Origin of the sequence: Erythrobacter epiphyticus (genome assembly GCF_034653295.1) — a bacterium.
Lineage (GTDB): Bacteria > Pseudomonadota > Alphaproteobacteria > Sphingomonadales > Sphingomonadaceae > Erythrobacter.
In genome coordinates, this window is record NZ_JAYEEU010000010.1 from 1 (window position 1) to 198,959 (window position 198,959).

A 198,959-nucleotide genomic window follows, 5' to 3' on the forward strand; every position below is an offset into this window, starting at 1 on the left:
CGTCGGCGCGGGCGGCGGAGGCGCGGGCGGCGGCGGAGGCGGCGGCGGAGCAGCCGCTTCGCCGGGCTTGCCGAGCACGCGGCGGCGCTTCACCTCGACCACAACCTTGTTGGTGCGGCCATGGCTGAAGGTCTGCTTGACCTCGCCCGCATCGACCGACCGCTTGAGGCCCAAAGGCTTGCGGGTGCGCTGGTTTTCGTCGTCGCTCATTACTGCAATTACGTCCTTCAATCCAAATTCACATCACATCAGGCGCGCGCTGTCAGCGCCCCTGCTTCGCCGGGCACATCCCGGCCATCATCTTGCGCAAACGCCATCAGCCGCGCGAGCGCATGACGCACCCTGTCCGCGGCCCTTTGGTCACCCGCATGCCCGGCAACACCGAGATGGACGACATTGTCGCGGCCCAATGCCACAGACAAAGCCGCGCGGTCCAGAGGCAAGCGCGTGCCTTGCAGACCCGAGCCTTCGGCATCGCTGCCAACCCGCCAGGCCTGATCGAGCTTGCGCCGCCCGTCTTCGCTGCTGTCACGGGCGTGGAGCAGCAAGGCGATCCGCCCCGAGCGCGCCTGTTCGGCAATCCGCGCCGAACCGAGCACGATCTGGCCCGAACGCAGTTCAAGCCCCAGCCGTTCGGCGAAACTGCGGGTCAGCGCGGCTTCCGCACGCGCGGCGAGATCATCGGGGATCGTCAGCGCCGCGCCCTTGAAAGCGCGCAGCAAGGCCCGCTTGAGACTGCCATCAGCAATCGCGGCTTCGAGCGCGCCGCGGCTCACGCCGATCCATGCGCCGCGCCCGGGAGCCTTGGCCGCCGGATCCGGCAAAACCAGGCCATCAGGCGCAATCGCAAGACGCAGCAGGCTGGCTCTGGCATCGGTGGAGCCGGTCAGCACACAGCGCCGCTCGCTCCCGCTTGCACGGGAGCTTGCCGCTTCAGAGATGTCGGGCGTCAGGCGCTCATTGGGTGGAGTCCGCACGGGCGGCCTCCTCGGTCGGCGCAGCAGCGTCCTCGTCTTCGAACCAATGGGCGCGGGCAGCCATGATGATTTCGTTGCCCTGCTCTTCGGAAAGGCCATATTCGCCCAGCACGCCGCCCTTGTCGGTTTCGCGCTGCGGACGACGCTGCGGCGGACCATCAGCATTGTTGCGGCGACGCGGTGCTTCGCGCTTCTTGGCGATCAGTTCGTCGGTGGCGAGGTCAGCAAGATCATCAAGCGTCTTGATCCCGGCCTTGCCGAGCGTGACAAGCATCGCTTCGGTGAGATGCGGGATTTCGGCGAGGGCATCCTCGACACCGAGTTCGCGGCGCACCTGACGATGCCCCTCTTCCTGCCGCTCAAGCGCTTCGAGCGCACGGCTTTGGAGTTCTTCGGCGAGCTCATCGTCGAAGCCTTGGATGCTGGCGAGTTCGGCCAGATCGACATAGGCGACTTCTTCGAGCTCGGCGAAGCCTTCGGCCACCAGCAGCTGCGAGAGCGTTTCATCGACGTCGAGCTCTTCCTCGAACATCTTCGAACGCTCGGCGAATTCCTTGGAGCGCTTCTCGGAAGCCTCTTCCTCGGTCATGATGTCGATCTGGTGCCCGGTGAGCTGGCTTGCCAGACGCACGTTCTGGCCGCGGCGACCGATGGCAAGCGACAGCTGATCATCGGGGACGACCACTTCGATGCGGCCATCTTCCTCATCAAGCACCACGCGGGCCACCGTCGCCGGCTGGAGCGCGTTGACGACGAAGGTCGCGGTGTCTTCCGACCAGGGGATGATATCGATCTTTTCGCCCTGCAATTCCTGCACCACCGCCTGCACGCGGCTGCCCTTCATGCCGACGCAGGCGCCGACCGGGTCAATCGAGGAATCGCGGCTGATCACGCCGATCTTGGCACGGCTGCCCGGATCGCGCGCGGCGGCCTTGATCTCGATGATGCCATCATAGATTTCGGGCACTTCCTGCGCGAACAGCTTCTTCATGAATTCGGGGTGCGCCCGGCTCAGGAAAATCTGCGGGCCGCGGTTGTTGCGCTCCACCTTCGTGATGAGCGCGCGGACACGCTCGCCCACACGGGCGGCTTCGCGCGGGATCTGCTGATCGCGGCGGATCACACCTTCGGCGCGGCCGAGGTTGACGATCACATGGCCGAATTCGACCGACTTGATCACGCCGGTGATGACTTCGCCCTGGCGGTCCTTGAATTCTTCATACTGACGCTCGCGCTCGGCATCGCGGACCTTCTGGAAGATCACCTGCTTGGCCGACTGCGCGTCGATACGGCCGAGATCGACCGGGGGCAGCGGATCGACGATGAAATCGCCGACCTTGGCACCGGGCTGGAGCTTTTCGGCCTGCTTGAGATCGACCTGCTTGAAGTAATCTTCAACCTGTTCGACCACTTCGACCACGCGCCACAGCGTCAGATCGCCGGTCAGCGGATCGAGCTTGGCACGGATATCATTTTCCGCGCCATAACGGTTGCGCGCGGATTTCTGGATCGCTTCTTCCATCGCCTCGATGACGATGGACTTGTCGATCATCTTTTCCGAGGCAACCGCGTTGGCGATCGCGAGGAGTTCGGCCTTGTTGGCGGAAATGGCGCTGGCCATCAGTCGTCTGCCTTTTCTTCTTCGTCGTGAGTGGTGAGGTCTTCGATCAGTTCGTCCGCGCCGCTCGTATCAAGCGGACGGGTTGCCGCAATCAGTGCATCGGTGAGCACCAACCGCGCGGAATGGATGTCGGAGAGCGGCAGCTTGACCGCGCCCGCCTTCACATCAGTGATGAGCGCGCAATCGCCCTCAAGCCCTTCGAGCACGCCCTTGTTGACGCGCTGGCCGTCATAGCCCTTGGCCATGACAATGCGCGCTTCGTGGCCGGCCCATTTGGCGAAGTCTTTCGGCCGGGTCAGCGGGCGATCAATCCCGGGCGAGGAAACTTCGAGATGATAGGCCTCTTCGATCAGGACTTCCCCCGCCTCTTCGGCGGCATCGATCGCATCGGACACACGGCGCGAGAGCGCGGCGCATTGATCAAGCACCAACTGACCCGTCGCCGGGTCTTCAGCCATGATCTGCAAGGCCTGCCCGCCATCGCCCGCTTCGGACGGGACCATCGCCACGCGCACCAGTTCAAACCCGAGCGCTTGCGCTTCGGGTTCGATCAACCGGGTCAGGCGGGCAATATCAATCACGAGGCTTCCTGTGTGCAACAATTCCGGCCCGCCAATGCATCGGAAACGGGCCTTCGGGCCGGCCCCCGAAGGCGCCAGCATCCAAACCTTGTCTCAACAATGTCGGGATGGGATGCCGCATAGGCCAAGCGGCGCGTTTTGGCAAGGGTAAAGCGCAGGCGCGCCTAGGCGCTGTCCTGATCCTCGAGGATCGCATGCTTGCGGATGGCATGGCGCAGCTGATCATAGCTGAGACCAAGCGCACGCGCGGTCTGACGCTGGTTCCAGCGATGCTTGCCCAGCGCATGGACGAGAATCATCCGCTCATGCGCATCCACCGCCGCGCGCAGATCAGTGACAGCATCGAAATCGCCATTTGCCAGCGCCGCCGGTGTCGCAGGAGTCGATGCCGCGGAAGGCGCGGGTGAAGCGGCGCGGCGATGTTCCGGCTGACGCGGCCGCCACGGGCTGTCGAAGGGATCGAACTGGACATGGGCAATCGCCTGCCCCGGATCATCCCAGCGATAGACCGCGCGCTCGATCACATTGCGCAGCTCGCGGACATTGCCGGGCCAGGCATAATCCTCGAGCGCGGCCATCACATGGGGCGCGAAGCCGGGCCAGCCTTCCCATCCCAGCTCGGCGGCCATACGGCGTCCGAAATGTTCGGCGAGCACGCCGATATCCCCTTCGCGCACCCGGAGCGGTGGTAGCGTGATCACCTCGAAACTCAGCCGGTCGAGCAAGTCGGCGCGAAACTCGCCCGAGGCCGCCAGCTTGGGCAGATCATCATTGGTCGCGGCAACGATCCGCACATCGACGCGGATCGGACGCGAGGCACCGATGCGGGTTACCTCGCCATATTCGACCGCGCGCAGCAGACGTTCCTGCGCGCCCATCGACAAGGTGCCGAGTTCGTCCAGAAACAAGGTGCCCTTGTCAGCTTCTTCAAACCGCCCTGCCCGCGCCTTGGTCGCGCCGGTGAAGGCACCCGCCTCATGGCCGAACAATTCGGCTTCGATCAGGGTTTCGGGGAGCGCTGCGCAATTCATCGTGACGAGCGGTTCGTCCCAGCGGCTCGACAGGCGGTGAAGGCGTTCGGCGATCAATTCCTTGCCGGTCCCGCGTTCGCCAATCACCAGCACGGGGCGACTCATCGGCGCGGCACGGCTCGCCCGCTCGACGGCATCGAGAAACGCTCCGGACTGGCCAATGAAATGACTCTCGCGCTTCATGCCCCAAGCTATAGTGAATTTCACCAAGCATTGGCAATAGGCGCCAGATGGGGCAGTTTTTCGGGGCGCCGAAATGGCGGATTTCCGCCATTTTCAGAGTTTGGCACGCGGGTTGCAAAAGGACTGGCATAACCAGTTTTCTCACGGGGAGACCCACCATGCTGAACCGCAACAACACCGCTCAGGCCTTCTGGCAAAGCAAACTTGGCCATGCTGCCCTTGCCAGCATCGCAGCCATGGTGCTGATGATCGCCGTGACGGCACAGATCATGCCCGGCGCCGCGAGCGCTGCCAGCCCGACGCACCCGGTGATCACCGCCGGTGCGGCACTGGAAGTCGCATGAGCAACCACGATCCCCTCGGGCCGGAGCGCCAGTCCCCCCCCGCCGATGCTGGCCACCAGGATGCGCGTCCCCTGCGTCCTGAACCCGCCAGCGACGCTCCGGCCCACCCTTCGATCTCGGCGCGCGGCCGCGTGTCGCGGCTCGATGCCGAAATCGAGGCCTTGCGTCACAGCCCCACTCCGACGCAGAACCGGGCGCAGAACACCGTCGGTGACCGCGCCGCATCCTTTCTTGATGGAGTAGCCTTCATGGGCATTTTCAGCCGCACTCGCGACATTATTGCCGCCAATTTCAATGACATGCTGGACAAGGCCGATGATCCGGCCAAGATGATCCGCATGATCATCCTCGAAATGGAGGAAACGCTGGTGGAAGTCCGCGCCAGCGCGGCGCGCACCATTGCCGATCAGAAGGAAATGCACCGCCACTGCGTCAAGCTTGACCGGCTCCAGGCTGATTGGGCGGAAAAGGCCCAGCTCGCCCTGTCGAAGGATCGCGAGGATCTCGCCCGCGCCGCGCTGGTCGAAAAGAAGAAGGCCGCGGACATGGCGGATCAGCTCAAGACCGAGATCGCGGTGCTTGATGATGCGCTGCGGGCCTATGAGGATGACATCCAGAAGTTGCAGCATCGCCTGCGCGAAGCCCGCAGCCGCCAGACCGCGATTGCCGCACGCCTCGAAAGCGCGGAAAACCGCGTGAAGCTGCGCACGCTGCTTTCGACCGAGCGCACCGATGAGGCGCTCGCCCGCTTCGACCAGCTCGAACGCCGGGTCGATTACGCCGAAGGCCGCGCCGATGCGCTACGGATTGCCGAAGGCTCGACGCCGAGCCTCGCGGATGAAATCGCCGCGCTCGAAGGGGCCGATGCAATTGATGACGAACTTGAAGCGATGAAGCAGGCGCTCGGCAAATCGGGCGACAACAAGGGGGAATAGACCATGGATTTTGGGAGTGAGATTTTTGTCGTCCCGGCGATTTTTATCGGTCTGCCTTGGGTGATCCTGCACTACGTCACGAAATGGAAGACGGCCGCCACCATCACCACCGATGATGAAGTGCTGCTGGAGGAACTCTACAACCTCGCCAAGCGGCTCGATCAGCGCATGGAAACGGTCGAACGGCTGGTGGCGAGTGATGACCCCGGCTTCACCCCGGCGCGCCGCCTGATCGCAGACCATGCAGAAGATAATGACCAGCTGCGCGAACTCGAACAGCTGATGGCAGAAAAGAAGGGAACGAGAGCATGAACAGCCCCCGCACCACGCTGTACCGCGACAAGCACAATGGCAAGATCATGGGCGTGTGCGCCGGGATCGCCGATTACACCGGGATTAATGTCTTCTGGGTGCGCATGGCGGCCTTCCTCTCGATCTTCATGCTGAGCGGGATGACCATCCTGGCCTACATTGCCGCCGGTCTCCTGCTCAACAAGAAGCCGCCCTATCTCTACCGCGACGCCAGCGAGCAGAAATACTGGCAGGGCGTTCGCCAGAGCCCCAAGCGAACCGCCCGCGAAATCCGCGCCAATTTCCGCGACATCGACCGGCGCCTCGCCGCGGTGGAAAGCCACTATGTTAGCAGCAACCCGCGCCTGACCGCCGAGATCGAGCGGCTGCGCTGAGCCCGAACACGTCACGAAGGGGGAAGTAAGTTATGGAAGGCATCATTGCCCTGATGATCCCGATCGTCGCCCTGATGATCCCGATTGTCGCCATCTGGACCAAGCACCAGCAGAAAATCGCCGAGATGCAGGTCGGCGCCACCGCCGAACAGACCGCTGAAAAGGCCGCGCAATATGCCAGCCACATCCAGCGGCTCGAAGACCGGGTGCAGGTGCTCGAACGCATCGTCACCGATCGCGGCTATGACATCGCAACCCAGATCGAAGCGCTGCGCGATACCCGCCGCGTTGATGAACAGGGCGCAGGCGTTCCGCTTGGCCTTGGTAGCAAGGAGCGCGTGTGATGGAGCTTGAGAAAACCCTGATGATCGCGCTGGTCATGGCTCTCGCCATCGGCGGCTGGCTGATCAACAACTGGATCCGCGCCAAATATGGCTATGCGGTTGAGGATTCCTGGGGCCGCAAGGTGGAACCGGCGGCCAATGCCGAAAATCTGCGGCTCAAGGCGGAAAACCGCGAACTCAATGACAAACTCGATGCCATGCAAGATCGTATGATCGTGCTGGAAAAGATCGTCACCGACCGCGGCTATTCGCTGAGCGCCGAAATCGAAGCGCTGCGTGATGCCCCCGCCATCGGGAAGGAGCGTGTGTGATGGGCCCTGAAGACTTTCTCCCTTATCTCGGCTGGATCATCGGCGGCGGCTTTGTGCTGGGGGCGATGGGCATTCTTGCCTCGTTCCAGACAACCCGCATGAAGATCAAGAACGGCTATCCGCTCGAAGGCATGTGGGGCCAATCGCTCAAGCCCGGCTCGGATGCGCAGAACGCCCAGCGCGTGACGCTGCTGACCCAGGAAAACGCGGAATTGCGCGCGGAACTCGGCAGCCTCAAGGACCGCATGGCCAATGTCGAGCGGATCGTCACCGATGGTGGCTATCACCTTGGCGCCGAGATTGACGCGCTGCGCGATCGCGCGCTCGCCAACCTCAAGGACAAGGGCGCGGCGTGATGCAGGAACAGCTGATCATTGCGATGACCCTGGTGGCGATCTGCCTGATTGCGGGCATCAGTCTCAACGGGATTGTCGACAAGGTCATGCAGGCCAAGCGGCTGCGCTACACGCACCTGCCGGCCCAGCCGACGGCCGAGATCCGCGAGATGGCCGAGCGCCAGCAGATGATCGAGGATCGCCTGCGCGTGCTCGAACGCATCGCCACCGATCGGGGGCACCTGCTCGCGGACGAGATTGAATCGCTGCGCGGCGCATCGCATGCCATCGGCCATTCAGCCGTCGAAAGCGGGGCGCGGGCACAATGAGCAGCTGGGCCATCGTTGCCATCGCGGGCATCATCATCTGGGGCATCGTCGAGATCGCCCGGGCGCGCGCCGGGATTATCACCGACGAAGACGGAAACCAGAAGATCGCCAAGCGCAAGGATGAGAAAAGCAAGGCGGAACTCATGGCCGCCAAGCGCGAGCTCGCCGACCTCAAGGAACGCGTCAAGGTGCTCGAACGCATCGCCACAGATGGCAACACCACTGATGCGCGCGAACGCGCGCGCATCGCCGCCGAAATCGAAGCGCTGCGGGGCTTGCCCGCCGCAAAGGAGGAACAGAGCGAATGATCACGCCCCTTCTTGATCCGACCCTTGTGATGGCTGGCACATGCCTTGCCGGGCTGATTGTCGTTGCGTCGGCCTTGCTCAAGGCGTGGCAGGGCTGGCTCGAACTGAAGCGCCAGGAACTTGGCCAGACGAGCCGCGCCATGCCTGATGAACACACCGGCGTTGGCACGGCCCGCATCGAACTCGCCGATCTCAAGGAACGCATCCGCAAGCTTGAAGCGATTGCCAGCGGAGTGGAGCTGTGAGCCGCGCCAGCGATACCGCCACGCAGGCGGGCATCGGCCTTGGCACGGCGATCGCGGTGGCGATCAGCTGGAGCGTCAACCAATCGATCCTGTGGGCGATCCTCCACGGCTTTTTCGGCTGGTTCTATGTGATCTGGCACGCCTTCACCCGTCCCGGCGGGTTGATGGGCTGATCGCGAATTTGCCCCTTCCCTGATCCGCTTGCGCTGCCTAAGTGGTTGCCATGCGCACCCTTCCCGACATTCTCGAAGAATATGAATTCCTCGAAGGCGATGAACGCTACGGGCTGCTGATCGAACTGGGGCGCAGCCTCGAACCGATGCCCGATGCGCTCAAGACCGATGCCACGCTGGTGCGCGGCTGTTCGGCGGCGGTGTGGGTCTATCCCGCCTCGCAGGAAGGCGATCGGCTGCATTTCCTTGCCGATAGCAATGCCGCCATCACCAAAGGCATTGTCGCGCTGGTGATTGCCGCGGTGCAGGACAAGCCCGCCGCCGAGGTCGCGGCGATGGATGTGATGGGCGCGCTCGCGCCGTTTGATCTCAAGAACCAGCTTTCGAGCAACCGCACCCAAGGCGTGCCCAATATGATCGCGCTGGTGAAAGAGCACGCGGGCCGGATCGCGGCCTCGGCCTGACACGCTGGCGCAGCGCGCCAACACCGTGTAAGCAGAGCTTCTGATTGCTCCCTGATGGAGGGGTTACCGCCATGCTTGCAGCTGCGCCGCCCGTCTGCTTCATCCTGACCGCTGATATGGCCAAGGCTCGCGGCTTTTACCGCGATACGCTCGGTCTGGTGGAAACGGGTGAAGACCCTTTCGCGATCACCTTTGATCTGGCGGGCACGATGCTGCGCCTGACGCAGGTGGCCGGCCACCAGCCCAGCCCCCACACGGTGCTCGGCTGGATGGTTGAGGATATCGAGGCGACGGTCGATGCGCTTACCGCCAAGGGCGTGGCCTGCGCGATCTATGAAGGCTTCGGGCAGGATGCGCGCGGGATCTGGAGCGATCCCGCATCAGGCACGCGGATTGCGTGGTTTCACGATCCTGAAGGCAATAATCTCAGCGTCACGCAATTCGCAGGCTGAGCCTAGAGGTTACGCCCGACTGTCTCGAAAGCCTCGCCGCCCGCGCCCACGCTGTCGCGCACCACGGCAAGCCCCGCTTCCTTCTGCGCTTTCAACTCGGCCTTCAGCTTCGCCGGATCGCGCGCGAAGACAAAGCCGAAGCTGACCCCGCCTTCCTTGCCGATGGTGGCATGATGCAGCTTGTGCGCCTGCACCAGACGCTTGGCATAGCCCTTGCGCGGCACCCACTTCCAGTAGCGCTGGTGGACGAGGCCATCATGCACCAGCGTATAGATCAGCCCGTAAAGCGTGATGCCAACCGCGACCCACCACATCCAGTCCCAGTAAAGCGAGCCGAAAATATACATCCCGGCGTTGATCGTGCCGAAGACAACGGCAAACAGATCATTCTTTTCCAGCACATTATTATGCGGCTCGTGGTGATCACGATGCCAACCCCAGCCCCAGCCGTGCATGATATATTTGTGCGCATACCACGCAAAGAATTCCATGCCGATCAGCGCGGCGAGAACGGTTGCGATTGCTTCAAGCCAGGTCATGCGGCCACCTCCACGGCCTTGAGGCTGCTCTCGCCCACACCGGCGCGGCGCGCCTGCGGCAGCGCCCACCACGGGACATCCGGGCGGCGGTGATGTTCGAGATGATAGCCAAAATGGAAACAGGACGCGAGGCTGGCCAGCGGGCCGAATTCCTCGCTGCGGGTGTTGTGACGGTCTGCGAAGACCGCAGCATCCTCGCCGCGCAGATGGCGGTGGGGACGAAACGTGCCAAAGTAGAAGAGCTGGAGCGACGAGCCGAGCGCAGGCAGGCCATAAAGCAGCACGATCTGCGCCATCGGCACATCAAGCGCCAGCCAGTAAATCCCCACCACGGTGTGGACAAAGGCGATCGAGCGCCAGCCGAAATAGCGCCGGAAAAACGTGCCATACCAGCGCCAGAAATCATCGGGATGATCTTCGTCGAAATCGGGATCACCCGGTCGGCCAGCCAGCTTGTGATGAGCGAAATGGGCATCGCGCAGTTGCTTCCACGCAAAGCCTGCATAGAGCGCCAGCAGCACCGCGCCGATCACCGAATTGGCGCGGGGGTGGCCGGGGACAAGGCTGCCGTGCATCGCATCGTGGCAGACGATGAACACGCCGACCGACAGCCAGCATTGCACGAAGGCCAATGCCAGCGCGAACGGCCAGTTCACCCAATCAAGCTCGAAAACGAACATCCCCCAGACATGGATGGAGAGCCACGACCCTGCGATCAGCACCGCAAGGCTCACGCCGATCAGGCCCTGAAGCTTGCGTGCCGGAAGGGTAAAGGGCTGTTCCATGTCAGGGATATACGCGCGAGGCCGTCACAAGGTTGCCTATACGGGTTTGCGGGCGCGCCGCAAATGCGTTTAGCACATGGCTAGTGCAGGAGATCAGCGCTCAGCCGTTTTCGGGGAAGAAGAACTGGCGCAGATGTTCGCCGATCCGCGCTGGGCGCAAGGTTTCGGCATCAATACAGCACCAGCTTGATTTGACTTCGGCGAGCACATCCTCACCGCGCTTGATCACGGTGTGATAAAAGGCGCGCGCGCCATTGAAGCTTTCCAGCACCGTCTGCGCGATGACATCATCCTCGAGGAAGGCGGGCTTGCGATAGGTGATCTCGTGCTTGAGCGCGACCCAGGCCTTGCTCGCCACATCTTCCGCCGGCGCCAGCTTGTTCCAATGTGCCAGCACCGCATCCTGCACCCAATTGAGGTAGCGGGCGTTGTTGACATGGCCCATGAAATCAATGTCGGCAGGCTCAACCGTAATGGGATGATCAAAGCTGGCGGGGCTGGCTGCGGGCTGATTCACTGACATGTTTGTAAGTTACCGCAGTTTTCGTGTATTTTCCATGACCAAACGGGGCACATCGCCGATATTCTTGCATCGCGGGCTTTTTCGTCGCTAAGGCGCATCGGGAAAGGAAGCGAACCGCCATGGCCTCTCGTCCGCGCACTCTCTACCAGAAGATCTGGGATGCCCACGTGGTCGAGACCCGCGAGGATGGCACGGCGCTGGTCTATATTGATCGCCATCTCGTCCACGAGGTGACGAGCCCGCAAGCCTTTGATGCCTTGCGGCTGTCGGGCCGGACAGTGCGTCGCCCTGAACTTACCTTGGCTGTGCCCGATCACAATCTGCCGACCACGCCGCGGGTTGGCCCGGATGGCAAGCGCCTGCCGATCGCGGATAGTGAAAGCGCAGGCCAGCTTGCCGCGCTTGAAAAGAACGCCCCCGAATTCGGCATCCGCTATATTGATGCGACCGCCCCCGAACAGGGGATCGTCCATGTTGTCGGCCCGGAACAGGGCTTTTCCTTGCCCGGCACCACGATTGTCTGCGGGGATTCGCACACCGCCTGCCACGGCGGTCTGGGCGCACTCGCCTTCGGGATTGGCACCAGCGAGGTCGAGCATGTGCTGGCGACGCAGACGTTGCTGCTCCAGCAGTCCAAGGCGATGGAAGTGCGCGTGACCAGCAGCCTCGGCCCCGGTGTGACCGCGAAAGACCTGATCCTCCACATCATCGGCACAATCGGCGCGGCGGGTGGCTCGGGCTACGTGATCGAATATCGCGGCGATGTCTTTGCCGCGATGAGCGTCGAGGAACGCCTCACCGTCTGCAATATGAGTATCGAGGCGGGCGCCCGCGCGGGGCTGATCGCGCCCGATGATGTCACCTTCGCCTATCTCAAGGGACGCCCGCTCGCCCCCGCAGGCGCCGATTGGGACGCGGCGGTTGCCTATTGGCGCACGCTTCATTCCGATGATGGTGCGGTGTTCGACAAGAGCGTGGTGATCGATGCCAGCACCGTCGAGCCGAGCGTCACCTGGGGCACCAGCCCCGAAGATGTGGTCCCGATTGGGGGGTGCATTCCGCATCCTGAAGATTTCGCCGATGAAGCCAAGCGCATCGCCGCGCAGAAATCGCTCGACTACATGGGCCTCACCCCCGGCACCCCGATGACTGAGGTGCCGATCGAGAATGTCTTCATCGGCTCCTGCACCAACAGCCGCATCGAAGACCTGCGCGCCGCCGCCGCTGTCCTCAAAGGCCGCCGCAAGGCCGATAACGTGCGCTGGGCCATCGTCGTGCCCGGTTCGGGCCTCGTCAAGCGACAGGCCGAAGCCGAAGGTCTCGACAAGGTGTTCACCGAAGCCGGTTTCGAGTGGCGCGAGCCGGGATGTTCGGCCTGCCTCGGCATGAACCCCGACAAAGTGCCGCCGGGCGAGCGCTGCGCTTCGACCTCGAACCGCAATTTCGTCGGGCGCCAAGGCCCCGGCGCGCGCACCCATCTTGTCTCGCCCGCAATGGCAGCCGCTGCGGCTGTCACCGGGCGGCTGACCGACGTGCGCACCCTCGGCTGAACCCCCTCTTGCAACCCGCGCCCACGAGGCGCATGAGATTAGCCATGAGCAACAAGACCCCCAAGAAATCCTCCGGCAACAAGGCGGCGCTCGGTGCTGCTGCGATCGGCTCGGCAGCGGTGGCCGCTGCCCTGCTTTACGCGGGCAAGCGCTTCCTCAAGAAGTCCGAAGACACCAAGACCCCGCCCACCATCCCCTCTGGCGAGCCGCCCGAAACCGATTGAGGAGCCGCTGCGCATGGAGCCGCTGAAACAGGTCGCCGGGCGCGCCATTCCGCTTGGTCTGAAGAATGTCGACACCGACATCATCATTCCGGCGCGCTGGCTCAAGACGATCACCCGCGAAGGGCTTGGCCGTGGCGCCTTCGAGACCATCCGCGCCGAGCCCGGCAATGTGTTCGACGATCCGGCCTATGCCGGCGCCCCGATCCTGATTGCGGGCGACAATTTCGGTTGCGGGTCAAGCCGCGAACACGCCGCCTGGGCGATGCTCGATCTCGGCATCAAGGTGGTTATCGCCCCGTCCTTTTCGGACATTTTCTCGGGCAATGCCGTCAAGAACGGGATCCTGCCGGTGGTGCTGCTGCAGGCCGCGATTGACCGCCTGCTCGAAGTGGCCCAGGCGGGCGAGCCGATCGATGTCGATCTCGAAAGCATGACAGTGACGACCCCGTTTCAGGATCGTTTCACCTTCGAACTCGATGCGTTTCGCCGCCATTGCCTGCTCAACGGGCTCGACGAAGTGGCGCTCACGCTGGAACGCGACACCGCTATCAGCGCCTTCGAGGCACGCAGGGCCGGACAGCAAAGCTGGCTGATGCGCGGCACCGCTGCCTGATTGCAAGACCCAAGGGAGAGGAAATCATGAAAGCCATTCGCACCCACGCTGTCGGTGGGCCGGAAACCCTGACGCTCGATGAGATCGCAGCCCCCGCGCCCGGCAAGGGCGAAGTGCTGGTCGCGGTCAAGGCCTGCGCCATCAATTACCCCGACGGCCTGATCATCCGCGACATGTACCAGTTCAAGCCGCAGCGTCCCTTTTCGCCCGGCGGCGAGATTTCGGGCGTGATCGAAGCAGTCGGCGAAGGGGTGGAAGGCTTTGCCGTGGGGGACCGGGTGCTCGCCGGGATCGGCCATGGCGGGTTGGCCGAAAAGGTGATCGTCCCCGCAGGCCGCATGTTCAAGGTGCCCGATGGCGTGCCCTTCGAAAAAGCCGCCTCGCTGCTGATGACCTATGGCACCACCATCCACGGCCTCAAGGACCGCGGGCACATCAAGGCGGGCGACACCGTCTTGATCCTTGGCGCGGCGGGCGGCGTGGGGCTTTCGGCTATCGAACTCAGCAAGGCATTTGGCGCGCGCGTCGTTGCCGCCGTCTCCTCCGAAGCCAAGGGTGAAGTCGCCCGCAAGGCCGGGGCCGATGCGGTGGTGATCTACCCGCGCGAGGCGATGGACAAGGACGCTTCGAAAGCTCTTGCCGATGCCTTCAAGAAGGCCTGCGGGCCGGAGGGCGCGAATATCGTCTATGACATCGTCGGCGGGCAATATTCCGAGCCTGCCCTGCGCGCCATTGCCTGGGAGGGCCGCTTCCTCGTGGTCGGCTTCCCCGCCGGGATCGCCAAGATGCCGCTCAACCTTACCCTGCTGAAGTCCTGCGACATCTGCGGCGTGTTCTGGGGCGCCTTCACCGCGCGCGATCCGCAAGGCTTCCATGCGCAGGTGAACGAGCTGTTCGACCTGATTAAGGCGGGCAAGATCGATCCGCTGGTGTCCGAGACCTTCCCCCTTGCCCGCGCGGGCGATGCCATTGCCAAGCTCGAAGCGCGCGAAGCGGTGGGCAAGCTGGTGGTGACAATGGACTGACTTGCTCCCGGCACCGCTTGCTCCGCCGCATCAAGGTGCCTATTTTGCAACAACACACACCAGAGGGATATCCCATGACCGATTTCAAGGATCGTGAACGCGCCGAAGAAGCCAAGTTTGCGATGGATCAGGACACCGCCTTCCGCATTGCTGCCCGTCGTAACCGTTTGCTCGGTGAATGGGCGGCCGCAGCCATGAACCTCACCGCCGAGGAAACCGATGCCTACAAGAAGGCGGTCGTGCAGGCCGATTTCGAGGAAGCGGGCGATGAAGACGTGATCCGCAAGCTGCTCGGCGATCTCACCGCCGCGGGCACGGACATCACCGAAGCGGACATCCGCGCCAAGCTTGATGAAATGACGATCGAGGCGCGCCGCCAGCTGATGGGCGAGGCGTAAGGCCCATGCCGATGACTGCTCAGGCCATCGAGGAAGCAATCCTCGCCGCCCTGCCGGGCGCCACGGTCGAACTCACCGATCTGGCGGGCGATAATGATCACTGGGCGGCCACCGTCACCGCGCCGCAATTTGTCGGCAAAAGCCGCGTTGCCCAGCACAAGCTAGTCTATGCCGCATTCGGCGGACGCATGGGCGGCGAACTGCACGCCTTGCAAGTCACCACCCGCACTCCCACCTAACCTGCAACCGCAAGCAAACGAAGGCCGCACCCACCATGGCTGATACCCACGCCCGTATTTCCGATCTCGTCACCAGCAATGATGTGGTGCTGTTCATGAAAGGCACCCCGCTTTTCCCACAATGCGGCTTCTCGAGCCGTGCGGTTGCGATCCTCGATCATTGCGGTGTCGCCTATGAAAGCGTCGATGTGCTGCAGGACATGGAAATCCGTCAGGGCATCAAGAGCTTTTCCGATTGGCCGACCATTCCGCAGCTTTATGTGAAGGGTGAATTCGTCGGCGGCAGTGACATCATGATGGAGATGTTCGAAGCGGGCGAATTGCAGCAGCTGCTCAACGAACAGGGTGTCCCCAAGGTGTCCTGACGCACAACCCAGAGCCATAAGCAAAAAACCGCTCCGCAGGACCAGTGCGGAGCGGTTTTTTATTGGGGGAGGCGCAACCCAGAGACCAGGAAGATCGCGCCTCTCGTCAAAGACCACTATGACATGTGAAATTATGCACAGCGCGTGCCAAAGTCAATAATTCTCTGATATTTCAGCATTTCCACGCGCAGGCCTTCGACAATCTTCTGCCGATTGTCAGAAAATCCGACATATGGTTGCGCCCAGTTTTACCACGCTTGCCTCTTGGCAAGGTCTGCGCGGCGCGTCATCTTCGATCGTGATGAACACACCCGCCCCGCCGCACGGCATCCCTGCCGCCACCATCATCATCTATCGCAACTGTCCTGCTGGCGGTTTGCCGCAAGTGTTGATGACCGTGCGCTCCAAGGGGATGGCTTTTGCCGGCGGGATGGCGGTGTTTCCGGGCGGGCGCGTTGATCCGGCAGACTTCGCACTGGCAGAAGCGGTCGTTCGCAGCGGCGAGACCACGCTGGCCGATGATGAAGCGGCGCACCAGATCGCTGCCGTGCGCGAAACACTTGAAGAAACCGGGCTGGCGCTTGGCCTTGCCGGTGACATTTCGGCGGAAAGCGCGGCGGCCGCGCGCGCCATGCTGGCGGAATCCGGCACGCTTGCCCCCGTGCTGGAGGCCTTTGGCTGGAGCCTCGACTTTTCCCAGATCACGCCCTTTGCGCGCTGGTTTCCCAAGAACGAGAACATTCCGCGCGTCTACGACACGCGCTTCTACCTCGCTGATCTTGGCACGGGCGCTGTCGATGTATCGATCGATCATGCCGAAAACACCCATCTGTTCTGGACCAGTGCCAAGGGCGCGCTTGAGGCGGCTGACCGGGGCGAGATCAAGCTGATTTTCCCGACCCGCCGCAATCTGGAACGCCTTGCCCTGTTCGGCTCCTTTGCCGAAGCCAAGGCACAGGCCGAAGCCATTCCGGTGCGCACAATCATGCCGCAAGTGGTCGAGCAGGACGGCAAGCCATGGCTCATGATCCTGGAGGATGCAGGCTATCCGGTGACGGGCGAGCTGCTCGACAGCGTGGCGCGGGGATAGGCCGGCGTTTGCGCCGGACGGGCGCTTCAAAATTCCGGCATTCCGGGCATAGGGGGCCCCATGGCCACCCAGCCCGCCTCCGGAAAACGGATCAGCACCCTGCTGATGATCCCGATCTGGGCGTTAATGCTGCTCACCGGGGCCAAGAGCTTTCTCGACAATCCGCTGATCGGCTCGCGCTGGCTTAACGAACGCGGCCTGCATACCGCACGGGTGCGCCTCGCGGATTGGCTATGCCAATGGCGACGCAGGCGGTTGGCGCACAAGGTGAGGCCCGAATGGCGCGCGGCGTTTGATCGCGATCGCTTTGTCGTCATCCCGGACATCGTGCCGCCCGAAGCCTTTCCGGCGCTGCGCTCGGCTATTCTCGCTTATGAAGGCCCCGCGCGCAAAATGCAGCAGGGCGATGCCATTACGCGGCGCCTCGCGGTTGATCCCGCGATGCTGCACGCGATCCCAGCGCTGCGGGATTTGCTGGCGCGCGATGATATCGTCGCGCTGTTTCACTATGTCGCGAGCTATCGCACCACGCCGCTCCACTACATCCAGACGATCGTCAGCAAGGTGGCGGGGTATGATCCCGATCCGCAGGAAGCGCTCCATGCCGACAGCTTCCATGCCTCACTCAAATCGTGGCTGTTCCTGAAACCGGTCGCGCTCGAGGATGGCCCCTTCACCTATGTGCCGGGATCGCATCGCTTCACGCGCGAAAGGTTGGCGTGCGAGCGCCAGCGGAGCCTTGCTGATCCCTATGCCATTGATCGCCTGTCAGCGCGCGGCTCACCGCGGATCGAGCCCGAGGAGCTGCCGGCCTTGGGTTTGCCCCCTGCCCTGCCCGTAACCGTCGCCGAAAACACCCTGGTGGTGGCCGACACCGTGGGTTTCCACGCGCGCGGCGCGTCCGAGCGCAGCGGTGAGCGGGTCGAGATCTGGTCCTACGCGCGGCGCAATCCGTTCCTGCCGTGGCTCGGTGGTGACCTGTTTAGCCTGCCCGGCATCGCCGAGCGGCGTGTAGGCGTGGTCTGGGCATTCCGTGACCGGCTGGAACGCTGGATCGGCCAGCCATGGCGGCCGGTTGGGCGCCGCATGCCGGTGGAGAAGACGGACGGCGAGCCTCCTTACTCGCGCGCGTAGCGATCTTCGTACCGGATGATGTCATCCTCGCCGAGATAGCTTCCGGTCTGCACTTCGATCAGCGTGAGCCGAACCTTGCCGGGGTTCTCAAGGCGATGCACCGCGCCGAGCGGAATGTAGACCGACTGGTTCTCGCTCAGCAATTGCACCGTATCATCGATGGTCACCCGTGCAGTGCCTTCGACCACGATCCAGTGTTCGGCCCGGTGGTGATGGCTTTGCAAGCTCAAGGCAGCGCCGGGCAGGACTTCGATACGCTTGACCTGGAAGCGGTCCCCGATGACGAGCGATTCAAACCATCCCCAAGGGCGGCGATCAACGGGGAAGGCTTCAGCCTGTGGTGCACCGCGCTGTTGCAAGGCCACGACCGCGTCCTTGACCTGTTGCACGTCTGCCTTGTTCGCCACCAGAACAGCATCACCGGTTGCGACCACAACGGTGTTCTCAAGGCCGATCCCGACCACCTCGACCCGCGGGCTCTCGGAGCGCAGCAGACTGTTGCGGCAACCCATTCCAAGCGCGTTTGCCGACAGCACATTGCCATCATGATCAGGGCCACTTTCCTGCCAGACGGCATCCCAACTGCCCAAGTCTGACCAGCTTGCCGCATAAGGCATCACCGCAAGGTTGGTGGCCCGCTCCATCACTGCATAATCAATCGAATTCGCTGGCACATTCTGCCATGCGGCTTCGGAAAGCCGCGTGAAGGCAAGATCCTGCGTCATGCCCTGAACAGCCCTCTCAACGGCTTCAAGAATATCGGGCGCGTGGTTTCGGGCTGCCTCGATCAGGCTCGCAGCAGTGAACAGGAAGATCCCGGCATTCCAGAGGTATCTGCCCGACGCGAGCATCGCTGCCGCGCGTTCGGCATCGGGCTTTTCGACAAATCCGGCGAGCGTTTGCGGGACAGTCGCGCTGGCATCGGCATCGGCGGCAAGCTCGAGATAGCCGTAGCCCGTTTCTGGCCGGGTGGGATAAATCCCGAAAGTCACAAGATCGCCGGCCCTCGCCCGCGGGTTCGCTGCCAATACGGCTTCGCGAAACGCATCATCGTCAGGGATCACGTGATCAGAAGGTGCAAGCAGCATCAGCGCATCGGGATCATCTGCGGCAAGCACCAGCGCAGATGCCAGTGCCGCTGGCGCTGTGTTGCGCCCTTCGGGCTCGATGAGGATTGCATGCGGCGTGATTTCGCAGGCTGCCAGTTGTTCCACCACAACAAAGCGGAAATCATGGCCGGTTACGATCGTCGGCGCTGCGAAGGACGGACCCGACAAGCGCTTGGCCGATTGCTGGAACAGGCTATCCGGCCCGATGATCCGCGCGAACTGCTTGGGGTAGCTCTTTCGCGAAAGCGGCCAGAGGCGGGTTCCTGCGCCGCCGCACAGAAGCACCGGATAGATAAGATCAGTCATGGTTACCCCTTGGTCCGCTCGGCTGATCGGATGCAGGCCCGAACGCGGTGACATGCCTGCCATCTATAGGGACCGCAGCAAAGCGGGTGAAGCCCATTTGCGGCACATGGTGATAGCGCAAGAGGCGATTAGCCGGAAACCAGCGATCCGGACCACGCCCTCAGTGCCCGTCAGCCGCGTCGTTAAGCGTCTGCGGGCATCACTTCAGCAGCGGGCGCCACCATGCTTCATTGGCGAGATACCAGCGCAATGTCTGGCGCAGGCCATCATCAAAGCCATGCGCCGGCGCATAGCCGAGTTCAGCACGGGCCTTGGTCTCATCAATGGCATAACGGCGATCATGCCCGGCGCGATCGGTAACGAAGGTCTTGAGGCGGTTGGTGGGCACCCCCTTGGCCGCGGGGGCATCGGGGTAGCGTTCTGCGAGACCTTCGATCTCGACAAATGCACGATCTACTTCGGCGCAGATCGTATCGATCACCGTCATGTTGGGCAGTTCGGCACCGCCCCCAATATTATAGGTTTCGCCCGGCTTGCCATTAAGCAGACAGGCCTCGATCCCGCGGCAGTGATCTTCGACATGCAGCCAATCACGCACATTCATGCCATCGCCATAGATCGGCAGCGGGCGGCCGTGCAGCGCATTGAGCAGAAACAGCGGGATCAGCTTTTCGGGATATTGGTAAGGACCATAATTGTTCGAACAATTGCTGGTTGTCACCTCCAGCCCATAGGTGTGGTGATAGGCGCGCACGAGGTGATCCGAGGCGGCCTTGGACGCCGAATAGGGCGAATTGGGCGCGTAGGGCGTCGTCTCGCTGAACGCCGGATCATTCGGACCCAGCGAGCCGAAGACCTCATCGGTCGAAATGTGGTGGAAGCGGTGCGGCTGCCCGCTGCCATCCAACCACACGCTGCGCGCGGCCTTGAGCAGACTGTTGGTGCCCAGAATATTGGTATCGATGAAAGCATCCGGCCCGCTGATCGATCGGTCAACGTGGCTTTCAGCCGCAAAGTGCACGATGGTGACAATAGCCTGATCACGCAGCAATTTTTCGACCAACGCGGTATCGCGGATATCCCCCACCACAAGCTCGGCATGGGGCGCGCCTTCAAGGGTAGAGCGGTTGCCCGCATAGGTCAGGCAATCGAGCACGATCACCCGATCTTCGGGATGCGTGGCATTCCAATAATGGACAAAATTGCCGCCAATGAACCCGGCACCGCCGGTTACGAGCACGTTAGCCAAGCTGCACTTCCTCTTCGAGCATCAGACGCAGGTTCGTGCGCCAGTGAACGGGTTCATCACCAAGCGCGGCACGCGTCGCGCGGGAATCCAAAAGCGAGAAAGCCGGGCGCCGCGCGGGTGTCGGATAATCCGCCGTGGTCAGCGGCCGGATTACCGGAATACGCGGGATCATGCCAAGCGCGTGCGCTTCCTCGGCTACCGCGACCGCAAAATCATACCAGCTGGCCACGCCTGCGTCCGAATGATGGAACGTGCCCGACGCGTCCTTTGCAACCAACCCCCAGATCGTGCGCGCCAAACCGCTGGCCCATGTCGGCGAGCCAATCTGATCAGCCACCACGCCAAGCTCTTCGCGCTCTTTCATGAGCCGGATCATGGTGCGTACGAAATTGGCCCCGCCAGCCTCGTAAACCCAAGCCGTCCGCACCAGAATATCGCTGTCGCGAACATGATCCTCGCCTGCGGCCTTGGTACGGCCATAGACTGATTGCGGATTGCGTGCGGCATCGGGCGAATAGGGCGAGGCAGCGGTGCCATCGAACACATAGTCGGTCGAAACATGCACCAGCTTACCGCCTGTGGCCGCCATCGCATCGGCCATGACGGCGACCGCATCGGCGTTAATCGCCTGCGCGGTCGCTTCATCACTCTCTGCCTTGTCGACGGCCGTGTAAGCGGCTGCGTTAAGAATGAGATTGGGCGCAGTTCGCCGCAGCACATCGCGCAAGGCTGCCGCATCGGTGAGATCACATTCGGCAACATCAATGGCCGTGATCACGGCCTCGGACGGCGCGCAGCGCTGCAAGGCTCCGCCAAGCTGCCCCTTGGCCCCGGTGATCAGCACCCTCATGGGAACACCGGCACATCAGCAAGCGCAAGACCGCGCGCATCCTTCTCTGAAATCAGCGGTGTGATCCCGTCAAGCGGCCAATCAATGCCGACCGACGGATCATCCCATGCCAGCGTGAACTCCGTCTGGGGAGCATAGGGCGCCGTACACTTGTAAAGGAAATCAGTATCATCCTCGAGCGTGACAAACCCGTGAGCAAAGCCTTCCGGCACCCAGAACATGCGCTGGTTGGCGGCACTCAATTCCACACCGACCCACTGGCCGAAGGTAGGTGAGGAGCCGCGCAAATCGACGGCCACATCGTAAACCGCGCCGCGCGTGACCCGTACCAGTTTACCCTGTGGCCCGGGATTCTGGAAATGCAGCCCGCGCAGCACGCCGCGCTGCGAGCGGCTGTGGTTGTCCTGCACAAAGGTGAGATCCAGCCTGGCCTCGCGGAAAGCAGCGGCGTTCCACGTTTCCATAAAGAAACCGCGCGCATCCCCGAACACGCGGGGTTCGATGATGATCGGTCCCGCGATCGCCGTCTCGATCAGCTCCATGAGCGCACCTGATTATCCAGCAGCCCGAGCAGGTATTCGCCATAGCCCGACTTGCGCAAAGGCTGTGCAATTTCACGCAAGCGCGCCTCGTCGATGAAACCCTGACGCCAGGCAATTTCCTCGGGACATGCAATCTTCAACCCCTGCCGCTCTTCGGTGATGCGGACGTAGGTTGCAGCATCGAGCAGCGAGGCATGCGTTCCGGTGTCGAGCCACGCAAAGCCCCGGCCCATGATTTCCACCGACATGGCCCCTTCATCGAGATAGAGCCGATTGAGATCGGTGATCTCCAACTCTCCGCGGGACGATGGCTTGAGATCGCGGGCACGGTCCACGACTGTATCATCGTAGAAGTACAGCCCGGTCACCGCATAATGCGACTTGGGCTGGGCAGGCTTTTCCTCGATGGAGATCGCCCTACCCGCGTCGTCGAACTCGACTACGCCAAAGGCCTGCGGATCGCTCACGCGGTAGGCAAATACGGTTGCCCCCTCACCGCGCGCGCCTGCTCTGCCCAGCAGAGCGGGCAGGCCATGACCATAGAAGATGTTATCGCCCAGGATCAGCGCGCTGGAATGTCCGCGCACAAAATCCGCACCAATATGGAAAGCTTGCGCCAAGCCTTCGGGCTTGGGCTGGACAGCATAGGTCAACTCGACCCCGAAATCCGCACCATTGCCCAGCACACGCTGGAATTGGGCGGCATCCTCGGGTGTCGTGATGATGAGGATCTCGCGGATACCGGCCAGCATCAGCGTGCTGAGCGGATAGTAGATCATGGGCTTGTCGAAAACGGGCATCAATTGCTTGGAGACGCCGCGTGTCAGAGGGTAAAGCCGCGTTCCTGATCCGCCGGCGAGGATGATGCCTTTGCGTTTTGTAGCCATGCTTGAGCCCTATGGATGCTGATCAAGATTGCAACCCATTTGCAAGGAACCAAGAAGTTTCTCGGCATTAGTTGTAATAGTACCAGCGCGCTCGCTATGCATGACTCCATGACGCCCGATCGCAATCTCATATTGCCACTTAAAAATCTCGACGGCATCAGCAAGTAATTTTGTTAGAACATACGATCATTGCGGTTGCTTTGCAGATCTTTATCGGCCTCACAGCCCGCCGTTGGGGGCGCAGCTGACCTGAGGGTTTGGAGCACAGCGGATCAGCTAGCGGATTGGCTGGGACCGATCTTGGTTACGGCCATGATTGCGTGAGTCACGGCGAATAGACAGAGCGGAAAGGCTCATCACTCATCCGCTGATTGAACATCAAAGCTTGGCGGCGAGGCCCTAGTGTACGAGGAAAGCGACCAGCCGAGACACCAAAGCGATAAGTCGCCTAAACAATCTCAAGCCATCCCCGCTGCTCGCCGCTCTCCTGGCATGCCGGAAGAATTTGGGCTGGTGTTGCGGGAGGCAACGCGCCATAGAGCGCGGCATGAATCTGCTTCGCAAAATGGGTCAGAAACTTGCCCGTAACCCATGGTTTCTGGTTGGGGTCATCCTCCCAGTTTTCCTCAGTTCAATCTACTATTTCGGGATCGCCTCGGAGCAGTATGTCTCAGAGTCACGCTTCGTGATTAAGGCGCCCAATCAGCGCGGCGCCCAGACGACCTCATTCGCGAACCTAATCCAATCGACTGGACTCTCGAGTGGTCAGGAGCAGTCCAACCAAGTGATCGATTTTGTCCGCTCGCGGTCGGCTCTTACCGTCCTTGAGAAAGAGCTCCGGATAAAGCAGGCTTACGGTGACAGCGATGTCGATATGCTGTCTCGTTTCCCGCGCCCTTGGGAGCAGGATGCCTTTGAAGACCTGTTCGATTATTATCGCAGCAAAATCGAGATCAGCAGGGACAATGACACTGGTCTCGTGGTGCTGAGGACAATCGCCTTTTCTCCGCAAGAGGCTGCTTCAATCAACGGCAAACTGCTTGAACAGAGCGAAACGCTCGTCAACGAGCTCAATGAAAGCGCACGGACCAAGGCCATAGCGGAGGCAGAAAGTCGCGTTGTTGAGGCCGAGGCTCGGGTAAAAGCCGCCCTGAAAGCGACATCCGAGTACCGGAACAAGGTCCGATTGGTCGAGCCCCTAAAAGAGGCTACTGGTGTCGTGGAAATCGCCAATCGTCTTATTACGGAGCGCGCAGCGCTGGAAGCGCAGCTATCAACGCTACGCCAGGTCACGCCGGATCACCCCTCAATCCCCGTTCTTAAAGAACAGATCGCCTCGCTCACGCGTGAAATCAACCGCCAGAATGCGCGGCTCGCGGGCGATGGCGGCAACAACATCAGCGGCAAGCTTCCGGATTACGAGGCTTTGGTTCTGGAGCAGGAGCTCGCTTCACAACTGCTGACGATTGCACAATCCTCGCTTGAGCAAGCGCGCACCGAGGCGCTCAAGCAGCAATTCTACCTTGAGCGGGTGGTCGAACCCAATGTGCCGGATTTGCCGGAATACCCCAAGGCGCTGAAGACCGTTCTCACGATCCTCGGCTTTGCGCTGTGCCTCTATTTCATCATCTGGATGTTCGTGGTTGGCATCCTCGAACACGCGCCTGAGGATTAAGCAATGGCATCGCTGGCCAAGGGTTGGGATATTCAAGTTAGGGTTATCAAAGCCCTGATGTTGCGTGAGCTGACGACCCGATTTGGAAGAGAGAATATCGGTTTTTTGTGGGTAATGGCGGAACCGTTGCTGTTTGCATTTCTCGTTGGCCTGCTCTGGACTGCACTAAAGGGACCAGAGGACTTCGGAGTTAATGTAATCGCATTCGCTGTTACTGGATACATCCCCTTAGTTCTATTTAGGAGTTGTGTACAACGAGGTGTAAGCATTTTTACTGCAAACGGAAGTCTAATGTACCATCGCCAAATCAGCGTTTTGGATTTGGCCCTTGTGCGCTTTTTCATTGAATTAATTGGTCACATGATGGCCTATTTATTTGCAGGTATTTTACTTTATTCAATTGGCGCCTTTCCCTATCCATATGATCTGGGATTATTTCTAATTGGATGGATATATTATTCTGCGTTTACTTTCGGAATTATATTGATCGTTGCCCCACTTAGCGAAACAAGCGAAGTTGTCGAGAAGTTTATACCGGTCATAACATACATAACCATCCCATTTTCAGGCGCATTCTATTTTGTGGGCTCCCTTTATCCTTCGGCTGCGCAAATAGTACTTTGGTCACCACTTGTTCATGGAATGGAAATGATGCGGTTTGGCATTTTCGGGCCATCAATAAACGCAAAATATGAATTTTTATATCCGATAAATGTATCATTATATCTAATATTATTTGGCCTTTTCTTTTGTAGAATTATTAGAAAGAGGCTAGTCATCGAATGATAGAATGTCGCAATCTCTCTAAAAGTTATAGGGTTGGTCACGCGCGCCGCACCGTCCTCAATGGCATCAACTTCTCCATTCACCCCGGAGAGCGCGTTGCGCTCTTAGGCAGGAACGGCGCGGGAAAATCAACTTTGATAAAACAAATTGGTGGAGTTGAATTGCCAGATAGCGGCCAAATTATTCGCAAAATGACCAACTCTTGGCCACTTGGTTTTAATGGAGGATTCCAAGGAAGTCTGACTGGTTACGACAACGCTAGATTTATCTCACGAATTTACGGATCCTCATACCGAGAAATCAAGGATTTTGTTGAAGATTTCACTGAACTCGGCCAAGCGCTTTCGATGCCAGTAAAGACCTATTCATCAGGTATGCGTTTTCGATTAGCCTTTGCACTTTCGCTTGCAATCGAATTTGACTGCTATTTGATTGATGAAGTCATTTTGGTTGGAGATCAGGCATTTCAGCAAAAGTGCGCTGACGAGCTATTCACAAAGCGATCTGATAGGGCCTTGATCGTCGCTAGTCATGATATGACCACTATCGGAAATTTGTGCGAACGCGGCTTTGTATTGCATAACGGGCGTTTGACAGCATACTCTGACATAAAAGATGCGATAGAAGCCTATCATAATTTATAGGATTTTATTAAGAAAAGGTTTTGATTGAAATGTTATTTGAGCTGTACTGATGGAGGATGATTTGAGCATCAAGCCTATGATACCTTCCGTCGCCGGAGATAGTGATCACGAATTCGCTGTAGCGGTTGTGACTCGCACAAAAGATCGTGGAATCTTCTTACGCCGCGCCGCTTCAAGTGTTGCCTCACAAAGCTTTGATGACTTCTGCTGGGTAGTTGTCAATGATGGTGGCAATGCCGATGAGGTAGAAGCAATTGTTCGAGATACAAAACTTCCAGACCACCGAATTCGGATAGTACATAACGAGACATCTCTCGGAATGGAAGCGGCGTCGAACATCGGAATACGACAGGTGCATTCAGAGTTCGTTACAATCCACGATGATGACGACAGCTGGGACCCCACCTTTCTATCAAAAACCATCGCATTTCTCAGATGCCAGCGCGGCAACAAATACCATGGTGTGATAACGCATTCGACCTACGTGTCCGAGGTGGTGCGAGGAAACGCCATCGTATGTCTATCCGAAAAACCTTATCAGAACCGCATTGAAAACATAGACCTCGAAGCCTTAATTGACCGGAACCTTTTCCCGCCAATTTCGTTTGTATTTCGTCGCTCAATTTGGCAATCAATCGGAGGTTTTGATGAAAGCTTGCCCGTTCTTGGTGACTGGCTTTTCAACCTCGAATTTTTGCTTTCCGGTGACATTGGTGTCATTAAGGAAGCATTAGCGTACTACCATCATAGGGATACTAATGAAGACCTAGAGAAGGCGTACCGCAACACCGTTGTGGATCAGGTCGCATTGCATCGGCAGCACACAACGCTGGTCCGCAACCGATTCCTTCGGAAGAATCTCAACCTCTCGGTAGTATCCCTTCGCGTAGCGCTGCAAGCGAATTTGGCTGAAGCGCCACTTGCTCAGGAGGCATCTAGGCGCATCAATGTTGCTCCACCTTCGTATGCGCAACTACGCCAACCTGATACCGATCTGACCTGGAGCATAGCGAGCGTAAACGCTGTATTAGCTGAGCGGCGCTTTTCACTTTTGGCAAAATACCGCAAGCTTTCACCTCTCCCACCAAATGCTCCGTGGAGCCTGGTATTACCGATGGTGCGGAAGCTTGACTGTGATATCCCCTGTCCACCAAGTTTTGACGAAGCGGGCTACCTCCGTGCCAATCCGGATGTGGCAGCTGAAGTTGAGGCAAAGAGGCAAAAGTCCGGCTACGTCCACTACCTTATGCATGGTCGGCACGAAGGGCGTGCCCGCTCAGGTCAATTAGTCGACCAGCAACATCAGGTAGAAGCGCTACAATCGGAAAGTCAGCAGCCGAGCTCCGTTCAACCGTTGTTCAACAGTTTGCAGATGACCAGGCTTTGTCACACAGCGGCCGGCTTCGAAAAGGTTTTGCATATCGCTCATCATGAGTGGCATGGAATAAGACAAGCTACTGCTTATAACCCTGGTCACAAGCTGCTCATATCTGCTCATGAAACCTTGTCTGAAAACGAAAAGAAGGCCATTGCAAATCAGATAGCCCAGCTGAGTATTCAGCGAGTGTGCTTTCAAGGCTACTCTGATAACGCAGACTTGCTTTTACTTTATCTTCGTGCAGTGCTTGGCCCTGGTGTAAAATTTTTTGTTGTCAGCCATGTCACTACTGCGCAGTTCGACAATCACTTTGAAATGGTCGTCATAGCGCGTTTGTTAAACCGGCTACGATTTGGAGTGCTAGACGGCATCGGATCGGTCAAGCCAAAGTTTGCACAATCGGTCGAAGGCTTTTGGCCAAAGACCGTTATCAATTACGCCCCCAATTTGCCATTGGTGCGGGGTCAGCGCAGCAGCAAGGTTGAAATTTATGCCCCTCTTGATGTCGGCTGGCGCAAGAACCTATTTACGAACATCATTGCTGGATCGATCGCGTCGAACGTAGACGTGGTGAAGACTGCAAACTTTCCCAATGGGCTCGAATCTGTACATGATCTGAGTAAGCTGCGCCTTGTTGGCTATCTCCGAGGACGGGACCTTTACGATGAGATGGCGCGGAGCTCACTCACTCTTATAGCCACTCTCGCGGAGTGCCAGCCAATGACACAACTTGAGAGCTTCGCGGTGGGAACTCCAGCCATCACGGGTCCTTTAGAGGTAGAGGAATTCTTCAAAGATCCACTAGTGCAGCTTTGCACGACCAGCCGGCTCGACAACCCCGGCCTCCTCGCACGCGATATTGAAAAAGTTATTGATGCGTTGAAGTCAGATGAGAGCGCGATGTATGACATGATCACCGACCATTTATCACGGCGTCACACGGCCGCCTCGCAGAACTACGCAGAATTCCTGGAGCTGTAAGTCGTGACCAATAGCACGGGTAGATCAATATGCTTTGTAACTAACGAATTGTATCCGCTTGGCCCGGGAGGTATCGGACGGATGCTTTACAACTTTGCTAGATACAATGCGGAATTGGGGCTCCCTGCGGATATACATTTTCTGGTTCCCGCCACTCTAGTTGAGACAAACCCAGAAGCTAATGCTCGCTTAGAAGCGGAGCTAGGAGATATTTCCACAATCCACGTTTGCCCTGATTTGAATAATGACCCCACCCAAATAAGCCAACTGCTTACGCGCGCGCTTCATCACCCATGGACGAGCGAGTGGCTATTTGCTCAATCTTACACCTACCTGTTAGGTCTTTTGGCAGCACAGGAGCGCTTCGGGACGACATTCGACATTATCGAGTTCCCCGACTTTGGCGGATGGGCGCAGGCAACCATTGAGGCAAAACGCGCAGGCCTTGCCTTCCAGAACACCCTCATTAGTGCGCGCATTCATTCGACCCAAGGTATGCTTTACGGAGTCGAACGGTATGTAAACGAACCGGGGCACTGGGCGGGTGTCATGTTTGATGCCGAGAGGCATCTGCTTTCCCACGCTGATATAATCGTTGGTCATGATCCAGAAATAATTGATCATACTGCACGCTTCTACGGGTTAGAAGGTCGATGGGAGGGTAGGACGCACCTTGAATTTCCTCCTGTTTATTTAGATATTTCGCCCGGAATATGTAAAAGGGCGGATCAGGTTTCAATCGAAATTGACACGAGCGCCTGTGAAGATTTCCTCTTTGGCTCACGCTTGCAACCAGTTAAGCGCCCGGACTTATTTATTCGAGCAGCTATTTTAATAATTGAAAGAAACCGCGGCTGGAAGGGCACATGCCGACTGGTCTGCAACGGGTGGGATCGGTCGTATATCGAGGGCCTTAAAGCGCTGGTTCCTGAGCGAATGCGCGAACAGATTCAATTCTTGGAACAAGCCAAACAATCTGAACGCTTAGATCATATAAATAATTCGATTGTAATTGTACCGTCGGAATATGAGAGCCTTTGTTTATTTGCCTTCGAAGCGGCGCTAGGTGGCCGAAAGGTTATTCTAAATGCCACTTGCCCGGCGTTTGGCAATGGATACCGTTGGCACGACGGCGAAAATTGCCTCCTGTTTGATGGAACAGTCGGGTCATTGGCTGACACGATGGAGCAAGCAGTTGACTGGAAGCCGACCTCGATGGTCAATGCTGCTCCCGATCAACCCTATTGGCTGAATGATTTACAAACCCTGCCTAGGCCCGAACAGACCAATGAAGGTTTAGCCGGGCCTACGATGATCTTCTGCTATGGTGCACAGTCCTCGCCGGAGTTCCGCCGTCAATTTGATGTGGTTTCACTGGTTGTCCAGAAGCTTCGAATTTTGGGCGAGAAGTTTGAAGTCGTGTTCCAATTGCCTGCTGGCGCCTTCGATCAAGATGCTTTGGAATGCACTCAAGTCATTGAACAAGGTTGGGCGCTAGCATTTAGTTCTGGTCTGCGCGAATGTCCCGAAATGTTTGGCAGGCGCCTCGCCGCCCTGAATGCGCAGTCGGTCGTACTTCTTCCGTTTGGCTATGACGTTTCACCCGACTTCGTGATTGCAGCAGTCAAGGCCAAGCGAGAAACGCCCACCCTGATGGCGATCACAGGTCATATTGAGGTGCTTGATGGGGCGACAGGACGTAGTGACTACATGAGGGTTTACTCGGGCGAAGCACCTTCCACTGCCCTTCTTTCCAGCCGCATCTTGCCGCCACTATGCTTGCTAGATACCGACGTGCTCAAGCGTATTCCGTTCGACTCATGGGCTGGTGAGTGCTGGTTCGAGGTATTTGCCAGGACGCTTGCTTTGCGCGGAGAGCCGATGTTGGTCATGCCAATTCTTGCGGCCGGCCTAGACGGCTTGATGCGGCAGCGCCAGGAAACGAGCAAGCGAGTCACTGCTGGTATCCTTGACCAATTGGGAATTGGCTCTGGCTGGCAATCTAGACTGCTAAGCGTAGATCCAGTTCAAGTGCCGTCCGACGCGGCGGGCCGCCCTCACCGATTCAGCGAAAATCAAATGAGACAGATTTTCCGGATCAACCCCACCGGCCCAGTTCGGACCTGGAATCCTGTTGGATGGGATAGCGAAGAGCAGGGGGTTTTGGTCCATCCGCTGAACGGAGAAGTCACGATTGGAGAGTTGGGCGGAGGCTACCGCCGCATTAGCAAACTGACGGCGAAAGCCCGCAATGCGCGGATGGAGAATAAGGGAGCGGAAGTTGCAATTGCACTCGCTCGCTCACACATCGACGTCGGCGACATCTTGGCCGCAGCATCGGGCACATATGTAAGCGACGCAATCGCAATCTCCGCATGGACCCCAATCGAGCCGGGTGGATCGGTTGATATGGGAATAATGTGCTATGCAGTAAGCAAGGGAAATGACAAGATCTTGCTATTGTCTCGACCCAAGGCCAACGGTCCGGAAGATAACACAGTGGTGATTTTTTCGGACATCGAATTGCATTTCAATGAATTGGCCATAGGCTAGCAACCAAACCGGTGATTTAGAGCACGCTTGCCGACCCTTATCAAAGCGTCTGGGGAACCTGAGAGATATGACGGAAACACCTCAATACTCGCCCCAGTTTATGAAGCCTGATGCGCTTATAGAGACCATGACGCCCTTTGATCGTTCCGCTGGCGCCCCCTTCGCACCGCTTCCCCGGTCATTCTTCATTGTGGACCCTAGGCTCGCTAAAGTTCAGGAACTAGCCACCCCCGAAGAAATAAGAGACACAACTGAAAGCCGCGCCAAATTCAGGGTGGGCGACTACGGCGATCCGTATCTATCTGACGTCCTGCGTGCATTTAGGCTGCTAAGAGGGAAAAGGCACTATCTCGAGATCGGCATCTTTGATCGCGGCAACCTTGCCTATTTGTCATCTCTACTCGCAGATGATGCAATTATCATTGGTATCGATATTGAAGATGATCCTGACCGTGACGAGTTGTTGCGACAATCCCTCAAGTCAGGACAAACGTACCATCCGGTAATCGCATCGAGCAGATCGAGTGAAGCAGTAGAGGCAGTGCGTAACATCTTGGCGGGAAGGCGTCTTGATGCTGTGTTTATCGACGGAGATCACACAGCATATGGCGCACTGAGCGACTATGCACTGTACGAGGAATTCGTTTGTGATGATGGCGCCTTTCTCTTTCACGACAGTGTCTGGGAAGGTGATAAGCTGCACAAAGGCGTGTGCGACGCGCCGGACGAGATCAGTCGGGTAGAACCGGTATATCTTGTCGACGGAAGCAATCCGGTTCGTCGGTTCTGCCGCCCAGCTTGGCATGATAGCCTTTGGGGTGTTGTGGGTGTAATATTTGCGTCTGATCAAAATTGGCGAAGATATAAATAATATCAAATAAATTTTTAGTTATATTTGGAAATATATGGGGTCAATATTATGGATTATTTTGATTTATTATCAAATAATGAAAAATCAAAAGATTCAACGAGATTTTCGAAATTAGATCTTCATGATGTTTCTTTTTCGATGACTCGTCATAAATATCGAGGGTTTGTTAATTGCATAGCATGCGACGGTGATCAGTCTTTTGTAATGTTTACAAACTCTGATGACGTCGTTGCAAGTCATTATCTATTCTCTGGCCCAGCAAGTTTTGAATCGGGGTCATTGAAACTTTGGTCTTTCCTTTCCAAAAGATCGACGTGGATTTATGATGTCGGAGCGTTTACCGGGGTCTTTGCCCTGACAGCAGCCGCAAATAATCCGAACTGCTTTGTAATGGCGTTCGAGCCTTCATTTGTAACTTATAGTCGACTACTAGTGAACATCTCTGCCAACGAGTTTGACGCACGAATAGCCCCCGTAAGGTTCGGGATTGCAGATCGCGAAGGACATCTAGAACTACGTCACCCAGCCGGCGTTTATGCACTTGGAAGCGGAGAGAGTTTTTCAGACAGGCAGATTGAAAACCCATGGTTTACGGAATCTGTGCCTGTAGTAAGTCTTGACTATTTGCTCTCTAATCAAGGAAGCATGAAAAAACAACTCATTATTGCTCAGGATTTTCTTGGTGCTGACTTGCTCAAAATCGATGTCGAAGGTTTTGAAGACAACGTGATTCGTGGCATGCAAAAGACAATTTCTGATTTCAAGCCGATAGCTATCGTCGAAATATTAGACGAATATAGAGTTGGAGAAATTCGGGAAATTTTTGGTGATGATTATGCAGTTTTTATTATTGACGAAGCAACAGGAAAATTGAAGAATTCTGGCGGGGATGCAAACAAGCTTTTTATTCAAAAAGACAAGTTGCATATTCTTTCTGATTACGCCCCCGGATTTCTGTGATTTTCCATGATGACTGGGTGCCCATAAAGGAGCACGCGTTGTCATGATGATTTACGTTAGGACTTTATTTCGAATTCATCTAGAGGCACTTTTCCGCTTTCCGTCCGCCTATATGATGGCCGTGGCGTGGTTGATCTTGGGCAAGCGCTTGCGTGCTCGGGGACATTTCGCCCGTTTGCTTGGGCAGACCTCTCTTGCGTACCGTTGGTGGGTGCAGAAGCAAACACAGGTCATGAAGCCAAGTCCACCCAGCGAGCCGCCTATCATTGTATTGATAGATGGCGAAGCGACTGCCCTTCCCCCTGACGAAACCTTAGCCTCGCTCCTAAGCGAAGGCCTGTCGTGGAATATCATAGGGCCCGATGCATCTTCGGACATTACTCAAGCTGCACGTGATATTGATTGGTCGGCTTCACCTTGCCTCATGGTCATGGCGGCTGGCGACAAGCTCGCGCTGGGTTCAGCTGAGTGCTACCGCATTGCGCTTAAAAGTAATGCCACTTCCTCAGCGATCTTTTCTGATGATGACTTGGTCGATGCCAAGGGAATTAGGTCCTCCCCCCATTTCAAACCCGGATGGAACAGCGAACTTTTCCGCCATCATGACTATCTGACCGGGTCATGTATTGTGCGGGCCGATGAGGCCATGCTGGCCGAGGCCGCAAAGCAACCGAACTGGGACAGCTGGCTGGTGAACGAGGCAATCCGGCGCGGTTCGGTCGCCCATATTCCCGCGGTGCTCCATCATCGTGCGTCGCGCCAGCCCGCCCCGCGTGAGGTGCAGCCTCTGACGATTGCCGACACCCTGCCATCCGTCAGCGTCATTATCCCCACGCGCAATCGCGCAGACCTGCTGCGCACCTGCATTGCCGGACTGCGCGCCACTGATTATCCGAACCTCGAGATCATTATCGCCGATAATGACAGCGACGATCCGGAGACCCTCGCCTATTTCGCGACGCTGGCGCAGCAAGGAATCACCATCCTGCCCCAGCCGGGCCCGTTCAACTATTCGACCATCAACAACAACGCCGTCGCCATCGCCCAAGGCGAGTTCATCTGCCTGATGAACAATGACATGGAGATCCTGAAGCCCGATTGGCTCGCGATCATGGTGACGCAAGCGATGCGACCAGAGGTGGGCGCAGTCGGCGCGCAGCTTCTCTACCCCGACGGGCGGATCCAGCATGCCGGCGTTGTCATCGGGGTCGGCAATGCCGCCGGCCATGCGCACAAATTTCTGCGTCCTGAAGATGAGGGCTACTTCCGCCGCCACGCTTTGCCGCAATATGTTTCGGCGGTAACGGCCGCATGCCTCGTGGTGAGGAAGGACAAGTTTCTTGCGGTGGGCGGACTTGATGACAAGAATTTCGCGGTCGCTTTCAACGATGTCGACCTGTGCCTCAAGCTGAACAAGCAAGGGTGGCAATCCTTTTACGAACCGCGCGCCGTGCTAGTGCACCATGAGTCCATCTCACGCGGGCATGACAAAGACCCGGTTGGTGCGGCGCGCTTCGCGAAAGAGCTCGCCGCCTTGCAGCGGATTTGGCGAACGGACGAAATCATTGATCCCTATCACCATCCCAACCTCAGTCGCGCGTCAGAGCAGTTTGCGATAAGCCTTACGCTATGATCGGCGCGACGAGCGGCAATGTGCTCAACCTTGACGAGGTTACCCTGATCGCTGCGACATCGGTCAACGTCGATGCCACGATCCAGGCGATGGAAGCATGCCGGAGCAACATCCGCTTTGCCGCCTGCAAACTCCTGACCCATGCCACCCCCCGCGATGTTCCGCAGGGTATTGATGTTGCGATCATCCCGGAAATGACGACGTCACGGCAATATTCTGACTTCATGCTGCGCGACCTTGCGGACCATTTCGACACGGCACATTGTCTCGTCGTGCAGTGGGACGGACACGTGGTGAACCCCCGATTGTGGAATGATAGATTCCTCGAATACGACTACATCGGTGCAAGCTGGCCGCAGTTCAGCGACGGGCATGATGTCGGCAATGGTGGCTTTTCCTTGCGAAGTCGCCGTCTGCTCGAAGCGTGCCGGTCACCCGCGTTCACCCCGAGCCATCCCGAAGACGTCGCGATCGGACGGCTCAACCGGACATGGCTCGAAGCCCAAGGCCTGCGCTTCGCCCCGCGCGATCTGGCTGACGCATTCTCAGCCGAACGGGCCAGCTCGCTTGATAAGGCCTTTGGATTTCACGGAGCCTGGCATATGCCGCAAGTTCTGGGTGCGGATCGATTCTGGACGATGTACCAAGAGCTGGAAAACCGTACGTCGGTCTATCATGACGCCAGGCTGATCATGTCTCACCTTATCAAAGATCGTTACGGGCTGAGCCGCTGCATGAAATTGGTCTGGGACAAGCTTCAACATAAACTATCAGGCTCAAGGAATATCCCGTGAACAATCCCTTTCCTGGGCTGCCGCTGATTGAGTCTCCGCTCTTCCCGCAACTCTCGCAGCAACTGGAACTGACCCCAGAGGAAGCGCGGATCGGCCAGGACCTGTTCGAACAGGGTTACGCTGTCTTTGATTTTCCGGACGATCAGCTTGATGCGCGGATCGACCGCATCAAACAGCATCTTGCGCCGCTTTATCATGTGGATTTCACTGATCCGGAAAGCGACAAGACATGCGGTGAGCGCCGCATCCAGGATGCGTGGAAATTCGACGCCGATGTCAAAGCAATTGCTGCGAATGAGGCTGTCATCACACTGCTGAGCAAGCTTTATGGACGACGGGCTTTTCCGTTTCAGACTCTGAATTTTCCGGTCGGCACCCAGCAGGACGCGCATACCGACATCGTGCATTTTTCTTCTTTGCCCGAAAAATTCATGTGCGGCGTGTGGCTCGCGCTGGAGGATGTCGCAGAGGGCGCCGGGCCGCTCTTCTACTACCCGGGTTCGCACCACTGGCCGGTGATGAGCAATGCTTTGATCGGACGGCGCGGCTACGAAAGCCAGCTGGGTTCAGCGCAAGAGCCTTTTGCCGAGGCGTGGCGAGCAATTTGCGACGCACGCAATGCCGCGTCCACGACCTTCTTGGCGCGCAAGGGTCAGGCGCTGATCTGGTGCGCCAACTTGTTGCACGGCGGGGCTGCGCAGACCGATCCCCGATTGACCCGCTGGTCACAAGTTACACATTATTATTTCGAAGATTGCATCTATTATACGCCCGCCTTCTCGGATGAAACGCTCGGCAAGCTTGCAATCCGCACGATTGACAGCATCACAGATGGCAAAGCGCGCCCAAACCTGTATCAGGGGCAACCGGTTACAGCGGCGCCCGGTCTCGTGACAGAAGCAAACAGCACTGCGCCGAGCAAACCATCAGGTCTTGCTTCTCGGGCCAAACGGTGGCTGGGCCGGGCCTTGGGATAGAGCGCAGACTGCAGGCGCGGAATGGAAGTCAACACCTGCCGCGTGCGGCAGATGCGAATACGGAATTGGGTTGGGAATAGATTGAAATGAAACTGAACAATGCTTCCGCATTCGGCAAGTTCGCTGCCAAACGCGTGTCCGCCGCCGCAGCCTTGCTGTTCTTGGCAGGATGCGCAGCGCTGCCGACCAGCGGACCCACCGGCACCCAGATCCGTTCGCAGATCGCAGATGATGCGAGCAAGCTTGGCATGACGCTTGTGCAGGTCGCGACGGTGAACGACCTACCGCGCCCTCCCGAACCGCCGGCGATGTTCCGGCCTGATTACACCCCAGGCCCTGCCACGGACCTTGTCGGCCCCGGCGATGTGCTCAGCATTGCGATCTTCGAAACCGGCGTGGCGCTGTTCGGTCGTCCCGTGACCAGCGCGGGCGAAGGATCCGGCGGCCTTGACACCTCTGCGCGCTCGGAACGCTTTCCGCCGATGCGAGTGAGCGATCAGGGTACGATCACTATCCCCTTTGTCGGGCAGCTCAATGTTGCAGGGCTGACGACAAGGCAGATCGAAGCGCAGTTGCGCCAGGCGCTGCGCGGCAAATCGCAAAATCCGCAAGTGCTCGTTGCGATTGCCGAAGGGCTGACGAATTCGGTGATCATTGGCGGCGACATTGCCCGTCCCGGCCGTCTGGTTTTGCCGACCAACCGTGAAAAGCTCTCGGAGGTTGTGGCGCTTGCTGGCGGGAACAAGGGCGAGATCAAGGATCTGCTGGTCCGGGTGTCGCGCAATGATGAGGTGCAGCAATGGCGGCTGGCAGACGTGCTTGATGATCCCGCGCTCGATGTGCGGATTTTCCCGTCAGACCGCATCACGTTGATCCGCGCACCGCAGAGCTTTACGGTTCTTGGCGCACCGGGGCAGAGCAGCCAGTTCCCCTTCCCCGCCGCCAAGACTTCACTGATCGAGGCGATCGCGATGGCTGGCGGAGCCAATCCCAATGCAGGCAATGCCCGGGCGATCTTTGTCTTCCGCATCGATCGCGATGAAACCGGCAAGGAAGTCCCGATTGTCTATCATTTCAACATGATGGAGGCGAGTTCCTACATCCTTGCGCAGAAGTTCGCGATGAAGGACAAGGATGTCGTCTATGTCGGCAATGCACTGGCCAATCAGCCTTCCAAACTGGTTCAGGTGCTGAGCCAGCTCTTCTTCCCGCTGGTCGCCTTGCAACAGGCGGGCGCGCTCTAGCGCGTCCGCGCAAGCATGGCTGACAAGGAAAACAGTGCCCCGCTGCTGCTGGATGTCACCCGGCTGATCTGGCGGCGGTGGGAAGGTGTCCGTCCCACGGGCATTGATCGCATCTGCGATGCCTGGCTGGAGCATTTCGCGCCACGATCACAGGCAGTCATCATCATGCGGAGGCGGCAGGTCATCCTGCCGCTCCGGGCATCGCAAGCGCTCTTCGCGGCACTGATCGCAGGGGGCCGGGCTGGTGCGTCTGTTGCGACGTTCCGGCGCGATCTGATCCTGATCGCCCTGCGGTGGGGCTGGCGCCTGCTCCGCACACTCGATGGGAAGGGCCGTTACTGGCTCAATCCCGGCCATACGGGGCTTCACATTCCCGGTCTGGCCGCGTGGGTTCGCCAATCTGATGTGCGGCCAGTCTATCTGATCCACGATCTGATCCCGATCACCCATCCCGAAACTTGCCGGGCCGGTGAAGACGCCAAACACACCGCGAGAATGTTGACGGCTTTGCAAACCGGCGCGGGGATTATCGCAAACAGCCAAGACACGCTTGATACGCTCGCGAATTTTGCATCCGGCGATGGCCTGCCACTGCCGCCGGCGTGCGTTGCCTGGCCCGGCTATGAGCGATTGCAGGTTGAGCCCGATGCAGCCCCCTCTTCACCGCCACACACGGCAACATTCGTAATCCTTGGCACGATCGAAGGGCGCAAGAACCACGCACTTCTCCTGTCAGTCTGGCGCCGGATGCTCGCCGACTTGGGCGCGCAATGCCCCCAACTCATCATCATCGGTCGGCGTGGTTGGCAGGCTGACGAGGTGTCTGCCACACTCGACACGCATGATTTCCAAGGCAAGGTTGTCGAAATGGGCGCGCTCGACGATGCGGCGCTGGCCAGCATTCTTCGTGACGCCCGCGCTCTCCTGTTCCCGAGCTTGGCCGAAGGGTTCGGGATGCCCTTGATCGAGGCTCTGGCCGCCGGAATTCCGGTTATCGCCAGTGATCTGGCCGTATTCCGGGAGATCGCAGGCGATGTGCCCGAGCTTCTGTCGCCGCAAGATGAAGCGGCCTGGCGAACCACGATCCTCGATTATGCAAGCCCGACGAGCGCTTTGCGAGAGCGGCAAATGGCACTGCTCGGCACATTTGCGCCGCCTACGTGGGATCAGCACTTTGTGCAGCTTGAGGAATTCCTCGGCCGCATCGCCAAGGGGTGACGGACGTAACCCTGTCGAGCGGAAACGTGCGCTAGGGCTAGCGCAGACGCGCGACGAGACGATTGGCCCGCCCCGCAAGCCGCCTGATCGCGACCAGCGCGCGGGCTTTCTGATCGAGCCTCACTTCACGCCCCGCCAGCCGCTGCACCAGCACCTCGGCCGGGCATGGCAAGCCGGTCTCGGGATCGAGATAACGCGGGTAGAGCAGATAGGTCGCAGCCACGAGCTCATTGAGGCTGCGGCGCGCGGTCCGCCGCGCAGGAACCGGGCCGTGATCCGTCGTCAGCCCCCACCCGGCGTAGAACGGCACGCCATAAACCGTGACCGGCTTGCCGTGGATCAGCGCTTCAAACCCCGCCAGCGAACTGTTGACATGGACTTCGTCGACCATGTCGATCAGCCCGGCCATGCTGGCTGCGGTTTCGACATGATCGGCATAGGCCGCCGCCTCATCCGCCGTCATAAGCCCACGGCGATGCCCGGCCAGCACATCGGGATGCGGCTTGTAGATGACAAAGGCATCCGGCCCCACGGCAGCGCGCGCGCGGCGCAGCAATTCAAGATTGGATGACAAAGCCCCGCCGCTCGTGACAGCGCGATCATCCTCGACCTGTCCCGGCACCAGCACATGGCGACGCGCGCCGCCCGGACGCGGCAAGGGGGCCGACTTGCCCTGCTCGTATTTGGAAAGGCCCGCCGCCACAATCGCGGCACGCAAAGCGGCCGCGCGTTCGCACAAGTCCGCAGGGTATTGGCCATGCTCCAGCAGATCTTCGATGTCGCTCGGCTGGTTGGGATCGAAATGCACACCGCGGCGATCAACGATGATCGAAAGCGGCGGCACGCAATCCGCGCCAAGCCCAGCGGAACGGATAAAGCCATCCTCGACTTCGAACACCGCCCGGCCTTCGAGCCAGCTATCCTGCGCAGCGCTAAGGCGTGAACGCCAGATCGCAACCTTGCCCTCCCCCGCACCCGAAGGCACGCCGCGCCGGAACGGGGTTTCGCGGCCATTCCACAAGAGCGGCGCGACAGTGGGTCGTTTCCAATGAGCAAAGCCCAAGGCCGCGACGATATCGCGATTGTTGTCAATCAGGCGGCGCCAGAACCCGCACAGTGCGATCGCCTCAGCCGACGAAATCGGTTCACCGCTGAAAGGATCGCGCCATTGCCACCCCGTCAAATGCGCCCGCAGCAAGGCAGCGACATCGCAGTCCTTCGGCTGCCCATCGGGGCCATGGGCAGAAAGCGGTATCTTGGCCGCCAGCGCCAGCAGGCAGCGCGGATCATCCGCGGGGAGCGACACCGCCTCGGCCGTATCGAGCAGCGCCCACGGATCGGCATCATCCGGCCAATTGCTCGCATCAAGCATGGCTGACCCGGCCATCTGCCTGCCCCAATAGCAGCCGCCAACCCGGTGGGCGGCCAGCGCGTCGAGCAGACTTGCGGCATCAGGCGCGGGCTCTTCGCCCGCACCGCTCGTCGGCACCGCAAAGTCAGGCAGCCGCGCGCCCGGAAAGGGCGGAATGGCAAGCAGCGGGGCCATCAGCCCGCAGCGGCAAGAGCGGTCAACTGACGCAGCAGATCGGGCAGCGCATCAAGCGGCACCATGTTGGGGCCATCCGACAAGGCCTTGTCAGGATCGGGGTGCGTTTCCATGAAGAGACCATCCACGCCCACGGCAACGGCTGCGCGCGCCAGCGGCGCCACGAATTGCCGCTGCCCAAGCGAGCGATCGCCGCCGCCGCCGGGCAGTTGGACACTGTGCGTGGCATCGAACACCACCGGGCAGCCCATCTCGCGCATGATCACAAGCCCGCGCATGTCGACCACGAGATTGTTGTAACCGAAGCTCGATCCGCGTTCGCACAGCATGATCTGCGGATCATTCACTCCAGCATCATGGGCCGCAGCCTGAGCCTTGCCGAGCACCGCAGCCATGTCGGCGGGCGCCATGAACTGCGCCTTCTTGATATTGACCGGCCTGCCGCTGGCCGCCGCTGCCATGATCAGATCGGTCTGGCGGGCGAGGAAGGCTGGCGTCTGCAGCATATCGACCACCTCAGCCACCGGCTTGATCTGATCGGGCAGATGCACATCGGTCAGCACCGGCAGGCCGGTCTCGCCGCGCACCTTTTCCAGCACGCGCAGGCCTTCTTCGAGCCCGTGCCCGCGAAACCCGTTGACCGAGGTGCGGTTAGCCTTGTCGAAACTGGCCTTGAAGATCACCGGCATCCCGAGCTCGGCGCCGATCGCCTGCAATCTTTCGGCAATGGCGAGGCACAGCGCTTCGCTTTCGATCACGCAGGGCCCGGCGATCAGGAAGGGAGCAGCGCCCGGAGCGCGGGTGAAAGAAGGCAGCATTACATCATTTCCAGTTGGGCGCGGCGGATCAACGCTGCCTCGATCAAGGGCACATCGGTCGGGTTGTTGAGTTCGATCATATCCCAACCGGGGTTTTCGCACAGCACGGTGCCAACCTTAAGGCCCGCATCAAGGAAGCGCAGCTGTTCGAGCCCTTCCTGCAATTCCAAGGGTGCTAGCGCAGCCGCGGCATAGGATTGCAGCGCATCCGGCCGGTAAGCGTAAACGCCGATATGCAAAAGCACGGGAAGAACCGGCACGGTGCCCGGCGCGACATGCGGAATGATCGACTTCGAGAAATAGAGCGCCCGCCCATCGCGCGCGCAGGCCGCCGTGGTTCCACCAACGCGGCCGGCTGCGGCATCGCTCTGGAGATGCGCGAGCACAGCAGGCGTCGCGGCCACAACAGGGGTTGCCATCGCAAGATCCGGGCGTGCCGCAAGCTGCTCGACCACGGCCTCGACCATCGCGGCAGGCGTCAACAGGGCATCACCCTGAAGATTGACGACAATATCCGGACGCGCCGCCAGGCCATCCAGCGCCGCGGCACAGCGCTCTGTGCCGTTGCGGCACTCGACAGGGGTCATCACCACCGCCATGCCCAACGCACGGCACGTCTCGGCGATGCTGGTGTCATCAGTTGCGACGACGATCTCAACCTCGCCGCCCACTTGCTTGGCAGCGGCCTCTGCAGCCTGCCAGGTATAGGCAATCGCCGGGTGCGCGGCGCCATCCGGGCCGGTGATCGGTGCGAGGGGCTTGGCCGGAAAACGCGTCGAAGCCAGCCGCGCTGGAATGATGATTGCTACTTTTGCCATCAGGCAAGAGTGGAATTCAGCGTTGGGCCTGTCGCAATGTCGTAGATTTGCACAGCACCGATCGGAATCTTCGGCTGTTTTTCATCCACCACAAACAAGAGCGTAATCCGGTGCGTGTTCATGATTTCGAGCGCTTCCTGCACCAGCGCGGTACGGCGGATGGTGCGCGGCGATGGCGTCATGAGTTCATAGGCTTTCGCCAGCATCAGATCGGCACCGTGGCGGCGCAGGTCACCATCGGTAATCACCCCGACGAGACAACCATCCGCATCGACCACGCCTGCAACACCCAAGCGCTTTTCGGTCATCACGACCATGACTTCGGGCATCGGCGCATGCAGCGGAACCAGCGGCAACCGGTCGCCGCCATGCATGACATCTTCCACCCCGCGCAGGTGCATGCCGATTTCGCCGCCGGGATGCAGCGCCCGGATGTCCTTGTCGGAAAGCCCGCGCGCGCGCATCGTTGTGACCGCCAGGGCATCGCCGAGCGCAAGCATCATGGTCGAGGAGGTGGTGGGCGCAAGGCTTGAACTGCACGCTTCCTCGACCTTGGGCAGCAACAGCGTGATATCCGCCGTGCGGGCCAACAAGGAACGCTGACTACGCGAGATTCCGATCATCGCGCAGCCGATGCTCTTGGCGTAGATGCAGAGCGGCTGGATTTCGACCGTTGCGCCGCTGTTTGACAGAACGATCAGCACATCGCCGGGGATCACCATGCCGACATCGCCGTGCGCGGCTTCGGCGGCATGAACGAACAGCGCCGGGGTGCCGGTCGCCGCGAAAGCGGCGGCAATCTTGCGGGCGATGTGGCCGGATTTGCCGATGCCCGATACGATCACGCGCCCACGGCAATTGAGGATCATGTCGACCGCTTGCGCGAAGCTTTCGCCGATCTGGTCATGCAGCAAATGGAGCGCCTGCGCTTCGAGCGCTATCACATCGCGGCCGCTGGCGATCACATTGGCTATGCGGGCCTCATCACGATAATGGGCATCGCGATCCCGCAGGACAGGAGGAAAAGTTCGCATCACAAGCCCCTAGCTTGCCATCGCCAAGGCATCTACCGAAGGCACATGCCCTCCGAGGAAACCAGCCTGATGACAATACAACATATTATCTTCGATCTTGATGGCACCCTGATCGACAGCGCCCGGCTGACCGGACAGATCATCGATGCCATGCTTGTCGATCGCGGCGTTGAGGAAACGGCCGATCGCGACATGATCCGGATGATGGACGCAGTCGGCGGCGAAAAGATGATTGCGGCTGTCATGGGCGCGCATACGGTTGATCCCACTGCTGACCTTGAGGCGTTCCGCGCCCGGCACCGCGTCGCCGCGACGCCCGCTGATCTGGCCTTTGCCGGCGTTGCCGAAACGCTCGACGCCTTGGCACAGCGCGGCATTCGCAGCGCCATCTGCTCGAACAAGCCGCAATTCCTGTGCGAGAAAATCCTCACGGACCTTGGCCTTGCCCGCCACTTTGACGCGATCCTCGGCAGCGCGCCGGATCGCCCGCAAAAACCCGCTCCAGACACCGCCCGGATGGCGCTTGCGGCGCTGAACGGTACGGCAGAAAGCACGCTCTATTGCGGGGATTCCCTGGTCGATCTCAAAACCGCGCAGGGCGCCGGTCTCCCGATGGTGCTCGCCCGCTGGGGTTACGGCGCCGAGGAGGTGATCGCCCAAGCGCCCCAAATTGTGGCTATCGACACGATGCATGATCTGATCACATTGCTTCATGGCCACAACCCCTAGCGGTTGCCCGTTTTCCCACGGATGTGCGTCGCAAAAAGCCGGTCCCAGAACATTCCGGTGATCGCATAATTGCCACCATCACGCCAGAAATGGTGGCGCATGTGATGGACCTTGAGCAGCCGCGCCATCGGCGACTTCATCGGCATTTGGTGGCAGCAATAGTGGATCAGGTCATAGATCACATAGCCAAACAGGAAGCCGAGCGAGAACCAGCTTCCTTGCGGCCCGATCAGCCATACGCACAGACCCCAGATCGCCCCAGCGACAGGGATGCTGACGATCGGCGGCATAAGATTGCGCAGCGCATCATTGGGTTCGGCGTGATGATTGCCATGGATCACGAAGATCGTTCGCTTGAGCCAGTCTGATTCCGGCTCGAGATGGAAAATCACGCGATGCAGAAAATATTCGGTTGCGGTCCACGCCAGCCAGCCGGCGAATACCATTCCGACAGACAGCCAATCGGGCGAGTGCTGCGCCGCCGCCACAGTCGCGACCAGCACCAGCAGGACGGGCCAGATCAGCAGGAACCCGGCAAGCGGGAACACGGTAAAGCGCTCGAAAAACGAGTTATCGAAAAGCTTTACGCGGCTTGGAGAGGAGGTGCGCGCAGACTTCATAAACGTCCCCAAAACGATCCCTCTCAGGCTGTCAACCGGTTTGCGACAGCATCCAGCCCAAATGCGGTCACTTGCGCAGGGGCCGTTCCAATGCAGCTTCCGCGCGGTGGCTGTTCGTAATATCGGCAAAAGTTTGCTGTGAGATGAATCACAGACAGCGGAATTCTGGAATTCATGCGGAGTTCCAAAACACCGATCAGTAACTTTCCTCAACCCCAAGAAAATTCTATCAACATCTTATGCATATTCTGATCACCGGAGCTTCGGGCAATGTCGGCGGTGCCTTGGCACGGCAATTGGCGGCTCCCGGTGTCTCGCTTTCCCTGTGGGGCCGGGACGAGGCGAGGTTGGCGGAGATAGCCGGCGCATGCGAGGCGCGGGGCGCCGCGGCCACGTGGCAGGCGGTGGATCTGGCAAACCTCGATGCAGCCTTGGCGCTGCTATCCGATCTCGACGACCTTCAGCCCTTCGACATGGCCCTGCTCGTCGCGGGACTTGGCGGGACCCAGGCTCCGGGCGATCTGGTGGAAGATGCCGCGCAGGTCGCAAGGCAATGCCACCTCAATCTGACCGTGCCCGCTGCCATGGCAGCCCATCTGGGCGCGCGCATGGGCAAGCGTGGGCGCGGCAAGATCGGGATCATTGGCTCGGCAGCGGGATTTCACGCCCTGCCCTTCGCGCCGTCCTATGCGGGGAGCAAGGCGGGGCTGGCCCGCTTTGCCGATGCCCTGCGGCTCGCTGCACAGCGACACGGGGTCACTATCACCCTCGCCGCACCGGGCTTTATCGCTGCCCCTGCACCAAGGGACAACAACGGCACGCGACCTTTCGAAATGCCGGTCGAAAATGCCGCGGCGGCGATCATCGCCGCGGTGATGCACGGGCGCGCGCGGATCGTCTTTCCCAAGCGCTTCATCGCCTTGCGCTGGCTTGATCAGGTCTTGCCGCGCCCCTTGCGCGATCGCCTGCTGCTAGCCCTGCCCGCCCCGTGAACGGATCACTTCGAGAATGAGATGATGAAGCTGGGCCGGTGATCGCCGAAGAAGCAGAGGGTTACCGGGCGATCGCAACTGCGCCCCCATGCGAGCAAGCGCGTTAGCATCGCATCGCTGTTTTTCAGCAGGTTGAGATAGGCCGCCCCGCTTTGTCCGGGCTGATCGCCCTTCGAGACCGGCCAGGGCCCATGATTTTCGATGGTCACAGCATAGATCAGTGTGGCCCCATCGCTTTGGCCCGCCAGTTCGATGATCGCATCGGTCAAAGCGGCATCGCTGACATAACGGCCTGCTCCGGCAGGCGGCGGAGCAAAGGTCTCATCACCGATCAGGGCGCTGAAGCCAGCGCTGCGCATCAGCTGATCGCGTCCGTAGAACCGCAGATCGTGGGGATGCACGAAGTAACTCGTCCACTCCGCCGCATGGAGGCGGTTGGCGAGTGAATAGCTGACCTCGCGATGGGCGGTGAGAAAGGGATCAAAGCGCCTGAGCCCGATCTCATGTTCTTCGCGCCCGAACAGCACGCCATATTCGGTGCGCATGGTGTAAGCGCCAAAGCCTGATACGTGCAAACGCCCCGCCTGACGCGCAAGCCTGCGCGCCTCGGCCAGTCCGGGCAGCGACGGCGCGTCCGCGCCCCACAGATCGGCCGGATCGGTGAAGGATTCGCACTGGATGATGATCACCAGCGGCTTGCCATGCCCGGCGAGAGGTTCGGCATGGCAGGGATCAGGGTCCGGCAATGTACGCCAGCGCGCCCAATGCACCAGCAAAGCCGGGATCAGACCATGCGCGCGGGCATCGGCGTGAATATCAGGGTGCCGGGCTATCGCATCCCACATCGGGGCTGCCAGCAACAGGCGCAGCGCGAGCGCGGATCCTGCTGCCAGCACGATCCCTGCAAGGCGCGGCATCAGGTCGGGGGCGGAATAGAGCGCCAGCATCACCAGCAGCAGGATGATCCCGCACGCGATCACACCAACCTGCCATCCTCGCAAGGCGGAGAGATAGAAATGCGGATGCTTGAACACCGCCCCGATCAGCGCAAAGTCGCTGAAAACAAGAGGCTCGCCAAGAACCCGGTTCTTGATGTTCGAGACCAACGCCACCAGCGCAGCCAGCGCCACCACCACCACAGCCGAGGTCATCAGCGCCCCGGTTATCATCAGCGCCGCACCTAGCGTCACACCAGCCGCCGCCATGAGCACCAGATAGCCCGCGAGGCTGCGAGGCCGCCCTTCGCCGAAAGAGCGCGGATGACAGCATGCATCCGCGATCACAACCGCGATGATCAGGCCCAACCCGATAACCCCATCGCCGGAAGCAAGCAGCCCGCTTGGAAAATTCGGCATAGTCATCGCTTCTTCATGGCTTCGGCATAATCATGGCTGGCGTGCCCGGTACAAGGCTTGGGATCCCTTCGCTCGCAATCGACGGTGGTGGCTATGGCATACAATACGCAGACTTTACGCACGGCTTATGAGAGAATTCAGTGGGAGCGCAAAAAATTTCATGATCCCGCCATCGACAAATGCAAGTCTAACGAGCTATGCCGCTCAAAGAACAGCGGTGCAAGCAAAGCACAGCAAAACAGAAACTTGAACATTGCATGAATGCCTTCGTATCCCCTGGCAGCCCGATGGGGGGGCGCACCGCGGTCCCTGAGAGAAAACCTCTCGGGAGCCGCCGGGTCATGATGTTGCAAGGCATTATGGGGCCGTTCTTCCGCCGGCTGGCCATCGCTCTTGGCAATGCAGGGCACCAGGTATTCAAGGTCAATTTCAACGGCGGTGATCGCGCCTATTGGCGACTGCCCAACGGAATTGATTACCGCGGCACGCTGGAAGAATGGCCCGGCCACTTCGCGCAGTTGCTGCAAGATCATGCCATCACCGATATCATGCTGTTCGGCGACTGCCGCGACCATCACAGGGCCGCGCTTGAAATCTGCCGCGAACAGGGCGTCACCGCCTATGTGTTCGAGGAAGGCTACATCCGCCCTGACTGGGTAACGATGGAGCTCGGCGGCGTGAACGGGTACAGCACGCTGTCGCGCGATCCGGCGTGGTATCGCGCGCTGGCCGCGCAATTGCCGCCGATCCCGGAACATCGCAAGGTGTCATCCTCGTTCCCGAGGAGGGCCACCGAGGGCTTTATCTACAACGCGGCAGACGTGCTCAGCCGGTGGCGTTACCCCGGCTGGCAGAACCACCGCCCGTGGCACCCGGTGGTTGAGGGGATGGGCTGGGCCCGCAAGCTCAACCGCCGCAAGGAACGCCGCGCACAGGCCGAACAGCTGATCAACCAGCTGCTGGCAAGCAAGGCGCGCTATTTCCTGTTTCCGCTCCAGCTTGATTCCGATGCGCAGATCCGGCTGCATTCGCCCTTCGTGGGAATCGCCGAAGCGATGAGGCAGGTGCTTGAATCCTTCGCCCGCCACGCGCCCGATGATGTGCGGCTGGTGATCAAGGAGCACCCGCTCGACAATGGCGTGCGCGACTGGGAGCTTGATGCCAAGGATCTGGCCGAGCAGCTCGGCATCGCGGATCGCATTGATTATATTGCCTGGGGCGATATCGAAGCGATCAGCCAGCACTCGCTCGGTATGGTGACGATCAACAGCACCAGCGGCACTCTGGCGCTGGCGCAGACGATCCCGGTGGTGGTGCTGGGCACGGCGATCTACGACATGCCCGATCTCACCAATCAGGCGGGCCTTGATGCCTTCTGGCGCAATCCCGTGGCCCCCGATGCCAAGACCTTCGCAGCGTTTCGCAGGGTCTTGATTGACCGCTGCCTGATCCCCGGCGGTTTCTTTTCGGATGAAGCCCTCGACAAGGTCGTCACCCACGCCGTCGCGCGGTTCGAAGGGCGCGTATTGCTGCCCGATTGATCGGCAGGCCTGCGGGCAAAGGAACGCCGCGCCGATAGAAATGCTGATGGCCGAATACCCTGTGCAAGTGCTACCAAGGCCTTGCTCTGAGGGGGGCTCTATTGATGCAAGATACTCTAACCGTCACTTTCCACGGTGCGGCGCAGACTGTCACCGGCTCGTGCATGGCCTTCCATGCAGGCAGCAGCACCGTGCTGGTCGATTGCGGGATGTTTCAGGGCTCGCGCACGCTGGAAGCGCTCAACCACGAGCCGCTCCCCTTCGATCCGGGCGATATTGACGCGGTCATCCTGACCCATGCCCATATTGATCACAGCGGCCTCTTGCCCAAACTGGTCGCGCAAGGGTTCTCCGCAACGATGTGGTGCACGCAGGAAACGATCGATCTGCTTGAACACATGCTCGCGGATTCCGGGCGCATCCACGAATTCGAGGCCGAACGCCGCAACCGTCGGCGCGACCGGGCCGGCGATGATCCATTCATTCCGCTCTACACCGAACGCGATGCCTTGCGGGCGTGGGAGCGTTGCCGCGCCATGACACTCCAGACATGGTTCGAACCCGCGCCCGGCTTTCGCGCGCGTTTGTGGAATGCCGGACACATCCTCGGTTCTGCCTCGGTCGAACTCGAAGCGGCCGGCACGCGAGTGATCTGTTCGGGCGATATCGGGCCTGCCAGCAAGGCGTTCTACGCCGACCCTGAAAGCCCGTCCGGCTTTGATCATGTCATTTGCGAGGCGACCTATGGCAATCGCGAAAGGGAAAAGGTCAGCATCGCAGAGCGCCGCAGCCTGCTCGAAGCCGAAGTGCTCGCCGCCCGCGCGCGCGGCGGGAATCTGGTGATCCCGATCTTCGCGCTCGAACGCACGCAGGAATTGCTGCTCGATCTTGATACGCTGATCGATGCGGGGCGCATTCCGGGCACGCAGGTGTTCGTGGATTCGCCGCTCGCCAATCGCATCACCGGGGTGTTCGCGCGCTATGCCAGCGAATTGGAGGACACCGGACGGCACAACATCTTCGATAATCCGGCATTCCACTTCGTCAGCGATGTCGCGGAAAGCATGCGGCTCAATTCGGTCACCGGCGCGGTGATCATGGCCGCATCGGGCATGTGCGAGGCGGGGCGGATCCGGCATCACCTGCTCAACAATCTGCACCGGTCGCGCTCGACCATCCTGTTCGTCGGGTTTCAGGCGCAGGGGACGCTGGGGCGGGTGATCCTTGAAGGGGCCAAAACCGTGCGGATTTCGGGCAATGATGTGCGGGTGCGCGCGCAAATCCGGCAGATTGACAGCTATTCCGCCCATGCCGATCAGACCGAACTGGCGCAATGGATCGCGGCCCGGTTGCCGATCGCAGGTTCGCTGTTCCTTGATCATGGCGAGCCCGAGGCAGCCGAAGGCCTGCGCCGCGTCTTGCAGGCCCAGCAGCCGGAACTGGACGTCCGCCTGCCCATGATCGGCGAACGATACGCGCTGCCATCCGGCGGCAAGGCACGCCGCGAGACCACGGGCCGGATCGACCTGCCGCTCGCCAAGGGGCGGGACTGGCAGAACGCCTATGCCGATTTCGCAACCTCGCTCAAGGCGCGGCTGGCACGGCTGCCCGATGATCGCCAGCGCGAACAGGCGCTGCAGGAATTGCAGGCCGTTCTCGCTGCCCACGATGCGCGGACATAGCATCATTTCGTCCCGCAATCGGGGTGATCCCCGACGGCACGCCTAAGGTCGCGGGTGCCGGATCAGCCACGGGATGGCGGGATCGTTTTCGGGAGTGCAAACCGGGGACAGCGCACAGGCTGCCCCCGCCCATCCAGCATCAGAAGCGGTAGGTCGCAACCGCCTTGATCGACTGGACGTTGAATTCGTCATTCACGCGCAGGAAGTCGACGCCCCCGGCAAGAACGAAGGGATTGGTGGCCCCGGCCGTGCCCTGCCCCACTCGCACCAGCGTTTTGTCATCATTGTAGCCGGTGTAGAGATATTCGAGGCCAAGCGAGAACTTGCTGCCGATCTTCTGTTCGATCCCGGCACCGACCTGGAAGCCCCAGGCGTCTTCATCGGCGATCACCGTGAACGAGTTCGCCGTGTTGCTCGAGACGTGCGATTGCTCCATCTTGGCATAGGCCACCCCGCCCGTTGCATAGAGCAGCGTGTTCTTGGCCGCGACGACCCCGGCGCGCAGACGCAGGGCTGCGGTGAAGTCGATTTCCCGGGTCATGGTGTAGAACGCGGGGGTGGTGCTGAACGCCGAGACACTGTCCCGCAGATCGGCGGTGCCCAGCTCACCCACCACGCCGAGCACGAAATTGTTCATCTGGCGATCATAGCCAAGCCGCGCCTGGAAGCTGACCCCGTCTGAATCATCGCGGCAGTTGGTGTTCTGCGGCGAAGTGGCCGCGCCTGAACAGAATCCCGGCGAGAACGCATTTGCGCCCGCAGCCGTGGTGACGGTTTCGCCGAAAGTGCCGTTCGAGCCGCGGTCAAAGGAGATTTCCTCGCCATCATCATTGGCTTGGAAATCATAGCCAACCGACACGCCGGCATAGAAGCCATTGAACCCGTCCTGAGCCTGAGCAGGCGCAGCGATCACCACCGCAGCGACAGTCGCAAGTGCAAATTTCTTCATCAAAAACTCCCATTATAAGGTCGTTAGCTTGTGTTCTCATTTGTGAGAGCCTCTGCTGGTGGCATCTTGACGGCCTGTCTCGCCGCGATGGCCGACATATGCCGGCTGGCAGCAAAACGGGCGCAGTACGCACCGGACGCGGGCGTGTGAGCCCGAGCCTCCCGGTTAAGCTACGACGATGTTGAAACGATCAGATGCAGCGGGTTTCAGATCGCAGAAATTTTTCCCATCGCGATCGGCGTGCTGCTCGGCGCGGTGTGCGGCGCGCCGCTTGCGGTCTCGAGCGAGACGGCCAGAATGGCCCCATCGACAACCAGCGGGCGCAGGCTTTCGGACAGCGCAACCCGCGTCGTGCCCTCGGGAGAAATGAGCCCGAGCGAACGCGGCACCCCATCACCGGAGATCACCCACAATTCTGGGACCAGCTCGCTTTGCGGCAAGGCCACGGCACGAATGGCCAGCGCCCCGCCCTGCGTATCGAGATTGGCGGCGAGCAGCGTGCCATCCGTGCCGGAAAGCTGCGCAATCACCACCGGAGCCGTCGTCTGCGGGGTTTCGCGCACCGCCGCCGAATTGAAGATCGCAACCGCCGCCAGACCGGCCGCCAAAGCGCCGGCGAGCACCGTCGCACCCTGCCAGATCCGGATTTTGCTCACCTCTTCGGCGCGCGGCTGCGCATCAAGGCGCGCTTCGATCGCAGACCAGAGGTTGGGCGCAGGCGCCTCAGCAAAGCCCTCTCCCAAAGGATCAAGCTGTGCCTGCCATTGCCGCACCGCCTCGGCGAAAGCGGGATCGGAAAGCGCATGGCGCAAGGCCTCGGCCCGCTCCTCGCCCTCCAGCACGCCGAGCGCGAGTTCTGCCGCCATCGCTGCCATTTCGGGTGTCAGCTTGCTATCCACTTTCGAGGCATCCCCGCAACTGCTGCAAACCCCGGCGGATCCAGCTCTTGGTGGTCCCCAACGGAACCTGCATGATGCTTGCCAATTCCGAATGGCTCGAACCGTCAAAAAATGCCAGCCGAATTGCGCGCTGCTGGTTGGCAGGAAGCGCCTCGAGGCAATCGAAAATCAGGGCGCGTTCCTCGCCCTCGGCCATCGCTTCCATTGCTTCGTCGATTTCGGCGCTGCCCGGGGTTTCGGGATCGGCGACCGGCAGCACGAGCGTGCCGTGCCTGCGCACCCAATCGATCGCAGCATTTCTGGCAATCGCGCACAGCCACGTGATCGGGCTGGCGAAGGTGCGATCGAACCGACCAGCGCGGTTCCAGACTTTCAGATAGACATCCTGAAGCACATCTTCCGCCGCCTCACGGTCACGGGTGATGCGCAGACAAACCCCGAAAAGCTTTGCCGACGTGCGATCATAGACCGCCGCCAGCGCCTTGCGATCACCACCCGCCACGCGTTCGAGCAGACCCGACAATTCTGATCGGCGGGCTGTGGCAAGATCTGCGTTGGACATGTCCTCCGCGTTATCGGGCGGATGCTTGTCTAGCAAGCTGGAATAAACAAACCCGCCCGCAGCCGCACGGTTTCTTGGCGAATAGTTGGCTCGCCACCCCACATATCGGTGAGGCAGCGCAGGAAATACAATCGTACGATTATCGGCCAAGATGCTTATCGCGCCGCATCGGAGCGCAAGAATTCAATGATTTCTTTGCGCTGCGCGGGATCTTGCACCGCAAGATACATTTTTGATCCCTTCACAAGCTTCTGCGGACCTTGCAGCCACAGATCGAGCGTTTTAGCATCCCACGTAAGGTTGGCCGCGCGCAAGGCGGGCGAGTAGTTATAGCCCGCAAGGCTGGCGGCCTTGCGCCCGAACACGCCCTTATGCGCCGGGCCGGTCTTGCTGGCGGCGATGCTGTGGCAACTCCCGCACTTGATCTGGTAGAGCCGGGCGCCTTCCATCGCTGGCGGTGCGGCCGCTGCCGAACCGCTTTGCGCCCGGCTGGCGGCCACGGGCAACGCGGTGGCGGCCAGGCTGGCCGCCACCACAAGCAATCCCGATGCGCCTTTGGCGATCATGCTCACTTGTCGATGATGTCGCGGTGCATCGGCGCAAGCGCTGCGATGAGCCGGTTCTGCGCGGCGAAGGGCACCTTCATCGCGTTGAGCGAACGCTGAAGCTCTTCCACGAGAGCATAGAACGCCGCTTCATCGACATTCATGCCGCGGTGCGCTTCCGCCATCGTGCGCCCCGAGTACTCGCAAGGACCATTCATGATGACGCAGAATTGCTCGACCAGCTGGAGCTTGATCCGCTCCTGATCGGAATTCGCGAAGAACGGCCGGGTGCGGCTATTCTGCAACCAGCGCGGCATCACATCGTCCATGATCTTTGTCAGACCGTCGCGACCGCCGAACTGTTCGAACAGGGTGGTGCCATCGGTGATCACCGGCAAGGTCGGCGCACTCGGCTTGATCGAAGGGTCGGAGACCGCCGGCTCTTCGGGAGCCGCGAGCGCCGGTTGTGCTGTCACGATCAGGGCGGCAGCGCAGTATGAAAGGATGTTTCGCATAAAATCTCCTTGAGCAAGTAGGCGGTTAGAAGCCGATCTGGATCGAAGCATAGGCCCCGTCCTGACGGCGCAGCGCGATCTGGCCGAGACGGGCATAGGCTACCGTCAGCGAGACATTCCGGTTTAGGGTGTAGGCCGCAAAAATGTCCCAAGCATCCTCTTCGCGGAACGAGGTGCCACCGAGCGCGCCTTCAAGGCGGTTTGACTTGGTCCGGTATTCGCCGCCAACGGCAAACTTGCGGCTGAGGAGGTAGGCCACCGAACCTTCGAACTGGGCTTCGTAATCCTGGTTCTGCCCGCCAAGGCCGCCAAACCCGAGGATCCCGAACTGGTTGGCCTTGGTCAGACGCACCGTGGCGTTCAGCAACAGGCTCTTCGAGAGGATCAGCTTGGTGGCCGAGGCATAGATATCGACGCCTTCGCGTTCGAGACCCAGCGCCCCTTCGACAACGCCTTCATCGTCGTTGATCTTGTACTGCACACCCACCGCAACCTGCGGCAGCAGGCTATCCTGCTCCAGAATGGCATCGCCAAACAGGCGCACCTTGGCGCCAAGGATCGTCTGGCTGATGGTGTAACGGTTGCCGAGGTTCAGGGCATTGCCGACTTCGCGCAGGTTGAAGTTCTGCCGGGCCACCGAGAGTTCGACCCGGTTGGCAATGTTGAAAGCCGCGCCATAGGAAGCGAGGGTGAAGTCCTTGGTGTCGACGCCCGTGGCATAGGCGCTGACCCCGACCTGATCGCGCGTGCCATAGCCGCCGATCAGCGCCCACGGGACAAGACCGCCGCCGCCGGCCCCTTCGATGGTCGACACCCCGCCCGTCAGCAGCAGACGGCCGCCGCTGGGAAGAAAATCTCGGCGGCTGGTGGTATCGTCCATGACTTCGACGGGCGCATCAGCAGACATTTGCACCGCAACAGCAGTGCTTTCACTTGCACTTTCGTGTACTGCGGCAGTCTCGCTTGTGTCATTGTTCTCATTCGCATGAGCGGTCGACGTGAGCCCTGCTGCGGCGACAGCCATTGCAACAATGTTCGCGCCTGTCATCGATTGCGACAACTTTGTCATTACCGTTTCGCCCCCTTAGCGTTTGCTGGTTTCGGCGGTTGCATTCTTGCGACCGGGACAGTTTGAGCTACGCGGCACTTTTCGCGATTGGATGCACGGCGGCATCGGACGCAAAATTTTTCCGGAACTGGGGTTCTTGCGGTCAGGCCTCGGCAATAGCCTCAGGTCTTCACTCCGCCGCACATTCAAGCGCGGCAGTCGTTACGGTTGTAATGCCGTAGTCAGCTACGGCGCCATCCAGCAGAAGAACTGGGTTGGAGACACAGCCCCGATCGCGCGATATGGCCCCACCATGGCCCGGCTGCTGCTGTTCAACAAACCCTTCGGCGTTCTGTCGCAATTTACCGACCGCGGTTCGCCGACGGCGCGCGCGACCTTGTCAGACTACATTGCGGTGAAAGGCGTCTATCCTGCCGGGCGGCTCGACCGCGACAGCGAGGGCCTGCTGTTGCTGACCGATGACGGACGCTGGCAGGCGCGCATCGCCGATCCGCGCTTCAAGCTGCCCAAGACCTATCTTGTGCAGGTTGAAGGCGATCCGCAGGAAGCCGCCCTCGCGCGCTTGCGACAAGGCGTTGAACTCAAGGACGGCATGACCTTGCCCGCCGAAGTCGCCCGCATCGACACGCCGGAGCTATGGCCGCGGGATCCGCCGATCCGCGTGCGCAAGTCTGTTCCCGATAGCTGGCTCACCATCACCATCCGCGAAGGGCGTAACCGGCAGGTGCGCCGGATGACAGCGGCAGTGGGCTTGCCCACTCTCAGACTGGTGCGGTGGTCGATCGGCGATTGGACTCTCACCGGTCTCGCGCCGGGGCAGTTTCTGGATCTATCCGTATGAATTATCGTCATTCCTTCCACGCTGGCAACAGCGCCGATGTGGTGAAGCACGCGCTGCTGATCGCGCTGGTGCGGGCCTTGCAGCTCAAGGAGGGCGCGCTCACCCTGATCGACACCCATGCCGGCTGCGGGCTCTACGACCTGTTTGGCGATCAGGCCCAGCGCACGGGTGAGGCATCGCAGGGCGTGATGCGCGCCTTTGCCGATACCAATCCCTTGCTCGATGACTACCGCGCCGCTGTGCAAGCGGTGAATGACAGCCCCGAGCCGCGCCTCTACCCGGGAAGCCCGCGTTTTCTCGCGCAGCTCTTGCGCCCGCAGGATGCCCTGATCCTCAACGAGAAGCATCCCGAAGACGCGCTGGCCTTGCGCGGCGCGATGCGCGGCACGCCCGCAGCCATCCATCAGCGCGATGCCTATGAGCTGTGGCTGGCGCTGCTGCCGACCCGCACCCCGCGTGGGCTGGTGGTGGTCGACCCGCCCTACGAACAAACCGACGAGCGCGCGCGGATCACCGCCACCCTCGCCGCCGCGCACCGCAAATGGGCACACGGGGTGACAGCGATCTGGTATCCGCTGAAAGACCGCGCGACCCATGTGCAGTGGAAGGACAAGCTGCGCCGGCTCGCCATCCCGAAATTCCTCAATGTCGAGCATTGGCTCTACGATACCGATCAGCCGGGCCTGTATAACGGCGCTGGGCTGTTTATCATCAACCCGCCTTACGCCTTTCAGCAAGCCCTGCCGCCGCTGCTCGAAGCCTCGCGCGCCGCGCTGGTGCCGGAAGGGCACAGGGGCCGGATCACGGCGGATTGGCTGGTGAAATAAAGCCCCCTCCCCCTGCCGGATGAAATCCCGCACAATGTTGAAATGCCGAGACTGCCCCGCTTGGCGCAAACCGAAGTTGCTATATAGTATCCGCCACAGTTGAACGAAGGGATGCGGGGCGATGGTGGGGGACGCGGGCGCAGACGAGGCCGGGATTATTCCGGGCTGCTCGGTCTTCATCAGCTATTCGCGTGCCGATCTTGCCCGCGCCCGCCCGGTAATCGCCCTGCTTGAAGGGGCCGGCTTCGATGTCTGGTGGGACGGTCGGCTTGAGGGTGGGGAGAATTACCTCGTCACCACCGAAACCGCGCTCGAAAGCGCGGATTGCGTGCTGGTGCTGTGGTCGCAAACCTCGGTTGCCTCGCACTGGGTGCGCGACGAAGCGCAGCGCGGGCGCGAGCGCGGCTGTCTGGTGCCGCTATCGCTGGATGGCACCATGGCCCCGCTCGGCTTCAGGCAGTTCCAGCTGCTCGATATCACCGGCTGGTCGGGCGATCCGGCAGCGAGCGAGGCAGCACGGATCATTGCCGCGGTCAGGAACCGGGCTGGCGGGGCCGAGGCCGCCCCATCAGGGCTGACCATCGCGCCCGCAACGCTTGCTCCGCCACCCAAGCCGGGCGTTGCCCTGTCCCGCCGCACCGCGCTGATCGGGGGCACCGGATTGGCGGTCGTCGCTGTGCTCGCAGGGGGATGGGCCACCGGCCTGTTCGCGCCAAGCGCGGCCGGGGCGGTCTCGATGGTGGTCTTGCCCTTTGCCAACCGCACCGGAGATGCCGGAAACGCATGGTTTTCGGACGGTATTTCCGGCGAATTGCGCGCGGTGCTGGTGCGTAATCCGCGCCTGCGGGTTGCCGCGCCGACCTCGTCCGCAGCGCTCGTCGGGGAGGATGATTTCGCCATCGGACGCAAGCTCGGCGTCGATCATATCCTGCGCGGCACGGTGCAGCGCGATGCCGAGCGCGTGCGGGTGGCGGCCGAACTGGTCGAGATCGAAGGCGGGCTGGTGCGCTGGGCCGAAAGCTATGACCGCGCGCTGGCGGATGTCTTTGCGCTGCAATCGGAGATCGCCGAAACCGTGGCGCTCTCGCTCGTGGCTGAGATCGCCTCCGAAGACGAGGCCCGCAGCAGCATTGCCCAGCAAGTCGCCATCGGCGGCACCAATGTGCTGCCCGCTTACGAGGCCTTCATGCGCGGGCACGCCTTCTATCGGCTGTCTTCGGGGATCGAGAGCGACCGGCAGGCGCTTGCCGAATTCGATGCCGCGATTGCCGCTGATCCGACCTATGCCGCCGCCCATGCCATGCGCGCGACGATGCTTGCCAGCATTGCAAATGCTGCCGACACAGCCGCCGAGGTCAGATCAGCCAACGCCGCCTCGATCGCTTCGGCCAAGCGCGCGATTGCGCTGGAAGAGCGGCTGGCACAGGGGCATCTCGCGCTCGCCTTTGCACTCAACAACGGCCAGCTGGATCGCGCCGCCGCGCTGCCGCACTATCAGGCAGCGGAACGGCTCGCACCGGGCGATGGCGATGTGCTCCGCAATGTCGCGATTTTCTATTCCTACGGGGCTGAGCAGGCGCCTGCGGCAAAGGCCATCGCCAAAGCGCTCGAACTCGATCCCTTGAACCCCCGCGCCTTTCGCACGGCAGGCTTCGTTGCCCTGCTCGGGCGCGATTACCCGGCCGTCATCCGTCATATGGAGCGCGCGCTTGCGCTCAACCCTGAGCTCGTGAGCGCGCATTTCGCGATTGCCAATGCCCGGCTGATGCAGGGCGATGCGGCAGGTGCGCTCGCCGCAGCCAAGCAGGAGCGTGCGCCGGTCTTTGCCCTGACCGCAACCGCTATCGCAGCGCACAAGCTTGGCGACAAAGCGGCGGCGGATGCCGCGCTTGCAGAGATCATCGCCGATTATGCCGGTGCCGGGCTTTATCAGCTCGCCCAAGTGCGAGCCCAGCGCGGCGAGACAGCGGCGGCGCTTGAACTGCTGGACCAAGCCTTTGCGGCGCGCGATCCGGGCCTGCTGTTTGCCCGCAATGACCCGCTGCTTGATCCCTTGCGCGGCGAGCAGGCCCTGACCGATTTGCTATCGAAGCTGGGGTCGTGATAGTCTGACGCTGTTGCCCATGTCGGGCGACGTAAGGGGGAAGTCCGATGAAGAAACTGGTGACGTTTGCTGTGGCTTCGGGCGCTGCGCTGCTGTTGATGGCTTGCGGCAACAAGACCGAAGAAGCGCCGGCCGAAGAAATGGCCCCGGCCGAAGAAATGGCCCCGGCCGAGGAAATGGCCCCGGCTGAAGACGCCGCGCCTGCCGAGGGTGCGGAAGCCGCGCCTGCGGAAATGTCGCCAGACGACAAGGCCGCAGCGGAAGGCGCCGAAGGCGTTGATCCCAACAACAATCCGGTTGGCATGTAAGTCTGAAAGTCTGCGCCACGCGCGCAGCATAAGGGGCGGCTTGCAGGTATGGCGAGCCGCCTCTTTCTTTGTGTGCGGCGCGTCAGCCTTGCTGATCGCAACCGCTGGCCAGCCCATCACCGCGACATGCGCATCTCGCGATCAATCCAGTCGCGCACCCGGGCGACGCGGGCATAGCGGCTCGGCTCGCCGGTCGCGCCGCATTTGCGTCCTCCGCTCAGCACCCCGATGACGGTCGGCAGCCTGCCCGGATCGCTGAAGATCACCAGCGGCCCGCCACTGTCGCCGCGGCAGGCCTGCCCCTGATCGCCCCCGCCTGCACACAGCGCCACACCCAGCAACCGGCCGCGATACTTGGTGATGGCCTCGCATTCCGCCGGGGTCACCAGGCCCATGCGCACACCGCGCAAATGGTCCGTGCTGCCGCTGCCCTCCGCCTCGGTCCAGCCCCAGCCATAGGTGAATACCGGCGCGCCGCCGCGGATCGGGCGTTCATTCATCGCCAGCGGATCGATGCGGATGCGGCTGATCGGATAGGTGGTGGCGCTGCGCTGCCCGCCGCGCTGATCGAATTGCACCAGCGCGATGTCAAAAGCCTGGGTCAAAGGATTGTAATCGGGGTGCGGCATGGTGCGGATGATGCGGTGGGTGATCCCTTCATCCGCGCGCGGGTTGAAGACACCAAGCCGCAGGCTGTAGCCCTTACCATCAATCCGCGTACCCCGATCCCACAGGCAATGGGCCGCAGTCAGCACCCAGCCCTCGGCGACCAGTGCACCGCCACACAGCACGCGATCCGCCGCGGACAGGACCGCACGATTGGCCCCGACGGCATCACGCTCGGGCCGCCACAGCAACGCCTGCCACGGCGCTTGGCCGGGGCGCAGGCGCTGGCCGAGACGGATCCGCCGCACGAGATCACACAGCGTGTCGTCATAGGTCCCGCCGCGAAACGCAACCGTGGTGCTGGTGCAATCCCGTGCCCGGTTGGCCAGCCGTTCGGCCTCGCGTCTTTCGGCGGCGATACGTTGCTGCTCGGCCTCTTCCTCGGGCGTGAGCGGCGCGGTATAGCGGCTGTCGGCAGCAAGCAGCGGGGCTTCGGGATCCTCCGCCACCAGATCATCTAGATCGGCGCAAACCCCATGATTGCCGCGCTCGCATTCGCTTGCCAGCAGGGCGTAGCCGCGGCGGCGATCTTGCTGCACGCCGTTCCCATCAAGCAGGCGGCGACCGAGCGTTTCGCAGGCGAAGGCCCTCCCCCCCGTGCAGCCGATCGTCCACCAGCGCTCGGTCTGAAGAGCGCCCAGCGCCCGGTCGGGCTGTGCCGTGCCCAACGCCATCGCGCCGGCGTCGTAACAGGCTTCGGCTGCGCCCAGCTCGCAGGCTTTGCCGAGCAATTGCAGCGCTTCGCCGGGCGCGTTGAGCGGCGAGGTGACATCAGCAAGGCTGTTGCCCAAAGCCGCGCAATCGGCTGCCACGCCGCGTTCGCAGCTTTCGGCGCGGCGGGGACGCGCCCGGATATCAGCCGCTAAGGTGCAAAAGCGCGCCTCGAGATCGCAGGCGCGGTCAAACAGGACTAGCGCCGCGCTGCGGTGCTCGGGCAGGCCGGTTTCTTCCGGGAAGACGAGCAGGCCAAGTTCGTGGCAGGCCTCGCTGTCCTCGGCGCGGCAAGCCCAATCGAGCCATTCCCGCCGGTCCTCAACCGGTTCACCGGTGGCGGTCTCCCCGATCAGGCGCGGAGTGAGCAGGATGCGGCATGCAGCCCCCTCGCCCGAACGGCACTGGGCGCGCAAAGTTGTGAGCGCCTGTGTGCGCTCCGCCGGGTCGCCGGGGGTTTCCAGCGCGTTTTCGAGCGCACGTTCGGCAAGGCTGCGGCATGCGGAAATGCCGCCTTTGGCGCAAGTTTCGCGGCGGAGCGCAGCGGCAGCCGCCGTATCGGGAGAGGTTTGCCCATCGCCTCCTTCCAAGCGATCAGCCAAGCGGGTGCAGGCATCGAGCGCGCCGAGATCGCAGGCGCGGCGCAGGGTGCCGAGCCCGGCCTTGCGCATTTCCTGATCGGCAAGCGAGGTTTGCAGCACGCCGAGCCCGTGACAGCCTTCGGCCGCGCGCGCGCGGCACGCCTCGTCAAGCAGGATCGCGGCGACGGGCCGGTTTTGCGGGCGCCCCTCCCCGAACAGGAAGGCTTTTCCCAAGTCGGCGCAAGCCGCCTGATCGCCCGCAGCACAAGCGGTTTCGACGGCATCGGCACGGGCTTGCTCGCGGGCACGCAGGAAAGGGGTTTTGTCCGGTCGCGCACGCGGGATACCGCTGGTTTCCGGAAAGACTGCGGGAAAGGGAGGCGATCCATCGGCCGCAGCAGCAGGCGGTTCTTGCGATACGCCGTGCGCCGCAACAGGCACAGCCAGCACGCCCACCAGCGCCAACCACACGCTAGCCCCAAACCACGCCAGTCTGCCCATCGCCTTGCCCCTCCCCCTCGCCCATTCATGCGCTTCGCGCGTGTCGGCGTCAAATGGCGGATTGGGCTCTTGTAAGCCCCGGTCAGGCCGCGTTACAGACAGGCCTATCGCAGCCCGCGCGGAATTGAGCGGCGAGGAGATTTTCTGAATGCCCGCCCCTTCTGCGAAGCCTGCCGCCGCTTTCACCAGCCCGGCAAACTGGAAGCCGCATCTCGCGCTTGGTGTGACCGGGCATCGCTCGGGCAATCCCGCCTTCGACCAGAACCGCGCTGCGATTGCGGAAGGGCTGGCGGCGCTGTTCAGCGAGATCGAGCGCATCGCGGCCACGCTTGATGGCGAACGCGCGCTGCCGCGGCTCTACAGTCTGCTGGTCGATGGGACGGATCAGATTGCAGCGGAACTGGCGCTCGCGCGCGATTGGGAACTGGTGGTGCCACTGCCCTTTGGCGAAGGGCTCAATCTCGCCATCAACGCGCATCCAACCACCCCCGATGATGCTGCCGCGCTGTGCCGGGGCCAGCCGGCGAGCGATCCTGCGGTTGAGGCGCGCGCCTGCGCGATCCGCGCTGTCACCTCGCGCGCGCTGATGTTCGAGCTGGCAGATCGCGACGCCGAGATTGAAGCGCTCTGGCTCACCAGCCTCGCCGCGCCGGAGGATCGCGCCGCCGCGCGCGCTTTCGAGGCCGCCGTGTCCGGTAATGTCGCGCTCGCGGGCCGCGTGATCATCGAGCGCACCGATCTCGTCATCGCGGTGTGGGATGGCAAGGTCGCCAATCTGCCGGGCGGCACCGGCCACACGGTGACGGCCGCGCTGGCGATGGGCACCCCGGTCCTGGTGCTCGATCCCGCCGCGCCGGGCCATTGGTCGATCCTCACGCGGCCCGAAGAGCTCGGCCATCTCGGCAAGAACCCGGGCGCGACTGATCACGATCGCCTTGCCGCGATCATCCGCGCCGCGATCCTTGTCGACGGCTGGAACCCGGCCTTGCTCGAACGCGAAGTGTGGCGCGCGCAAAGCACGCCCCTGTTTGGTCTCTATCGCCGGATCGAGCGGATGTTCGGTGGTGGTTCGGGGGCTTTTGCTTCAACCCGCGTCACCTACGAAGCGCCCGAGGTGATTGCCAGCGGTAGCGGCGCGCGATTGGTCGCCGCCGCTGCCGCGCTGCCCGGCGGTGATCCGGCTGTCGCCACACAGCTCGCGGACGAAGTTCTGCCGATGTTTGCCTGGGCCGATGGCATCGCCAGCCGCCACGGCGACGCCTATCGCAGCGGCATGTGCGTCAACTTTGTGCTGGCGGCGCTGGCGGTGATCGTGGGACTGGCGTTTCTTCCGGCAGGGCTGAGCGAGCTCAAGTGGGCGTTTGCAACAGTCGAGTTGCTGCTGCTCGCCGGGATCCTTGCCATGACGGTAGCGGGATCACGGCGCGGCTGGCACCGCCGCTGGTTTGAACTGCGCCGCGTGGCCGAATATCTGCGCCACGCTCCTGCGCTGCTGCTGCTCGGCGTGGCGCGGCCGACGGGCCGCTGGCCGCGCTCGGGCGTGGGCAGCCATGCGCAAGGTAGCGGTCAAGGCGCCAGCGACGATCATGCTATGGGCAAAGGTGACGGAGACACCGTCTGGCCCGAACATTTCTCCCGCCATGCCCTGCGCGCCATCGGGCTGCCGCGCGCGCGGCTGACCCGCGACTATCTGCGCGCTGGCCTTGCCGAGGTCGCGCTCCCGCATGTCACGGCCCAGCGCGCCTATCACGAGGCCAAGGCGCGGCGACTGGAGACGGTGCACCACCGGCTCGACCGCTCGGCCGAGACCTGCTTCGTCCTCGCGGTGGTGGCGGTGCTGGGTTACCTGGTGCTCAAGGCGGCAAGCCTTGGCGGGATGGTGCCCGCAGCTTTCGTCACAGACGCCTCGCCGCTGTTCACTGTGCTGGGCGTGGCCTTCCCGACGCTGGGCGCAAACCTTGCCGGCATCCGTTATTTCGGTGATTTTGAACGCTTCGGCGCGATCTCGCGCGTGGCGGCGGAAAAGCTGCGCGAGATCGAGCTACGCATCGGCATGCTACTTGACGGGTCAGAAAGCGCGCTGACCTATGCTGCCGCGGCTGATCTCATGCACGCGCTCGATGAAGCCGTGGTGGACGAGATCGCCAGTTGGCAATCGGTATTTGGCGCCAAGCACCTCGCGCTCCCCGCCTGACATGCCCCCTTGCGGCGCTGTCAATCTCACGGCGGGCGTTCTGTGCTGGGCAGGGCTTTCCTCAATCCGCTGGGGGAGGTGGCCATCGCCAAGATGTGCGATGACACCCGCGCCTACGCGTCGAGAATGGTGCGGATGGCTTCGGCCAGTTCTGTCCGGCGATAGGGTTTGCCAATGAAGTTCATCGGATTGTGCTGGCGTCGTTCCCGCATCAATGGGTCTTCGCTATAGCCCGATGCAAGCAAGACTTTCAGCCCCGGGTGCTGCTCCAGAACCGTCTCGGCCAATTGCCTGCCATTCATGCCGCCCGGCATCACCACATCGGTAAAGAGCAGATCGAACGGCGGGCTATCCGCGATGATCTTCAGCGCTTCTGCCGCCGATCCCGCTGCCACGGTCTCGTATCCCAAACGGGCCAACTGCAAGACGACGTTACGCCGGACCAGATCATCATCCTCGACGATCAGAATGCGCTCGGCCCCGCCAACGGGCCCTTGCGGCTTAAGCGGTGCGGCATGCTGGACGTCCTGCGCGTCGCTTGCCGGGAAATAGAGCGTGACAATGGTGCCTTTCGCCAGCTCGGACGTGATCTCGGCGAAGCCGCGCGATTGGCGGACAAACCCCCAACACCATCGAGAGGCCAAGACCCGAACCTTTGCCAACCTCCTTGGTGGTGAAGAAGGGCTCGAAGGCCCGCTCCATATCCTGCGGCGGCATGCCGCAGCCATTATCGGTGACACTGATGATCACATAGCGATCGCCCGTGAAGCCTTCCTGACGGCGGGGATCATCCTCTTGCATCAGGACGTTCGCAGCCTTGATCACGATTTCACCGCCGTGTGGCATGGCATCGCGTGCATTGATGACAAGGTTCAGGAGAGCATTTTCGAGCTGACCCGGATCAAGCTCGACCGGCCAGACATCGGGATCGGCCGTAAGCGTAATCGTGATGTTCGGGGTGATGGTGCGGCGGATCAGCACCTCCAGACCGGCCAGCAAGCCACCGAGATGAAGCTTGACGGGCGACAAGGTCTGCAGCCGCGCGAAGGACAGCAGCCTGCTGGTGAGCATGGCGCCGCGCTCGGCCGCCTGCAGCGTGGCCTCAGCCAGCCATTGGGCATTCGCATCCGCGGCATGGAGTTGCGACAATTCCTCGGCATTGCCGATGATGATCGTCAGGAGATTGTTGAAATCATGCGCCAACCCGCCTGTCAGCTGGCCGACGGCTTCCATCCGGTGCGCCTGTTGGAGCTTCTTTTGGAGCGCATTGAATTCCGAAACATCGGTGGTGCTGCCGATGATCCGGCAAGGCTTTCCCGCCTCATCATGCAGGATCATTGCCCGCTCGATCACGTCGACAAATCGACCATCGGCGCGCTGAAAGCGGAATTCGCACAACCATGTTGTTTTGCCACTCTCGATCGCGGCGCGCAGGCTTTCGGCAACACGCGCGCGGTCATCGGGGTGGATCCAGTTTTCGCGGGCGTGCAGATCTGTCGCGAAGGCGCGCGGATCGTAGCCCTAGGCGTTGCGCAATTTGTCGTTCCACCACACCCGGCCTTCGGCAAGGTCCATGTCGCACACCAGATCATCGGTCGCGAGGCTCAAGAGGCGGAAGCGTTCCTCGCTCGCGCGGATAGCCGCAGCGCTGCGTTCGGTTTCCTCGGCCAGCGCGGCGCGCTTGATTTCCTGATCGCGGTGCCGCGTGAACAAATCGATGAACGCCACAGAAGCATAGTAGCTGATCGTGTAGGACATCACGGCGGCGATACCGATCGGGTCGCGCAGATCCACCATCATGAACAAGAGCATCGGCGCCGGGCCGATGCTCACCAGCACGCCGATCTGTTTCTTGTAGAAGCCGAAATTGGTGAAATGGTGGAAGACAAGCAGCGGAAAGAACCAGGCCATGTAGGGCAAAGTGCGGAAAATCACGTCGGTGGAAGCATAGGCAATGATCGCCCCGGCATTGAGATGCAGCAGATAATAAATGGTGAGGCAGCCCGTGATCACACTGGTGGCCATCGCCGGCCGGATGGATACGGCGATCAGCAGGCCGCCGGTCATGATGGCGGCGAGGATCAGCAACCAGGATTCCCACCCCGCTATCTTGCCGAGGCCGACAGCCACAATCGTTCCGAGCATGGCGCCGGAAAACGCGATGATCAGCGATAGCTTGACCGCACTCTGCGCGAGCCTTTCGCGATAACTGAGCCGGCTGATGTCTGTATCATTCATGCCAGAGCTGCCCTTGAGGTGACGCAGTCATCATTTCATAAAGCAACGTTCTAACATTTTGGGATAACCGGCACAAAACCGTTACAAGCCCAACCGCGCGCCCACTTACAGAAATCCTGACAGTCCCGTAGCACCGACGATGCCAAAGTCGCGATGCTGGCGATCAATGTCCGACCGCCCTCGGACTATCTGTTCGCACAACAAGGGTACGACAGCCACGCCTTGCGCTGTTGGCTGCTCGACCACGGCACCACACCGATGATCCCTTCAAGGTCCAACCGCAAGGTCCAGATCTCGCGCACTTGGCAGAACTACCGCCAGCGCAACTTTGTCGAGCGTGTGCCTTGCCGGTTCATGGACTGGCGCCGCATTCGCCGCACTTGTCACGTGGCGGCTCCGATGAGTCAGGATGTTAGCGACTTCCATCGTATGCTTGATGATTTGTTAACCTCATTTGGTTTAATCCCAGCCTGGCGATTAACCAAAAATCTACCAGACCCAAGCGGAGACCCACGAAAATGAGTAAAAATTTAAAACTTGCAGTAATCATGTTTGCGACTGCATCCACGATTTCGACCGAGGCTCATGCAGAGTCACGTTTTGTGACCGGAACGGCCAGCCCGCTAACGGCAACCGCAAACCTTGACTTCACAGTGACCATTCCGCGGTTCGTTTATGTCCGGATCGGGACCGGAACGGATCGGGCCAACAACACGACCGTCGACAACCTTGTCTTCAACGTACCGGCAGCCAACGTTGGTGACGGCACGTCTATTGCAGGTACTGGCGGTGATTTGACCGGTGGGCAGGTTACAGCGCGTGTGCTTGGGAACAATGGCACGATCGCGTTCAGCTCGACTACGCTGGGGCCGCTCAACAACGGAGCTGGTGATACCATTTCTTGGTCGCAGATGAACGTTGCGGTCACAGCCAATACCACTGCTACCGCACTCGCTCACCCGACGCTGGTTGATGCAGCGACCACTAGCATCAACCTGACCCCCACGAGCGGCACAAGGGTCACCAACCTCGATGCACGCTGGACTTTCTCGTACCGTAACCAAACCATCGTTCCTGCGGGCACTTATGGTGGAGTGAACACGCAGAATGGTCGTGTGACCTATGCCGTATCGATGCCCTGACTGGATTGACCGGGCCCCAGCGCAAGCCCCCGCAGCTCCGCTCAGCGAGCACGGGTGGCCTTGGCAGCTGGTGTAACCATATTTCTAAGTGGTGTGCCATATTGGCGCCCGAATAATTTACCATACCTCAGGCCTTAAACTGACTTACTGTCGCCCGTTTTACCAAAGCGGAGCCACAGGAGGTATGAGGCGTGATGCGATGGCCAATAGCAGCGGCAGTTGTTCTGGGTGCCGCCCTTGCATCGGCCATCGCACCACTAGGCGCGCTAGCCGGATCGAGGTTCGAGACAACTCCGACCCCAAGCGCTGAAACGGCTGCAAACTTGGATTTTTCAATTGTCGTTCCCAAGATTGTTTATCTCGGCCCGCTGAGGGGCGATGATGACAAAGACGCGGCACGCCCGTTCGCCTCAGGAAAATCTGTGCGTCTGAAGGTTCGTGAGCCGTACACCGCAATAACCAACGTTGGCACGATCGTCTTCTCGGCTGCAGAGCAGGGCCAGATACGACCCCCAGAAGCGGGTGACGCGAACGTGCGGCGTGAACCGCCAACGAACCGGGTATATGTGGTAGCCATCCCTTGAAATAAGGGCCAGCGTGCGCAAAACGCCTGTGGTGTACTTCACCAAGGGGGGGCGACCGCAGTGATCGAAGGGGCTCAGAGGCGGAAACAACAGACCACGGGGAAGCTTTACCTTAGCGACAAAATCGCAAGGCGAAGCGCTATCATAGCAGCTGGCTTGTTATGCGCCTTTGGAGCACAGACCGCCCACGCCTATGTCATCACCATAACAGCGGGCCCACGCTCGATTTATCTGCAAGTGGGGGCTGGCGGGTATGCTGGCACCTATTCGTCGGGCGGCACCCCCGGCAACAATGCAACAATCAATGTTGTATCTGTGAGTGTTCCAGCGGCAGTTGTCGGCTCGGGCGCAGCTCAGGCAATGACCTCGAACAGTAACGTTGCGCAGAGCCCGATTGACGGGTTCGTTTTCTGCAACCCTCCAACGCAAGTGTACATAGGGGCGTGGTCGCGACCTGGTTCAAGGCCAGGTGTCGCCACCCTTACGGTCACATCGCCTGTCAACTTGACGAGCGGCACCGACACAATTCCCTTCAGCCAGATCAGCTGGGTGATGTCCGGCAATGGAGACACGGTGTTTCAGTTTCCCAATGGCACTTTCACGGGAACAACGCAGACACTTGCCACCTTTCAGGCGAATACCTGGAAAGAGCAATGCATGACATTTTCTTATGCCAATTCGGTAGTGCCTGCAGCAGGCACTTACACAGGTCGCGCTGTCTACACCTTGAGCCTGCCATGAAAAAGGTTTGTTCTTTTATTTTGTTGTGGAGCGCCGCGGCGGGCTTTTGCCCCCTAGCTGCTGCGCAGGATCAACCGACAGCTTCTGCCCGCGTTTTGAAGGTTGATGACAGCGGAACTGTTGTTCTTGATCCAGTTCTGGAAATGCAGTGGCAACCGCCGGGCCGGAGTGGCTCGACCTCGCTGGTATCAGCCTCAACTCGTGTGAGCGTGCAGTTGAACCTTGCTGCCTGGGTCGGAAGATCGGGCAGGATCTACATGACGTTGCCCCGCGCACCGGGCCCCACGGTTCGAGCCACTTGGAAAACGGGCGGAACGCTTTTGCCGGGGACCTTGCTTTCCGGTGATCGAACGCTTGTTTACGCTGGGCCCGTGACAGGCCCCGTCATACGTGACCTCATCGAGATCGCGCTTGAAGCTGATGGTGCGCGCCTGACCCAGCCGGAGGCATTGGCATTCGGATTTGAGATCGAGTTGGATCAGTGAAAAAAAAGCTGCCCCGCGTGTTTAGCGCCTTGGCCGTCCCTTTTGTTGTCGGCCTAGCGTGCACTCTTCAGACTGGCTCTGCCAAGGCAAATGAATTTGCCCTTTCGGTATCACCGCCGCGTTTTGAATTGGCCACAAAGCCAGGCCAAACGGTGCGCGCGGTGGCCGAACTGAGCAATCGATCAGATGCACCGGCTGACCTCACTTTCGCCACGGCGGAATGGGAGCTTACATCAGATGGAGGCGTCGCACTCAGCCAAGCGCTGAAGCCGGATTCCTGTCGTCAATGGGTTGCGATTGAACGACGACAGACCGTGTTGCCAGGCAGAACCTCTTTGCGTTACCGGTTCGAAGTTACCCCGCCCGCCGATACGCCTCCCACCGAGTGCCGGTTTGCTATCGTAATCGCGGGCGGCGACAGCAACGTAGAAGCTGCCGAGAATGTCCAGTTTCCCGTTGCTGGCCAGATTGCCCTTATTGTTTATGTTGCAGTCGGCGATGTTAAGCCGTCGCTCAAAATCGTGAAAGCAGCCGTCGTCGAGATCGGCGGCGTGAAGACGCCCGTTGTAATGGTAGAGAACTCTGGAACGGCGCATGGGCGCCTTTCAGCCTTCCTTAACGGCACTGATGCTGCCGGTGTACGAAGAGAGTTTTCCCCTTCAACTCTGCCTATCCTGCCAGGAGAGACGCGAATGATCGCCCTCAACCCTGACAATGTTGAAGACTCTCTCGAAATGGAAGGTCGGGAATCGACAAAGACCAAGTCGTTGGGGCCCATTGTGTTCCCTTTGACAATCAACGGTACAATGAACGATTCCATTAACTCCTTCCGATTTGAAGGGGTATTCGAACCTTGATGCAAGGTGGTGTTTTACAATTCCTAGGACAGGAATACGTCTACTGCAAATATGCGACCAGATTTGCAATCCTAGCAACAGGCTGTGCCGCTACAGTCGTATACGGCCAGCCACAGCCAGCAACAGATGCCGCTCCCGAGACAGAAGACGAATACGTCGATCAATTGATCGCGGACGGCAATCTCAAGCCGCTGCTAACCGGCGATGACAGCACTTCGCGAAACACGAGCGGCAACCTTCGCTCGCTTATGGTCGAACTCGGTGGCGCAAGGATCACGACCAATTCTCAAAATGATAGCTTTGACACCTCAGCGCTTGACCGGCCGCTGCAGGAAGCAGGCATCCTCGTTTCAGGACGGTACGAGACGGACAACTTCGGTACTATCGGGTTGGAGGCACAAATCCGCCGTGGTTCCAGCTTGAGCCTTCTCAACCAAACCGATGATGATCGCTGGAACGGCTTGTTCAAGCTCTCCACGGATGATCTGCCCTTGGGAGACGGCTGGCTCGCCGACGGTGCATTAGGTGCAACCTCTACGCCGCTCATTGGATTGCTCGATAGGCAAACCCGCTTTTTTCTCCCAGTTACCCCAATCATGGGCGCGGCCATATCGCTCGATTCCTACAAACCGCTCGCCCCCGGCCAAGTGGAAAAGGATCCGGTTCCTTTCGCAGGTTTGAATTTATCAATCGGAGAGCCCGGCTTGCTGGGTGGCTTGCGCCTTAACGATTACACAGGTTTGTCTGGCCTGTTGATTTCCGGCGGAGGACAGATCGAGATTTCGCGCGGCCTCACGATAGGCGGTCAAGCGATAGCCGTGGACAATACGCGCGACCCGTTCGCTGCAGTCCTTCAAACACTCGACGGAGACGAGGTTGTTCCCCTGATATCTTCCGGAGCCGTTGTCGGCTCCCTCGGCTACGTGCGCCCCGGCTTTCGCGTTCAGGCGAATGCGATATGGTCTACCCGTTCCAGCAATCAGACCGGTCCCGCGATGTTTTCACAGGACGGTGAAGCATTTGGGGGTTCGCTCGACATAAGCTACCGTAAAGGCAGGACATCGCACAACGGGGGTCTGTACCACTTCGGCCCTGGGCTCACATGGGGAGCGTCGGCCATTCTCAGCAACGCCTATGGGGCATATTATCGCCTTTCGCGCTCGTCTCAGCGCTGGCGATGGACTTTCAACATCGACGCCATCGACTCTGTTAACGATGCGGGCGCGAGCGGTGTCGTCATAAATGCAGATACACGCAGGAACATAGGATTTACGACTGCGGTCGGTCTCAACTCAAGCTTGCGCTTCGCAAACGGACAAAGCGCGGGACAATTTCTTGGCTATATCGACTTTGAGACTGGCCTCGGAACATCCCGCGCCGAGGCGGGCTGGAGTAAGGATCCGTTCGCAGATTTTTTACGGGTCGGCCTTGTCCAGAACTGGTCCCTTCATCAGAGCTTACCGGTCGGCAGTCGGCTGAGCACGCAAATCGCCTATCAATATCGGGAACAGTCAGAGGATGTGTTTCTCGGCGTAAACCGCATCCAAAGCGAGCGAGCAGACGGAATCTCGATAGCTGCAAATTTTGGACTGATGCCCTTCAAGGATGTAACACTCGACGCCAACATCGCCTACAGCAGTGATGCAAGTTCGGTTGCTTCGGAATTCTTCGGGCCTTTTCAAACAACAGGTGCGTCGTTTGGGAGCTTTGCCTCGCAACAGACTGACTCATTTGCCGCAACGCTGGTCGCATCAGCAAGGCTCTCGGACAACTGGAGCCTGTCAGGCTCTTACACCGATACAACTTCGAGCCTCGTTTCGAGATTCGGCATACCTGTTTTTGCTTCTCCTCTCGGTCCCGACCAAGAGCAGCTTGATGATTTGCGGCGAAGCTCGTTCAGGTTGCGCGCAGCTTATCTAACCTTGCGCTACTCGCACTCTGCCGGACGTCCGCGTGGAACGATTGGCAACCGACAATACCCTCTTGGCGGGGCCGGAAACATAATTGGTTGGGTGTATCTCGATGCCAACGGAAATGGCTCTCACGATCCTGCAGAACAGGGTGTGCAGGGGATCCTCGTCATTCTGGACGGTCGCGATGCCGTACGTACTAACGAGGCAGGCTTTTATCAGTTCAGGGGTGTGGCTGACGGCCAGCATCGCATCACGGTCAATGCGGATAACCTGCCGCTCCCATGGTTCATTGAGTCCGCAGGTAAAGATGAGGTCGGAATGGCTTATGCGGCGGCGGTCGAGGTCAAGGTCCGGGGAACAACACAGTTGGATATCGCGGCAACCAGGTAACGTCACCTAGGGGGAACAGACGACTGATTGATTGAAGACTGATGACGTTCTCCGCTTTTTGTCCGTGTCATGGAAAGCTCGCGCTCCGGTCAGTTTCCATCGTCGATCGCGAAGGCTGTCTATCCAGGGTTCCGACAGCGGCATGACAGCTTCAGGCACAACGAGACGTTCAATTTGGCGGCCGTCAGATCCGGATCTGAGTCGAGAGCTGCTGATGCTGACTGTCTGATTGCACTGCGACTTTTCGCGCCAAGCGGCCGGAGTCTTCCAATGTGTGGCGCCGCTTTATCTTTGCCGCCCGCGTGAGGCGCTTTCACGAGCAACATCAGCTCGCGAAAGCCAGCCCGTTAACTACTTAGGTTATTAATTCTACATAATAATCGGTTGGCGGAGCTCACAGTCGGAACGTAAAAGGTCTCTCACTGATGGCAGCTTTGCGCTTCCTACGCGATCATGGTTTTTGCCCATTAATGTCCTGCTGGCACACAAGATCGTCGAGCGGCCCATATAACAGGGTCTGGGACATTTCTGCCAATCCCGAGCGACGCACAAAGCTGCTGGTTTTGTCACAAGCCGACACTTCGACATTTGCGTTGTGAAGGCTGCTAATCGAGTTTCGTCTCCCGAGACGTGCCATTTACAAGCCGATCCCAAATCAGGCTTCTGGATTGCCCCCCTTTAGGAATTCGGCGCGAGACGGCTGACTGTGCCGTGAGACCGTCGAGAAGCCCGACTGCTCCTTGCAACGCGGATCGCCTTGCGGCAAATCGCGCGGGTTGGAAATCCTTGCACTTCTGTCAGACCCCGCCGCATAGCTGGCGCTGTTTACCCTGATTGCGCTAGAAGTGGTGCTCGGGGTAGACAACCTCATCTTCCTTGCGATCTTCTCCAACAAGCTGACTGAACGCCAGCAGGAAAAGGCGCGCAGTCTCGGGTTGATGTTGGCGGTCGGGATGCGGATCGGGCTACTGATGCTGATTGGCTGGATCGTGACCCTCCAGCAGCCGCTGTTCGATCTCGGAGTGGTGGGCCCACCAGTCGAAGGCACTAACAAAGCGAGCTTCGAGACCGCCTTTTCGGGCCGCGACCTGATATTGCTGGCAGGCGGTCTGTTTCTCCTATGGAAGGCGACCAAAGACATCCACCACTCAATGGAGCCGGACGATCCTCCCGGCGATCTGCTGGATAAGATGCCGGGTGTTGCCGCAACTGTGACGGCCAGCTTTGGAGCGGTGATTGTGCAGATCATTGCCATCGATCTGGTGTTCTCGGTGGGTTCGATCCTCACGGCAGTGGGCATAACAGATGATATTCCAATCATGGTCGCTGCAGTCGTTATCACTGTCGGGATAGTGCTGTTCGCCGCCACGCCGCTGGCGCGCTTCATTGAAACCAACCCGACACTGGTGATGCTGGCGCTCGCGTTCCTAGTGATGATTGGGTTGGTGCTGATTGCCGATGCTTTCGGCTTCCACGTGCACAAGGGTTATATATACGTCGCGATGGGTTTCTCTGTTGGGGTCGAATTGCTCAACATCATTCAGCGCAACAGACGACGGCGGGCTGCAGGCCTGAGCTAGAGCCGCGTGAGAGGCTCGAGACAGATCTCTACGCGCTTCGGCTGGGTCGGAATGAAGCACAGGAAAAGGCGGATTTCGGTTCACAATCGAAGAGGCAGGATCCACTGCGCTTTTAATCGGACGAAAGGGAAGCTGATGGCTATCATCACAGCGCGTGATTATCGCGAGGGGCGCGTCATAGGTGAGCCGTTTGCTCAGCGCAAAGTGCCGGCCCAGCAACCTCAATCCCCCGATACCTTCGCGTGGGTCGGCCTGCTTGATCCCAATTCTGATGAAATGGCCGCCTGCGCCAAGCGTTTCGATCTCCACCCGCTCGCGGTCGAGGACGCGCTGCATGCACACCAACTCCCCAAGCTGGAAATCTATGGCGACCAACTGTTCGTCGTTGCGCGCACCGCCAAATTGGAGGTCGGACGCATCAACTATGGCGAGACCGCCTTTTTTGTCGGGCGCAACCACATCGTCACCGTCCGGCACGGATCCGATCAAGGCCATTCGGACCTGCGCGCCAAGCTGGAAGCGCGGCCTACGCTTTTGTCGCATGGGGTGGATTATGTGCTCCATGCCCTGCTCGACATGATTGCTGACAATTACTTTCCGGTCATCGACGCGGCGGGTGAGATCGTCCAGCGGCTTGAACAGAGCACGCTCGACTCCGCGCTGACCCGCACCGAGATGCGCGAACTTTTCAACCTGCGCCGCGATCTGTTGTTGCTGCAACGCATGCTGATCCCGATGGAGGAAGTATGCGCCAAGCTATCAAGCCTCGATTTACCGAATATTGACCCCGAAGTTCGCCCCTATTTCCGCGATGTGCTCGACCAAGTCAGGCGCGTCTCTTCTTTGGCGGCGCTACACCGCGAAATGCTCAATTCAGTAATGGAGACCAGCGCCCTCATCGAAGCTCAGCGCCAGGGCGAGATAACCCGAAAGCTGGCAGCATGGGCGGCGATCCTAGCCGTGCCGACTGCAATCGCCGGCATTTACGGCATGAACTTCGAGAATATGCCTGAGTTACGCATGGAATATGCCTATTTCGCCGTGCTGGGTGCCATCGCCTTCACATGCACCGTGCTTTTCCTGCGCTTTAGAAAATCGGGCTGGTTGTAAGCTGGATGCTGAATTCGCCAAAGCGCGCTGTGGACTGGGGCGGCTTTCGCTTTGGATCGATGCTAAGGACGAAAAAGCGGGACGCTCGGATAGGTCAAAGCCTAGCAAGAGGCGTGATCTCTGGCACACAGAGCTCACCACCGCCTTACCACGCCAATCCCGTCAAAAGCGTGGTCGATACGCGACCCCGAAAGCAGCATAGCGGCGTCAGGCGAAACCTGACATTTGATTTGAGCTTCGTGAGCGACCGAATCTCGGGCAGGAGCTGCCTGTGGATCTCGGGCCTTTCCGGTTATTCACTCGCGACATGCTTAATGGCAATTCGCTCGCCAAATCCCGGCGTCCACGTTTCGTCAAGCTGACCTTGGATCAGCGCTGCTTTTGGGCCGGACTCGATTGCCGCCTTGACGAAATCAAAATGATTATAATAAATTGAAAAGAGATATTTTTTTAATTACGTACGACAATTATAATTTTTGCCCTCTAATCGCAGATAACTTCTTATCATCCCCTTGATGAACTACCGCGACTCGGTGGGTTCTGACGATCTCTAGCTCATCCAGTGATAGCCCTGCTAACTCAGCAAGGACTGTCCCTTCAAGCGGTTCAGGCTGGGTTGCGGACAAGGCATCGAGCCGCCGGCGCTTGCTGCGCACAGTTGCTGCACTCAAGCCTATGACCAGAAGGGCAATCACGCCCATCAGCGGTTTCAGCTTTTCGAAAAACTCCGCCAATTCGGCGTTGATCTGCGCATCAGACCGACCGAGCAGCACTTCAACTGCGTCCAATGCCGCATCAATTTCAGTGGCGAGGATGACTAACATCACGCCCCACATTAGCAGCGTGAGGACAAGATCACGCAGTTTCACCACATACGGTACAACAGCGCTGTCGATGACCGGCGGCCATCCAGCGAAGGGATCGGACGGCAGCTCCATTTTCATCGCAATCCCCTGTCTGGGCTGGTCCAGGTGCCGCGCACATCGTCACGGCGGAGCATGACCTTGATACAGGCCACGATGGTGGTGAGGGTCGAGATCATCCAGAAGGCGAGCGGATACCAGATCACCCAGAACAACGAACGCAGCATATCGGGCTCGTAGCGGCGTTCGATCCAGTGGCTGACCAGTGCTTGCGCTAGATAGGTCACCCCAAGTACGGCGCCCCACCATCGTGGCACCAGCGATATGCCGAGCTCGGCCAGCGGAATTGACACGCCCAAGGCGACCAGCGCGCCGATCACGGCTCCAGCAAGCATTCCGAATGACCAGATCACGGAAAGTAGATAGTTGAGCCAGATCGGAAAAAGATCGAGCGCCTTTCGGCGGAGTATTGGGCTGGTATAGTCGCGCAGCATCTGGATCCCGCCCTCGGCCCAGCGCACTCTCTGCCGCCACAGCCCCTTGAGCGTTTCCGGCATAAGGATCCACACCCGCACGCTCGGCGCGTAAACCACCCGCCAACCCGCAAGTTGGATGCGCCAAGTTATATCAATATCGTCTGTCAGGGTGTGTGAAGACCACCATCCGGCATCATGCAATGCCTGACGCCGGAAGCCGGCAATGACCCCTGAAACCGTGAACAGGCTACCAAAGGCTGTCTGCGCACGCTTGATCAGCCCGATGATCGATGAGAACTCGCCCACTTGCAACTTGCCGAGAATGGTCGAACGATTGCGGATACGGGGGTTGCCAGTAATCGCGCCGACATCGGCACGTAGGAAATTGTACGCGGCCCAACGCAGAGCATCGCGATCCAGCAAGGCATCGCCGTCAATGCACAGCAGCAATTCGTGCTGAGCCAGCATGGCACCCACATTAAGTGCGTTGGCCTTGCCCCGGTTCTCGGCGATGTGCAGCACCCGCAAGCGCGGAAGTTGTTCCGCCAGTTGATCAAGGATGGCACCGGTGTTGTCGCGGCTGCCATCATTAATCGCGATGACCTCGAAATCCGGGTAATCCATCGCACAGGCAGTTACGAGGGTCTCGATCGCATTCTCGCTTTCATTGTAGCACGGCACAAGAATTGAGAAGGGTGGCCAGCTTTCAAGCTGCGGCGGGGTAAGGTCCATGCCAAACTTGCGTTCACGCCAGAACCAATAGAGCAAGCCCCCTGCCATCCAGTACCATGCCATCACGAACGGATAGGCGAAAAGGAACAACGGCAGGAATTTGAGCGCAGTCATCAGGGCCGCCACGGGAAAGTGGCCGAAGAAAAGGCAGGGGCGAGCACAGATGCCTGATCTGAATGCCACGGACAGAGCGCGAAGCCACTTGCTCCCTCGCGTTGCAGCCTTTGCACCTGCTGTCCGATTGCATCGGGAGTTCCTGACAGCAGTTCGACAATCCGCCCGGAATGCTCGGGAGCCCGCCAGCCGAGAGCCTTCAATTGTTGTTCTGGCGCTGGCAGGATCTGTCGGTCGGCAAAGGCTGGCGGCGTACCGAAACCGGCAAGGATCAATTCGAGGCGCGGATCGAGCGTCAGCGCAGGATGAAACAGCCGCAAGAGAGCGTGATCCGCCCCAGTGCGGGCAAGGCGGCGGTCGGCTGGGCTTGATGCGCGCTGCGGTGCCTGTGCTAGCATACCCGCAGCAGCGGGAAGAACAAAGCCGTCGATCGGCGCGGCCCGCGTTGCTGCAGCAAGCAATTCAGCCGCCCGGGAACCGCCTAGCTGGTCGAGCACTGCTTGATCGAGGCCGCCGTAGACTTCCACCCCTGCGCGAGTACCAAGCTGACGCGCAAGGCGGCCAAAGCTGTTACCATTGAGCGGCACGCCTGCGCCATCGACCACCGGTAGGATCACGCCGGTTGCGCCTAGCAAACGGACCTGTTCGATCAAGTCGCCCAGCACCGCATCGCGCGCGGCAGGATCGTCAGCAGTCAGGAACCGGGCGGGATCGATACAGGCCAAGCGGACTGTTTCGCGCCGCGGCGGAGCAAAGCGCAGATTGAACATGATCGTCCCCAGATCGGGATCGCGTGTGGGGTAATAGCGATGCAAAGCCATCGCTTGACGTGCATCGGCCGCCTCCGGCTCAAGTGTCAGAGCCATCGTAAAGCCTGCTCCCTCGGCCGCTGCCACCGCTGGCCCTGAGAAGCGCCCGAAGGGCCACACCAGCGCGCGCGGTGGGCGACCAGTTTCGGCTGCTATCCTTGCCCGCGATATCGAAAGATCGGAAGCGACCCGATTTCGATGCGCGGTATCATCTTCAATCTGGCCGGTTGCCGGATCATAGCGCCAAGTGCGAGCAGCCGGGGCGGTGTTGCCTTCCGCATTCATCAGCACGACCCTATGCAGATCGTGGCTGTGACTTGCGATCTCGACCAGCCCTGATGCTTGCATTTGCCGCACCTCATCCCACGTCAGGAAGGCACTGCGCGGCATGGGCTTCCCACCATAGTCAACCACACCGTTCGCAGGAACATCAAGCCATGATGTCACAACCGCGGCTACTGCTGGCATCCGGTAGGCCAGTAGTAGCGGATAGACCCGCTCATACATGCTGCGGTAGCCATCATCGAAGGTCAGCAAAACAGCCTTGTCAGGCAATGGTGCCCCCCCTGCCCGCGCCGCAGCCACCTGATCGAGCGAAACCGCCGTCCAGCCATCAGCGACGAGAAAATCGAAAAACGACACTAGCGATTGCGTGGTAACGGCATCTTCCATCCGCTCTTCCCGCCGATCAACGACATCGTGAAAGGCTATCGCCACGAAACGCGTTTGTGCAGCGAGCGGCGCCGCTAGTGCGCCAAAGGACGCCAGAAAAAGCGATCCTATCAGGAATACAAGCGCGCGCATCTGTCAGAACCTCTGGCGGAGCCCAGCATTTATGCTGATCATACGCTCTGCCTCTCCATCATAAACCCGGCGCGAAATGCTAATGCCGTACACAAGTTCGCGCCATGGATCGAACCGCCAGCGGTGTTCATAGCGCGCGCTGGCGATCCACGTTCCGTTGAAGCCGCGCTGCCAGTACCCGCCCGCATCAGCTTCTAAGACTTGCACGAAAGAACGCTGGTATCGGCGCCAACTGACATGCTGGGCCGCAACACCCAAGGTAGCAGTAAAGTCCTGTTCCGGAGCAAAGTAAGGGCCGCCTGGTGCGCTGTTGCCTGAAATAGCCACTTCGCCCCTGCCTGTTACATCGAAATGTGGCATGCTGATCAGGCGCTGCGACGCAGCGGCACTGGCCCACCAGGCATCATTGCCATCGGTGTAGCCAGACCACCCGCTACGCAGTGTCGCTTCCAGGCGCTCATCGGCTCGATACCGTGCGGCCAGCGCTATGCTATCGCTCCTGATGCCGTTGAGGATCGCGCGCAGCGGCGTATCGCGGGCAAAGCGCTCAGCTTCGAACGCAAGTGACCAGTGATCATCAATTGCCCAATCCACCCCGCCCCCGAAACCGATCTGCTCCAAAGCCCCCAGGTTCACCGAAACAGCGGCACGGGCAAGGACATCGACACCCTCCAACACCACACCGCTGCTCAGCCGGATGCGTTCGGCCTCCCCCTCCTGAACAGTGGCGCCACTGGCTTCCACGCCTGCCACAAGACGTAACCGCGAAGCGAATAGCGGGGACGCAAGCTGGCTCATCAGCACGTAACCGTCGCCCTGGCGATTGATACCGCCGCCATCGCCAATCGTCCGGATGCCTTCTGCTTCCAGCTGCCAGCCGATAACCGCGCGCTGTTCGCTGGCAAGCAAGGCAACACGCTGATCATTCGGAGCGCGCTGCAAGAGTTGCCCGATCTTTGTCTTTGCTTCCGAATACCGGCGGCGAATTAGCGACGTGCTTGCCACTGCAATCTGCGGATCAAGTCCATCAGGATCGAGCGAAGCTGCGATCAGCGCATCGCCCTCGGCAGCGCGCACGAACCCACGGGCACTATGCGCGCCGGACATGGCAGAACGCAAAGTTGCATTGGCTGGCGCTGCGGCAACCAGTTGCTGCAGAAGCTGGTACCCAGCTGCTTCTGCATTGCCCCAGAGCCGCACCTGAGCGGCCAGCAGCGCGGCGTACAACACTTCGGGGTCAGGCGCCGTCGCTGGTCCCGCACCAAATCCGACGAACAGCGGTCGGCTGCGGGCGATGGTATCAGCAGCGTCCTTCGCTTCATCCAGTCGCTCGCTCTCAACCAGCGCAAACACCCGTCCATAGGCCGCAGGCAAGTCGTCCGGTATTGCCGTCAGCACCTCTTCATACAGGCTCAAGGCTAGTTCCGGCTGGCGTAGCGCAAGGCGCGCATCGGCCTCGGCCATGATAGCGAACGGGGGCAACAGCCCTTCACGGCGCAAATCATTCGCTTCGGCCACCACCTCGCGCATCCGCTGGCGATCGCGTAAAGCCACCAGCCTGTCCATACGCACCCTCCGCCGCAGCTCCGGATCAGCAGCTGCATCGCCCGCAGATTGTGCAAGGAGGGTGTCTGCAATTACCAATGCGCGATCAGTCAACGCGAAGGGGTGTGCCGTATCCTTGAGCTCGGCACCCCACCGGGTCAGCGTAGCAGCTATGTCCGCCTGCCGGGAAAGCGACAATCCGTCGAGGCGCGCTGCACCATGAGGTCCACGCTGTGCATCAAGAATGGCGGCCATCGTGCTGCGCACCTCGCTGTTGGCTGGATCGCGCAACAGAACCTCACCATAAGTTCGCAGGGCCGAAAAATCATCCCCACCACGCCGGTATGCGTAAGCTTCTGCGAGCAAGCGCTGCTGGAGCGGCAAAGGTGTCTCGCGTGGTGCTGACAGTATCGCCAGTGCCTCTGCCGACCGCTGTTGATCTGCCAGGACCAGCGCGAGTGTGAGCGGCCAGACGGGATCGCTTGAGATCGCCGCGCCGCGCCTTGCAAGCTGTTCAGCCAGCTGGAAATTCCTCCCATCGCGGGCCGCGCGCGCTTCAGCAAGAAGCAGGGCATCCTTTTGCGGTGTTTGCGCGATGACCGGAGCACATGACGTCCATACCAAAACAAAAACCAAAGCAAATGAAAGGCAACGGCGACTGAGAAGAATTCGGGGATCGAAAATCATTCCTGTCGTCACCGTGACACTTTCAGCTTTATTCGATCACACGCAACTTGGTGGCCCCCAAGATTCAAAGCATTGCGATCACGAAAGAAAAGTCTCCCCAACTTCACGCCCCGATAAGCCCGACGATCACTGTTCCCCAAGTGGTCAGAATTATGTGCCCCAAGGGATAGGTCGGGGTATAGCCCAGCACCGCCACCATGCTTCCTGCGCGATCTTGGACGGCCGCAAGAGCGGCGGTCGAGGTTTGGGCACCCGCGAGGCTGCCGAGCAGCAGCACGGGATGCATCTTGAGCACATATCGCCCGAAATAAAGCCCCACGAGCAAAGGCATCAAGGTGACGAATGCACCGCCTGCGATCAGGCCAAGCCCCGCCTCTGCCACCGCTTCGAGAAAGATAGGCCCGGCATGCAAGCCAGTCAGAGCAACAAAGGCCGCTAGGCCGAGCGAGGTCATCAGCGACACCGCGCCATCGGGTATACGCCCGAACAGCGGATTGCGAGCGCGCAGATGGCCAACAAGCAAACCTGCCAACAAAGTGCCGACGCTGGTCCCGAGAGAAATCTGCATCGCCCCGACCGGAACCGCCAGCAACGCGCCAAGGATGCCACCAAGAAAAATCGCCAGCCCCAGAACGACCAGATCGGTTTCCTCTGAAGGGCGCACGAGCGTTCCGATGGCATCTGCAGCTTGTTCGACGAGGCCTTGCGGTCCAGCAATCCGCACCACATCGCCGCGATGGACTTCGGTGCTGGGGAATAGGGGCAGTTCCACCCCCCCGCGCATCAACTGGCGCGGATAAATGCCGCGCGCCCATTCCATCCGAGCAATCTGCCCAAGCGATTTGTCGATGACATCGGGCCGGGTGATCAAAATGTCGTATACCGCCACCGGCGCATTGAGCAGGGCTGGATCATCAACTTCCTCGCGCCCCGGACCAGCGAGCGCCACCAGGGCCTCGCGCGGGCCCGATACCGCCACCACATCGTCATGTTCGAGCACCAGATCGAGATCAGGCGCAAGCACATCTTTGCCACGCCTAACCGCCTGAGCAAACAGGCGCTCGCGCGGCACGCGTGCCTCACATTCGCGCACTGTCAGACCGACAAGGCCGCTCTCGGGCGTTACCTTGAAGGCGCGTACATCGATCGGGCGCCAGGCTGAAATGATGCCGGGGGAACTGCGCGCAATGCCGAGCTCGTCCTCAAGCTTGCGTGCCTCCGCGATTAGGTCCATTCGCAGCAGCTTGGGTGCCATGACGCTGAGAAACCAGATGCTGCCAACCGCCCCGAAAATGTAGCACACCGCATCAGCAACCGCGATATGAGCAACAAGACGGGCCCTTACTGCCTCGGGCTGGCCAAGGGCCCCGATGGCTTCGGTGGCGGTGCCCATGGCGGGTGACTGCGTAAGCGCACCCGACAACATTCCGGCGGCAAAACCCGCATCAAGCTCAAGGACGATCGCCACCAACAAAGCGGTTCCCAGCCCGGCAAGCGCTGTAACAACGGCGAGGATCACGGGCTTGATCCCGTTGCGCTTGAGACCCTGCGCAAATTGCGGGCCTACTGAATAGCCTATGCCGAAAAGGAACAGCAGAAACAGAACCGATTTGGTGTCGGGAGAGATCGGGACTTCGGCAATTTGGCCAATGGCGATGCCGGCAAATAACGAACCAGTGACAGGACCAAATTTGAACCCGAATATCGAGATTGAACCAATCCAATAGCCCACCCCAATTACGAGAAACAACGTCAGTTCAGGATAGCGCTGCAGCAGTTCTTCGATCATACCCATCGCGCAGGCATCCTTCTCAAACTGGGCTTTGGTGTCACACTCTTTAGCCGTGGGCAATGGAGCAAATCGCTTTACTATTGTAAAAAAGTGTCGGCAGGCGCGGAGACAGGCAGGGATACTTGCTGGTTTACGCAGCTGCTCACTAGCGGCATGATCCAGCGATGATCACAACTGATATCCTCAACCCCGCTGTACTGACCCCGCTGCTCGATGCGCTCAGCCTTGGAGGGATTGCCCTATTCGCTTTGTCAGGAGCTGTGATCGCGGCCAAGCAGGGGCAGACAATAGTGACATTGGCCTTTTTTGCGCTGCTGACCGGCGTGGGTGGCGGCACTGTGCGTGATCTTTTGATCGGGGCGCCGGTGTTCTGGATGACTGATCCCTGGGTTGCTCCGGTCTGCCTTGGAACTGCGTTAGTAGCCTGGTTCACGCCGGTGCGCCTGTGGGAAGGCAAGCTGTTTGATTATGCCGATGGGGCGGGCCTCGCCGCCTTTGCGATGCTCGGCAGCGCGAAGGCTCTGGCCTATGGCATTCCGCCTGTTCCAGCTGCCTTAATGGGAGTGATCACGGGTTGTGTCGGCGGCATTATCCGCGACGTGGTGGCGGGACGCCCTACGATCCTGCTTGGGCCAGAGCTTTACATCACTGCTGCTGCTCTGAGTTCGGCCTTGTGCGTTGCCGGTATGATCGCGGCCGAGACCTTCGGTTTCTCGCAGAATTTCGCTTCGATGACCGCCTTCGCAGCCGGATTTGCGTTACGCTCCGCGGCCATCCATTGGCAGATTGGATTGCCGACCTACCGCGGTGCTGTGGAATGATGTTGCTTCACCGAAACGAGTAATTCTTCGCTGGCCATTGCAACCAAAAATCGTCAGTAATGTTCCTGCTCTGCCAAGCTCTTGATGAACTTCGAACAGGATTAAACATATGTGCACGTCGCTGCTCTACACCGATACGGCGGGCCGGCCTTATCTTGGCCGTACGCTAGAACTGACGACAGATTTGCCATATCATTTGGTTTATTTCCCCCAGAATACCGCTTACCGCTCTCAGCTTGGCGATGCTTCAGCCGTTCCTTACACCGGTAAATTTGCGGTGCTGGGAGTGACCATGCCGGGCCGCATCCCGACAGCTGAAGCGCCGATCACACTCGCTGATCTGAAGGTGCTTGAAGGCATCAATGATCAAGGCCTGACCTTCAGCCTTCTGTCCTACCCTTCAGCCGCCGGCAAAAGGGCTTCGCTGACGGCGACGCAGGCCATTCTGTCAGCGTCAGATCTCGGCACTTGGGCGCTCGGACAATTTGCAAGCGTTGATGAAGTCAAGACAGCGCTGGAGGCGCAATCGGTTGCCCTTGAGCCGCTCGCCTTGCTCGGCGGGGTCGAATCGCCCTTTCACTACATCGTCCACGACAAGGCCGGACGCTCGCTGGTGATCGAATTCGATAACGGCCAGATGTTCACCTATGACAATCCGATCGGCGTGATGACCAATGGTCCGCGCTTTGATTGGCATCTGATCAACATGAACAATTACACCTTCCTGTCGAACGTCGATCAATCTTCGGCCATGTTCGGCGCCTACAAGGCGATGCAGCCCGATTCCGGGATTGCTACGGCGGCCCTGCCTGCGTCCAACACCTCGGTCGGACGGTTCGTCCGCGCTGCCTATTATGCCCAGTTCACCGAGAAGGCCGATACGCCAGACAAGGCAGTGCTGGCTTTGTCGCATATCATGAACAATTTCGATCGTCCGCGCGGGATCACGATCGATTACCCGACCGAGGATGGAGGACACCTTGAGGTGCCCGGCCTGTCCCATTCATCCGATACCGCTTACGCGACCGAGTATACCTGTTGGACCAATTTGTCAGACCTTGAACGCGGCCGGTTTTATCTGCGCACATATGGCGGTCTCAATTATGCCAGCTTTGATCTTGCCGCGTTGGCAAACTGTGGCGGGGCACGTGTCCTGCCAGTGACAATGCTCGACGGCATGGGCGGCGACAGTACCCACCTGTTGGCTCAGGGCGCTGCGCTCTGATCGCTGCCCGTTGAGAGACGAGCTGTGAACATCAGCGCGCCGCCCCTTCACCCCGCTGCAATCGCCAAGGGGGCATGGGGCTTTGTTACCTATCGTGCCTATCAGCATAACGGCAAAGGTATCATCTGGCGCGCCAGGCAAAGCCGCAAGGGATTGCTCAGGCGTCTGCACGGGCTTGCCGTGCCGCTATGGCAACAACCGGCCTATAACGCGCTGATCGGCGCGTTGTTTGCGATCGGCTCGCTGCTGTTCATTGTCGGTTCTATTCTATCGCTGTGGCCCGGTAGCCTTTCAGCTTTCACGATAGGAATGGTGTTCTTTATCGGTTCCATTCCGTTCACGGCAGCGGCTTTCCTGCAAAACCTTCAGGCTGCCAATGCGGTCGATGAATTTGTCTCTGCATCGGCAGGACGGCCGTTTGCCTTGTTGGGTTGGCAGCCAGGGCGGATAGGCTGGATCAGCACGATCACCCAACTGATCGGGACGCTCGCTTTTAATCTCAACACCTTCGATGGCCTGACCCCGGGTCCCACGTGGATCGCACAAGATTTGGCCATCTGGTTGCCCGATCTTTTTGGGTCGGTGCTGTTCCTGATTTCCGGGTATTTTGCCCTCGTCGAAGTCAGCCATGGCTCCTGGTCCTGGCAACCGGGCGACCTCGATTGGCAGATCGTTTTCATCAATCTGACAGGCTGCGTCCTGTTCATGATTTCCGGCGCGATGGCGTTCGTGCCGCGCGGCCCCGAGCCACAATGGATTGCGACCGGAGCGATTGGCTTCACCATGCTAGGGGCGGTCTGTTTTTTGGTGAGCGCTCTGCTGTTGATTACGGAAAGCCGCAAATCTGCCTGAAACCCACGACGGTTTGCCAACCGTTAATCAGTGAAGTCACGATTTTGACTTCTGAGAAACTTAGGACTTGCAAGGGAGTTAGTAATCAGATTTGATCGTGATCAAATTGGAAAGGGAAATCTTTCCAAATATGTCACGCGGCAAGTGACACGCTGTCGATTGTGCTGCGGAACGATCAAATTCGTGCGCCTTCGCGCGGATAACAATGGAGAGCCTGGATGTCAGAAAGAATTGATCGCCTTTTTTCGATGCCTGCGGCGCGTGCAGATCGGTGGCGGCGGCTCAGTGCCGCGGCAAAGGCATGGGCCAACGGCAAGGGCGATCAGGCAGACACCCAGAAATATTTCGATGAACTGGCGGTATTCGAGGAATATCATGCTTTCCCGGGCATGGTGTTGATGCAATCGCTGGCGCGGGCGATTGCGGCGGGCAACGCCGCATTGGCTGCGGAAACCGCTGCGCGCGTTTCGAGCGCGATCCTGACGAAATCCTATCGCAACAACCCACAGGACTGGGAGCATGCGGAGGAATTTGCGACCCCAGTTGAATTCCTTCCGCTTCGTCACGGTCAGGCTGGACGACCCTATTTCGAAGTGCTGGTGGTGGTGGGCGAGCCGATGGTCAAATGGCCAGCCATCGCCGATGAGATCCGTCGTCTGCGCCGGCCCGAAGATGCGTTTGTCTATGAGCCGGTCATTGTCGGTTCCTACGAGGATGCGCTGTGTGCAGCGATGCTGAACCCCAGCATACTTGCCGTGATTGTTTACGAAGGGTTTGATGCGCGTTCGCGTCATGATCCGATGGTGCTGCGGCAGGTCATTGGCGGAGAGCTCGATCTTGGTGATGCCGAAGCCAATGCCCTGCGGCTTTGCCAAGTGCTCAAATCCGCACGTCCCGACCTTGATCTTTACCTGTGCAGTGATCGCGATGTGGAGCGGATCGCAGGCGAGGCAGCCAGCCGTTGGGCGCGCCGGGTGTTCTATGCGGTCGAAGAACCGCTTGAGGTGCACCTTTCCATTCTTGAAGGCGTGCAGGATCGCTATCAGTCGCCGTTCTTCGACAATCTGAAGAAATACGCCCAGCGTCCGATCGGCACATTCCACGCGTTGCCGATCGCGCGCGGCAAGTCGGTGTTCAAGTCGGACTGGATCCGCGACATGGGCGAGTTCTACGGGCTCAACCTGTTTCTGGCGGAATCAAGCGCGACGACGGGCGGTCTCGACTCGCTGCTTGAACCAACTGGCAACATCAAGCAGGCGCAAGCGCTCGCAGCGCGTGCCTTTGGTGCGGATCATGTGTTTTTCGTTACCAATGGCACGAGCACCTCGAACAAGATGGTGCACCAGGCGCTGTGCGCGCCGGGCGATATCGTGATCCTTGATCGCAACTGCCACAAATCGCACCATTATGGTTGTGTGCTGGCGGGCGCCCAGCCGCTTTATGTCGAAGCTTATCCGATGACGGAATATTCGATGTATGGCGCTGTGCCGCTGCGCACGATCAAGCAGGCCATGCTCAAGCTGAAGGCCGAAGGGCGGCTTGATCGTCTACGCATGGTCGATCTGACCAACTGCACCTTCGATGGCCACATCTACAACACGCGGCGGGTCATGGAGGAATGTCTCGCAATCAAGCCTGATGTGGTTTTCCTGTGGGACGAGGCATGGTTTGGGTTTGCCCGTTGGTCGCCGTTTCTGCGCCCGCGCACCGCGATGGGGGCGGCTGGCGATATCGAAGCCTATCTTGATACGCCCGAAGCACAGGCCGCCTATGACGCACAGCAGGCTGCGCTTGGCGATAATCCTTCGGAAGAGGACTTGCTCAATACCCGTCTCGTGCCTGACCCCAAGGCGGTTCGGCTGCGAGTCTACCAGACCAATTCCACGCACAAGAGCATGTCGGCCTTGCGGCAGGGCTCGATGGTTCTGGTCAAGGATGTCGACTTCCACAAAGTCGAAAGCCAGTTCCACGAAGCGGTCTTTACCCATGCTTCGACTAGTCCCAATCAGCAGTTGATTGCATCGCTAGATGTGGCGCGCCGCCAGATGGAGTTGGAAGGCTACGGGCTGGTTATGAATGCGATTGAAATCGCGCTTGATATCCGCCGCGAAGTCAACTCGCATCCTCTGATCTCGCGCTATTTCCGGATCGTCGGGGCCGACGGGATGATCCCAGAAGCACATCGTCAAAGCGGGTTTGTCGATTTCCTCCAGCCCGGCGTGACTTGGGCCGATGCCTTAAAGAGCAGCCGCGATGATGAGTTCTGCCTCGACCCCACTCGCATGACATTGGTGTGCGGCACCGCCGGATTTGATGGCACCGAATTCAAGAAGATGCTTGCCGACACCTACAACATTCAGGTCAATAAGACCTCGCGCAACTCGGTCTTGCTGCAATCCAACATCAACAACACGCGCAGCGATGTGGCGCATCTGATCCGCGTGCTGCTGGAGATTGCGACAGAGGTTGACCAAAGTCTGGCACGCAATGGTGCAGAAGCACGCAGCCAGTTTGAAGCGCGGGTCAAGTCGTTGATGGTGGATGTGCCCGACCTGCCGAATTTCTCGCACTTCCATGATGCCTACAGGCAGGATTCGGGCGATCTGACGCCCGAGGGTGATATGCGCTCGGCCTTCTTCGCAGCCTATCGCGAAGAAGATTGCGAGTACGTGCCCTTGTTTGGCGCGGAATGCGAAAAGCGACTTGCTGACGGGCCACCAATGGTATCGGCCAACTTCGTGATCCCCTATCCCCCGGGCTTCCCGATCATGGTGCCTGGGCAGGTGCTTACCCATGAAACCATCGAGTTCATGCGAAAGCTCGATGTGAAGGAAATCCATGGCTACGAACGCGAACGGGGCCTCAAGCTGATCGCGCCGGCCGCGCTTGCTCGCAGACTGGGCAAGTAAGGATGAGCGCGCTGTTCACCTGGCTTGCGGCCAATCCGTATGTGCTGCTCTTCCTGACTGTCGCGCTGGCGGTTTTGCTCGGGCGGCAAACGATCAAGGGCTATGGGCTTGGCATGGTCGCCTCTGCGATCATCATTGGTTGCGGGCTTTCAGTCTGGGCGTCGCTGCATGATGTCACGCTTCAACTCGATACGTTTGCGCAGCTGCTGTTCTATTATCTGTTCATGTACGGGGTCGGGCTGCGGGTTGGTCCGTCTTTCCTCAATTCGCTGGGCGGGGATGGACTAAAATTCACCCTCCTGGCTGCGTTGAGCTGCGTGACTGCGCTTGGACTTACGGTGATCGGGGCCCACCTTCTGGATCTTCCGCAAGGGGCAGCAGGCGGTATTCTCGCCGGTGCCAACACCATGTCAGCCGCAATCGGTTCAGCCGAGGAAGCGGTGCGCTCGGGTATTCTCGATCTGCCGGCTGGAACCACACCAGACGACGTCAGTGCAATGATCGCGGTGTCTTACGGGATCACTTACATCTGGGGGACGGTCGGCATCATCCTGCTGTGCAAATACCTGCCCACAATTTGGCGGGTCGATGCACGGGCCGCGGCGCGCGAATACGAGCAGGAGCATGGTGTGGCGAGCGGTGATGGTCCGGCACTGACGGGGTGGCGCCCTGCTTCCGCGCGGGCCTACCGGCTCGAGAACAAGGATTGGGATGGGCGGACCCTGGCGGAGTTTGCCGCGGCCTATCCCCAGTATCATATCGGCAATTTGTTGCGTGATGGGGTGCCAGTATCGCTTGATGGCACTGCGCGCTTCAAACTGGGCGATGTTGTCGCAATCGGTGCGCGCAGTGAGGCCTTGACCGAGAACATGGGCCTGATCGGCCCGGAAGTGGCCGACAAGACGGCACTCGACATCCAACTTGATCGGGCCGAGATCCTCGTGACCAACCGCGAGATGCTCAAGAAAACCCCTGATCAATGGCGTGCCTTGCCAGGGGTTGATCAATTGCAGGTGGTAGCGCTCGAGCGGGGAGGCATGCCGATGCCCCTCGGGAACAACACTGTGCTCCAGCGCATGGACATTGTAACCGTGGTCGGTCTTAAAGACGCGGTCTCGCGGGTCGGCGCCATGTTTGGCAGAATTGTCCGCCCGAGCACGGGGACAGATTTGCTGACCCTTGCCGCAGGGATGATCCTCGGCTTCCTGATCGGGGCAATCCAGTTTCCCGCCTTTGGCGCGTCGATTGGCCTTGGCAATGCCGGTGGCCTGCTGGTGTCGGGGATCATCGTCTCATCGGTGGCATCGCGTCTGAGGTTTTTCGGCAATACCCCTGCGGCAGCGCGTAATATCCTTGAAGACCTTGGCCTGATCGTGTTCGTCGCGATTGTCGGGATCAACGCGGGCAATTCGCTGCTCTCGCAGTTAACCGGCATACTGGCGATTAAGATCTTCGCTCTGGGCTTTATCGTGTGCTCGTTGCCGCCGTTCCTTGTTTGGGCGCTCGGCTTTCATGTCTTCAAGCTCAATCCGGCGGTTTTGATGGGCGGCGTGGCAGGCGCGCGCAGCCATTCGGGGCCTTGTCGTGAAGCTGCCGCCGAAATCCAGTCGAACGTGCCGTGGATCGGCTTTCCCGTCGCCTATGCGGTATCGGGCGTGCTGCTGACGGTGTTTGGATATTTCGCCATGGTTCTTGCCAACTGATCCGTTGGCATGGCCGCTATGGGCGAAGCAGAAAGCAGGGGGCTGGTTATGAAGGGCAAGAAGGCGCTCTCAGTGCGCCGCCGCGCATGGTGTGGCAGCGCGCTGGCAGTGGCTTGCGTCGCCGGTCAGCCTGCTTTGGCTGAAGAAGGCAAGGCGCTTGAGCTTTATGGCCATGTCCAGACCGATCTTCTGTTTGATGTGCAGCGGGTGAACCCGATCTGGATCGGTACGTTCCGACCATCGCAGATCCCGACCACGCCGGGCGAATTTGGGAGTGACGGGCAAAGCTCGTTCAGTGTCCGCCAGTCCCGGCTCGGTGTGCGCAGCACCGGAGACGTGGCCGACCGTCCCTATGAGGTGAAATTCGAATTCGACCTCTTCGGGGTTGGTCAGAACGCCGGGCAGACAACCTTGCGCCTTCGTCATGCCTATGCACGCTGGGGTCCGCTCCTTGTGGGGCAAACTACCAGCCTGTTCACAGATCTTGCGGCATCGCCGAACACGCTCGATTATGGCGGCGCGGCTGGCAATCCATCGCTACGCCACCCACAATTGCGGGTGACTTTCCTTGATCGAGCCGGCTGGACAGGCGCGGTCGCCATAGAGCAGCCGGATGACGTTCTTGATCCTGGCGAAGTGCGCCTGATTGCACCTGAGCTCGCCACCAATCTGGTGCCGGATAACAAGCTTCCTGACCTTGGATTCCAACTCCGGCATGAGAGCGGCAAGAACCATGTCCAGTTTGCCGGTATCCTGCGGCGGCTTGGCTTTGCCACCCGAAATGATCCCACCGGGCCTGCGGGGTCCGAATTCGGCTGGGGCCTCAATGCCTCTGGCGCGCTATCCGTGCTGCCGCAGGCGTCCCTCAAGCTTTCGGTGCTGTATGGGGAAGGGATTGGGACCTACCTCAACGACGGTGCGCCCGATATCGGTCCGACCGCTCAGTTTGCGCCGCAGCCGGGAGGTTTCCCATTCGGTAATCTCGTAATTGATTCTGCACCGGTGCCGTTGCTGGGACTGTCCGCTTTTGGCGAAGTGCAATGGACAGGCGCGTTTGCGTCGACATTCGGATACAGCCAGTACCGCATTTCCAATACGGATTTCCAGACACCGGCCGCGATGCGACTGGGCCAATATGCCATGGCCAATTTGCGGTGGATGCCCGTGCCGCAGATCATGGCGGGAGTGGAATATCTGTGGGGCCGGCGTGAAGATCTTGGCGGTGCGTCAGGGGTCAACAACCGGATCCAATTCAGCCTTCGTTATGCTTTCAACACTGGGGATTTGTTAAGGCGGGACTGATGGCGATAGCATTGCGCAACCGAACCAGGCTTGCGGCCGGGGTGCCCTCGGTCCTGTTCCTCACAGGCTGCTCGATCGATGGTGCGCCGGCGATCGAATTGTTCGGCGCCTATTTTCCTGCCTGGCTCATCGCAGCCCTGGTCGGTGTTTTCGCGGCTATCCTGGCCCGGGTCGGTCTGGCGATGTCCGGCCTCGATGAGGTTGTTCCCTGGTTATTGGCCGTATGTTCCAGCATCGGGCTGATTGTTGCCATTGCCGTCTCGGCGATCATGTTCGGATAAGGTGATGGAAGCTTCCGGAAAGAAACCAGCTCGCTTTTCAGCCAAACTGGGTGCTGGCGTGGTGATCGCAGCGGCGATCGCCTTGGGCGCTTTGACCGTGTGGCAGCGCAATGAACTGCCATCTTCAGATGAGGCATCGATTGATGCTGAAGTGGTCCATGTTGCGGCCACTGTCGGCGGGCGGATCGATCAACTGCTCGTGCAGGAAAACCAGCGCGTGAAGGCGGGTGATGTCCTTTTTATCATTGATCAGACAGCATACCAGCTCGCCGTCGATCAGGCCCGCGCGGCTTTGGATCTTTCGCTGGCGAATGCCGACATGCAATCGCGGGTCATTGCAACCGAAACCGCCGATGCCGCGATTGCGCGCGACGGCGTGCAGCGCGCCGAGGTCAATGCCGCCCACGCTAGGCGCAGTGCGGATCGCCTGCGGCCATTGGCAGAGGCCGGACACATTCCCCGCCAGCAATATGATGCTGCCGAAACGCTCGCTCGCGACGCAGCGATTACGCTTAAGGAAGCACGTCAGCGCGCTGCAGCTGCTCGCACCGCCATTGGCACAGGGGATGGCGGCCGCGCGACCATTGCGGCGCAGCGCGCAGCGCTCGCCAATGCAGAGCATCTACTGGACAGCACGATTGTGCGGGCGCCGCATGACGGGTTGATCGTGGGGCTCAAGACCCGGTCGGGCGAGACCGTCGCGCCCTTCCAGTCGCTGTTCACCCTGATCACCAACGAAGAATGGTTTGCTGTCGCTAATTTCCGCGAGGGCGAGCTTGCCAGGATCAACGAGGGCGATTGTGTCACCGCATTCTCCATGATCGATCGTTCCGTGCCAATCAGGGGGCGGGTGCAAAGCATTGGCACAGGTGTGATGGCGGGCAATGAGATCGATCTGCCGCGCTCCGCGCCGTACATCCAGCGGACGCTGGAATGGGTTAAGGTTTCACAGCGCTTTCCGGTGCGGATCAAGCTCGTCAAGCCGCCTGAAAAGCTGATGCGGCTTGGCGCGAGCGCGCTGGTGCAGGTCAAGCATGGCGCAGCCTGCCGCTGAAAGCGATACCCTTTTGACCCGCGTAATCCCGGTGCTGCGGCCGTTTCCAGGGCGTGCGGGTCAAGCGCTCCGGCTGTCCGTGATCGCGGCCTGTGCCACGTGGCTGGCACTTTACTGGGGCCTGCCGGAGGCGGCGTTGGCCGCCTATGTGCCCTTCTTCATGTGGAAGCCTGATCGTATGCTCAGCACCGTTCTCGCGGTGGCGCTCATGGTGATTGCGACCTTGCTGATCGGCACTGTCATCCTGCTTGCCATGATTGTGCTTGATGATCCGATGTGGCGCGTGGCAACCATTGCATCAGCATCTTTTGCGATCTGCTGGCTGGGATCAGCCTCGAAGCTCAAGCCGGTTGCCCCGATCATGGCCATGGTGATTGCCTTTGCGCTTGATGTGATGGGAGCCAATCCCCTGCCCGTTTTCACCACCAAGGCCCTGTTGTGGGCATGGTGGCTGGTCGGCGCTCCCGCTCTGGTAACAATCGTCATCAATCTGCTGGTCGCGCCTGCGCCGCGCCGCTTGCTTAGCCGTCTCATCGCCGAGCGGCTGTACGCAGCAGCCGACGCGTTGACGGGCGCGGAAGGCGGCTCTGCCCAGCTGGCTTCCGTGATGAGGGAAAATCCCAAGGAAGCGGCCCTCTTGCTGGCGTTGGCGAAAGCCGAACATACGTCACGCCGCGCGGACATAGCGGCCTTTGCCAGTGCGCTTCAGCAAAGCACTGCCATCTGTTTGCTCGCCAAGGCGTTAGCGGATGCTTCAGAGCGGTTGCCAGCCGACCGCGCTTTGCTGATAGCCGCCCATCTGCGCGCGATGGGCGATATCTTGGCCCGCGATCTCTACCCCACAGGCACCGCTCTTGCGTTGCCCGAGACTGCGCGCAACGATCAGATAGCTGCAATCGAAGCGGCGCTTCTCGCGGCGATTGCCGATTTCACGACGGCAGAGCCACCACCAGCAAACACGAGCCAAGGCGGCGGCTTTATGGAACCCGACGCGCTGACAAATCCGGCTCATGTGCATTATGCACTCAAAACCACTGGCGCCGCGATGGCCTGCTTTCTACTTTATCACGCGCTGGACTGGCCGGGTATTCACACGGCCTTTCTCACCTGTTTCATCGTTGCGTTGCCGACCGCTGCCGAGGCTGTCGAGAAACTCAGCCTTCGACTTGTCGGGGCAATGATCGGTGCGGCGGTGGGAGCGACGGCCATGTTGTTGCTGGTCCCTGTGCTGGAAAACGGCGTACAGCTTGCTGGTTTGGTGCTGATCGCAACTCTCCCGGCGGCATGGCTCGCCGTTGGTAGCGAGCGGATCAGCTATGTCGGGTTTCAATGGGCCTTCGCTTTCTATCTGACAGTTATCCAGGGCAGTGGGCCGGGATTTGATATCACCATCGCGCGTGATCGCGTTATCGGTGTGCTTCTGGGCAATGTGGCAACCTATTTCATGTTCACGCGCGTGTGGCCGGTCAGCATCGCCCCGAGAGTTGACGGGGCCCTGCGCGAGGGACTCGCCGCCTTACGGGCTTTTGCGGAAAACGCTTCGCACGGCGCCCGAATGGCTTCAATCACTGCGGCGATGCACCAATTTGCCGAAGCGCGCGCTGGGCTCGCTATGACGCGATATGAGCCCGCCAATTTGCTGCCTCATCCCCGGTGGAGCGCGACCCGGCGAGAGATGCTCGATCAAATCGATGCGGACTTGCCCGCGCTTTTTATCGCGGGCGAGCGGGTCGATGGTACAGCACACGGGATTGCTGAGCAGCTGGAGGCTACCGCGACGCGGCTTCAGGACTGCGTATCCGCTCCTATGCGTCCATCCGCAAAAGCAACCGAGGCCGCGACATGAAAACTCACCGCTTCCTGCTCATTCTGGCTTTGCTGCTGGGCGCCTGCGCAGCACCGCGCCGCCTCGAATATGCTCCGCCTGTTGCCTCCAGTGCGTGGACGCCGCCACCCTCTTTCAGCGCGCAACCGGCACCATCGGCCCAGCCTCAGATTGCGCCGAAATCGCAGCCGGCCAGCGATCCCGTAACAACAGCATCCGAGCCGCCGGCGCTTGAGCCAGCGCGCGCCTACACGCTTCCCGAATTGATCGATATCGCCCAGCAGCGGAACCCCTCAACGCGCATCGCATGGAACGCAGCGCGGCAAGCAGCACTTGCCGCTGGCATTGCTGATGCAACTTATTTGCCCCGTTTATCAGCGATCGTCGCTGGCGGGGCTGCCACCACCAGGAGCCGGACCGATATCGGACCGATCGATCTGGGTGGTGACCGAGTTCTGGGCGGCATCGTAGCTGCGGCCTCAGTGGAATGGCTGCTGTTTGATTTCGGTGGACGGGCCGGGCTGGTCGAATCGGCCCGCCAGGAGGCGATTATTGCCAATTTTGCTTTCAACGAGGCGCATCAGCGCCTGCTTCATGCTGTCACGATTGCTTATCACGACAGCCTGGCAGCCCGTGCGCGGCTTGCACTTGCCGATGGGCTGGTCCGCAATGCGCAAGAGGTTGAACGCGCTGCACGACACAAGTTTGATCGCGGCATTGGTACCTTGCTTGATATTGCTCAGGCAGAGTCGCTGGTAGCCGAGGCCGAGTTTTTCCGCGTTCGCGCGCAAGGCGCCGTGGCGCGCGGCGATGCATTGTTATTGCAGGCAATGGGTTTGCCGCCCGAAAGCGCAATCGCGATTGCAGAGGTCGACGCCCGTGCATTACCGCAAGCACCACCGGCACTCGCCGACAGCATTATTGATGATGTGCTCGCCGCGCGGCCTGATTTGCAGCGCGCCTTTGCGGCGGAGCGTGCCGCTGCGGGGCGCGAGGCCGCGGCGCGCGCGCAGTCGCTTCCCAAGGTTTTCGTATCGGGCACAGGATCCTATGTGGAAGGGCGGCTGGGGATCTCCGGGATCCCGGGATTTGGCGATCAGGGACCAGTGCTCAATGTGTTTGGCGATCGTTTGGGCGCCAGCATATTTGCCGGGCTTTCCATCCCGCTTTACGATGGCGGCGTGCGTTCCAATGTACGCGCGCAGGCACAGGCCGAGCGGGATGCAACCAAGGCACGGATCGAGCAAGTCCGCAACGAAGCTGCCCGTGAGGTCATAGACTCGCACTACCAACTAGGCACGGCACTTTCGGCGCATCATCAAGCGCTCGCCCTGGAGAAAGTCGCTGCTATTGGGCGGGACGCGGCGCTGCTGGCATTCCGCAATAGCGAGGCGTCGATGGTTGAAGTCATGCTCGCAGAAAACGCTTTGGCCCGTGCACGCAGCGCGGTTTCAGACGCGCGCCACGCGGCCTTTGTCGCCGCGGCCAATATGGCACTTGCAGCTGGCGCGATGTAATAACCAGGTGCTTTGCATGAGGAGGCGCTGTTCCTTCACACCATGGGATCTGAGGCACTAATCCTCATTATGTGGAGCAAAGAAAATCGTCCTCAACACAAGAGCGAACAACGTCAAAGGAGCAACCTAGCAGGCGAGCGCGGTGGCTGCTTTGAGACAGGTTCAGAACGAGCGTCGGCTCTGCGACATCGCCATTGCGCTGCATAGGTAGCCTGAGAACGGTCTCCGATGCCTCAGACATTCACACGCAAACAGCAGCTTTCGGCACAAGCGGACATCTGGCGTCGTCGGTGCGAGAGACGGCTTGGCTCCAGATCCTGTCATATGGACCGCTCGAAAATCTTGTTTGCCAGCGGGAGATTAGTTGGTAAAGACCTTGAGTGAATGGGGAGTGCAAAGCCCTCATTCGCCGAAGTAGCACCACCACTCGGGCCATCGCATCTTGCGAGGCGTGCGGGTAGCGCCCCATACCTCGCGCTGCTCGTCGAGCGGCAGCTGACTGTCGCCGAGCCGAGCCATTGCTGCCTCCACGATCCAGGGATTAAGCTCCCAGCGTACGCGGTCTTTGTCGGTCGGATATTTCAGCTGCGCGATGCCAAGGGTGTCGATGATGGCGTCCATGCCTGAGCCAACTGCTTTCCAGACAAGCTTGGTTGGCCGAGTGTAAGTGTCATTACGAGCGGCCCGTGCCGTCTCGATAGCCTCAAGCGAGGCGCGTGCTGCGGCACTGTCTCCGGCGAGGCCCTTCTGGGTGAGCTGGAGAAGGAACGCCTCGGCCGCGGTCACACGGCGTTCCCGGCCCTCCTCGCGGATCGTGACCATCTGACCGAGTACGGTATCATAGGGGATCTCGCGGCGGCTGTTCTTTGGCCGCCCTTGCGGATTTCCGGACTGCCCCTTGCGGAACCGGGTCTTGCTCGGCGGTTGACCGTAACCGACAGGTTCGGGCTCGCTTACGCGATGCGCCCTCGCGGCCAGCGCAAGGTTCCGAGATCGCTGGTGAAGAACTTGATGTCCTTCACGTCCTTGTCCGTGAACGTGCGGCGCCCCGGCCTGCTGAGCGCGGCTGGGGTTGCCCAGGTGCTGACCTTCCAGCGAGAGGGGAACTCGGGATCAGGCGCTGCGATGCCCATAATACGCATGGCCTCGTTCGCATTGTCGGCACAGTGATACTGTTCGACCATCATCGGCACCCGTCGCACGCCGACCTTTCTTGCAAGTGCCGCCTCGCGCCTCTCGATCATCTTGAGGACCTTGCGGATCGCTAGGCGCTTGCCGGCGAGCGCATCCTTTAGCGTCTGCTGCTGCAACACCTCCTCGACGGTGAGATTGCGCTCCTTGCCGCCAACGTTGGCGGTGAGGCGCTTGTCGAGGACGATCTCTAACGCCGATACGTTGGGCCGTCGCGCCTTTGGAGGCCGCCCTTTCGGATTGCCGGACTGCCCGGGCTTGAACCGCGTGCCACTCATGCCGCCACCTCGTCGCTGTTGTCGCGGTGGACCAACACGGGCTCCTTTCCGGTGAGGTCGCTCCAGCGCTGCATTGCAAGGTCGACATAGGCCGGATCGATGTCGAGCCCACGGAACCGCCTGCCGACGCGCTCGGCCGCGATCAAGCTGGTCCCCGAACCAAGGAAAATGTCGAGGACAAGGTCCCCCTGCCGGGTCACATCGCAATACGCATCAGCCACCATGGCGACCGGCTTGACCGTCGGGTGGAGGGCAAGGTCCTCGCGGCGCGAGCCCTTCATCGAGTTGACACTTGGGTAGTCCCAGACATTGGTGCGGTTACGCCCGTGTTTACCTAACTCGACATTGTTCCTGTGCGGCGCGCTGCCCACCCGGTAAACAAACACCATCTCGTGCTTGGAGCGGTAGAGCGAGCCCATTCCGGCATTGCTCTTGTTCCATACACAGATGTTGAGAAGGTCATTGTAGATTCCGGCCACGGAGGCCGCGACGTCGTCCATGTGGCGCCAGTCCATGCATACGAAGTGTACCGCCCCGTCGCGTGAGACCCGCGCGCAGGCGCCCAGCGTCTCGGCAAGGAAGGCACGGAACTCGTCCTCGCTCATCTCACCTGAAGCCATCGCAAACTCGCGGTGACGCCCTTTGGCATTGGCATGACCGTTGATCTTCACGTTGTAGGGCGGATCGAGGAACGCACAGTCGACCTGTTCGCCTGAGCCAACAACGCGCTGGAGGAAGGCAACGTCGCGGCCATCGCCGCAGGCGACACGGTGCTCGCCCAACTGCCAGATGTCGCCGGGATTGACCCGCGGACTTTCAGGAACGGCCGGGATGACCTCGTCATCCGGATCTTCGCTCTCGGCGAGCACGACGTCGATCTCGCCCGGACTAAACCCGGTCAGGCCGAGGTCAATGTCGATCTCGGGCAGTGACAGCTCGGCAAGCTCGAGCTTGAGGATCTCGGTGTCCCAGCCTGCATTCAATGCGATCTTGTTGTCCGCGAGCCGGAGCGCCTTCTTCTGCGGCTCGCTGAGGCCATCGAGGACGATCACCGGGACCGTTTCCAAGCCCATTTCCCTCGCTGCCCGCAGTCTCCCATGGCCTGCGATGAGGTTGCCTTCTGGATCGGCGAGGATCGGGTTGGTGAACCCGAAGGCGCGGATCGAGGCAATGATCTGCGCGACCTGCTTCTTCGAGTGGGTACGCGCATTGCGCGGGTCGGGGGTGAGTTCGCCTGGGGCCTTATAGACCACTTCGAGCGTGCGATTGGCGGGCAAAGCCACCTCGGGAAGGGTTTCGAACATAACGTGAACATAGTTCGAAAACCCGCCGTTTTAAAGGGGTGCCGGTAAGTAATCGACAGTTCTATTCGGCACGTCCCGAAATAACTGGACTGTGCCGCGTCAACGAGCATTGCTGTCTGCGCCCGCCTGGACGGGCTTGTCTCGGTAGCGGGAGCCATTTTGGCCTCGCGATGCAAACCGGAGACAAACATGCCTATCAGCAACCACGGAACCACCCCCGCCACTTCAAAGGCAGGCAGGGCGGCGAGCAAGCTCGATACGCTCGAGAAGCTGCTTCACCGCAAGCACGGCGCGACCATCGCCGAGATGGTCAAGGCGACCGGATGGCAACAGCACTCGGTGCGCGGTGCGCTGGCCGGCGCGATGAAGAAGCGCGGGCACGCAGTGATCTCGGACAAGATCGACGGGAAGCGCCGCTATCGCATTGCGGAGGCGACCAATGCATGAGGCGTTCGAGGAACATGATGCGGTCGAGCAGCTTATCGCCGAGATCCAAACGCTTGATCTCGATGGCCTGCGCAGGTTCTGGAGCGCGCGCTACGGCGCCCCTCCTTCGCTTCGCTCCGCACCGCTCCTGCGCCGGCTGCTCGCATGGCGGGTCCAGGCACAAGCCTGCGGCGGGCTCGATGCTGATACGCGCAAAGCATTATCGAGGTCGGGCCCAGTCCAGCCCGAGGGCCGGCAACTTGGCATTGGCGCGCGACTGACCCGCATCTGGAAGGGCCGCGAGGTGACCGTAGTGGTTGAAGAGCAAGGGTTTCGCTGGGAGGATCAACTGTTCCCCAGCCTCTCCGCAGCCGCGACTATGATCGCCGGCACCCGCTGGAACGGACCGCGCTTCTTCGGCCTTAGAGACAACTGATGCCCACCACCATCAGACGCTGCGCGATCTACACCCGCAAGTCTTCCGAGGACGGCCTCGACCAGTCGTTTAACAGCCTCCACGCCCAGCGTGAGGCGTGCGACGCCTATATCCTGAGCCAGGCGAGTGAAGGATGGGGGGCGCTTCCCGACCACTATGACGATGGCGGGTTCTCGGGTGGCAACACAGAGCGGCCGGGCCTGAAGGCCCTGCTCGTTGATATAGCAGCGGGCCGGATCGATATCGTGGTGGTCTACAAGATCGATCGTCTCACCCGTAGCCTCGCCGACTTCGCGCGGATTGTCGAGGTGTTCGAGAAGAACGACTGCAGCTTCGTGTCAGTCACCCAGTCGTTCAATACCACCGATTCAATGGGCAAGCTGATGCTCAATGTCCTGCTCTCGTTCGCGCAGTTCGAGCGCGAGGTCACCGGCGAGCGTATCCGCGACAAGATAGCCGCTTCCAAGGCCAAGGGCATGTGGATGGGTGGCCTCCCGCCGCTTGGCTACGATCCACCGATCGATGGGTCACGCACGCTCAAGACAAACAAGGATGAGGCTGAACGTGTGCGGCATATCTTTGCCCGTTACCTCGAGTTGGGCTCGGTCCACGCCCTCCAGCGCGATCTCGAGCAGCGTGGCATTCATTCCAAGCTCCACGTCACCGCAAAGGGCAGGACTATGGGCGGACAGCCATTCAGCCGCGGCGCCCTGTTTCACCTCCTGCGCAACCGTGTCTATCGTGGCCAAATCGTCCACAAAGGCACCGTGCATAAGGGCGAGCATGCAGCAATCGTCGATTTCGAGCTGTTCGAGCGCGTGCAGGCCCTGCTCGACGCCCAGGTGCGGCGACACCAGATGAGGGCGAAGAACCGCAGTGTCAAAGCGCCTCTGACCGGCAAGCTGTTCGATACTGCGGGCGATCCCATGAGTCCGACCACCTCGCGCGGCAAGTCGGGCCGCTCGTATCGCTACTATGTATCGGCGCCGCTCCAGCAGGGCGTGCGGCCCGTCGGTACAAATTCGATCCAGCGCCTGTCGGCGCCCGAGATCGAACGGGTCGTGAGCGTGTCCGTTCAGCAATGGGTACCCAAGGCAGACGATCCGTTTGCGATAGTCCGCTCAATCCACCTAAGCGAGCGGGGTCTTCAGGTCTCGCTCGACGCCGAGCATTACTCGAACCTCGCCGCAAGGTTGGGCAACGGCGAGGTGATCCGCGATCGAACCTCCGACACCCTCACCGTCTCGCTGCCGGTCCTGTTCGCGCCGCGCGGGCCCCGCACGCTGGTTCTTCCGGCAACGTCACGATCACGCCAACCCGACCCGGTGCTCATCTCCGCCGTCAGGAAGGCTCATGCCATGCTCCGGACCGAACGCGGATTGCCGATGATCGATGGATCGCCGCGATCGCCCTACGACCGCTTCATCCTCGGCCTCGCCTTCCTCGCGCCCGACATCCAGCGCGCAATTCTCGAGGGGCGCCAGCCGCCCCATCTCAATCTCGAATCGCTCAAGGCCATCAACATCCCGCTCGCCTGGTCGAAGCAGCGAGAGATGCTCGGATTCGCAGCACGCCCTACTTCCTGTTCCGGCGAACAAATCACCTGATCGCGGCGATTAAGGCCCCTGTTCCAGCCGATTAGATACCCTGTTCCAGCGAAGAACAGGGAAACAGTGATTTCGCGCAGGCAACCCACTGACAAGGCGTGCTTTCGCTCGCGGCGAAACTTGCAATATCACTCAGAAAGGCCTGTTTTAGAGCCCAAAATCACCTTTTTCCCTGTTCTTGCCTATTAAACAGGGAAACCGAACCGATGCGAGCGAAACAAGAGACACGGCGCGCAAACGGCGCCCGAAAGGGCTCAGGAGACGACTCGAATGATGCGCCCGTTACCGGTTTGACCCCGCAAACCCGCCTGTTCGCGGGGTTTTCGGGCACCACCTGAAATCAGAGACAAGTGCCGGGGGTGGCTGGCGGAGCAGGAGGGATTCGAACCCTCGATACGCTTTTGACGTATACACACTTTCCAGGCGTGCGCCTTCGACCACTCGGCCACTGCTCCGTGCACCGGCTGGCGCACCCACTTCGCGACTTGAGCGCAAGAACGGGAGCACCTTTCGGGGCAAGTGCGGCCCACTAGCCGCGAATGCCCTGCTTCGCAAGGCGCTGCATGGCGCGCCATTTGGCCGTCATCACGAATAATGGTATGAGACTCGCCAAGGTACAGCGCTGCGCGGATGTGGCATTCCCTGCGAACGCTGCCTCGAAAACCCCTTTCCGCCCTCCAAAACGCGTGGAAAGGGGTTTTTGATTGGGCGGGTGGTGTGGCACTATACCTGCATGAACAAAGCCTTCCTCGCCGCTGCGACGGCCCTCGCCCTGGCCTTCCCGCTGGCCGCGCAGGAGACATCCCAACCGGCCTACCCCGCCCCATCGGAGATCGTCGCCGCCGCGCCCAAGGCCGACTGGGTGGCGATCCCGGCGGAGGACTTGCTGGTGATGAACCTCGCGCCGGACGCAGAGGGCAAGCCGCGGCAGGTGGTGATCCAACTGATGCCGGCGCCCTTCTCGCAAGGCTGGGTCCACAACATCCGCCTCTTCGCCCGCGCCAAGTGGTACGACGGCACCTCGGTCAACCGGGTGCAGGATAATTACGTCACCCAGTGGGGCGATCCCAATTACGACAACCCGGAGGCGACGGGGAAGCCCAAGCCGCTGCCCAATGGGCTGAAGGTGATGGGCGAGGCGGATTATGTCGCTCAGATCGACGATTCTCTTGCTTACTTATGGTCGAAAGATCCGCTCTATCGAGCAGATCCGAACAAGAGCATTCTTGCGTTGACAGGCGACCCTTACTCTGGGGTGAGCGGGTTCATCGATGGTTGGCCTGTTTCGGCGGACACAGGGCCCGACGGAATATGGCCCACCCACTGCTACGGCATGGTCGGCGTCGGGCGGAACTATTCGCCCGACACCGGCTCGGGCGCGGAGCTTTACACCGTCATCGGCCAAGCGCCGCGCCACCTTGATCGCAATATCGCGCTGGTCGGCCGGGTGATCGAGGGGATGGAGCACCTCTCCAGCCTCCCGCGGGGCAAGGGCGCGCTGGGGTTCTACACCGCCGAGGAAGCGAACAAGCGCACCCCGATCCTGACGGTGCGGGTGGCGAGCGATCTTCCGGCGGGAGAGCAACCGGCGTTCGAATACCTCTCGACCGAGAGCCAGACCTTCGCCGCCTACGCCGACGCCATCGCCAACCGCCGCGATCCCTTCTTCATCACCCCCGCAGGCGGCGCCGACATCTGCAACATCAGGGTTCCGGTGCGGCGGGTGGCGGACAGCGGCTAGATCCGCTCCGCCTGCGCTACGGCATCGCTCGCCCGCAGGGCCGAGAGGATGCGCGAAAGGTGCGCCAGATCCTGCACCTCGATATCCACCTCATACGTGGTGAAGGGGTGATCGAGCTGGGTCTGGGCAAGGCTGGTCACATTGGCCTTGTTCTGCGCGAAGATGCCTGCCATCTCCGCCAGCGTGCCGGGACGATCATAAAGCGTCACCGCCATCCTGCCGACGGCCCCTTGCGAACGGGTGCCCCAGGCCAGATCGAGCCAGTCACTATCGACGCCGGCCGCCAGTTCCAGACAATCAATCGCGTGAACCAGCACGGTTTCGCCCTTGCGGCGAATGCCGACGATCCTATCACCCGGCACCGGGTGGCAACACGGCGCGAGTTCGAACGCCACGCCAGGGGTGAGACCGCGGATCGAGATCGCCCGTTCCCGCCGTGACCAGTGCTCTTCATCCTCGATCCCGGCGGTGCAACCCGGCACCAGCGCTTCCATCACCTCGCGATCAGAGAGCTTGGCCGCGCCAATCGCGTACATCAGATCATCCGGCTCCTCGAGCCCGAGCCGTTCGACCGCCACCCGGATCGCCTTCTTGCCGATCTTGGCGGGCACGCGCGCGGCGATTTCATCGAACAGCTTGGAGCCGATCGCCGCAACTTCGGAGCGTTCCTTGAGGCGGACCGCGCGGCGGATCGCGGCGCGCGCCTTTCCGGTCACCACAAAGCCGAGCCATGGCAATTGCGGTTCGGCATGGGGGCTCTTGATGATTTCCACCACATCGCCGTTGTTCAGCGGGGTGCGCAGCGGCATGTGCCGTCCATTGATCTTGGCGCCGACGGTGGCAAGGCCAAGATTGGTGTGTACCGCAAAGGCGAAGTCGACCGCGCTCGCGCCCTTGGGAAGCTGGAACAAGGCCCCCTTCGGGGTGAAAGCGAAGATGCGATCCTGATAGATCGCCATCTTGGTGTGTTCGAGCAATTCCTCGGCATCGTGGCTGGCATCGACAATCTCGATCAGATCGCGCAGCCAGCCGACCTGCCCATCGGGCTTGCCAGCCTGCTTGTAGGCCCAGTGCGCGGCGAGGCCGAATTCATTCACCCGGTGCATCTCGCGGGTGCGCACTTGCACTTCAACCCGCATCGAATTCTCGTACATCAGCGAGGTATGGAGGCTGCGATAGCCGTTTGATTTGGGGGTTGAGATGTAATCCTTGAACTTGCCGGGGATGAATTGCCACGTGGTGTGCAGCACGCCCAGCGCCCGGTAACAATCCTCCTCGCTGTCGGTCAGGACCCGGAACGCCATGATATCCGTGACCTGTTCGAAACTGACATGGCGTTCGGCCATCTTGTGCCAGATCGAATAGGGATGCTTTTCGCGCCCGTAGACTTCGACCTTGAGGCCCGCTTCGGCAAGGCGCTGCTTGATCTTGAGCGCGATCGCATCAACCTGCCCGCCATCCTGCGAGCGCAATTGTTCGAGCCGCCCGGTGATGGTCGCGTGGGCTTCGGGCTCAAGCTCGCGGAAGGCCAGCGCCTGCATCTCGTGCATATATTCATACATGCCAACACGCTCGGCCAGCGGCGCGTAGATATCCATCGTCTCGCGCGCGATCCGCTTGCGCTTTTCGGGCGAGCGAATGAAATGGAGCGTGCGCATATTGTGCAGCCGGTCCGCCAGCTTGACCAGCAGCACCCGGATATCCTCGGACATGGCGAGGAGGAATTTGCGCAGATTTTCGGCCGCCCGCTCGTTTTCGGGCATGGTCTCGATTTTAGAGAGCTTGGTCACGCCGTCAACCAGCCGGGCAACTTCGGAGCCGAAATGAGTCTCGATGTCCTCGATCGTGGCGAGCGTATCCTCAACCGTGTCGTGCAGCAGCGCGGTGATGATGGTTGACTGATCGAGCTTGAGATCAGTCATCAAGCCAGCCACTTCGACCGGGTGCGAGAAGTAGGGATCCCCGCTCGCACGCTTTTGGGTGCCGTGTTTCTGCACGGTGTAGACATAGGCGCGATTGAGCATCGCCTCGTCGGCATCAGGGTCGTAATCGAGGACCTTCTCAACCAGTTCGTATTGGCGCAGCATATGAACCTGAATATGGGGGCGGGCGCGGGACGGGGCAAGCGCGATTGTCATGGGCCAGCGAAGCGGCGGCTTGGCAGCGGTGCGAAGCCGCGTTATAACGCCTGTATGAACACGACCCTCAAGATCACCAAGATCGGCAATTCTGCGGGCATCATCCTGCCCAAGGACGTGCTGGCGCATCTCCAATCCGAACTCGGTGACGAACTGACCTTGACGACAACCCCGCGCGGGATCGAGCTCAGTGTTCCTGAAGACGATTTCGCTGAACAGATGCGCGTGGCCCGCGAGATCATGCGCAAGCGCAAACGTGCACTGGCCGAGCTTGCCAAATAAGCTCGTCCGGTGACCACGTCACAATGGATCTGGATCGTCACCTCCGTGGCGCAGGCCTCGCATCGCGAGCAATTGGCCGAGCACGGCGGCTTGGACGGTGTGCGCGATATGGCTTTGCTGGAAAGTGCGATGGCGCGGCCGCAGCAGATTGCTTCCTATGGCAATCCTGATGTTGCCCAGCTTGCCGCAGCCTATTCCTACGGGATTGCGCGCAACCATCCGTTTGCCGATGGCAACAAGCGCACTGCTGCGGTGATCAGCGAGACCTTTCTTGTCCTCAACGGCTATGACATGCCGACCACAAGCGACGCCGAAGTGGCCGCCGCTTTCATCGCCCTTGCCGCTGGCGAACTCTCCGAGGAGGAACTCGCTGACTGGTTCCGGCAACGGGTCGTCGCGGCGGGCTAGCCCGCCATCACGACCATGTCGCGCGCGGCGGCAGGCTCATCAGGATAGCGTCGATATTGCCGCCGGTCTTCAACCCGAAGATCGTGCCGCGATCATAGACCAGATTGAATTCGGCATAGCGCCCGCGATATTCGAACATCTGTGCCTCGTCCGCGGCATCAAACGGCGTGTGCATCCGCTTGCGGACAATCGCCGGGAAAGCCGCGAGGAACTGCTTGCCGATATCCTTGATGAATTCGAAATTGGCAGCCCAGCCTGCATCATCCGCGCATTCGAGGTGATCGCAGAAAATCCCTCCAACCCCGCGATGCACCTGCCGGTGGGGGATGTAAAAATAATCATCCGCCCACTTCTTGTAGCGTTCGTAATAGGTCGGATCATGCGGATCGCATGCGGCCTGCATGGCGGCATGGAACGCCTGCGTATCCTCTTCATAAGGAAGCGGCGGGTTCAAATCCGCGCCGCCGCCAAACCACGCCTTGGTCGTGGTGAGGAAGCGTGTGTTCATATGCACCGCCGGCACATGCGGGTTGGCCATGTGCGCCACCAGCGAAATCCCGGTCGCGCTGAAGCCGGGGTTGTCGGCGCTTGCCCCGTTGATGTTACCCGCAAATTCCTTGGCGAAGTTGCCGCGCACGGTCGAGACATTGACCCCGACCTTCTCGAACACCTTGCCCTTCATCAAGCCCTGCACCCCGCCGCCCGGGTCAGGATTGCCTGATTCTTCGCGGTTCCACGCCGTATATTGGAAAGCCGCATCCGATCCCGCCTCGCGTTCAATCGCTTCAAATTCGGCACAAATGGAATCGCGCAGGCTTTCAAACCACGCCTTGGCGCGGCCGGTGTGTTCAGTCCAATCCGTCATACATCCCCATCCGTCATTCGCGCCTTACCATAGGCGAGCGCGCGAGGCGCACAAGGCCCCGCATACACTTGCCAAGGGGATTGTTTGCAGGCAGGAAAGCAGCATGGTTCCCGTTTCGTTCGCCCCACTGCCCTTTGCCGGACATGACATGTCCCTGGCCGATGGGCGTGCGCTCTATTGGCCGGCGGAACGCACCGTGCTGGTCGCCGATCTGCATCTCGAGAAAGGCAGCTGGTATGCCCAGCGTGGCCAGATGCTGCCCCCTTACGACAGCCGGGCGACGCTCGAACGGCTGGCTGATATCGTCGAGGCGAGCGGCGCGCGCCGTGTGATCACGCTGGGGGACAATTTCCACGATGATGCCGGTGCGCTGCGGCTTGAACCCTTTGCCAAGGGCATGCTCGAAGGCTTGATCCGCTCGCTCGATTTCGTGTGGATCACCGGCAACCACGATGAGCAAATGGCGCGCAGCTTTGGCGGCGCGGTGATGCAAGAGCTTGATCTGGGCGGGATCGTGCTGCGGCACGAAGCCCGACCGGGCGAGCTGCGCCATGAACTGTCGGGCCATTTCCATCCCAAGCTGCGCGTGCAGGTCAGAAACCGTGTGATTGCCCGGCCCTGCGCGGTGATCGGACGGATGGCAAAAGGCGACGGCGAACGCATGATCCTGCCCGCTTTCGGGGCCTACACCGGCGGCATGGATGCCGCCGCGCCCGAAATCCGCGCCGCGTTGCACCCCGCCAAGACGCTCGAAGCGCTGGTGCCCGCCAAGGGCCAGATCGCGCGTTTCGGATTGTCACGCACACCGGCGTAAGACTCCATCTGGCGCTCTGCGCGATTTGGGACTAAGGAGCGCTCGACCACACAGGCTATTACAGGAGAAAGCCCCATATCCCGTCCACCCCGGCGTTCGATGGCCCCGCCAATCAAAAGTGGCCCTCGTTTTGATAACATGATCCAGGTTCCGAAGGTCCGCGTCATTGATGACGAAGGCGAGAACCTAGGTGTGATGTACACCCGCGAAGCGATCGAGCAGGCCAACGAAAAGGGCCTCAACCTCGTCGAAGTGTCCCCCAACGCGGACCCGCCGGTGTGCAAGTTCCTTGATGTCGGCAAGTATCGCTACGAGGCCCAGAAAAAGGCCAATCTTGCGCGCAAGACGCAGAAAACGCAGGACATCAAAGAAGTCAAAATGCGCCCCAACATCGACACGCATGATTATGACGTGAAGATGCGCAATGTCAGCAAGTTCATCGAGCATGGCGACAAGGTGAAGATCACCCTGCGCTTTCGCGGGCGCGAAATGGCGCACCAGCATCTCGGCATGGATCTGCTGAAGAAGGTTCAGGACGATGTGGCGGAGATCGCCAAGGTCGAGGCGTTCCCTCGGCTCGAAGGGCGTCAGATGCTGATGGTGCTGGCGCCCAAGTAAGCGGCCAGCCACGCCAGAATCGCAGGCTGCGCGAGCGTGTGCCCTTGAGGTGCTCCTATCGCAAGGCCTGCGGGCAAACCGGCAAAATCCGGTGGCAACCATTCCAAGAAAGCGGCGGGTCGGCAGAGCGCTGGCTCGCCGTTTTGCTTGCCGACCTCGCCGCCCCCCGATAGTCCTCCACGGATGAGAGATGGGGATCGCCAGACACCATGACAGCGCGCCGCATTGGTCTGTTGCTGGGTCCGCTGGCCTTTGCGCTGGTCGCGTGTACCGTCCCGCCCGCTGGCATGCCGCAAGGCGCCTGGCTTATCGCCGGGCTGGTGGTGTGGATGGCCGCTTGGTGGATGACCGAAGCCGTCCCGCTGACGGTGACGGCCCTGCTGCCCTTCCTCGTCATACCGCTGGGCGGGATTTCGAATGCCGAACAGACCGCCAGTTCCTATTATTCGCCGATCCTGTTCCTGATCCTCGGCGGCGCGTTTCTCGCGCTCGCCATCGAACGCACCGGGCTGCACCGCCGCCTCAGCCTTGCGATCCTGCGGCTGGTGGGGGCGCAAGGCGGCGCATGGCGCCTGCTCTTCGCCTTCATGATCGCCTCGGCCCTGCTGTCGATGCTGATTTCCAACACATCAACCGCGCTGATCATGATGCCGATGGCGCTCGCGGTGCTGGATGGGGGCAGCACCCCCGCCGCAAGCGAAGCGGACATGCCGACGGAAGGACTTTCCGGCGCGCTGCCCATGGGCATTGCCTTTGCCGCCAGCATCGGAGGGCTTGGCACGATTGTCGGCTCGCCCACCAATGCGATTGCGGTCGGCCTGATGGAAAGCATGGCCGGGTTCCGCATCAGTTTCGCCCAATGGTCGCTGTTCGGCTTGGCGATTGTGGCGCTCGCCATTCCGCTTGCCGCGGTGATCATCGCGCGGGTCCAGAATGTCTCTCAGCACCCCTTCGATCTGGCTGCCGCACGGGCAGCGATAGCCAGCCACACCGCGTGGAGTTCGGCGGAAAAACGGCTGGTGCCAGTGGCGCTTGTCACCTTCATCGGCTGGATGACCCAGCCGCTGGTCGCCCCGCTGCTGCCGGCCGGCGCCTGGACCGATGGCACGATTGCTATCCTTGCGGGCGTCGCGCTGTTCCTGATCCCCGATGGCACGGGCCGATCCCTGCTGATCTGGCGCGAGGCCGAGCGCGCCCCGTGGAGCATCATCATGATGTTCGGTGGCGGTCTGGCGTTGGCGCAGGGCATGCAGGTATCAGGGCTGGCCGAATGGCTCGGCGGCGCGCTTTTGCCGTTGCAAGATTTCCCGCTGATCGTGGTCGCCCTCGCGCTGACCGCAATGGTTATCATCATCACCGAATTTGCGAGCAATGTCGCCACCGCATCCGGGATTATCCCGGTTGTCGCGGCGCTGACTGTCGCGCTCGGCGCGGATCCGATCCTGCTCGCCATGCCGGCTGCGCTGGCTGCAAGCTGGGGTTTCATGCTACCTGCCGGAACCGGGCCCAATGCCATTGCCTGGGCGACAGGGCGCATCCGGATCGAACGGATGGTGAGCGCAGGCGCCGTGCTCGATCTTGCAGGCGTTGTGCTGATCGTCACCGTGGTGTGGATCATCGCCGCGCTGACATGAGACGCGCGCGTGCAAAGGGGGGAGGATTGAGCGCATGACGGACACCCGCAAACCGGTTTTCCTCGTGATTGGCGCAGGCGCCGGGATTGGCGGCAGCGCGGGGCAGCGCTTTGCCGCCGGCGGCTATCACGCGGTGCTGGCCCGCCGGTCTGACGAGGCCGGGTTGCAGCGGATGGTGTCCGCGATCGAGGCCGCAGGCGGATCGGCGAGCGGCACCTTGATGAATGCCGCAGACGATGGCGCGATCGAGGAACTGGTCGCCCGGACAGAGCGCGATATCGGCCCGATTGCTTGCGCGCTCTACAATCTCGGCGCACAGATCGGCAACCGGAGCCTGCCCGATACCCCGCACCGCATCTTCGAGCTGGGCTGGCGGCTTGGCACCTACGGGGTGTTCCGGCTGGCCCATGCGCTGTTCCCGCTGATGGTGGAACGCGCGCGCGATCACGGCCAGCATGGCACGCTGCTGGTCACCTCCGCAACCGCCGCGATGCGCGGCAATGCCGGACAGCACAGCCACGCTGCCGCGATGGGCGGGCGGCGGATGCTGTGCCAGACGCTCTATGCCGAATACGCGCCGCAAGGCGTGCATGTCGCTCATGTGGTGGTGGATGGCGCGGTCGATGCGCCCGATACGCTCGGCAAGCTGCTCGGCGATCACTACGAAGCCTTCAAGGCGGGCAAAGGCCCCGACGGGGTGATCGATCCCGCAGCACTCGCCGAAACCTACTGGCACCTTGCCCACCAGCCGCGCAATTGCTGGAGCCATGAAGTCGATGTGCGCCCGTGGCGCGATGTCGCATGGTGGAACGACAATCCCGATCCGCAGATCGACAGCAAAGGCAAAGTCTTTGCTGGGCCAAAAGACTAGGACTTCGTAAGATTTGTTGCCATAGTCTCCGTCCAAAGCTGAACGGGGAAAAGATTTATGGGTTTGGAATGTTGCGGGTATGATCACGCCGGGGCGGAACCGGGCGCTGCATGGATCAACCCCTGCCTGTGCGGATCACCCCTGACCCAGCAGGCCTTTGCCCGAATCGAAGCGGATCTTTCGCGGCGCGAGGCTGTCGGCGGAACGGCCGCCGTGCTCGGCATGTTTGCAGGCTTTGGCCTTGCCCCGCAATTGGCCCATGGTCAGACCCCGGGACGGCCCACCGTGCTGACCAATCTCAGCTTCTTTGACGGCACCACCCTGAAAATGCAGGCGGGCCGCGAAATCGTGATCGAAGGCGGCACCATCAGCGCGATTGTCGGCGCTGGCGAAGGCCCGCAAGAGGCGCTGCGCATCGATTGCGGTGGCCGTGCGGTTACGCCGGGGCTGATCGATTGCCATTGGCACGCGACGCTCGTCAGCGTCAGCCAGCTTGCCGCGCTCACGCAGGATATTGCGCTTATCCACCTGATTGCCGGGCAGGAAGCGGGTGCCACCCTGATGCGCGGCTTCACCACCGTGCGCGATACCGGCGGGCCGGCCTTCGGGCTCAAGATGGCGGCGGATCGCGGCATTCTGGCAGGCCCGCGCATTTTCCCGAGCGGGGCCATGATCTCGCAGACCTCGGGCCATGGCGATTTCCGCATGATCCACGCGCTTCCCCGGATGGACAGCGATCCCGCCGATTACACCGAACGCACCGGGGTGGCCGCGATTGCTGATGGCGAGGCCGAAGTGCTCCGCCGCACGCGCGAGCAATTGATGAAGGGCGCGAGCCAGATCAAGATCATGGCAGGCGGCGGGGTATCCTCGCTCTATGATCCGCTCGACACGGCGCAATTCCTTGAAGAGGAAATGCGTGCCGCCGTGCGCGCAGCGGCGGATTGGGGCACCTATGTGTGCAGCCATGTCTATACCTCCGAAGCAATCCAGCGCGCCTTGCGCGCGGGCGTGCGCTCGATCGAGCATGGCCAGCTCGCCGATGATGCGACGATCCGCATGATCAAGACAGAAGGCGCTTGGTGGTCGATCCAGCCCTTTCTTGCGGATGAGGATGCTAACCCGAAGACCGATCCGGTCCAGATCGCCAAGCAGCAGCAGGTCTCGGTGGGCACAGTGCGTGCGTTCGAGAAAGGCCGGACCGAAGGCGTCAAGATGGCGTTCGGCACCGATATCCTGATGAACCCCGGCGGCTCGGCCAGCCAGGGGCGGCAATTGGCGAAGCTCACGCGCTTCATGGCGCCTCTGGAGGCGCTGCGCATGGCGACAGGCGCGGCCGGAGAATTGCTGGCCATGTCAGGCGAGCGGTCACCCTACCCCGGCAAGCTTGGCGTGATCGAAGTCGGCGCGCTTGCGGATCTTCTGGTGTGGGACGGCGATCCGGCCAAGAGCCTCGATTTCATCGGCGATCCGGCCGCGAATCTGAAGCTGGTGATGAAGGGCGGCCGGGTTTACAAACAGCAGCTGTGATCAGCCGCGCCACTCGCGGCGTTCCTCGGCAGCGCGCAGGACTTCGTACGCGAGCTGGATCGCCTGGAATTGCTTCGCCGCTTCGGCATCACCCGGCTTCACATCGGGATGCACCAACTTGGCGCGAGCGCGATAGGCCTTCTTGATCGCGGTGAAATCCGCGTCGGCTTCCAGCCCGAGCACGTCGAGCGCGCGCATTTCGTCAGCCGAGCGCGAGCCATCGCCTGACCCGGCCCAGCCATAATGCGCAGCCTCGGCATAGCCCGCGCTCTCGCGCTGTTCGGCACTGGCACGCGCCGCAGCTTCTTCCTTTTCGAGACCTTCGAAGTAGTCCCACTTGGCGTTGTATTCTGCCGCGTGGCGCTGGCAGAAATACCACCGCTCGCGGCTGTTGGGGGCCTTGGGCGCGGGGCAATTGCCCGGCTCGTCGCAGCCGTGGCGATCACAGATGCGGATATTGGCGGCTTCCTGCGACGAGCCATAGCCGCGCCAGCGCGGAAAGCCCCAATCCATGGAACGGCGCGGGCGGCTCACCGGAAAAGGGCCTGAATGTCGTTGGTCGAAAGCATAGGGCGCTCAATCTAGGCGAGGTGGCGCGCGATGCAAAGCGATGAGATGGGAGGGAACGGGTTTTTAATTGAAATGTTGCAGGGCAACACAAACCCGATATCGAGACCGATGATGAGCCAGCAACTGACCCTCTCCAGCCTGTTTTCGGTGTTCGCGCTGGGGGCTCTGTGCGTCGTCACCACCGCGCGCGACATGACGGGCGGCGACAATGGGCTGGCGGCCCCCGCTCTCGTCAGCGTGCAGGCCGAGCCTCTGCCCGGCCTGCTTGACTAAGTGCTGCTAGCCGCGTGCCGATAGCCCGGCACGCGCGGCTGCTTCAGCGGATCATCACACTCGCTGCGCGGCGGTTCTGCGCCCACGACTGTTCGTCCGAGCCGAGAGCCACCGGGCGTTCTTTGCCATAGCTCACCACGGCGATGCGATTGGGGGCAATGCCCAGGCTGGTGAGGTAGTTCTTGGCCGCATTGGCGCGGCGTTCACCCAGCGCGAGGTTATATTCGCGGGTGCCGCGTTCATCGGCATGGCCTTCGATGGTGAAGGTAAGCTGCGGATACTGCGCGAAATACTGCGCCTGGGCCTGCAAGGTCGCAGCGCTGGTGCTGGAAATGTTGAAACGGTCGAGATCGAAATAGATCACCGTCTGGCCATTCACCGCATTGCGGAAATGCTCCTGCGAGCCAACCTGCGGACCCATCGGGGTGGTGGGTGCCGGAGTTTGCTCTCCACCACTCGACACTGGCGGGGGCGGCAGTTGTTCGGGCGCCTTTTTGGCACAGGCCGCCAGCGTGGTGGCGGAAGCGAGCAGCAAAACTGTAGCAAGCTTCTTATTCATCGGGGGTTCCTTTCAGATTTGCGGGGGTTCTCATAAGCAAAAAACGGACAAAATTATGGCCGGATCGGGCCCCATGCCGGGTCAGAACCATCAACCGGCGTCGGCAGGCGGCGTTCATTGCGCCCGGTGAGATCAACCTGCCAGATCCCCGAACGGCCCGAATTGCGTTCGGTACGGAAGAACTGGATGATCCGGCCATTGGGTGCCCAGGTCGGCGCTTCGTCCTGCCAGCCCTTGGTGAGCACGCGCATCCCGCCGCCGCTGGTGTTCATCACCGCGACGTTGAAATCGCCGGCGATCCGCGTGAAGGCGATCTGATCACCGCGCGGGCTCCATTCCGGGGTCGCGCAGCGGCCACCGAAAAAGCTGATGCGGCGCTGGTTCGACCCGTCGGCGTTCATGATATAGCACTGCTGCGAGCCCGAACGGTCGCTTTCGAACACGATCTTGCTGCCATCGGGCGAAAAGCTGCCGCCCACATCAATCCCCGGTGCATCGGTCAGACGGCGGCTCGCACCACCCGTCGCAGGCACGGTGTAGATATCGGTATTGCCCGAAACCGACATTGAATAGAGGATCGAGCGGCCATCGGGTGACCAACGCGGCGCGATGGTGGGATTACGGTTTTCTGTCACCAGCGTCTGCTTGCCGGTGCCGATGTCGTAGACATAGATCCGCGGGTTGCCATCGACATAGGAGAGGTAGAGGATCTTCGAATAGTCGGGCGAAAACCGCGGGGTCAGCGCGGTAGCGCTGCCCAGCGTGAGGAAGCGGTGGTTTGCCCCGTCGCTGTCCATGATGGCGAGCCGCTTGACCCGCGCATCCTTGGGGCCGGTTTCCGCAATATAGGCAATCCGGCTATCGAAGAACGGGCTTTCGCCAGTCAGCCGCGCAAAGATCACGTCCGAGCACTTGTGCGCAGCGCGGCGCCAATCGGCCGGCGGCACGACCCAGCCCTCGCGGACCAACTCGCTCTGGAGCGAGACATCGTAGAGATAGCAGCCGACCACCAGCCGGCCATCATTGCGGGCCTGGACATAGCCATGCACCAGCATTTCGGCGCTGCGGCCGCTCCAGCTTGTCCATGCGGGAGAGGTGATCTGCGGGAAGCTGGGGGCCGGCAAGCTATCGGGGCCAACCGGCTTGAACAGGCCATTATTCCTGAGATTGGCGGTAATGACACGGGCGATCTCGCGGCCAAGCGCGCCCGTGCCTTCGGCATTGGCCGGGGTCTCGCGGTTGCGATCTGTGGCAAAGGCAGGGATTGCGATCCCGATATCCGACCAATCGGATTCGTCGGTGACAGTGCCGCGCAACGGGCCATCGGTCGCCTCGGTCGGGGCGACCTGAATGCGCTCCACGCGCCCGCCCTCGCCCACCGGCGCGCCCAGATCCTGCGCCTGTGCCGCGGTACCCAGCACCAGAGCGATCAAGGGAAGCCATATCATGCGTTTCATCGTTACAGCCTTCTGTCGAAATACCATTCAAGCGCTTTCCAGCGATCGTAGAACTGGTCGGGAAGATCAAAGGGCGCAGCCAATTGCACCGCGCGGATGGCGCGCTCGCAATGCAGCGATGCCTGCGGTTGGTTCGAATCCGTAATGCTCGATTGTTCGACGCGGCAGCGCGGACGCCCTTTGAGCGTGCCATCGCGGTTGAGATCCCAGCTTACCACCGAGACAAGCTTTTCCGCATCCGCCCCGGACGGCGCATTCCAGTGCGGGCGGATCTGGCGGGTGATCGCAGAGGACAGCGCTGCGCGATCCGAAGCGCCAAAGACGGCCGCCGGGGCGCGGGTTTCATCCGTACGGGAGGAACTGCCCTGCCCCGACAGGAAATCATCGCCGATCCGGCTGCCGCCCGTGCGTGCAGCGGTGGTGGGCGTGGCACGCGGCGCAGGCGTGCTCGACGCGCGCGGGTTGGGCCGCGCGGGAGTACGCTGCTGTGGTGCGCTGCTCGGCTTGGGCTGCGGCGAAACCTTTGCCCGTTCGGGCTGGGGCGGTGACGGCACTCTCTCAGCCGGGGGCGGAGCTTCTTCGCCCAGCGTCGGGGCAATCGACTGACGGCTTTCCGGCACCGGCTCACGCGCAGCGGATTCCAGCCCGACTTCGCCGACAAGGCTTACATCCATGCGCTCGGGAAAGGTCAGCACTTCCTGCCGCATCGCCTGTTGCAAGAGCACCGCGACCAGCGCGCCGTGGAGCAGCACGGCCACCGCCAGGCCAATCCTTTCCTCTCGCTGAAGCGCACGCTCTGCCATGATATCCTGCCGCTTAGGGCGCCGTCACTGAACCGCTGGTGACCAGCGAGATCGAGGTAAAGCCCGCGCGCCCCAACTCGCCCATCACCTGCATCACCCGGCCGTAATCGAGGCTCTTGTCGCCGCGCAGCACGATCAGCGGGGCCTTGCCATCGCTGCCGCGATCAAGCGCCGCGAGTGCATCGGCAAAGCCGCCCGGAGTGACCGGCGCATCCTCGATGTAGATGGTGCCAGCCGCATCAATCGAGATCGTGACTTGCTGCGGGGTTTCCTCAACCGGGTTGGCGCGGCTTTCGGGCAGTTCGAGCGGCACGCCGACTGCGGGCAATGTCACGGTGACCATGAAGATGATCAGCAGCACCAGCATCACATCGACCAGCGGCGTGACGTTGATTTCAGCCATCGCACCGCGCCGGGAGCGCTTGCCGCGACGGGAGCCGGATGAAAGGTTCATGGCCATGGCTTACCCTTCCCCGTTCGTGTCGAGCGAAGTCGAGACACGCCTGTACCTGCCTCTCGACTGCGCGCGAGGCGAACGGATCTTGTGCTTACCCCTCATGCCCGGTCCAATTCGCGGCTGAGCCCGGCATGCACCTTGTCGGCAAAGCGTTGCAGGCGGGCTTCGAACAGGTTCACCTGATTGCTGAAGCGGTTATAGGCAATCACCGCCGGGATCGCGGCAAACAGGCCGATCGCGGTGGCGAACAGCGCTTCGGCGATCCCCGGCGCAACGACCGCGAGCGAGGCGCTTTGCTGCGCGCCGATCTGGAAGAAGCTGTTCATGATCCCCCACACCGTGCCGAACAGGCCGACAAACGGCGCGACCGATCCGGTGGTGGCGAGGAAATTGAGCCGCGCCGACAGCGCATCGGCTTCTTCGGCAACCTGGCTTTCCATCACCGAGGCAATCCGCTGGCGGGCACCGCCGCGATCGACCGGCGGCTTGGCGGTGGACTTGCGCCATTCATCCAACCCCGCCGCAGCGACCCGCGCCGCCGGGATTTCGCGGCGCTGCTGCTTGGCAAGCGCCTTGTCCGTCGTCTCGCCTTCCCAGAATTCGGCTTCGTAATCGCGCGAGAGCGCCGCGAGCTTGCCGATCTTGAGGCTGAACGACACGATGATCATCCACACCCAGACGCTGGCGAGGATCAGGCCCACCATCACGGCCTGCACGATGATATCGGCCTGCAGGAACAGTTCGACCGGATCGAGCCGGGTCGGTGCGCCTGCCGCAGAAACCGAAGCGAGATCGAGAGCAGTGGCAGCGAGGAGAGGGAGCGACACGGGGGCGATTATCCTTGGCTGTTCATGAATTGGCGGAATGCCGCCTGCCAGGCAGCGGGTTGACGGCGCGGGCGTCCTTCAAGCGAAATGAAGCCGACCCGCAGATGGGCCTCGCATAGCGGCTCTTCTCCGCCTGCTCCAACCCGTTTTGCGATCTGATGCATCCGGCATGAGGCAGCACCCAGTTCGGTGCAGGTGGTGGTGATGAGAATGTCATCATCAAGCCGCGCGGGCTTGAGGTATTTGAGGTTCGCCTCGGCGACGGCCCAGGCCCCCTCGCCCGCCTCGATCGCGGCGCGCTGATTAATCGCCAGCCGCCGCAACAGATCAGACCGCGCGCGTTCGAACCAGCGCAGGTAATTGGCGTGATAGGTGATCCCCGAAAGATCGGTGTCTTCATAATAGACCCGCACCGCATAAAGGTGGCGTGGGCCGTCAATGACGCCATCAGGCGCGGCGGGCAGGATCATGATATCAAGCTCGATTGCATCGGATTGGCCAAAGCCGCCCCAGGGTGAAGCGCCGATGAACGTTTCATAGTTGGCGCCCAAGCGAAAGAGCCAAACCCTATCTCCGCGCGATCATCGGCCCCAAAGGCTCACCACCGAAGATGTGGACGTGGAGATGCGGCACTTCCTGCCCGGCGTGAAAGCCGACATTGGCAAGCAGGCGGTACCCGGATTCAACCAGCCCCTTCATCCGCGCCACTTCGCCCACGGCCCGGATGAAACCGGCGATCTCGGCATCAGGCGCGCGCGCGGAAAAATCATCCCAGCTGACATAGCGCCCCTTGGGCACCACCAGCGTGTGTACTTCGGCCTGCGGATTGATGTCCTCGAAAGCAAAGGCCCAATCATCTTCGTAGACCTTTTTCGAAGGGATTTCGCCGCGCAGGATCTTCGCAAAGATGTTGTTGTCATCGTAAGGCAATGTCGGGTTGATCGGCATCGGTTTACTCCTTGCGGGCAGCTTTTTCGGCAAGCCCCGAAAGCCCTTCGCGCCGTTCGAGTTCGGCGATCACCTGTTCGAGCTTCACCCCCTTGGCGCCGAGCAGCACGAGCAGATGGAACACCAGATCCGCCGCTTCGGCAACAACATCAACCTCATCACCCATCAGCGCAGCGATGACGGTTTCGGTCGCTTCCTCGCCCAGCTTCTGCGCGATCTTGCCAAGGCCCTTGGCATGGAGGTGCGCGACGTAGCTTTCCTCGGGCGAGGCATGACGGCGTGCGGCGATGGCGGCTTCGAGACGGGTAAGGGTTTCGGACACGTATCAATTCTCGTCATTGCGAGCGCCGCAGGCGCGTGGCAATCCAGAACGGAAATGCGCTGGACTCTGGATTGCTTCGCTACGCTCGCAATGACAGGAATTCAACCGCGCGCAGGCAAGCCCGCGGCGCGCAGCGCGGCGTGCACCTCGGCAATGGTGTGGTGGCCGAAGTGGAAGATGCTGGCGGCAAGCACCGCGCTGGCATGGCCTTCGCGCACGCCGGCCACGAGGTGATCAAGGCTCCCGACCCCGCCGCTCGCAATCACCGGCACGCTGACCGCATCGGCGATTTCGCGGGTCAGGGCGAGGTCATAGCCCTTCTGCGTCCCGTCCCCATCCATCGACGTGACGAGCAATTCGCCCGCCCCCAAGTCGGCGACCTTCAGTGCATATTCGACCGCGTCGATGCCGGTCGGCTTGCGCCCGCCATGGGTAAAGATCTCCCAGTTCCCGCGCGGGGTGCGGCGCGCGTCCACGCTGGCGACCACGCACTGGCTGCCGAACTTGGCGGCGATCTCGCCGACCAGCTCGGGCCGGGCGACCGCTGCGGAATTGACCGCCACCTTGTCCGCGCCCGCCAGCAGCAGCGCGCGCGCATCCTCGGCACTGCGCACCCCGCCGCCGACGGTCAGCGGCATGAAGCAAACCTCGGCCGTGCGCCGCACCATGTCGAGCAAAGTGCCGCGCCCTTCGTGGCTGGCGGAGATATCGAGAAAGCACAGCTCGTCCGCGCCTGCCGCATCATAGGCGCGCGCCTGTTCGACCGGGTCGCCCGCGTCCTTGAGATCGACGAAGTTCACGCCTTTGACCACGCGGCCATTGGCGACATCGAGGCAGGGGATGACGCGGATACGGACGGTCATTGCGCAGCGCTCGACAGCGGGACGGACGGGGAAACCGGCGGCAGGCAATTGTCACCCTGACAGCCCGCATCATCGCGCGCCAGCATGATCCCGGCCGGCCACATGAAACTGGCGAAAAAGGCCCCGGCCATGCCGTAAACCAGCCCGTTCCGGCCAAAGCGCGGCTCCAGATATCGCACCGCGAGCAGGGCAAATCCGAGGAACAGGACAACGTTGATCAGCGCAATCTCCACCGTGCCAACCGTCACGCCTGCAAGGAACGTGAGGCACAGGAAAAGAAAGCCCATCAACCGCATGCGCCCTACGCCTTTGCGCCAATGGCGATGGCCGCCGCCAGATCGAGCCGCCCTTCATAGAGCGCCCGCCCGGTGATGACGCCTTCGATCCCGTCCGCGGCATGGAGCGCGAGCACATGGATATCATCGAGCCCCTTCACCCCGCCGCTGGCGATCACCGGGATGTCGACGCGGCGCGCGAGATCGACCGTCGCCTCGATATTCACGCCCTTGAGGAGCCCGTCGCGGCCAATATCGGTGAACAGCAGGCTGGCGACGCCCGCGTCTTCAAAGCGGCGGGCCAGATCAACCACGGGCACATCGGAGACTTCCGCCCAGCCCTCGGTCGCGACCATGCCGTCACGCGCATCGACCGCGACGACGATGCCATTTTCCCATTCGCGCGCCATGTCTTTCACGAATTCGGGGTTCTTGAGCGCGGCGGACCCCATCACCACGCGGGCCACGCCGAGGTTGAACCAGCTTTCCACTGCCGCCGCATCGCGGATACCGCCGCCGAGCTGCACATAGCCGGGGAAGGCGGCGATGATCGCCTCGACCGCCGCGCGGTTGCGGCTTTCGCCGGCAAAGCTGCCGTCGAGATCGACCACATGGAGGTGCTCGGCCCCGGCATCGGCGAAGATCATCGCCTGCGCGGCGGGATCATCGCCGTAGATCGTGGCGCGGTCCATATCACCTTCGGCGAGGCGGACGACCTGGCCGCCCTTCAAATCGATGGCAGGGAAGATGATCACGGATACCACTCCAGAAAGCGCCGGAGGGTCGCCAGCCCGTAAGCCTGGCTCTTTTCCGGGTGAAACTGCACACCGAGGATGTTGTCGCGCGCCACCGCGGCGACCAGCCCTTCGCCATGATCGGTCATCGCGGCGACATCGCCGGGATGGGCGGCGGCGAAGTGATAGGAATGGAGGAAATAGGCCTCGCCCTCCTCGATCACCGGATGATGCTTGGCATGGGGCATCAGGGCCACATCGTTCCAGCCCATATGCGGCACCTTGATGCTGGCATCGGCAGGCGCGATCAGCCGGACTTCGCCCGCAATCCAGCCGAGGCCGGGATGCGTGCCGAATTCCAAGCCGCAATCCGCCAGCAATTGCATCCCCACACAAATGCCGAGAAACGGCGCACCGCCCACCTGCACCCGCTCGGTCATCGCATCGACCATGCCGGGAATAGCGCGCAGGCCCTCCGCACAGGCACGGAACGCACCGACGCCGGGCAGCACGATCCGGTCAGCCGCGCGCACGACATAGGGATCCGCCGTCACTGTCACCGCTGCGCCTGCCGCCTTCAGCGCATTGTGGACCGAGTGGAGGTTGCCCGCACCGTAATCGACAAGGGCGACAACCTCAGCCACCGAAGGCCTCCAGCCCTGCACCGACAAAGCGCGGGGTCCATTGGATGATGGCGAGATCGGCCAGTTTGTGGAGCATGAACGGGTCGCTCATCAGCAGCGCTTCAGCCTCGGTGCGGCTGGCGGCCTTGACGAAAATCAGGCCGCCATCGCGCGGTTCGCGCGGGCCCCATGCAAGGAAATGCCCGGCTTCATATCCCGCCTTGAGCCAGTCGAGATGTTCGGCCAGCACCGCGTCAATATGCGCGATCGGCGCCGTATAGGTCAGCGAGGCGATAAAGATGCTAGCCACCCAGCTGCCCCTTGGTGCTCGGGATGGCACTGCCCTTGCGCGGATCGCGTTCCACGGCCTGCCGCATCGCGCGGGCAAAGCCCTTGTAGATGCTCTCGCAGATGTGGTGATTATTGGTGCCGTAGAGCAGTTCGATATGGAGGGTCAGCCCCGCGCTCTGGGCGACCGAATGGAACCAGTGCTCGATCAGCTCGGTATCCCATTCGCCGAGCTTTTCCTGCGTGAACTTGGCCTTCCACACCAGAAAGGGCCGCCCGGAAATATCGAGTGCGACCCGGCTCAAAGTCTCGTCCATCGGCGAATAGGCGGTGCCATAGCGTCCGATCCCGCCCTTGTCGCCCAGCGACTGCGCAATCGCCTGCCCCAGCGCAATCGCCGAATCCTCGGTGGTGTGGTGCTGATCCACATGCAGATCGCCTTCGACCTGCATCGTCACATCGATCAGCGAATGGCGGCTGAATTGTTCGACCATGTGATCGAGAAAGCCGATCCCTGTCGAGACGCTGTAGGCCCCGGTGCCATCGAGATTGACGGCAATCGCGATGCGGGTTTCCGCCGTGTTGCGCTCCACCGATCCGGTGCGCGCGGGGATATCGTGAGTCTCGGCCATGGCTGGCGCTATAGCCCCGCGCGCCGCCATATCAAGCAGCGCATGCGCCATCAGAAAGGCTTGACCAGCGCGGCGCTCCCCGCCACCTATCGTCACATCATGACCGACAATACGCCCGACAGCCTGATCCCCTATGATGAAATCGTGCAGGAAGCGCTGCGCGCGGTGGTCGGCCGGGTGCTTGGCTCGATCGTCTCCGGCGGCGGGCAATTGCCGGGCGCGCATCATTTCTACATCACCTTCAAGACAGGCGCGCCGGGCGTGGCGATCCCGACCCATCTGCGCGAACGCTTCCCCGACGAGATGACCATCGTGTTGCAGAACAAGTTCTGGGATCTCGAAGTGGGCGAGGCAGGCTTCAATGTCAGCCTGTCGTTCAATCAGGTGCCGGCCAAGCTGCAAATCCCCTTTGCCGCGATCACGGCTTTCGTTGATCCGGCGGTCGATTTCGGGCTGCAATTCCAGGCCACCGTCAACGAGCTTGAACCCGAAGCCCATGATGATGCCGAAAATGACGGCGATTCGCCCGATGGCGCAAGCGATGGGGACTCCAACGTCGTCAGCATTGATTTCGGGCGCAAGAAATAGGCCCGACGCCGATGAAGCGCCCCGCACGATCCCGGGCCAAGAGCAAGTCGGCCGAACCCGCTGCAACACCCGAGACCGGGACTGACGCAGGCCTTGCGGGAGTACCTCTCCCCAGCACCAATCCTGCAACCAATTTCCTGATTGCCGATATTGTCCTGAGAGCAGCCGGCGATCTGGTGCGCGAACGCGTCGAACGGGGGATGATCACCAAAACCTATGACGAGGAAAAGGCCGAAGAACTGGTCGACTCCTCGGGTCTGCTGACCACGGTCGCGCTTTACGGGATCAGCCGGATCGCGACCCGCTCGCCCGCTGGCCTTGCCATCGTTGCGGGCGGGCTGGTGCTCAAAGCACTCTATGATCGCGGCAAGAGCATCGAGGCGCGCGGCGGCCGCGTGCTGCCCCGCATCGGCTTGCGGCGGAAGGGCAAGCAGCGCTGATGGCACGGCAGGCGCAATTGCGCGCTTGATTTGTGGCGGTGCTTTGCGGCAACGGGGCCTATGGGCGACACCAATCACACCGCAGCCGATACGCTCCACCGCCGGGGCCTGATGTTCATCCTGTCCTCGCCGTCGGGCGCGGGCAAGACGACGCTCTCCAAGATGCTGCTGGCCGCCGATCAGGAGATCAAGCTGTCGGTCTCGGTCACCACCCGCGCACCGCGTCCTGGCGAGATCAACGGGGTGCATTACTCCTTCGTTTCGCCGGAAGACTTCCAGCGCATGGTGGACGAGGATGATTTCTACGAATGGGCCGAAGTCTTCGGCCACCGCTATGGCACGCCCAAGGGCGCGATCCGCGCCGCGCTGAAGGAAGGGCAGGACTTCCTTTTCGATATCGACTGGCAGGGCACCCAGCAGCTTTACCAGAAAGACCAGCAGGATGTGGTGCGGGTGTTCATCCTGCCGCCCTCGATCGAGGAATTGCACCGCCGCCTGAAAAACCGCGCGACCGACAGCGCCGAGGTGATCGCCGCACGTATGGAGCGCGCCCGCGCCGAAATCAGCCATTGGGACGGCTATGATTACGTCATCATCAATGATGATGTGGAGGTCTGCTTTGAAAAGGTTCATGCGATCCTCGAAGCCGAACGCATGAAGCGCCAGCGGCAAACGGGGCTGATCCCGTTCGTGCGCGAATTGATGGCCTAGGCCGCCTCGCCCGCGCTCTCGCCGCCGCCCGCAAACAGCACGGCGGCAACACCCATCGCCAACAGCGCGCCCGCAATCTGCGCAATCACAAAGGCCGGGATATCGGCGGGCGCAATGCCGGTGAAGGTATCAGTGAAGCTGCGCGCAATCGTGATTGCCGGGTTGGCGAAGCTGGTCGACGAGGTGAACCAGCAGGCGGCGAAGATATAAAGCGCAACGCTGATCGGAACCGCATCAGGCCGAGCCCGCAAGGTGGCAAGGATTGTCAGGATCAGGCCAAACGTCGCCACCACCTCGCCCGCCCATTGGCCGATACCGGTGCGCGGCGTATCGGCCACTTGCAGGATCGGCAGATCGAACATCAGGTGCACCGCAAAGGCGGCCAGAATGCCGCTGGCGACCTGCGTGATGACATAGGCCAGCGCCACGCCATTTTCGATCTCGCCGCGCAGGCGAAACACCAGCGTCACCACCGGATTGAAATGCGCGCCCGAGACCGGGCCGAGCATCACGATGATGACATAGAGGATCGCGCCAATCGGCAAGGTCGTGCCGATCAGCGCAACGGCGACATTCCCGCCCGCCAGATTATCCGCCATGATGCCCGCGCCCATCACGGTCGCAAACAGGAAGAAGGTGCCGAGCGCTTCGGCCAGCAGGCGCCCAATCACGCGGTCACGCCCGCTGCTGCAAGATAGCTGCGCTTCATCCTCTGTTCCCCCCTCGAAAACCGGTCTTGTGCGTGGTCTTAGGCCTTGCCGCCCGGATCGGCAAAGTGGCTCGGCAGATGGGCGTTGACAACCCCGCCATCGACCGTGAGCGTCTCGCCCACCACGTAATCGCCCGCGCGGCTGCACAGATAGATCGCGGCGGCGGCCATGTCTTCGGCGGTGCCGATGCGCTTCGCCGGGATACCGCTCGCTGAAGCGTCAGGCGCATCCTTGGCGGCCTTGTTCATCTCTGACGGGAAGGCCCCCGGCGCGATCGAAGTGACGACGATATTGTCCTGAATCAGCCGCGCGGCCATGCGGCGGGTGAGTTGGATCACGCCGGCCTTCGATGCCTGATAGGCGTAAGTCTCCCACGGATTGATCCGCTGGCCATCGATCGAAGAAACGTGGATCACCTTGGCCGGGTGGCCCTGCTTGCCGCCTGCGACCAGCAGATCATGCAGCTTTTGCGTCAGGAAGAACGGCGTCTTGACGTTCAGATCCATCGTGCGGTGCCAGCCGGCCTCGGAGAATTCGAGATAGGGCTGGCCCCAGGCGGCGCCCGCGTTGTTGATGAGGATGTCGAGGTGGCTCTCGCGCGCCTTCAGCTCGTTGGCGAGGCTGACCATGCCGTCCATCTGGCTAAGATCGGCGGGAATGCCGATGACCTTGTCGGCGCCGAATTCGTCGATGGTCGCCTGCATCTGGTCGGCCTTGCGCGCCGAGATATAGACCCGCGCGCAGCCCGCCGCGAGCAGGCCCTCGACGAACATTTTGCCGATCCCGCGGCTCCCGCCGGTGACAAGGGCGACGCGGCCCTCGAGGCTGAAAAGTGATTGAATGTCCATGTAATAATTCTCCATCCCCGTCCCGGAGTTGATCCGGGACCCCGCTCACTTCTTGCCCGCCGCGGTAGAATAGCGGGGCCCCGGGTCAAGCCCGGGGCGGGGGCATGGTCAATACCCGCTCAATTCCGCCACACGGTTGGCGTGGAAATAGGCATCGCCGAGGAACTCGGCCAACGCGCGGTCGCGCTTCATGTAGAGGCCGATGTCGTATTCGTCGGTCATGCCGATGCCGCCGTGCATCTGCACGCCTTCCTGCACCGCAAGCCGCGCGGTCTTGGCAACCTTGGCCTTGGCGACGCTCGCCATCAGATCGGCGCTCGGCGCGCCTGCATCGAGCAATTGCTGCGCCTTGATGGTCGCCGCGCGGGCGATCTCGACTTCGGAATAGAGGTGGCTGGCGCGGTGCTGGAGCGCCTGGAACTCGCCGATCAGCTTGCCGAATTGCTTGCGCTGCTTGAGGTAATCGACGGTCATGTCCATCGCGCCGCGTGCGACGCCGACGCCTTCTGCCGCCGCGCCGACCCGGCCCGCCATCAGCATGGCATCAAGCACGGCGCGCCCGCCGTCGATCTCGCCGATCACGGCATCGCCATCCAGCTCGACCCCGTCGAACTTGGTGTGCGTCGCCATCGAGGAATCGACCAGCCGCACGCTGTCATGGCTCATGCCCGCCGCATCCTTGGGCACAGCGAACAGCGTGATGCCGTCGGCGTCCTCGTCCGATCCCGACGTGCGCGCGGCGACCACGATCATGTCGGCGCTCGCGCCGTGGATGACAAAACTCTTGGCGCCGGTGAGCTTGAACCCGTTGCCCGATTTCTCGGCGCGGGTGGCGATGCGCTGCGGGCGGTGCTTGGCGGTCTCGTCGATCGCGACGGCAAACACGCTGTCACCCGCGATCAGACCGGGCAGGTAGCGGCCCTTCAGATCATCCGAGCCGTGCTTCAGCGCGGTCGCGGCCAGCACGGATGAGGTCAGGAACGGCGAGGGCGTGAGGTTGCGGCCGATTTCCTCGAGCACGATCCCCGCTTCGACATGGCCCATGCCGAGCCCGCCGTCGGCCTCGTCCACCAGCATCCCGGTGAAGCCCATTTCGGCCATTTGCTTCCACAGGGCGTGGCCGAAGCCGTCCTTGCAATTGCGGTCGCGCCAATGGCGCAACTGCTTGGCGATATTGCCTTCTTCGGCAATGAACCCGCGCGCGGTGTCGGCGAGCATCGCCTGATCTTCGTTGTGATAAAGGGGCATCGTTTCGACCTTTGAAAGAGAGTTCAGTCCGCCATTGCGGTAGCGCACCAGCGGGAGATCCGGGACGGGTCCTGGTCGGCATCGAAGAACAGATGCGCGCCGCCAAATCCGTGGCCTGCCAGTTTCACCTCAAGAAAAGAGGACGCGTCGATGGAGACGGCTGTGATCACCGCGGCCTTGATGAAGCTCACCACCGATCGCTTGCTGAACAGCCCGGCATCGTTGACGATGATCAGCCGCTTGTTGGTGAACAGCGCACCACCCCCGTCGCCGCCGGTTGCAAAGTCGATCGTCTCGCCGACCAGCAACAGGCTTTCAAGCTGTGCGATCGTTTTTGCACCCTTCGCCTCGTTACCGGGAAAGACCCCTCCGATGAACGGAGAAGGGAGAGTGACTGCAAGCGTCATGGCCCTTAAGCACCCGGCAGATCGAGGATGCGCTTGGCGATGACGTTGAGCATGACCTCGCTCGTGCCGCCCTCGATCGAGTTCGCCTTGGTCCGCAGCCAGCTGCGCGACGGCTTGCCGCCTTCGGTTTCCTCGCTGTCCCACTCCAGGCTGCGCGAACCGCCGACCGCCATCATCAGCTCATGCCGGCGCTTGTTCAGTTCGGTCCCGGCATATTTCATCATGTTGGGCTGCGCGGGATGCGCCTTGCCGACCTTGATTTCGTCGAGGAACTTCTCACCCATCGCGGCATAGGCCAGCGCGTCGACATCGAACATCGCCAGCTCGGCGCGCAGCACCGGGTCGAGCTCATCGCCCAGCTTGGCCGAATGCCGCTTCATCGCAGCGCCGATTGCCGCCTGCCGCTCGCCGCCATCCGCGCCCGAGATCATCTCGCGCTCATGGCCGAGCAGGTACTTGGCGACATCCCAGCCGCGGTTGATCTGCCCCACATAGGCCGGGCAATCCTCGCCATAGGACTTGGGCACCTTCACGTTGTCGAAGAAGGTTTCGCAGAAGGGCGAATTGCCGCTGATCAGCAGGATCGGTTTGGTCGACACCCCTTCGCTGGCCATGTCGTAGAACATGAAGGTGATGCCCTTGTACTTGTCCGACTTGTCGGTCCGGACAAGGCAGAAGATCCAGTCGGCCTGATCGGCGTAGGAGGTCCAGATCTTCTGGCCGTTGACCACCCAATGATCGCCCTTGTCCTCGCCGAAGGTCTGCAAGGAGACGAGGTCCGAGCCCGAACCGGGTTCGGAATAGCCCTGACACCAGCGGATTTCGCCGCGCGCGATTTCATTGAGGAAGCGCTGCTTTTGCCCCTCGGTGCCGAAATGCAGCAGCGCCGGGCCGAGCATCCAGATGCCGAAGGACGAGAGCGGCGGGCGCGCGTTGATGCGGCCCATTTCCTCGCGCAGCACCTTGGCTTCGGCCGGGGAAAGCCCCGCGCCGCCATATTCCTTGGGCCATGCCGGCACGGTGTAGCCCTTGGCGACGCAGGCTTCGAGCCACGCCTTCTGGGCATCATTCTTGAAGGTGGCCCGGCGGCCGCCCCAGTAGATATCGCTTTCGTCACGCACGGGCTCGCGCATTTCGGGCGGGCAGTTTGCCTCAAGCCAGCTGCGGGTCTCAGCGCGGAAAGTCTCTAGATCGGCCATCACCGATTCTCCTCTCTCAGGTCTCTCACTTGACGCTTACGTTATCGTCATTTCACTTGCCCCTGCAAGCGCCGAAATGCCCGGCGCGGATGCCGTAGCGTCACAGCGGAGCTGATTGACGTATCGGTTAATCCGCCTAGGCTTTCGGTGAGGACAAGGAGAGAGACATTGCCACTATCCGGGCCGGGATTCGCTGCGCCACACGCCAGCACAAGGGGCCGCGCGTGAGCGAAGCGCATGCACCGGGTGCCGGCTTGATCGTGGGCAAGCTGCCGATGCGGCTCAAGCTGATTCAGGGCTTTGGCGCCGTGGCCTTTGGTGTGAAGGACAACGGCTTTTCCTTTTTCCTGCTGATTTTCTACAATCAGGTTCTGGGCATGGATGCCGCGCTGGTCAGCCTCGCGCTTCTGATTGCACTGTTGGTCGATGCGGTGGTCGATCCGATCCTCGGCAACCTGTCGGATCGCACCTACACCCGCTGGGGGCGCCGTCTGCCGTGGCTCTACGCCGCACCGATCCCGCTCGCCTTTGCCTGGGTGATGATGTGGAGCCCGCCGACCGGCGAAGCGCCCAGCTTTGCCGGGCTTGTGGCGATCGCAATTGCGGTGCGCGTGCTGCTATCGGCCTGTGAAGTGCCCTCGATCAGCCTCGTGCCCGAAATCACTGTAGATTATGACGAGCGCACCACCCTGTTCCGCTATCGGGCCCTTGGCGGATGGATCGGCGGGCTGGCGATGATGGTGCTCGCCTACACCGTGTTCATGCCGGGGCCGGAAGGCCTGCTCCAGCGCGAAGGCTATGTCGCGTTCGGGATCTTCGGTGCGGTGCTGATGGCGATTTCGGTGATCGGCTCGGCCATCGGACAGCACCGGCTGGTCGCGCGTCTGCCTGCGACCAAGCCGGACCCGTTCACGATCAAGGGCGCCTTTGCCGAAATCCGCGAAGCCTTTTCCGAACGGGCCTTCCTGATCTTCGCCGCCGGAGGCCTCGCGGCCTATATCCATCAGGGGCTCAACTTCTCTATCACCAATTATATCAATCTGTTCGTGATGCAATTGACGCGCGGCCAGTTGATGTTCTTCCCCCTCATCCTGCTGGGTGCGGTGGTGCTGATGTTTGTTGCCATCGGCCCGCTGCATGCGCGCATCGGCAAGGCCAAGGCGGCCGGGCTCGGGATGATGATCGGCACGCTGCTTGGCATGGTGCCCTATTCGCTGCTGCTGCTCGGGTTCTGGCCCGCCCCCGGCAGCACGTTTTCGGCTGTGCTGTTCTTCGGCTTTGCCATGATCGCGACCGGGCTTGGCATCATCTCGCTGGTTTCAGCGACCTCGATGATCGCCGAAATTGTCGAGGCCTTTGAAGAACGGACCGGGCGGCGCGCCGAAGGCTCGTTCTATTCGGGCAATTGGCTGGTGCAGAAATGCGCGACCGGTGCGGGGATTTTCCTGTCGGGGCAGATCATCGCCTTCTCCCAGCTTGCCCCTGATGCCGCGCCGGGCAGCGTGCCGCAAAGCGTGCTGACCAACCTGCTGCTGTCCTATGGCGGCGCGATGCTGGTGCTGGCGGTGATCGCCGCATGGTGGCTGGCGCGTTTCCCGATCAGCCGCGAGGAGCACGAGGCGCGCATCGCCCGTCTCGCTGCCATGCGCCAGCGCGCCCCGCGCCACGCTGTCACGACAGAGCCGGAGCCCCCCGCTCTGGCTGCCCCCACCCTGCCGCTTGTGCCGAAATGAGAGCTTGGCGCGTCGGCGATGGTCTGCCACGGTTAGCGGCAGATTCGGTTTCGAATAAGGACGAGAGAGGAACTCCCCATGGATTTTGAGCCCACCGAACGGCAGGCCTATTGGCGTGATCGCGTGCGCAATTTCATAGAGGCGAATATTCGCCCGAACCACGCAACCTTCCTCAAGCAGGAGCACGAAGGCGAACGCTGGAAGGTGATCCCGATCATCGAGGAAATGAAGGCCAAGGCCAAGGCGGAAGGCCTGTGGAACCTGTTTATGCCGCCGCGCAATGACAGCCACCATCACGTGGATGAGACCTTCGAATTCGAAGGCCCCGGCCTCACCAACCTCGAATATGCGCTGTGCGCCGAGGAAATGGGCCGCATCGGTTGGGCTTCGGAAGTGTTCAACTGCTCCGCGCCCGACACCGGCAACATGGAAGTGTTCCACCGCTACGGCACGCGCGAGCAGAAGGAAGAATGGCTGCGCCCGATCATGAACGGCGAGATCCGTTCGGCCTTCCTCATGACCGAGCCTTACACCGCCTCGTCCGATGCCACCAACATCGAGACGCGCATCGAACGCGACGGCGATCACTACGTCATCAACGGGCGCAAGTGGTGGTCTTCGGGCCTTGGCGATCCGCGCTGCAAGATCGCGATCGTGATGGGCAAGACCGATTTCAGCGCCCAGCGCCATGCCCAGCAATCGATGGTGCTGATGCCGATCGACACCCCCGGTGTCACCATCCTGCGGCACCTGCCGGTGTTCGGCTATGATGATGCCCCGCACGGGCACATGGAAGTCGAGATGGTCAACGTCCGCGTCCCCGTCTCGAACATGCTGCTCGGCGAAGGGCGCGGGTTCGAGATCGCGCAGGGCCGCCTCGGGCCGGGCCGCATCCACCACTGCATGCGCACCATCGGCGTTGCCGAAGAGGCGCTCGCCAAGATGTGCCGCCGCTTGCAGGAACGCGAGGCGTTCGGCAAGCCGGTCTACAAGCACTCGGTCTGGGAAGAGCGCGTGGCGCGCGCCCGGATCGACATCGACATGACCCGCCTGCTCTGCCTCAAGGCGGCCGACATGATGGACAAGGTCGGCAACAAGGCGGCCAAGCAGGAAATCGCGATGATCAAGGTGCAGGCGCCCAACATGGCGCTCAAGATCATTGACGATGCGATCCAGGCGCATGGCGGCGGCGGCGTGTCGGAAGACTACGGTCTCGCCTCGGCCTATGCGCACCAGCGCACCCTGCGGCTCGCTGACGGGCCGGACGAAGTCCACGCCCGTTCGATCGCGCATATGGAGTTCGCCAAGCACGCCCCGCGCCCAGGCCCGACGGCCAACGCGCTGCGCGGCGATCACGGGCGGGCAGCTGCCAATGACGGCCAGAGCTTCAGCTCGGGCGACATGGGGGTTGCTCGTTGATAGGGGCGCGGTGACTCAGTGACCCAAGACCGTTCGTGTCGAGCGAAGTCGAGACACGCTTGCACGAACGGTTCTCGACTTCGCTCGAACCGAACGGAAGAATTGATTCATGGCAAAAGCCGCCATCCTTGAACAACCGGGACAGGGCCTCACGATCAAGGAGGTTACCTATGCCGAACCCGGCCCGCACGAAGTCCTGATCGACACCAAGGCCTGCGGGCTGTGTCATTCGGACTTGCACTTCATCGATGGGCATTATCCGCACGCCCTGCCCTGCATTCCGGGGCACGAGGCGGCAGGCATCGTGCGCGCGGTCGGCTCGGAAGTGCGCACGGTGAAGCCGGGTGATCACGTGGTCTCCTGCCTCAGCGCCTTTTGCGGACATTGCGAATTCTGCGTCACCGGCCGCATGGCGCTGTGCCTTGGCGGCGACACCCGGCGCCAGAAGGGCGATGCCTCGCGCATCGCCTTTGCCGATGGCTCGCCGGTCAACCAGATGCTCAATCTTTCAGCACTTAGCGAACAGATGCTGATCCACGAACATGCCTGCGTGTCGATCGACAAGGCCATGCCATTCGATCGCGCCGCCCTGCTCGGCTGCGCGGTGACGACCGGGGCGGGCACGATCTTCAACGCCTGCAAGGTCACGCCGGGCGAGACCGTGCTCGTGGTCGGCTGCGGCGGGGTGGGCCTCGCCGCAATCAACGCGGCGAAAATCGCCGGTGCCGGCAAGATCATCGCCGCCGATCCGCTGCCTGAAAAGCGCGAGCTAGCCAAGGTGCTGGGCGCGACCCACACGGTCGACGCGCTGGCCGACGATGCCGCCAAGCAGATCATCGCGATTGCGGGCGGCGGGGTCGATTGGGGGATCGAGGCGGTGGGCCGTCAGGCTTCCGCCGATCTGGCGGTCGCTTCGCTCAAGCGCGGTGGCACGGCGGTGATCCTCGGCATGATGCCACTCGACTGCAAGGTCGGCCTCGGCGCGATGGATCTGCTCGGCGGGAAGAAGCTGATGGGCGCGATCATGGGGATGAACCACTTCCCCGTGGACCTTCCGCGCCTTGTCGACTTCTACCTGCGCGGGCTGCTCGATCTCGACACGATCATCGCCGAGCGGATCACGCTCGATCAGGTGAACGAAGGCTTCAACACGATGCGCGCCGGGCACTCTGCGCGCACGGTGGTGGTGTTCGACTGATGCCCGAAACAAACGCAATCGATTTCGACAAGGAAATGGTCGGCACGGTCGCCGTGACCGAGAAGGACGCGCTCGACCTCGCTTCGCTGACCCGCTGGTTCGAGGCCCATGTCGAAGGCTTCCAAGGCCCGATCAGCTACACCAAGTTCAAGGGCGGCCAGTCGAACCCGACCTACCGGATCGACACGCCCGGCGCCTCCTACGTGCTGCGCCGCCAGCCTTTCGGCAAGCTGCTCCCGTCGGCCCACGCGGTCGACCGCGAATATGCGGCGATGACCGGGCTCTACCCCACCGGCTTCCCCGTCCCGCGCACCTTTGGCCTGTGCGAGAATGTGGACGTGATCGGCTCCAAGTTCTTCGTGATGAGCATGGCCGATGGCCGCTCGCTGTGGAACGGCGCGCTCCCCGGCATGGAGCCTGACGATCGCCGCGCGCTCTACCACGCGCTGATCGACACCATGGCCGATCTTCACCGCCACAAGCCCGACGCAATCGGGCTGGGCGATTACGGCAAGCCGACCGATTATTGCGCGCGCCAGATCACCCGCTGGACCAAGCAATACAAGCTCTCCGAAACCGAGCTGATGCCCAAGATGGAGCGGCTGATTGCCTGGCTGCCCGAAACCATCCCGCCGCAGCACCATTCCAGCGTGGTGCACGGCGATTACCGGCTCGACAATGTGATCTTTCACAAAACCGAACCCCGCATCATTGCGGTGCTCGATTGGGAGCTGTCGACACTGGGCGATCCGATTGCCGATTTCAGCTACCTCATGCTCAACTGGCACAACCCGGCCGATGGCCGTGCGGGCCTGCTGGGGCTTGATCTCGACGCGCTCGGCATCCCGTCGCAGGAAGAAGCCGTAGCGCGTTATGTGGCGCGCACCGGCTTTCCGGTGCCGCCGATGGACTGGTATTTCGCCTACAACCTGTTCCGGCTCGCCGGGATCATGCAGGGTATCAAGAAGCGCGTGATTGATGGCACCGCTTCCTCTGCCCATGCACAAGCGATGAGCGAACGGGTCGCCCCGCTGGTGGACCGGGCCTATGATTTTGCAAGAGCCGCCGGGATGCCTGCCTAAAATTTAGGCAGACCTGCGGGGTTTACGTATGCGTGCCAATTTTGCGCGCAGCACGCGCTTGCCGAGTGTCTCCGGCGCGGCTAGGCGCGCAGGCACCATTGCCCGCCGGAGAACCCGCATGACCGACAGCCTCATCACCGCCATCAACGCCGCTTGGGAAAACCGCACCGAGATCACGCCGGCGAGCAAAGACGTGGCTGAAGCGGTCGAACAGGCGCTCGCGCTGCTCGACAGCGGCAAGGCGCGCGTGGCTGAACCCGATGGCCAGGGCGGCTGGCAGGTCAACCAGTGGCTCAAGAAGGCGGTGCTGCTGTCCTTCCGGCTCAACGATAATGCGGTGATGCCGGGCGGCTGCGCCTCGGCCCCGGCGTTCGACAAGGTGCCGCTCAAGTTTGCCGGATGGGATGAGGGCGCGTTTCGCGAGGCCGGTTTCCGCGCGGTGCCGGGCGCGGTGGTGCGGCGCGGCGCCTTCATCGCCAAGGGGGCGGTGCTGATGCCGAGCTTCGTCAACATCGGCGCCTATGTGGGCGAAGGCACCATGGTTGATACCTGGGCGACGGTTGGTTCCTGCGCGCAGATCGGCAAGAATGTCCACCTCTCGGGCGGCGCGGGGATCGGCGGCGTGCTCGAACCGCTTCAGGCCGGGCCGGTGATCATCGGCGATGGCGCTTTCATCGGCGCGCGCGCCGAAGTCGCAGAAGGGGTACGCGTCGGCGAATGCGCGGTGCTGTCGATGGGCGTCTATCTCGGCGCATCGACCAAGATCGTCGACCGCGCGACGGGCAAGGTCTACATGGGCGAAGTGCCACCCTATGCGGTGGTCGTCCCCGGCTCACTCCCCGGCAAGCCGCTGCCCGATGGCACGCCGGGGCCGAGCCTCTACTGCGCGGTGATCGTCAAGACTGTCGATGCACAGACCCGTTCCAAGACCGGGATCAACGAGCTGCTGCGGGACTGATCGAGCCGCCGATCACACTCTCGATCGGGGGCTGATCGGCGACACTGCGCGCATAGGCTTCGGCGGCACGCATCACCCGCATGATGTTGCGGCTGGCAATCAGTTCGAGTTCGACCTGCGAATAGCCGCGCCGCGCCAATTCGGTGAACAGCGCGGGATAGCCGCTGACATCCTCCATCCCCACCGGGCCTGACGGCATGCCGTCATAATCGCCGCCGATGCCGATATGCTCGATCCCCGCGACCTTGCGGATGTGATCAATGTGATCGGCCACGTCGGTCAACTGGCTTTTGGGTTCGGGATTGGCAGCGAGCCATGCTTTGAAAGCCGCATCGGCCGCTGCGGGATTGCCGAGGTGTTCAACCCGCAGCCGCGCGATCTCGCCCGTGCGGCGCGCGTCCCACTGGCGCAAGGTCTCGTTGATGAAGCGCGGCAGCGCCACCACCATCACCACCCCGCCATTTTCGGGCAGGCGGGCGAGCACGCTGTCGGGCACATTGCGCGCGTGGCCGGCCACCGCCCGCGCGCCCGAATGGCTAAAGATCACCGGTGCGCGCGCTACGTCCAGCGCATCATGCATCACCTTTTCGCTGACATGGCTGAGATCCACCAGCATGCCGATGCGGTTCATCTCGCGCACCACATCCTTGCCGAAATCGGTCAGACCATTGTGCTTGGGGGCATCGGTCGCGGCATCGGCCCAGGGGGTGTTGCTGTTGTGGGTGAGCGTCATATAGCGTGCGCCCATCGCGTAGAACTGGCGCAGCACGCCAAGGTTCGAGCCGATCGAATAGCCCCCCTCCATGCCGATGAGCGAAGCGATCCGCCCTTCTGCCATCGCGCCCTCAACCTGCTCGGCGGTTTCGGCATAGCGCATGTCGGCAGGATAGCGCGCGATCAGGCGCTTGGTGACATCGATCTGCTCGATGGTCTGCTGCACGGCCGCCGCTTCGTCATTATTGTGCGGCACATAGACCGACCAGAACTGCGCCCCGACCTTGCCGGCTTTCAGCCGGGTGAGATCGGTGTGCATCGCGCCGCCCCCGGTCGCCGGATCAGCGGTGTTGAGCGTGTTGGTGAAATCGACATCATTGATCTGGTTGTTGAAGCGCGAGCGCAGCTGGCCGGGGGCATCATTGTGCCCGTCGAACACCGGGGCAGCTTCCAGCGCGGCGCGCGCGGTGGCGGCAGCCTGTTCCTCGCTGATGCGCTGCGCCCCGGCGGGGGCTGCCAGCACCAGCGCGAGAGTGAAGGCCAGGGCGGCGCGCGGGCGGATGGCTTGCATGACGATCGAAACTCCCGGTAAGGCGGCACAAACGCCGCGGAAAGGCACGAATTGCGATGAAACCGAGCGATAGCGCGCAAACCCTCATCGAACAATTGGGCCTTTCGCCCCACCCGGAAGGCGGGTGGTACCGCGAGACATGGCGCGCCCCTGCCGCAGACGAGACGCGCGCGGGCGGCACCGCGATCCTGTTCCTGCTCAAGGCGAGCGAAGCCTCGCATTGGCACCGTGTTGACGCCGATGAATTGTGGCTGTGGCAGGGCGGCGATCCGCTCGCCTTGCGGATTGCGCTGCGCGATGCCGGGCCTGCCGAGACGATCCTGCTGGGCGGCGATATCGCGGCGGGCGAGCGTTTGCAGGGTCTTGTCCCCAAGGGTGCATGGCAGGCCACCCGGCCTGCGGGCACGGGTGATGCGGGCTATTCGCTGGTGTCGTGCATCGTCGTGCCCGGCTTCGAATTTGCCGGCTTCACACTGGCCCCGGCCGGTTGGGAACCGGGGGCGGCACTGTGATGCGCGCCGCGGCCCGTCCCATCCTGCGCTGGGTGCTTGCGCTGTTCTACGCGCTGGCGGGAGTGATCCACCTCGTCCGGCCGGCGCCCTTCCTCACGATCATGCCGTCTTTCGTGCCCGCGCCCGAGGCGGTGGTGCTGCTGACCGGAGTAGCGGAAATCGCGGGTGCGCTGGGACTGATCCAGCCGTTTTCCGCGCGTTTGCGGCGCTGGGCGGGTTGGGGCCTTGCGCTCTATGCGCTATGTGTCTGGCCCGCCAATATCAATCATTTCATCATCGATATGGCCCGCGCGGACGGCGGGCTGGGGCTTGGCTATCACATCCCGCGGATGTTCGCGCAGCCTGCGATTATCGGGCTTGCGCTGTGGGTGGGGGATTGCCTGCCGCTGCGCCGCCGCGCGCCTGCGGCATGAACGCCGAGGACGCGATCCTCGCTGTCCTTGCCCGGCGCGCAGCGGGTGCAACCGCCTGCCCGAGCGAGGCAGCCCGCTATCTCGCGGGCCCGCAAGGGGATTGGCGCGCGCAGATGGATACCGTCCATAGCGCCGTGGATGCGCTCGTCCAAGCGGGCGCCATCACGCTTAGCTGGAAGGGCGTTCCCATGCAAAAGCGGCGCGGACCCAACCGGATCGCGCGCCGCTGATGCGTGGAGAACGGCACGGACGCCTTGCAGCGCCCGTCACGCTCAGCTCAGATGCTTGGAGACGGCAGCCGTCATCTTGAACATCGAGATCTGATCCTTGCCGATCACCGCGCCGAGCTTGGCATCGGGATTGATCTGGCGCTTGTCCTTGGTGTCCTGCAGGCCATTGGCCTTGATGTATTCCCACACCTTCGAGGTCACTTCGGCGCGGGTCATCGGACCCTTGCCAATCACCGCCTCGAGGTCGGCAGACAGTTGCACTGGCTTTTGCAGTGCATTGGTTTTCGTAGCCATGGTATTCTCCCTACTTGTACGAAATCTTATAGCAAATCCTCATCATCCTCCCAGTCATCCTCGGATGAGCCGGTGAAAGGTGCATAGAGCAACGCGCAGGCGGTGACATTCCCCTCCAGCGCGGCGATGAGATCGGCGCGGCTTGCTCCCGGCATCAGAATGAGCGGGAGTTCGCTTGCAAAAATCTGGAACACAAAATGCTTCTGCTCGCCCGCGGCGGGCGCGGGCAGGAGCCAGTCGGAATTGCCGCGCGCGTTCTTGCCGGTGCGCGGCGGAACTTCGCCTTCGAGCAGTTTGCCGCGTTGTCCGGCGAGCCCCCACACCAACCAGTGGCAGGCCGGTTCGGCCGCGGTGGTCGAAGTTTCCTCGACAATGACGATGAGCTCTTGCGCGCCAGCGGGCGGTGCGCTCCATTCGAGCGGCGGGGCAACCGCGTCCTCTTCCTCGGCGGTAAAGCTGGGATCGAGTTCTTCGCCCGCCCGGAAAGCCGGGCTGGTGAGTGCAAATCCGCCGCGCGCGAAAGTGGCGGCCGAACCCAACCGCGCAATCGCCAATCCGGCATGACGCGCAACGGGCGGCAAGGCGGCGGCGAGAAACGCCGGAAAATCAGGCATGATTCTGTCCGTTCATACCCACAGTGCTAGTCCCAAGCCGCGCCCGAGACGAGAGAGGAGAGGCGCTTTTGTGCCGGTTTCTGCGGAAAACTGCGCAGTTCGGCACAAAAAATGCCTTGGAGAGAAGAATTTTTCTCCTCTCTGCTGCATGATGCGCTTGCGCCCGGCATTGCTCTTGGGCATCATCAAGATATTGGAAACACGCAATTTCCAACTCCCGTCCTCCTGTATGAATCACTTTCCCCCGGAGCTGGCAAAAACATGAAGATTGCACGCCTTTCTGATCCCCGGGCGCTGGTTTCCGCGCTCGCCCTTGCTTTGGTCGCCTGCGGCGGTGGCGATGGTTCGGGTTCCGGCAGTACGCCGCCGATCGCTACACCCAGCCCCAGCCCCAGCCCCACTCCGACACCCAGCCCGACCCCGACTTCGACGGCCTGTTCGCTGCGCTCGCAGCAGGATGCCGTCAACGCCCTGCTCAACGAATGGTATCTCTTCCCCAATCTGCTGGCCAATGTGAACCCGGCGGACTTCACCACGCTGCAAAGCTTCATTGATGCGCGTGTGGCCCCGGCGCGCGCCCAGAACCGCGACCGCGGCTTCACCTTTGCGACCTCGATCGCCGAAGAAACCGCTCTCATCCAAAGCGGATCGAGCGCCGGTTTCGGCGTGCGGCTTGGCTTTGATTCCTCGGCCGGACGGCTGTTTGTGGTCGAAGGCTATGAAGGTTCGCCAGGCTTTGCGGCCGGGCTTGATCGCGGGACCGAAATCCTTGCGATCGGCACCACCTCGGCCAATCTGCAAACCGTGGCCAGCCTGTTTGCCTCGGGCGGCGCACAAGCGGTCTCGAACGCCTTGGGGCCGAATGATGCGGGCGTCACCCGCGTGCTGCAATTCCGGCCGCGCGGCGGCACCGTGACCGAGCGCAGCATCACCAAGGCCGATTTCGCGCTTGATCCGGTCTCGGATCGTTATGGCGCGCTCGTGCTCAACAATGGCGGCACGCGCGTCGGCTATCTCAACCTGCGCACCTTCATTGTCGAGGATGCCCAGCGCCAGATGCGCGAAGCCTTTGGCCAGTTCCGCAGCCAGGGCGTGACCCAGATCATCGTCGACCTGCGCTATAATGGCGGGGGTCTGACATCGAGCGCGGATATCCTTGGCGACCTGCTCAGCGCTGGGCGGGTCGGGCAATTGTGGGCCCGGGTCGTGTGGCGTCCGGAAAAGGAAGCGCAGAACCGTTCGCGCAACACCCTGGCTGAACCCAATGCCATCAATCCTACCCGCATCGCCTTCATCACCACCGGCGCTTCGGCCTCGGCCAGCGAAATCGTGATCAACTCGCTGCTTCCCTACGTGGGCAACAACATCGCGCTGATCGGCACCAACACCTTCGGCAAGCCGGTGGGTCAGGCCGCTTTCGATTTCGCGCAATGCGATCTGCGGGTGCGCCCGGTCAGCTTCCAGACGGTCGATGCCAATGGCCGCGGCGATTACTTCAATGGCCTCGCCAGCATCATGCCCAACACCTGCCGCGCCAATGATGATATCAGCGCGCCGCTGGGCGATCCGAACGAGGCTTCGATCCGCACCGCGCTCGATTTCCTTGCCGGGCGGACCTGTACCCCGATTGTCAGCAGCACGGGTGCGATGTGGGAAATGCAGCAGAGCCGCGACATGCTGATGTCACGCGCGCCGAGCGCGGCCCAGATCGAACTGCCCGGTCTGTTCTGATCCAACGGCCCGAAGGGGTGGCTTCACATCCCTTCGGGCACCGTGGCGAAGGCAGGGATATTGCCCAGTTCCACCCAGTCCTGCTTGCTTTTGGTATAGCAGTGGCAAGCCGGGTTGAGCCCGGTGGTGTCATCCAGCGTGCCCGCTTTGATGAAGAGCATGCCCGGCGGGCTTTCGATCCGCGAGAACACCGGCGAGCCGCAGGTGTTGCAGAGCTGGCGCTGCACCGTCGCGCCGCTATCGCCCTTGTCGAGATAGGTCGTCAGCGCGCCGGTCACTTCCACCGCGCCTTCGGGCACACCAATGATGATCGACAGCGCGCTGCCCGCCTGCCGCTAGCAATTCTTGCAGTGGCAGGTGACGCATAACAGCGGCTCGGCGTGGAAGGCGTTGCGGATCTTGCCGCACAGGCAGCCCCCGGTGTGACTCATGATCTTTCCCCCCTTCCCTTCGCGCGTCTCAGGGTGCGGCGTCGCCGGTGAAGCCCTGCTTGTCGGTATAGCCGCACCCGTTGAGGTTATCTTCGCCCAGCTTGACCGTGGCGGTGAAGGGATAGCTGCGATCGCTCATCCCGTCGCTGCATGCGCCCGGGGTGACGGTGATGGCGACATCGGCCCCCGCCAGCTTGCCGGAAAAGCCCAGCCCGCTGTTGCCGGCAAAGCGGCTGACCTCGAACACGCTGCCATCAGGATTATCCGGGGTGGTGTAGGTGGCGACGCTTTTGTCGATCGTCATGCCCCAGAAGGGTTCGGTGCCCGACAGGGTGATGATCTCATCGGCAGCAATGCCATCGAACGGCTTGGTCTGTTCGGTCGTCGCGCCGTCATCGGCCTGGGGCGCGCAGGCGGCCAGCAAGGCCGTGCACGCAAGCGCTGCGGTAAGAGCATGGATGGGCCGCGCTGGCAGTGGCATGGTAATGTCTCCCCTTCAGTCAGGGCGCCAATCTAGCGCCCCGCCAAGCCCTGTCACCCCCTTACAAGCGACGCTGGAACCACTCGCCATGGCAGCGGTTTCAAGCCCCATGCACTGCGAACCGACCCGCGCCGCCGGTCTTGCCCGGCTTGCCGAATTCCTGCCTCGTGCCGGCCGCTTCTACAGCGAGCATCGCAACAGCGATGAAGGGGGCGGGGATACGCCGCGGCGCCATGTCTCGCACTTATCGCCGTGGCTCCATGCCGGGCTGCTCGGCGAAGCCGAGGTGGTGGATGCGGTGCTCGGCCAGCATTCGCCGCGTGCTGCCGAAAAGTTCATCGCCGAGGTGTTCTGGCGGGTCTATTTCAAGGGCTATCTCGAACAGCGGCCTTCGATCTGGGCGAGCTATCGCGCCGGGCGTGACCGCGCGCTGGCCGCGCTCGAAGCCAATGCCGGGCTGCGTACCGCCTATGCGCAGGCGACCGAGGGACGCACCGGGATCGCGGCCTTCGATCACTGGGCGCACGAGTTGGTCGAAACCGGCTATCTGCACAACCATGCGCGGATGTGGTTTGCCAGCATCTGGATCTTCACCTTGCGGCTTGATTGGCACCTCGGCGCTGATTTCTTCCTGAAGCATCTGATCGATGGGGATGCCGCCTCGAACACCTTGTCGTGGCGCTGGGTCGGCGGGCTGCACACCAAGGGCAAGCACTACCTTGCACGGGCCGACAATATTGCGCGCTACACCGCGCAGCACCCGCAAGGGCCGCTGGCCGCGCCGGGCTTGGCCGACGATGCCGCACCGCTCGAAGAGCCGGCCGATCATCAGCGGGTAGCGCTCGATTTGCCGGGGCCGATCAGTGCTGCCGATCTGAGCGAGCCTTTCGCCCTGCTGCTGCATGACGAGGCGGCCCATGCCGCGCCGCTCGACCTGCCGGGCGTGCCCGCGCTGGTGATCGGGGCGACGCGATCGGGCGCGCGCTCGCCAGGCGGAGCTGCACCGCGCGCGCAGGCCTTTGCCCATGGCGCGGTGGCAAGCGGGGTTGCCGAGGCAAGCACCCGATACGGCTGCGCCGCGGCGACCTGGCCCTCGGGCATGCATCTTGCGGATATGCTGGCGTGCCAGAACATCGCGCGGATCGCGGTACCCTATCTTCCGCAAGGCTGGACGCGCGACCAGTTGTGGCCGGAACTTGCCGCCTTCGCCGCGCAGGGCCGGATCGTCACCATCCTGCCCGCGCTGTCGCGGGCGACCTGGCCGCATGCCCGCGCCGGATTTTTCGGCGTGAGCAAGCAGATCGAGACCGTGCTCGGCGCTTGCGGGATCACCGGCAGCGTGCTCGCCGCCGGCTAGCCCGCCCGCGCGATCAGATCACCTTGTCAGGCGAGGGATCGTGGCGGTGGCGCTCGGCCTTGCCGAACACCCGTTCCAGCCGTTCCGCCATGGTGCCCGCTGCAATCCGCGCCGCGGCATCGACATCGGCCGCCTTGCTGGTCACGCTGATCGGCCTGCCGCCACGCGGCCGGGCCTCGATCATGCAATGCTTGTCATCCGCACCGTGCTTGCGCCCGTTGACATCGGTGACGTGGACTTCGACCCGGGTCAGCCGGTCTTCGAACCGCGCAAGGCGGTGACGCACCTGATTTTCGATGCGGGCAGCGACCTCCTCGGTTCCCATCACCGAAGAATCGGTGTTGAACTGGAATTGCAGCATGCTCATGGGCGTGTCTCCTCTCTTATGATTTTCTGTTGCCCAAGAGGAATATGGGCAGCCCGCCCTCCGGTTTCCAGCGAAATCGGATGAGCCGGATGGCACGCAGGCTGAAGCTAGACGGCAGCCTCGGCAGCGCGGCGTTCGGCGCGTTCGCGATCCGCCTTGACGCGCCCTTCGGCAGCGTTGCGCGCCAGTTCGGCCAGCCCGCGCCAGCTCTTTTCCGAGCGCAATTCGCGCTGGCGGACATTATCGAGCGTCGCGGCATGCGCGAGCGCCTGCGCTTCGTCGGCCCGCTCGCTGCAAAATTCATAGGTGTGAAGCATGATGCGCGGGCCTTTGGATGGGAGAGAGAGGAAAATCCGGGTGAGGCAGTATTCTCGTCACAACAGGCGGGAAGCGCACGGCCCGAGGCGCACGCGCTTCCCATCCCGATGCGGAATTACCCTGCCGAAGACAGGTTGATCGCGCTTTCCTTGCCATTACGACCCTTTTCGAGATCGTAATTGAGGCGCTGATCCTTATCGAGCGAGTGCATGCCCGCTGCCTGCACGGCAGTGATGTGCACGAAGCTATCGGGCGAGCCATCATCCGGCTGGATGAAGCCATAGCCCTTGTCGGAATTGAAGAATTTGACGGTGCCAGTCTTGGCCATGATGCGTTCCTTTCAAGAACGAGTGGGTTGCCCACCAACGACATGCGGGTGGGACGTGCGTCGTATCGTCCGATGAAAGGAAGTCGTCGTCTGGTTAACGCCGGGGCCGGGTGGCACGGAAGCCAAGGGGCAAGCGGCGAGGCGCAAATTTCGAAGTCCGTCGCAAATTTCGACGTCAGCGGCACAGTATGTAGCACAGCTTTGCCCGATGACCTAATCGTGCCCGCAAGGCCCGGTTTGCGGGGCGGTGGGGGAGCGGGTGCCGAACGCCCGTCTTGCCCCTTCGGCGCGGTTCGGACGCGGCGGTTGCGCGCGAGTCGTCCAAAGCGCTGATGCCGCGCGCGTTCAGCCAAGCCGCCTCCAGGCTTTCTGTTGGAGACAATTGAGACACTGTCTTGGACAGAAAAACCTGCCTTCCGACAGGATCGGTGGGCGCGCCGGACGCGGTGCGGGGCGAGCGAGGGGTGTGGGCGCGGGTCATCGTGGGAGGATGATGCAGGGTGGGGGTGTAGGAAAGGGGGGTTAAGGCTCAAGCTCGAGAGGGTATTCGTCGTAGGTTTTGCCGTGCAATTCCCGCCCCGTCGCCTTCTTGTTGCGACCGCCCCACTGCTTGAAAAAGAATGCAACGTCATCGCGACGGCAGATTTCAAAAAGGCGTTCGACCCATGCCGCTTCCATAAATCGGGCACGAGGCCCGGATTCTCCCCCAACAATCGCCCAATGAATGCCGCGCAAGTCGACCTCGTTAATCGGACCGATCAAGGGTTCGAAGGAAACGAAAAGCGTAGACTGCTTGATTGCCCGCAAGTGGGCAATCCGTTCGACAACTTCGTCACTCTCAACTGATGTTCCGACCCATATGTGGGTTTGCGGCTGGATCAGGCCAAGCGCGAAAAGATCGGCCATGCGATCCGGTCGTTTGGTCAAAACTTGAAAATGGTGCTGCGGACAGGCCAGCATCACATCCCAGACGCGTTTGATGAATGCATCCGGCACATCGGCATGGAACAGGTCCGACATGGAATTGACGAAAATGCGCTTCGGCTTCCGCCATTCAAGCGGCGCGGAAAGGCTGCCCTCGTCTAAGTTCACCTTGCCGGTCCAAACGTATCGACCGCCGCTTTTGCGGGTAGTGCCTAGATATTTGGGATGGCTCATGGCTTCGAGACGCGCTGCCATCCGCATGGCGTAACAATTGGTGCATCCGGCAGACGCGACACTGCACCCCGCAACCGGGTTCCAGGTGACGTCCGTCCATTCGATGTCTGATTGGCTGCCCATTACTTGAGAACCGCCTTGGCAAGCTTGGCTGCCAACTCCGCTTTCGGTTCGGGGTTCGCCCAAGCAAACATAAGAGAAAAATAATGAACCCCGTTCTTACCGAGAGGCAAGGTTTTGTCCAATACACGCCCACCGAACGCACTCGCGAGCCTCTCTTTCGCGAACATCTCAAAGGCGTGGATATCCATGGCCCGCTTGGTCTTGAAACGCTCAGCTTCGAAGAGGTCGTTTGCCACAGGCTCAACCTTTACAGCACCGTCGCGCCACGCCGTTGTACCCAACGCTGCGTCAACCCTAGGTCCACCATCCGGGTTTATCTCGCCGTCGCCAGACACTTGACGGTACATGGCGAAAACGGGAACCAGATACCACAGATCGATCGCGCGAGTTTGAGCCAGAATCTCCAGGGTCTCGAATCTAATCTGCAAGCCGAAGGGATCGAGGAAAACCACAGCTCGGGTTTCTCTCCAATCGTAGGACGCAGCCATCTGTCGAAGCATGTCGTTCGCATCAAGGTTCGTCGTCGTGATGCGGTCTTTTAGGTGTGCAAACCGGCCGTCAATTGCCTCCATTAATGACTGTACGTTCTTGCGATCTAGATCGTTGAAAAGGTATCGATGAAATGGCGGATTGATGGATAGGGCCCTAAGGGCTGACCCAATCACGATCTGATCGCTATCAAGAACGGGTCTGCCGAATCCTTCCAGCGCCTGCTGTGCATCCTCTGCCTCTGCCTTCGTGGCGGACTTCGGAATAGATGCACCAGAGCCAGCACATGCATCGACATAAAGCAGCTTGAACTTGTCGTTCAGAGCTGTGGCATAGGGTTTCAAGTATCGCTCAACCGTCTGAAGCTTCTGCTTCGTGTACTCGTCTCCAAATGACTGCGCGACCATAGCCCACCCCCTTCGAGCAGAGGGACAACGATACTGAAAAATGCAATAAATTCAATTCTTTTTGGATCAAGCGCGCCTGCCCCTCCACCACCCTGCGGGTGGTTCCTCCTTCGTCCAGCTCAAGACAGGCCTCCCTTGGGGAGGATTGACCATAGCCCCCTTTCCCAAGGGGGCAGCGAAGCTGACGCGCAGCGTCAACGGGTTAGGGATGGGGGTTCGGCCTCCAATCCCTTGCTCTCCCCACTCGGCGTGGAGAGCCCACCCCCTCCCCCTCCCAGCGGGGAGGGGAGAAAAAGGGCGCGACCCGGCGCTGCCGCTTGGCCTTTTGGCGGCTTGGCGCGAAACTGTCCAAAGCACAGCGCACGCAGCAGGGCACGTCCCCCTCTGCGTCTCCCTTGTTTCTCTGCGTCTCTGCGTGAACCCGCCCCGGCGCGGGTAAGCGCCAGCGCCTCGCATCAGCCGCGCCTGCCCGGACGCGTGGAGCCCCCACCCCTACCCCTCCCCGCGGGGAGGGGAGATCAGGGGCTCTGCACATACGGCTGTGAGCCCACATCCCCGCCCCTTCCCCTCGGGGAAGGGACAAGCAGGCCTTACGGCGTGTAACCACCCCCAACCCCCTCCTTTGAAACGGAGGGGGCTAAAGGTGCGCCTCAATCGTGCTCGCGGTCGCCCGCACCGACGTAGAGCTGGTTGCCGACTTCGCGGAACTTGGCGCTCATTTCCGCCATCCCCTTCTCAGCCTCGGCCTCGCTGGCGACAAAGGTTTCGATCCCGGCGTTCTGCTTGGCGGCGAAGTCGCGCACTTCCTGCGTGATCTTCATCGAGCAGAACTTGGGCCCGCACATCGAGCAGAAATGCGCCGACTTCGCGCCTTCGGCAGGCAGCGTCTGGTCGTGGTATTGCTCGGCGGTTTCGGGATCCAATGACAGGTTGAACTGGTCGCGCCAGCGGAACTCGAAGCGGGCTTTCGACAGCGCATCGTCACGCACCTGTGCGGCCGGGTGGCCCTTGGCCAAGTCGGCGGCGTGGGCGGCGAGCTTGTAGGTCACCACGCCGACCTTCACATCGTCCCGGTCAGGCAGGCCGAGGTGCTCCTTGGGCGTGACGTAGCAGAGCATCGCGGTGCCATACCACCCGATCTGCGCCGCGCCGATGCCGCTGGTGATGTGGTCATATCCCGGCGCGATATCGGTGACGAGCGGCCCGAGGGTGTAGAACGGCGCCTCGCCGCAGGCTTCGAGCTGCTTTTCCATGTTCTGCTTGATCTTGTGCATCGGCACGTGACCGGGGCCTTCGATCATCACCTGCACGTCCTGTTCCCAGGCGCGCTTGGTGAGTTCGCCCAGCGTGTAGAGCTCGGCGAACTGGGCTTCGTCATTGGCGTCGCGGATTGAGCCGGGGCGCAACCCGTCGCCCAGCGAATAGGCGATGTCATAGGCCTTCATGATCTCGGTGATCTCGTCGAAGTGCTCGTAGAGGAAGGACTCCTTGTGGTGGGCGAGGCACCACTTCGCCATGATCGATCCGCCGCGGCTGACGATCCCGGTGACGCGCTTGGCGGTGAGCGGGATGTAGGGCAGGCGCACGCCGGCGTGGATCGTGAAGTAGTCGACGCCCTGTTCGGCCTGCTCGATCAGCGTGTCGCGGAAGATCTCCCAGGTCAGCTCCTCGGCGATGCCGCCGACCTTCTCGAGCGCCTGATAGATCGGCACGGTGCCGATCGGCACGGGCGAGTTGCGGATAATCCATTCGCGGGTGTCGTGAATGTTGCGCCCGGTCGAGAGGTCCATGATCGTGTCCGCGCCCCAGCGGGTCGCCCAGACCATCTTGTCGACTTCCTGCGCGACGTCGCTCGCCACGGCGGAATTGCCGATATTGGCGTTGATCTTGACGAGGAAGTTGCGCCCGATGGCCATCGGCTCGGACTCGGGGTGGTTGATGTTGGAGGGGATGATCGCCCGGCCGCGCGCGACTTCGGAGCGGACGAATTCGGGGGTGATGACGTCCGGGATCTCGGCGCCCCAGCTTTCGCCATCGCGGATCAGGTCTTTCGCGATTTCGCGCCCGAGGTTCTCGCGCTCGGCGACGTATTCCATCTCGGGCGTGATGATCCCGCGCCGGGCATAGTGCATTTGCGTGACGTTCATCCCCGCCTTGGCGCGCAAGGGACGCTTGACGACGTTGGGGAAGCCCGGGACGCCGCCCGAACGATCCGGGCCGAGCTGGCCGTTATCCTCGGGCTTGACCTCGCGGCCCTGATAATCCTCGACATCGCCGCGCGCCATGATCCATTCGCGGCGCAGCGGGGCGAGCCCGGCGTTGATGTCGATATGGGCGTTGGGGTCGGTGTAGGGGCCGGAGGTGTCGTAGACCCGCACGCTCGGCTCGCCGCCCTCCAGATCGATCTCGCGCATCGCGACGCGAATGCCACTGCCGGTGCGCGCGCCCACATAGACCTTGCGGCTGCCACGGATCGGGCCAGTGGTGACGCCAATCTCGACGGGGCTGTTGATGTCGGCCATATCTGCTCTCTCTCCAAAGACGGAGGACAAGCGGACCTGTGGCACGTACGACCAGCCCACTCCCTCCGCCGATGCTAATCGGTTCAGGTTCGACGGGTCGGGCAGAGCTCACCTGCCCCTCTCAGCCATGAAGCAGGCTCCCCGGGGATAGCGACGGGATTAGAAGGTTTCGCGGAGGGTGTCGAGAGGCGGTGTGGCGCTATTCGATCACGCGCCCGCGCACCATCACGAAGCCGACGTCTTCCAGCACGGTCACATCGGCAAGCGGGTTGCCGTCGACCGCGATGATATCCGCCGAATAGCCGGGCGCGAGCTTGCCGATCTGGCTCTCCATCCCCAGCACCTTCGCCGCGACGGTGGTGGCGCTGGCGAGCACGTCGCGGTCGCTCATGCCCTGCTTCTTCATCAGGCCGAGTTCCTCGCCATTGCGGCCATGCTGGTACACGCCTGCATCGGTGCCAAAGGCTACGGTGACGCCATACTGGCGCGCGCGACTGACCAGCGAGGCCATCAGCGGTTGCACGGCGCGGATCTTGTCCTCGACCACGGGGGTATAGACGCCCTTGCCGAGCCCCTCGGAAACCCCCTCCAGCGCCATCAGCGTCGGCACCAGCACGGTGCCGTTGGCCTTCATCGCCCTGGCCGCGGCTTCATCGAGATAGGTGCCATGCTCGATCGAATCGATCCCGGCCTCGGCCGCCTGCTGGATGCCGCGCGCGCCATGGGCATGGGCCATGACCTTGAGGCCGAGCGAGTGCGCGGTGTCGGCAATCGCCTTCATTTCGGCGGGGGTGAAGTGCGCTTCGAGGCCCCGGCCCTGCTGGCTGAGGACGCCGCCGGTCGCGGTGATCTTGATGACATCCGCGCCGTTCTGGCTGGCGAGCCGCACCTTGGCGGCACATTCGACCGTGCCGGTGCAGGTGAAGCCGGAATCAAGCAACTCGTTCACCTCCGAACGAAAACCGTTAACGTCGCCATGGCCGCCGATGATCGCCAGCGCCGGACCAGCGGCGACGATGCGCGGCCCCGGCACCAGCCCTTCGGCGGTGCCGCGCCGCAACGAAAAGGCGGTGTCGCGTCCGCTGCCCGCTTCGCGCACCGTGGTGAAGCCTGCCAGCGCGGTGAGGCGCGCGTTCTTGGCACCCACGACCACGCCCCATTCGTCAGGCTCGGTCGCTTCTTTCCAGAAATCGCCGCCGGGATCGCCGGTCAGGTGGGTATGGAGGTCAATCAGGCCGGGCAGCACGGTCTTGCCTTTGAGATCAATCTCACGGTCGGCATTCACGGCGCCATGGCCGGGGGTGATGGCTGCAATCTTGCCATCGGTGACAAGGATGGTGGTGGGGCCCATCGGCTCGCTTGCCGCATCGGTGATCACGCTGCCGGCGCGGATCGCCACGGTTTCCGCCCAGGCCTGCGCGCTCACCAAAGCCGCCGCCGCAGCGCCCAGCGCGCCAAAATGTCTGATCCAGTGTGTCATGAATAGTTTCCCCTCTGCCGCGTCACGATGCGCGCTTGCCCGCGCGCTGGCAAGCCTGCTTGTGCCCGCATCCGCCCTGCCCCGCGGATTTGCCTTTCGCGCCGTGGCCGGTATGGAACGGCCAGCTTAACCATCCGTGCCAACCCCCATGACAAGGGATTTTTGCAAATCATGAACCGGCCCGTTTTTGCCGCCGCCCTGCTTGCTTCCGTCTCGCTCGCCGCCTCGGCCGCGCATGCCCGCCCGATGACGCCCGAAGATGTCGCGCGCCTCCAGAGCATCGGCACCATGGCCGTTGCGCCCGATGGCAGCCGCGTTGCCTTCACCACCGCTGCCTTGCCCGATGTCACCAAGGGCGAAAAGGACGGCACCACCCGGCAAGTGCTCAAGATCGCCGCCGCGCCCGATGCGGCGCGCGCCTTCCTGCCCGAAGACATCAATCCCGGCAGCATCGCCTTCTCCCCCGATGGCACCATGGTCACCTTCCTTTGGGCCAAGCCCGATGAAAAGCGCAGCGTGTGGGGCGTGCCGGTGGATGGCGGGGCCTATCGCAAGCTGGCGGGCCTCAAAGACAGCAACGTGCGCGCCTACCGCGTCAGCCCCGATGGCAGCATGGTCTACATGCTCACCGATGCTGCGCTCGATGATCAGCGCGATACGCAGGCCAAGGCCGGGTTCGATGCCCGCGTCTATGAAGAAGAGCTGACCATGGCGCGCATGTTCGCCGCGCGCATCGGGGCCGAAATCGACCCTTCGCCGAGCCAGATCGCGGTGCCGGGCCATGTCAGCGCTTTCCGCCTGACCCCCGATGGCAAGGCCGCGATCATCGAGACCGCGCCGACCCCGCTGGTCGATGACAGCTACACCTCGAAGCGGGTCAATGTGTTCGATCTCGCCAGCGGCAAGGTGCGCGCGGTGGTGGAAACCTTGGGCAAGATCGATGATGTCGAGATTTCGCCCGATGGCAAGCAGCTCTCGCTGATTGCCGGGGTCGATCAGTACGATCCCGCCCCCACCACGCTCCATCTGGTGGATGTGGCCACGGGCACGTTTCGCGCGCTCAACGCCGAAGCGGCCGAGGCGACCGTGGATGCCGAGTGGCTGGCGGATGGCCGCCTCGCCGCGATCATCCACAAGGGTGTGCAGTCGCGGCTGCGCATCTACAACGCCGATGGCAGTGTGGCGGAAGAGCATGATCCGGGCGAGCTGATCCTGACAGCGATCGACGCCGGTGGCAGCCGGATCGTGGTGGCCGCCAATGCGCCCCAGCACCCGACAGAGCTGTTCAACTTCACCGGCGGCAGGTTCGAACGTTGGACGCGCCACAATCCGTGGCTGTCGGAAGTCACCTTCGGCAAGCAGCGCGCCTACAGCTTCACCGCGCGCGACGGTCAAAAGATTGAAGGCGTGCTGATCGAGCCGGTCGGCGGTATCCCGCGCAAGGGCGGTGTGCCCACCATCATGAATGTCCATGGCGGGCCCGAAGCGCATGAAAGCAATGGCTGGCAAACCGCCTATTCCAAGCCGGGGCAGGTCGCCGCGGCCAAGGGCTATGCCGTGTTCCTGCCCAATTACCGCGGCTCGACCGGCTACGGGGTTGCTTTCGCCAAGCAGCATCAGGGCGATTACGGCGGCAAGGAATTTGACGATATCGTCGATGCCAAGCGCGCGCTGGTGGCCGACGGGATCACCGATGCCGCGCGCACCGGGATCACTGGCGGATCCTATGGCGGCTACGCCAGCGCATGGGGCGCGACCTATTATTCGGCGGAATATGCGGCGAGCGTGATGTTCGTGGGCATTTCGAACAACCTGTCGAAATTCGGCACCACCGACATTCCGAACGAGATGTATCTCGTCCACGAGCGCAAGTGGCCGTGGGAGGAATGGGATCACCTGCTTGATCGCAGCCCGATCTTCCATGTCGACAAGGCGACCACGCCGATCCTGATCATGCATGGCGACAGCGATCCGCGGGTGCACCCGTCGCAATCGCTGGAGCTTTATCGCAATATCAAGACCCGCAAGCCTGCGGTGCCGCTGCGGCTGGTGTTCTATCCCGGCGAAGGCCACGGCAATAACCGCGCCGCCAGCCGCTATGATTACAATCTGCGGATGATGGAGTGGTTCGACACCTATCTCAAGACCGGCAACCGCAGCGCCGCGATGCCCGCACCGCGGCCGCAGCTTGCCGAAGGGGCTAAGGGCGCAAAGCCCGTCGCCAAGGGCAAGTAAGCATCGGCGCCGGTCGGTTGGCAGCCAGCCGACCGGCGCTTTCTTTCATCTTGCGTTCATGCGCTTAATGTTCTGTTCGGGAAGCACTTTTGCTCTCCGGGAGACTTGCATGCTCCGCTCCGCCCTTGCCGCGCTTGCCGTGCTCGCCGTGCTCGCACTGCCGCTTGCTACGGTCCATGCCCAGACAGCACCGCCGCAGCCGCAGGTGACCTTCCGGCTCGACACACTGACCGACCCCGCCATCAACAAAGCGATCAAGGAGGGCGTAATCGATGTGACGCAGGGGGGTGAAATCATCGTTCAGGGGACCACCGAAAAGGAAATCCGCAATTTCGTCTGGCGTAGCATGACATCGATGAGCCGATCATGCCGGTTCTCCAACATCTGCGGGCGCACGGTGCCGGTGCGCAGTGCCCCGGTGTGTCTCGGCTTTGACAATATCAATGCCGAGCTCGAATCCCAGCTGCGCCAGCGGATCGCCGAAAATCTGAGCGCCGTCGGAACTGAACTGGCGCCGTCCGGCTGCCAGGTAAACGCCGCGGTCGCCTTTCCGCGCGATGCCCATGCCTTCATGCGCTGGCTCAACAGCAACAAGCGCCAGGTTTTCGGTGCGATGTACGAACCCGAACGCCGACGCCATGTGCGTCCGCGCCGCATGGCCTATAACTGGCATTACGTCCCCGAAAAGGCGATGATGCGGGAAAATCAGCGTTCTGGTGGAGAGTTGGCTGATCTCTGGGTGCAGTCGCAAATTCTGTTCAATGCTCTTGGTAATGCCGCCACTCCGCTTTCGCGCGAGCTGCGTACGGATACCATCTCGCATAGCTTCACCGTGATCCAGGCGAGCGCGATTGACGGCATCAGCCCGACACAATTGGCGGATTATATCACCATGCATGCGCTGGTGATGTTCGAACCCGGTGTGCGCGACGGAGTGCCGCAAGGCTCGATCCTGCGCCTGTTTGACGACAAGGGCGCGAACGTGGCGGCCGCCGAAGAAATGTCGACGGTGGATCGCGTTGTCCTGAGCACGCTCTATCGCAGCGGGCGCAGCTTCTTCAACGCCGGGCTGATCCGCGCTGAGATTGCCCGCGCTGCGATGAAGCAAGAACCCTAGGGCGCGGAAACAACAAGGTTCACCCCGCGTTCAGTGTCACTCTGGCTTTCGCCGCAGCAATACCCTCTCCCCCGGAGTCCCCCGCATGATCCGCCCTGCCCTGTTGTCGCTCGCCGCACTGCTCGCGCCGCTGTCTGCGCCGAGCAGCGCTGAAACCAGCACTGCGGAGACCATCGCCGAGGAGCCCGCCGGCGAGATTGTCGTCGAAGGCCAGACCGAAAAGCAGGTGCGCGAATTCCTGTGGCGCACGATCACCCCCGTCAGCGGGCGCAAAGTCGCGCGCCGCGACGATCCGCTGTGCATCACCTTCGACAATATTGATGCCAACCTCGAAGGTCAGCTGCGGGCCCGGATCGCTGAGAACCTCACCGCCATCGGCAGCACGTTGCAAGCGCCCGGCTGCACGCCGAATGCAACCGTCGCCTTCCCGCGCAGCGCCTCGGCCTTTGTGGGGTGGCTCCGGAAGAACCAGCCGCAGGTGTTCGGCGCGCTTTATGGCGCCGAACTGCGTCGTTTCGTCCGCACCCCGCGTGTCGCCTATACGTGGCATTACCTCCCGGAAAAAGCCGATCAGCTGGAACGCCAGCGTAACAATTCGGTCGCCTTTGTCCGGGCTGACGAGGCGGCTGGCGGGCTCGCGGGGCAAATGGGCACGCCTGCGATCTCGCACAGCTTCACCGTGATCGAAGCGGCGGCGATCGAAGGGCTGACGATCAACCAGCTTGCCGATTACATAACCGTCCAGGCGCTGGTGATGCTCGAACCCGAGGTGCGTGACGAAGTCCCGCAAGGCTCGATCTTGCGCTTGTTCGACACCAAGGGGGCTAACCCCGCCGCGCCCGAAGAGATGTCGCAGGTCGATCGCGTGCTGCTTGGCGTGCTCTATCGCGAAGGACGCGGCTCGTTCTCGCCCAATGCGATCCGCGCCGAAGTCGCCCGCGAACTGGCCAAAGGCGCCCGCGAATAGGTCGCAGGTCTCAGAAAGTGTACCCCAGCCCCACGCCCAGCTGGAACTGATCGGGCCTGCCGCGCAGGCGCGTGAAAGGCGTATTCGCCCCATCGCCAAGCATCCGGGCATAGCCACCCAGCGCGAAGATATTGAACCCGCCGTTGAGCGCGTTGCCATCGAGGTCAATGGCGAGTGTCAACGCCGTTCCCAGCCGGTTGGCACCGCCGCGCGCGTTGAACACCGGCAGGCCGCTGGCCGCGCTCTGCGCCGGGGTCACGGTCTGGTAATAGCGCGCGAAATTATCATCGACGATTTCGAGCGCCGTGCTCCATTGCACCAGCGTGCCCAGGCTGAGCGGGGTGAGATAGGCGACCGTTGGCTCGATCACCTGTCCCTTGTGCGCCCCCAGCACATCCCAGCGGATCGCGGTGCCGACAGTGAGCGAGTCGTTGGGATTGAGCAGCGCGGGGAACGTCACCCCTGCCGCCACGCCAAGCTCAAGCGCGGTGTCGAGGCGGCCCGAGGCTTCGACCACCGGATCGCGGCTGTCGACTGCGCGCTCGACCCGGAACCGGAAGGTCGGCCCCAGCGAGAATTGCGGCGCCTTGCTTTGCTGCAACACGCTGGGCTGGGGCGAGAGCACATCAAAATTCACCCCCGCGCCTGACGGGCGAAACCCAACCCCGCCAAGCCGCCCGGTGAAAAGCGGCAGGGGAAAGGCAACGTAATCATCCGATCCGGCATAGCTCGGGATCAGGCCGACCCCGACCCCGACATTGATCCAGTTGTCATCAAACACCGAATCCATGCCTTCGGGCGGGCCGCCCTGACGCTTGGCAGGCGTGGCCTCCTGCACGGCCTGCGCCAGATCGAAGGCCGTGGTTGCCGCATCATCACGGGCCGCATCTTCGGCTCCGCTCGCCCAGGCAGGCGATGCCAGCATCACGGCCATGGCCGCAGTCCATTGGCGGGGGATTTTCATCGGCATCCTTCCTGCTCAACTCCTTGCTATACGGCTGACCAGCCTATTGTTTCCTGACCTGACGTGGCAAGCCAGGCACAGGCGCACCCGTCTTGCGCACAGAACGGCCAGACGTGCCCGGCAATTCTCAGCCCATCATTGCCCGCACGGCTGCGCTCCCCTACACGCCCCTCTGGCATGATTGATTCTGCAACACCCCCTGCATCCCAAGCTTCTCCCGATGAGAGCGCGGCGCGCCGCGCAGGGGCTGGTTATGATCTGGTGATTGTGGGCGGCGGCCTTGCGGGCGGGCTGCTTGCGCTGGCGCTGCATCACCATGCCCCGGCGTGCCGCTTCCTGCTGATCGAGCACGGCGCGACCTTTGGCGGCAACCACCGCTGGAGCTGGTTTGCGAGCGATCTGCCGCAAGCGGGGCAGGATTTGCTCGCGCCCTTTGCGCAGACAATCTGGGGCGAAGGCTATGACATTGCCTTCCCCGATTACGCCCGCACGCTGCCCACGTCCTATTGTTCCCTGTCGAGCAGCGATTTCCACGCCACCTTGATGGCGCAGCTACCCGCCGCAAACCTGATGCTCAACACGCGGGTCGCAGCGCTTGATGCCGCCGGGGTGACGCTGGGTGATGGCCGCCGGATTGTGGCGAGCCGGGTGGTCGATTGCCGCCATTTCCGCCCTTCGGCGAGGCTGGCCGGCGGCTGGCAGGTGTTTCTCGGCCAGCACTTCCGGTGTGACAAGCCCCACGGGCTCACCCGCCCGATCATCATGGATGCCAAGGTCGATCAGGTCGCGCCTTCCGGCAATGGCGGGGCCTATCGCTTTGTCTATGTTCTGCCGCTTTCGGCGGACGAGGTTTTCATCGAGGATACCTATTACGCCGATCAGCCCCGGCTTGATGCCGATGTGCTGCGCAGCCGGGTGGCGTCCTATGCCAAGGCACAAGGCTGGCAGGGCACGGTGGTCGGCGAGGAAACCGGGGTTTTGCCGGTGATCAGCGGCGGAGACTTCGCCGCCGCACAGGCCGAAATCGCGATCCCCGGCGTCGCCATCGCCGGCGCACGCGGCGGGTTTTCGCATCCGCTCACCAGTTACACCCTGCCCTTTGCCGTGGATAATGCGCTGGCGATCGCGCGCCTGCTGGTGCGTCAGCCCGATGTCTCGGGCAAGGCGCTTGCCGCGTTTTGCGATGCGCGCGCGCGCAAACACTGGCGGCGCATGGGCTATTACCGGATGCTCAGCCGCATGCTGTTCGAAGCTGCAGAACCCGAGGAACGGGTTGTGGTGTTCCAGCATTTCTATGCTCTGTCGGGCGGGTTGGTCGAACGGTTCTATGCCGGACAATCAACCTGGCCGGATCGCCTGCGCATCCTCTATGGCAAGCCGCCCGTAGCTATCGGGCGGGCCATGCGAGCGCTGGTTTCACGGGGAATACCTCTCAAAGTGGAGAAAACGGCATGAACGCCGATGCAAAACTCAATCTGACGCCGCGGGGCAAGGCTCCCAAGGGGATCGATCCGACTTCGGCTGAACTTTATGCGGGCAAGAGCGCCTGCGTCATCGGATCGGGCTTCGGCGGGATGGCGCTGGCGATCCGCCTGCAGTCGGCCGGTATTGCCACCACCGTGATCGAAGCGCGCGACAAGCCGGGCGGCCGCGCCTATTTCTGGGAAAAGGACGGCTTCACCTTTGATGCCGGCCCGACGGTGATCACCGATCCGCCCTGTCTCAAGGAATTGTGGGAACTGACCGGCCACGACATCGCCGAAGATGTCGAACTGATGAAGGTCATGCCGTTCTACCGGCTCAACTGGCCCGACGGCACCAATTTCGATTATTCGAACGACGAAGAACAACTCAACGCCGAGATCGCCAAGCTCAATCCGGCGGATGTGGCAGGCTATGCCCGCTTCCTCGAATATTCCGAGCGCGTCTACAAGGAAGGCTATCTCAAGCTTGGCACCAAGCCGTTCCTCGATTTCAAGTCGATGCTTAAGGCGGCGCCCGCGCTGATCAAGGAACAGGCGTGGCGTTCGGTCTACGGGATGGTGTCGAGCTATGTGCAGAACGAAAAGCTGCGCGAAGCACTCTCGTTCCACACGCTGCTGGTCGGCGGCAACCCGATGAACACCTCGTCGATCTATGCCCTGATCCACAAGCTGGAAAAGGATGGCGGCGTATGGTGGGCGCGCGGCGGCACCAACCGCCTGATCGCCGGGATGGTGCGCCATTTCGAGCGGCTCGGCGGCACGATGCGGGTCGGCGATCCGGTGGTGCAGGTGCACACCATGGGCACGCGCGCAAGCGAAGTCGAAACCCAGAGCGGTTTCCGCCAGCGTTTTGATGCCGTCGCTTCGAACGCCGATATCATGCATTCCTACAAGGATCTGCTGTCGGGCAGCGCGCGCGGCAAGAAAATGGCCAAGTCGCTCGGCCGCAAGAGCTTTTCGCCCTCGCTCTTCGTGGTGCATTTCGGGCTCGAAGGCACCTGGCCGGGCATCCCGCACCACATGATCCTGTTCGCGCAGCGCTACAAAGGCCTGCTCGATGATATCTACACCAACGGCGTGGTGCCCGAAGATTTCGCGATCTATCTCCACCACCCGACCGTGACCGATCCGGGCATGGCACCGGCGGGCAAGAGCACGTTCTACGCGCTCGTGCCGGTCAGCCACATGGGCAAGATGCCGGTCAACTGGGATGAAGTCGGCCCCAAGCTGGAGAAAATGATCCTAGATGAGCTGGGCCGCCGCCTGATCCCCGACATCCACGATCGGATCGTCACCAAGTTCAGCTATGCGCCCAAGGACTTCAAGGCTGATCTCAACGCCCACATGGGCAGCGCGTTCAGCCTTGAGCCGGTGCTGTGGCAGAGCGCGTGGCTGCGCGGCCACAACCGCGATGACGTGATCGAGAATTACTATCTCGTTGGCGCGGGCACGCACCCGGGCGCAGGTATCCCGGGCGTCGTCGGCAGCGCGAAAGCAACCGCTGGGCTGATGCTGGAGGATCTGGCGAAGGTGGGCGCATAAATCCTCCCCTTCCAGGGGAGGGGGACCACCGAAGGTGGTGGAGGGGCGAGCATGATCCGAGGTCAGAAAGACACCCTCAAATTCGCCCGCACTCTTCGCGCTGAAATGACCCCGCCGGAAGTCGCTCTCTGGCAGGCACTTAGCAAACGCCCCGGTGGACACAAGTTCCGTCGCCAACATCCCGCTGGCATCTATGTGCTTGATTTCTTCTGTACCAAAATCCGTCTGGCAATCGAGGTTGATGGCATCGCGCACAACAACCCTGCGGTTATCGCCAAGGATACGGCCCGTTCGCGGTTTCTTCTTGAACATGGCATCGCGACAACGCGCATTCGCGCGAAACTTGTGCTTGAAGATATCGTGGCTGTGATTACGCGGCTGGTCGAGATTTGTGACGAAAGACTGAAGACGATGGATCGTTCGCCCCTCCACCATGCGTTGCATGGTCCCCCTCCCCTTGAAGGGGAGGATGTTTCGTGAAACGTCTCGCCGTCTATTGCGGTTCGGCCTCTCCGGCTGATCCGCGTTATATCCAGCTGGCCTATGATGTCGGCGCGGAATTGGCTGCGCGCGGCATTGGCGTCGTCTATGGCGGGGGCAAGCTCGGGCTGATGGGCGCGGTGGCGCGCGGGGCGAAAGAAGCGGGCGGCGAGGTGATCGGGATCATTCCCGAAAGCCTCGTGCGCGCCGAAGTCGCCAACCATGATTGCGACGAACTCGTCACCGTTTCCGGGATGCACGAACGCAAGCAGCGCTTCACCGATCTGTCCGATGGCTTCGTGACCATCCCCGGCGGGGTCGGCACGATGGACGAATTGTGGGAAGCGATGAGCTGGTCGCAATTGGGTTATCATTCCAAGCCGGTGGGGCTGCTCAACGCCTTCGGGTTCTATGATGATCTGCTGGCCTTCAACGCCAAGATGGCGGCGGTTGGCTTTGTGCGGCCTGCCCACCAGAATATCCTGATCGCGGCGGATACGTGTCCCGAACTGCTCGCCAAGATGGCGGCCTATCAGCCGCACACGCCGATCTTCCGCATGAAGGCCGAGGAGCTGTAAAGAGCCTCCCATGGCGCTCGAAATTGCTCCCCGTGCCGCGCTGGTCGAACATGCGCGGCTCTCGATCAAGCGCGGATCGCAGAGCTTTTCCGCCGCTGCGCGCCTGTTCGACAAGGAAACGCGCGAGCGGGCATGGCTGCTCTACGCATGGTGCCGCCGGGCGGATGATATTGCCGATAATCAGGAGATGGGCGGCGAGTTGGGTGACCAATCCGATCTCGCGGAACGCCTTGCCCATATCCGCCGCCTGACAGCGCTGGCGTTTGCAGGCCAGCCGACCGGCGATCCGGCCTTCGATGCGCTGGGCTTGGTCGCGGCCGAGGTGGGCCTCACCCCGCAGATGGCCGAGGATGTGATCGCCGGGTTCCAGCTTGATGCCGAGGACTGGCGCCCGCGCACCGAGGCGGACATGCTGCGCTATTGCTACCACGTGGCAGGCGCGGTCGGCGTGATGATGGCGGTGGTGATGGGGGTCGATCCCAAGGATCAGGAGACGCTCGACCGGGCGAATGATCTCGGGCTGGCCTTCCAGCTTTCGAACATTGCGCGCGATGTGGTGGAAGATGATGCCGCCGGGCGCTGCTATCTGCCGGTGGAATGGCTGGTTGAACAGGATATCGAGCCGGGCCAACACACCAAGCCGCACCACCGCAAGGAATTGGCGGAAATGGTCGCGCGGCTGGTCGCGCTGGTGGAAAAGCACGAAGCCGCCGCCCGTGTCGGCGCGGCCAAGCTGCCGTTCCGCAGCCGCTGGGCAGTGCTTTCCGCCGCCCGCATCTATGGTGCGATCGGGCGCAAGGTGAGGAAGCGCGGGCCTGACGCGTGGGCAAGCCGCACCTATGTGTCGCGCTGGGAAAAGGCGTTGTACGGGCTGCGCGCCCTTGCCTCGTCGTTGGTCAACCGCGAGAAAATGCCGGAAGGCGGCATCACTTGGGGGATTGCCGATTTCCGTCCGCAGGGGTGAAGCGTCAAGGCGCGCCAAAGGTTTCCTTTGCAACCAAGCCGCGCTAATCCCGCCAGCATGAAAGCCCTTCTCGCACTCCCCGCGCTTATCGCGGCTGCCCCCCTTCCCGCGCAGGATCAAGGCATCGAGGCTACCGCCGTTGCCGAAGCAGCCGCGCCCCTCACCGACGCACAGATGGAGGCTGCCGGCGCCGTCGACGCCTTCATGGCGGCCATCGGCAGCGACGATAAGACGCTGCTCGCCCGGCACATGGACCCCCGGGGCACGATCTTCATCCACAACCGGATGGATGCCGCCAACCCCCGGGTCGACGTGGTGCCGGTCGCGCAGCATCTCGAACGCTGGGCGGCGCGAACGGGCGATTACGAGGAAGTGATGGAATACGACGTCGTCCGGGTCGAAGGCGACATGGCGCAGGTCTGGGGGCCTTACTCATTCCGCTACAATGGCGGGCTCACCCATTGCGGGATCAATTCGATCAGCCTCGTGCGCGGAGCTGACGGCTGGAAGGTCGCGAACACCAGCTTTTCCATGGTGCCGCCCGCGCAATGCGCCGAAGTCGGCGCAGACTGGGAGGCGGCCCGATGATCACCAAGCTCCTGATCGCCAATCGCGGCGAGATCGCCTGCCGGATCATGCGCACCGCGCGCAGCATGGGGATCGCCACCGTCGCGGTCTATTCCGATGCCGATGCCAAGGCGCTGCATGTGCGCCAAGCCGACGAGGCGGTGCATATCGGCCCCTCGCCCGCGGCCGAGAGCTATCTGGTGGGCGCGAAGATCATCGCGGCGGCGCAGCAGACCGGGGCCGATGCGATCCATCCGGGATATGGGTTCCTGTCGGAGAATGCCGACTTCGCGCAGTCCGTGCTGGATGCAGGCCTGATCTGGGTCGGCCCCAAGCCTCAAAGCATCCGCGCGATGGGTTTGAAGGACGCGGCCAAGCAATTGATGCGCGCCGCCGGCGTGCCGGTGACGCCGGGCTATGACGGCTCGGACCAGTCGGTCGATCGGCTGACGGCGGAGGCGGAGGCCATCGGCTACCCCGTCCTCATCAAGGCGGTCGCAGGCGGCGGCGGCAAGGGGATGCGCAAGGTCGATGCCCCCGCCGACTTCGCCGCCGCGCTCGAAAGCTGCCGCCGCGAGGCCAAGGCCAGCTTCGGCAATGACGAAGTGCTGCTCGAAAAGTGGATCACCTCACCCCGCCACATCGAGGTGCAGGTGTTCGGGGACAGCCACGGCAATGTCGTCCACCTGTTCGAGCGCGACTGTTCGTTGCAGCGCCGCCACCAGAAGGTGATCGAGGAAGCCCCCGCCCCCGGCATGGACGAAGCCACCCGCGAGGCGATCTGCGCCGCCGCCGTACGCGCGGCCAAGGCGGTCGATTATGAGGGCGCGGGCACGATCGAGTTCATCGCCGATGCCAGCGAAGGCCTGCGCGCCGATCGCATCTTCTTCATGGAGATGAACACCCGGCTTCAGGTGGAGCACCCTGTCACCGAGGAGATCACCGGGGTCGATCTGGTCGAATGGCAATTGCGGGTCGCGAGCGGCGAGCCGATCCCGCTCAAGCAGGAAGACCTCACAATCAACGGCCACGCGATCGAGGCGCGGCTCTATGCGGAGGACCCGGCGAAGGGGTTCTTGCCGAGCACGGGGCGGTTGGACGAGTTCTACATTCCGACCCTTCACGCCCGTGTCGAAACGGGTGTCGAGGAAGGAAGTGTCGTTTCCCCATTCTACGACCCGATGATTGCGAAGATCGTGGTTCACGCCGCGTCACGGGCAAGTGCGATTACGGCGCTTCAGGAAGAACTCGACGGCACCCTCGTTCATCCAGTCAAGACGAACGCTGGCTTCCTCTGGCTGTGTTTGGCTGATGCCGCTTTCCGAGCTGCGGACCTCGATACGGGCCTGATCGAAAGGCGAGGCGAAAACCTCATCCCCCCTGCAAGCCCCTCCCCGGACACCATCAATGTGGGGGCCGCAGCCGACGCGCTCTGTTGGGAAAGGGACGAGGCCACCATTCCCGATTGGAAAGCCCGAAGTCTGACCGGCTTCCGTCTCAACGCGGCCGACCGGAAAGGGGTGCATTTCGTCCTTCCTTCGGGTGAGGCCGTCACCGGCCAGATCACTCCCCGCGCGCAAGATCACGATCAGTTCGACATGATGACTCGTGTCACTGGCGACGGAATATTGGTTGTCGAAAAAGGGCAAACCTATCTGCTGCGCTCGCGGATCGACGGCACCGGCCAAGCCTCCGCCGCCGATGGTGCGATCATTGCCCCCATGCCGGGCAAGGTCATCGCGGTCGATGTCAGCGAAGGGCAGGCCGTCACCGCCGGGCAGCGGCTCATGGTGCTCGAGGCGATGAAGATGGAACACGCTCTTGCCGCCCCATTCGACGGGGTGATCGAGGGGCTCAGCGTGAGCGCGGGATCGCAGGTGCAGGTCGAGGCGGTGCTGGTGACGGTGGTGCCGCAGGGCGAATAACCCCATCCCGTTCGTGTCGAGCGAAGTCGAGACACACTGGGACAAAGGGTTCTAGACTTCGCTCGAACCGAACGGCACTTCAGGCTCACCCTCTTTTCGTCATTGCGAGGAGCGAAGCGACGCGGCAATCCAGAGTCGCTGAGCGCGTCCGCTCTGGATTGCTTCGCTGCGCTCGCAATGACGAGGGACGGATGGGCTGGGAAAGAGAACTCGAAGAACTGCGCCGCCGCGAGGCGCTGGCCGAGCAGATGGGCGGCGCGGACAAGGTGGCGCGGCAGCATGGGCGCGGGAAGATGGACGCCCGCGCGCGGCTGGCGGCGCTGTGCGACGAAGGCTCATTCCGCGAGATCGGCAAGATTGCGGGCAGCGCCAAGTATGACGCTCATGGCGATCTCGCCAGCGTCACCCCCGCCCCCTTCCTGTTCGGCAAGGCGCTGATAAATGGCCGCCCGGTGGTCGCCACGGCGGACGACTTCACCATCCGCGGCGGCGCGGCGGACGCGGGCATCGCGCGCAAGATGGTGCAGGCCGAGATGATGGCGCATCAGCTGAAGCTCCCGATCATCCGCATGATCGACGGCACCGGCGGGGGCGGCTCGGTGAAGACGCTCGAACAGATCGGCGCGACCTATATTCCCGCCGTCCCCGGCTGGGGCGATGTGGTGACCAATCTCGACACCGTGCCGGTGGTGGCGCTGGCGCTTGGCCCCACGGCGGGTCTCGGCGCGGCGCGGACTGTCGCGAGCCACTATTCGATCATGGTCAAGGGCCTCTCGCAGATCTTCGCGGCGGGGCCTGCCGTGGTCGACGGGCTGGGCGAGGCTTACAAGGACGGCGCGGCCAATCATGAAGAGGCCAAGGAGCGGCTCGGCGGATCGGAAATCCATACACGCAACGGCGTGGTCGATGACGAAGTGGCGAGCGAAGCCGAAGCCTTCGCCCGCGCCCGGCATTTCCTCAGCTTCATGCCCGAATATGTCGGTCAGCCCGCGCGCCGTTCGCTCTGCACCGATCCGGTAAGCCGCAAGGAAGAGGCGCTGCTCAGTCTCGTCCCGCGTGACCCGAAACAAGTCTATTCGATGCGCCGCTGCCTCGACATGGTGTTCGATTCCGGCACCGTCTTCGAGATTGGCCGCCACTGGGGCCGCGCCGCGATCACCGCATTGGCGCGGCTCGATGGCTGGCCGGTCTGCGTCATCGCCAGCGATCCCAGCTATCTCGGCGGATCGTGGGAGGCCAAGACATCGGAGAAGGTCGAGCGGTTCGTGCGCCTCGCCGACCAGTTCCGCCTGCCCATCGTCCACCTCGTCGACAATCCCGGCTTCATGATCGGGCGCGAGGCGGAGATGGCGGGGACGATCCGGTATGGCGTCAACGCCATGAACGCGATCTACCGCGCGACTGTGCCGCTTGCGTCGATCGTGCTGCGCCGCGCCTATGGCATCGCCGGCAGCGCGATGAGCAATGCCGACCGCTACCAATACCGCTATTGCTGGCCCTCGGGCGATTGGGGGAGCCTGCCCATCGCGGGCGGGCTGGAGGTCGCCTACAAGTCCGAGCTGGAAGCCGCCGAAGACCCCGCAGCGCTGCTCGAGGAAATCCGGGCAAGGCTGGCGAAAGTCACCTCGCCCTTCCGCAGCGCTGAAAGGTTTAACGTCGAGGACATCATCGACCCGCGCGACACGCGGCCGCTGCTGTGCGAATTTGCCTGGCTGGCGTGGCGGAGTTTGGGGGTGGATTGATCCTCCCCCTTGGGGGAGGGGGACCATGCGCAGCATGGTGGAGGGGCGAGCGGCGGTCACCCCTCCACCCCGCCGCTTCGCGTCGCGGTCCCCCTCCCCTGAAGGGGAGGATTAGCCGCCCATCCGCGCCTCGGCATCGCTCGGCCCGAACAGCTTGCCCTTCTCGCTCAGCAAGACCAGCGCAAGGCAGGCCAGACCGCTCGCCAGCAAGGCCAGCGCCAGCGGGCGCGCGGTGCCATCAAAGCTGTAGCCGATGCCGGCCCCGATCACCGCCGCCATCGTCATGCGGACAAAGCCGTGGGCACTGCTCGCCGCGCCGGCGATGTTAAAGAACGGGTTCATCGCGATCGCGCCGAAATTGCTGCCGATAAAGCCGAGCAGCGCCATGTTCACCGCCATCAGCGGCACGAACTGCCACAGGCTTTCATGCGCCTGAGAGGCGAAGAATACTTGCGCCGAGCTGACCGCGATAAAGGCGAACAGCGCAGTGTGGCTCACCCGGCGCGCACCGAAGCGCTCGACAATCCGCGAGTTTGACCAGCTCGCGATCGCCATCGAACCGGCGCACACGCCGAACACCTGCGGGAAGATATCGCCCGCGCCAAAGGTCTCGGAAATGAGCTGCTGCGAGGAATTGATGAACCCGAACAGCGCGCCGAAAACCAGCGCAGAACCGAACACATAGCCGACCACCGAGGGCAGGCTGAGCGCACGGCCCATGTTCGCGGCAATCGTCGGCACTTCGATTTTTTGGCGGTTTTCCGGGGCAAGGCTTTCGGGCAGGCGGACATAGACCCACGTCCCGATCACCACGCCCTGCACCGCCATCGCAGCAAAGATCGCGCGCCAATCGGCCACCAGCAGGATCAGCTCGCCGATTGAGGGGGCGATCGCGGGCACCATCAGGAAAATCACGAAGATCAGGCTCATCATCCGGGCCATCTTGTCGCCGCCCACCCGGTCGCGGATGATCGCAGGCGGGAGCGCGATGATCGCCGCCCCGAAAAAGCCTTGCGCGGCGCGAATGGCAATCAACCCGCTGAAACTGGAGACCAGCGCGCTCGCCAGCGACAACACGATATAGACCGCGATCGCGCTCAGGAGGATCGGCCGCCGCCCGAAGCGATCCGCCAGCGCGCCGGGCACCAGCGCGCCGATGCCCGAGGCCAGCAGATAGACCCCGATCACGAATTGCCGATCATTGCCCTCCACCGCGAGCGCGGCGGCGAGCGCATCGAGCGCGGGCAGGATCGCATCGATCCCGAAGGCTTGCAGCGCCATCAGCATCGCCATCATCGCGATCAACTCGCGTTCGCCCAAAGGCTTGCGCAAGCTATCGGCGGGCGCGGGGGAAGAGGCGTGGCTGGCCATGCCCGTCCCCTTGCCCAAAGGCTCTCCGCTTGACCAGCGTTCTTTTCGCATGTGCACAAAAGTGCTGGGCGCGGCAAAGGTTCCGCCCGCGCTTGCGGCGCGCTATGCCTGCGGCATGGCAAAGGATGCGGCGGAGGACGAGGAACAGGGCGGCGGGCCGGGCGGCCTCAGGAAGATCATCCATGTCGATATGGATGCCTTCTTCGCCAGCGTCGAACAGCGCGACAACCCCGAACTGAGAGGCAAGCCCGTGGCCGTGGGCGGCGCAGGCGGGCGCGGCGTGGTCGCCGCGGCGAGCTATGAGGCGCGCCAGTTCGGGGTGCGCAGCGCCATGCCCTCGATCACCGCCAGCCGGCTCTGCCCCGATCTCAACTTCGTGCGCCCGCGTTTCGAGGCTTACAAGGAAGCGAGCCGCCAGATCCGCGCAGTGTTTCATCACCACACCGATCTGGTCGAACCGCTGAGCCTTGATGAAGCTTTTCTCGATGTCACCGAGGACAAGCTCGGCCTTGGCTCGGCAACCCGGATCGCCGAGCTGATCCGGCAGGAAATCCGCGCCAAGACCCACCTCACCGCCAGCGCGGGGGTGAGCTACAACAAGTTTCTCGCCAAGCTGGCGAGCGATCAGAACAAGCCCGATGGCCTGTGCGTGATCCGCCCCGGCGAAGGCGCGGGCTTTGTCGCGGGCCTGCCGATCCGGCGCTTCCACGGGGTCGGGCCGCGGGCCGAGGCGAAGATGCAAAGCCTTGGCATTGCCACCGGCGCGGACCTTGCGGGCAAGGATATTGCGTTCCTGCGCGCGCATTTCGGCAGCATGGGCGATTATCTCTACCGCGCGGCGCGCGGGGTCGATCTGCGGCCGGTGCGCGCGCATCGCTTGCGCAAGTCGATCGGCGGGGAGCGCACGTTCGGCGAGGATATTGATAGCCCCGCCCTGCTGCGCGAAACCCTCGCCAACATCACCGCCATCGTGTGGGAACGGATCGTCGCCGCCGGTCGCGACGGCGCACCGGCGCGCGGGCGCACGGTGACGCTCAAGCTCAAGTTCAATGATTTCCGCATTGTCACCCGCAGCGCCTCGCACAGCGATTGGGTGGCCAGCCGCGAGGCCTTTGCCGCCACCGCGCGCAGGCTGCTCGACGGCGAATTGCCGCTGCCGCGCCCGATCCGCCTGATGGGCCTGACACTGAGCAATCTCGAAGGGGCGGACGAGGCCAAGCCGCCGCGCGAGGATGCGCAGCTATCCCTGCTGTGATGCGCGCCAGGCGCGCCACGTGGCGAGGCGGGCGATTGTGGTGCGGCCAAGATTATCGGGCAGGCTGTCGAGCGGGAAGAACTGCGCGGCGATGATCTCGCGGCCATCGGGGCGCGGGGTCTCGGCCGTGGTCGCGGCAAAGAGATGCGCGGTATGGGGCGATCCCGAGATCACCTCGGTCATCACCGTGACACAGTGCAGATCGCCAAGGCCAAGGCCGATTTCCTCGCGCACTTCGCGGCGCGCGGCGGCGCGCGGATCTTCCCGCGGGCGGATCCCGCCGCCGGGCAGTGCCCACACCGGCGGGCCGTAGGAATGCCGCAGCAACAGCACTTCGCCTGACGGATTGGCGAGGATCACGCTGACGCCCGCAAGCGGCGCCTTGCGCCAGCGGCGCCAGCGATGCCGCACGCGGTGTGCGAGCGGCAGCGCCGCGCGGTGGAGCGAGGCGGGCAGCCATCGCACCGCAGCGCGCGCCCTTGCCGCCTCAGGCCAGCGTCGCGGTGAGAAACCACACGCGCTGCTCGGCCATGTCCGTCCAGCCGTCGATCAGGCCTTCGGTGGCATTGTCGCCCACATCGCTGGCAAGCGCCTTGATCGCCTTGAGCCGGGCAACGAGCGCCGCGTTATCATCACGCAGTTCGGCGACCATCTCGTCGGCCGAGAGATCGGCGCGCGGCTGATCCTTGATCGCGGCATGCTGCGCAATCGCCGCGACCGAGGTGAGCGTCTCACCCGCGAGCTTGCGGACCCGCTCGGCGATCAGATCGATCTGATCGCGCACTTCGAGCGCCTGTTCATCAAACAGCAAATGCAGATCGCGAAAGCGCGGGCCTTTTACATGCCAGTGAAAATTCTTGGCCTTCACAAACAGCGTGAAGTGATCTGCCAGCAGGCCGTTGAGTTCAGCGATCAGGGCGGTTTTCGAATTGGTGACGGTTGTCATCGTCATTCTCCTTCCTGTTTTGTCTTCAAGTTACTGAACCGGATTTATCAGAAAAGCCGGATCAAAGCTCATGTATTTATATGGTTACGGGCATGGGAAATTGCGATCAAAACACGCCGAGGCGGGCCTCAAGCCCGATGAAAACCGCACACAGGGCAAGCAAGAGGGCGATGATCCGGCGCCATGCTGTCAGGGGATAGCGCGCCAGGCCTTGCCCCCAGCGCGACCATGCCAGCAGCAGCACGATGGCACCGCCCAGCCCCCCGCCAAACCCCAGCGCGGCAGCGGACCCCGGAGCCAGCAAGGCCAAAGCCAGCACGCCAAGCCGCGCAGCGTCGCCGGATTGGCGGGTCAGCAGCACCAGCGCCATCGCCCCGAGCGAACGGGTCGGCTCGGTAGGCTGCCGCACCCGCACCGGCCTTGCGAGATCAAGCGCGGCAAGGCCGATCACCAGCGCGATCAGGGCGCGCACCGCGCCAGCAGGCAGCAGCGGCGCGATGATCATGCCAAGCCACGCCATGACAGCGGCGCTGACCCCGGCGCACCCGCAGCCCGTGATCAGCAGCAGGGGCGCGCGCCCCAGCCTGTCGCGCAGCCCGGCGATCACCATGCTGTCGCGCCCGCCGAGCGCGAGCGCACATACCACCAGCAGGCTCGCCACAAACAGATCCATCGCACCCGCAGCTTTAGCAGGTGGCGAAGCGGCGCAAAGAGGGTTAGGCCGAGCCCAAACAGCAAGAGAGAGGACCCCAATTATGAAACTCACCCCTGGCATGGCCGCCGTCGTCACCGGCGGCGCTTCGGGCCTTGGCAAGGCGAGCGCCACGGCGCTGGCCGAAGCCGGCCTCAGGGTGGCGATCTTTGACATCAACGACGAAGTGGGCGCAGCCCACGCTGCGGCCATCGGCGGCACATTCCACCATGTCGACATCATGGATGAAGCCAGCGTCGAGGCCGGCTTTGCCGCCGCGCGCGCCGCCCACGGGCAGGAGCGCGTGACCCTGCACTGCGCCATGGCATCACGGCGCGGCAAAACGCTCGGCTGGGACAAGGAAAGCGGCCAGTACAAGCGCCTTTCGACGGAGGACTATGCCTTCGGCGCTGAAGGCATTCTGGTGGCCAGTTACCGCGTCGCCTCGATCTCGGCACTCGGCATGGCGAATGCCGAGCCTCTCAACGACGATGGCGAACGCGGCTGCATCATCCTCACCGCCAGTGTCGCCGCGCAGGATGGCCAGATCGGGCAGGTGATCTACGGCAGTTGCAAGGCCGGGGTGAACGGGCTGGTCCTGCCGATGGCGCGCGATCTGATGGACGTCGGGATTCGCGTCAATTCGGTGATGCCGGGGATCTTCGCCACACCGCTGATGCTCGGGATGAAGGATCGCAATCCGCCGATGTGGGCCCAGCTCAACGCCTCGGTGCCCTTCCCCAAGCGGCTGGGCGAACCGGAAGAATTCGCTTCGCTGATCCTCGAGATTGCGCGCAACAGCTATATCAACGGGCACCAGTTCCGGCTGGATGGCGCGATCCGGATGCCGCCGCGTTAGCTATTATGCTCGCGCGGACGGCGGGCTGGAGCCCGCCCGCGCTGCGGGCGCGCGGTCGCGCTGGCGCGCCAGAGGCGCGTTAGCTATGATCCTCGCGCGGACGGCGGGCTGGAGCCCGCCCGCGCTGCGGGCGCGCGGACGGCGGGCCAGCTTGCATGTGATGCAAGTTTGCAACGCAACAAAGCTAATGCGACAGGCGAGCGACACAAAATAATTGTGCGGGTGCGAGCACGCGCGCATTATTTTCTCCGTCGGTGCGAACAGCCCGCCGGATCTGATTCGGCATAACAACACGGCAGCGCACACAGCACGCAGGCGGAACGATCCTGACCCTCTCTATGGAGCGTTCCTTATGAAGATCCATTTCGCATCCGCCGTTTCGGCTGCCGCGCTTGCTATGGCCGGTGCCGCCCCCGCCTTTGCCAGCGAGCAGGCTGTCCTTGCCGCTGCGACCGCGCTGCCGGTCACCGCTGCTGACACCACCAGCGAGACGACCGGCGTCGTCATCGCCGCTGCTACCGAAGCCACGCCGATCACGCTCGCTGCTGGCACCAACAGCACGCTGATCAACGCCGCCGCGACCTCGGCAACCCTGCCGTTCGACAGCGCGGCGGTCGCCGCTGCCGTGCAAGCCGCCACCGCCCCGGCCGAGCGTTCGGAAAAGTTCACCGTGGTGCTCAACCAGGACAGCTTCTTCGGCTTCTACCCGACCTTCAACGCGCTGATCCCGGTTGGGGAAAAGGTCGATCTCAGCGTGTACGGCATCCTGTGGACCACGCCGGATTTCGGCACCGGCGCGCCGAGCGGCAGCGACCTGTGGACCGAATTCGGCATCGGCGCGGCGATCTATGCCGCTGACAATCTCGTCATCAAGCCGCAGATCGGCATCCTCAACGGTGCGCTGCTTTCGGGCGGTGCGGCGGGCGGCACCGGCGGCAATGTCTTCGATGGCGTGGTGCCCAATGTCACCATCAACTATGCCGATGATTCCTTCGAAGCCGAATATTACGGCGGCTATTACGCGGCGGTGCGCAACCGCAACGACAGCGGCCTCGACTTCCTCCACACTTGGATCAACGCTGGCTACAAGTTCACCAGCAACTTCTCGGCAGGGGGCCACTTCGAAATCCTCAGCCTGACCCGCAATTCCAACCCGGGCGGCAGCGCCAGCAACGTCTACCAATGGGTTGGCCCCTATGCCCAGTTTGCGCTCAGCAACGGCTTTTTCACCCGCTTCACCGCGGGCTGGGAAATGGGCGGCGGTGCGGCCGGCAATAATGGCGATTTCTACAAGGTTGCTGTCGGCTTCACCTTCTGAGGCACAGCTGATCTGACAATCGAGAGCGCTCGGAGGGGAAACCTTCCGGGCGCTTTCCCTATGCGCTGGCGACGACGCGCAGCCGATGATCGTTCATCATGAGAGCTGGAGCGGGTAAGGGGAATCGAACCCCTCTAGCCAGCTTGGGAAGCTGGTGCATTACCACTATGCTATACCCGCTTGCCGCCTGCGCGGAATCAACGTGCGCGCGCTTTCTAACATCCCACCGCGCTCGTCAATACTCGCGTGATAGCATGAGACCCGGGTGCGGTAGGGTTCGTGATGCGCGAATGTAAAGTCCGATCGTGCTGTTCTCATCGTTTTGGACTGCCAATGCGCCGCCCGTTAGGCTGAATGACATGTCTGGAAATCGGCATGGGATTGGATGGCACTGCAAACGCCTCTGTAAAAACAGAGAAATAGGAACGTTACATCGCTGATATAGAGTGATAATTCGTCATAAAGCTGACAACTTCCCAAGCAGGTACGTCTTGCACGCGCGCTAACCGCGATACACTGTTATCTGGCAGGAAAGTCTCTCCGACCATACGGAGCCTCTGTTGCTGGGTCCATCGCTCGCGGCGCTTAAACCTTCCGAGAACCTCCGCATGCATGTAGTTCCTAGGACTGCTTTCGGTCACTTGCCTCACCCTTACGTAAGCACAAGGTCCTGTGGCTTGATTTTTTTGGTCGTTCTTCAGTGCGCTAGAGGCTCAGCGGTCTGGCGCAAGTTTTCAATTCTACCACCACATCATCGAGCACTGCTGCATCGCTTGGAGTAGCCTCTTGAACCGGCCGTCGAATATCATGTCCGTGGGCATGTGCAGCGGACCTTTGGGTTGCGATCAGTAAGTATTCGTTTTTACCCTCAAATCGAGACAAGGCGCACAATTTTCGCTCCCAAGCCGCAAGTTGCGCCAAATACTCTGACAACGCACACCGCACTCGAAAAGTAAATTGAGGCACATCAACTATTTATATTCGATCAATCCCGATTTACGCCCCCTTATCGTCGCTGAAAAACACTGAAAAACCCCTGACATTTCAGCAAATTTCCCCACCAGCACTAATCCTCCATAAGCCGCCGCAAATCGCCATGGTTGGCCAGAGTGTAGTTTTCGCCAATAAATGCGAAAAAACTGCAACAGATAGACCGAAAGTATCGTCGCAATCCCCACACCCGCCATGATTGGACCGAAGACAGCAGCCCCTGCTACCAAAAGAAACAGGATCGCTGGTAAGATGAAGCCCCAAAAAAAGATGCTCAATAGCGCACGGCGCCAACTGGGAAATGCCTGCATGCCATGGCGCCAGACATGCATGGCATAAGCATAGCCTGAGCGCCTTGCCCTTTTCCACCAATTGGAAAAATGAAGTATATTCGCATCGTGCAGCGTCATTGCGGCATCGATCCGCCGCACTTGCCAGCCTGTCCTGCCGAGCCGAAGGCATAGATCCGGTTCCTCCCCGGCAATCAGATCATCGCTATAGCCGTCAGCTTCGCGCAACGCGGTGACCCGAACAAGAGCATCACCGCCACAAGCCGAAACGATTCCGATGGGTACATTCCATTCATCGTCGCATAGTCGATTGTAAATGCTCTTTTCGGGGAATCGCTCGCGTCGTCGTCCGAACACGATTGCCAGGCGATCATCGGCCGTGATCGCGCGCAAAGCCTTGCTGAACCACTCAGCTTCGACTTCGCAATCCCCGTCAATGAATTGAATGAAATTTGTTCCGGGATCATGTTCCAGCAACCGTCGCCAGCCAGCGTTTCGCGCTCTGGCTGCTGTGAAGCCTCTTTGATCGTCAAGCTCGACGACAATGCCCCCGGTCGATCGCGCAAAATCAACGCTGCCGTCACTGGATCCGGAATCCACATAGACCACCTGGAATCCCACAGGTATCGACCGCAAGCACCGCTTGAGACGATCCCCCTCGTTACGGCCGATCACGACGATACCGATCTTGTCGCTAGTCATGCGCTCGCCCCTCTGCCCTTCACTGGAAGCATATTGGTCCAGTCGTCGCGCTTTCTGCACGAGCTTAGTCGCGGTCCGTCCTTATCCAACCGACTCGCTTCCGTGCGAAAAACGACCATAGATCGGCAACTTCCACAGCAAGGTGATCGGCAAAGTCGCCAGCGCTTTCGGCATCAACCAGATACGTCCTTCGAGCGCCCAATTCACAAGGACGCCCATCAGCGCTGCCAGCAGACATGAGGCGAGAAACGCAAATGGGTATCCGCCACGACCACTACTCTTGTCGAAGGAACAAGGATCGCACCAAGACGCATTAGAGCTTGCGCGATGATCTTCGCCTCATCATGAGCCGGGATAAGAATACAGGTGCTGGGCACATGACCCTCTAGATGGATTGTTCTCGTTCTTCTGATGCAGAGCCAAACTTCTACGGAAAAAACAAGCAATGGCAGAGCAGCTGTCATCGCGAGCAGCCACAAAAGAGGAATTACAGCTTCATTCATGAGTTTCAGCTGCCTTGTGGAAAAGCTCGTTCAATCGCTCTCCATTGACCAATGAGTCGTGCAGCGCTGAGACCCGCCCACGACCGACCTCACCCATAGCATCGAGGTTCTCGGGTGACGCACTGAGCGCTGCACGGATCGCTTCCGCAAGCTCGCTCACAGATCCAGCAGAAACCAACCAACCGCAATCCTTGTTTACAAGTTCAGGCGTGCCCGCAATCGCTGATACAATAACGGGCCTTGAAAGCGCTAGCGCTTCCATGATCACCACAGGCAGCCCCTCGGCAAAGCTTGGAAGGACCATGGCACGCGCATTGAGGAGATGCTCAATTATCTCGTCGGACGACGCCATCCCCACGAGATGGACGTGATTGCTCAGATCGAGCTTTGTCAGAAGTTCTTCCACCTCGGCGCGCATTTCGCCATCGCCGACGATTGTGAGAGTACAGGGCTCACCAGCCTGCTTGAGAATTGCGATCGCCTCCAGAAGTAGCGGTATGCCTTTTTGGGCGCTTAGTCGCGCAACCGTGCACATGTGCGGCGCCCCCGTTACCTTTGCTGCCTGCGGGGATCGCAGAAAACTGTCATCCACTCCACAGCGCACCACTTTGATTTTCGGCCAGTCAGAATAGGCACTCCAGCGCATCAATTGGCTTCGCCCGAAACTGCTTATTGTCACACAAAATGCACAGTCGGCGACCTTGCCCTTGAGATCCAGTTGGATAGGCGCATCGAACTCATCGGGACCATGAACCGTGAAACTGTAGGGAATGCCAGACAAGATACTGGCAATCCGGGCGACCATCGCCGAATTGGTGCCGAAATGGGCATGCAAATGATCAATTGAATGCGACCTAATTCGAAGCGCCAATGCGGCTCCTTCAACATAGTATGCCGCACGCCTGATCAGAGTCTTCAAACGCCTGTCGTTGCCGGCGAAGGCAACCGCAAGAGCCTTTAGGCTGCGGAGGGGGTGCGTTGCCAAAACCCAGACCGCCTCAATTACAAGACGCACGCCCCCTATCGCGAGTAGCGCTTCTGTTCGCCGCTGCTCGGCACGATCTCTCGGATCAGGAATGTCGGAAGCGCCGACAGGACGGATCGAAAAGCGCACAACTTCGGTGCCGGTTGATTCAACGGCGTGAATTTCTCGGCGAATAAAGCTGTGACTTGGCGTCGGATATCGATTTACCAAATAACCTACACGCACTTTCCACCCCGCAACTCTCTTAACAAGTGCCTAATATTTTTATCTCCCAATGCAACCCTTGGGATTATCGTAGACGTTGCTTTGCAGAGCAAGGCGATGCCGCTGACCTGAACCCCTTATTTTTCTCCGCGAGCGATTAGAGTCTGGCCTGGAGTAAGGACAGGCGATGAAACTTCAGAGGTTTTCAAGAGAGCAGATCGTTGAGATGCTGAAGGAAGCGGACGCCTTAACATAGCTGTAGCCGAAGCTGTCATCTGGACTTTGTGAACCCGCTGGACGGCCCGGAATGATCATGTCTGGTGCCCTGCTGATCTTTTCACCTTCAAGTTTCTCCGGCTTGTCCGCTGTGAATATGCCAGTGCGCTGCCTGAAACCAACAGAATGCCAGGCAGCTCAAGTAGGGCGTTCCAATTCATTCCAAAAAAATCGCTTGAGATAAGAGCGTCGACTTTGTGGAATGAGGCTGCGCGGATCAAGACAAAGCAGATCACAAAAATCAACCCGGTGGCTGCGACCTTTATCTCGGAACAAAACCTTCGGACTCCGGCTAGGATGATCAGAATTGTTACAGCTCCCAGCGCAGTGATGATGAAAATAAAAGCTTCCTGGTAGGCGCGGCGGTCTCGGTACCAGCCATCTTCTTTCGCCATGGCTCGCGCCAGCTCCGTCAGGAGCGTTTGCAGATCAAGCTGCTTGTTAAGCCCCAAACCAAACAGGGCTATGGCCAGAATGAGCCAAAACAGGCTTTCACTTTGCCATTGTTGACCGGCGAGTTGAGCGGCCCGCACTGATCTCACGGAGAGGCTTGCGGCCAAGAAGTAAGCAGCGACAGTGATCCAACCCCAGAATGTAGGATCGCCAATGCCCGGGCTCCAATCAATTTCCATCAATCACCTTTGACGGCCCGTCCCGCCTCGTTCCCCCCCACAAACAACGCCGCCGGCGCTGCGAAATAGCCGCCGATTGATTGATGCACGTTGAACGGCACTGACTTGGCATGCTGAACCAGGCCTGAGACTGCCTTGGCCAAGATCAACCGCGCTCGCAGCGCAGGGGTGCACTTTGGCGGGATCCAAGCCGACGAAGGGTATGGCATGCCTGCCCCGTTCGGGTAGGCACTCACCGAGCGCGGCCTGATTGGAGCGGCAGGCATCCCATACCAGCCGGAGTTCTGCTCGTCGACTGTTGCCAGGGTCTTCCCGGCTTCTCGCCGCGGCGGACTACGCAAGACCCACCGGCCCTAGGCCAGCGTGAGAAATACCCGAGAGCGCCAAGTGGCAGACCGTGCGTTGGCGCCGCACGCCTGCAAGCCCCATGGCGCGCAACAGCTGCTCCACAGTGCATCTGGCGAAGGCAACGGCGATGCGCAGCAGCTGATGTCAGACCTGGCGCGCGCCTTAATCGGAGCGATGCTCGCTCACGGACTTCAGGCGAAAACTTGTCCCAAGTCTTGCCCCTCATGAAAGCCCCTCCTCACAAATAACGGCCTCCGGGAAAGCCGGGGCGGCGCCTCGGAGTTATTAACAATTTGTTGACTTAAACTAACATCGTGTTAACTTTGCCTAACTTTCGAATCAAATGCGGATCATAAGACACCGAGCTGAAATTGCTCGAAAGTCATTGAAACATAAGGTTCCGTGGACGTCGATTGGCATAGGGGCATAGGCTTGGGGGGTATTAGCAATGAGTGATGTTTTGTCTCCATCTGCTAGGACAATGGTGCTTATTCTGCTCGTAAGTATCGGATTTTTCGCATTTTTCGTTGCCAAGGCAGGCGATGCTAATATGTTTGGCAACAGAGGCGGTTGGAATTGCGTTGTGGCGGCGAATGCCGCCCCCGATACGGTCAATCTTGCTGTTTCCAACTCCAGTCAGCAGGCAACGCCGTTTCGGCAGAATTGTGCACTGGCTGACCGTGAGTCAGGGACAGGATCGCTTGTGATTTTTGGCATTGGCGTAGTCGCTTTTGCATTTCGTCGGCGGCGCTCTGATCGCCTTCGTTACCAGTTTGCATAGGCTCAGATCTTCTAAGTCAAATTCGCCCATGGTGGTTGGTTGAATTAAGAGTGGCGCTCAGAAGGCGTGGCTGCCGTCTGAAATCTGGCTGCTCAGCGTTGCCAAGAGACCCCGGATCGGGCCACAATTTCGCTGGTTGCGCTGGATTGCACCGGTCCGTGGTTTCAGGATTATTCGCGGGATAATCTTTGTGATCAGGAACGGGCTGCGCTCGTGTCATGCGCCGCTCGTACCTATGGTCTGAACAAGACGATCGGCAGCGGCTTCATTTGCCGGAGCGGCGCGGGTGTCTCGAAGCGTATCCTCGCCAAGCTCGCGGCCAAGCGCCTAGTCTTCACCGATGAGACGTAGCCCCGACCAACATGACCCGCAGGCTCGTCGACATCTTTCAGCAAGGCGCGCGCGGCAATCGCTTCCGGTCATTCGGATACGAACCAGAAGGAGGGGAAACCCCTTCAAGAGATCACGACCCTGACCATGCTTGAGAGCGAACTCCAATGGATCCCGAGATCGGAATCTTTGAAACTCAAAAATAACCCGAGTAGTCAGAATAATCGTATGAACCTACAATACCACCGGAAAAACGATTGAGAACTGTTCCGAGTATCTTGGTCGGGTGAAGGACCTGAAGCGCCGCAGCGAGCTGCCTTCTTGTGGTCACGCCCTGCTCAACCACCAAAACAACTGCATCAAGCTGTTCTGCACAAAGAACCGCATCATCGTTTACGGATAGCGGCGGAAGATCACAAATAATTGTCGGCTGCCCACCGAATGTCTTCATTTCTGCAACCAGATCCGCCAGACGCTTGCTAGCCGCCAGTTCAGCCGTAGCCACTTGTCGAGGGAATGCAGGCATAACTACCAGATTGCTGCCCTCAATCCGCCGCGCGATCCCTGTAAGGGATGTCTCCTGCCCTGCCAGGTAATCCCCCAGCCCGATAGCAGGCTGCAAGTCAAAAAGACTTTGAATAGCCGGACGCTGCAGATCAAGGTCTGCGAGGATCGTCACCTCCCTCGATATCCGGCTAAGCGATGCAGCAATGTTGGACGCGATAAATGACTTCCCATTATCAGGCACGGGCGAAGTGATGCCAATGATTTGGCATCCCTCCTCCGACATCCTCTTCCTGAGCGCACTTCGCAAAAACTTGAACGGGCGCGCTTTGATATCAGTCTCATTGAAGCCAACAATGCTGGCGCTGATATTTCTCGCAGGGACCTGTTCGAGGCTTTCGAGCAGGCCGTCTGATTGAGAAATCGCACGCCCCTGCGATGAGGACGAACCTCTAGTCTCCTTACCGATGGTTTGTCTCCTTCAGACGCCTTCTTAGCGACGAGCGAAGCGGCCGAGGCTTTGGCGTGACAGCCAAGACTTAGTCTCGTCTTCGCCCTCGCTTCTTATTGTGGGGATCGATCCCAGTGCCGCCACCCCGGTAACCGCCAAGATATCATCGGGGTCGCGAATGGGACGCAAAAAGAGTTCTAGGGCGAGCACCAGGAACAAACCTAAACCCAACCCTGCCGCCAAGCCGCCAGCAATGAAGAGAGGGCGGTTCGGGGATATCGGAGCCCGAGGAAAACTCGGGGCCTCAATTACAGAAAGGCGCTCGCCCATTTGCGCGCTTTCGGCCTTCGCAGTTGCCTGGGCCTGCCTTAGTCGCTCGGTAACGGCTTCGTACTGCCTGTTAAAGAGTTCCAGCCTCTGTTGCTTTTGCGCAATCTGCTCCTGGATAAAGGGTGAGCGTGCCATCGCACTCTGCGCACGATTTCGACGTGAAGCCTCTTGCGCCTTCATCGACCTCAGGGCGTCAATCTGCGCATCATTGGCAGCAATCTGCTGGTCGATTGTGTCGTTTGGAAGCTGCTCCTGCTTGTTCGCAGCGAGTTGGCGAGCCTCTTTCAGTCTGCGCCTCGCAAGTGCAATATCTGGGTGGTTATCAGTATATTTCGCTTGGGCGGCAGCGAGATCCGCCTCGGCAGCCGAGACGATAGGATCGCGCTCCGCGGAAGTCTGTTCGGCCGCTCGCTGCGCCCTCAGCAGAGAATTGTCGCGCTGCAGGGCAATGATTTGGATGTCGTAGCTGCCGCTAGAGTCGTTGAGAGACAGCATCCCGGGACTTGATAGCGAGAGGCCGTTCGAGACGGTTATACTTCTTATCTCCGCTGCTACCTCATCCATCTGCGACTGGATAGATGCTGCCTGCTCGGTGAGAAACTCAACCGTGTTGCTTGCCTGCTCTGAACTTTGTGAAGCATCAAACGTAAGGATTTGTCCGGTGATGTCTTGCATCACCGCTTGGGCTTTAGCGGCTTCCCCATAGTCGAAACCCAACTCGATTGTCATCGTAGATGAGCCTTCGCGAGCGGACCTTTGATCGATCCTTGAGACGGTTTCCATACGTATGGCTTGGCGCATCTCCTCGACAGCGTCGGTCAGATAAGCATCCTTTCGCTTATCAGGATAAAGATCATGCTTCTCGACGAGCTCGACGAGTCTGGACCGGCTCAAGATTTGCTGGCGAACTATCTCAATCCGCCGGTCAACACGATCGGCGTCCAAGCCCAGCACGTCACCTGAAAGCTCAGGAGACTCGACCAACAAAACGGCAGAAGAGCGGTAAACCTCTGGCAGAATAAAAGCGGCCGCGATACCGATGCACATAAAGAAAACTGCTGGGCAAACGATAAGAACCCACTTCTCACGGATTATAGCCGGGAAGTGAGCAATTAAACTCCCAAGCGGCGGACTATTATCCTCGCGCTCGTCGTCATCACGGGTCATCGCGGTCGTCCTAAGCGTACTGTAAGAGCAAAGAGGGCTTGAAAATTGGAAATACTCGTACCGAGATCAAGCCTGAGGTCAGTGTACCTTGCAACCGCAGATAGTCGCACTCTTTGCGTAAGTTCTAATTGGTAATTTAGAAACCCGCTAATGGTCTCAAGTCCGCTGCCTTCAACGAGCAACGTGTCGGGAATGTTAGCATAATCCGCAGTCAATGAAAACGTCTCGCGCTCTGACAACCTGAATGAGTACGAGACACCGAAATTCGACTGCAAGCCTGCACCGCCGATGCCAAGCGGAGTCACCTGCCTAGCTGCGGTTAGACATACGTTAGCGCGGACGCCATTGCGACAAATCGAGAGGTCACCGGACAGATCCGTAGAGGACTCCCTGAGCATATCTCTGTTCGATCGGATGCTTGTAACGCCCAAGCTTCCCGTCAATTTCAAGTTAGGTGAAAAGTCGAAGTCCACCACCGCTTGCGGAGTAAGTGTGGTGATATCGCCAAGAGACTGCTCGACAAAATCAATCCTGCTCGCATCAGCAGCCACGCCAATTCTCAGTTTGCCACTGACCTGACGCAGGTAAGATATTCTTCCTAAGAGAAAATCCGTTTCGAGGAGGTCCTGACGATCCACTCCTCCGAACCGGTCGGCTTGAAATAAAGCTGACACGTCGATTTCATCGCGCGCGCTAAGCTGATAACGAAATCCGCCTCGCGCCCGATATTGGGTCCGAGGTTGGTCTAGCCCGAGAAGGGTGACGTCATCGCCCCCGGGTAAGGGCCTGGTTCCATCAACCGTCCCATCGATTGGCCCCAAGGCACCGAAATTGGTTACAAAAACTCCGCTATCAAAAGATAGGTCGAGATCCGCCTCAACTTGCTCGCTTAGCTTGAAGCGAGACCCTAATTCGACCCCGATATTTTGTACGTCGTCATAGTTTTCGGTGTATTCGATTTGCTCAAGGCGTGCGCTGACACGAAGATCTCCCCGAGCCCCTTGCCTTGAAAATGTTGGCGCGAGGGCCAACCTGAGCGACGGGGTTCCGGTATCTGGCAAGTCAATCAAGAAGGGGTTTGTCTCGAAGCCGGCAGTAGCACTGACATCAAGGGAAAAGTCGCCCGCGCGTCCGGTTACGCTCTCATCATCCGTCGTAGCAGGCTGTGGTCCCGCGCTTACTTGAAGGCCCAAAGCGACCCGAGGATCAGATAGGCCGATCCTATCGGTGCCAATGTTGTAGCTCACCGGCGCAGCCGCTTCATACCATTGCGGAATTGGTGCAGCAGCAAACGGGGCATTGGACGGCATCACATCAGCCGAGTCGTATGGACCGGACTGGACTGCCATTATCTCTTCAGGCGCATTCAACGCTATGCGGGATACGCCAATGCCATGCTCACCCACGCCCTCATGCGCACTTTTGTCGTCGAACGTCAGGCGCGGGAGGGGCAAATGGCGGCTGTTCGCGGCGTCGCCTAACAGGCGGGGTATTCCGCCCTCAAGCACGAACATTGAGGAACCCATGGGATCGAACTTTGGGGAAACAAAGACGTTTTCAACATCGGAATTCAGATAGGTACCTGCATGCCCTGCTTCCTCAAGATGTGAAGAAAATTCATCTCCACGATACCCCCGCACGGTTGAAGCTTGTGCTTGATCCGGCAACAATACAACGGCCTCAAGCGACAAGGCGGCACCGATCATCACAAAGGCATTTGCTTTGGAAGTCCGCCCTATGGACAAGGAACGACACCTTCCGGCAGACGCCTTGTCCAGCGTATCAAAATTTGACTTAGGCTCCATCGCGCCGCCCACCACTAATCGAATTTATACAGATCACGCCCGCCGAGCGCTTCGATGCCAAGAATGATGCCGGATCAGCGACGCAGCCTCCCCATTGCAGGAGAGCCGACTTAATCCGAGCATGACAATGGCAAATGGAACGGCGCATTCAGGGCACGATTATCGTGTCGCCGCTTTGGATAATTGGCAAGGCACTTACATCGTCAACGCTGACCAATTTGGAGCGCAGCACATTCGACAGGTTGACCGGAAGGACAGTCACCCCCGCCTCGGACTTTCTGACAACAACAATGTTACCCAGGCTCGCGAATTCGGTAACTCCGCCACTGAAGCTGAGCGCCTCCAGCAGGGTGACGTAGCGTCCGGGGGTAAAGATACCTGGCGCCCGGACCTTGCCGATCACCGAAAACTGCAGTCCACTTGTGCTTGCGATCGCGACCGTGACATCGGGCACGTCACCATCAACAAAGCTGCTTTTGAGGCGGCTCGAAATCTCCCGCTCAATTTCGGTCGCCGTCTTTCCTGCAGCCCTCATGATCCCTACGAGAGGGAAGCTGATAGTGCCGTCGGGCAGGACGATCACCTGGCGCTGCAATTCCTCTTCGCGCCAGACACTTATCTCCAACTGGTCGCCGGCGTTAATCCTGTAGTCGAGACCGGAGAAAGTCGACGAGCCAGCCCCTGAACCGGCGGCGGCGGCATCTTGAGCGATTGCCGCCCCTCCCACTGTAGCACTAGCCCCTACGACCAAAATCGCAAATATTCTTTCGAGAAACGATCTACCAGCGCGCCCCATCCGACCTCCCATTATCATCATCAAATTGCCCAGAATCGGGACGCCCACTAGAAACGGCCCCTCGTAAGCCGATTTAGCAGTAGCATCTTACCTCTACCTTAACCTACCAAAGTTTATATTCGAATCAAATGGAAACTCGAGAACATTGCTGATGGTATCGCCCCGACCAATCTCAGTCTCACTGCTTCGATTTGGCGTGCGTCAAGGTCGGGTTCTTATGCCGTGCGCTGCCGTACTCCTAACGGGTTGCGGCGGAACGATAAACGAAGCAATTGAATATTCTGGTAAATCTCAACCACAACTAACAGCCGACAGCGCCAAGCAGGCGCAGCACGCCAACCAGCACGCACCCATGGCGCGCGAAGGTAAAGGCGGATATTTGGCTAGGCTCAGCTGGGTTGAGCACCGGTCAAGCGCTCCAGTGAGGGCGTTCGCGACCCCCTCCATGAGTCTTGACCTCAGGGCCGGTGATCACTTCGCAATACAGGCACTGCAAAATGTCCGAGACCGGAAGGCCGAAATGGCTGCAGGTCGCATTTTCCCGTTTGCGGATGCGCCGGAAAGCGGAACAAGAAAATTTTCGCGAGGCAATCCCCTGGGCTTTGCGGGCCGGGAGGGACTTTCTGCTTGTTTGGCTCATGGGCGAATTGACAGAGTGGTGAGTGCAGTATGCACCATGATCTGACTACCCTGCCTACATTGCCACGCCAGACGAATGGGCACTTGCGCTTCACTTCAAATGTTGTGCGCACCCTCGGCGTCGTGAATGACGTGGTCTGCTTTTTCCTGGCGGTTCTTTTAACCGCCATTTCCTATGATCTTGCGATCGGCGGTTCTTACGACGCCCTGCTCCACCGCAGCGCCGCCATCATCATGGCTATCATATTTCTTTTGGTACGGGTTTCCAGAGACGGATACGCCCCATTCAAAGGCCAAGGGGAAGATGTTGGAGGTGCCGCCATGGCTGACTTCCTCCTCGCGACCGCTTTGACCATGTTTGTCATTATCCAGTTGGGCAAGCTTGCAGAACTCTCCCTTGGACTGGGCCTAATTTTCATATTCGTCGTGATAGTTCTTCTGTTTTTGAGCCGCGTTGCCTTCCAATGGCTCGCGCTCATCATGATCCGGAAGGGCTACATTGGCCAAAGGGTTGCCATCTATGCCGAAAGCGCCAAGGTCGCAGCAAAAGTCGTACAATTGATTAAACTCGAAAATTTGCCTCATCTGCGAATTTTGGGATACGCGGATGAACGTGAGCAAAAAAAAGAAATTGCAGATCATGTTTTGTATCTGGGTGGCTTTTCTGCACTTCTCAATTTGGCGAAAACCGGTCAATTGGATCAGATTATACTTGCTGTTCCAAGAATATCCCAGTCGAGGCTTGAAGAAATTACCGAACTATTAAGCGCAGCCTCCATTGATATTTGCATTCTGCCTCGCGAAACCCTCGAATTGTCGACAAGTTACCGTGTCAATTTCCTGGGATCGCTCCCGGTATTCGCTGTTTGGCAGCAGCCGATAAGAGACATTGACGGACTGCTTAAAGTAACCTTGGACTACGTTCTGGCGACTGTGGCGCTTTTGCTGCTCTGGCCGATCATGCTCCTGACGGCACTGGCAATTAAACTCGAAAGTCGCGGCCCCATAATCTTCAAGCAAAACAGGATCGGCTTTAACAATAACGAAATCTCTGTGTTCAAGTTTCGCTCGATGGACACGAATCTTGGAGATGTTAGCGGCGCCAAGCGTACTGAAAAAAACGATGCACGCGTCACTCGCGTCGGAAGATTTATCCGTAAAACCAGCATCGATGAACTCCCGCAGCTGTTCAATGTGCTAAGGGGCGAAATGTCGCTGGTTGGGCCCCGCCCGCACGCGACAATGATGCGCGTTGGCGACAAATACTATTTTGATGCCGTACGGGGTTACTCGGCTCGTCACAGGGTCAAGCCGGGAATCACAGGCCTTGCGCAAGTCAGGGGTCTAAGAGGGGAGATCGCAACAATCGAGCGCGCCAAACAGCGCGTGGAATACGATATCTACTATATCGAGAACTGGTCGCCCCTTCTCGACATCAGGATCATGATCGAAACCATTGTAAAGATTGCTTGGGATAAAGATGCTTACTGAAAGCGACCTTCAAAGCTTCCTGGGCGTCGACTTTGCAAATGTCAGCATCGAACGCGTTGCAGCCGAGCTAGAGCGCTTGTCACGGAGCGCCGCGTTCTCTTTCGTCGTCACCCCAAATGTCGATCATGTCGTGCTCTTGCATAGGGGCGAATCCGAGATCGCGGATCTGTTCCGTCAGGCGTATTCGGCTGCGCGTATTCGCCTGTGTGACAGTCGCGTGCTGAAGATGCTAGCTCGCTCCCGAGGACTCAATCTAAGCGTCACGACGGGAAGCGATCTTACAGCATACCTCTTCAAGAACGGAAAACTCAACGGCAAGACGGTGGCGTTGATCGGGGGCGATGCTGCAATGCAGGCAGAACTCAGTCTGCACTATCCGGATGTCAGGGTTGTTCAACATATCCCACCCATGGGAGCATTACATAACCCAGGTGCGATAGAAAAAATTGAAGAATTTGTCGCAAATGCCAAAGCCGAATACACTCTATTTGCAATCGGGGCGCCGCAAAGCGAAATAATTGCATTCAAATGCTATTCCGCCGGGCGGTCCAAAGGAGTCGCCCTATGCATTGGTGCCTCAATTGAATTCTTACTTGGATACAAGCCACGCGCGCCTATTTGGATGCAACGCCTAAGCCTCGAATGGCTTTTTCGCCTACTGAGTGAGCCACGACGCTTGGCGAGACGGTATCTCATTGTGGCCCCTCGAATTTTCCCGATCCTATGCGGCTTCAACCGCCGGGAAGATTTGATGAGAGCGAAAAACCCTCCGAACGAGATTTCCCATGGTTGATGAACATGAAGATCGCCATGGCGGGCTGGACAACCGCATCGCCATAGTGGGGATGGCCGCGCACCTTCCCGGGAGCGCAACGCTTGAGCAGTATTGGTTGAACCTGCGCGACGGGCTTGAGTGCATCCGCCACTACAGCGAAAGCGAGCTTCTCGCCAACGGCGAGGACAGGGCGCGCATGCTCAACCCCAATTACGTGCCAGCGGCCGCTCCGCTTGATGGCTTCGCCGATTTCGATGCCGGATTTTTTGGTCTCAGTCCGAAGGAGGCTGCGGTGATGGATCCGCAGCATCGGCAGTTTCTCGAGGTCGCTTGGGAGGCTCTTGAAACGGCCGGACACCCGCCGGAGGCCTTCAAAGGACCAATCGGGGTGTACGCCGGCTGCGGCATGGGCAGTTACTTCTATTTCAATGTCTGCTCCAACGCCGATCTTGTGGACGACGTAGGTATGTTCCTGCTGCGCCATACCGGCAACGACAAGGACTTTCTTGCCACTCGGGTTAGCCACGTCTTCGACCTCAAGGGTCCGAGCATCAGTATCCAGACCGCCTGCTCGACCTCGCTTGTAGCGATCCATTACGCCTGCCAGAGTCTTTTGGCAGGTGAAACTGACCTTGCGCTGGCCGGTGGTTCGACAATCGAACTGCCGCAGGGCCGCGGCTACATTTTCCAGGACGGCGAGATCCTGTCGCCTGACGGGCATTGTCATGCATTCGATCATCGCGCTGAAGGGACGGTTTTCGGGAGTGGCGCGGGTGTGGTCGTGCTGCGCCGGCTCGAAGACGCCCTTGCGGACGGCGACCACATCTTCGCTGTGATCTGCGGCACCGCCGTCAACAACGACGGGGCCGCGAAAGCCGGTTATCTTGCACCAAGCGTCGATGGTCAGTCGGCCGCGATCTCAGAGGCGCTCGATATGGCGGGCACGCCTGCACATACCATCGGCTATGTGGAATGCCATGGGACAGGCACGCGGCTGGGAGACCCGATCGAGGTTGCGGCGCTGACACAGGCATTTCGGCAGAGCACTGAAAAAACCGGTTTTTGCGGGATCGGCTCGGTGAAGACGAATATTGGCCACCTCGATACAGCCGCAGGTGTGGCGAGCACGATCAAGGTGGCGCTGGCGCTCAAAAACCGCAAGATCCCACCCAGCCTTGGATTTGAACGACCAAACCCGGCCATCGATTTCGAAACCAGCCCCTTCTACGTCAATACGGGTCTCGCCGATTGGGTGGCGACTTCGGGTCCGCGCCGCGCGGGTGTCAATTCACTGGGTGTCGGCGGAACGAACGCGCATGCAATTCTGGAGGAGGCGCCAGAACCGGATGCGCACGAGCCCAGCGCTTGGCCGGCTCAGATTCTGACGCTTTCGGCACGCTCCGAAGCAGCGCTCAATGAAGCGTCCGGAAACTTGGCAGCGCATCTCAGGTCAAACCCCGATCAGCCGCTCGAGGACGTCGCCTTTACTTTGAAGGAGGGGCGGCGCGCTTTCGAGAAACGTCGCGTCCTCGTAGCCGAAGATCATGCCGAGGCGGCAGATCGCCTCGAAAAGGGCGGCCAGGGGCGCGTGTTCACCCATACCGATCTGGGACCCAATACCGATGTTGTATTCATGTTCCCGGGTGGCGGGGCACAATATGTCGGGATGGCTCGCAATCTTTATGAGACAGAGCCAGTCTTCCAGGATGTGATGGATCGTGGCCTCGACATCCTCGATGGCAAGATCGACTATGATATCCGCGCACTGTGGCTCGCCGAAGGGGATGCCGCTGCTGAGGCTGAGGAGCGGTTGAAGACCCCATCGATCCAGCTTCCGCTGATCATGATCACGGAATACGCGCTTGCACAACTCTGGATGTCGTGGGGGGTGACACCAGCGGCGATGATCGGTCACAGCTTGGGCGAGAACACCGCCGCCTGCCTGGCCGGGGTCTTGTCGTTTGAGGATTGTATCGGCCTTGTCCACCTGCGCGGTGCGCTCTTCGACCGGGTTCCGCCAGGCGGAATGCTCAGCATTCCGATGTCCGAAGAAAGTCTCCGTGCAGAGATCGGCGACGACCTCGACATCGCCTGCATCAACGCGCCGGACTTGTCAGTCGTCTCCGGCTCGGACGAAAAGCTGGCCGAACTGGCCGATCAACTTGCCGCGCGCGAGATAGAGGCGAAGCGGGTCCCGATCAACATTGCAGCGCATTCGCGTATGCTTGATCCGATATTGCCGGAATTCGAAGCCTATCTGCGGTCGATCACCCTGAACCCGCCGCAGATTCCGATCATTTCGAACCGGACGGGCCAGCCCCTGAGGGCCGAAGAAGCAACCGATCCGTCTTACTGGGTTCAGCACCTGCGCAACACCGTCCATTTCAGCGACGGGATTGCGACCCTCGCAGGAAAACGCGACCGGGTCTATCTGGAGGTCGGTCCAGGCAGGGCGCTAAGCTCGCTGGCAAAGGCCAGTGGCAAGGTAGAGGCGCAGGCCGTGCTTAGCTCGCTTCGCCACGCAGACGAGGATATTGCAGACGATCTTTTCTTCCTCGAAACAATCGGTCGGCTCTGGGCCTGTGGCATTCAGGTTGACTGGGATCAGATCTGGGGTGACGCCAAACGCCGGCGCGTTCCGCTGCCGACCTACCCGTTCCAACGCAAGCGCTACTTTATCGAACCTGCAGATGGTGTCCGCCAGGGTTTGGAGCCCCCGCTGATACGCAGCGAAGAGATCGCCGAGTGGGGCTTCGCCCCGGCGTGGTTGCCACGATCAGCCCCTTGCCCCGTGGATGTGGCGCATGACTTGGCCGAAGCCGAACGACATGTCTGGCTGGTCTTCTGTGATACTGTCGGCCTCGGCGCAGGTTGCGCGGCACGGCTTCGCGACGCCGGTCACACGGTGATCGAGGTCCGCGCGGGCGACAGATTCCTGCAGACCGGCGATATGAGCTACACGCTTGCACCGGAACGCGGTCGCGAAGGATACGATCTGCTCCTGGCCAGCCTTGTACAGCGCGGGATCACGCCCGATCGTATCGCGCATTTCTGGCTGACCACGCGCGAGGAGGAGTTTCGTCCAGGATCGAGCTTCTTCCACCGCAATATCGAGCAGGGCTTCTACAGCCTCATGTTCCTGGCCCAAGCGATCAGCGAGGAAGATCTTCCGTCACCGATCCAGATCACGATCGCAACGAGTGACACCGTTCAGGTGCGCAACGAAGCTCTTCTTTATCCCGAAAAGGCAACCGTTGCGGGTCCGGCCCGCGTCATCCCCAGAGAATTGCCGGGCGTAACTTGCCGCACTATCGACGTGAGCCTGCCACCCGCAAAACGTAGCTGGCGACGGGGCGGAGGCGATGCCGAACTGCTTGATGGTCTCGTTTCTTCGATACTGGAAGAGATGTTGGCCGAGCATGGAAACTCCGACGCCGCTTTGCGTGGCGGAAGGCGATACGAACTCGGTATTCGCACTGTGCCGCTTGAACCAGCCGAAACCTGGGCCGAAACCGCGCCGGAGGGTGCAGTATGGTTCATCACCGGGGGCTTTGGCGGCATCGGTCTCAGCGTGGGAGAAAAGCTGGCGCGCGAGACAAGCGCGAGGCTCGTTCTGGTATCGCGATCGCCCCTTCCGGACCGATCCGAATGGGACCACCATCTCCGCGAGAGGCCGGTCCATGACCTGACTGCCCGCCGGATCGAAGCCGTGAGGCGGCTGGAGGCGGCGGGCGCCGAGGTCATGGTCGCAACCGCCGACGTCTGCAACGTCTCGCAGATGCGGGCTGCAATCGCGGCGGCCACCGAGCGCTTTGGACCGATTCACGGCGTGATTCACGCAGCTGGCACAGTTGACGATGCGCCGCTTCTGACCAAGGATGTAAGCTCGGTAGAGAATGTGTTCTCGGCCAAAATACACGGCACCCAAGTTCTCGATAGTCTGTTTCCGGACGGGTCGATCAAGCAGATGGTGCTGTTTTCCTCGACCAGCACAATCACCGCGCCGGCCGGCCAGATCGACTATGTTGCCGCGAACGAATACCTCAACGCCTACGCGAAGGCGCGCACCGGCGATACGACGCGCGTGGTCGCAATCAACTGGGGCATCTGGAAGGATGTCGGCATGGCCGCCGAAGCTATGGCCGCGCGCCATGGCGATGTGCCGCGGTTAGCGCCGCGCCCGGTTGATCTCCCGCTCCTCGATGAAACGACGTTCGATGAGGCCGGGAACCGGGTTTTCACGGCCAGTTACACGCCATCAGACCGTTGGATACTGGACGAACACCGCACCATCGACGGCACGGCCCTTCTGCCGGGCACCGGGTATATCGAACTGATCGCTGAGGCGTTGCACGGAAATGGCGAAACCGGGCCATTCGAAATCAACGACCTGTACTTCTTCTCGCCGCTGCAGGTCGATGATGGCACGATGCGCGAAGTGCGCGTGAGCTTGATACGCCGCGATGAAGGGTACCGTGTAGAGATAAGCAGCGACGTCACAATCGATGGCCGCAAAGGCTATCATGTGAACGCCCAGGCGATCTTGGCACTTGGCCATGTTCCCCCTCCTGCGCAGATCGAACTCGAAGCGATATCCGGACGCATGGGTCCCGCAGAACGTGCGGTTGGCAACGAGACCCTCAGCTCGCGGCAGGAAGCGAATTTGGCCTTTGGGCCGCGCTGGCGGGTGATCCGCAGCATGGCCTATGGACAGGGGGAGGGTCTGGCCGAACTGTCCTTGCCCCAAGAATTCGCGCGCGACCTCGGAGCGGGCATCATCCTGCACCCTGCCCTTCTGGACCTGGCGACGGGCTGGGCGATGGATCTCGTCGAAGGGTATGATAGCTCGCATCTCTGGGTGCCGGTGTCGTATGGATCGATCCGTGTCTACCGTCCGCTGCCGGCCGAGCTTCGTAGTTGGGTGCGGATAGCAACCGACAGGTCGACTGGCGGCTTCGCGTCCTTCGACGTCACGCTGATGGATACCGACGGCCAGATCGTCATGAAGATCCGCGATTTCTCGATCCACCGGGTAGAAAACGTCACCAGCCTTCGGTCCAATGCCACCGATCAACGCAACGTCGTCTTCCCGGAACAGGGCGAGGTCAATCAGCGCGAGTTGTCACCTGCGGAAGTACGGCTGGCTCACAACCTCACCCAAGGCATCACACCCGAAGAAGGTGCCGAAGCATTTCGGCGCGCTCTTGCGCAGTCCCGGGCTCAGATCGTGGTCACATCCCTCGATCTCCACGCTCTAAAGCTGCAGGCGGAGGCACAAACACAAGCCGGTCGTTCGACCGGCGAGAGCTTTGAGCGGCCCGACATCGAGAGCGACTATGTGGCGCCGCGTAACGATATCGAACGCACGTTAGCAGGGTTCTGGCAGGATCTTCTGGGACTGGAGACGGTGGGCGTTGATGACAGCTTTTTCGATCTCGGAGGGCATTCCCTGATCGCCGTCCGGCTTTTTGCTTTGATCAAAAAGACTTACCGAACCGAGTTTCCGATCTCCGTCCTGTTCGAGACGCCCACCGTGGCCAGCATTGCCGCGCTCATCGCAGAACGGATCGGCCATGACGGCAGCGCGACCGATCACGACGATGCTGCCGCAGAATCTAAAGTTCGCACCGCGACGGTGCAGCGCCGTTTCACCCATCTCGTGCCGATGCATAGCGGCGAGGGCGGACACCGCACGCCGTTCTTCCTGGTTGCCGGCATGTTCGGCAATGTCCTCAACCTGCGTCACCTTGCCAACCTTGTCGGTGCCGAAAGGCCGTTCTACGGGTTGCAGGCGCGCGGGCTTTACGGGGATGACAAACCCCATGAAACACTGAGCGAAGCTGCGGCGGATTACATCGTTGAGATGCGGCAGGTACAGCCACGTGGGCCCTATTTCATCGGCGGCTTTTCAGGTGGTGGGTTGACGGCCTACGAGATCGCCCACCAGTTAGAGGCCGCGGGGGAGGAAGTCGGCCTGTTGGTGATGCTCGACACACCCCTGCCCCTGCGACCAAAGCTTTCGGGACTTGACAAGGCCCTGATAAAAATTGGTCACTTTCGCGAGAAGGGTTTCGGCTACGCGATCGAGTGGGCCAAGGCCCGCTACGCGTGGGAGATGCGGCGCTTTCGCCCGGCGGAAACCGCCGCACCCGACGAGGCGCTGTTCCATAACCAAGCAATCGAAGCAGCCTTCATCGGAGCCCTTCCCCGTTACAACCTCAAGCGGTGGGACGGTAAATTGGTGCTGTTCCGCCCGCCGCTTGACCGGCGCTGGAAGGTCTCGGGTGGTCGATACGTCAGCACCGGAAAAGAATATGTCTTCGAGGACAATGAATGGGGCCAGTGGTCGGAAAATCTCACCGTGATCGAGGTGCCGGGTGACCACGATTCGATGGTGTTGGAACCCAATGTCCGGGTTCTCGCCGCCGAAATGAAACGCTGCATAGAAGAGGCAGAGATGCGTTCGGCACGACCGAACCGAGACTTCCGGGCCTCGTGGTGACGTAATGGCAGAGCCCCGTATCCTTGTTGTCCTTCTGAATTATCGCACCGCTGACATGACGCTGCGCGCAGCTGAGGCGGCCCTGTGTGGCATGGAGGATCTCGATGCCGAGATGGTCATCGTCGATAACAATTCCGGTGACGGATCGTTTGAGATGCTGTGTGAGGCCGCGCTACAGCGTGGATGGGCGGATCAGAGCAAGGTCAGAGTAGTCGCGTCGGGCCGCAACGGCGGATATGGTGCAGGCAACAACTTTGGCATCCGGCAGAACATGTCGAACAAGAGCAAACCCGACTATATCTATTGCCTAAATTCCGATGCCTTTCCCGATCGCGGCGCGATCCGCGCCCTGCTTGAGGTCCTGGAGTCCGACCACCAGATCGGTCTGGCCGGAAGTTACATCAAGGGCCCGGATGGCGACCCGCATCAAACGGCTTTTCGGTTTCCCTCGATCGCAAGCGAGTTTGAAGGCGCCGCGCATACCGGGCCCATAAGCCGACTCTTAAGGAACTCGATCGTGCCCTTGCCTTTGCCGGAACGCACCGTCCGGGTCGATTGGCTGGCAGGCGCAAGCGTTATGATACGCCGGTCCGTGCTCGACGAGATCGGGTGTTTTGATGAAACCTTCTTTCTTTATTACGAGGAAACCGATCTGTGCCGCAGGGCCAGTCTTGCGGGCTACGGGACCATGTATGTGCGCGAAAGTGAGGTCACACACATCGGCTCGGTTTCGACAGGAATGAAGCAGTGGGGCCGCACGCCGTCCTACTGGTTCGACTCGCGCCGCTACTACTTCGTCAAGAACCACGGACGGGCTTATGCAACCGTCGCCACCCTGGCACATATCGCCGGGGCATTGATCTGGCGCCTTCGCTGTTTGATCTCGGGCCGCAAATCACATGTGCCGGAGCGTTTTCTGCGTGATCTGATCCAACACAGCCTCAGCCGCCCAAGACCAAACCAGCCCCTGCCCCAGTCAATGTTACCCCAGACTAGCATTGTCGATTGAGCCGACATCGCCAAGAAGGAATTCACCATGGCAAGATTCTCCTCGATCCTTATCGGCAACGAAGCGTTGCTGGTGCAATGCGGTCAAATCCTCCTTGAGCGCGGGCACACGATCAGCGCGGTCGTCACGCGGACACCATCGATCGCGAATTGGGCCCGGGAAAACGGTATCCCGGCCGAACAGCCCGGCAGAAATCTCGCCATCCGCCTTGGTCAGACCAAGGTGGACTGGCTTTTTAGTATCGCAAACCTCTCTCTGATACCCGAAGATGTTCTTGCCCTCGCCAGCCGCGGGGCAATCAATTTCCATGATGGGCCGTTGCCAGCCTATGCCGGCCTCAATGCTCCGGTCTGGGCACTTCTCAACGGCGAGCGCGATCATGGCATCACCTGGCATATGATCACCGAGGAGGTCGATGCCGGTGAGATCGTGATGCGGCAGGCCATTACAATCGACGATGATGAGACGGCCTTCACTCTCAACGCGAAATGCTTCGCCGCCGCGATCGAAAGCTTCGTCCCCCTCGTCGAGACATTGGAAGCCGGGAGCCTTTCCAAGGAAATCCAGGATTTCAGCATGCGCACGATCTTCGCCCGCGCGGATCGCCCAGCTGCCGCGGGACGGGTTGATTTCAATTGGACCGCCGACCGCCTTACTGCCTTCGTGCGCGCGCTCAATCATGGCGATTACCTCAACCCGCTGACCACGCCGAAGGTGGACCTCGGTGGCCTTGTGGCCAGTATCCGGACGGCTGTGCGGGAGCCCAGCGGTGAGGCTGCCCCGGGAACAGTGCTTGAGGTTGAAAACGACAATGTCCTCGTCGCTACAATCGAGGGGAGCGTGAGACTGTCGGGGTTAACCGATGCAACCGGCAGGCCTATCGATCCGGCCAAGTACACCAAGGCAGGCGCCACGCTTCATGCGAACGACGACAAAGACAGTCTGACTGCAGCAATGGCGCAGGCAGCTCCGCGCGAAAACACGGTGCGGGCGCTGCTTGCCAATCCAGTTCCTTCAGATCTGGGGCTGGCACGTCCCGCGAAAGAGGCTGCGTCGGTCGGGGAGCTACCAATTGTCGTTCCCGCCGGCCTTGACGGCAATCGGGTTTTTGGCGTTCTGGCCGCCGCCGCCCTGCGGAGCACCGGCAGGGATGCGATTGACTTTGCTTATGCCGGCAACCCAGTGCCATGCTCCGCTGGCTATTTTAGCGACTGGGTGCCCTTGCGGATCGCTGTCGAGGGCAAGGTCACCTTAGCGGCGCTCGCGGACTATGCCGACGCGCAGCTCGTGCGCGCCCGCGCGCATCCGAGTTTCGCTCTGGACATCGTACTACGGGATCCGGCGATTGCCGCCGCAACCGTGCCTGAAGTCGGCTTCAGCGAGGCGCGTAAGCCTGGCCTGATCTCCGGCACGGCGGTCACGCTGCACTCGTCCGATAGCGGGCTTCGCCTGTTCCATGATGGCGCAAGGATCGACACGGATACGGCGAAGCTCTTGGCCGCGCGGATCGAACGCGTGGCTGCGGCACTCAAGGACGACGCGGACATCACGCTCGCGTCAGTTCCCATCCTGTCCGATCATGAACGGGAACTTGTCACTCGAATCTGGAACCAGTCGGAGGTCGAGTACAACCACGATCAAACGATGCACGGCGCGTTCGAAGAACAGGCCGCGCGGACGCCCGATGCGGTCGCGCTCGTTTTCGAAGACCAGGAGCTCAGGTATGCCGATCTTGATGCCCGTGCGAACCAGGTGGCGCATGTCTTGCGCGATATGGGTGTCGGCCGCGGCACGTTCGTCGGTCTCTATCTGACGCGATCCCTCGATCTGGTGGTTGCCGCTCTCGCGATCCTGAAGGCAGGTGCGGCTTATGTTCCCATGGATCCGGCATATCCCGCCGATCGCACGGGCCTCTACATCGAAGACAGTGGGGTCAAGGTGATTGTCACCTCTGCCCAACTCGCCGATACTTTGCCCGCAAGCGCCGCACAGTCTTTGCTTATCGACCATGACGAGCGGATTGACGTCGCTGCCACCGACGCGCCGAAGAGCGCAGCGGCAGGGCATGACGCTGCATACCTGATCTATACCTCCGGTTCGACGGGACGGCCCAAGGGTGTGGTGCTGGAACACCGCAACGTAATGAACTTTTTCCGCGGGATGGATGATCGCGTCCCGCATGAGCCAGCCGGGACCTGGTTGGCGGTGACGAGCCTGAATTTCGACATCTCGGTTCTGGAGCTGTTTTACACACTCGCCCGGGGCTTCAAGGTCGTCATCGTCAGCGAAGAGGCACGGCTGACGCCATCCGACGGTGTAGCCCGGTCAGGAAAGGGCATGCAGTTCAGTCTTTTCTATTGGGGCAATGATGATGGTGTCGGTCCAAAAAAGTACGAGCTTCTGCTCGAAGGTGCGAAGATCGCCGATGCAAACGGGTTCTGCGCAGTTTGGACGCCGGAACGGCACTTCCATGCTTTTGGCGGCCCTTATCCGAACCCATCGGTGACCGGGGCTGCGGTGGCGGCGGTAACAAAGCGGATCGGCGTGCGTGCCGGCAGCTGCGTCGCTCCCCTGCACCATACAGCACGGATCGCCGAGGAATGGGCGGTGATCGACAACCTCACCAACGGGCGGGCCGGGCTGGCGATTGCATCAGGTTGGCAACCGGACGATTTCCTCCTGCGGCCCGAGAACGCTCCGCCCAACAACAAGGCCGCGATGCTGGACGCGATCGAAACATTGCGTAAGCTCTGGCGCGGTGAACCGGTAGCGTTCGACCGCCCGCTAGGCGGCACCATCGACGTGGTCACACAACCGCGCCCGGTGTCTAAGGACTTGCCGGTGTGGGTCACAACCGCTGGCAACCCCGATACTTGGAAAGAAGCCGGACGGATCGGAGCCAATGTGCTCACGCATCTTCTGGGCCAAAGCATCGAAGAGGTTGCCGAAAAGATCGGGATCTACCACGCCGCACTGAAAGATGCGGGATACGACCCGGCCGCTTACACCGTCACACTGATGCTGCACACCTACATCGCCGATAGCCGCGACGGCGCGCGGGAGACGGCGCGCGAGCCGATGAAGAACTACCTGCGCAGCGCCGCCGGGCTGATCAAGCAATACGCTTGGGCTTTCCCAGCCTTCAAGAAGCCGCAGGGTGTGTCGAACCCGACGCAGATCGACCTCGACGGCATGGACGACGAGGAAATGGAAGCGATCCTGGAATTCGCATTCCGCCGCTATTTCGAGGAGTCGGGCCTCTTCGGGACGATCGAAGACGCCGTCCGGCGTGTCGAGGACCTCAAAGCGATCGGAATCAACGAAATCGCATGCCTTATCGATTACGGCATATCGGTGCCGCAGGTCATTGACGGGTTGACCCCACTTGCTGAGGTCTTGCGCCGGACGAACCACGATATCGAGCTGGACGACAAAGATTTTTCCATCGCTGCGCAGATCTGCCGTAACAAGGTGACTCATTTGCAATGCACACCTTCTATGGCCCGCCTTCTGCTAGCCGATCCCGGCGCACGCGCGGCGCTTGGCCAGGTCGAGCACATCATGATCGGCGGGGAAGCTCTCCCCGGTCGACTCGCCAGGGACCTTGCGGACATCGTCGGTCGCCCGATCCAGAACATGTATGGCCCGACCGAGACGACGATCTGGTCGTCGACAGAGTTGACGACAGGAGATGAGGGAACGGTAAGCATCGGACGGCCGATCGCGAACACACAGTTCTATGTGCTGGATGTCGATGAACAACCGCAAGCGGTCGGGGTGCCGGGCGAGCTCTTCATCGGCGGTGACGGCGTGGCGCGGGAGTATTGGAAGCGCCCGGATCTGACAACCGAACGGTTCCGTCCCGATCCCTTTGCGGGTCGCGCGGGTGCCCGGATGTATCGTACAGGGGATCTGGCCAAATGGTTACCTGACGGTCGGATCGATTTCCTCGGACGGGCAGACAACCAGTTGAAGATCCGTGGTTACCGTGTCGAACTTGGCGAAATAGAAGCCGCGCTGGAAGAGCAGCCAACTATTCGCCAGGCCGTGGTGATCGCACGCGAGGACACGCCAGCGGACGTGCGCCTTGTGGCATATCTGCTGTCAGATGCGACTATCTCTCCGGTCGCGTTGCGTACCGCCCTTGCAGCGAGGCTTCCCGATTTCATGGTCCCCGCACATTATGTTCAGCTTGATGCTTTCCCGCTGACGCCGAACAAGAAGGTGGATCGCAAGGCATTACCCAAGCCCGTCGACACCTTGCCCGCAGACCGGGTGACAGAGGCGCCGAACACCATCGCAAAGCCCGCAGACGCACCAGTGCCATCAGGCAATGTCGAGGAACAGATCGCAGCGGTCTGGAGAGGGGTGCTCGGTGTCTCCCAGATCACACCCAACGACAACTTCTTTTCGCTCGGGGGGCATTCCCTGCTGGCGGTGCAGGTCCATCGCGAGCTCAAGGCGATCTTCGGACCGGCCAAGTTAAGCATCACCGACATCTTCCGCTTTCCCACCCTAGGTGCCTTGTCGCGACACCTTGCGCCTGACCAGCCGCTACCCGGAGCTAAAAAGGCCGTGCCTGTCGTTCAGGAAACCTCCGACATGGCGGGTCAAAGTCGCGGTCAGATGCGCCAGGATGTCATGTCGCGCCGCCGCGAGATGCGCGCACGGCGAAGGGAGTCGGCATGATATGTTCGTCCGACCACGTCGCCGAGTTTGCGCGCGCGGCGAGGAGACTTCTTGGTCCCTCGGTCTCCGTTGGGTATGCGCAACCGGCGATGGGCGATGCCGCCAATCTGTTACCCGCAGAACTGCACTGCACTGCGGGCATGGTGCCACAACGCAAGAATGAATTCGCAGCTGGCAGGGCCGCAATACGGATGGCGACGATAGCCGACGGCTCCGAACCATTCGCCGTGCCTATGGGCGTGGACCGCGCCCCTGTCTGGCCGCCAGGTATCGTCGGCAGCATTGCCCACAGTTCGGATATTTGTCTGGCCGCGATCAGCCGTTCCAGACGATATGCCGCGATCGGCATCGACGTCGAACCCAACGTTACGCTTCCGCCTGATATCGCAGCGGAAGTCATTCATGAAGGCGATGGCCTAGAGCTCGAGAGTGGAGCCGCCGCGCCGTTAACCAAACAACATTACGTGGAAGTCTTCTCGGCCAAGGAAGCGGCTTACAAATGCCAGTTTCCCCTGACTGGATCGGTGCTCGGGTTCGATGCATTGTCGATCCGCTTAATGCCTCAATCTCAACGCTTTGTGGCCAGGTTCGAAAAGAGCATCGGCAGTTTTCGAGCAGGCGACACGCTGCAGGGTGGCTATGCCTTGATTGGCGATCACGTGTTGACAGTTGCCTCGATACCTATCGAGCGGTGGGAACAGTTGACCTTGCGCAAGGTACAGGTCGCCCATGGCTAGTCGTCGACATATTCTCGCGGCCCCACTGGCACTGCTCGGGATCGCCGCACTTGGCGGCGCTGCGTATCTGTGGCGCGGCGGCAAACGACCCGCACCCGATCTTCCGGCACCCTTGTCTGCCGCGCGCATGCAGCGGCTTTACTCCGAGCCGCTTGAACCACCCTCGGGCGGTCTGCGCGGATTTCACATCGGCCACAGCCTGGTGGGCCGGGACATGCCTGCGATGCTCACGCAGTTGGCTGATGGCGCCTACGCCTATGAAAGTCAGCTTGGCTGGGGCACCACCCTTAAGGCGCACTGGGATCAAAACGAACCGATCAAGGGGTTTGACTCCGAAAATGCCCATCCACGGTACCGTGATGCTCACGATGCCCTCACGAGTGGAGAGTACGACGCGCTTATCTTGACCGAGATGGTCGAGATACGGGACGCGATCGCGTATTTTGATAGCTGGGATTTCCTTCGGCGCTGGGCAGCCAAAGCGCGCGCCGCAAAGCCTGGAATTCGTATCTACCTGTACGAGACATGGCACGAAACCAATGATCCCGAAGGCTGGCTGAACCGGATCGATGCAGATTGGAACCGATACTGGCTGGATTCGATTCTTCGGCCGGCGCTCGCCGAAACCGGCGGGACCGAACCGATCTATGTCATTCCCGGAGGGCAGGTCATGGCCGCCTTTCTGCGCGCTGTGGATGAACGTGGCGGCCTGGAGGACGTATCGGGGGTTGGCGACCTGATGACCGACAGGATCCACTTCAATGATATCGGCGCCTATCTCGTTGCGTTGACGCATTTCGCCGTCTTGTTCGGTCGGTCTCCGGCCGGATTGCCTCGGGCGCTTCTCCGCGCTGATGGGACCCCGGCGCAGGCACCGTCGGCCGAAACGGCGGAATTGATGCAGGCCGTGGTGTGGCAAGTGGTCACGTCCACGCCCCTCACAGGAGTCGTAGGGACGGACACGGTGCCTCTTGCTCTCAGCGAAGGGTCAGCATCGTAATGGGCTCGCGTGAGCTCATGGATGACGTCCTTTCTCCAACCATTCGGACGTGCGCGTCTACACCTACGTGACTTGGCACGCGTTGCACAGCGGAACGACAAAGGCGGTGCAATGGGACGACAAAGACCACATTCCTTGGCGCATCAGGATATCGAACGACCTTGCGGGTAGAATCTCCTCCCGTAGGTTTCCTTGGCTGGGCAAGGAGGTTTGGCGCGAAGGCATCAGACCCACCGCACCATCATAAGGCCAAAAGCAACCGGTCGTTAGAGGTGTCCAAATATGACGCACGTGGTAATGATCCTTGCGACACTATTGGCTATGGAAAAACTTACTGGATAGAACTGCACTACCCGATCATGTTTTTCCCGGTTTCTTAGTTCATTTGCCAAGGACACCGTCATGCCCATGCTACCCCTCGATCCGGAAACGCTGCTTCTGTCTCCGGCCGAAGCCCGAGCCGCCGCCACCCCGCATTCCGAGACTTACCGCAGCCGTAAACCATTTCCCTATGGGGGCTACGACGATTTCCTTGCACCTGAGATCCTTGAGCGCGTCAAGGACGAGCTCAAGGTGCTGCCCGAGGTGGAAACGAGTTTCGATCGCCCACAGGAACGGCTGAAGACCAGCTATATCCCCGAGCGTCTACCCGAATATACACGGCGACTTTTCTACGCCCTGAACTCGCGTCCCGTGCTCGCTTTCCTTGAGGAACTGACCGGTATCAAGCGTCTGATTCCGGATCCATACTTCGCCGGAGGCGGCATTCATGTGGTTCACAACGGCGGTCACCTCGACATCCATGCCGACTTCAACCACCATGCTCTTCTCAACTTAGAGCGGCGAGTGAACATGTTGATCTATCTCAACAAGGACTGGAAGGAGGAGTACGGAGGTTCATTCGAAGTCTGGAACGATGACATGACCGCAAAGGTCGAAGGGTTCGTGCCGCTATTCAACAGAATGTGTATTTTCAACACCTCCTCGACCAGCTGGCACGGCAACCCTGAGCCTGTGAGCCATCCTGACGGGCAACCTCGAATGTCGATCGCACTCTACTATTACACGGCGACGTGGGATGCGACGCGAAAATCGCACACGACACTTTTCAAGCCGCGTCCGGGAACAGCCGACCAGAGCGACCGCCGTATTGCGCGGCAAGAGATGCTTGCGGACGTGCTGCCGCCGTTCCTACACCGCAAGCTCGCGCCGCGCCTTCGCAAACTTGGCTTCTGACCACGAGCATCAGCCGGAAGAGGGGCGACCTGCCTTGCCAGCCGAGAATTGGAATATTTGTGGCTAAGTCTTTCGCTGGGGACTCCGTTGGATGGCAAGGATCTCTGGCATGAATGCATCAAAGTTTACGGACGCTTAGGAGGCGATCGTCGTCAAGCAGACTGATTATAGAGCGCCGGTTTCTGATGCATTGCTGACGTAAGAGTGAGGTCACGCTTCGCTCTCTCTGACAGCCGCGATAGGTCCTGCCACAGCGCGCAATGATTGTGGTAAGCCGAAGCTTGTTGCGACTGACCTTGGCTTCCTTCAAGCACTCGTAAAACGTCTGAGAGGCGCAGCCGATCCTGTCTGCAATCAGGACACGACCGAACATCGGAACGAATAGTCGACCTCGTGAGCCCATATTATCCGCACCGTGCAAGCGTGAAATTGCGGTAAAGCGTAAGCGGTGTTCTCAGGCCACATGAGCGTGTGGGGTGAGCTCGTCTATCCGCGATGCGGGGTGGCCATTGGCGAGCCTGGTGAGCGTCGCGGCCAGCCATGTGTGTGGGTTGATGCCGGTGAGCTTGCAGTTTTCGATGAGCGTGGCGATCACCGCCCAGTTGTCGCCACCCTCGTCGGAGCCGGCGAACAGGGCGTTCTTGCGGCCCAAGGCGAGCGGACGGATGGCGCGCTCAACGGCGTTGTTGTCGAGATCGATGCGTCCAT

Annotated in this window: 194 protein-coding genes, 2 tRNA genes, 2 pseudogenes and 1 riboswitch; of the genes and pseudogenes, 111 read left to right on the plus strand and 87 right to left on the minus strand. The window is 61.2% G+C overall.

The features are described from left to right. From SOQ14_RS13145 to pspF, 5 genes are all read right to left on the minus strand, one after another. Positions 1-210, minus strand: a 210-nt coding sequence (locus tag SOQ14_RS13145) for a translation initiation factor IF-2 associated domain-containing protein (protein ID WP_322898579.1), incomplete at its 3' end; no start/stop codon positions are given. A 38-nt stretch (positions 211-248) separates the two neighbouring features. Beyond that, positions 249-977 (minus strand): DUF448 domain-containing protein, encoded by a 729-nt coding sequence (locus tag SOQ14_RS13150; RefSeq protein ID WP_322898580.1) that lies wholly within the window; start codon positions 975-977, stop codon positions 249-251. After that, positions 958-2,598 (minus strand): transcription termination factor NusA, encoded by a 1,641-nt coding sequence (gene nusA, locus SOQ14_RS13155; protein ID WP_322898581.1) that lies wholly within the window; start codon positions 2,596-2,598, stop codon positions 958-960. The genes SOQ14_RS13150 and nusA overlap by 20 nt, the downstream gene beginning before the upstream one ends. Continuing rightward, on the minus strand, positions 2,598-3,179 hold the full coding sequence (rimP, locus tag SOQ14_RS13160) for a ribosome maturation protein RimP (protein ID WP_322898582.1): 582 nt from the start codon (positions 3,177-3,179) through the stop codon (positions 2,598-2,600). The genes nusA and rimP overlap by 1 nt, the downstream gene beginning before the upstream one ends. 164 nt (positions 3,180-3,343) lie before the next feature. Beyond that, positions 3,344-4,393 carry a phage shock protein operon transcriptional activator gene (gene pspF / locus SOQ14_RS13165; RefSeq protein WP_322898583.1) on the minus strand — a complete coding sequence of 350 codons (1,050 nt, stop codon included), beginning with the start codon at positions 4,391-4,393 and terminating at the stop codon, positions 3,344-3,346. Positions 4,394-4,551: 158 nt separating this feature from the next. Here pspF and SOQ14_RS13170 point away from each other — a divergent pair, with 158 nt between their 5' ends. From SOQ14_RS13170 to SOQ14_RS13230, 13 genes are all read left to right on the plus strand, one after another. Next, the gene (locus SOQ14_RS13170) at positions 4,552-4,737 is read left to right on the plus strand and encodes a hypothetical protein (RefSeq protein ID WP_322898584.1); all 186 of its coding nucleotides are present in this window, start codon (positions 4,552-4,554) and stop codon (positions 4,735-4,737) included. Then, complete coding sequence (gene pspA, locus SOQ14_RS13175) at positions 4,734-5,672, plus strand: phage shock protein PspA (RefSeq protein ID WP_416232764.1); 939 nt, start codon at positions 4,734-4,736, stop codon at positions 5,670-5,672. The genes SOQ14_RS13170 and pspA overlap by 4 nt, the downstream gene beginning before the upstream one ends. 3 nt (positions 5,673-5,675) lie before the next feature. Beyond that, positions 5,676-5,984 (plus strand): envelope stress response membrane protein PspB, encoded by a 309-nt coding sequence (gene pspB / locus SOQ14_RS13180; protein ID WP_322898585.1) that lies wholly within the window; start codon positions 5,676-5,678, stop codon positions 5,982-5,984. Next, positions 5,981-6,358, plus strand: a complete 378-nt coding sequence (gene pspC / locus SOQ14_RS13185) for an envelope stress response membrane protein PspC (RefSeq protein WP_322898586.1) — start codon at positions 5,981-5,983, stop codon at positions 6,356-6,358. Before pspB ends, pspC begins: the two co-directional genes overlap by 4 nt. Before the next feature lie 32 nt (positions 6,359-6,390). Continuing rightward, positions 6,391-6,702, plus strand: a complete 312-nt coding sequence (locus SOQ14_RS13190) for a hypothetical protein (protein WP_322898587.1) — start codon at positions 6,391-6,393, stop codon at positions 6,700-6,702. After that, entirely contained in the window at positions 6,702-7,013 is a 312-nt protein-coding gene (locus SOQ14_RS13195) for a hypothetical protein (RefSeq protein ID WP_322898588.1), read from the plus strand. Before SOQ14_RS13190 ends, SOQ14_RS13195 begins: the two co-directional genes overlap by 1 nt. Then, positions 7,013-7,369, plus strand: a complete 357-nt coding sequence (locus tag SOQ14_RS13200; RefSeq protein WP_322898589.1) for a hypothetical protein — start codon at positions 7,013-7,015, stop codon at positions 7,367-7,369. Before SOQ14_RS13195 ends, SOQ14_RS13200 begins: the two co-directional genes overlap by 1 nt. Then, positions 7,369-7,677 (plus strand): hypothetical protein, encoded by a 309-nt coding sequence (locus tag SOQ14_RS13205; protein ID WP_322898590.1) that lies wholly within the window; start codon positions 7,369-7,371, stop codon positions 7,675-7,677. Before SOQ14_RS13200 ends, SOQ14_RS13205 begins: the two co-directional genes overlap by 1 nt. Beyond that, positions 7,674-7,985, plus strand: coding sequence for a hypothetical protein (locus SOQ14_RS13210; RefSeq protein WP_322898591.1), 312 nt, complete (start codon positions 7,674-7,676; stop codon positions 7,983-7,985). Before SOQ14_RS13205 ends, SOQ14_RS13210 begins: the two co-directional genes overlap by 4 nt. After that, positions 7,982-8,230, plus strand: a complete 249-nt coding sequence (locus SOQ14_RS13215) for a hypothetical protein (RefSeq protein WP_322898592.1) — start codon at positions 7,982-7,984, stop codon at positions 8,228-8,230. The genes SOQ14_RS13210 and SOQ14_RS13215 overlap by 4 nt, the downstream gene beginning before the upstream one ends. Continuing rightward, the gene (locus SOQ14_RS13220) at positions 8,227-8,403 is read left to right on the plus strand and encodes a hypothetical protein (protein WP_322898593.1); all 177 of its coding nucleotides are present in this window, start codon (positions 8,227-8,229) and stop codon (positions 8,401-8,403) included. Before SOQ14_RS13215 ends, SOQ14_RS13220 begins: the two co-directional genes overlap by 4 nt. Before the next feature lie 50 nt (positions 8,404-8,453). Next, the gene (locus SOQ14_RS13225; protein ID WP_322898594.1) at positions 8,454-8,867 is read left to right on the plus strand and encodes a SufE family protein; all 414 of its coding nucleotides are present in this window, start codon (positions 8,454-8,456) and stop codon (positions 8,865-8,867) included. A 71-nt stretch (positions 8,868-8,938) separates the two neighbouring features. Beyond that, positions 8,939-9,319, plus strand: a complete 381-nt coding sequence (locus tag SOQ14_RS13230) for a VOC family protein (protein ID WP_322898595.1) — start codon at positions 8,939-8,941, stop codon at positions 9,317-9,319. 2 nt (positions 9,320-9,321) lie between these two features. Here the strand turns inward: SOQ14_RS13230 and SOQ14_RS13235 are convergent, their stop codons facing one another. The 3 genes from SOQ14_RS13235 to SOQ14_RS13245 all read right to left on the minus strand — a co-directional run bounded on the left by SOQ14_RS13235 (position 9,322) and on the right by SOQ14_RS13245 (position 11,166). Further along, entirely contained in the window at positions 9,322-9,858 is a 537-nt protein-coding gene (locus tag SOQ14_RS13235; protein WP_322898596.1) for a sterol desaturase family protein, read from the minus strand. Beyond that, positions 9,855-10,643 (minus strand): fatty acid desaturase, encoded by a 789-nt coding sequence (locus SOQ14_RS13240; protein WP_322898597.1) that lies wholly within the window; start codon positions 10,641-10,643, stop codon positions 9,855-9,857. The genes SOQ14_RS13235 and SOQ14_RS13240 overlap by 4 nt, the downstream gene beginning before the upstream one ends. A 100-nt stretch (positions 10,644-10,743) precedes the next feature. Beyond that, the gene (locus SOQ14_RS13245) at positions 10,744-11,166 is read right to left on the minus strand and encodes an acyl-CoA thioesterase (RefSeq protein WP_322898598.1); all 423 of its coding nucleotides are present in this window, start codon (positions 11,164-11,166) and stop codon (positions 10,744-10,746) included. A 119-nt stretch (positions 11,167-11,285) separates the two neighbouring features. Here SOQ14_RS13245 and leuC point away from each other — a divergent pair, with 119 nt between their 5' ends. From leuC to SOQ14_RS13290, 9 genes are all read left to right on the plus strand, one after another. Then, positions 11,286-12,716, plus strand: coding sequence for a 3-isopropylmalate dehydratase large subunit (leuC, locus tag SOQ14_RS13250; RefSeq protein WP_322898599.1), 1,431 nt, complete (start codon positions 11,286-11,288; stop codon positions 12,714-12,716). 44 nt (positions 12,717-12,760) lie between these two features. Further along, on the plus strand, positions 12,761-12,940 hold the full coding sequence (locus SOQ14_RS13255) for an isopropylmalate isomerase (protein WP_322898600.1): 180 nt from the start codon (positions 12,761-12,763) through the stop codon (positions 12,938-12,940). A 13-nt stretch (positions 12,941-12,953) separates the two neighbouring features. After that, complete coding sequence (gene leuD, locus SOQ14_RS13260) at positions 12,954-13,553, plus strand: 3-isopropylmalate dehydratase small subunit (RefSeq protein ID WP_322898601.1); 600 nt, start codon at positions 12,954-12,956, stop codon at positions 13,551-13,553. 26 nt (positions 13,554-13,579) lie between these two features. Continuing rightward, complete coding sequence (locus SOQ14_RS13265; protein ID WP_322898602.1) at positions 13,580-14,578, plus strand: NADPH:quinone oxidoreductase family protein; 999 nt, start codon at positions 13,580-13,582, stop codon at positions 14,576-14,578. A gap of 74 nt (positions 14,579-14,652) precedes the next feature. After that, positions 14,653-14,976, plus strand: a complete 324-nt coding sequence (locus tag SOQ14_RS13270; protein ID WP_322898603.1) for a DUF1476 domain-containing protein — start codon at positions 14,653-14,655, stop codon at positions 14,974-14,976. A gap of 5 nt (positions 14,977-14,981) precedes the next feature. Continuing rightward, positions 14,982-15,215: a BolA/IbaG family iron-sulfur metabolism protein gene (locus SOQ14_RS13275; protein ID WP_322898604.1), complete on the plus strand. Its 234-nt coding sequence runs from the start codon at positions 14,982-14,984 to the stop codon at positions 15,213-15,215. Positions 15,216-15,250: 35 nt separating this feature from the next. After that, the gene (gene grxD, locus SOQ14_RS13280; protein ID WP_322898605.1) at positions 15,251-15,580 is read left to right on the plus strand and encodes a Grx4 family monothiol glutaredoxin; all 330 of its coding nucleotides are present in this window, start codon (positions 15,251-15,253) and stop codon (positions 15,578-15,580) included. 301 nt (positions 15,581-15,881) lie between these two features. Then, on the plus strand, positions 15,882-16,670 hold the full coding sequence (locus tag SOQ14_RS13285; protein ID WP_322898606.1) for an NUDIX hydrolase: 789 nt from the start codon (positions 15,882-15,884) through the stop codon (positions 16,668-16,670). Positions 16,671-16,730: 60 nt separating this feature from the next. After that, a complete protein-coding gene (locus SOQ14_RS13290) occupies positions 16,731-17,804 on the plus strand; it encodes a phytanoyl-CoA dioxygenase family protein (RefSeq protein WP_322898607.1) in 1,074 nt (357 codons plus the stop codon). On the opposite strand, the gene SOQ14_RS13295 is transcribed toward SOQ14_RS13290, so the two are convergent. From SOQ14_RS13295 to rfbA, 5 genes are all read right to left on the minus strand, one after another. Beyond that, positions 17,789-19,219, minus strand: coding sequence for a mannose-1-phosphate guanylyltransferase/mannose-6-phosphate isomerase (locus SOQ14_RS13295; protein WP_322898608.1), 1,431 nt, complete (start codon positions 19,217-19,219; stop codon positions 17,789-17,791). The two genes, SOQ14_RS13290 and SOQ14_RS13295, sit on opposite strands and share 16 nt — an antisense overlap. Positions 19,220-19,418: 199 nt before the next feature. Next, a complete protein-coding gene (gene rfbB, locus SOQ14_RS13300; protein ID WP_322898609.1) occupies positions 19,419-20,468 on the minus strand; it encodes a dTDP-glucose 4,6-dehydratase in 1,050 nt (349 codons plus the stop codon). Then, complete coding sequence (gene rfbD, locus SOQ14_RS13305) at positions 20,461-21,318, minus strand: dTDP-4-dehydrorhamnose reductase (protein ID WP_322898610.1); 858 nt, start codon at positions 21,316-21,318, stop codon at positions 20,461-20,463. Before rfbD ends, rfbB begins: the two co-directional genes overlap by 8 nt. Further along, complete coding sequence (rfbC, locus tag SOQ14_RS13310; protein WP_322898611.1) at positions 21,315-21,860, minus strand: dTDP-4-dehydrorhamnose 3,5-epimerase; 546 nt, start codon at positions 21,858-21,860, stop codon at positions 21,315-21,317. The genes rfbD and rfbC overlap by 4 nt, the downstream gene beginning before the upstream one ends. Then, a complete protein-coding gene (rfbA, locus tag SOQ14_RS13315; protein ID WP_322898612.1) occupies positions 21,851-22,747 on the minus strand; it encodes a glucose-1-phosphate thymidylyltransferase RfbA in 897 nt (298 codons plus the stop codon). The genes rfbC and rfbA overlap by 10 nt, the downstream gene beginning before the upstream one ends. Before the next feature lie 15 nt (positions 22,748-22,762). Between rfbA and SOQ14_RS13320 the strand changes: the two genes are divergently transcribed. The 13 genes from SOQ14_RS13320 to SOQ14_RS13380 all read left to right on the plus strand — a co-directional run bounded on the left by SOQ14_RS13320 (position 22,763) and on the right by SOQ14_RS13380 (position 38,461). Then, positions 22,763-22,915, plus strand: a complete 153-nt coding sequence (locus SOQ14_RS13320; protein WP_322898613.1) for a hypothetical protein — start codon at positions 22,763-22,765, stop codon at positions 22,913-22,915. A 379-nt stretch (positions 22,916-23,294) separates the two neighbouring features. Further along, entirely contained in the window at positions 23,295-24,422 is a 1,128-nt protein-coding gene (locus tag SOQ14_RS13325) for a KpsE/RkpR family capsule polysaccharide export protein (protein ID WP_322898614.1), read from the plus strand. Between the two features lie 3 nt (positions 24,423-24,425). Further along, positions 24,426-25,208, plus strand: coding sequence for an ABC transporter permease (locus tag SOQ14_RS13330; protein WP_322898615.1), 783 nt, complete (start codon positions 24,426-24,428; stop codon positions 25,206-25,208). Continuing rightward, a complete protein-coding gene (locus SOQ14_RS13335; protein WP_322898616.1) occupies positions 25,205-25,852 on the plus strand; it encodes an ABC transporter ATP-binding protein in 648 nt (215 codons plus the stop codon). The genes SOQ14_RS13330 and SOQ14_RS13335 overlap by 4 nt, the downstream gene beginning before the upstream one ends. Positions 25,853-25,901: 49 nt before the next feature. Continuing rightward, on the plus strand, positions 25,902-28,211 hold the full coding sequence (locus SOQ14_RS13340) for a glycosyltransferase family 2 protein (RefSeq protein WP_322898617.1): 2,310 nt from the start codon (positions 25,902-25,904) through the stop codon (positions 28,209-28,211). An 81-nt stretch (positions 28,212-28,292) separates the two neighbouring features. Continuing rightward, the gene (locus SOQ14_RS13345; RefSeq protein WP_322898618.1) at positions 28,293-30,764 is read left to right on the plus strand and encodes a hypothetical protein; all 2,472 of its coding nucleotides are present in this window, start codon (positions 28,293-28,295) and stop codon (positions 30,762-30,764) included. A gap of 67 nt (positions 30,765-30,831) precedes the next feature. Continuing rightward, entirely contained in the window at positions 30,832-31,635 is an 804-nt protein-coding gene (locus SOQ14_RS13350) for a class I SAM-dependent methyltransferase (RefSeq protein WP_322898619.1), read from the plus strand. 48 nt (positions 31,636-31,683) lie between these two features. Continuing rightward, positions 31,684-32,595 carry an FkbM family methyltransferase gene (locus SOQ14_RS13355; RefSeq protein WP_322898620.1) on the plus strand — a complete coding sequence of 304 codons (912 nt, stop codon included), beginning with the start codon at positions 31,684-31,686 and terminating at the stop codon, positions 32,593-32,595. A 43-nt stretch (positions 32,596-32,638) separates the two neighbouring features. Next, positions 32,639-34,228, plus strand: coding sequence for a glycosyltransferase family 2 protein (locus SOQ14_RS13360; protein WP_322898621.1), 1,590 nt, complete (start codon positions 32,639-32,641; stop codon positions 34,226-34,228). Continuing rightward, positions 34,225-35,022 carry a DUF5672 family protein gene (locus tag SOQ14_RS13365; RefSeq protein ID WP_322898622.1) on the plus strand — a complete coding sequence of 266 codons (798 nt, stop codon included), beginning with the start codon at positions 34,225-34,227 and terminating at the stop codon, positions 35,020-35,022. The genes SOQ14_RS13360 and SOQ14_RS13365 overlap by 4 nt, the downstream gene beginning before the upstream one ends. After that, positions 35,019-35,999 (plus strand): phytanoyl-CoA dioxygenase family protein, encoded by a 981-nt coding sequence (locus SOQ14_RS13370; RefSeq protein WP_322898623.1) that lies wholly within the window; start codon positions 35,019-35,021, stop codon positions 35,997-35,999. Before SOQ14_RS13365 ends, SOQ14_RS13370 begins: the two co-directional genes overlap by 4 nt. A gap of 86 nt (positions 36,000-36,085) precedes the next feature. Continuing rightward, positions 36,086-37,243: a polysaccharide biosynthesis/export family protein gene (locus SOQ14_RS13375; RefSeq protein WP_322898624.1), complete on the plus strand. Its 1,158-nt coding sequence runs from the start codon at positions 36,086-36,088 to the stop codon at positions 37,241-37,243. 15 nt (positions 37,244-37,258) lie between these two features. Then, positions 37,259-38,461 carry a glycosyltransferase family 4 protein gene (locus SOQ14_RS13380; RefSeq protein ID WP_322898625.1) on the plus strand — a complete coding sequence of 401 codons (1,203 nt, stop codon included), beginning with the start codon at positions 37,259-37,261 and terminating at the stop codon, positions 38,459-38,461. A 37-nt stretch (positions 38,462-38,498) separates the two neighbouring features. Here SOQ14_RS13380 and SOQ14_RS13385 read toward each other — a convergent pair whose 3' ends face one another. Genes SOQ14_RS13385 through SOQ14_RS13400 form a run of 4 tightly spaced genes read right to left on the minus strand, consistent with a single transcriptional unit; the run spans position 38,499 to position 42,677 of the window. Continuing rightward, positions 38,499-40,007: a capsular polysaccharide export protein, LipB/KpsS family gene (locus tag SOQ14_RS13385; RefSeq protein WP_322898626.1), complete on the minus strand. Its 1,509-nt coding sequence runs from the start codon at positions 40,005-40,007 to the stop codon at positions 38,499-38,501. Further along, positions 40,007-40,825, minus strand: a complete 819-nt coding sequence (kdsA, locus tag SOQ14_RS13390) for a 3-deoxy-8-phosphooctulonate synthase (protein ID WP_322898627.1) — start codon at positions 40,823-40,825, stop codon at positions 40,007-40,009. Before kdsA ends, SOQ14_RS13385 begins: the two co-directional genes overlap by 1 nt. Beyond that, entirely contained in the window at positions 40,825-41,643 is an 819-nt protein-coding gene (locus SOQ14_RS13395; protein ID WP_322898628.1) for a 3-deoxy-manno-octulosonate cytidylyltransferase, read from the minus strand. The genes kdsA and SOQ14_RS13395 overlap by 1 nt, the downstream gene beginning before the upstream one ends. Continuing rightward, positions 41,643-42,677 carry a KpsF/GutQ family sugar-phosphate isomerase gene (locus SOQ14_RS13400; RefSeq protein WP_322898629.1) on the minus strand — a complete coding sequence of 345 codons (1,035 nt, stop codon included), beginning with the start codon at positions 42,675-42,677 and terminating at the stop codon, positions 41,643-41,645. The genes SOQ14_RS13395 and SOQ14_RS13400 overlap by 1 nt, the downstream gene beginning before the upstream one ends. A 45-nt stretch (positions 42,678-42,722) precedes the next feature. Between SOQ14_RS13400 and SOQ14_RS13405 the strand changes: the two genes are divergently transcribed. Then, positions 42,723-43,406, plus strand: coding sequence for an HAD family hydrolase (locus SOQ14_RS13405; protein WP_322898630.1), 684 nt, complete (start codon positions 42,723-42,725; stop codon positions 43,404-43,406). Here the strand turns inward: SOQ14_RS13405 and SOQ14_RS13410 are convergent. After that, positions 43,403-44,026 (minus strand): sterol desaturase family protein, encoded by a 624-nt coding sequence (locus tag SOQ14_RS13410; protein ID WP_322898631.1) that lies wholly within the window; start codon positions 44,024-44,026, stop codon positions 43,403-43,405. The two genes, SOQ14_RS13405 and SOQ14_RS13410, sit on opposite strands and share 4 nt — an antisense overlap. Positions 44,027-44,265: 239 nt before the next feature. Here SOQ14_RS13410 and SOQ14_RS13415 point away from each other — a divergent pair, with 239 nt between their 5' ends. After that, positions 44,266-45,018 (plus strand): SDR family NAD(P)-dependent oxidoreductase, encoded by a 753-nt coding sequence (locus tag SOQ14_RS13415; protein ID WP_322898632.1) that lies wholly within the window; start codon positions 44,266-44,268, stop codon positions 45,016-45,018. A 5-nt stretch (positions 45,019-45,023) separates the two neighbouring features. Here the strand turns inward: SOQ14_RS13415 and SOQ14_RS13420 are convergent, their stop codons facing one another. Further along, positions 45,024-46,373: an LTA synthase family protein gene (locus SOQ14_RS13420; RefSeq protein WP_322898633.1), complete on the minus strand. Its 1,350-nt coding sequence runs from the start codon at positions 46,371-46,373 to the stop codon at positions 45,024-45,026. 341 nt (positions 46,374-46,714) lie between these two features. Here SOQ14_RS13420 and SOQ14_RS13425 point away from each other — a divergent pair, with 341 nt between their 5' ends. After that, positions 46,715-47,914: a capsule polysaccharide biogenesis protein gene (locus SOQ14_RS13425; protein ID WP_322898634.1), complete on the plus strand. Its 1,200-nt coding sequence runs from the start codon at positions 46,715-46,717 to the stop codon at positions 47,912-47,914. Between the two features lie 104 nt (positions 47,915-48,018). Beyond that, positions 48,019-49,596, plus strand: coding sequence for an MBL fold metallo-hydrolase (locus tag SOQ14_RS13430; RefSeq protein WP_322898635.1), 1,578 nt, complete (start codon positions 48,019-48,021; stop codon positions 49,594-49,596). A gap of 139 nt (positions 49,597-49,735) precedes the next feature. Here the strand turns inward: SOQ14_RS13430 and SOQ14_RS13435 are convergent, their stop codons facing one another. The 6 genes from SOQ14_RS13435 to SOQ14_RS13460 form a co-directional block, all read right to left on the minus strand. Next, positions 49,736-50,545, minus strand: coding sequence for an outer membrane protein (locus SOQ14_RS13435; protein WP_322898636.1), 810 nt, complete (start codon positions 50,543-50,545; stop codon positions 49,736-49,738). A gap of 206 nt (positions 50,546-50,751) precedes the next feature. Then, positions 50,752-51,444, minus strand: a complete 693-nt coding sequence (locus SOQ14_RS13440; RefSeq protein WP_322898637.1) for an anti-sigma factor — start codon at positions 51,442-51,444, stop codon at positions 50,752-50,754. Further along, positions 51,437-52,006 carry a sigma-70 family RNA polymerase sigma factor gene (locus tag SOQ14_RS13445; protein ID WP_322898638.1) on the minus strand — a complete coding sequence of 190 codons (570 nt, stop codon included), beginning with the start codon at positions 52,004-52,006 and terminating at the stop codon, positions 51,437-51,439. Before SOQ14_RS13445 ends, SOQ14_RS13440 begins: the two co-directional genes overlap by 8 nt. Before the next feature lie 155 nt (positions 52,007-52,161). Continuing rightward, on the minus strand, positions 52,162-52,572 hold the full coding sequence (locus SOQ14_RS13450; RefSeq protein ID WP_322898639.1) for a c-type cytochrome: 411 nt from the start codon (positions 52,570-52,572) through the stop codon (positions 52,162-52,164). 2 nt (positions 52,573-52,574) lie between these two features. After that, the gene (locus tag SOQ14_RS13455; protein WP_322898640.1) at positions 52,575-53,027 is read right to left on the minus strand and encodes a group I truncated hemoglobin; all 453 of its coding nucleotides are present in this window, start codon (positions 53,025-53,027) and stop codon (positions 52,575-52,577) included. 64 nt (positions 53,028-53,091) lie between these two features. Further along, positions 53,092-53,973, minus strand: coding sequence for a DUF3034 family protein (locus SOQ14_RS13460; protein WP_322898641.1), 882 nt, complete (start codon positions 53,971-53,973; stop codon positions 53,092-53,094). Positions 53,974-54,427: 454 nt separating this feature from the next. On the opposite strand from SOQ14_RS13460, the gene SOQ14_RS13465 reads away from it, so the two are divergent. From SOQ14_RS13465 to SOQ14_RS13480, 4 genes are all read left to right on the plus strand, one after another. Further along, positions 54,428-54,976 (plus strand): pseudouridine synthase, encoded by a 549-nt coding sequence (locus SOQ14_RS13465; protein WP_322898642.1) that lies wholly within the window; start codon positions 54,428-54,430, stop codon positions 54,974-54,976. Further along, positions 54,973-55,803 (plus strand): 23S rRNA (adenine(2030)-N(6))-methyltransferase RlmJ, encoded by an 831-nt coding sequence (locus SOQ14_RS13470; RefSeq protein WP_322898643.1) that lies wholly within the window; start codon positions 54,973-54,975, stop codon positions 55,801-55,803. The genes SOQ14_RS13465 and SOQ14_RS13470 overlap by 4 nt, the downstream gene beginning before the upstream one ends. A 121-nt stretch (positions 55,804-55,924) precedes the next feature. Beyond that, positions 55,925-57,907 (plus strand): TIR domain-containing protein, encoded by a 1,983-nt coding sequence (locus SOQ14_RS13475; RefSeq protein WP_322898644.1) that lies wholly within the window; start codon positions 55,925-55,927, stop codon positions 57,905-57,907. Between the two features lie 47 nt (positions 57,908-57,954). Continuing rightward, the gene (locus SOQ14_RS13480) at positions 57,955-58,215 is read left to right on the plus strand and encodes a hypothetical protein (protein WP_322898645.1); all 261 of its coding nucleotides are present in this window, start codon (positions 57,955-57,957) and stop codon (positions 58,213-58,215) included. A 116-nt stretch (positions 58,216-58,331) separates the two neighbouring features. Here the strand turns inward: SOQ14_RS13480 and SOQ14_RS13485 are convergent, their stop codons facing one another. Next, entirely contained in the window at positions 58,332-60,674 is a 2,343-nt protein-coding gene (locus SOQ14_RS13485; RefSeq protein WP_322898646.1) for a trypsin-like serine protease, read from the minus strand. Between the two features lie 148 nt (positions 60,675-60,822). Here SOQ14_RS13485 and SOQ14_RS13490 point away from each other — a divergent pair, with 148 nt between their 5' ends. Further along, positions 60,823-62,868 carry a hypothetical protein gene (locus SOQ14_RS13490; RefSeq protein WP_322898647.1) on the plus strand — a complete coding sequence of 682 codons (2,046 nt, stop codon included), beginning with the start codon at positions 60,823-60,825 and terminating at the stop codon, positions 62,866-62,868. Between the two features lie 113 nt (positions 62,869-62,981). On the opposite strand, the gene SOQ14_RS13495 is transcribed toward SOQ14_RS13490, so the two are convergent. The 3 genes and pseudogenes from SOQ14_RS13495 to SOQ14_RS13505 form a co-directional block, all read right to left on the minus strand. After that, the gene (locus tag SOQ14_RS13495; protein WP_322898648.1) at positions 62,982-63,512 is read right to left on the minus strand and encodes a response regulator; all 531 of its coding nucleotides are present in this window, start codon (positions 63,510-63,512) and stop codon (positions 62,982-62,984) included. Between the two features lie 43 nt (positions 63,513-63,555). Then, positions 63,556-64,377, minus strand: a pseudogene (locus SOQ14_RS13500) (two-component system sensor histidine kinase NtrB); the annotation flags it as partial. Positions 64,378-64,389: 12 nt separating this feature from the next. Continuing rightward, complete coding sequence (locus SOQ14_RS13505; protein WP_322898649.1) at positions 64,390-65,106, minus strand: hypothetical protein; 717 nt, start codon at positions 65,104-65,106, stop codon at positions 64,390-64,392. Positions 65,107-65,259: 153 nt separating this feature from the next. Here SOQ14_RS13505 and SOQ14_RS13510 point away from each other — a divergent pair, with 153 nt between their 5' ends. The 8 genes from SOQ14_RS13510 (at position 65,260) to SOQ14_RS13545 (ending at position 73,908) form a co-directional block, all read left to right on the plus strand. Next, positions 65,260-65,628, plus strand: a complete 369-nt coding sequence (locus SOQ14_RS13510) for a hypothetical protein (protein WP_322898650.1) — start codon at positions 65,260-65,262, stop codon at positions 65,626-65,628. Then, positions 65,625-66,248 (plus strand): hypothetical protein, encoded by a 624-nt coding sequence (locus tag SOQ14_RS13515; RefSeq protein ID WP_322898651.1) that lies wholly within the window; start codon positions 65,625-65,627, stop codon positions 66,246-66,248. Before SOQ14_RS13510 ends, SOQ14_RS13515 begins: the two co-directional genes overlap by 4 nt. A 323-nt stretch (positions 66,249-66,571) precedes the next feature. Further along, a complete protein-coding gene (locus SOQ14_RS13520; RefSeq protein WP_322898652.1) occupies positions 66,572-66,832 on the plus strand; it encodes a hypothetical protein in 261 nt (86 codons plus the stop codon). 737 nt (positions 66,833-67,569) lie between these two features. Then, a complete protein-coding gene (locus SOQ14_RS13525) occupies positions 67,570-68,058 on the plus strand; it encodes a hypothetical protein (protein ID WP_322898653.1) in 489 nt (162 codons plus the stop codon). Beyond that, a complete protein-coding gene (locus SOQ14_RS13530; RefSeq protein ID WP_322898654.1) occupies positions 68,055-68,915 on the plus strand; it encodes a COG1470 family protein in 861 nt (286 codons plus the stop codon). Before SOQ14_RS13525 ends, SOQ14_RS13530 begins: the two co-directional genes overlap by 4 nt. Next, positions 68,915-71,218 (plus strand): SdrD B-like domain-containing protein, encoded by a 2,304-nt coding sequence (locus tag SOQ14_RS13535; RefSeq protein ID WP_322898655.1) that lies wholly within the window; start codon positions 68,915-68,917, stop codon positions 71,216-71,218. Before SOQ14_RS13530 ends, SOQ14_RS13535 begins: the two co-directional genes overlap by 1 nt. Positions 71,219-72,048: 830 nt before the next feature. Continuing rightward, on the plus strand, positions 72,049-72,798 hold the full coding sequence (locus tag SOQ14_RS13540; protein ID WP_527194251.1) for a TerC family protein: 750 nt from the start codon (positions 72,049-72,051) through the stop codon (positions 72,796-72,798). A 135-nt stretch (positions 72,799-72,933) separates the two neighbouring features. Then, on the plus strand, positions 72,934-73,908 hold the full coding sequence (locus SOQ14_RS13545; RefSeq protein WP_322898656.1) for a magnesium and cobalt transport protein CorA: 975 nt from the start codon (positions 72,934-72,936) through the stop codon (positions 73,906-73,908). Between the two features lie 467 nt (positions 73,909-74,375). On the opposite strand, the gene SOQ14_RS13550 is transcribed toward SOQ14_RS13545, so the two are convergent. The 5 genes from SOQ14_RS13550 to SOQ14_RS13570 all read right to left on the minus strand — a co-directional run bounded on the left by SOQ14_RS13550 (position 74,376) and on the right by SOQ14_RS13570 (position 81,733). Further along, a complete protein-coding gene (locus SOQ14_RS13550) occupies positions 74,376-74,852 on the minus strand; it encodes a hypothetical protein (RefSeq protein ID WP_322898657.1) in 477 nt (158 codons plus the stop codon). Continuing rightward, complete coding sequence (pgaC, locus tag SOQ14_RS13555; protein WP_322898658.1) at positions 74,849-76,093, minus strand: poly-beta-1,6-N-acetyl-D-glucosamine synthase; 1,245 nt, start codon at positions 76,091-76,093, stop codon at positions 74,849-74,851. Before pgaC ends, SOQ14_RS13550 begins: the two co-directional genes overlap by 4 nt. After that, the gene (pgaB, locus tag SOQ14_RS13560) at positions 76,093-77,619 is read right to left on the minus strand and encodes a poly-beta-1,6-N-acetyl-D-glucosamine N-deacetylase PgaB (protein ID WP_322898659.1); all 1,527 of its coding nucleotides are present in this window, start codon (positions 77,617-77,619) and stop codon (positions 76,093-76,095) included. The genes pgaC and pgaB overlap by 1 nt, the downstream gene beginning before the upstream one ends. 90 nt (positions 77,620-77,709) lie before the next feature. Next, entirely contained in the window at positions 77,710-79,938 is a 2,229-nt protein-coding gene (pgaA, locus tag SOQ14_RS13565) for a poly-beta-1,6 N-acetyl-D-glucosamine export porin PgaA (RefSeq protein ID WP_322898660.1), read from the minus strand. Between the two features lie 103 nt (positions 79,939-80,041). After that, on the minus strand, positions 80,042-81,733 hold the full coding sequence (locus SOQ14_RS13570; protein WP_322898661.1) for an aspartate:alanine exchanger family transporter: 1,692 nt from the start codon (positions 81,731-81,733) through the stop codon (positions 80,042-80,044). A gap of 161 nt (positions 81,734-81,894) precedes the next feature. On the opposite strand from SOQ14_RS13570, the gene SOQ14_RS13575 reads away from it, so the two are divergent. The 10 genes from SOQ14_RS13575 to SOQ14_RS13620 all read left to right on the plus strand — a co-directional run bounded on the left by SOQ14_RS13575 (position 81,895) and on the right by SOQ14_RS13620 (position 95,219). After that, positions 81,895-82,551, plus strand: a complete 657-nt coding sequence (locus SOQ14_RS13575) for a trimeric intracellular cation channel family protein (RefSeq protein WP_322898662.1) — start codon at positions 81,895-81,897, stop codon at positions 82,549-82,551. Positions 82,552-82,660: 109 nt separating this feature from the next. After that, positions 82,661-83,776, plus strand: a complete 1,116-nt coding sequence (locus SOQ14_RS13580; protein WP_322898663.1) for a linear amide C-N hydrolase — start codon at positions 82,661-82,663, stop codon at positions 83,774-83,776. 24 nt (positions 83,777-83,800) lie between these two features. Then, the gene (locus SOQ14_RS13585) at positions 83,801-84,628 is read left to right on the plus strand and encodes a hypothetical protein (protein WP_322898664.1); all 828 of its coding nucleotides are present in this window, start codon (positions 83,801-83,803) and stop codon (positions 84,626-84,628) included. Positions 84,629-84,876: 248 nt separating this feature from the next. Next, positions 84,877-87,537: a hypothetical protein gene (locus SOQ14_RS13590; protein WP_322898665.1), complete on the plus strand. Its 2,661-nt coding sequence runs from the start codon at positions 84,877-84,879 to the stop codon at positions 87,535-87,537. A 2-nt stretch (positions 87,538-87,539) separates the two neighbouring features. Continuing rightward, on the plus strand, positions 87,540-89,240 hold the full coding sequence (locus SOQ14_RS13595; RefSeq protein ID WP_322898666.1) for an aspartate:alanine exchanger family transporter: 1,701 nt from the start codon (positions 87,540-87,542) through the stop codon (positions 89,238-89,240). A gap of 9 nt (positions 89,241-89,249) precedes the next feature. Further along, positions 89,250-90,542 (plus strand): DcaP family trimeric outer membrane transporter, encoded by a 1,293-nt coding sequence (locus SOQ14_RS13600; RefSeq protein ID WP_322898667.1) that lies wholly within the window; start codon positions 89,250-89,252, stop codon positions 90,540-90,542. Next, positions 90,542-90,823, plus strand: a complete 282-nt coding sequence (locus SOQ14_RS13605) for a hypothetical protein (protein ID WP_322898668.1) — start codon at positions 90,542-90,544, stop codon at positions 90,821-90,823. Before SOQ14_RS13600 ends, SOQ14_RS13605 begins: the two co-directional genes overlap by 1 nt. 4 nt (positions 90,824-90,827) lie before the next feature. Next, the gene (gene mdtN, locus SOQ14_RS13610; protein ID WP_322898669.1) at positions 90,828-91,877 is read left to right on the plus strand and encodes a multidrug transporter subunit MdtN; all 1,050 of its coding nucleotides are present in this window, start codon (positions 90,828-90,830) and stop codon (positions 91,875-91,877) included. Then, positions 91,858-93,723 carry an FUSC family protein gene (locus SOQ14_RS13615; RefSeq protein WP_322898670.1) on the plus strand — a complete coding sequence of 622 codons (1,866 nt, stop codon included), beginning with the start codon at positions 91,858-91,860 and terminating at the stop codon, positions 93,721-93,723. Before mdtN ends, SOQ14_RS13615 begins: the two co-directional genes overlap by 20 nt. 242 nt (positions 93,724-93,965) lie before the next feature. Continuing rightward, positions 93,966-95,219 (plus strand): TolC family protein, encoded by a 1,254-nt coding sequence (locus SOQ14_RS13620; RefSeq protein ID WP_322898671.1) that lies wholly within the window; start codon positions 93,966-93,968, stop codon positions 95,217-95,219. Between the two features lie 402 nt (positions 95,220-95,621). On the opposite strand, the gene SOQ14_RS13625 is transcribed toward SOQ14_RS13620, so the two are convergent. Genes SOQ14_RS13625 through SOQ14_RS13635 form a run of 3 tightly spaced genes read right to left on the minus strand, consistent with a single transcriptional unit; the run spans position 95,622 to position 97,992 of the window. Beyond that, positions 95,622-96,197, minus strand: coding sequence for a DUF5681 domain-containing protein (locus tag SOQ14_RS13625; RefSeq protein WP_322898768.1), 576 nt, complete (start codon positions 96,195-96,197; stop codon positions 95,622-95,624). Then, positions 96,173-96,688, minus strand: coding sequence for a DUF5681 domain-containing protein (locus SOQ14_RS13630; RefSeq protein ID WP_322898672.1), 516 nt, complete (start codon positions 96,686-96,688; stop codon positions 96,173-96,175). The genes SOQ14_RS13625 and SOQ14_RS13630 overlap by 25 nt, the downstream gene beginning before the upstream one ends. Further along, positions 96,685-97,992: a site-specific DNA-methyltransferase gene (locus tag SOQ14_RS13635; RefSeq protein ID WP_322898673.1), complete on the minus strand. Its 1,308-nt coding sequence runs from the start codon at positions 97,990-97,992 to the stop codon at positions 96,685-96,687. The genes SOQ14_RS13630 and SOQ14_RS13635 overlap by 4 nt, the downstream gene beginning before the upstream one ends. Before the next feature lie 189 nt (positions 97,993-98,181). Here SOQ14_RS13635 and SOQ14_RS13640 point away from each other — a divergent pair, with 189 nt between their 5' ends. Genes SOQ14_RS13640 through SOQ14_RS13650 form a run of 3 tightly spaced genes read left to right on the plus strand, consistent with a single transcriptional unit; the run spans position 98,182 to position 100,461 of the window. Continuing rightward, entirely contained in the window at positions 98,182-98,439 is a 258-nt protein-coding gene (locus tag SOQ14_RS13640) for a DUF3489 domain-containing protein (protein WP_322898674.1), read from the plus strand. After that, a complete protein-coding gene (locus SOQ14_RS13645; protein WP_322898675.1) occupies positions 98,432-98,854 on the plus strand; it encodes a DUF2924 domain-containing protein in 423 nt (140 codons plus the stop codon). Before SOQ14_RS13640 ends, SOQ14_RS13645 begins: the two co-directional genes overlap by 8 nt. Beyond that, complete coding sequence (locus SOQ14_RS13650) at positions 98,854-100,461, plus strand: recombinase family protein (RefSeq protein WP_322898676.1); 1,608 nt, start codon at positions 98,854-98,856, stop codon at positions 100,459-100,461. The genes SOQ14_RS13645 and SOQ14_RS13650 overlap by 1 nt, the downstream gene beginning before the upstream one ends. A 364-nt stretch (positions 100,462-100,825) precedes the next feature. Here SOQ14_RS13650 and SOQ14_RS13655 read toward each other — a convergent pair. Next, positions 100,826-100,916, minus strand: a tRNA-Ser gene (locus SOQ14_RS13655). 278 nt (positions 100,917-101,194) lie between these two features. Between SOQ14_RS13655 and SOQ14_RS13660 the strand changes: the two genes are divergently transcribed. Beyond that, positions 101,195-102,202 (plus strand): peptidylprolyl isomerase, encoded by a 1,008-nt coding sequence (locus SOQ14_RS13660; protein ID WP_322898677.1) that lies wholly within the window; start codon positions 101,195-101,197, stop codon positions 102,200-102,202. On the opposite strand, the gene SOQ14_RS13665 is transcribed toward SOQ14_RS13660, so the two are convergent. Beyond that, entirely contained in the window at positions 102,199-104,289 is a 2,091-nt protein-coding gene (locus tag SOQ14_RS13665) for a RelA/SpoT family protein (protein WP_322898769.1), read from the minus strand. The two genes, SOQ14_RS13660 and SOQ14_RS13665, sit on opposite strands and share 4 nt — an antisense overlap. Positions 104,290-104,394: 105 nt before the next feature. Here SOQ14_RS13665 and SOQ14_RS13670 point away from each other — a divergent pair, with 105 nt between their 5' ends. Both SOQ14_RS13670 and SOQ14_RS13675 read left to right on the plus strand, forming a co-directional pair. After that, positions 104,395-104,622 (plus strand): AbrB/MazE/SpoVT family DNA-binding domain-containing protein, encoded by a 228-nt coding sequence (locus SOQ14_RS13670; protein ID WP_322898678.1) that lies wholly within the window; start codon positions 104,395-104,397, stop codon positions 104,620-104,622. A 9-nt stretch (positions 104,623-104,631) separates the two neighbouring features. Then, entirely contained in the window at positions 104,632-105,030 is a 399-nt protein-coding gene (locus SOQ14_RS13675) for a type II toxin-antitoxin system death-on-curing family toxin (RefSeq protein WP_322898679.1), read from the plus strand. Between the two features lie 7 nt (positions 105,031-105,037). Here SOQ14_RS13675 and hemF read toward each other — a convergent pair whose 3' ends face one another. After that, positions 105,038-105,895: an oxygen-dependent coproporphyrinogen oxidase gene (gene hemF / locus SOQ14_RS13680; protein WP_322898680.1), complete on the minus strand. Its 858-nt coding sequence runs from the start codon at positions 105,893-105,895 to the stop codon at positions 105,038-105,040. A gap of 103 nt (positions 105,896-105,998) precedes the next feature. Between hemF and pdeM the strand changes: the two genes are divergently transcribed. The 5 genes from pdeM (at position 105,999) to SOQ14_RS13705 (ending at position 111,362) form a co-directional block, all read left to right on the plus strand. Further along, positions 105,999-106,709 carry a ligase-associated DNA damage response endonuclease PdeM gene (pdeM, locus tag SOQ14_RS13685; protein WP_322898681.1) on the plus strand — a complete coding sequence of 237 codons (711 nt, stop codon included), beginning with the start codon at positions 105,999-106,001 and terminating at the stop codon, positions 106,707-106,709. A gap of 99 nt (positions 106,710-106,808) precedes the next feature. Beyond that, positions 106,809-107,327 (plus strand): translation initiation factor IF-3, encoded by a 519-nt coding sequence (gene infC / locus SOQ14_RS13690; RefSeq protein ID WP_322898682.1) that lies wholly within the window; start codon positions 106,809-106,811, stop codon positions 107,325-107,327. 209 nt (positions 107,328-107,536) lie between these two features. Then, complete coding sequence (locus SOQ14_RS13695; protein ID WP_322898683.1) at positions 107,537-108,961, plus strand: SLC13 family permease; 1,425 nt, start codon at positions 107,537-107,539, stop codon at positions 108,959-108,961. 34 nt (positions 108,962-108,995) lie between these two features. Then, positions 108,996-109,832 carry an SDR family NAD(P)-dependent oxidoreductase gene (locus SOQ14_RS13700; protein ID WP_322898684.1) on the plus strand — a complete coding sequence of 279 codons (837 nt, stop codon included), beginning with the start codon at positions 108,996-108,998 and terminating at the stop codon, positions 109,830-109,832. A 57-nt stretch (positions 109,833-109,889) separates the two neighbouring features. Next, positions 109,890-111,362 (plus strand): metal-dependent hydrolase family protein, encoded by a 1,473-nt coding sequence (locus SOQ14_RS13705; protein WP_322898685.1) that lies wholly within the window; start codon positions 109,890-109,892, stop codon positions 111,360-111,362. Here SOQ14_RS13705 and SOQ14_RS13710 read toward each other — a convergent pair whose 3' ends face one another. Then, complete coding sequence (locus SOQ14_RS13710) at positions 111,363-111,896, minus strand: J domain-containing protein (RefSeq protein ID WP_322898686.1); 534 nt, start codon at positions 111,894-111,896, stop codon at positions 111,363-111,365. 147 nt (positions 111,897-112,043) lie between these two features. Here SOQ14_RS13710 and SOQ14_RS13715 point away from each other — a divergent pair, with 147 nt between their 5' ends. Next, complete coding sequence (locus tag SOQ14_RS13715; protein WP_322898687.1) at positions 112,044-112,205, plus strand: hypothetical protein; 162 nt, start codon at positions 112,044-112,046, stop codon at positions 112,203-112,205. A 43-nt stretch (positions 112,206-112,248) separates the two neighbouring features. Here SOQ14_RS13715 and pal read toward each other — a convergent pair whose 3' ends face one another. From pal to hisB, 14 genes are all read right to left on the minus strand, one after another. Further along, positions 112,249-112,764 (minus strand): peptidoglycan-associated lipoprotein Pal, encoded by a 516-nt coding sequence (gene pal / locus SOQ14_RS13720; protein ID WP_322898688.1) that lies wholly within the window; start codon positions 112,762-112,764, stop codon positions 112,249-112,251. A gap of 53 nt (positions 112,765-112,817) precedes the next feature. Then, positions 112,818-114,221 carry a Tol-Pal system beta propeller repeat protein TolB gene (gene tolB / locus SOQ14_RS13725; protein WP_322898689.1) on the minus strand — a complete coding sequence of 468 codons (1,404 nt, stop codon included), beginning with the start codon at positions 114,219-114,221 and terminating at the stop codon, positions 112,818-112,820. A gap of 2 nt (positions 114,222-114,223) precedes the next feature. Further along, positions 114,224-114,979 (minus strand): cell envelope integrity protein TolA, encoded by a 756-nt coding sequence (gene tolA / locus SOQ14_RS13730; RefSeq protein WP_322898690.1) that lies wholly within the window; start codon positions 114,977-114,979, stop codon positions 114,224-114,226. A gap of 58 nt (positions 114,980-115,037) precedes the next feature. Then, on the minus strand, positions 115,038-115,484 hold the full coding sequence (locus tag SOQ14_RS13735; RefSeq protein WP_322898691.1) for an ExbD/TolR family protein: 447 nt from the start codon (positions 115,482-115,484) through the stop codon (positions 115,038-115,040). A 95-nt stretch (positions 115,485-115,579) separates the two neighbouring features. Continuing rightward, complete coding sequence (gene tolQ, locus SOQ14_RS13740) at positions 115,580-116,308, minus strand: protein TolQ (RefSeq protein ID WP_322898692.1); 729 nt, start codon at positions 116,306-116,308, stop codon at positions 115,580-115,582. Between the two features lie 8 nt (positions 116,309-116,316). Next, the gene (locus SOQ14_RS13745) at positions 116,317-116,778 is read right to left on the minus strand and encodes a YbgC/FadM family acyl-CoA thioesterase (protein ID WP_322898770.1); all 462 of its coding nucleotides are present in this window, start codon (positions 116,776-116,778) and stop codon (positions 116,317-116,319) included. Between the two features lie 97 nt (positions 116,779-116,875). Continuing rightward, on the minus strand, positions 116,876-117,256 hold the full coding sequence (locus SOQ14_RS13750; RefSeq protein ID WP_322898693.1) for a histidine triad nucleotide-binding protein: 381 nt from the start codon (positions 117,254-117,256) through the stop codon (positions 116,876-116,878). Positions 117,257-117,260: 4 nt separating this feature from the next. After that, positions 117,261-117,578: a phosphoribosyl-ATP diphosphatase gene (locus SOQ14_RS13755; RefSeq protein ID WP_322898694.1), complete on the minus strand. Its 318-nt coding sequence runs from the start codon at positions 117,576-117,578 to the stop codon at positions 117,261-117,263. 101 nt (positions 117,579-117,679) lie between these two features. Further along, on the minus strand, positions 117,680-118,441 hold the full coding sequence (gene hisF / locus SOQ14_RS13760) for an imidazole glycerol phosphate synthase subunit HisF (protein ID WP_322898695.1): 762 nt from the start codon (positions 118,439-118,441) through the stop codon (positions 117,680-117,682). After that, positions 118,438-118,728: a hypothetical protein gene (locus SOQ14_RS13765; RefSeq protein ID WP_322898696.1), complete on the minus strand. Its 291-nt coding sequence runs from the start codon at positions 118,726-118,728 to the stop codon at positions 118,438-118,440. Before SOQ14_RS13765 ends, hisF begins: the two co-directional genes overlap by 4 nt. A gap of 14 nt (positions 118,729-118,742) precedes the next feature. Further along, a complete protein-coding gene (hisA, locus tag SOQ14_RS13770) occupies positions 118,743-119,471 on the minus strand; it encodes a 1-(5-phosphoribosyl)-5-[(5-phosphoribosylamino)methylideneamino]imidazole-4-carboxamide isomerase (protein WP_322898697.1) in 729 nt (242 codons plus the stop codon). Continuing rightward, on the minus strand, positions 119,468-120,094 hold the full coding sequence (gene hisH, locus SOQ14_RS13775) for an imidazole glycerol phosphate synthase subunit HisH (RefSeq protein WP_322898698.1): 627 nt from the start codon (positions 120,092-120,094) through the stop codon (positions 119,468-119,470). Before hisH ends, hisA begins: the two co-directional genes overlap by 4 nt. After that, complete coding sequence (locus SOQ14_RS13780; RefSeq protein WP_322898699.1) at positions 120,087-120,383, minus strand: YciI family protein; 297 nt, start codon at positions 120,381-120,383, stop codon at positions 120,087-120,089. The genes hisH and SOQ14_RS13780 overlap by 8 nt, the downstream gene beginning before the upstream one ends. Next, entirely contained in the window at positions 120,376-120,993 is a 618-nt protein-coding gene (gene hisB, locus SOQ14_RS13785; protein ID WP_322898700.1) for an imidazoleglycerol-phosphate dehydratase HisB, read from the minus strand. The genes SOQ14_RS13780 and hisB overlap by 8 nt, the downstream gene beginning before the upstream one ends. A 99-nt stretch (positions 120,994-121,092) precedes the next feature. On the opposite strand from hisB, the gene SOQ14_RS13790 reads away from it, so the two are divergent. The 3 genes from SOQ14_RS13790 to gmk are packed head-to-tail and all read left to right on the plus strand — an operon-like array spanning position 121,093 to position 122,732. Next, complete coding sequence (locus SOQ14_RS13790; protein ID WP_322898771.1) at positions 121,093-121,581, plus strand: SspB family protein; 489 nt, start codon at positions 121,093-121,095, stop codon at positions 121,579-121,581. Positions 121,582-121,592: 11 nt separating this feature from the next. Further along, positions 121,593-122,021 (plus strand): hypothetical protein, encoded by a 429-nt coding sequence (locus tag SOQ14_RS13795; protein WP_322898701.1) that lies wholly within the window; start codon positions 121,593-121,595, stop codon positions 122,019-122,021. A 60-nt stretch (positions 122,022-122,081) separates the two neighbouring features. Further along, positions 122,082-122,732, plus strand: a complete 651-nt coding sequence (gene gmk / locus SOQ14_RS13800; RefSeq protein WP_322898702.1) for a guanylate kinase — start codon at positions 122,082-122,084, stop codon at positions 122,730-122,732. Here gmk and SOQ14_RS13805 read toward each other — a convergent pair. From SOQ14_RS13805 to SOQ14_RS13825, 5 genes are all read right to left on the minus strand, one after another. Continuing rightward, positions 122,729-123,403, minus strand: a complete 675-nt coding sequence (locus SOQ14_RS13805) for an aquaporin (RefSeq protein ID WP_322898703.1) — start codon at positions 123,401-123,403, stop codon at positions 122,729-122,731. The genes gmk and SOQ14_RS13805 overlap by 4 nt on opposite strands. Positions 123,404-123,480: 77 nt before the next feature. Then, positions 123,481-124,290 carry an SDR family oxidoreductase gene (locus SOQ14_RS13810; protein WP_322898704.1) on the minus strand — a complete coding sequence of 270 codons (810 nt, stop codon included), beginning with the start codon at positions 124,288-124,290 and terminating at the stop codon, positions 123,481-123,483. A gap of 108 nt (positions 124,291-124,398) precedes the next feature. Beyond that, on the minus strand, positions 124,399-125,538 hold the full coding sequence (locus tag SOQ14_RS13815; protein ID WP_322898705.1) for an acyl-CoA dehydrogenase family protein: 1,140 nt from the start codon (positions 125,536-125,538) through the stop codon (positions 124,399-124,401). A gap of 23 nt (positions 125,539-125,561) precedes the next feature. After that, positions 125,562-125,945: a PH domain-containing protein gene (locus SOQ14_RS13820; RefSeq protein ID WP_322898706.1), complete on the minus strand. Its 384-nt coding sequence runs from the start codon at positions 125,943-125,945 to the stop codon at positions 125,562-125,564. Positions 125,946-125,950: 5 nt separating this feature from the next. Beyond that, positions 125,951-127,144 (minus strand): acyl-CoA dehydrogenase family protein, encoded by a 1,194-nt coding sequence (locus tag SOQ14_RS13825; RefSeq protein WP_322898707.1) that lies wholly within the window; start codon positions 127,142-127,144, stop codon positions 125,951-125,953. Between the two features lie 224 nt (positions 127,145-127,368). Between SOQ14_RS13825 and SOQ14_RS13830 the strand changes: the two genes are divergently transcribed. From SOQ14_RS13830 to dapD, 5 genes are all read left to right on the plus strand, one after another. Continuing rightward, on the plus strand, positions 127,369-128,877 hold the full coding sequence (locus SOQ14_RS13830) for an MFS transporter (protein ID WP_322898708.1): 1,509 nt from the start codon (positions 127,369-127,371) through the stop codon (positions 128,875-128,877). A 78-nt stretch (positions 128,878-128,955) separates the two neighbouring features. Continuing rightward, on the plus strand, positions 128,956-130,296 hold the full coding sequence (locus tag SOQ14_RS13835) for an acyl-CoA dehydrogenase family protein (protein WP_322898709.1): 1,341 nt from the start codon (positions 128,956-128,958) through the stop codon (positions 130,294-130,296). A 109-nt stretch (positions 130,297-130,405) separates the two neighbouring features. After that, positions 130,406-131,494, plus strand: a complete 1,089-nt coding sequence (locus tag SOQ14_RS13840; RefSeq protein ID WP_322898710.1) for a Zn-dependent alcohol dehydrogenase — start codon at positions 130,406-130,408, stop codon at positions 131,492-131,494. Beyond that, positions 131,494-132,576 (plus strand): phosphotransferase family protein, encoded by a 1,083-nt coding sequence (locus SOQ14_RS13845; protein WP_322898711.1) that lies wholly within the window; start codon positions 131,494-131,496, stop codon positions 132,574-132,576. The genes SOQ14_RS13840 and SOQ14_RS13845 overlap by 1 nt, the downstream gene beginning before the upstream one ends. A 118-nt stretch (positions 132,577-132,694) precedes the next feature. Then, positions 132,695-133,534 carry a 2,3,4,5-tetrahydropyridine-2,6-dicarboxylate N-succinyltransferase gene (gene dapD / locus SOQ14_RS13850; RefSeq protein ID WP_322898712.1) on the plus strand — a complete coding sequence of 280 codons (840 nt, stop codon included), beginning with the start codon at positions 132,695-132,697 and terminating at the stop codon, positions 133,532-133,534. Here the strand turns inward: dapD and SOQ14_RS13855 are convergent. After that, positions 133,512-134,819 carry a dipeptidase gene (locus SOQ14_RS13855; RefSeq protein ID WP_322898713.1) on the minus strand — a complete coding sequence of 436 codons (1,308 nt, stop codon included), beginning with the start codon at positions 134,817-134,819 and terminating at the stop codon, positions 133,512-133,514. The two genes, dapD and SOQ14_RS13855, sit on opposite strands and share 23 nt — an antisense overlap. Positions 134,820-134,875: 56 nt before the next feature. Here SOQ14_RS13855 and SOQ14_RS13860 point away from each other — a divergent pair, with 56 nt between their 5' ends. Genes SOQ14_RS13860 through SOQ14_RS13870 form a run of 3 tightly spaced genes read left to right on the plus strand, consistent with a single transcriptional unit; the run spans position 134,876 to position 135,974 of the window. Then, complete coding sequence (locus SOQ14_RS13860; RefSeq protein WP_322898715.1) at positions 134,876-135,331, plus strand: cupin domain-containing protein; 456 nt, start codon at positions 134,876-134,878, stop codon at positions 135,329-135,331. Beyond that, positions 135,331-135,744 carry a DoxX family protein gene (locus SOQ14_RS13865; protein ID WP_322898716.1) on the plus strand — a complete coding sequence of 138 codons (414 nt, stop codon included), beginning with the start codon at positions 135,331-135,333 and terminating at the stop codon, positions 135,742-135,744. Before SOQ14_RS13860 ends, SOQ14_RS13865 begins: the two co-directional genes overlap by 1 nt. Further along, positions 135,741-135,974 (plus strand): DUF3253 domain-containing protein, encoded by a 234-nt coding sequence (locus SOQ14_RS13870; protein ID WP_322898717.1) that lies wholly within the window; start codon positions 135,741-135,743, stop codon positions 135,972-135,974. The genes SOQ14_RS13865 and SOQ14_RS13870 overlap by 4 nt, the downstream gene beginning before the upstream one ends. A gap of 42 nt (positions 135,975-136,016) precedes the next feature. Here the strand turns inward: SOQ14_RS13870 and SOQ14_RS13875 are convergent, their stop codons facing one another. Both SOQ14_RS13875 and SOQ14_RS13880 read right to left on the minus strand, forming a co-directional pair. Then, positions 136,017-136,268, minus strand: a complete 252-nt coding sequence (locus tag SOQ14_RS13875; protein WP_322898718.1) for an SWIB/MDM2 domain-containing protein — start codon at positions 136,266-136,268, stop codon at positions 136,017-136,019. A 26-nt stretch (positions 136,269-136,294) separates the two neighbouring features. After that, a complete protein-coding gene (locus tag SOQ14_RS13880) occupies positions 136,295-136,882 on the minus strand; it encodes a YbhB/YbcL family Raf kinase inhibitor-like protein (protein WP_322898719.1) in 588 nt (195 codons plus the stop codon). 261 nt (positions 136,883-137,143) lie between these two features. Between SOQ14_RS13880 and SOQ14_RS13885 the strand changes: the two genes are divergently transcribed. Then, positions 137,144-138,613 carry a S41 family peptidase gene (locus SOQ14_RS13885; protein ID WP_322898720.1) on the plus strand — a complete coding sequence of 490 codons (1,470 nt, stop codon included), beginning with the start codon at positions 137,144-137,146 and terminating at the stop codon, positions 138,611-138,613. Between the two features lie 23 nt (positions 138,614-138,636). On the opposite strand, the pseudogene SOQ14_RS13890 reads toward SOQ14_RS13885, so the two are convergent. Together SOQ14_RS13890 and SOQ14_RS13895 are read right to left on the minus strand one after the other, a co-directional pair. Next, positions 138,637-138,936 (minus strand): annotated as a pseudogene (locus SOQ14_RS13890) (GFA family protein); the annotation flags it as partial. 136 nt (positions 138,937-139,072) lie between these two features. Next, positions 139,073-139,525 (minus strand): COG3650 family protein, encoded by a 453-nt coding sequence (locus tag SOQ14_RS13895; protein ID WP_322898721.1) that lies wholly within the window; start codon positions 139,523-139,525, stop codon positions 139,073-139,075. A 109-nt stretch (positions 139,526-139,634) separates the two neighbouring features. On the opposite strand from SOQ14_RS13895, the gene SOQ14_RS13900 reads away from it, so the two are divergent. Beyond that, on the plus strand, positions 139,635-140,882 hold the full coding sequence (locus tag SOQ14_RS13900) for an FAD-binding domain-containing protein (protein ID WP_322898722.1): 1,248 nt from the start codon (positions 139,635-139,637) through the stop codon (positions 140,880-140,882). Positions 140,883-140,895: 13 nt separating this feature from the next. Here SOQ14_RS13900 and SOQ14_RS13905 read toward each other — a convergent pair whose 3' ends face one another. The 7 genes from SOQ14_RS13905 to SOQ14_RS13935 form a co-directional block, all read right to left on the minus strand. Further along, complete coding sequence (locus SOQ14_RS13905; protein WP_322898723.1) at positions 140,896-141,249, minus strand: HPF/RaiA family ribosome-associated protein; 354 nt, start codon at positions 141,247-141,249, stop codon at positions 140,896-140,898. A 107-nt stretch (positions 141,250-141,356) separates the two neighbouring features. Further along, positions 141,357-141,566, minus strand: a complete 210-nt coding sequence (locus SOQ14_RS13910) for a hypothetical protein (RefSeq protein ID WP_322898724.1) — start codon at positions 141,564-141,566, stop codon at positions 141,357-141,359. Between the two features lie 116 nt (positions 141,567-141,682). After that, positions 141,683-141,895: a cold-shock protein gene (locus SOQ14_RS13915; RefSeq protein WP_322898725.1), complete on the minus strand. Its 213-nt coding sequence runs from the start codon at positions 141,893-141,895 to the stop codon at positions 141,683-141,685. 522 nt (positions 141,896-142,417) lie between these two features. Continuing rightward, positions 142,418-143,176, minus strand: coding sequence for a DUF5131 family protein (locus SOQ14_RS13920; RefSeq protein ID WP_322898726.1), 759 nt, complete (start codon positions 143,174-143,176; stop codon positions 142,418-142,420). Next, a complete protein-coding gene (gene tcmP, locus SOQ14_RS13925; RefSeq protein ID WP_322898727.1) occupies positions 143,176-144,072 on the minus strand; it encodes a three-Cys-motif partner protein TcmP in 897 nt (298 codons plus the stop codon). The genes SOQ14_RS13920 and tcmP overlap by 1 nt, the downstream gene beginning before the upstream one ends. Positions 144,073-144,722: 650 nt before the next feature. Further along, positions 144,723-146,594: a phosphomethylpyrimidine synthase ThiC gene (gene thiC, locus SOQ14_RS13930; RefSeq protein ID WP_322898728.1), complete on the minus strand. Its 1,872-nt coding sequence runs from the start codon at positions 146,592-146,594 to the stop codon at positions 144,723-144,725. A 42-nt stretch (positions 146,595-146,636) separates the two neighbouring features. After that, positions 146,637-146,748, minus strand: a riboswitch (TPP riboswitch). Between the two features lie 45 nt (positions 146,749-146,793). Beyond that, positions 146,794-148,074 carry a metal-dependent hydrolase family protein gene (locus tag SOQ14_RS13935; RefSeq protein ID WP_322898729.1) on the minus strand — a complete coding sequence of 427 codons (1,281 nt, stop codon included), beginning with the start codon at positions 148,072-148,074 and terminating at the stop codon, positions 146,794-146,796. 171 nt (positions 148,075-148,245) lie between these two features. On the opposite strand from SOQ14_RS13935, the gene SOQ14_RS13940 reads away from it, so the two are divergent. The 3 genes from SOQ14_RS13940 to SOQ14_RS13950 all read left to right on the plus strand — a co-directional run bounded on the left by SOQ14_RS13940 (position 148,246) and on the right by SOQ14_RS13950 (position 152,393). Further along, complete coding sequence (locus tag SOQ14_RS13940; protein ID WP_322898730.1) at positions 148,246-150,309, plus strand: S9 family peptidase; 2,064 nt, start codon at positions 148,246-148,248, stop codon at positions 150,307-150,309. A gap of 109 nt (positions 150,310-150,418) precedes the next feature. Further along, the gene (locus tag SOQ14_RS13945; protein WP_322898731.1) at positions 150,419-151,426 is read left to right on the plus strand and encodes a hypothetical protein; all 1,008 of its coding nucleotides are present in this window, start codon (positions 150,419-150,421) and stop codon (positions 151,424-151,426) included. An 85-nt stretch (positions 151,427-151,511) separates the two neighbouring features. Continuing rightward, positions 151,512-152,393, plus strand: a complete 882-nt coding sequence (locus tag SOQ14_RS13950; RefSeq protein ID WP_322898732.1) for a hypothetical protein — start codon at positions 151,512-151,514, stop codon at positions 152,391-152,393. 10 nt (positions 152,394-152,403) lie between these two features. On the opposite strand, the gene SOQ14_RS13955 is transcribed toward SOQ14_RS13950, so the two are convergent. Beyond that, positions 152,404-153,357 carry a MipA/OmpV family protein gene (locus SOQ14_RS13955; protein ID WP_322898733.1) on the minus strand — a complete coding sequence of 318 codons (954 nt, stop codon included), beginning with the start codon at positions 153,355-153,357 and terminating at the stop codon, positions 152,404-152,406. 177 nt (positions 153,358-153,534) lie between these two features. Between SOQ14_RS13955 and crtY the strand changes: the two genes are divergently transcribed. The 8 genes from crtY to SOQ14_RS13995 all read left to right on the plus strand — a co-directional run bounded on the left by crtY (position 153,535) and on the right by SOQ14_RS13995 (position 162,639). After that, complete coding sequence (crtY, locus tag SOQ14_RS13960; RefSeq protein ID WP_322898734.1) at positions 153,535-154,812, plus strand: lycopene beta-cyclase CrtY; 1,278 nt, start codon at positions 153,535-153,537, stop codon at positions 154,810-154,812. Next, positions 154,809-156,383 (plus strand): phytoene desaturase, encoded by a 1,575-nt coding sequence (locus SOQ14_RS13965; protein WP_322898735.1) that lies wholly within the window; start codon positions 154,809-154,811, stop codon positions 156,381-156,383. Before crtY ends, SOQ14_RS13965 begins: the two co-directional genes overlap by 4 nt. 51 nt (positions 156,384-156,434) lie before the next feature. Continuing rightward, the gene (locus SOQ14_RS13970) at positions 156,435-156,863 is read left to right on the plus strand and encodes an endonuclease domain-containing protein (RefSeq protein ID WP_322898736.1); all 429 of its coding nucleotides are present in this window, start codon (positions 156,435-156,437) and stop codon (positions 156,861-156,863) included. After that, positions 156,860-157,441 (plus strand): LOG family protein, encoded by a 582-nt coding sequence (locus tag SOQ14_RS13975; RefSeq protein ID WP_322898737.1) that lies wholly within the window; start codon positions 156,860-156,862, stop codon positions 157,439-157,441. Before SOQ14_RS13970 ends, SOQ14_RS13975 begins: the two co-directional genes overlap by 4 nt. 10 nt (positions 157,442-157,451) lie before the next feature. Beyond that, entirely contained in the window at positions 157,452-158,405 is a 954-nt protein-coding gene (locus tag SOQ14_RS13980) for a phytoene/squalene synthase family protein (protein ID WP_322898738.1), read from the plus strand. A gap of 57 nt (positions 158,406-158,462) precedes the next feature. Continuing rightward, positions 158,463-158,993 (plus strand): hypothetical protein, encoded by a 531-nt coding sequence (locus tag SOQ14_RS13985; protein ID WP_322898739.1) that lies wholly within the window; start codon positions 158,463-158,465, stop codon positions 158,991-158,993. Continuing rightward, on the plus strand, positions 158,990-160,897 hold the full coding sequence (locus SOQ14_RS13990) for an acetyl/propionyl/methylcrotonyl-CoA carboxylase subunit alpha (protein WP_322898740.1): 1,908 nt from the start codon (positions 158,990-158,992) through the stop codon (positions 160,895-160,897). Before SOQ14_RS13985 ends, SOQ14_RS13990 begins: the two co-directional genes overlap by 4 nt. 191 nt (positions 160,898-161,088) lie before the next feature. Then, a complete protein-coding gene (locus SOQ14_RS13995; RefSeq protein WP_322898741.1) occupies positions 161,089-162,639 on the plus strand; it encodes an acyl-CoA carboxylase subunit beta in 1,551 nt (516 codons plus the stop codon). Positions 162,640-162,750: 111 nt separating this feature from the next. On the opposite strand, the gene SOQ14_RS14000 is transcribed toward SOQ14_RS13995, so the two are convergent. Further along, complete coding sequence (locus SOQ14_RS14000) at positions 162,751-164,010, minus strand: multidrug effflux MFS transporter (RefSeq protein ID WP_322898742.1); 1,260 nt, start codon at positions 164,008-164,010, stop codon at positions 162,751-162,753. 115 nt (positions 164,011-164,125) lie between these two features. Here SOQ14_RS14000 and dinB point away from each other — a divergent pair, with 115 nt between their 5' ends. Further along, the gene (dinB, locus tag SOQ14_RS14005) at positions 164,126-165,265 is read left to right on the plus strand and encodes a DNA polymerase IV (RefSeq protein WP_322898772.1); all 1,140 of its coding nucleotides are present in this window, start codon (positions 164,126-164,128) and stop codon (positions 165,263-165,265) included. On the opposite strand, the gene SOQ14_RS14010 is transcribed toward dinB, so the two are convergent. The 3 genes from SOQ14_RS14010 to SOQ14_RS14020 form a co-directional block, all read right to left on the minus strand. Then, positions 165,251-165,730 carry an NUDIX hydrolase gene (locus SOQ14_RS14010; protein ID WP_322898743.1) on the minus strand — a complete coding sequence of 160 codons (480 nt, stop codon included), beginning with the start codon at positions 165,728-165,730 and terminating at the stop codon, positions 165,251-165,253. The two genes, dinB and SOQ14_RS14010, sit on opposite strands and share 15 nt — an antisense overlap. A 22-nt stretch (positions 165,731-165,752) precedes the next feature. After that, positions 165,753-166,211, minus strand: coding sequence for a Dps family protein (locus SOQ14_RS14015; RefSeq protein WP_322898773.1), 459 nt, complete (start codon positions 166,209-166,211; stop codon positions 165,753-165,755). A 106-nt stretch (positions 166,212-166,317) separates the two neighbouring features. Further along, a complete protein-coding gene (locus tag SOQ14_RS14020) occupies positions 166,318-166,884 on the minus strand; it encodes a hypothetical protein (protein ID WP_322898744.1) in 567 nt (188 codons plus the stop codon). 82 nt (positions 166,885-166,966) lie between these two features. On the opposite strand from SOQ14_RS14020, the gene SOQ14_RS14025 reads away from it, so the two are divergent. Beyond that, the gene (locus SOQ14_RS14025; protein ID WP_322898745.1) at positions 166,967-167,761 is read left to right on the plus strand and encodes an SDR family oxidoreductase; all 795 of its coding nucleotides are present in this window, start codon (positions 166,967-166,969) and stop codon (positions 167,759-167,761) included. Positions 167,762-168,113: 352 nt separating this feature from the next. After that, positions 168,114-169,079, plus strand: a complete 966-nt coding sequence (locus tag SOQ14_RS14030) for a DUF6733 family protein (RefSeq protein WP_322898746.1) — start codon at positions 168,114-168,116, stop codon at positions 169,077-169,079. Positions 169,080-169,185: 106 nt separating this feature from the next. On the opposite strand, the gene SOQ14_RS14035 is transcribed toward SOQ14_RS14030, so the two are convergent. The 5 genes from SOQ14_RS14035 to SOQ14_RS14055 form a co-directional block, all read right to left on the minus strand. Further along, positions 169,186-169,259: transfer RNA gene (locus SOQ14_RS14035), tRNA-Gly, on the minus strand. Between the two features lie 791 nt (positions 169,260-170,050). Next, positions 170,051-171,061 carry a glycosyltransferase family 2 protein gene (locus tag SOQ14_RS14040; RefSeq protein WP_322898747.1) on the minus strand — a complete coding sequence of 337 codons (1,011 nt, stop codon included), beginning with the start codon at positions 171,059-171,061 and terminating at the stop codon, positions 170,051-170,053. Positions 171,062-171,279: 218 nt separating this feature from the next. Continuing rightward, positions 171,280-171,564, minus strand: a complete 285-nt coding sequence (locus SOQ14_RS14045; RefSeq protein ID WP_322898748.1) for a glycosyltransferase family 2 protein — start codon at positions 171,562-171,564, stop codon at positions 171,280-171,282. Beyond that, a complete protein-coding gene (locus tag SOQ14_RS14050; RefSeq protein ID WP_322898749.1) occupies positions 171,557-172,774 on the minus strand; it encodes a glycosyltransferase family 4 protein in 1,218 nt (405 codons plus the stop codon). Before SOQ14_RS14050 ends, SOQ14_RS14045 begins: the two co-directional genes overlap by 8 nt. A 290-nt stretch (positions 172,775-173,064) precedes the next feature. After that, the gene (locus SOQ14_RS14055; protein WP_322898750.1) at positions 173,065-173,661 is read right to left on the minus strand and encodes a hypothetical protein; all 597 of its coding nucleotides are present in this window, start codon (positions 173,659-173,661) and stop codon (positions 173,065-173,067) included. A gap of 796 nt (positions 173,662-174,457) precedes the next feature. Here SOQ14_RS14055 and SOQ14_RS14060 point away from each other — a divergent pair. Together SOQ14_RS14060 and SOQ14_RS14065 are read left to right on the plus strand one after the other, a co-directional pair. Next, positions 174,458-174,790, plus strand: a complete 333-nt coding sequence (locus SOQ14_RS14060; RefSeq protein ID WP_322898751.1) for a hypothetical protein — start codon at positions 174,458-174,460, stop codon at positions 174,788-174,790. A gap of 213 nt (positions 174,791-175,003) precedes the next feature. Then, complete coding sequence (locus tag SOQ14_RS14065) at positions 175,004-175,141, plus strand: hypothetical protein (protein WP_322898752.1); 138 nt, start codon at positions 175,004-175,006, stop codon at positions 175,139-175,141. Between the two features lie 175 nt (positions 175,142-175,316). Here the strand turns inward: SOQ14_RS14065 and SOQ14_RS14070 are convergent, their stop codons facing one another. The 4 genes from SOQ14_RS14070 to SOQ14_RS14085 form a co-directional block, all read right to left on the minus strand. After that, positions 175,317-175,799: a P-loop NTPase family protein gene (locus SOQ14_RS14070; protein ID WP_322898753.1), complete on the minus strand. Its 483-nt coding sequence runs from the start codon at positions 175,797-175,799 to the stop codon at positions 175,317-175,319. Positions 175,800-176,117: 318 nt separating this feature from the next. After that, complete coding sequence (locus tag SOQ14_RS14075; protein WP_322898754.1) at positions 176,118-177,572, minus strand: GumC family protein; 1,455 nt, start codon at positions 177,570-177,572, stop codon at positions 176,118-176,120. After that, positions 177,569-179,278 (minus strand): hypothetical protein, encoded by a 1,710-nt coding sequence (locus SOQ14_RS14080; protein ID WP_322898755.1) that lies wholly within the window; start codon positions 179,276-179,278, stop codon positions 177,569-177,571. Before SOQ14_RS14080 ends, SOQ14_RS14075 begins: the two co-directional genes overlap by 4 nt. 247 nt (positions 179,279-179,525) lie before the next feature. Next, positions 179,526-180,173, minus strand: a complete 648-nt coding sequence (locus SOQ14_RS14085; protein ID WP_322898756.1) for a polysaccharide biosynthesis/export family protein — start codon at positions 180,171-180,173, stop codon at positions 179,526-179,528. A 762-nt stretch (positions 180,174-180,935) separates the two neighbouring features. Here SOQ14_RS14085 and SOQ14_RS14090 point away from each other — a divergent pair. The 8 genes from SOQ14_RS14090 to SOQ14_RS14125 all read left to right on the plus strand — a co-directional run bounded on the left by SOQ14_RS14090 (position 180,936) and on the right by SOQ14_RS14125 (position 198,251). Beyond that, on the plus strand, positions 180,936-182,303 hold the full coding sequence (locus SOQ14_RS14090; protein WP_322898757.1) for an exopolysaccharide biosynthesis polyprenyl glycosylphosphotransferase: 1,368 nt from the start codon (positions 180,936-180,938) through the stop codon (positions 182,301-182,303). Next, a complete protein-coding gene (locus SOQ14_RS14095) occupies positions 182,293-183,096 on the plus strand; it encodes a WecB/TagA/CpsF family glycosyltransferase (RefSeq protein WP_322898758.1) in 804 nt (267 codons plus the stop codon). Before SOQ14_RS14090 ends, SOQ14_RS14095 begins: the two co-directional genes overlap by 11 nt. After that, a complete protein-coding gene (locus SOQ14_RS14100; RefSeq protein WP_322898759.1) occupies positions 183,089-189,580 on the plus strand; it encodes a type I polyketide synthase in 6,492 nt (2,163 codons plus the stop codon). Before SOQ14_RS14095 ends, SOQ14_RS14100 begins: the two co-directional genes overlap by 8 nt. A 4-nt stretch (positions 189,581-189,584) precedes the next feature. Continuing rightward, positions 189,585-190,589, plus strand: coding sequence for a glycosyltransferase family 2 protein (locus tag SOQ14_RS14105; RefSeq protein ID WP_322898760.1), 1,005 nt, complete (start codon positions 189,585-189,587; stop codon positions 190,587-190,589). 27 nt (positions 190,590-190,616) lie between these two features. Next, entirely contained in the window at positions 190,617-195,278 is a 4,662-nt protein-coding gene (locus SOQ14_RS14110) for a MupA/Atu3671 family FMN-dependent luciferase-like monooxygenase (protein WP_322898761.1), read from the plus strand. Positions 195,279-195,367: 89 nt separating this feature from the next. Further along, a complete protein-coding gene (locus tag SOQ14_RS14115) occupies positions 195,368-196,015 on the plus strand; it encodes a 4'-phosphopantetheinyl transferase family protein (protein ID WP_322898762.1) in 648 nt (215 codons plus the stop codon). Then, complete coding sequence (locus SOQ14_RS14120) at positions 196,008-197,015, plus strand: hypothetical protein (protein ID WP_322898763.1); 1,008 nt, start codon at positions 196,008-196,010, stop codon at positions 197,013-197,015. Before SOQ14_RS14115 ends, SOQ14_RS14120 begins: the two co-directional genes overlap by 8 nt. Before the next feature lie 402 nt (positions 197,016-197,417). Then, on the plus strand, positions 197,418-198,251 hold the full coding sequence (locus SOQ14_RS14125) for a 2OG-Fe(II) oxygenase (protein WP_322898764.1): 834 nt from the start codon (positions 197,418-197,420) through the stop codon (positions 198,249-198,251). 454 nt (positions 198,252-198,705) lie between these two features. Here SOQ14_RS14125 and SOQ14_RS14130 read toward each other — a convergent pair. Beyond that, positions 198,706-198,959 (minus strand): transposase domain-containing protein (locus SOQ14_RS14130; RefSeq protein ID WP_322898765.1); only part of this gene is annotated, 254 nt, incomplete at its 5' end.

Bases quoted from the DNA above. Each gene is read 5' to 3' on its own strand.
- SOQ14_RS14115 (WP_322898762.1), top strand. From the start codon at position 195,368: ATGGGCGATGCCGCCAATCTGTTACCCGCAGAACTGCACTGCACTGCG.
- grxD (WP_322898605.1), top strand. From the start codon at position 15,251: ATGGCTGATACCCACGCCCGTATTTCCGATCTCGTCACCAGCAATGAT.
- SOQ14_RS13905 (WP_322898723.1), bottom strand. From the start codon at position 141,249: ATGAGCATGCTGCAATTCCAGTTCAACACCGATTCTTCGGTGATGGGA.
- rfbA (WP_322898612.1), bottom strand. From the start codon at position 22,747: ATGGCTACAAAACGCAAAGGCATCATCCTCGCCGGCGGATCAGGAACG.
- SOQ14_RS13595 (WP_322898666.1), top strand. From the start codon at position 87,540: ATGAGCGCGCTGTTCACCTGGCTTGCGGCCAATCCGTATGTGCTGCTC.
- SOQ14_RS13840 (WP_322898710.1), top strand. From the start codon at position 130,406: ATGGCAAAAGCCGCCATCCTTGAACAACCGGGACAGGGCCTCACGATC.
- SOQ14_RS13485 (WP_322898646.1), bottom strand. From the start codon at position 60,674: ATGGGCAGACTGGCGTGGTTTGGGGCTAGCGTGTGGTTGGCGCTGGTG.
- SOQ14_RS13205 (WP_322898590.1), top strand. From the start codon at position 7,369: ATGCAGGAACAGCTGATCATTGCGATGACCCTGGTGGCGATCTGCCTG.
- SOQ14_RS14025 (WP_322898745.1), top strand. From the start codon at position 166,967: ATGAAACTCACCCCTGGCATGGCCGCCGTCGTCACCGGCGGCGCTTCG.
- pspB (WP_322898585.1), top strand. From the start codon at position 5,676: ATGGATTTTGGGAGTGAGATTTTTGTCGTCCCGGCGATTTTTATCGGT.
- SOQ14_RS13580 (WP_322898663.1), top strand. From the start codon at position 82,661: ATGTGCACGTCGCTGCTCTACACCGATACGGCGGGCCGGCCTTATCTT.
- SOQ14_RS14085 (WP_322898756.1), bottom strand. From the start codon at position 180,173: ATGGGGCGCGCTGGTAGATCGTTTCTCGAAAGAATATTTGCGATTTTG.
- SOQ14_RS13515 (WP_322898651.1), top strand. From the start codon at position 65,625: ATGAGTAAAAATTTAAAACTTGCAGTAATCATGTTTGCGACTGCATCC.
- SOQ14_RS13820 (WP_322898706.1), bottom strand. From the start codon at position 125,945: ATGACGCTTGCAGTCACTCTCCCTTCTCCGTTCATCGGAGGGGTCTTT.
- SOQ14_RS13700 (WP_322898684.1), top strand. From the start codon at position 108,996: ATGACGGACACCCGCAAACCGGTTTTCCTCGTGATTGGCGCAGGCGCC.
- SOQ14_RS13660 (WP_322898677.1), top strand. From the start codon at position 101,195: ATGAACAAAGCCTTCCTCGCCGCTGCGACGGCCCTCGCCCTGGCCTTC.
- SOQ14_RS13355 (WP_322898620.1), top strand. From the start codon at position 31,684: ATGGATTATTTTGATTTATTATCAAATAATGAAAAATCAAAAGATTCA.
- SOQ14_RS13405 (WP_322898630.1), top strand. From the start codon at position 42,723: ATGCCCTCCGAGGAAACCAGCCTGATGACAATACAACATATTATCTTC.
- SOQ14_RS13630 (WP_322898672.1), bottom strand. From the start codon at position 96,688: ATGAGTGGCACGCGGTTCAAGCCCGGGCAGTCCGGCAATCCGAAAGGG.
- SOQ14_RS13395 (WP_322898628.1), bottom strand. From the start codon at position 41,643: ATGGCAAAAGTAGCAATCATCATTCCAGCGCGGCTGGCTTCGACGCGT.
- dinB (WP_322898772.1), top strand. From the start codon at position 164,126: ATGGCAAAGGATGCGGCGGAGGACGAGGAACAGGGCGGCGGGCCGGGC.
- SOQ14_RS14000 (WP_322898742.1), bottom strand. From the start codon at position 164,010: ATGGCCAGCCACGCCTCTTCCCCCGCGCCCGCCGATAGCTTGCGCAAG.
- SOQ14_RS14045 (WP_322898748.1), bottom strand. From the start codon at position 171,564: ATGAATGAAGCTGTAATTCCTCTTTTGTGGCTGCTCGCGATGACAGCT.
- SOQ14_RS13835 (WP_322898709.1), top strand. From the start codon at position 128,956: ATGGATTTTGAGCCCACCGAACGGCAGGCCTATTGGCGTGATCGCGTG.
- pdeM (WP_322898681.1), top strand. From the start codon at position 105,999: ATGGTTCCCGTTTCGTTCGCCCCACTGCCCTTTGCCGGACATGACATG.
- pgaC (WP_322898658.1), bottom strand. From the start codon at position 76,093: ATGACTGCGCTCAAATTCCTGCCGTTGTTCCTTTTCGCCTATCCGTTC.
- SOQ14_RS13885 (WP_322898720.1), top strand. From the start codon at position 137,144: ATGAAGATTGCACGCCTTTCTGATCCCCGGGCGCTGGTTTCCGCGCTC.
- SOQ14_RS13435 (WP_322898636.1), bottom strand. From the start codon at position 50,545: ATGAAGAAATTTGCACTTGCGACTGTCGCTGCGGTGGTGATCGCTGCG.
- pspA (WP_416232764.1), top strand. From the start codon at position 4,734: ATGAGCAACCACGATCCCCTCGGGCCGGAGCGCCAGTCCCCCCCCGCC.
- SOQ14_RS13295 (WP_322898608.1), bottom strand. From the start codon at position 19,219: ATGACTGATCTTATCTATCCGGTGCTTCTGTGCGGCGGCGCAGGAACC.
- SOQ14_RS13570 (WP_322898661.1), bottom strand. From the start codon at position 81,733: ATGGGTATGATCGAAGAACTGCTGCAGCGCTATCCTGAACTGACGTTG.
- kdsA (WP_322898627.1), bottom strand. From the start codon at position 40,825: ATGCTGCCTTCTTTCACCCGCGCTCCGGGCGCTGCTCCCTTCCTGATC.
- SOQ14_RS13650 (WP_322898676.1), top strand. From the start codon at position 98,854: ATGCCCACCACCATCAGACGCTGCGCGATCTACACCCGCAAGTCTTCC.
- rfbD (WP_322898610.1), bottom strand. From the start codon at position 21,318: ATGAGGGTGCTGATCACCGGGGCCAAGGGGCAGCTTGGCGGAGCCTTG.
- SOQ14_RS13240 (WP_322898597.1), bottom strand. From the start codon at position 10,643: ATGGAACAGCCCTTTACCCTTCCGGCACGCAAGCTTCAGGGCCTGATC.
- SOQ14_RS13910 (WP_322898724.1), bottom strand. From the start codon at position 141,566: ATGCTTCACACCTATGAATTTTGCAGCGAGCGGGCCGACGAAGCGCAG.
- hemF (WP_322898680.1), bottom strand. From the start codon at position 105,895: ATGACGGATTGGACTGAACACACCGGCCGCGCCAAGGCGTGGTTTGAA.
- SOQ14_RS13275 (WP_322898604.1), top strand. From the start codon at position 14,982: ATGCCGATGACTGCTCAGGCCATCGAGGAAGCAATCCTCGCCGCCCTG.
- tolB (WP_322898689.1), bottom strand. From the start codon at position 114,221: ATGAAACGCATGATATGGCTTCCCTTGATCGCTCTGGTGCTGGGTACC.
- SOQ14_RS13945 (WP_322898731.1), top strand. From the start codon at position 150,419: ATGCTCCGCTCCGCCCTTGCCGCGCTTGCCGTGCTCGCCGTGCTCGCA.
- hisB (WP_322898700.1), bottom strand. From the start codon at position 120,993: ATGGCCGAGACTCACGATATCCCCGCGCGCACCGGATCGGTGGAGCGC.
- SOQ14_RS13400 (WP_322898629.1), bottom strand. From the start codon at position 42,677: ATGCGAACTTTTCCTCCTGTCCTGCGGGATCGCGATGCCCATTATCGT.
- SOQ14_RS13670 (WP_322898678.1), top strand. From the start codon at position 104,395: ATGAACACGACCCTCAAGATCACCAAGATCGGCAATTCTGCGGGCATC.
- mdtN (WP_322898669.1), top strand. From the start codon at position 90,828: ATGGAAGCTTCCGGAAAGAAACCAGCTCGCTTTTCAGCCAAACTGGGT.
- tcmP (WP_322898727.1), bottom strand. From the start codon at position 144,072: ATGGTCGCGCAGTCATTTGGAGACGAGTACACGAAGCAGAAGCTTCAG.
- SOQ14_RS13190 (WP_322898587.1), top strand. From the start codon at position 6,391: ATGGAAGGCATCATTGCCCTGATGATCCCGATCGTCGCCCTGATGATC.
- SOQ14_RS13465 (WP_322898642.1), top strand. From the start codon at position 54,428: ATGGCCCGGCTGCTGCTGTTCAACAAACCCTTCGGCGTTCTGTCGCAA.
- gmk (WP_322898702.1), top strand. From the start codon at position 122,082: ATGGGCGACACCAATCACACCGCAGCCGATACGCTCCACCGCCGGGGC.
- crtY (WP_322898734.1), top strand. From the start codon at position 153,535: ATGATTGATTCTGCAACACCCCCTGCATCCCAAGCTTCTCCCGATGAG.
- SOQ14_RS13575 (WP_322898662.1), top strand. From the start codon at position 81,895: ATGATCACAACTGATATCCTCAACCCCGCTGTACTGACCCCGCTGCTC.
- infC (WP_322898682.1), top strand. From the start codon at position 106,809: ATGGCCCCGCCAATCAAAAGTGGCCCTCGTTTTGATAACATGATCCAG.
- SOQ14_RS13855 (WP_322898713.1), bottom strand. From the start codon at position 134,819: ATGCAAGCCATCCGCCCGCGCGCCGCCCTGGCCTTCACTCTCGCGCTG.
- SOQ14_RS13985 (WP_322898739.1), top strand. From the start codon at position 158,463: ATGAAAGCCCTTCTCGCACTCCCCGCGCTTATCGCGGCTGCCCCCCTT.
- SOQ14_RS14120 (WP_322898763.1), top strand. From the start codon at position 196,008: ATGGCTAGTCGTCGACATATTCTCGCGGCCCCACTGGCACTGCTCGGG.
- SOQ14_RS13425 (WP_322898634.1), top strand. From the start codon at position 46,715: ATGATGTTGCAAGGCATTATGGGGCCGTTCTTCCGCCGGCTGGCCATC.
- SOQ14_RS13880 (WP_322898719.1), bottom strand. From the start codon at position 136,882: ATGCCTGATTTTCCGGCGTTTCTCGCCGCCGCCTTGCCGCCCGTTGCG.
- SOQ14_RS13915 (WP_322898725.1), bottom strand. From the start codon at position 141,895: ATGGCCAAGACTGGCACCGTCAAATTCTTCAATTCCGACAAGGGCTAT.
- leuD (WP_322898601.1), top strand. From the start codon at position 12,954: ATGGAGCCGCTGAAACAGGTCGCCGGGCGCGCCATTCCGCTTGGTCTG.
- SOQ14_RS13325 (WP_322898614.1), top strand. From the start codon at position 23,295: ATGAATCTGCTTCGCAAAATGGGTCAGAAACTTGCCCGTAACCCATGG.
- SOQ14_RS13360 (WP_322898621.1), top strand. From the start codon at position 32,639: ATGATGATTTACGTTAGGACTTTATTTCGAATTCATCTAGAGGCACTT.
- SOQ14_RS13935 (WP_322898729.1), bottom strand. From the start codon at position 148,074: ATGACACACTGGATCAGACATTTTGGCGCGCTGGGCGCTGCGGCGGCG.
- SOQ14_RS13695 (WP_322898683.1), top strand. From the start codon at position 107,537: ATGACAGCGCGCCGCATTGGTCTGTTGCTGGGTCCGCTGGCCTTTGCG.
- SOQ14_RS13270 (WP_322898603.1), top strand. From the start codon at position 14,653: ATGACCGATTTCAAGGATCGTGAACGCGCCGAAGAAGCCAAGTTTGCG.
- SOQ14_RS13950 (WP_322898732.1), top strand. From the start codon at position 151,512: ATGATCCGCCCTGCCCTGTTGTCGCTCGCCGCACTGCTCGCGCCGCTG.
- SOQ14_RS13225 (WP_322898594.1), top strand. From the start codon at position 8,454: ATGCGCACCCTTCCCGACATTCTCGAAGAATATGAATTCCTCGAAGGC.
- SOQ14_RS13980 (WP_322898738.1), top strand. From the start codon at position 157,452: ATGGCGCTCGAAATTGCTCCCCGTGCCGCGCTGGTCGAACATGCGCGG.
- SOQ14_RS14060 (WP_322898751.1), top strand. From the start codon at position 174,458: ATGAGTGATGTTTTGTCTCCATCTGCTAGGACAATGGTGCTTATTCTG.
- SOQ14_RS13665 (WP_322898769.1), bottom strand. From the start codon at position 104,289: ATGCTGCGCCAATACGAACTGGTTGAGAAGGTCCTCGATTACGACCCT.
- SOQ14_RS13255 (WP_322898600.1), top strand. From the start codon at position 12,761: ATGAGCAACAAGACCCCCAAGAAATCCTCCGGCAACAAGGCGGCGCTC.
- SOQ14_RS13920 (WP_322898726.1), bottom strand. From the start codon at position 143,176: ATGGGCAGCCAATCAGACATCGAATGGACGGACGTCACCTGGAACCCG.
- thiC (WP_322898728.1), bottom strand. From the start codon at position 146,594: ATGGCCGACATCAACAGCCCCGTCGAGATTGGCGTCACCACTGGCCCG.
- SOQ14_RS13615 (WP_322898670.1), top strand. From the start codon at position 91,858: ATGGCGCAGCCTGCCGCTGAAAGCGATACCCTTTTGACCCGCGTAATC.
- SOQ14_RS13200 (WP_322898589.1), top strand. From the start codon at position 7,013: ATGGGCCCTGAAGACTTTCTCCCTTATCTCGGCTGGATCATCGGCGGC.
- SOQ14_RS13995 (WP_322898741.1), top strand. From the start codon at position 161,089: ATGGGCTGGGAAAGAGAACTCGAAGAACTGCGCCGCCGCGAGGCGCTG.
- SOQ14_RS13410 (WP_322898631.1), bottom strand. From the start codon at position 44,026: ATGAAGTCTGCGCGCACCTCCTCTCCAAGCCGCGTAAAGCTTTTCGAT.
- SOQ14_RS13330 (WP_322898615.1), top strand. From the start codon at position 24,426: ATGGCATCGCTGGCCAAGGGTTGGGATATTCAAGTTAGGGTTATCAAA.
- rfbC (WP_322898611.1), bottom strand. From the start codon at position 21,860: ATGGAGCTGATCGAGACGGCGATCGCGGGACCGATCATCATCGAACCC.
- SOQ14_RS13365 (WP_322898622.1), top strand. From the start codon at position 34,225: ATGATCGGCGCGACGAGCGGCAATGTGCTCAACCTTGACGAGGTTACC.
- leuC (WP_322898599.1), top strand. From the start codon at position 11,286: ATGGCCTCTCGTCCGCGCACTCTCTACCAGAAGATCTGGGATGCCCAC.
- SOQ14_RS13345 (WP_322898618.1), top strand. From the start codon at position 28,293: ATGCTTTACAACTTTGCTAGATACAATGCGGAATTGGGGCTCCCTGCG.
- SOQ14_RS14080 (WP_322898755.1), bottom strand. From the start codon at position 179,278: ATGATCGGTGCCGCCTTGTCGCTTGAGGCCGTTGTATTGTTGCCGGAT.
- SOQ14_RS13870 (WP_322898717.1), top strand. From the start codon at position 135,741: ATGAACGCCGAGGACGCGATCCTCGCTGTCCTTGCCCGGCGCGCAGCG.
- SOQ14_RS13460 (WP_322898641.1), bottom strand. From the start codon at position 53,973: ATGTCTGCTGATGCGCCCGTCGAAGTCATGGACGATACCACCAGCCGC.
- SOQ14_RS13210 (WP_322898591.1), top strand. From the start codon at position 7,674: ATGAGCAGCTGGGCCATCGTTGCCATCGCGGGCATCATCATCTGGGGC.
- SOQ14_RS13245 (WP_322898598.1), bottom strand. From the start codon at position 11,166: ATGTCAGTGAATCAGCCCGCAGCCAGCCCCGCCAGCTTTGATCATCCC.
- SOQ14_RS13635 (WP_322898673.1), bottom strand. From the start codon at position 97,992: ATGTTCGAAACCCTTCCCGAGGTGGCTTTGCCCGCCAATCGCACGCTC.
- SOQ14_RS13195 (WP_322898588.1), top strand. From the start codon at position 6,702: ATGGAGCTTGAGAAAACCCTGATGATCGCGCTGGTCATGGCTCTCGCC.
- SOQ14_RS13170 (WP_322898584.1), top strand. From the start codon at position 4,552: ATGCTGAACCGCAACAACACCGCTCAGGCCTTCTGGCAAAGCAAACTT.
- SOQ14_RS14125 (WP_322898764.1), top strand. From the start codon at position 197,418: ATGCCCATGCTACCCCTCGATCCGGAAACGCTGCTTCTGTCTCCGGCC.
- SOQ14_RS13475 (WP_322898644.1), top strand. From the start codon at position 55,925: ATGGTGGGGGACGCGGGCGCAGACGAGGCCGGGATTATTCCGGGCTGC.
- SOQ14_RS13385 (WP_322898626.1), bottom strand. From the start codon at position 40,007: ATGGCCCCGCTGCTTGCCATTCCGCCCTTTCCGGGCGCGCGGCTGCCT.
- SOQ14_RS13865 (WP_322898716.1), top strand. From the start codon at position 135,331: ATGCGCGCCGCGGCCCGTCCCATCCTGCGCTGGGTGCTTGCGCTGTTC.
- nusA (WP_322898581.1), bottom strand. From the start codon at position 2,598: ATGGCCAGCGCCATTTCCGCCAACAAGGCCGAACTCCTCGCGATCGCC.
- SOQ14_RS13895 (WP_322898721.1), bottom strand. From the start codon at position 139,525: ATGCCACTGCCAGCGCGGCCCATCCATGCTCTTACCGCAGCGCTTGCG.
- SOQ14_RS13745 (WP_322898770.1), bottom strand. From the start codon at position 116,778: ATGATCCTGCCCGCCGCGCCTGATGGCGTCATTGACGGCCCACGCCAC.
- SOQ14_RS13235 (WP_322898596.1), bottom strand. From the start codon at position 9,858: ATGACCTGGCTTGAAGCAATCGCAACCGTTCTCGCCGCGCTGATCGGC.
- SOQ14_RS13940 (WP_322898730.1), top strand. From the start codon at position 148,246: ATGAACCGGCCCGTTTTTGCCGCCGCCCTGCTTGCTTCCGTCTCGCTC.
- SOQ14_RS13535 (WP_322898655.1), top strand. From the start codon at position 68,915: ATGCAAGGTGGTGTTTTACAATTCCTAGGACAGGAATACGTCTACTGC.
- SOQ14_RS13445 (WP_322898638.1), bottom strand. From the start codon at position 52,006: ATGTCCAACGCAGATCTTGCCACAGCCCGCCGATCAGAATTGTCGGGT.
- SOQ14_RS13990 (WP_322898740.1), top strand. From the start codon at position 158,990: ATGATCACCAAGCTCCTGATCGCCAATCGCGGCGAGATCGCCTGCCGG.
- SOQ14_RS14095 (WP_322898758.1), top strand. From the start codon at position 182,293: ATGCTTACTGAAAGCGACCTTCAAAGCTTCCTGGGCGTCGACTTTGCA.
- SOQ14_RS13605 (WP_322898668.1), top strand. From the start codon at position 90,542: ATGGCGATAGCATTGCGCAACCGAACCAGGCTTGCGGCCGGGGTGCCC.
- SOQ14_RS14105 (WP_322898760.1), top strand. From the start codon at position 189,585: ATGGCAGAGCCCCGTATCCTTGTTGTCCTTCTGAATTATCGCACCGCT.
- SOQ14_RS14100 (WP_322898759.1), top strand. From the start codon at position 183,089: ATGGTTGATGAACATGAAGATCGCCATGGCGGGCTGGACAACCGCATC.
- SOQ14_RS13790 (WP_322898771.1), top strand. From the start codon at position 121,093: ATGACCGACAATACGCCCGACAGCCTGATCCCCTATGATGAAATCGTG.
- SOQ14_RS13550 (WP_322898657.1), bottom strand. From the start codon at position 74,852: ATGAAAATGGAGCTGCCGTCCGATCCCTTCGCTGGATGGCCGCCGGTC.
- SOQ14_RS13765 (WP_322898696.1), bottom strand. From the start codon at position 118,728: ATGGGCTTTCTTTTCCTGTGCCTCACGTTCCTTGCAGGCGTGACGGTT.
- pal (WP_322898688.1), bottom strand. From the start codon at position 112,764: ATGAATAAGAAGCTTGCTACAGTTTTGCTGCTCGCTTCCGCCACCACG.
- dapD (WP_322898712.1), top strand. From the start codon at position 132,695: ATGACCGACAGCCTCATCACCGCCATCAACGCCGCTTGGGAAAACCGC.
- SOQ14_RS13705 (WP_322898685.1), top strand. From the start codon at position 109,890: ATGGGTTTGGAATGTTGCGGGTATGATCACGCCGGGGCGGAACCGGGC.
- SOQ14_RS13320 (WP_322898613.1), top strand. From the start codon at position 22,763: ATGCTGATCAAGATTGCAACCCATTTGCAAGGAACCAAGAAGTTTCTC.
- SOQ14_RS13875 (WP_322898718.1), bottom strand. From the start codon at position 136,268: ATGGCTACGAAAACCAATGCACTGCAAAAGCCAGTGCAACTGTCTGCC.
- SOQ14_RS13825 (WP_322898707.1), bottom strand. From the start codon at position 127,144: ATGGCCGATCTAGAGACTTTCCGCGCTGAGACCCGCAGCTGGCTTGAG.
- SOQ14_RS14055 (WP_322898750.1), bottom strand. From the start codon at position 173,661: ATGGAAATTGATTGGAGCCCGGGCATTGGCGATCCTACATTCTGGGGT.
- SOQ14_RS13480 (WP_322898645.1), top strand. From the start codon at position 57,955: ATGAAGAAACTGGTGACGTTTGCTGTGGCTTCGGGCGCTGCGCTGCTG.
- pspF (WP_322898583.1), bottom strand. From the start codon at position 4,393: ATGAAGCGCGAGAGTCATTTCATTGGCCAGTCCGGAGCGTTTCTCGAT.
- SOQ14_RS13380 (WP_322898625.1), top strand. From the start codon at position 37,259: ATGGCTGACAAGGAAAACAGTGCCCCGCTGCTGCTGGATGTCACCCGG.
- SOQ14_RS13590 (WP_322898665.1), top strand. From the start codon at position 84,877: ATGCCTGCGGCGCGTGCAGATCGGTGGCGGCGGCTCAGTGCCGCGGCA.
- SOQ14_RS13750 (WP_322898693.1), bottom strand. From the start codon at position 117,256: ATGCCGATCAACCCGACATTGCCTTACGATGACAACAACATCTTTGCG.
- SOQ14_RS13510 (WP_322898650.1), top strand. From the start codon at position 65,260: ATGCTGGCGATCAATGTCCGACCGCCCTCGGACTATCTGTTCGCACAA.
- SOQ14_RS13375 (WP_322898624.1), top strand. From the start codon at position 36,086: ATGAAACTGAACAATGCTTCCGCATTCGGCAAGTTCGCTGCCAAACGC.
- SOQ14_RS14015 (WP_322898773.1), bottom strand. From the start codon at position 166,211: ATGACAACCGTCACCAATTCGAAAACCGCCCTGATCGCTGAACTCAAC.
- SOQ14_RS13230 (WP_322898595.1), top strand. From the start codon at position 8,939: ATGCTTGCAGCTGCGCCGCCCGTCTGCTTCATCCTGACCGCTGATATG.
- SOQ14_RS13470 (WP_322898643.1), top strand. From the start codon at position 54,973: ATGAATTATCGTCATTCCTTCCACGCTGGCAACAGCGCCGATGTGGTG.
- SOQ14_RS13415 (WP_322898632.1), top strand. From the start codon at position 44,266: ATGCATATTCTGATCACCGGAGCTTCGGGCAATGTCGGCGGTGCCTTG.
- pgaA (WP_322898660.1), bottom strand. From the start codon at position 79,938: ATGATTTTCGATCCCCGAATTCTTCTCAGTCGCCGTTGCCTTTCATTT.
- SOQ14_RS13900 (WP_322898722.1), top strand. From the start codon at position 139,635: ATGCACTGCGAACCGACCCGCGCCGCCGGTCTTGCCCGGCTTGCCGAA.
- SOQ14_RS13335 (WP_322898616.1), top strand. From the start codon at position 25,205: ATGATAGAATGTCGCAATCTCTCTAAAAGTTATAGGGTTGGTCACGCG.
- SOQ14_RS13545 (WP_322898656.1), top strand. From the start codon at position 72,934: ATGGCTATCATCACAGCGCGTGATTATCGCGAGGGGCGCGTCATAGGT.
- SOQ14_RS13215 (WP_322898592.1), top strand. From the start codon at position 7,982: ATGATCACGCCCCTTCTTGATCCGACCCTTGTGATGGCTGGCACATGC.
- SOQ14_RS13285 (WP_322898606.1), top strand. From the start codon at position 15,882: ATGAACACACCCGCCCCGCCGCACGGCATCCCTGCCGCCACCATCATC.
- SOQ14_RS14040 (WP_322898747.1), bottom strand. From the start codon at position 171,061: ATGACTAGCGACAAGATCGGTATCGTCGTGATCGGCCGTAACGAGGGG.
- SOQ14_RS14030 (WP_322898746.1), top strand. From the start codon at position 168,114: ATGAAGATCCATTTCGCATCCGCCGTTTCGGCTGCCGCGCTTGCTATG.
- SOQ14_RS14075 (WP_322898754.1), bottom strand. From the start codon at position 177,572: ATGACCCGTGATGACGACGAGCGCGAGGATAATAGTCCGCCGCTTGGG.
- SOQ14_RS13340 (WP_322898617.1), top strand. From the start codon at position 25,902: ATGGAGGATGATTTGAGCATCAAGCCTATGATACCTTCCGTCGCCGGA.
- SOQ14_RS14110 (WP_322898761.1), top strand. From the start codon at position 190,617: ATGGCAAGATTCTCCTCGATCCTTATCGGCAACGAAGCGTTGCTGGTG.
- SOQ14_RS13600 (WP_322898667.1), top strand. From the start codon at position 89,250: ATGGCCGCTATGGGCGAAGCAGAAAGCAGGGGGCTGGTTATGAAGGGC.
- SOQ14_RS13795 (WP_322898701.1), top strand. From the start codon at position 121,593: ATGAAGCGCCCCGCACGATCCCGGGCCAAGAGCAAGTCGGCCGAACCC.
- hisF (WP_322898695.1), bottom strand. From the start codon at position 118,441: ATGACCGTCCGTATCCGCGTCATCCCCTGCCTCGATGTCGCCAATGGC.
- SOQ14_RS13735 (WP_322898691.1), bottom strand. From the start codon at position 115,484: ATGGCCATGAACCTTTCATCCGGCTCCCGTCGCGGCAAGCGCTCCCGG.
- SOQ14_RS13645 (WP_322898675.1), top strand. From the start codon at position 98,432: ATGCATGAGGCGTTCGAGGAACATGATGCGGTCGAGCAGCTTATCGCC.
- pspC (WP_322898586.1), top strand. From the start codon at position 5,981: ATGAACAGCCCCCGCACCACGCTGTACCGCGACAAGCACAATGGCAAG.
- SOQ14_RS13970 (WP_322898736.1), top strand. From the start codon at position 156,435: ATGATCCGAGGTCAGAAAGACACCCTCAAATTCGCCCGCACTCTTCGC.
- SOQ14_RS13265 (WP_322898602.1), top strand. From the start codon at position 13,580: ATGAAAGCCATTCGCACCCACGCTGTCGGTGGGCCGGAAACCCTGACG.
- SOQ14_RS13525 (WP_322898653.1), top strand. From the start codon at position 67,570: ATGAAAAAGGTTTGTTCTTTTATTTTGTTGTGGAGCGCCGCGGCGGGC.
- SOQ14_RS13490 (WP_322898647.1), top strand. From the start codon at position 60,823: ATGCCCGCCCCTTCTGCGAAGCCTGCCGCCGCTTTCACCAGCCCGGCA.
- SOQ14_RS13505 (WP_322898649.1), bottom strand. From the start codon at position 65,106: ATGAATGATACAGACATCAGCCGGCTCAGTTATCGCGAAAGGCTCGCG.
- SOQ14_RS13430 (WP_322898635.1), top strand. From the start codon at position 48,019: ATGCAAGATACTCTAACCGTCACTTTCCACGGTGCGGCGCAGACTGTC.
- SOQ14_RS13965 (WP_322898735.1), top strand. From the start codon at position 154,809: ATGAACGCCGATGCAAAACTCAATCTGACGCCGCGGGGCAAGGCTCCC.
- SOQ14_RS13955 (WP_322898733.1), bottom strand. From the start codon at position 153,357: ATGAAAATCCCCCGCCAATGGACTGCGGCCATGGCCGTGATGCTGGCA.
- SOQ14_RS14020 (WP_322898744.1), bottom strand. From the start codon at position 166,884: ATGGATCTGTTTGTGGCGAGCCTGCTGGTGGTATGTGCGCTCGCGCTC.
- SOQ14_RS13715 (WP_322898687.1), top strand. From the start codon at position 112,044: ATGAGCCAGCAACTGACCCTCTCCAGCCTGTTTTCGGTGTTCGCGCTG.
- SOQ14_RS13640 (WP_322898674.1), top strand. From the start codon at position 98,182: ATGCCTATCAGCAACCACGGAACCACCCCCGCCACTTCAAAGGCAGGC.
- SOQ14_RS13860 (WP_322898715.1), top strand. From the start codon at position 134,876: ATGAAACCGAGCGATAGCGCGCAAACCCTCATCGAACAATTGGGCCTT.
- SOQ14_RS13450 (WP_322898639.1), bottom strand. From the start codon at position 52,572: ATGATCGCCAAAGGCGCATCGGGATTGCTTGTGGTGGCGGCCAGCCTG.
- SOQ14_RS13815 (WP_322898705.1), bottom strand. From the start codon at position 125,538: ATGCCCCTTTATCACAACGAAGATCAGGCGATGCTCGCCGACACCGCG.
- SOQ14_RS13845 (WP_322898711.1), top strand. From the start codon at position 131,494: ATGCCCGAAACAAACGCAATCGATTTCGACAAGGAAATGGTCGGCACG.
- SOQ14_RS13810 (WP_322898704.1), bottom strand. From the start codon at position 124,290: ATGGACATTCAATCACTTTTCAGCCTCGAGGGCCGCGTCGCCCTTGTC.
- SOQ14_RS13290 (WP_322898607.1), top strand. From the start codon at position 16,731: ATGGCCACCCAGCCCGCCTCCGGAAAACGGATCAGCACCCTGCTGATG.
- SOQ14_RS13420 (WP_322898633.1), bottom strand. From the start codon at position 46,373: ATGCCGAATTTTCCAAGCGGGCTGCTTGCTTCCGGCGATGGGGTTATC.
- SOQ14_RS13350 (WP_322898619.1), top strand. From the start codon at position 30,832: ATGACGGAAACACCTCAATACTCGCCCCAGTTTATGAAGCCTGATGCG.